Below are 168,321 nucleotides of genomic sequence, written 5' to 3'. Positions count from 1 at the left end.
TGACCCCTTGTTAATTTAACCAGGCTTCTATCAGTCTCAAAAATCCAAAAAGCCTATTTACAGCCAAATTGACTCGGGCCTTTTTAGTCAGCCCCGATCCTCACGCATATTTTGAAACCTTGACTTTCCGGTTGAAGAAACCGTAGATGATCGGGAATACCAGCAGCGTGAGCACGGTCGCAGTGATCAACCCGCCGATTACCACAATCGCCAGCGGTTTCTGGGTTTCGGAACCAATGCCGGTGGATACCGCTGCGGGTAACAAACCAATGGCAGCCATCAGGGCCGTCATGATCACCGGCCTGATCCGTGATTTCACCCCTTCCCTGATCGCCTCATCGAGCGTCATTCTGGCAGCCAGGTTTTTATTGAATACGGAAATCAATATTACGCCATTCTGCACGCAGAGACCGAAAAGGGCTATAAAACCCACCCCCGCAGAGATACCGAAGTTCATGTGCGTAACGTGAAGCGCAAGAATACCACCGATTAGTGCGAACGGCACGTTGATCAGCACCAGGCCGGCGTCTTTGGCGTTGCTGAACATGATGAACAGCAGAATGAATATACCAACCAGGCTGATGGGCACCACCTGGCCCAGCCGTGCCGTAGCCCGTACCTGGTTTTCGAATTCCCCCGACCAGCTTACCGAGTAACCTTTCGGCAAACTCGAAAGCAATGGCTTCACCTTCGATTGCGCTTCGGCGATGGTACTACCCAGATCGCGCTCGCGGACGGAGAATTTCACACCGATAAAGCGCTTGTTATTATCGCGGTACACGAATGCCGGGCCGGTAACGGTGCGGATCGTGGAAATTTCTTTCAACGGAATTTTGCCTCCTGTGAGCGTTGGCACCATCAACTGCTGAATATCGTCGACCGTGCGGCGGTACTGCTGCTCGTAACGCAGGCGGATATCGAATTTCCGCTCACCTTCGTACAGAATGGACGCCGTTTTACCTCCGATCGCCATTTCGATCACAGCCTGCGCATCGGCAATGCTCACGCCGTATTGTGCCATTTTGTGGTCATGCAGGATCACGCTGATTTCGGGTTGGCCGATATTCCGCAGAATGCCCACGTCCTTGATACCCGGCACATTCTTGATCGCTTCCAGCACCTGATTAGCCTTGTTGTTCAATGTTTCGAGGTCGTCGCCGTAGATCTTCACGGCATTACTCGCATTCATCCCCGCCACTGCTTCGGCTACGTTGTCGATGATCGGCTGCGAATAGTTGTAGTTAATGCCCTGAAATTGTTTCAGCTTCGCATCCATTTCTTCGATCAGGTCGTCCTGGCTGATTTTACGCTTCCATTCCTCCTTAGGCTTCAAATTCACCTGCATTTGCACATAATAGAAGCCCGACGGGTCGGTACCGTCGTTGGAACGGCCGGTTTGGGATAATACCCCGTTTACTTCCGGGAACTCATTCAGCTTGGCACGAAGCGTGGTCACCATTTTGGTGGTTTCGGCCAGAGAGCTGCTCATCGGCATCTTGGCTTCCACCCACAATGCCCCCTCGTTGAGGGTCGGCAAGAACTCTGTACCCAGGAATTTGGCCGAGAAGAGTGTGACACCCAGAAATGCAAATGCAAAGATCACGCTGAGTTTTTTACGGGCATAGCACCACTCGAAGCCTCTGGTTACCGTTTTGTCGAAAAAGCGGACCACCGGATTGCTCTTTTCACGCACATTCTTTTTGAGCAAAATGGAGCATAGCACCGGCACCAATGTGAGCGTGTAGAGCAGTGCCCCCAGCAATGCGAAACCGAGCGTGTAAGCAAGTGGTGTAAACATTTTGCCCTCCACTTTCTGGAAACTGAAAATGGGTATTAATGCTGTGATAATGATGAGTTTGGAGAAGAAAATAGCCTTGCCCAACTCACCGCCGGTGCGCTTGATGAGCCCGAGTTTCGACAGCTTGTTGAACCGGTCCATGCCGTTGCGATGAGCCAGGTGATCGAGCGCTACGAATATCCCTTCCACCATTACCACGGCACCGTCGATGATGATCCCGAAGTCGATGGCGCCCATCGAAAGCAGGTTGGCCGACATGCCCTTCAATTTCAAACACATGAATGCGAATAGCAGGGCCAATGGTATGATGATGGACACGATGACGGTCGTACGCCAGTCGGCCATAAATACGAACACGATCACGGTCACGAGCACGATTCCTTCCACGAGGTTATGCTTCACGGTGTGCGCACAGAACTCTATGAGGTTATCTCGGTCGTAGAATGTGACCATTTTGACGTCGGGCGGAAGAATTTTGGTATTCAGCTCCTCTATCTTGTCTTTCACCCGCGCCAGCACTTCGCTCGGGTTTTCGCCTTTTCTTTGTACCACAATCCCTTCCACGACGTCGTCATTGCCATCGAGTCCTACCTGTCCCACACGCGGCATATCCGATTCCTTCACATCGGCCACATCCTTCACCAGCACCGGGTTGTCTTTGATGTATTCAACAATGATATTCTGAATGTCGGGAATGGAGTTGAGCAACCCGATCCCGCGCACCACATAGGCCTGCCCGTTCTTCTCGATCACGTCGCCGCCGACGTTGATATTGCTTTTGGTAACAGCCTGGTACACTTCCAGCGGCGTAATGTTGTATTTCACGAGCTTGGTAGGGTTCACCTGCACTTCGTAAATCTTGTCGCGGCCACCAAATGCCACCACGTCGGCCACGCCCGGTACGCTGCGGAGTTGGCGGTCGATCACCCATTTGTGAAGCGTTAGCAGTTCGCGGCTGTCACGGTCCTTGCTTTGTAATGTAAACCTGAAAATCTCGCCCGTAGGGCCGTAAGGCGGCTGCACGTCGGGCTCGACGCCATCAGGCAGCGACACGGTACGGAGCTGGTTGTTGACCTGCTGCCGGGCGAAAAAGTCTTCTACATTATCATCAAAAATGATTTTGACAATGCTCAAACCGAACATGGTCGTGCTCCGTACATTGGTTTTTTGCTGCACGGAGTTCATCGCGACTTCGATCGGTACGGTTACGAAACGCTCTATTTCCTCCGCGCTGCGCCCGTTCCATTGCGTTACGATGATGATCTGCGTGTTGGTCACGTCCGGAAACGCTTCCAACGGTGTGTTCTGGTAGCTGACAATGCCCGAAATGATCAGCAGGCCTGTCATGAAGAATATGAAGAACCGGTTCTTGAGCGAAAAGCCCACGATGCCTCGGATGAATTTGTTCATGAGATATTAGTCGTTAAGCGCGTCGTAAACGAGGAGTTGGTTTTTGGAAATGATCGTTTCGCCGGGTTTAAGGCCTTCACGCACGTAGGTGGTGTTTGCGAGGGAGCGGTACACTTCCACGGGGCGTGTTTCGATTTTTGTGCGGCTGTGGTACACCATTACCCAGTTCTTGCTCCGGTCGAAAATGACGGCTTGCGACGGGATCGCCTGCATTTGCTCGCCTTCTTCAAAGTTGAGGGTGACGGTCGCGTGCATTTCCGGTTTGAGTTTGAAACCTACATTCTGCAACTGAATGCGGATTTTCATCGCCTTGGTATCCGGGTCGAGGACGTTGTAGATTTTATCGACTTTCCCTTTAAAAACCTCGTCTGAGAAACTGATCGTGCGCACTTCCGCAGGCATGCCCAGCTTCACGCGCGGGATGTCGCTCTCATTCACATTGGCCATCACCCACACATCGGCAATCTGGCCCACGGTAAAGAGGCTTTCCGAGTTATCCGAGCGCAGCTGCATGCCGCGGTTCACGTTTTTGTCGATGATGAAGCCATTAATGGGCGATTTCACAGTATAGTTGGTGGATTTACCTAAGCCATAGATCGAGAATACTTCCTTAACCCGGTTCAGCTCCGCCTGTGCTTTGTCTACAATCTGGCGGGCGGAGATCACGTCGCGCTCCGGTACCAGTTTGCTTTCGAACAAATCTTCGGTGGATGACAGGTTTTTCTGTGCAATGAGCAAATCGGACTGTGCCTGGATCATCTGGCGCTCAAAATCCGCCACCTCGCCGGAACGGATCGTTGCGAGTTTCTGGCCTTTGCGGACATTGTCGCCAAGCTCCACATCCACTTCATCCACATTACCGCCTACCAGCGGATATACTTTAATGACCTGGTTTTCGTCCGGCACCACTTTACCCACGAGTGTGAGTTCGTTACGGACCGGCTCTGTACGCACGGTGTCGATTTTAATGCGGCTCATCATGGTATCCGAAAGCATGAATGCCTTCGATTCGTCGCTTTCGGTCTTCTTTTTTTCGCAGGAGGTCAGCCACACGCCAACAGCGGCCAGCACGACAACATACAGTGAATTTTTCATTGGGGAATGCATTAATGGCAATGCCGTGAATAAGTTGTGTTCAGTTTGAATGGTTAGTTGAATAGCTCTTCGCCGACGACGTAATTGAGCTCCTCGTATACCTTGATGCGGTCGGCTTGGAGGCGGTTATATTCCTTGATGCTCTCGTTGTAGGTCTCGATGAAGTCTATAAATTCCAGCAGTGAAATATTCCGTTTCTGGAAGTTGTCGTAAATGCCGTTGCTCAGGAGCTGGAACTGGTCGGTGAACTGGCCTTCGACACTTTGGAAAGCCTTGTCGGCAATGCCTACCTTCTGCACGGCGGCGTCGACTTCGTTGTTTACCGCATTTTGCTTTGCATTCTCGGCTGTTTTGTAGTAGCTGATGTTGCTTTTCGCCGCGCGGATGTTACCCTGGTTGCGGTTGAAGAAGGGCAGGGCCATAGACGCATTCACACCGAAGTAGTTGTTCTGGTAGTTGCTCGCCTGGTCATACACGGCGCCGATCTGCACGTCGGGCTTCGCCAATGCTTTTTGCAATGTGTAATTGAGCTCGGCCTGTTTCGTCTCCGATTGCGCCACTTTCAAATCCGCGCGGCTTTGCAAGGCTTTTTCTTTCAATGCGGCCACGTTGTAGCGGTCGAGGTGATAGCGCTGTATTTCCGTGCTGTCGACGAGCGATTTGATGGGGCGGTCGGTGCTCAGCAGGGTGCGGAGGTCACGCTGGTTTTCCTGTAATTCAAAGAGGATATTGGCACGCTCGTTAGTAAGCTCGAACAGGAGCGCTTTCAGGCGGACAACCTCTTTGAGCGAGATATTCTTGCGATTATACTCTTTGTCAAATGCATTGACGGTCGTGCGGAGCGTGCCGATCTGGTTGTCGTACAGCGCGATGGTTTGTTCGAGGTAATATGATTCGAAGAAGATCTGACGCAGCTCGAATTTTAATGTGCGGATCAAGTCGTAAAACTGGAATTCCGTTTTGCGCGTCGACTCCACGTCCAATGCGACCTGCTTGTTGCGCTTGCCGGCGCGCGTGATCAGTTGCTGGATCGTGAATGCTTTCTGGCCGTTCCTACCCACGTCCAACGCGCCGCGAGACGGGTTGTAGGCACTGATTTCGACCCCGAAAGTGGGGTTGTTCCAAAGCTTGTCCTGGATTTCGACCGACTTCGCAATGTCGATCTGGTACTTTTCGGCCAGGATTTCAAGGTTGTTTTGCAAGAACAGGCTGTCGGCCTGGCGGATCGAGAGCCGCAGTGTGTCCTGTGCGTGTAAGGCGGTTGTTAGGAGTACTAAGAGCCCGGTGAGGTAAATGCGCATAATTTCCGTGTTAGAATGTGCGATATTCCGACACCGGTATTACACCAGCCTTAAAATAACCTTAGAAAAAAATTAGAAAGCCGGCGCACCGAACCGGGAGCGCCGAGCCGGGAGGTCATATATGATGAAGCTGGACCTGAAACTCGCTGCCTTTGCCGATTTCGCTGGTCACTGAAATGGTGCCATGGTGCAACTCCACAATGCGCTGGCAAATGGAAAGTCCTATCCCGAATCCCGGCAGCTCGGTAGCATTGGACGACCTGAAAAAGGGGTTGAAAATATGCGGGAGGTCGTCCTCGCTGATCCCTATTCCCCGGTCGCGGACCTTCACGATGCACGATTTGTCGTCGGACGAGATCAGTATCTGTGCGCTATGGTCGGCAGAATACTTGCATGCATTGTCGAGCAGGTTGGTAAACACTCTTTTGAGCAGTTCCTCATTGCCTTCGATCACGGTTTGGTTCTCATTCTCCGGAATCGTTTCGTAATCGATCACCACATTGTAATCGGGATGGGAGGATAGCAGCTCTTCTTTGGCCAGGAACGCGAGGTCTTCGATGTGAACGTGCGCCATTTTCATGCTGCCCATATTCTCGTACGAACGGGCGAGGAAAAGCAGGTTATTGGTAATGCTGATGAGCCGTTCGGTATCCGAAAACAGGTTCGCAAAAACCTCTTCAATTTCGGGATTGTCCTTATTGAAGCGCTGTCCGAGCTGGATTTCGGATTTCAGGGCGGCTAATGGCGTTCGCAACTCGTGCGACGCGTGCGATACAAAGCTCTTCTGTTGTTCGAATGCCTTGTTGAGCCGGTAAAGTACGGTGTTGAAGTTGATGGCAAGCTGCGCAATTTCGTCCTTCCGGTTGCCTTCGTCGAGCTTTTGGGATAAATTCTGGGCCGTAATGAGCGACACCTGTGCATTAATGCGGCTGATGGGTTTCAATGCATTCCCTGCGAAGTAAATGCCGAGTCCGACCGTCACCGCGATTCCCGCCAGCAATCCCCAACCCAGCGTACTTCTCAAATTTTGCAGTTTGCTATGCCCGAAAGTGTCGTAGGCGGAGGCCAGTACCACCAGCGGGTCGTCGCTCTCCTGGTAGAGCAGCCCGATCACCTCGTTTTCGCCCTGGTGAAACTCCATGTATTCTTTTTGGCGTACTTCGTTGAGGAGCGATGTGTGGTAGGTAAGCAGCTTATCGTCGACGCTGGAATAGATCAGCTCGTTTCTGGGATCGAAAATCAGTACTTTTTCGTCCAGCATTTCCGAAAGCGTATTCTGGTCGATGGCTTTGAGCAGGTCTTTGTCAATCCCCTTCACTTTCACGAGCAGGCGGCAGGTCGTGCGTGCGCGGCTGCGCAGGCGATCGTAAAATTCTTCCTGCCGGTAATGTTCCGAAACGCTGTAAATGGCAATGGAAAACAGCAAAAGCACCCCCGCTACCAGGAGCGTGAATTGGAGGGCGATGCGGTCTTTGATCTTCATAGGAGGTTATTCTTCTTTCATAATATAGCCCATGCCCGGCCGGGTGTGGATGAGCTTGGTCGGAAAGTCTTTATCGACTTTTTTGCGTAGATAATTGATATACACTTCCACCACATTGGTTCCGGGGTCGAAATTGAGGTGCCACACGTGCTCGGCCAGGTCCATTTTCGAAACCACCCGCCCGCGGTGCAGGAGGAAGTATTCGAGCAATGCAAACTCCTTGGCTGTGAGATCGATAATGTTGCCTGCGCGTTTCACCTGCTTGGTGCCGAGGTTCATTTCCAGGTCGGCAATGCGCAGGATTTTGTCGGAAGTTTCAGGATTCAAAAGGTCCGACACGCGCAACGCGGCATTCACGCGTGCGAGTAATTCCCTGAAATCGAATGGCTTCACGATGTAATCGTCCGCGCCGCTGTTCAGTCCTTCCACTTTGTCCTCGATTTCCCCGAAGGCCGTCAGCATGATAATAGGCAGCGACGGTTTATAGATCCTGATTTGCTGGCAGACGTCGTAGCCCTTCATACCCGGCAGGTTTACATCCAGCAACACCAGGTCGAACTTCTTTTCCAGGGCCATTTGCTTGCCCGTAATGCCGTCATAGGCGATCTCCGCCTCAAAATTTTCGGCAGCCAGTCCGCGGAAAATGTTCTGCGCGATCCTGCGGTCATCCTCAACGATCAGGATTTTTTTCATGTGTATTCCAAAAAAGGGAGAGGTCAAGTTACGAAAGTGCTGAAAAATGCCAAAAAACAACCGTCAGGAAACCGCTTTCTCCACAATTTCCTTCACTTCCGGCTCTTCCGGTGTCTGGAAAACGATGCCCTGGTCGAGCGAATGGATGATTGCCTTATTGCTGTGCGCGAAGTAGCAGGTATCAATGCCGAGGTCCTGGATGTTTTTCAGCAATGCAGCCGTGTGCGGTTTGGCCCTCCTGCGCGTCTGGCGCATGTACACGGCGCGTATGCTCTGCGGGAACGTGCGGCAAATCTCCTCGTAAATCTCCGGGTCTTTCTGAGAGTCGTCTCCGAGCAATATAAACTGCAATTCGGGGTAGAAATTGATGATATTGTGGATTTTTCGCAACTTATGTTCATGCGAGCCGCTCCCCGTCATTACAAAATCATCAAGGCCCGATTTGATTTTTTTTAGTTTTAAAACAGCCTTGGGAAGCCCGTTTAACTCTGCAAACCGAACGATCATATCATACAAATTCCATTCACTGCTCGACACATAAAAGAAGATGTTGCTGTCTTTGTGTGGGTGCGTGCGACTCGCGAAGGACAGCAGCTGGTAATGCTTCACCACGTCGTCAAAAGGCTTCCGAGCCTGTACGTTTTTGGACAGCAAAACAAATAACTTCTTGAAAGAACGGCGACTATGCGAAATCAGGAATGTGTCGTCGATATCGGAAATGATGCCGTAAGAGCTTTTGTAAGGCATGAAAAATTCTTCCGAGCTTTCGGCGTGGTATTTTTTGCCGTTCATTTCGTCGTCTAGTGTTACGCGGTAGGTGTGCCAGCCGCCCGGCATTTCGGCGTCGAGCGGGACCTGAAAACGGAAGTAGCCGTCGGCTTCGGCAGTCGTTTCGAAGGTCTTATCCCCCAAATGCAGGACAATCTTCAAAAACGGAATGGTTTTAATGGAGAAGAGCTCGATGATGGTTTTTGCGTAGCGAAATCCACGTCTGGTATATTTCCGGTCACCGGAAGGGTATTTTTTCACCACATGGCCAAACACAACGAGTTCCTTTTTGTTGGCGTAGCCACGGTATAGTTTTAAGTCACAACGTTTCATAACTATCTTTATCCTCTACGACATCAGGTCCCTAATTTATCGAATATGTCTTCACAACCGAAAGTTTTGCTGGTAGTAAATCCCATTTCCGGGGACGTGAACAAGGATGTAATTTTTGAAAGGGTTATTGAAAAATCGGAAGCCGAGGGCTGCGACCTGCGCATTTACAACACCACCGGCGACGACGATCAGCAGACCATCCGCGAAATGGTTGAAAATATCAGGCCGGAGCGCGTGCTGGTAGCCGGCGGCGACGGAACTATTTCCATGGTAGCACAAGCATTACACGGTACCGATGCCATTCTTTGCATTATCCCTGCCGGGTCTGCCAATGGGCTTTCCGTCGATTTCGGTCTTTCAGGCTCCATTGATCAGGCATTGGAGGTGGCATTTGAAGGAGAGGTTTCTGCGATAGATGCCGTATCGATTAATGGGGAAATTAGCCTTCATTTAGCAGATATTGGTCTAAATGCATTGCTGGTTAAAAACTACGAAGACAGCGATACGCGTGGAAAATTGGGCTATGCACGGGAAATGCTCAGGACATTGAGTGAGCACGAAAACTTCGACGTAAAAATCACAACGGACGAAGAAGTCCTTGAAACCGAAGCATTGATAGTCATCATCGCCAACGCCAAAAAGTATGGTACAGGAGTGAGTATCAATCCGATAGGAGATATGTGCGACGGTTTTTTCGAATTGGTGATTGCCAAGAAGCTGGATTTTATTGAAACAGCCAAGATCCTGGCCGGCAGCACGGATTTTAACCCTGAAATTATGAAAGTGATTTCTGTCGAGAAAGCGAAGATTGAATGTGTCCAGAAAGCCGCGCATTTTCAGATTGATGGGGAATATAAAGGGCTGGTCGAGGAGCTGGAAGCAGTGATATTGAAGGAATATGTGAAAGTTGCGATTCCGATTGGGTTGCGGGAAACGAACGAGTAACGGCCGAAAGTGCTGCCCTGGAGGGGCGTCCTGTTTATAGGAACCAAGATTATAACAAACTGTATTTTGGCTCCGGGGGAGCCTCCTGCGGAACAATACAGGACACCCCGCTGGGGTGCGAACATCATCAATATCGTATTTTGCTAGAAACAGGATGGCCCTCCGGGCCAAATATGGTCGTATTGTAACAGTATTCTCTATACTTGACGCGCTTTTCTGACCAAACTGCAATTTGCATGAAAATCAGATATACCATCCTTCTCGGCCTGTTCGGCCTCGCCTCCACGACATTTGCTCAGCAAGCCGAACTCTGCCAGGGCGCCTATTTCACCGAAGAACAAGGCAAAGAATTTCTCGAAAAACATATCCCTGCTTCCCGGGTGGAATGGGAAGCCCGCGCGGCGCAAATCCGCCAGCAGATTCGGAATGGGATGGATTTGCAAACATTACCTGAGAAACCGGCTTCCAAACCGATTATCCATTCCAAAAGAACGATGGACGGCTACACCATCGAAAATGTCGCGTTTGAAAGCATGCCGGGCATTTACGTGACGGGTAATTTGTACCGACCATTGAAACAGCAGAAATCCTATGCAGCCATCCTCGCGCCGCACGGGCATGGCGAGAACCCACACGGGCGCTTCCGCGAGCAGACGCAGAAGCGTTGCGCGACGCTCGCACGTATGGGCGCGATCGTGTTCGTATGGGACATGGTAGGGCAGGGGGACGCCAAACAATGCGAACACAAAATGGCAAAGGCATTGAAACTGCAAACGATCAACAGCATTAGGTCGCTCGATTTTCTCTTGTCTGTTCCCGGAGTTGATCCGAATCGCGTGGCGTGTACCGGCGAATCGGGTGGCGGGACGCAGACTTTCCTGCTGGCTGCATTGGATAATCGAGTGAAAGTTTCGGTTCCGGTGGTGATGGTTTCGGCCTATTTCTTTGGCGGCTGCGTTTGTGAAAGCGGCTTGCCGATCCACAAAAAAGGGGAATATCAAACCAATAATGTGGAGATTGCCGCATTAACCGCCCCGCGCCCGATGATCATGATCTCCGATGGCGGCGATTGGACCAAGAACACGCCGGATGTTGAATACCCTTTTATGCAAAAGATCTATTCGCTCTACAACAAAAAGGATAACCTGGAAGCCGTGCATTTGGCCAACGAAAAGCACGACTATGGCCCATCGAAACGGAAAGCGATGTACGCATTCATGGCCAAACATCTGAAACTGGATCTTAAAGCTGTGACGAATAAAGACGGGCAAATTGACGAGGAGCCTGCAAAGGTTTTGGAACAAAAAGACCTGGCTGTTTTCGACGCAAGCCATCCGCGTCCGGCGAATGCGGTAATGGGTGACGAAGCCGTGCTTAAACTTTTGTAAGCATGATATTTGTCATCGTACTGGCCGCCATTGCGTTTATTGTTCTCAGTTCCACCGTTTTGAAAATGCATCCGCTCGTGGGGCTGCTGCTGGCGGCGCTTGGTGTCGGCGTTTTCGCAGGTCTGCCGATCGATAAGCTGGCTGAAACCATTGGAAAAGGCTTTGGAGAATTGATGTCCAAAATTGGACTGATGGTGATTCTGGGGTGTGTAATAGGAGCTATCCTGGACAAATCGGGGGCGGCGATCAAGGTCGCCGATGTGATATTAAAGTTGTTTGGTGAAAAGAGACCGGCGTTTGCGATGTCGGTCATCGGTGGCATTGTGGGCATTCCCGTGTTCTGCGATTCGGGGTTTATTATTTTACATAAACTCAACCAGATCGTAGCGAAAAGAACCGGTAAGCCGCTTGCTACCATTGCATTGTCGCTCTCCGGCGGTCTTTTTGCCACCCATACATTGGTACCGCCTACGCCTGGACCATTGTCGGCAGCCGGTAACCTCGGCATCCCTGATTCTATTGGCCTGGTCATTCTTATCGGCTTGGTCGTGTCCATCCCCAGCCTTTTCCTATCGACCTGGTTTGCCGGAAAGTATGCTAAAAATGTGAAGTTGATTGATGATGCGGCAGTAGAAGAGCCGCAAATGATTCAGGAGCAGCTGCTACCGCCAGCCTGGAAGGCGTTCATGCCCATTGTATTGCCGATTCTGCTCATTACCCTGGCCTCGTTTGCCAAAATCCTGCATTTCCCGGAAGAACTTACACGCTGGCTGAGCTTCCTCGGGAGTCCGCTGGTATCCTTCCTGCTGGCGATATTTTTCAGCTATTCGCTTTTTCCTGAAAATGCGTCGCAGCGCATGATGGCCTGTTTCAAAAGCGGCATCGAGCATTGCGGCACCACGCTCGTGCTTGTAGGCGCGGGAGGTGCATTCGGTGCGATTTTGAAGGAAACTTCTTTGAAAGAAATGGTTAGCGAATGGCTCCTGCACAATGAAATGTCGGGAGGTTACCTGCTGGTGATCGCTTTTTTGATTGCAGTTTTTTTTAAAACAGCCCAAGGGTCTACTACATCGGCCATGGTGCTCACCACGAGCATCCTGGCGCCACTACTGGCATCGCTCGGTTTTGTAACGCCTGTTCAAATAACATTGGTAGTCATGGCGGTCGGCAGTGGAGCCATGATCGTTTCGCATACGAATGACGCGTGGTTTTGGGTGGTGTCGCAGTTTACCGGTATTTCGGCCAGGGATACTTATCGCACGCATACGATTCTGACGGGCTTGCAGGGTGTTGCCAGTTTTGCAGCGACGATGGTGTTGTATTTGATTCTTGGGTAGGGAATTGTCAGGTGTGGTCAGGAGGTCAGGTATTGTCGTAAAACGAATGTCACCCTGAGCGAAGTCGAAGGGTATTTGCATCACGCTATACCTTCGACTTCGCTCAGGGTGACATTAACGTTTTAACATTATGTCAGCCCTGAGACAGTTCCTTAAACGCCCAGCTCAGCCAGAACTTCTGAAACTTTTGCAGCTGCTTCTTTGAACTCGATCGCAGAGTATACTTTCAGACCGGATTCGTTGATGATGCGTGCACCTTCTTCCGCATTGGTTCCTTGCAGACGAACGATGATAGGCACCGGAATCTCACCGATTGCTTTGTAAGCTTCCACCACACCCGCAGCAACACGGTCGCAACGAACGATACCGCCGAAGATGTTGATCAGGATCGCTTTTACGTTCGGGTCTTTGAGGATGATACGGAAACCTGCTTCTACCGTGCGTGCGTTCGCGCCACCGCCTACGTCGAGGAAGTTGGCAGGCTCACCGCCCGAAAGTTTGATCAAGTCCATGGTAGCCATCGCCAGACCGGCTCCGTTTACCATACAACCTACGTTTCCGTCCAGTTTCACGTAGTTCAGGTTGTTGGCACCTGCTTCTACTTCCAAAGGATCTTCTTCGTTGGTATCACGCATTTCGGCCAGTTCAGGGTGACGGTACAATGCATTGTCGTCCAGATCAACCTTGGCATCTACTGCGAGGATTTTGTTGTCGGATGTTTTCAAAACCGGGTTGATTTCGAACATCGACGAATCGCTTTCCGCGTAAGCTCTGTATAATGCAGAGATGAATTTCACCATTTCCTTGAACGCGTCACCTTCCAAGCCAAGGGCAAATGCCACCTTACGAGCCTGGAACGGCTGCAATCCAACCTTAGGATCGATCCATTCTTTGATGATTTTCTCAGGAGTATGTTCTGCTACTTCTTCGATGTCCATACCGCCTTCGGTGCTGGCCATGATCACGTTGCAGTTTCTGCCGCGATCCAAGAGGATCGACAGGTAATATTCTTTCGGCTCGGTAGGGCCTGGGTAGTATACGTCTTCTGCAATCAGGACTTTGTTTACTCGCTTGCCTTCTGCACCGGTCTGGTGCGTTACCAATACTTTGCCCAGGATGTTGTTGGAGATGGTCCTGACATCTTCAACCGACTTAGCCAACGCCACACCGCGCTGCTCGCTGCCGACGATACGGCCCTTACCGCGGCCACCTGCGTGGATCTGGGATTTTACAACATACCACTTGGTGCCTGTCTGCTGGCTGAGCTCACGTGCAACTTCTACCGCCTTATCCGGAGTGTCGGCTACGAGGCCTTCCTGAATACGCACACCGTATTTTTTAAGAACGCTTTTGCCTTGATATTCGTGAATATTCATGAGTATAAAAGTAAATTGGTATTTTCACGGCAAATTAAGCATTTAATCAAAACGGGCGAGTTTTCGACGCAATTATCTTTTCAATATGGAGCTACTTCGGGCGAGCGGGATCAGGCGTACTTACGGGTCATTGCAGGTTTTAAAAGGCATTGATCTGGAAGTGAAAAAGGGGGAAGTAGTAGCGATCGTCGGGCCGTCGGGCGCGGGCAAGAGTACCTTCCTGCACATCCTCGGAACGCTCGACCGGCCGGAGCAAGGGGAGGTCTTCATTGAAGGCTCGAACGTCTTCGCCCAAAAGGATAAAGAGCTCGCACGCTTCCGGAATGAAAAGATCGGCTTCATTTTCCAGTTCCATAACCTGCTGGCTGAGTTTACCGCATTGGAAAACGTATGTATGCCGGGTTATATCAATGGGAATGTGAATGAAAAGGACATTCAGGCACGGGCGAAAGAATTGCTTGAATTGCTTGGCCTCGGCGGAAGAATGGACCATTTGCCTTCCCAACTCTCCGGCGGTGAACAGCAGCGCGTGGCCGTAGCCCGTGCATTATTGAACCGACCAGCGATTGTACTAGCCGATGAACCGTCTGGTAACCTCGATTCTCATAATGCATTGGATTTGCATCAATTGTTCTTTAAGCTTCGGGATGAAACGGGGCAGACGTTTATCATTGTGACGCACAATGAAGAATTAGCCGAAATGGCCGACAGGAGATTAGTAATGCAGGATGGGTTGATGGTCCAGCATTTGGCATAAAACATTTTAATACCCACAAAAAAGCGGCTGCCAGTTACCTGACAGCCGCTTTTTATATGTTCCGAAGAAACGGAGGCTGATTACATCATGCCGCCCATTCCGCCGCCGTGGCTGTGGCCACCTGCCGCAGGAGCTTCTTCTGGTTCGTCAGCGATAACGCATTCTGTTGTCAACAACAGACCAGCGATAGATGCTGCGTTTTCGAGAGCCAGACGAGATACTTTCTTAGGATCGATGATACCAGCCTCAAGAAGGTCTTGGTAAGTGTTGTCTTTCGCGTTGTAACCGAAAGCACCTGAACCATCTTTTACTTTGTTGATAACAACTGAAGGCTCGCCACCAGCGTTAGACACGATCGTTCTCAAAGGAGCTTCGAGTGCAGCGCGGATGATGTTGATACCGGTTGTTTCGTCTTCGTTAGAGCCTTTCAGGCCGTCGAGAGAAGCAGTTGCGCGGATGAACGCTACACCACCACCAGCAACGATACCTTCTTCTACCGCAGCACGTGTTGCGTGAAGGGCGTCGTCAACGCGGTCTTTTTTCTCTTTCATTTCAACCTCAGTAGCAGCACCGATATAAAGGATAGCTACACCACCTGACAGTTTCGCCAGACGCTCCTGAAGTTTTTCGCGATCGTAGTCAGATGTAGTGTTTTCGATCTGCGCTTTGATTTGGTTAACACGTGCCTGAATGTCTTCAGATGCACCGCTTCCGTTAACCAAGGTTGTGTTGTCTTTGTCGATAATCGCTTTTTCGCAAGTACCGAGGTAGTCCAAAGTAGCGTTTTCAAGTTTGAAACCACGCTCTTCGCTGATAACGGTACCGCCAGTGATGATAGCGATATCTTCCAGCATTGCTTTGCGACGGTCACCGAAACCAGGAGCTTTAACAGCCGCTACTTTCAATGCACCGCGGATTTTGTTTACTACCAATGTAGCCAATGCTTCTCCGTCAACGTCTTCTGCAAGGATAAGCAAAGGACGGCCGGTTTGTGCAACTGCTTCCAACACAGGAAGAAGTTCTTTCATAGAAGAAACTTTCTTCTCAGAGATCAGGATGAATGGACGCTCCAACTCAGCTTCCATTTTCTCAGTGTTGGTTACGAAGTATGGAGACAGGTAACCACGGTCGAACTGCATACCTTCCACAGTTTTAACTTCTGTTTCAGTTCCGCGAGCTTCTTCAACGGTGATCACACCTTCTTTACCTACTTTTTCCATCGCTTCGGCGATCATGTTACCGATCTCCTCGTCATGGTTTGCAGAGATAGTTGCAACCTGAGCGATTTCTTTTGAAGTAGAAATATTTTTTTTCTGAGTTTCCAGGTCTTTCACGATCGTACCAACCGCTTTGTCGATACCGCGTTTCAGGTCCATTGGGTTAGCGCCAGCCGCTACGTTTTTCACACCGATCGAGTAGATCGCTTGTGCAAGAACGGTAGCAGTAGTAGTACCATCACCCGCTGAATCAGCAGTTTTGGAAGCTACTTCTTTCACCAGCTGAGCTCCCATGTTTTCGATAGGATCTTTCAGGTCGATTTCTTTGGCAACAGTAACACCATCCTTGGTGATGCTTGGAGAACCGAATTTCTTGTCGATTACCACGTTACGACCGCGAGGGCCCAATGTAACCTTAACGGCGTCAGCCAGGGTGTCCACGCCTTTTTTGATCTTATCGCGTGCTTCTGTGTCAAAAAATATTTTCTTAGACATAACTTTTTAATTTGAAAAACTTTAAGAGAAACTGTTGAATTTGAGAGCGTTGGATTAACCTACGATCGCGTAGATATCCGACTCGCGCATAATCAGGACGTCTTTTCCTTCGTATGCCAATTCAGTGCCTGAGTACTTACCGTACAATACGGTATCTCCAACTTTTACTGTAAGAGGCTCGTCTTTTTTACCGGGGCCTACTGCCAATACGGTTCCGCGTTGTGGCTTTTCCTTTGCAGTATCAGGGATAATGATACCAAATGCTGTTTTTTCTTCGGCTGGGGCAGGTTCGATAAGAACGCGGTCAGCTAGCGGTTGTACATTCACTTGTATTTCTGCTAAAGTTGACATAAATATTAAACGTTTATTTTAATTGTCAGTAATGATTAGACTTCCATCCCGATAGCACAATCTGTGCCAGCGGGTTTGCTCTGACATTTTTTCCGGCAAGTGTGACAAATTTGTACTCCTGCGTGGCGTTATAGTACTATAATGTCATTTGCGTGTCAGGAATGCTGAAATCTTGCTTTCAGCGATGGAATTCACTAAATTTTATCGGCACCAAATTGAAAACCCCTATGTCAGAGCTCGATAAAAACTGGCTTACCGAAGGAATTTTTGATTTTGAATACAAAAAATATGTGCTGATGGCGTATTTCCAGCACGTCCGGGACCAGTTCACACACAACCGATTGCACCCTTGCCTGCCAGAATTGAAGCTGCACCTTGACGCCTGTGTCAGCATCCAGGATAATAAAAGCAGGATCAGGACCAGTTTACCCAAAAATCTGACAGGAATCGACGTCAAAACCTGGCAGTTGCAGTACGAAGAGACGCACCAGGACGATTCTTTTATGTCCGATCTGAACTACATTCTGGATTTTGCAATCCCCCGCTTCTCGAAATCCATCGAAGAGGGCTCGGAGCGTTTTTCAGAAGTGGAGGAGAATGTGAAGGTTTCGCCGGTGGGCATTGTGCCGTTGCATTTGCAGGAAGGTTACCTGCTGTTTTTGCATACATTTCAGCCGCTGGTGAGCATTTTTCAATACCAGCTCGCATTGTATAACGCATTGAAAGAGCGTTACCTGAAAACGGTTTACGTCGATACTGTGCGCATCGGCCTCGGCAATACGATCTCGCAGATCAAGGTCGACCTCACAAAGCGAAATCAGGCGATGCCGAATCCTGCTACTTATGTGGTGGAATCCAGATATGATTATCCTTTGCACGAAACGCTGCTGCCTGTGGCGGAGCGATTGATGTTGCGGGAGATTCATGTAGCCTAATTCCGGGTTTGACTCCACGGCATAAAAAAATCCTGCGATGTTGGTCGCAGGATTTTCTTTTGGACGATTGCCTCAATTATTTCTTAGCAGTGTCGGTAGGAGTTGCAGCAGGTGTTGTTGCGGCAGGTGCAGCTTCACCCGCAGCAGGTGCCGCGCCTTCCGTCGCGGCAGGTGCAGGAGCGATTTTGCCGCCTGGTACCACTGCATTCTGAGCTCTTTCTACGTTCACGCTGTTGATTCCAGCGCCGGCGTTGTCTCCGCCCACCATAATATAAGAAGCCAGTGAGATAATGATCACCGCGCTTGCCAGACCCCACGTGATTTGTTCGAGAAGGTCGGTAGTCTTTTTAACACCGAACATTTGGGTAGTTCCTGCGCCGCTAAACTCGCTTGAAAGCCCTCCACCTTTTGAATTTTGGACCAAGACGACCAAAATCAACAATACTGCAACAATGGCAACCAGAATAATTAAACCCAAATACATGCTTTAATGAATTTTGAATGACTGAATTTTGAATGACTGAATGTGTGGATGTGTGAATGAACTACTACCTGACCTAATGACTTCCTGACCTCTTGACTTTGAACTCATGAACTCATTACGACCGGGCGTATAATTCGCTCAATTTTTTCGCAAAGTAATTCCTTTTTTCCGGTTTTTTCAAAATCAATTTTTGATAGACGTCTATCGCCTTTTCAATTTTGCCCTGCCGGATGAGGATATTGGCAAATGCTTCGGTTTCAATGCCTCCTTCACTTCCCCCTGCCAAGCGGCTGCTGAGATCTATACTAATCGGTTCAAGATTGTTGTCCTGGCGCGTAATGCGCGGGTTCTTTTTCATGAAACCCTGGATGATCTGCTGCTGGCGGCGCTGCTCCTCGGTGCGCTGCAGTTCGGCGGAAGCCTGCTGCTCGACGGTATTAATTAATATGTCGTCGCTATCGAGCGGCTCGGGTGCCAATTGCGGTTCGAGAATGTCGTCCACATCCACGGTAGCGTCGTAACGCTCATTGTCGCTCTCCACGAGTTGCTGCAATGCGACACGGCTGAGGGCGTAAGCAGCCGCGCGCGGGCGGGTCTCTTCCAGCTTTTCGGTACCGGCGAGGCTCGATGCCTTGGCCAGCATCGAATAGGGGATCTGGCAGTACGGAAATGCCTTGATCGTGGCCTCCAGCTGCGGGATCACATCTGCCGTAATCAGGCCTGGGTTTTTCACCAGCTGATCAAATGTTTCCTTATCGATGAGCGCCATATTCCGGGTTGTGTTGAGAAATTCAGGTTGTTGAAATTGAAAGTTCGGGTAGTGCTTTTCCTACCAGTCGGCTGCCGATTTATTAAATATCTGCTGCACAAGGTTTTCGCGAATGGTCGGTAGTAACCTAGCTTCGTTCTGGTTAAGTGTTTGATCCTGAGGGAAATCTGCGTAGTAGGTAAACGACTGATCGAAGTTTTTCGTCTCGTCCTTCGCATTGGTATAGCGCACTTGCACAGTCACATTCAGCCGGTTAAGGCCTGCCTGGTCATTGGCTGTCGGAGCGGCTGGCGTTACATCATAGCCGGTAATCGAACCTTCCAGTACCAGGTCCCCTCCGCCGGGCTGGCTTACGAGACTCGTGTTTCTTTGAAAGTATTCTTTCAGATCCTCCGTCAGTCGCTGAGGCAAATCACTTGGCCCACCCGCGGTACCCATCGTGAAGTTGAGCACACTGAATGTCTTGATATCGGGAGAAAGGTTGGTCCCTGTAAATGAATACACCCCGCAGCCCGACATGAAAACAGGGCAAATGAGTATCAGAAATACCCACAGTTTTCGGGCGCTACTATTATTCTTCAATGTCGTATTGTTTGATCTTCCTGTATAACGTGCGCTCGGAAATGCCCAATGCATTGGCGGCGTATTTTCGCTTGTTATTGTTTTTGCGAAGTGCCTTAATGATCATTTCCTTCTCCTTATCTTCCAAAGAAAGGGATTCTTCTTCTGCTGTCACGTGCACCACATCTTCAATTTCGTCACGCTCGTCGGAGTAGCGGTCCAGATCCACGGTACGGGGCTGGGGCGGAGTGAGCAGACGGGACGGCTCGATAGTGGGCGTAGTAATGATCGGCTCCGAATTGTTCAACGAGCTGAACAGCTCCTGATGGTCTTTCAGGATATCGCCGCCATACTTGTCGTTTTCAAGAACATTTCTGACCAATTTTTTCAATTCCGTCATATCCCGTCGCATGTCGAAAAGTACTTTATATAAAAGCTCCCTTTCCGAAAACGAAGTGCCATCGCCATCACTGGAGCGCAACGGTACCAATGCCTTACGGCTTGACGGCTGCACGGGGTTCAGGTAATGGTTGAGCGTTTCGATGCTGATCGGCAGTTCCTTATCTGTTTCCAGGATGGTAATCTGTTCCGCTATGTTTTTCAGCTGACGGATGTTGCCCGGAAACGAATATTGGAGCAATAGGTCACGCGCTTCGCTGTCAAGCCTCACGGGTTTGGTGCGATACCGCTCGGAGAAATCATTGGTAAACTTCCTGAAAAGCAATAGGATATCCTCGCCACGGTCACGCAACGGCGGGACGTAAATAGGTACCGTATTCAACCGGTAATACAAGTCCTCCCGGAACTTTCCGTGGTTGACGGCATCGAGCAGGTTGACATTCGTAGCGGCTACTACGCGGACATTTGTCTTCAAAACTTTGGACGATCCTACGCGAATATATTCGCCGTTTTCCAGCACGCGGAGCAATCTCGCCTGGGTACCAAGCGGCATTTCGCCTACCTCGTCGAGGAAAATGGTTCCACTATTGGTTGTTTCGAAATACCCTTTCCGGGCATCCAGTGCACCGGTAAAAGCGCCTTTCTCGTGCCCGAACAATTCCGAATCGATCGTTCCTTCCGGGATGGCGCCGCAGTTGATAGCGATAAATGGCCCGTGCTTGCGGGCACTGAGGCTATGTATGATTTTGGAAAATGATTCCTTTCCACTGCCGCTTTCACCGGTGATCAAAACCGTCAGGTCAGTCGCTGCGACCTGCACGGCCACATTGATCGCGTGGTTCAGGCCCGACGAGTTGCCGATGATCCCGAAGCGGTTCTTTATGGCTTGTATTTCCGATGAATCCATGAAATATCTGAGGGCTTCCGGCAGGCGGAAAGCCTTAGTTAATTGTCAAAACGGGTTTAAAAGAATAAGCAGGTCTTATCCCAATACCGGCTCGGTTTGTACCGCATGCCCAAGCAGTGTAACGGTCGTGCATTCGGTGATCAGAACGTCCACGTACTGGCCTTTTTCAAAATTCTCGCGTGGGAACACGACCTTCTTGTTCTGGTCGTTTCTGCCGCTGAGGTCATCGTCGGAGCGTTTAGAAGGTCCTTCGATCAATACTCTCTGGACTGTACCCACCAATTGCTGGTTACGCGCGAGCGAAAGCTGCTGCTGTACTTCAATGATTTCTGCAAGCCTTCTTTTCTTAACCTCTTCCGGAATATCGTCCTTGAACTTCTTGGCCGCCAGCGTACCCGGCCGCTCCGAATAAGCGAACATGAAGCCAAAGTCGAATTTGGCATATTCCATCAGCGACAGCGTATCGCGATGTTCTTCCTCGGTTTCGGTGCAAAAGCCTGCGATCATGTCCTGTGAGATGCCGCATTCTTCACCCAAAATCCGGCGGATGGCGTCGATACGGTCCATGTACCATTCGCGTGTGTACGTCCGGTTCATGAGTTCCAGCACGCGGGTGTTACCGCTTTGTGCAGGCAGGTGAATGTATTTGCAGATGTTGTCATACTTTTTCATGGTATACAACACCTCGTCAGTAATGTCTTTCGGGTGCGACGTGCTGAAACGGATACGGAGCTCGGGGCTCACTTTGGCTACCATTTCGAGCAGATTGGCAAAGTTTACCACCGTTTCACCCGCAATTTCACCTTCCGCATTCGCTTCGGGCTTCCATTTATAGCTGTCTACATTCTGTCCGAGCAGCGTTACCTCGCGGTAACCATCGCGGAAAAGATCTTCGGCCTCTTTCACGATCGAATACGGGTCGCGGCTGCGCTCACGTCCGCGTGTGAAAGGCACGACGCAGAAGCTGCACATATTGTCACAACCGCGCATGATCGAAATGAATGCGGTTACGCCGTTGGAATTCAGTCGGATAGGGGAGATGTCGGCGTAGGTCTCTTCCCGTGAAAGGAATACATTGACGCCCTTCTGACCCGTTTCGGCTTCGTCCACCAGTCGCGGTAAATCGCGGTATGCATCCGGGCCGGTCACGATATCGACCATTTTCTCTTCTTCGAGAAACTTGGTTTTCAGGCGTTCGGCCATGCAGCCCAGCACCCCGATCAGCATGCCTGGTTTATTTTTTTTAATAAAATTTAACTGTTTCAAACGGTTCCTGACCTTCTGCTCGGCATTGTCGCGGATGGCACAGGTATTCAAAAATATCAGGTCGGCATTGTTTACATCCGAAGTGGTGGCGAAGCCGGCGTCGCGCATGACGGAAGCGACGATTTCGCTGTCCGAAAAATTCATCTGACATCCATAGCTTTCGATAAACAGCCTTTTCTTTCCTGAAAGTGGTTCGTTTTCCGAAACCCGCACTGTTTCACAGGCTTCCTTGTCCGCCTCTGTCAATATTTTTAGTGAATCTGCAATTCTATGCTCCATGAGAAGGAATTCTTAAACGCTCAAAGCGCAAAGATAGGAAAATTTGGAAGAAAACTGACAAACTGTCATACGGCGGCGATCGCCGGAACGCGGTCAGAACGGGTAGCCAACACCGAGGTTGATATTCAATGAATTGGCCTCCGTACGCCTGAAAAGGCGCTTAAATTTCAATTCGTCAAGCACGAAACGTTCCCCGCTGTCCTGCGACGGATCATACACTTTTACCCCGAAATCGAAGCGGAGAATAAAGAAAGACAGGTCATAACGAATCCCGAATCCGGTTCCGACGGCGATTTCCCGCAAAAGCTTCTCGGCTTTGAACTTCTGGTCGTCGCTGGTGGCATTACTGCCCAGCCTCCACACGTTTCCTGCGTCGATAAATAGTGCATAATTGATATCGCCAAAGAATTTTGCCAGAAAGCCCCGCCATTCGAGGTTTCCTTCGAGCAGAAATTCGCCCGGGGATTCGATCGACAAGTTATTATAGGTAACAGGCTTGGCAGAACCCGGTCCGAGCCTTCTCGGCAGCCAGGCACGCACGCTGTTGGAGCCGCCCGCGAAGAAATATTTTTCATACGGCGGGACCTGGTTGTCGCCGTAGCTGTAAATGGCACCCGAGTTCACCCGTGCAACCAACGCCGATTTTCTTCCGACAGGCCAGTAGCGGCGGTAGTCAGCATTCCAGCGGATATACTTATAAAATTGAAGGCTATCCCCAAATACCTGCCTGATTACCTCCTGTTGCCGGGGCAAAAAATTCAGCGACGTACCGCCGGATTCGATCGCGAACCGGAAGTAATGCGCCTTCTTCTGAGGACCTATCAGGGAATTGGTATTGTAAACAAAATTTGCATTAATATCTGAAACGAAAGAGGGCTTGAAGCTGTAAATCAGGTTGTTTCCCTGTTTTGCCAATTCGATCAAAAGCGTGTCGAATTTGGGATTAAGATTCTTCGTATTCAGGATATTGAGGTCGATCAGCGAAATATTGACGAGCGTTGTCCGGGTAGGCTGCCACGAGTAATTAGTGCTGATTTTGATATTGGTACGGGTATATTCCGGGCGGTTGACATAGTTATAACCCAGGCTCAGCTGCGTCCGTGGATTGCTATTGACTGTTTGCTTTTTGAACAAATTTTGGGGAGTGAGCAATCGTGGAAACGTAAGCGAGGCGGTTACGCCGATTTCTTCACTCTTATAAATCTCCCGGTTCCCCACAAAGTTGGGCACGAGCTCAATCCCACCCCGGATATTGGTTTCGAAGTTCTCCATCCCATTGAAAACATTCCGGATCTTGTAGGAAAGGTTGGCAAATGGCCCCGGCGTTCCTTGCAGCTGAATCACATTAAGACCGAGGTCAGTCGAAATCTGGTATTTATCGAGCGGGATTGCTTTGAAATAGCTGTTAATGCCCCGCCCGGTCGAATCGAGCGTGTAGTTGTAGTTGACAAACCGGAATTGGTCGGTCAATGACAATTGTTGCTGGGTATCGCGCTCCCGTTTTTGGCTGTACCAGGTCTGCGGGCGTACCTGCATTTTGGTGTCGAGCACTTTTCGCGAGAATTTTTTGTCTGAAAACACATATTTAATGCCGTCAAACATGCTGGTATCCTTCCTGAAAATCGAATCAGGCACACCGGAAGGAGGGAGTACTTCGAAGTTGACCGAATTGACCGAGTAACGTTTGTTGGCCGGCGCCGGCATATCCACTCTCACTTTCACATCCACTGATTTGAAAAGACTGTCGGTCGGTCGGTTGGTGATCGTATCGTTGACTATATAACTGATATTCTGACGTGAAAAGCCCATATAGCCCTCATTTCGAAGCAACGTTTCGATGCGGATGCGCTCCTCCTCGAACGCGTCGCCGTCGTACCGCTTGCGGGGTAGCAATGCCGCATTTTTCGAGTCGGCCCTGATCAGGCTGTCGGCCAGCTCATTGCCGATCTGATAGTGGATATTGCGGATCATCGTCGCCCGGTTTTCCGTAACGAGGTAATTGACCCGGATCCTCTTAAAGATCGTGTCGGGGTCAAAGGTCACTTTCGCGTCGAAGAAGCCGTTGTTGTACAGGTATTTCTGCATTTTCTCGGCGTTCAACACCACATCGGCCTGGTTGTAATACACCGGAGCTTCGCCTAGTACCCGCATCCAGAAGTTGCCCTGGGTGGCCCTTATCTGTGCTTTTTCAAGCTTTTTGGCATATCGAGTGTTGATTCTTTCAAGCTTTCGGGGGGAATCTGCGTGTTCCTGGGATTCTTTCTGGTAATTTTGCGTTACCTCGATCACCTTGCGCTGCTTTTCCTCGCGGTTGTAAAACAGCTCGCCGAAACGGTAAAGGCCAACGTAAGGAAAGATGGGAAAGCCGAGCAACCGCCGGTTAGGTTTTTGCGGGATCAATGCGTCCAGTTCCGAATCGCTTATCACGCGATTACCCTTGATGGCGGAGTTGCCAAGCAAGTAACCTTTCGAAGTGGGTTTGGGTGCGCAGGAAAACAGTCCCGTTAGAATCAGGAAAATCAACCAGCCGTATATCGTCCTACAATTAATATTCAATGTTGTCAAAAAATCGTATCAAGTATATTAACTCGCTTAAAATCAAAAAGTACCGGCAGCTTCACGAGGCTTTTGTGATAGAAGGCGCCAAGAGTGTACTGGAATTGCTGGATTCCGACTTTGAGATCGAGTTTGTACTGGTAACACAGGAATTTCAGCAAAAATACTCAAGTATTTTAACCCGCCATAACCTAAACCTCGAAACGGTTACTGCGCAGGAACTGGAAGGGCTGGGATCGTTTCAAACCAACGATTCCTGCCTCGCTGTCGCTAAAACGAAGGAAAATGTATTCTTGTCTCCCGCGCCGGGGGAATATATGCTCATGCTCGACGACGTTCGCGATCCGGGAAATCTGGGCACCATTATCCGCGTCGCCGACTGGTATGGTATCACCAAGATCATCTGTTCACGCGATACGACCGACGTTTACAATCCCAAAGTGATTGCCGCAGCCAAGGGGTCCTTTACACGTGTAAAGCTCCATTACACCGACCTGACCCAATATTTTGAAAAGGTAAAAGACGTAAAACAGCCGGTGATCGGTGCATTTCTGGGAGGGAGTTCGCTGTATGATTTTGAATATCCTGCCCACGGGGGGATTATCGTCATGGGCAATGAATCCAACGGTATTGGCGAGCAAGTGGAGCGATTCGTGAGCGATAAAATCATGATACCGCGCTTCGGAGAGGCGGAGTCTTTGAATGTCGGTATCGCCACTGCCGTAATGCTGGATAATATGCGCAGACAAGTACCGCTTTAACACGCTACTCGTGCGCGGCGTGGTGCGAAAGCTCCTCCGCGTACTCCTTACCGAGGTAATTATCGATAAAATAATGCGCGATGTACAAAAGGGGCGTCAAAAGGATTGCCACCACGCCCTTGTATAGATAATTGATGGTCCCTACTGAAAAGACCAGTTTCAAATCCCAATTCCCGAAAACATAAAACGCGATCCCGATTACGACGAAGCTGTCGATCAGTTGCGAGAACATAGTCGAGCCGGTGGCGCGGAGCCAGATGAAGCGGCTGCCGGTTTTCCGGCGGAGCCAGGAGAATACGAGGATATCCAGCAATTGCCCCAATAAGAAGGCTGTGATCGAGCCGATCATAATGCCGAGACCCTGGTTGAAAATTTTGGAGAATGCGTCGTTGATATTGAATGTGTTACCGTGGGTATCGGTATTGTTGAGGTCGAGCCAGAACTGTGCGGGCGGTACCTTGGTCGCCACGTAAATGATCAGGAATGTGTAGACGATCAGCGCCGAAGTTACATAGGAGATTCTTTTAACCCCCTTTCGGCCGAAATACTCGTTGATTATATCGGACGTAATAAACACGATCGGCCAGCTGATAACCCCTGCCGTCATGTTAAAATCCAGCTTTTGGCCACCGATCGGTAATTGGGCCGGGGCAATGCCCAAAAGTGTCTCCACTGAAAATATTTTACCGCCTATGATCTCCGCAATGAGCGCGTTGGTAAGAAAGATACCGCAAAGGAGGAGGAACAGCCGCTGGCGCTTAGCCTCCTGAATGGTTCTGTCGGGGATGGTCATCGGGCGATAAGTACTTTCAGTGGAGGTTTAGGTTAACTATTACTTATGCAATAATGTCTTCAACGGTGCGCGTCGACATGACACGGCGGTTGGTCAGGAAGAATTCCAGCTTGTCCATCGCCTGGTTCAACTCGTCGATAGTCGGCAGGAATACAATACGGAAATGCGGATCCAAATGATAATTGAAGCCCGTACCCGCTACTACCAGCACTTTCTGATCGGAAAGCAGCTCGTATACAAACTGGTCATCTGCCTTGAAACCGAATTTTTTCAAATCGATTTTAGGGAAAACGTACAGTGAACCTTTCGGTTTCACGCAAGTAATGCCTGGAATGGACGTCAGTCGGTCGTAAACCAGGTTCATTTGTTTATACAACCGGCCTGTCGGCACCACGTGTTCCTTGATACTCTGGTAACCGCCCAATGCGGTTTGGATCGCGTATTGCGTAGGTACGTTCGCACACAGGCGCATGCTTGCGAGCAGGAGCAGGCCTTCCGCGTATGATTTGGCTTTTTGTTTCGCGCCACTGAGGATCATCCAGCCGCCACGGAAACCAGCCGAGCGGTAGTTTTTCGATAAGCCGCCGTAAGAAACGCAGAGTGTATCCGTGACAAACGAGCCCATCGGATAATGTGCCGCTCCGTCATAGAGTATCTTATCGTAAATCTCGTCTGAGAAGACGATCAGGCCATGCTCTTCCGCGATGCGGGCGATGCGGGCCAATACTTCTTTATCGTAAACCGCGCCCGTCGGATTGTTGGGATTGATGATCACAATCCCCTTGGTACGCGAAGTGATTTTCTTTTCGAGATCGTCCAGATCGGGGTTCCAATCGGCCTGTTCATCACATATATAATGTACCGGTGTCCCGCCGCTGAGTGAAATGGCGGCTGTCCAAAGCGGATAGTCAGGAGAAGGCACAAGTATCTCGTCGCCGGGGTTGAGCAATGCCTGCATCGAGAGCAGGATCAACTCACTGACACCGTTTCCAATGAAAATGTCGTTGATTTCAACATCTTGAATACCAATCGTTTGTGTGTAGTGCATGATCGCCTTGCGCGCCGCGAACAAGCCACGAGAATCCGAGTAGCCTTGCGCATTGCGGATGTTCATGATGATGTCGTGGACGATCTCGTCGGGCGAATCGAAACCGAACGGTGCGGGGTTACCGATGTTCAGGTTATGGATTTTGTAGCCCTGACTTTCAAGCTCTAACGCTTTCTGGTAGGTAGCACCGCGGATCTCGTATTTCAGATGATTCAGACGGTCGCTTTTTAAAAATTCCATTTTTTCAAGAGTTGGATAATTCTCAAAGTTAAAGAAAATCAAATGACGCAACGATACGACTGCATTGTTTTGAAGGTTTTGTGATGACTTTTTACAAAAAAAAAGTTCAGCCACGTGAAGCACGTGGCTGAAAAAGCACTATCGGGAAACTTGTAATTTATCTTGGTCAGGGTTTGTCCCACCATACTCTTGTGTAATGGTCGTCTTTGCCCTGGCTGCTGAGTACCGCTTGGTAGTTATCGTGATTAATGTTGTTTTCCGTTACGGGATAGGCGAGGCGGCGGGGAATCTCCGTGCCGCCGTTGAGGGTGGTTGCGGCTGGTTTCAACACGGGGAACCCGGTTCTTCGCCATTCGGACCACGCTTCGGTACCTTGGAAAAACAATGCGATCCATCGCTGCGTGCTGATCCGTTCGATTGCCGTATTGGCAGTGTAGGCAACATCCGGCTGTGCGAGATAGCTTTTTAGCGCGCCTTCGGTGTAGCTATTGCCCATCCATTGCTGTAATGAAGCCTCAACAGCCGATTCGTAGAGCGCTTTGGTATTGCCGTTCGTCCAGCCCAATGCGGCGGCCTCGGCCTGCGCGAATAGCACTTGTGAATAGGTAATGATATTTACAGCGGAATTTTGCTGCGAAAGAACGGATCCAATCAATGATAAATCTTGCGCCTTAGCTCCTCCGACGGCGTACGGCACACCGACGTATTCACCAGAAATATTTTTGGCTGCCAGGTAGGGGAGTCGTGGGTCTGATACTTTCTTTAAATAGTTTATAAATACATCGCTTAATGCATAATCCTTCCTGTTGCTGACGACATAATTGGTATAAATCGGGTTTTCATTGGTCGATTCGGCAAGGAACTTATATTGGATATTGTCGGCTGAGGAGCTGATAACCCCGTCGTCCAATGCAGCCTGAAATTCTTTTTTGCCTAAATCCGGCTTGACTTTTGAAAGCCGTAGCGCTGCTATAAGCCGAAGAGAATTGGCGAATTTTTTCCATTTAGCACTGCTTCCGTTCAAAAGAATATCACCCTGAAATGCTTTGCCTTCGTCGAATTGCGCACCTGCTTCTTTCCATTCCTTGAAAAGGTCAGTGTAGATCGTCTCCTGTTTATCAAATGCCGGCGTGAAGTCGGCGTCGCCTTTTAGTGCTTCTGAGTAGGGAATGTCGCCCCATCGGTCAGTGATCCATTGGAAGAAATAGGCTTTGAGGATTCGCGCAATCGCGATCTGATTGGCATTGGAACCAAATGTGGATGCATTAACCCTGGTTTTTTCATCGGTATTAAGCTCGATGATATGTTGCAGGTTAATCAGCGGACCGGCGTACCAGCCATTATAATTGAAATTGATCGTCTTGTATTTCGAATCCTCAATGTAAATCACATCTCCGAATTGCTGCACATACATCGCAGGGACGATGTTCGCACCGCCAGGGCCTACCTGTGCGTTGATGATGCCCACATTGCGGAGCGCGCCCGTGAGAAGGCCCGCAGTGCTCGGCGCGGACGGGTTATTGGGGTTGATGTTGATATTTCCAAAGTCGCTGCATCCCGGTGCGGTAATGAGCAGGAGGAGTGACAGGACAGCTAATTGCCGGTATTTTTTCATGATCATAAGGAATTGAGATGAAAGGGTAGTTAAAAGCCGACTCGGAGTGTCGCGCCGACGGATCTTACCGGAGGCAATTGCCCGCCTTCGTACCAGAGCGTTTCGGTTTCAGAAATGTCGATACCGCCGCCAATAGCGCTGTAAATCAGGAGCAAGTTGCGGCCGATCAATGATACGCTGGCCGACTTTAGATATTTACCCAGATACCTTTTTGGGATTTTGTAGCCTAGCGACACCTCCCGGAGTTTTACATAGGTTTTATCGTATATCCATTGCTCGTTGAGCGCAAAAAGCCAGTTTTCGTAGAGATTTTGAGTATCGACCCTGTGCGTGTTGGGTTGGCCGTCTTCCGTAACCGCATCCAGCAGTACACCGCCTCCTTTGTCGGGATCATCGCGTTTTGGATTACCTAATTCGTTGTTGCCGGCAGTTTCCGCAGCCAGGCCTGATCCGGCGTTGAACATCCGGGTGACAGAGAAAAATTTCCCACCCACGACGAAATCAGTGCTAGCCTGAAGTGTGAGACCTTTGTATTGAAATGCATTGATCAATCCGCCTTTGAATTTGGGTAGTACATTACCGAGATTGACGTTGTTTTCTTTTACATACAAACCTGCTTTTCCTGCTTTGATATTTTCCGGGGTGGCAGCGTAGACTACCTTTTTGCCATTTGCATCTTTTTTAATACCGACCCCTTCCAGCATTCCCCAATCTTCTCCCACACGTGCATTGAGTGTGAGCGCGCGCCACTGCGGGCCGTCGATCCGGTAATTGTTACTTTGTTCAGTCAACTCGACCACTTTGGATTGGTTTCTGTCGGCATTGATGTCCAGCTCCCAGGTAAATGCTTCGGTTTTAACTGGCTGGGCTGAAAGGTGGAGTTCGAGCCCTTTCGTAGTAATTAAGCCTGCATTGACGACGGCGTTGTTATAGCCGCTCGTAGATGCTACCGCTAATGGTATGATCTGGTTGCTATTGTTGTTCTTATAGGCTGTGAATTCAAGTCCGAGGCGATTGCTGAAAAATTGTAGATCGATTCCGCCTTCGTATGACGACGACATGCCGGGTTTCAGGAGAGAGTTGGGCAGGGTGCCGGGGAGTGTCATAACGGGGCTTGTTCCGTACGGTGTTCCAACATTGTAACTCAGGGCAGTTTGGTAGGCTCCTAGATCGGTTCCAACTTGTGCATAGCCTGCTCTCAGCTTGCCGAATGACAATACCCTGTTAACGGGAATAAACTCAGAAAAGACCAGACTGGTAGATACCGAGGGGTACAAATAGGCATTGTTCACCGCCGGGAGCGTCGATGACCAGTCATTTCTTATAGAACCCTCCACGAAAAGAAAATCTCCATATCCGAGACTGGCGTTGGCAAACAAGCTGTTTGTTTTCCTTTCGAACAGGTAGTTTGATGTTATTGGGCGATCTTTGGATCCGGCTATATTGTAGTAACCAGGCGTGGTAAGCCCGCCGGCGGTCGCCTGGAGCGTTCCCTCCGTACGGTTGTAGCGTATATTGCCGCCCGCATTCACAAGTATCGATATCTTTTGAATATCCTTATTGAAGCTCACAATACTCTCGTAGTTGTTTTCGAGGGTTGCTCCGCTCAAATAAGCATATGCGCCCAATCCGCCTGCGTTTAAAGTTCCAGACGCCACACGCCCGTCCATAAAGTAGGTTCCATAATCGCGACGGAATTTGCCGGTTATTTTTAGGTAGTCCGTAACCTGATAGGTGAGCCCGGCGTCCCCGAAAATGCGCTGCTGCCGGTTGATATTGGTGTTCTCATATACCTGGGTGTAAGGGCTATCCCAATATTTGGGTCGCGCGTCCGTAGGGCTGCCAATGTTCCAGCTTCTAAAAGTACCATCCGGATTTTTGTAGTTTTGGAGGTCTTTAATATCCAACTGGCGCTGAAACCACTGGTTAAACGAGCCGCTAGTCTGGTTGTATCCGTTTAATGTAGAGTTGCTTGTGCTGAAAAGATTTGTTCCCGGGCCGGTACCGCCGCTGCTGCCATAGCGATCAGCGGGCGTGTTGTCGGTTTTGGTTCCGGTATAATTTACATTGAGTTCTGCAGTAAGTTTTTTGGCGAACGTCACGGCGGTTTTTGCGCTTATGTAATCGCGGAGCTGGCGGCTGTTTGGGACGATGCCGTTGTTGACAATATGTGTGTAGGAAATACGGGAAGAGTAGCCGTCACCCGCTTTGGAAAACGCGATATTTGAATTGTAGCTCACAGGTTTTTCAAAGAAATCACGGACATTGTTCGGATGGGCGATGTATGGAGTCTCTTTTCCAAAACCTTCGCCCGGTTGCCACGAGAATGCAGAGCGATGCATGGAGCCGTCTAGTTTGGGTCCCCAGCTTTCATCCGCGGAGTAATCCAAAATTCGCTGACCTTCGAACGATGCCCATGTGGCCGGGTGTATTTTGGGATCAAACTTGAAAGTTTCCCACTCCTGTGAATAGCCGCCTCCATATTCATTTTGATATTTGGGCAGTAGCGACACCTGATCCATAGTCATGCTATGGTTGAAGGTCAGAGATGTTTCTCCGGATTTTCCTCTTTTAGTCGTTACGACCACCACCCCGGCGGAAGCGCGATTGCCGTATAATGCCGTAGCGGAAGGACCTTTTAATACGGTAAGTGATTCAACATCATCCATGTTCACCATACTGATGTCTGTCGGTGTGCCGTCTACCACGTAAAGAGGATCGCTGCCTGTCAGTGAGTTGATTCCCCTGATGCGGATGCTGGGCGTGCCAAATTTCGCCGCCGATTGGCCTAACACCTGAACACCCGCTATCTTGCCCGCGAGCGCATTTCCAATATTAGGGTCGCGGGCGAGGGTGAGTTTGTCGGCTTTGATTTCCTGTACTGCATAGCCAAGTGCCTTCTTTTCGCGGGCAATGCCGAGTGAGGTGATGACGATTTCCTGAAGTTGTGTTTCATCGCTGATCAGGACTATGTCGAGCTTTGTTTGGTTTCCAACCAGAGCTTCCTTGCTTTTGAATCCAATAAAGCTGAACACAAGAGTGGAGCCTGGGTCGGCAGAGATTGTGTACTGGCCTTTGTCATCGGTGATCGCACCCTTTGTGGTGTTCTTTAGCGAAATGTTTACGCCGGGCAGTACCGATCCATCTTCGGCAGTGACCTTGCCGGTCAGGTCGTGCGTTTGCGCATGAGCAGTGGTGAGAATGAGCACGAGCATGCCGGCTCCGATCATGAGTAGTAGTCGTTTCATCAAAGTCAGGTTTGTAGGTGGAAGGGTTTTCGAAAACCTTATGACTCTGAATTTACAATGATCAAAAGCGCATATCCGGCATGCATCCAGCGTCCGGCGGGGTTGAGCTTTTAACCGGTATACTACCCCCGGGCGGATTGTGATTACTACAAAAAAAGAAAGGCGGACCGAAGCCCGCCTTTCTGCATATTCCTGGTTCGGATATCAGAATTTATCCCACCACAATTTGGTCGAAGCAAGGTCGCCGCCAATAGCACCTGCCGCAGCTTCGCGGTTAGCACCGTTGAGGGTTTGTTCCACGATCGGGTAGATCATGCGCACTGGAATTGCAAGACCGGCCGGTACGTTTCCACCTGACGGAGGAGACAGTTTCGGATAGTCAAGTCTTCTCCATTCAACCCACGACTCCCATCCTCTGTTGTAAAGAGCGATCCATTTCTGGAATCCGATTTTCTCTTTCCAGTTACCGGTTGCAGTTGCGTATGCTACCTTAGGCTGAGCCAGGTATGCTGTGGCTTCCGCCGCGGTGCCACCCCAGTAAGTGATTGACGCCGTAACAGCCTTGTTGTAGTGGTCGGCAGCCGAGCCGGTGATGAAACCTCTTTCAACAGCTTCTGCAAGCAGGAATTCTACTTCCGAGTAGTCAAGCAGCAGACCTTCGAAAGCAGGATCGATGATCTTGTCGCTCACGTGTGAGAATGCAGAATATGTGTTCAAGAAACCGTACTGTCCACCCACGTATTTGTCGTTGAGCGTGGTAAAGAAGAAAGGTCTTCTCGGATCATTCAACTCGTTCATTGGCGTCACGATGGTTGCGGCAGGGATGAAATCCTGGCGGCTCGTGTAAAGCGAGTTCATGTTCTGGGCGATCGGGTTGTAGTTCGGCGGTGTCGAAATGAATGGGAAAGCCGCTTTATCCGCATTGCTGGTGAATACTTTCGGTGCAGCCTCGGCTACCAGCTTTTTCGCTTTTTCCGGATCACTGTCAGCGATGATCATCGCCAGCTTCAGTTTCAGTGAGTTACCGAATTTTACCCATTTCGGAATATTCCCTTTGTAAAGCAGGTCGCCGCCGCCGAATGGTGTTCCCTTCGATTCGAGTTTTGGCAGTGCCGCATCGAGGCGTACCAGCAGGGCGTCATAGATCGTTTTCGCATCGTCGTACTTAGGCAGCGGGTTTTCCGGGTTCATAGCTTCGGAATATGGAATGTTTCCGAAAGTATTTACCAATGCAGCCCACGTCATGATCTCTACGATTTCGATTTGTGCCAACTGCACGTCCTTCGTAGCTGGCAACAGAAGAGCGTCCGCGTTGATAAGCCTTCTCGACTCATTCAAATCGGAAATTACGCCTTTGTACAATCCGCGCCAGAATGATTCCGGAATGATACGGGCAGTAACGTTATAGCGAGGCTCATCCAGGTAAGTGGTTGTCGTCCAGTGCTGAACATACAAACGATAGTTGTTTACATTGACGTTCGGGCTGGTGAGCGTGTCGGCCAGGCCTTTCAAGGCATTCGAGAAAAAGGTAACAGGCGGTGCCGTAGACGGACGCTTGGTATCCACATTATAATCGTCCAGGCTGTCGACGCAGGCCGTCAGCATCAGGAACGGGAGAAAGAGAATGATTAATTTTTTCATATCGCTTAGAAACGGAATTTAACATTGAAACCATAGTTTCTTACAGCCGGGTAAGCACCGCTTTGGTAACCGCCCGCACCATTCAGCAAACCTGAGCCCAGACCTTCTTCAGGATCTTGGAATTCCATATTTTTGTGAATGATCCAAAGGTTACGTCCGATCACCGAGATGTCGATCTCCTTGAACGCACGCAGTTTGCTTACGATCGCCTGTGGAAGCGCGTAGGTAAGCGCAACTTCTCTCAGTTTGATGTAGCTCGCGTCGTAAATGTACATCGCTCTTGGCGGGTTGCCAGGATAACCGTATGCAGTTGCACCGTTTCCGTCTACGTTAGCCGCACGTACAGTGTTAGGTGTTCCGTCGGCTTGTACACCCGGGAACAACACACCACCACCTTGTGCAACAGGTGATCTCTTAGGATTGCCCAGCTCGTTCAAACCAGCGGTGATCGGATAAAGACCGGTTCCTTCACCATACCATTGATCCAATGACCATACATCGCCGCCATGACGGATGTCAAGTAGGAAGCTCAGTGACAATGTTTTGTATTTCAATGTGTTGCTCACACCGCCGATCCAGTCCGGGTTCGGGTTGCCGATGATTTCCGATGAGCTGGAAGTAGCCGCGTAAATACCGTTGGTTTTAACCACTTTCTGGCCGGTTCCTTCGTGGTATACGAAGTTCGTTCCGCGAATTACGCCGAATGGCTGTCCTTCCGCCGCGTTGATAGAAACACCTCCCTGAAGACTCGCAATCTGTACGTTGGTTACTTTGGTAGCACCTTCTCCGTAAAGACTGATCACCTTGTTACGGTTTCTTGCAAAGTTCACATTCAGGGTCCATGAGAAGTCCTGAACTTTGATTGGCGTTACGTATGCGGAGATTTCAATACCCTTGTTTTGTACTTCACCCGAGTTTACATAACGGAATGCGTAACCGGTTGCAGCGGTGATCGATACCGGAAGGATCTGATCAAGGGTTGCCGAGCGGTAGTAGGTGAAGTTAAAACCTACACGGTCGTTCAGGAATGCGGATTCAAGACCGAATTCGTAGTTTTTCGTTCTTTCCGGTTTCAGGTCCGGGTTGTTTTTGGTGTTTCTCAGCGTGAAGTAAGGGATGTTGCCGAGGCCGGTTGGCTTGTCGTACACGTCCAGAGTACTGCCCCATGGAGCATCGTTACCTACTTCTGCGTAGTTGGCGCTCAGTTTCGCCATTGTCAACCAACCAAGTCTTTTCAGTGCTTCGAGGTTCGAAATGTTGAAGTTCGCACCTATCGCAGGGTAGAAATAGGTGTTGTTGTTTTTGCTGAGCGTAGTCGATTTGTCCTGTCTTGCGGTCAGGTCAAGGTTTACGAGGTCTTTGTAGCCAAATGAAGCCTGTGCATAAAGACCGTCCACGCCAATTCTTCTGTAAGCTTCGGTAGGCGCTTCAATCGGGTTAGCCGAGTTCGAAAGCGAGAACAGGCCCGGAACGACCATACCGCCGTTTGTTTGAGCGCGGATCGAGTTTTCTGTCGAGCGGCGCATGCTTCCACCTGCCAAACCGGAGAAGTTAATGTCCTTTGTAATCGCTTTGCGGAAGTTGAAGATCACATCAAGGTTGGTCTCGTTAAAGCCTCTGTTGAAGCGCTTGTATTGTGCTGGATCGGAGCTGCCGAATGCGATGCGCTCTTCCTGCATATCCTGTGTGCCGTTGTAGGCAAAACGTGTTGTCAGGTCAATCCATGGAGCGATTTTGTAAACTGCCGCAGCATAGCCGAAGAAGTTGTCACGCGAGTCGTTCGAGAAGTTTTCGTAACGTGCGAAGTAAGGGTTTTCCGAGTAAATCGGGCCGTTGTCATCGAATGGAGCGGTTGGATCTCCCCAGTTCCAGGTTACATCCTGTCTGTTTCTGAAGTAAGCCGCTTTTTGTTCGAGCAGGTCGACGTTGGTCTGGAACCACTGTCTGAACTGCTGGTTAGGGTTTTTACCGTCATAACCCGTTCCGTAACGTCCCATACCTTTCACTTGTGAGTAGTTGGCATTGGCAGAGATCGTCAGTTTCTTGGTCAGGTCAAATGAAGCCGAGAAGTTGAAAAGGTTTTTGCCCAGCTTACTATTTGGAAGTACACCTTTCTCGTCGCTGCGGGTATAACCTACTTTAAATGTCGTGTTTTCGCCACCACCCAGGATGTTTACGCTCTGGTTGGATGTTACGGCTGTTTCGAAGAATGCATCCGGACCGTTTTTAGCGGCAACCCATGGGGTCATTTTGCCGTATGTAGGAGAGGTTGGGTCGATCGCATCCCATTGGTAAACCAGTCTGTTTGGATCGAATTTCGCTCCAAATGACGCATCTGCATCAAATACAGCGATATCCCCCTCGCCTGAGCCGAGGTTGCCGCGGTAGAATTGATCTTTCGCGCCATCGCCGCCGTAACCCGCACCATATTCTTTCTGGTATTTTACATAAGTGCTCTTGTCGATCTTGCCCCAGGTAACACCGCTGTTTACGGTTACGTCGAAGCTGTTTTTACGACCTTGTTTCGTAGTCACGAGGATTACCCCGTTGGAGGCACGCGAACCGTAAAGTGCAGTAGCCGCAGCACCTTTCAATACGTTCACAGACGCGATGTTGTCCGGGTTGATATCGGAAGCAGCATTACCGTAGTCGGTACCGGCGCGACCTGTCTGCTGGTCGGTCGAGTTGGTGTTGGCGTTGGTAACAGGTACACCGTCGATTACCCACAATGCCTGGTTGTTACCGGTGATGGATTTGTAACCACGGATGATCGCACTGGTCGAACCACCCATGTTGTTGTTGGTTTTGATATCAAGACCGGCGATTTTACCAGCGAGCGCGTTCATTACGTTCGGGTTACGGGCCTGTACGATCTGCTCGTTGTTGATCTGCTGGGCCGCGTAAACAAGCTCATTTCTTTTACGCTCTTGTCCGAGGGCTGTTACTACAACCTCCTGAAGCTGGCTGACGTCACTTTTTAGCGTTACGTTGACGACAGTCTGGTTTCCGACGATCACTTCCTGTGTTTGAAAACCGATAAAACTAAAAACAAGCGTAGCCCCGGCTGAGGTGGAAATAGTGTACTGGCCCTGGGTATCGGTGGTGGTACCGCGAGTAGTACCTTTCAAAGAAATGTTAACACCCGGAAGTGTCGAGCCGTCGTCGGCTGTGACCTTGCCGGTCACCGCGAGATCCTGGGCGTGAAGCTGCGTCACAAATAGCAGCAAACAGCCCATTAAGGAGCATAAAATCTTCCTCATAAATTAAGTTTAAAGTTAGGTTTGTTATGTAAACATACTGTTGCAAAAATAACTATTAGTTTAACCAGTACAACCTTTTCATTGCGAAATTTCAAAATTTACTTTGGCTTGACTGCCCGATATGAAGAATTTTCTATGTAGAAGTCGTGATTTTTTGCAATTTTTTCAAATATGTGAAATTTTCAAAAACCGGCTTGATTTTAACTAAATGTTAACAATAGATGTCTTTTTTTGAGGAATTTACATTTATTGGGAAAAACATGCCCCGTAGTGAAAATATGGCTACTTGAATTACGGTATCCGTATACGCGGCGTAATTAAAGAATGAATCTAAATAAAGCGATTCTGAAAAAGTGAGTGGATTAAGAATGCGGGGCTATCGAGGAATTTTTGATAAATATTTGCATTTTTTTAATATTGTTTGTAGCTTAATATAAATTTTTAAGCCCCCAAAACGGGTCATTTTCGACCCAAAAACTACACCCTCCACAGTTAGCTGCTTTTAGCAAATATTTGAATTGTTTGAAAATCATCTAAGGAAAGGAAGTAGGCGTTGCAATTTTGATTGCGAATACGCAGAAAGCATGAAGTTCTAACAAATACGTTTATGGAGGTGTTTTTATCGTTCCTGCTAACAAACTGATAATGAAACCCGGTTTATGCCAAATTATATTCTGGGCATTGATTTGGACGGCATTGTAATTGATTGAAACAAGAATTATTTTTGTAACCTTGACGCAATTAATATCCTATTTAAACAAACTTTAAATCCTTTGTATGAGAAAGACTCTACTGTTTCTATTCTTAGGGTGCTTATTGATTCCTGGCTGGCAGGCTTTTGCCCAGGATAAACAAGTATCGGGAGTTGTGACCGCCGACGACGGAAGCGTGCTCCCCGGTGTAAACATCACCCTGAAAGGTACAACCAGAGGTATCACGACTGATATCGACGGTAAGTACACCATTACAGCCCCCTCTTCCGGAACACTCGTGTTCTCATTTGTAGGTTATCTCAGCCAGAGCATCGTGGTCGGCTCGAAATCGACGATCAACGTGACGCTCGTGGCGGATGCCCAGCAACTCGGTGAGGTGGTCGTAACTGCACTCGGTATTTCGCGCGAACGCAAGTCGCTCGGTTACAGTACCGCCACCATTGCCAATACATCCATCACAGAGGCCCGTAACACCAGCCCGCTCGATGCGCTCAACGCGCGTGTGCCGGGTCTGTCTGTAAATACCGCATCGGGAGCACCGGGAGCGTCGACCGTCCTCAACATCCGCGGTTTCAACTCTGTGACCGGTAACAACCAGCCGCTGTTCGTGATTGACGGTGTGCCGATGAACAACCGTGGTAACACTTCATCAACCAATGCGCAAAACGGCAACGATGACTTCAACCGTTCGATGGACTTCGGTAACCAGATGAACGATATCAACCCTAACGAGATTGAAAGCATTACCGTACTGAAAGGTATTTCGGCATCCGCATTGTACGGTAGCCGCGCAGCCAACGGTGCGATCCTGATCACTACCAAAAGAGGTAAATCCGGCAAGACACAGGTTGACATTTCATCATCGTTTGCGAGATCACAGGTATTGCGTGTTCCACACCTGCAGAATACATACGGCCAGGGATGGAGCGGCTTGTTCGACCGCATTGAAAATGGTTCTTGGGGACCGAAACTGGATGGCAAGCCACGCCTTTGGGGTAACGTTGTTGATAACTCCCAAATGCTGAAACCTTTCTCGGCGCAGGAAGACAACCTGAAAGACTTTTTCGACAAAGGTTACGAATGGAACAACAGCATCGCGGTTTCAGGTGGCACAGAAACGGCCAACTACCGCGTAGCCTATTCGAATGCGACAGCAGACGGCGTAGTTCCTACCAACGCCGACTCCTACAAGCGTAACACATTGAGCTTGAATGGTGGTTTGAAACTGGATAAGTTCTCGGTGAACTCCAATATCAACTACGTACATAAGAACCAGAAAGCAGTTGCGACCGGTCAGGGCGACGATGCGGGTGGCGGTAAAGTGGTATGGCAGGAGATCATCCAGATCCCGCGCGACCACTCGATCGTGGATTCAAAAGCATTGCTGGATCCCAACAGTCCTTACTACAAGTTCATGACGTTGGATAATTATTTTACGCCATACGCTCAGAATCCTTACTGGACATTGTACAACCAGGGTAACAACTACGACGAAGACCGCATTTTCGGTAACATCGAGTTTGGCTATCAGCTGCTGAAAAACCTGGATGTGAGATATAGAGTTGGTGGTGACTATTCTGATGCATTTCAGAAAGACTGGGGTAATGTTGGTAAGATCTCCGACAGCGCTCCCAACAGCTCAGCGAACGACGTTTTCGGTGGGGTGTCGCAACTGGCACGGCAGAACCGCCAGTTCAACAGCGATCTGATCTTCAATTTCAAACACAACTTCGGATCGCGTTTCGATGTGCAGGCATTCTTTGGACATAACCTGAATGAAAGAACTGCGCAAACGAACTTTGCGAAAGTGACTAACCTCGACCTTCCTGGTTTTTACAACCTTTCGAACAGTTCTGTGACGCCCACCACATTTGCAACAACCAGCAAGCGTCGCCTCGTGGGTATCTACGGTCAGGCTACCTTCGGTTTCGACAACTGGTTGTATCTCACAGTGGGTGCACGTAACGACTGGACCAGTACGCTGCCAAAGGGCAAAAACTCCTACTTCTATCCAAGTGCGAGCATCAGTGCTGTATTGTCGGATGTATTCAAATTGCCGGCAGAAATTCCTTTCGTGAAAGTACGTTTTGCGGCTGCATCTGCGGGTAACGACGCCGATCCTTATCAGGTTTATTCGGTATACGTGCCGGGCTCGGTTCGTGCGGGTGGATTTGGTAATATCAACTTCCCATTCGGCGGCCTGAACGCGTACGAGGTATCGAACAACCTTGGAAACCAGAATCTGAAACCTGAGATTTCAACAGAATACGAAGGTGGTCTTGAACTGGGCTTCTTCGGAAGACGCGTCGGACTTGATTTGAGCTACTACAACAAGCTGACTAAAAACCAGATCATCAGCCTCGCCCTCGAACCCGCAACAGGTGCTACTACGCAAACTGTGAACCTGGGTAGCGTGAGAAACAAAGGGGTTGAGCTGGCATTGAACCTGATTCCGGTTCGTACAGAGAAACTGGAATGGGGGGTTACGGTGAACTATAACAAGATCTGGAACGAGGTGGAATCACTCGGTCTGGAAGGCGGTTCAGGAAATATCCTGCTCAACAGCAGCTACAATGTGAAGCTGCGCGCGGTGGTAGGTAAGCCGCTGGGTGCCATCTACTCGCCGGATGTACAGCGTGATCCAAACGGAAATACCATCGTAAATGCATCAACCGGTCTGCCGTTGGTGAGCTCGGAAGAAACATACAGAGGTTCGATCAACCCGAACTATACTTTGGGGATATCCACCTACCTGGATTATAAAGGTTTCAAATTCAGCGCGAATGGCGACTATCGTAATGGCGGGGTGTTCTATTCTTACACCGCTCGTTTGAACTACTTCAACGGAAACGCTTACATGTCGCAATACAATGACCGCGAGCCGTTTGTTGTGCCGGGTTCGGTAGTCAAAACAGACGAAGGTTATGCACCTAACACCACGCCGGTGTCCCGTGCGGATGTATTCACTTACTACGGTGGATCAACGTCGGCAAACGAATACAATCACGTGCTGCCGAAGACATTCTTCAAACTGAGAAACGTGTCACTCACCTATTCGGTACCTAAGAAGGCACTTGCTAAACTGCCGGTAAGAGGTGCATCGGTGGGTGTGTTTGGTCGTAACCTCGTATTGTGGACTCCCAAGGGCAACCACGTAGTAGACCCCGAAGCCAACACGTTCGGAACCAGCCTGAAAAACCTGTATGGAGAATTCGCTGCCGGTCCTTCTACCGCAACGTACGGTGTTCAGTTAAATCTATCATTCTAATCAGGATTCAAATGAAAAGTATTATAAAAAATGGTGTCCTGCTGCTCGCCGCGCTTTCACTGGGCTCCTGCAACGACTGGCTGGATGTAAACGAAGACCCCAACAACCCGACGAACGTAGCGCCCGAATTTGTACTACCCGCGGCACAGGCATCGGTTGCCGGTATCGTAGGCGGCGATTTTGCCATCATCGGTGGTCTGTGGTCGCAGCACTGGACACAATCCAACTCTGCCAACCAATACCGCGGTATCGACTCTTATGATCTCCAACCGGCCGACTACAATATCGCCTGGACGGAATTATATGCAGGCGGCCTGAACGACTTCGAAGACGTGAAGCGGAAAGCTACCGAGAGCGGCAACAACAACATGGTATTGCAAGCGGTGGCTGTTCAAACTTACGGTTTTCAAATGCTGGCAGACTGGTTCGATAAGATCCCGTTAAGCGAAGCATTGCAGGTTGAATCTATCAAGGCACCGAAATACGACGACGGTCCGGCTGTTTACGCAGAGTTGCTGAAAAGACTCGATGCGGCCCTGGCTCTCGATTTCAACAACGGCAAGTCGACAGCCGTAGCCTCCGACCTTATCTACGGAGGAACCAGCGCGGCTAACCAGATTGATCAGTGGAAACGGTTTGCAAACACGTTGAAACTGAAACTTTATCTGCGCCAGACAGCAAGCGCTAACTCTGCACAGGCTATTGCGGCTATCAAAGCGATGCTGGATGCCAATACGCCGTTTCTGGAAGATCACGCTGCGATTACCAAATTCGTGGATGAGCCTAACCGCAGTAACCCGTTGTATGAAAACAACGTACGCCAGTTGAACGTGTCATCCAACCTGCGTTTGAGCCGTACGCTTCAAACCTATTTGCAGGCAAACGCAGACGACGCCCGCCTTGCCGCTTACTTCACGCCAGGTTCAGGAGGGCAGGCAGGATTGGAGCAGGGCGATTTCCTTAGCGGAGTCGGCGTGAATGTTCCCAGCGTTGCCAGAATGACCGCTACCGATCCATTCTACTTTTTCAGCATCGACGAGGTCTATTTCATGCTCTCGGAATCGTACCTGCGCACCGGAAACGACGCCAAGGCGAAAGAGTTCTATGATAAGGCGGTGGCTGCCGCATATGCGAAATTCAATATCGTATTCGATGCGAAGAAGATCGCAAAAGGTGGCGTTTACGAATACCCATCAGCCGGCAATGCGGAAGCGAAACTGAAAGCCATCATTTTTCAGAAATGGGTAGCCATGTTCCGTCAGGGATACGAATCGTTCTGGGACCAGGCGCGCACCGGCTATCCTGAAAAATCTGCAGTGGCTACGACCAGTGAGAGCTACGTACCGGGACAATGGACTGTGGCAGCAAAATCTGTTCTGGATAAGGGCGCACTTCCTAAACGCATTCCGTACACGTCCGTTTCAAGGGACGGCAACGTGAATACCCCTGCGTTGGTACCGCTTACTTCCAAGGTTTGGTGGATGAAATAATCAAAGGTCATTGATAACTGATATTATGAAAAAAGGATTAAAACTAATACTGATAGCCTTGACCTTGTTTGCGGCGTTTTCGTGCGAAGAGGACAAGGTAACGGAGGGTATTTCATCGATTACCTACTATCCTGTGATCACTTTGAAAGGTGAGCAATGGAACCAGGTGCCGGTGGGAGGTACTTTTACCGATCCGGGTGTCACTGCGAAAGAAGGCGACAAGGAGATTGAAGTAAAGGCGAATGGAACAGTCGATACGAAAACGCCGGGCGTGTATGTTATCGAATACACGGCGGTGAACAAGGATGGTTACTCATCTATCGAGTACCGTTATGTGGGCGTGATCTCGGCGGCCGCTACCGCGGATATTTCGGGTAGCTATAAGAGAAATGCAGGAGTTTTCGGAGTGTCGAAGGTGGCAAAAGTTGCCGGTAATCTTTACACTGCCGATAACGTCGGTGGGGTTGCTGTGCCTTCACCGGGTGAAACCGTGTATTTCTATTACTTTGATAAAGGTAAGATAGGGTGCCCTTACCAGCTGACTTCCGGAAATGCATTCGAATGCACCACTGCATCGATTAAAGAAGGAGTATCATACAGCTGGGTAGTGATCAATCCTCTATTTGGTACTGCACTTCGTACTTTTGTTAAACAGTAAAATTGACGTTATGAAATATATAAAGTATTCTCTGATACTATTGGTTTTTGGTCTTTTGTCCTGCGATCTGGGCAGTGAACCGACCATTGAAGGGACCAAATTACAGGCTATGTGCGGTGAGTGGTATATAGGTGTTTTTGCCAACGGGGAGGACATTGGAGGTGGCGGACGCTTCCTTATCACCACTTCGAACACCGCGGCCAACAACGAAACCGACCTGATCATCAACGATCATGAGTTGCTCACGCCTGATGCAGATGCATTGGCTGTTGTTGCCAAGGTAAACTTACCGGCGATGACTTTCGACAAGGCGGATAAATTGCCCAACATGGAAGCAGGAATGTCTGCCGTGTCGATTATTGAAGGCAAAATTCTCAAAGGCGCTGCAACTTCGACCGGGGGCAACAAGACGGACTCTATCTATGTGAAGTTCGTTTTTGAAAGTGACCCTAAAACGGAGTGGATATATGCCGGCTACCGTCGCACAGGTTTCATCGAAGACGAGCATTGATTACAAACACTTGCAAGTACAGGGCCTTATCCATTACGGGTAAGGCCTTTTTTTGTTTTGGAACGAAAGAATTTCTTTCCGATCTTGAAAAACCTGATTCTTTAACATCTTCCTATGACAACTCCTTTTACAGGCAAAATTTTTAACAAATTCGGCAGAATGTCTGCTGTGGCGCTCATGGCAGTTATCGCAGGGCAATCGGCATTTGCTCAATCACCCTTAGCCAAATCGATCGACCAGAAAGCACCAGCGCTGGAAAAGAAGCTGGTAGAATGGCGTCGCCATTTTCACCAGAACCCTGAACTGGGTAACCGCGAATTCAAGACAGCCGAGAAAGTAGCGAACCATTTAAAACAGCTGGGTATCGAAGTGCAAACCGGCGTTGCGCATACGGGCGTCGTAGGCATTCTGAAAGGCGGCAAGCCCGGGCCTGTGGTGGCGCTAAGGGCTGATATGGATGGCTTGCCGGTGGCTGAGCGGGTGGATCTCCCTTTTAAATCGAAAGTAACGACGGAATACAAAGGGCAGAATACCGGCGTGATGCACGCGTGTGGGCACGACACGCATATCGCCATACTCATGGGCGTGGCCGAGGTGCTGGCATCAATGAAGAACGAGCTGCCTGGTACTATTAAGTTCATATTCCAGCCGGCCGAGGAAGGCGCTCCGGAAGGCGAGGAGGGAGGTGCGGAATTGATGGTGAAGGAGGGAGTGCTCGAAAACCCGAAGGTAGATGCAATTTTTGGCCTGCATATCGACTCTCAAATTGAAGTAGGGAAGATTTCTTACCGCCCCGGCGCGACCATGGCAGCCGTGGATTTTTTTAGTATTGATGTAAAAGGAAAACAAACGCATGGCGCTTATCCATGGTCGGGCGTTGATCCGATTGTGACCTCCTCGCAAATCGTGACTGCATTGCAGACGATCGTCAGCCGTAACCTGGACCTCACACACGCACCCGCGGTCGTAACGATCGGGGCAATTCATGGTGGTGTGCGGCAGAATATCATTCCCGAGTCGGTGAAGATGATCGGGACTATCCGGACTTTCGATGAAGGAATGCATTCCTATGTGCATAAGCGTCTCAACGAAATTTCATCCAGCATTGCACAAAGCGCAGGAGCCACAGCAACGGTCGATATCGATGTCATGTACCCTGTGACGCATAACGACGAGGCGCTGACCGCCAGGATGATTGGTACGCTGGAAAATGTAGCCGGAAAGGAGAATGTAAACGTGATTCCGGTCAAAACCGGCGCCGAAGATTTTGCCTTTTACCAGCAGAAAGTCCCCGGTTTCTTTTTCTTCCTGGGAGGTATGCCAAAGGGTAAAAGCGTTGCCGAAGCCGCACCGCATCATACCCCCGATTTCTATGTCGATGAAGGCAGCTTGGTGCTGGGGGTACGCTCGATTGCCCGCCTGGCTACCGATTATCTCGAAAAAGCGAAAACCAAATAGGGGCTTATTCCGGAATGTTCTTCCTGACTTGATCAAACAGCAGGCTCGGGAAGAACCTTTTGAGGTAAATAGCGGCAACCTCCTTGAACCCACCTATGTAGATCTCCTTTTTGTCCTTTTTGACGGCATTGAGGATCTTTTCGGCGCAAACATCCGCCGGAATGCCCTGGGCCTGGTTACTATCCATTTTGCCGAACTTGTCGCCGGACGCATCCAATGCATTCAAAGAGATATTCGTGCGGATGTAGCCGGGGCAAATGGTCGTGACTTTGATATTATGCTGGTAACCCTCGGCGCGCAGCGAGTCGTAGAAGCCCTGCAATGCATGTTTGGCAGCATTATAACCCGAGCGCATAATGGTGCCGATCTTCCCGGCGACACTGCTCATGACAATAAAGTGGCCCGTCTGCCGCGCAATCATATAGGGTAAAACGGCTTTTGTAAGTGCTACCGTACTGAAAAAATTCACATTCATCAGGCTCTGGTAAACTTCCAGGTCGGTGTCGTTGATGTACGAACGCTGGCTGACGCCTGCATTGTGCACCATCACGTCGATCTGTCCGAAACGGGCGATTACCTGTTCGGCGGCTGGCTTAGCCTGCTCAAATTGCGTAACATCCAAAGGTAGTATCAGCACATCTGCTTCGGGCAATCCGGTTTGCTTCTTCACTCTTTCCAACTCTTCACGGCGACGGGCGCTAAGCACCAGTTTGGCGCCTTCTTTGGCAAAAGCCATGGTCAATGCCTCACCGATACCCGACGATGCCCCGGTAATCCAGACAACCTTGTCCTTGAAATTTGTCATGTCTCTAAGCTAAACAGCCGTTGAATTTGATAGAAAGCGGAGCGTTACGGCCTGCTCCGACACCTTGAATGCCGCCTGCATGCCTACACCCATCGCACGGTTGTCGCCTACGTGCCCCACGGGGAAATCGTAGCAGACGGGATAGTCGAACCCAGCCACATGCTCCGCGATAATTTCGTAAGAATCTTTGCCGAACGTGGGACTGTTATTGTCTTTCATATCTGTAAACTGGCCCACGACCAATCCGGCCAGCTTGTCGAGTTTGCCCGACCGTTTCAGTTGGATCATCATTCGGTCGTGATTGTACAGATACTCATTGATATCCTCAATAAAAAGGATCTTGCCATCCGTATTCGTCTCGGTTTCTGACCCGATCATATGCGCGAGCAGGCATAGGTTTCCACCTACCACTTGTGCACTCGCGTGCCCTGCGCGGTTTAATGGGTGAGCGGCTATTTCATATCCTGGTAATGCTCCGAAAAGCATTTGACGCAGCGATTCAGCCGCCACTTCTGCACCGGCACACGTAATCGTTTTGGCCATTGGCGCATGAATGCTGGCGTAGCCCAATTGGAAAGTTCGCGCGAGAAAGGCCGTCAGGTCGCTGAAACCGACGATCCATTTCGGGTTTTCGAGGAATTTATCAAAATTAAGGTTATCCACGATCCGGGAACAGCCGTAGCCGCCGCGGGCAGCGATAATGGCTTTAATGGAGGGATCGTCGAGCATTTGCTGCATATCCGCCAGCCGGTCTTCGTCGGAAGCCGAAAACTGATTAAATGAAGTGCTCAGCGTTTTCCCCTCAACGACTTCGAGGCCCCATTGCTCGGTAAACAACCGGATGCCGGGAACAACGTCTTCATACTTCACAATACTGGCCGGAGCCAAAACCCCGACGCGGTCGCCGGGTTTCAAAAATGCAGGAAATTGGATTGGATTCATTCAGATAAATGAGGCAATGCTGCGGATATTGCTTGTTTTGGGCAGCAAAAATAGCGACTAGTAATGACCTTTCAGCGAAAGGATATAAACCCTTTTGTCAATAATCTCATACACAATACGGTGTTCATGGCTAATCCTCCTGGAATATTTTCCGGCCAGTTCATATTTCAAAAGTTCAGGCTTCCCGGTCCTTCCGTCGGCGTGTTGGAGATAGATTCGATAAGCTGTTCTATTTTCTTAATGATGGACTTGTTGCCGGATTTGTGCCAGAATGATAAGTGTGTGATTGCTTGTTCGGTAAATGCTATTTGGAATTTACCAGATCCCATAGGTTTGTATCGGCTTCGTATTTGACTGTTTTGCCTTCTTTTACCTGCTGTTCGCTCTCTTTGATCATCGCAACAAACTTGGGATCGTAAGGTTGTTCTTCTTTCTCTTCAAATGCTACCTTGAAATCCCGTAAGAGCGCCCTCACAGCTTTCAAAACTTCTTCTTTTTCGGTTTTGATGGTCAACGTAGTCATAGTTTCTCAATGATTTTGAGAATTGAAATTACAAATTTTTCCGGTTGAAAGAAATCAGGAAGGGTCAGACAAAAATCACATCCTGTACCAGCGCACTCCCCATTTCGCGGTTGATGAGTTCGATGATCTTGCCTTTTGCGCGGAAAAGCTCGTTGCGCAGCGGAGCGGACTCGATTTGCAGGAACAGAATGTTGTCTTTGATATACACTTTTTGGGTACGGGTAGCGATGGCCGAACCCATGATCTTGTCCCAATGTGCGACCACATAAGATTGGTCGAAACGGTTACGCAGCTTGTACCTATCGAGCATTTGATCGATAGCCTCCTTCAACGGCGTAATTCCGGGCCGTCGGGACGCTTTTTCCTTGTCAAACCGATAGTACATAATAATAGCCTCGTTCGTGTGAATTACAAAGGTAGCAAGTTCAGGGTTCGGTGGGGTAACCGGGGTTACTTTTTTAAAAGCTGCTCGTAAACCACATCCATGATCGACGTACGGATGTTCATCGTCGAGATCTTGTTGTTCTCCCGCGTAGGGTACACCCGGTTCGATAAAAAGACGTAATTCAGTCCCCAGGCCGGATCGGCCCAGGTCATAATACCCGTGTAGCCTGTATGTCCGAAACTCGACGGACTCGCATACCTTGGCGCATTACCCGTGTATTTAAATGTCGGCTTGTCGAACCCGATACCGCGGCGGCTTCCTTCTTCCGGATACTGGTAACGTGTGAACTCGATCAGAGCATCTTTGCTCAGCAACTGCTGGCCGCCGTAGTAGCCATCCTGCAAATACATCTGCCACACTTTCATCACATCATTAGAAGTTCCGAAGAGCCCGGCATGACCGCTTAGTCCGCCCAGCATCGCCGCCGCCTCGTCGTGCACCTGGCCGTGCAGCTGCGTCATACGGAAGAATGTGTCGCGCTCGGTAGGTACGATATCGTCCAGTTTGTAAAAGCGTTTCGGGTTGAAAGTAAGCGTATTGGCTCCCAGTTTGTGGTAGTAGTGGTTTTTGATATAATCTTCAAAATTCTCTCCGCTCAACCGTTTTACTATTTGAGGATAAAGAATGAATGAAAGGTCGCTGTACACGTAGCCCTCTTTCTCATTCAAAGGAGAGTCGCGGATCGATTTGAAAATCGTTTTATCGTAGTTCTTGAAAATAAACAAGCTATCGCCAACGACCGAAGTAGGATAGCGTTTGGACTGCCTGGTACTGAACGTCTTCTTTTTCCAACTGCCGTCCGCCTTTTGTGCCTCTTTCCACAACACGATAAATGCTTTCAGACGTGCGCTATGCGTGAGCACGCGGCGCCATGGGAGGTCGGCCTTGTTGGAGCCTTCGAAATCGGGAAGATAATCCTTCATCGTGGCATCCAGGTCAAACTTTTTCGCGTCCCAAAGGCTCATCAATGCGAGCGTGGAGGCGGTAATTTTGGTGACCGAAGCCAGGTCATATAAATCCGTCAGTTTTACAGGATGGTTACCTTCGTAAGTATGTTTGCCGTAGGCTTTGCGGAAGAACACCTTGCCATCCTTCGCTAGCTGTACGACGCAGCCGGGTGTCGCTTTTTGCGTCACGGCAGCATTGGCAATGGAATCGATTTTAGAAGTAATCACCTTCGAATCCAGCCCCAATTCTTCCGGAATGGTATATTTCAATCTTCCCAGCGCCGGGGTTTCGATACCCGCATTGTAAGGATACTGCGCATTCACGGTCACCGGCAGCTTGCCCAAGGCTGGAATAGCGCCGAATATTAATTGAGCAGACAAATCCTGTGTGTAAGGTGTAAGCTGGTATGCCATGATCAACGCTTTCGCATCATCGGTTTTAGGCATTTTATTCAAAGCATATGGATTCCCGAAAACGGAAACCACTGCTTTTTTACTAGCGATCAGCTCTTGCAGAACCGCGCTCATGGGTTCGGTAAGACCATAACTCGTACGAGGCGAAATGCTTCCCAAATGCACGCCGACAAGCAACAGATTATAGGCATTCAATTTGGAGCGTACCGCTTCGATTTGTTCAGCCGTTGCTTTGGCGGGGATTTGGAAATGGTCGATGGTCGTGTAAAGTCCCAACGTGTTCTGGAATGTAGTAACCGTATCGGCTCCCACCGAAATGGAAGCGATTTTAAGCGTATCCAGCTCGCGCAGCGGCAGCAGGCTGTTGTCGTTTTTCAGTATTGTGAGGGCTTTTTCAGTAAGCAACCGGTTGGTAAGCTCTGCTGCTTTGGGGTTCAGGTCTTCGTACAGGTTATTGAGGTCAACCGGTTTGTAATGGTTCAGTCCTGCCCATGCTTTCGCTTCCAATACCTTGCGGCAGCGGTAATCGATCTCCGCCTGCGTGATTTTACCTTCGGCAATGCTCTTTTTGATCTCGGCGATGGATTTGTTCACGTCTTCGGTGAATTCCAGCAGGTCCATGCCCGCTTCGAGGCCCATTGCATCTGCCTTGCCATCCGGGAAGTACTTGGTTACGCCCTTCATATTCATGGCGTCAGAGTAAATCAGTCCTTCAAACCCCAGCTCGTCGCGAAGCAGTTTACTGACAATCGGTTTGGAGAGGGTAGAAGGCAGGTTGGGCGTCTTGTCCAGCGCCGGAATGCTCAAATGCGCGATCATCATGCCGCTCAATCCGTTGTCGATCAATGCCCGGAAGGGGTATAGTTCCAGTGAATCGATCCGCTGTGTCGAATGGGAGATCAGCGGCAAGTCGTAATGGGAATCGGTGCCCGTATCTCCGTGGCCGGGGAAGTGTTTCGCGCTGGTGAGCAAGCCATTGTCCTGCATGCCCCGCATGTATGCTACGGCTTTTTCCGCGACTTTGTATTTGTTTTCCCCAAACGATCGGAAGCTGATTACCGGATTGTTTGGGTTGTTATTAACATCCGCCACCGGTGCGAAGTTGATATGCATTCCAAGGCGTCGCGCTTGTTTCGCAAGTTGCGCACCCATTTGGTAAATCAGTTCATTATTGCCCTGAATGGCGCCCAACGTCATTTGATACGGATAACGAACGGTGCTGTCGATCCGCATCGCCAGCCCGAATTCCGCATCCATCGCCACCAGCAACGGGACTTTTGAAATGGATTGATAGTAGTTCGTCAGCCGGGCCTGCGGCATGGGTCCGCCCTGAAAAAACACTACTCCGCCCACTTTATTCTCGCGGATCAGCTTTTCCACCGCCGTCGGATTACTGGTCTTAGGATCGATCAACGCCCGTTTGGTGTCCGACACCGCCGCGACCATAATCAATTGTGCAATGCGCTCATCGGGTGTGAGCGTCGCAAAAACGGAATCGACCCATTGCCGGGACGCGTTAGTTCTGTCTTTCTGCAAAAATCCCGGGGGAGTACTGATCTGGGCTTTTGTACTGGTAAATGCTGTGAGGAAAAGGAGTGCAAATAGGGCTAGGTGGTGTTTGGTCATTGGATTTGGGAATGCTAATTCTTGGTATTAATATTGTTCATTTACTGATTTTAAAACTCTTTCAACAAGGCTAGGTTTGATCCAAAACCCGCATTGGTTTATTAACACATCAATCACTGGCTTAACGGCGGTGATGTAATTCTTCTTCTTTGCTTCTGCCAGTGCACCCAAAGTCCCGATTACAGATAATCCCATCTTCGTAGCGACGGCCCGGCCCTTTATTTCGTCAATCAAAAGTAAATCCGCGGGCAGTTCTGTCGCGAGCACAATTGCTTCTGCCTCGCCCGGATCAAGAAGTTCGGTTAGTTCGTCCAAAAGTGAAGCACTTGAAACTTCTCTGATTTCGATCCAGTCTAATGCAAGCTTATTCCGGAATGCGACATCTAAATCCTGCAATTCCAGATATACTCGGTTCGGTATTACTATTCTCTCATAAAGGTCATGGAGAACATGCAAATGTCCCGATTGCACAAGTCCGCTGATAACGGAAGTGTCACTTACTACGATCACTTGAAAGCTTTCTTAGCGTTTCCAGATCTGCTTCGAAGTCCTCTATATCGTAGTGCCAGGCAATTTTACGTTTTCCAAGTTCCTGCTGGAAGCGAATGCTACCCAGCCCGGTCATGGTGCCACCTTGTCCCACCGTAATTTTACCATCTTCATACAGACGCACGGCCAGCTCGATCCTTAGTTCGTCATCAGTGAGTCCTGTGCTGCTGATAACTTTATCATTGAGTTCCAAAAGCATATCCTTCGTGTTAAGTTCGGCAATGAAGTATAAGTAAATATACACAACCTTTCCCGTTCTCAGGCTAAAACGCCTTCAAAACACCAACCCCAGCAGCAACCCCGCCAGAATGATCAAATAAGAGGGCACTTTCCCGAATGCGACGACAAGCAGCGTCACGATAATGGTTGCAACGGATTGGACGCTGGTCGTCATCGGCTGAAAGAGCGAGATCGCGGCGGCGATGGTGAGGCCGCAGCTGGCGGCGTGGATACCTTCTAGGGAAGCGCGGATGCCGCGGTAGCGTTTCAGCTGGTCCCAGAAAGGGTAAGCAAAAAAGATGAAGAAAGTGCCCGGCAGGAAGATCCCGGCGGTTGCCACAAACCCGCCGACAATCTGCCCAAACCAACCATTGGATTGGAGTGAAACACTTCCGACAAACGTGGCGATGGAGAATACCGGCCCCGGTACAACCTGCGTGAGTGCCATGCCCGCGAGGAACTCCTGTTCGGTGAGGTAGTGCTTGAACTCTACAAATTCGTTGTACAAAATAGGGATCAGCACCTGCCCGCCACCAAAAACGAGACTGCCGTTCCGGTAGAAGTTCTCAAAAAGCCTTACCGGCAATGAATTCGTGATCTTACCGATGATGGCGGCGGTGATCAGCACGGAAATCCAGAAGATAATGGGCCGCCATTTGATGCGTATCTCGCCCTTCTCCATTTTTTCATGCTTCTTGAAATTGAGTGAAGCTGCCACACCCCCGCATACGATCAGCACGGGCGTCATATACGGAGACGGATACATATACGCAAGGATCGTCGAGATGACCAAAAGGGTCCAGCCTTGTGTATTATGGATCACCTTCCGGGCGATGGAAGAGGCGCCGTACATCAGGAACGCGACCGCCATTGGCCCCACAAACCGGGTAAAGTCCAGCGAAATCGCATTCCGTTCCAGGTAATGGATGCCGATTGCCGCAAGCGTCATCAGGATCATCGCCGGCAGCGACCATACGAGCAACGTCAGGTAGGCGAGCGGTTGCCCGCCTATTTTGAGGCCTATTGCCGTAACCGTCTGCGTGGAACTCGGGCCGGGCAGGATCGAGCAAAGCGCCTGTAATTCAAGTAACTCCTCCTCGGTAACGTATCGCCGCTTATGTACCAGCCGCTCGATCATCATCATCAGGTGTACCTGCGGTCCTCCGAATGCCGTGAGCGACAGCAGGAGGATGTCCATCAGGTAAATGATGTAACGAAATCGACGGATGGGTGGGTAAGACAAGCCGCGGTACTTTTATTTTTTCAAACCTAGCTCCCGCAAACGCTCATCGAGAAACTCGCCCGCAGTCATGTCGGTGTACAGCTTCGGTTGCTCGGCAGTAACGCAGCTTTCGAGGCTGGTCAGGTCCATGTCGGCACGCGGGTGCATAAAAAACGGAATGGAATAGCGCGATGTCCCCATTTTCTCCCGTGGCGGATTCACCACGCGGTGAATGGTCGATTTGAGCTTATGGTTCGTCAGGCGGTCGAGCATATCGCCCACATTTACGACGATTTGGTCGGGTAATGCGGTAATAGCGATCCATTCGCCGTCACGCCGCAGCACTTCGAGGCCTTCGGCACTGGCGCCCATTAATAATGTAATGAGGTTGATATCCCCGTGAGCCGCCGCCCTTACGGCGCCTTCCGGCACCAGTTCTGGGTTGGGAATAGGGAAATAATGCAATGCACGGAGCAGGCTGTCGCCGTTTTTAACCTTGTCCTCAAAGTAATCCTCGGGAAGGTCGAGGTAGATGGCAATGGCGCGCAGCAGCGTTTTGCCTGTGTTTTCGAAAGTATGGTAAACTTCGAGCGTATATTTCTTGAAATCGGGAAACTCCTCCGGAAAGATATTCGAGGGCATCTGCCCAACGGGCTCGGGCTGGCCTACATGGTAAAACTCCTTCAAATCGGCGACTTTGAAACCTTTTGCGGTTTCTTTGCCTTTGCCGATATAACCACGTTGTCCGAACAACTCGGGGAACTCGTACTTTTTCTTGACGTCGTCCGGCTGCGAAAAGAATTGCTTTACGTTTTCGTAAAGATCATTGCGCAGTGCATCGCTTAACCCGTGGTTTTTAATGGCTACAAAACCAATGTTGGTAAATGCCGCGCCGAGGTCCTTAACGAACTGCTCCTTCCGCTGGGCATCCCCCGATGTAAAATCGGCCAAATCGAGCGACGGGACTTCATTCAATAGTGCTGGTTCCATGTTGATTGCTTTTTTGATGCAAAGTAAAAAGTATCTGCGCACTTGGCAAGCATGCAGGTCATACCAAATAGCGCGGTATCAAAATAGGAAGAAGAAACAGGAGATATTTGATAACTTTCATAGATACTCATTAAATTTAATCCCCCGTTTGGAAAACCATTTCCAAGAAAGGCTTTGGGGAAAATATGCATTGACCTTTGCGCTATGACACATTCAAACCCGGATCATGATACCTGGCTACGCTTCATTTCCGGCGATTCCGATGCGTTTAGCGACCTTTACGACCAGTACGCCGACGTGCTGTACGCATTTGGCATGCGGTATAGCACCGACCGGGACCTTCTGAAAGATTGTATTCACGATTTGTTCATCGATTTGCACGGCTACCGGAAAAACCTGGCCCGGGATGCCATTGTGAAATTCTACCTCCTCAAATCACTTCGCCGGAAGCTGCATCTGGCGCACCGGAAATCGTCGATGCTGCGATTTGACCGTTGGGATACCGAAGATTCACTGGCGATCAACACATTCAGTTTCAGTATTGAAGAAGAACTGATTCTCAGCGAAAAGGAGCTGGAAACGCTGCAACACCTTGCCGCCGAGATCAACTTGCTTCCCGACCGCCAGCGGGAGATATTGTATCTGCGTTACCACCAGGACCTCGATTATGACGAAATCGCCGCGATCATGCAGATTTCCGTCCCTACCTGCCGCACTTTCGTATACCGGGCTCTCAAACAGCTGCGAGGAAAACTTGAATTTGGAGCTATCTTGTTGATAATGTGTTGTTAAGAAAATATTTTCTGTTTTTTGTTAAAATAATTCCTTTCAGAAGTCTATATCTATCACTAACCGCGCTCTTGTAGTTTAAACAAGCGCGCTTCCATGAAAAGAAAGATTAACAAACAGGAACCGATCCCGGATCCCGAGCATCTGACCGAAGAGGAAAGAGTAGCCGGCGAACGGGCGAAGTTGCTGTTCAAAACCCTCCGTAACGAAACCTTTTCTCCCGATGAAAAGGATGCACTCTGGAACCAGGTAGGTGAAACGATCTCCCAGAGGAAACAAAGATCATTCAATACGTTCTGGATTGCTGCGGCGGCTTCGGTGACGCTGTTGTTGCTGGCCGGCGTGGGCTACCTCGTTTTTTACGAGGATTCGGCACGTGTAATGCAAAATGTAGCTGCAAACTCAAAGGTTTCCGCGGACGAAACTCAGCTCATCCTGGCCGACAAACGATCAGTGAGCCTGCGAAAAGAAAATTCCAGTGTGGTTTACAAAGAGAACGGCGCACTTATTCAGGTTGACTCTTCATCGACAATAGGCCAGCAGGTGGCCGGGGATCAGCAGTTTAATACATTGATTGTGCCCTACGGCAAGCGGTCGGTGCTGACGCTTTCCGACGGGACGCGTATTTGGCTGAACTCCGGCTCAAAGCTGGTTTATCCGTCGCATTTCAATAAAGGCCAGCGCGAGGTGTACCTCGAAGGGCAGGCGTACTTTTCGGTCACTCACGCGGCGGATGCGCCTTTTTACGTGCATACCAAAGACATGGAAGTGAAAGTACTGGGGACAGAGTTTGACGTAAGTGCCTATGACGACGACCCTTACACGGCCACAGTGCTCACCAAGGGCAGCGTAGAGCTTACGACACAGCGGCAGGCATTGTTCGGCTCCAAGAAAACGAAAATCACGCCGGGCACGCGGGCTGTTTTCGACCAGGGGCGGGCTACATTACAGACACAACAGGTAGATGTGCGTGAGTATGTGTCGTGGAAGGATGGCTCCCTATGGCTGAACACCGCGCCCCTGGCCGAGATTTTGAGAAAGGTAGCAAGGTATTACCGGGTAGAAATTGAACTAAAACAACCGAAGCTCGCTGGCGTCACATTTGACGGATCGCTGTATCTGCAAGAAGACGTCCGCGATGTATTGAAAGGGCTCTCGGTAACCACAGGGCTCAATTACAAACAACAACCTAACGAAAGGAGGTACGTATTGGAGGAAAGCACTATCAAACCATAAAAAACGGGAAACGCGGCAACGTTTCCCGAATCTTCACACTTGCCGGCAAGCAAGTGATCCTTAAACCATTGTATTAACAAAAGTCGAATCAAATTTATGAAAAAATTTGATCAGAAAGGGTATTGCCCTTTGGGAGAATTGCACCCATCAAAACTGCTGAGAATCATGAAACTGACAGTTATGCTGTTATGGATCGGGATGATGAGCGTGCATGCAACGGGGTATTCCCAGAAAAGCAGGATGGATGTCAAAATCCGGAACGGAAATCTGGAAACGCTGTTCAGGCAAATTCAGGAACAAACCAGCTATCGAATACTTTACAGGAATGACCTTCTTTCGGAAAAACAGGGCATCAATATTAACCTCAACCTGAAAAACGAAACCGTGCCGGCGATCCTGAACGCTGCGCTCAAAGGAACAGACCTGACGTATAAGGTAATAGGTAAGCAAATCGCGATCTACAAAAAGGAAGAGAACGACGGGGCGGGCCCCGTGCCGGGCATTAAGATGCCGGTAATGCCCGAGACGGTTATCCGGGAAATTACCGGTACCGTCGCCGATGCGAAGGGGAATCCGCTGCCAGGAGCCACGGTAATCGTGAAAGGCACCGACAAAGGTACCTCAGCCGATGTGAACGGGAAGTTTACGGTAGAAGCGGAGGCCGGCGATATCCTGGTGGTCTCTTTTATTGGTTATCTGAAAAAAGAGCAGACCGTGGGAGCTCAAACGACGCTCAGCATCCAGCTGGAAGAGGATTTGAATGGATTGGAAGAGATCGTGATCGTAGGTTACGGCGCGCAGCGCAAAGCGACTATCACGGGTTCTATCGCGACCATTACCACAGAGGATTTGAAGCAAAGCCCGACAGCCAGCATTACCAATGCATTAGCGGGAAGGTTACCCGGATTATTTGCGAACCAGTTCAGCGGTGGCGAACCGGGCGTGGACCGCAGCGATATTTTTATCCGCGGAACCGCTACTTACGGAAACAAAGCGCCGATCGTGATCATCGACGGTCTCGAACGGAGCATGGATTACCTGGCACCTTCGGAGATCGAGACATTTACGATTTTAAAAGACGCTTCGGCCACGGCGCCTTATGGTGTGCGCGGTGCCAACGGGGTAATCCTGATCACCACCCGGCGCGGAAAAGTACAGGATAAGGCTACTGTGAACTTCAAGGCTTCGGTAGGGGTGAATAACCCTGTGAAATTCCCGACCTACCTTGGCTCGGCGGACTATGCGATGCTTTATAACGAAGCAAGAAGAAACGACAACCCGGATGCCGACCCGGCGACACTGAACCTGTTCTCGGATCAGGCCATTGCCGATTTCCGCAAGGCAAAAGGGGATAACTCCGACGGGCTGGGCTATAATTGGAATTATTTCGATTATGCATTCAAGCCGGGTGTGCAGCATGATTACAGTTTATCTATTAGCGGTGGATCGTTGAGGGCCAGGTATTTCGTCCTGGCCAACTACTTCCAGCAGGATGGTAACTACCGCCATACCGATCTGACAGCTAACAATACCCAGGCGGTTTTCAAGCGTTATAACTTCAGGTCGAACATTGATATCGACATCACGGACAATTTTTACGCTAAACTTGACCTCGGGGCCCGCATTACCGACCGCAATGCGCCGGGAACAACTGCCGCCCGGATTGTAGAGCTGGCCAATACCCAGCCTTCGTACCTGCCGATCGTTGTGGAACAGAATGATGATCCCGCAAACAAGGTTTTCCAGGCCAATAACCCGCTCGGAATGCTGTATGGCGACCAGATTTACCGTTTTAACATCCTGGGTGAACTGAGCCGTACCGGTTTTTTGAATGAGAAGAATACCTATCTCAATGGTTCATTCTCGCTGGGCCACAAGCTGAATTTCATCACCAAAGGTCTGGCCATAGAAGGGATGTTCTCCTACGACGCCAACGACGGTGGCTGGATCGACCGCAAGGTGGGCACCTATTCGGAGGGTTATCGCGAATATCCGGGCTATGCGACGTTTGTACCGACTGCCGGAAGCGACATTTACCGTACACCCGGGCATTACACCGGCGCGTACAAATCCGGGAACAAGTACAATATCGATCAGACGATCGGGAATGGGTATAACAACAATAACAATGAAAGCCGTGCCTATTTTCAGGCCAAGCTCGATTACATGCGCAACTTCGGGCTGCATGATGTAACGGGAATGGTACTTTTCAACCGGTCGAAGCGAGTTATCAACAACCAGGTGCCGTTCAGTTACCAGGGCGTGACCGCCCGCGCTACCTACGGGTACGACGACCGCTATTTGCTGGAAGTGAACGCTGCTTATAACGGATCGGAAAACTTTGCGAAGGGCAAGCGCTACGGTTTCTTCCCATCGGTAGCGGCTGGCTGGGTGCTTACCAAAGAGCGTTTCATGACCAATACCCAAAACTGGCTGAACAACCTGAAAATCCGCGGCTCGTTCGGTTTGGTGGGAAGCGACAAGATCCCCGACGACAAGCGCTTCATTTACCTGCAATATTTCGGACGGCGCGATGGCGATTACAATTTTGGTACGGATAACTTCGGATCGGGTGCCGGCGGTTTCCTGTCGGAAGGTGACCTGGCGAATCCGAACCTGACCTGGGAAAAAGCGCGCAAAACCAATATCGGTATCGACGCGACATTCCTGAAACGTCTCACATTGACCCTCGATCTGTTCCGCGAGCACCGCTACGACATTATCACCAACATGGGTGGCGGTAACAAGCTGGGCTTCCCCGATATCGTCGGCAAAGACGCGCCGTTCCTGAACTCGGGTATTGTGAATAACAAAGGTTTCGATTTCGAGATCGGTTGGACGGGCAGTATTGGCAAAGACTTTACCTATTTTGTTCGTCCGAATATGACTTTTGCCCGTAACAAGATCATTTTCATGAATGAGATTCCTTATGCCTCACCCGGCAGGGCTAACACTGGCAAGCGCATCGACGAGCATTTTGACTACCTTTTCGACCGTTTCGTGGCGAACCAGGAAGAGGCCAATCAGCTGAATGCGATGAACAACGGCAGCGGGTTCCAGTCGTTCGGTACATTGCGGCCGGGGGATGTGGTGTACAAGGATTTGAACAACGATGGCAAAATCGACGATCTGGGCGACCGCACAGCCGTAGGCAACCCGCGTAACCCGGAGCTGATGTTCGGCTTGCCGGTGGGAGGGCGCTTCAAGAATTTCGATTTCAGCGCATTGTTCCAGGGAGCGTCGCGGGCATCCGTGCAACTTTCCGGCGCGGCGGTTTACGACTTCCCGCTTTTTGCCCAGGATAAATATGGTAAGGTGAAACCGATGCACCTCAAACGCTGGACACCAGAGACCGCCGCTACCGCTACCTACCCGGCGCTGCATTTCGGCGATCACAGCAACAACAAGAATAATAGCAGCAGCCTGTTTTTGTATAATTCGAAATACATCCGTTTGAAAACAGTGGAGGTAGGCTACAATCTGCCGAAAACGGCGATCAAAAAGATCGGTATCGACAACTTCCGCATTTACGTGCAGGGCATGAACCTGCTCACCTGGGACGGGCTCAAAGATGTGGATATGGACCCCGAGACCCGCGAGGGTTCAGGCGACTGGTACCCGATCCAGAAGGTGGTGAATTTTGGCGTCGACATTTCATTCTGATTTAACCTGACTTTTATGAATACCACAAAAATATTTACGAGTATCGCATTCGGCCTGGTCGTATTGTCGGGCTGCCAGCAGGACTTCCTCGATCGCAAACCCGACGATCAGGTAGACGCCGAGCAGGTTTTTACCCGGTACAATAAAATGAACCAGTTGGTTACCGACCTGTACGATAACGCCAAAGGTTCGAATAGCCCGCTGGTCTTTTTCTCGCACTTTTCATCTGCGCCTGTAACCGACGAGGCGGAGGGTTCGACGGCGGAGGGAAGCCTTACGAACAAGTTCAATACCGGAGACTGGAACCCGAACGCCATGCCCGACCGCAGTAGCCGCGGACAGTACTGGTGGGATCTGTATGCCCGCATTCGCAAGGCCAATGTGATTTTGGAAGGGGTAAGGAAATACAACACACCCGATAACCCGCTGCAAGCCGGCGACCTCGACAAGCGCCTGGGCGAAACCTACTTCATGCGCGCCTACTTCCATTACCTGGCCGCGCGCATGTACGGGGAGGTGGTGTATGTTACCCACACTATCCAGCCCACCGACGCAATGGATTTCAAACAGGAATCTTTCCATGCTATTGCGGCAAAAATCAAACAGGATTGCGATTCGGCATTTGCATTGGTTCCGGGCAGCTGGGGCGGTGCGGACTTTGGCCGGGTGGATAAAGGTGCCTGCCTGGGCCTGAAAGCGATGATTTCCTGGATGGCTGCCACCCCGATGTGGAACGGCGGTACTTTCCCGAATGACACGCGCCAGTTTGCCGCGGAATATGCCTACAATGTCGATCGCTGGGTGAAAGCCAAGGAAGCAGCCAAGGCGGTCATTGATTTTAAGGTGGATGGTCGGCAGCGGTACAGTCTCTACCAGGGGCACGACGCGTCCGACTTTCGCGACGATGCGGGGAACAATAACAATAATTCCAAAGTGCCCGCGCGGCTTTGGGACTTGTACCATGACATGCAGGCTTTCCAGAACGAGGCCGTTTTCTTCGTCACCCGCGACAAGGACAACAACTGGCAGGGCGATATTTACCCGCCAAGCTGGGGTGGAAGTTCCCGTCAGATGCCGGTTCAGGAGCAGGTGGATGAATATGAATACATTGCGCCGAATGGTTTCGGTTATCCGGTATACGGCACCCGCGCCAAAACCGATGGATATGACGATGGTAACCCTTACGAAAGCGTGAAACGAGACCCACGTTTTTATCGCGACATCGTGTATCACGGTTCTACATTTAAAGGAAAGTTGATCAATACCGCCACCGGTGCAGACAAGATCGGTGCTTCCAATTCTTCTACAACAGGTTATTTTTTGCGTAAAATCCTGCGCGAATCATGGAACCGCGACAAGAGCTTTGCGATCAGCGGCCCGCCGGTGTGGCGCTTGCCGGAGTTCATTTACATTTATGCAGAGGCCGTTAATGAATCGGCCGGCCCTAATGCGGAGATTTACCAAATGCTGAACGACGTAAGAAAGCGCTCATTCATGGCACCGATCCCGACCGAGGCGCAAACCAGTAAATCGTTAATGGACGAGTATATCAAACGCGAAAGAAGGGTAGAGCTATTCTACGAAAACAACCGGATCTGGTCATCGCGACTGTATCTGGAAGCGAGTTCGCAAAAAGAGCTCGCGCGTGAGCAGGCGTGGCAAAGCGCGGGCGCGACCAACGAGCAGCGTTCGCAAGGCTACTGGCCTTATCCGAAAACGCAGCGGATGATCAATGGTATGAAACCCGTTGAAGACCCGAACGGCAAGATTGAAGTAGACGGCAAAAAATACCGGATGCAGCGCTATTTCGTGGAAAGCCGGGTTTTCGTAACGCCGAGGCATTACCTCTTCCCGATTATGCAGGACGAGTTGCAGCGCACGCCGACGTTACGGCAAAATCCAGGTTGGTAACCTGAAACAAACTGACTAAAAATGACAACACCTGACTACAAATGACGACGAAGTCATTAATGGTCAGGTGTTGTCAGGTTTGGTCAGGTTTAGCCGGGTGCTGTTTGGCTATTCTTTAACACTCTTAATATAAGCAATCGTCACAGGAATCTGCTTCAAATACGAAGGGCTCTCATCCTCGATAAAGTAATGCTTGATCCCTACTTTCTTCGCGGCTTTTAGAGTCGCGGCAATATCGATCTGGCCGGTTCCCAGTGCCACGTCGTTGGTGGTGGGTGTGCCACCGGAGAGATCGCCTTTCACCCCTTTCTTCAAGTCTTTGAGGTGCATCAGCTTCCATCTTGTCGGGTATTTTAAAAGAAGTTTTGCCGGATCTTGTCCCGGAAATGCAGTCCAGAGAACGTCCATTTCGAAATTGACGTATTCGGGATTCGTGTTTTTGACAATGTAGTCGAACAACGTACCATCCTCGTAAGGCACGAACTCGTAGCCGTGGTTATGGTAGGTAAGCGAAATACCGGCCGCTTTCAGTTCTTTTCCGGCTTTGTTGAAATCGGCTACTGCTTTTTTCGCGGTTTCGAGGTTGAAATTGCCTTTTTCGTGAGGAATCCAGGCCACCATCACGTATTTCGCGCCGAGGATTTTGGCATCTTTAATAGTCTGCGCGGTGCTTTCGCTGAGCTTTTTGTAGTCGGCACCGATGGAACGCATGGCGATACCGCGTTTGTCGAGCTGCTTGCGGAGCTCCTCGGTGGTCATGCCGGCGATCGGGCCGCCTTCCATTTCAGTAACGCCCAGGGATTTGATGGTATCGAGCGTCGCTTCGATGCCCTTGCCCCAGCTGCCGCGGAAAGTATAAGCCTGCAAGCCGATCGGCGCCGTGTAAACCGGCTTACCTTGCGCAAAAAGGTCACTCCCGCCCAGCAATGCAGCCGCCAGACAGCCCAGACCGATTAGTTTTTTCATCGTCATTTCGTTGATAGTTTTAGATAGGTATTGCCAAAAGGTAATACTGTGATTGATATACTAAAACCCGTCGGCCTTGATCTGCTTTTCGCTCAGCTCGCCGTATTTTTTTACCTGCTCCCTGATCTCCGAGGCCTTGCCCACGAGTACGAATTGCAGCTTGTCTTTCGGGAAATAGGTCGCGATGATGTTCTTTGCCTGCGCGATAGTCAACCCGTCCACTTTGGATTGGAACGTATTGATCAGACTTTCGTCAAAATTGTAGGTGAACATATCCGTCAACAGCCTCGCCAATGCGCCGGCAGATTCGTAATCCGGCGGGAAATCGCCCTTCACATACGCCTTCGCGGATGCGAGGATTTCTTCATTAATGCCGTGTTTGTGAAGGCTGTCCAGCACGCTCAGCGCCATATCGATTGCCGGAATGGTGGTCGAGTTTTTGGTAAATGTGCTGATCCCGAATGTGCCTGCATATTTGTAGCGGGTAAAACGGCTTCCTGCACCATACGTCAGGCCTGAGTTTACGCGCAATGCGTCATTCAGCCACGATGTAAACCGGCCGCCGAGAATGGTGTTGATCACGACTACCGGTACGTAATCCGGCGAATTGTAATCGATACCCTTGCCGCCGATCATGAATGTGGTTTCGCGGGCGTCGTCCTTGTTCACGAGCAGCACGCGGGCTTTATCAAATTCCAGATTGGGCGCCACGCGTTTCACCATTCTGGCAGGCGCTGTTTTCCAATCGCCGAACAATGCGGTCACTTTTTTCTTCATATCCGCGGCCTTAAAATCACCGACGATCGAAATAGCTCCTTTTCCAGTAGTGTAATTACTTTGGTAAAATGCCTTCACGGCCGCCACATCGATTTTCTCCACCGTAGATTTACTGCCCGTTGTAGGCGTAGCATAAGGAAAGTTACCGAACAGGAATGCATTGTAATAGTTGCCCATTACCGAACGCGGGCTTTCTTTCGCCTGGGCGAGTTCGAGCAATGTCCGCTGTTTGTGTTTATCAAATTCGGTCGCATCGAAAACCGGATGGATAAGCACTTGCTGGATCAGCTCAAAAAGCTTCTCCTGGTCTTTTACTGCGAATGATGCAGCGAGGCCCGCATTGTCTTTCGAGGCATAGGTAGATAGGCTTGCGCCGACATAATCGGTCATTTCCTCGATTTGCGCTTTCGTGTATTTCTGCGTTCCGAAAAGTAATGCGTCGGCCGTCAGACTGGCGAGGCCATAATTTTGGCCGTCGTTGATTGCACCGGCGTCGAATACGGCCGAGACGTTGATCAACGGTACCTCATGCTGCTCCATGAGATAAACCGTCAGCCCGTTTTTAAGTTTGAATGTCTCGTAAGGAGGTACTTTGAAATTATTCTGCGCCTTGGCCGCGAATGCGCACAGCGCGAGTACCAAAAGGATGATATTTTTCATTCCAATTTGAATTTGAATGGCTGTTATTTCGATTTTTCAGGAAGCAGGTATCCTACCGTGCGGTTGCGCTCCGTGAAGTACTGCGCTGCAACGCGTTTGATGTCGTCCACGGTGACCTTCTTGTAGTTCTCGGGAGCTTCGAACATCTTTTTATAGTCACCAAAAAACACCTCATAAGTCCCGAGGCTGTTGGCTTTTCCGTTGATGGTTTCGAGCGTGTGATAGAGTTCCATCAGCTTCTGGTTTTTTACCTTCTGCAATTCAGATTCGGTGACGCCATTCTGAATGATCATATCAATCTGTTTTTCAATGGCTTTTTCGAGGTCTGCAGCTGAAACATTATCTCCCGCCACGGCAAAAACGGCGAACAAGGTAGGGTCGAAGCCATTATCGAGCCCGGTGGATACACTGGAAGCGATGGTCGTATCCATCACCAGCGATTTCACCAGCCGGGATGAATTGCCCGAGCTGAGCAGGCTGCTGAATAAATCCAGCGCGTAGTAATCGGCATGGGCGGTTTCCGGGACGTGGTAAGCGAGGAGCAAATTCGGCGTGGTAATATCCTTGTAAGTAGTCACGCGGCGTTCGCCATTCTGCTGCGGCTCCACGGTGCGGATCTTCGGCGGCAGGCCCCGCGCGGGAAGCGGCGCCATGTATTGGTCTGCCAGTTTTTTTACTTCATCAAACTTTATGTCTCCCACTATCACAACAGTCGCATTGTTGGGCGAATAGTAAGTTTTGAAATAGTTTTCCAGGTCCGACTGCGTCCAGCTTTTAATGTCGGATTCAAAACCAATCACCGGGAACATATAGGGATGCTCCTGGAATGCGACGGACTGTACTTGCTCGCCTATGAGCTGGTAATTGCTGTTTTCCAGCCCGGTACTGCGTTCGGAAAGCACCACGCCGCGTTCACTCTCCACCATTTTAGGGTCGATGGTGAGGTGGCCGATGCGGTCGGATTCGAGTTTGAATATCGTTTCCAATGCGTCTTTCTGGAACCAGTCGGTGTAGACCGTCACGTTTTCGGTCGTGTACGCATTGTTGGAACCGCCGTTGGCTTCCATCACGCGGTCGAACTGCTTCGGGCCGTAGTTTTTGGAACCGTTGAACATCATGTGTTCGAAGAAATGGGAGAGACCGGTAATGCCGTGGACTTCGTTCCGCGAGCCGACCTTCCAGAAAAGGTACATGTTGGCGGTGGGGATGGAATGGTCTTCCAGGACGAGGAATTTCATGCCGTTGGCGAGCGTGAAACTTTTCACATCCTCCGGCCTGGTTTGCGCATGCGCGACGCCGAGGCCCGTAAGCGCGGCCGCAGCGAATAGGAGTTTTCTGAGCTTCATGAAGCGAGGATTGTTAATGAATGTGTAATGATAATGAAAAATGCCCTTCGGGTCGAGATTTGATGGGATGATAAACCCAAACAGGTTAGCAGGCGGGATTATTTCTGGTTTTCAACCTATTTTTGGCGCATTATTAACCTTAATCTTCGTACCACCGATGAAAAAGTATCTCTTTCCACTGTTCATTCTCTTGTCCGTCAACGTGCTAGCCGGTACGTTGCCCGATCAGCCTGCTAAAAAGCAGCGTTTCAAAGTAATGACCTACAATATCCACCACTGTAACCCGCCGTCGGCAGGTGATAAAATTGATGTGGAGGCCATTGCAAAGGTGATCAATGCCGAAAAACCGGATTTTGTGGCATTGCAGGAAGTCGACGTGAATACCGAACGTTCCGGCAAAGGCAAGAATCAGGCACAGCAACTGGCCGCGCTCACGGGCATGAAGTTTTATTTTTCCAAAGCGATCGACCACCAGGGCGGCGATTACGGCGTGGCGGTTCTGACGAAATTCCCGATTGTGGACTCAGCGAAGTTTGCATTGCCGATCCGCCCGGAGTTGAAAGAGGAAGACCGTGCCATCGCCGCGGTGACCGTGAAATTGCCCGATAACCGCAAACTCATCTTCGCCAGCACGCATTTGGGTTTGAAAGAGCCGAACCGCTTACTGCAAGCGGAAACCATCATGAAGCATTTTGGCGAAACGGAATTGCCGATGATCCTCGGCGGCGATTTCAATGCCACGCCCGAAAGCCCGGTAATCGCCTATTTTGATAAATATTTCACCCGTTCCTGCACCGATTGCAAGCCGACGATCCCGGTAGAAGCACCGAAAAAGACTATCGATTTTATCATGCACAAGCAGGGCAGCAAACTCAAAAGCAGCAATACAAAGGTGATCGACGAGCAATATGCGTCGGATCACTTGCCGGTAACAGCAGAGTTTACATTAGACTAATGTCTTCTTTGATCCAGTTCACGCGCACGATCCGGCTCTGCACACCATGCTCGGCGAAGAAATGCTGCCAATGCAGCTGCCGCGATGAAAGGTGGTCGGTAGGGGATTTGATTTCGATGAATGCATAATCGTCGTCATTCCAAACCAGCAGATCGGGGAAGCCGCGGGTGTTTTCGCGCAGGTTCAGCGCCATTTCGAGCATGATCTTGTGGATTTTCTCGGGGCTGAGAAGGGAAGTCAATGTTAATACCTTATCCAATGCGCCTTCATACCATGGCACAAGTACGTTGGTGATGCCATATTTGTCGGCAAATGTCTGTGTAACGAGCTCGTCGATGATCTCGCGCGAGTGCGCGGCGGCGAGCCGTTCCTTCAATTGTTCCGATCGTTTGAAATAGAAGTCGGGCAGGAAGAAGTCGGACGGAATGCGTTGTAGCGGGTTGTGGATCGTCTGCACATTGGTATCATAAATAATATCCCAGAACAGCAGCCCGAACAATGCCCGCCACGGCTCGTTTTCGCTGAAAAATGCATTATAACCTTGCTCCTGGTAATAGGTTATCGCGCCGAATTCTACCCGGAACCGATAGGAAATCGGTACTTCGATAGCCTCGGCAGCCTTCAAAGCCTGGGTCGTCCTTTTGACGGTCCGGGCTTTTTTGTTTTTGATTTTCTCATAAAAATCCAGGCTGAAAAAGCGCTCGTCTGCATTCTGCGGGCTTTCGGATATTTCCTCACACAACGCTAATGCTTCGTCGATTTCGCCGAGGTTATAAAGCAGTCGTACGCGCCGCTCGCGGGCGGGGGCGTCGTTGGTAAGCTGGTAAATGGTTAATGCCTGGGAAAGCATTTTCTTGCGTTCCAGCCAGGCACTTACCTTTAATATCAATGAATTGAAAGAAGGTAATGCCTTATGGCTAAGCCCGGTACCACTCGCGGCCTGCCAGTTCATAAACCAGTCGTAAATTTCCTCCGGCGGCAGATCCTGCTTGATGATGTCGAAAGTTTCCTTCATTAAGGAGACCATCAGTGTATCATCGGCGTCCTTTCGCGTGTCGAACTGAATGGAAAGGTACTGCTCATCAAATGATTGGAACCGTACATGCCCGAGGTCGCGGACGACGAACTCCGTCATATCGGCATAGCGATTGCCGAAGAACAGGAATTTCATCAGCATTACCTCCGCTTCGAACGACACTTTCACCACCGGCTCCATTTCGCCGAGCACCTCGCAGAGCACCGCAAAATCGTATTCATGCAGCAACCAGCGCACCAGATCAGGCTTCTTGATGCTTTTGGACGGCATTACGTCGGGTTCAAGCAGCTTCGTAACTTCCAGCAATTCAGGTTTAGTGAAAAGATCGATGACTTCCCCGAACCGGTTCTCGTGCGCTTCGCAGAGCGTTTCAATGAAGTCGCGTTCGAGCAGTTCCGTGAGCACTGCAGCCATGTCCCCGATTTCGGAATAGGAGAGGCTGTTGGTGCGGAAGAACGATTTGCTGCGGTTGCTGAAACGGATGAACAGGCATTGCGCGTCTTCCGAAAGCGACTCGTAATTGTCCAGAAATTCCAGCTCGCTCTCGTGCAGGATGTGCGCGTAGCGCTTGCGTACGAAGGCGAGCACGTAATTGAAATATTCGAGATAGTACTTGGGGGGTAAATCCGTGGGGAACACTTGTTCCTGGGCGTACGGATCGGTCAACTCGGCGGACAAAACGGTTACTTTTTTAGCTGATGAAGAAATAAAGTTACCGAAATTAAAAGAAATGAGTGAATGAGTGAATGAGTGAATGTTCAATTTTGAATGAGCGAATGAGTGAAAGAGCGAATGGAAGTTTCGGCTGGTGAAAAGTGCGATGCCGGCAGGTGCGGGATGGTTTATATTAAAATTTGGTTAATTCCTGTTTTTATAGAAAAATGAAAGGTAAAAATAGGATTATAGCTATTATGCGCGCCGCCTTTTCTGAAAAGCATAGTATATAATTAAGAAATTGATTTACATTTGCTCTCTATGGAAAACAATTTTACCTGCCCATGACAACATTAGATTCTTATGATTTTTCAGGGAAAAAAGCCCTGGTTCGCGTGGATTTCAATGTCCCGCTTAATGAAAAATTTGAGATCACGGACGATACGCGTATCCGTGCGACCATTCCTACAATCAGCAAGATTCTTAATGACGGCGGTTCCGTCATTTTAATGTCACACTTGGGTCGCCCGAAGGACGGTCCTACCGAAAAGTATTCCCTGAAACATCTGGTAAACCCATTGTCGCTGATCCTCGGAAAGACAGTGAAGTTTGCCGACGATTGCATCGGCGCAAGCGCTACGGAGCTGGCCGCTGCATTGCAACCGGGAGAAGTTCTGTTGCTCGAAAACCTGCGTTTTTATAAAGAAGAAGAAAAAGGTAACGAAGAGTTCGCTGAGAAGCTTTCGAAACTGGGTGATGTGTGGGTAATGGATGCATTCGGTACCGCACACCGCGCGCACGCTTCCACAGCCGTAATCGGTAAATTCTTTAAGGATAAAGTTTGCGGTTATGTAATGCAGGCGGAGCTGGATAACGCCGAGCGTCTTCTGGAACATTCCGAAAGACCTTTCACGGCGATCATGGGCGGTGCGAAAATTTCCGACAAAATCCTGATCATCGAACGCCTGCTGGATAAGGTAGATAACCTCATTATCGGCGGCGGTATGTCATATACATTCTCTAAAGCACAAGGCGGAAGCATCGGTAAGTCGTTGCTCGAAGCCGATAAGCAGGATTTGACACTCGAATTGATCGAAAAAGCAAAAGCAAAAGGTATCAATTTGGTATTGCCGGTGGATACGGTAATCGCTGATAAATTCTCTAACGACGCAGATCGCAAGGTGGTAGAGGCTGGTAACATTCCTGACGAATGGGAAGGTCTCGATATCGGTCCTAAAACTGCCGAGATTTTCTCTGATATCATTAAGAAATCGAAAACCGTACTCTGGAACGGCCCAATGGGCGTATTCGAGTTTCCGAACTTCGCGAAAGGAACCAATGCAATCGCTGAGGCGGTCGTGTCGGTAACCGAAGACAACGACGCGTTCTCACTGATCGGTGGCGGCGACTCAGCTTCTGCGATCAACAATGCAGGTTACGGCGACCGCGTAAGCTATGTTTCAACCGGTGGCGGTGCATTGCTCGAATATATGGAAGGTAAAGTGCTTCCGGGTGTTGCGGCGCTTCAAGCATAAGCACTTCACTTATTAGGTTTATATCAAAAAAGAAATCCATCCCGCACATCGCGGGATGGATTTTCTGCATAACAAACCTAACTAATTTATGAACACTGGTCTCGTTCGACCGGAATTCCACTCTTAATTGCCTCCTGCGCGTTTCTGCAAATCATCCGACCCGGTGTTGCGCTGGCGGGCTCCCTTCACATTCTGGTTACCGAAGTTGTAAGTGAAGGTCAATCTGAACTGGCGGCTAGGCCATTCGGAACGTACTTTGAAATCGATATCCTTATAAACAGCCTTACCGTTGAAGCGGTTGGTCCAGAAGATATCGTTCACATTCAAGCGGATCGTTCCTTTTTTGTTCAGGATATTCTTTTGCAAACCCGCATTGATCATTCCCATCGGGCGGGCTGCGTACAATCCGTAGAACTGTCTGCTATTATACCATCCCGAGAGCTCTGCGGACCATCCTTTGCCTATGGTAAATTGATTGCTGGCATACATATTCCAGGATGTCTGCTTGATTTCCAGCTGTTCTTCCAGGTAATATGACTTGTAATGGTTGTACACACCCGTAAAGTTCGCCTGCACTTGCCACCATTTAGTCACCGGAATCGGGAAGGAAATGGTAAGGCTTACATTGTCCTGATTGTCAAGGTTATCCGATGTTACGAACGTTTTGTTCTCCGAAGCGATCTGCTGAGGCAATTCGTCGGCGATCATATCCTTGATACGGCTGTAAGCCAGCGTCGTGTTGAATGCGTTTTTGTAAACGTGTACCAACTGGAACGAATGTGTGTACTGTGGTCTCAGGTTCGGGTTACCGCGTTGGAACGTGTACGGATCCAGGTAAAACTCGAACGGGTTCAGCGACTGGTAGTTCGGGCGATCGATCCGGCGGCTGTACGACAGGTTGATCACGTTGTTGGTGTCCAGCTGGTTCGATAAGAATACGCTGGGGAAAAAGTTGATATAGTTTCTGTCGCGTTTCTGGTTCAATGTGATCGAGTTACCGATCGAATGCGTGTGTTCCGCCCGGACGCCCAACTGGTACTTGATTTTCTTCGAAATGGCGCCGGCGTAATTTGCGTAAGCGGCATTTACATTCTCAGTGTACTTGAAACGGTTCGAGCGTTTCGGGTCAAATTGCCAGCTGTCGACGAAGGTTTCAAACACCATATCGTTATCCGAAGTCACGTAGCTCGATTTCAAACCGGTTTCGAACTTGCCTTTGCCGATCGTCTGGGTGTAATCCAGTTTCGCCATGGCAATGTTGATGTCCGAGGGCATATCGTTGCGCACCATTTCGGTAGCAGCTTCATCGGGCGTACCATCCGCTTTGAAGTAGCGGGTATCGAGGTCGCTTTTCTTTTTGCCGCCGTAATGCACGTAATCCAGATCGAATGTCAGTTCCTTGCCTTTATCGTTGAACTGGTGTTTCAGGTTCAGGTTGGAACTGATGTTATTCATTTTACCACCATTGAAAACATTGGTCCGGAAAGTCCGTTGAAGGGTCAGATCTTCGTTCAGGATCCGGGTGTTGGTTTGTCCGAAGGGATTGCTCCAATCGTTATAGAAACCGGAAACCAGTACGCCCACAGTGGTTTTGTCCGTTGCAAAGTAGTCGAGGCCGGCACGTACATTATAGTATTCCGATCGATTGATTCGCTCTGTTTTCTGGTCGAAGATCGTTACTTTTCCTTCGTATGGAATGGTGCGGTAAATGTCGTTGTTGTTGAATCCTTTATTGTAGAAAGCGCCTCCGCTGATAAATGTGCTGATTTTTCCGGCACGGTGGTTGAGCGTCGCGGTTGCATTGGCGCGACCATATTTCGCCCACGCTCCGCCGAGATTGATGTTCCCGTTGGTGCCGTAGTTCTTGTTGCGCTTCATTTTAATATTGATGATCCCCGAGTTTCCGGCCGCGTCGTATTTGGCGGATGGGTTCGTGATAAGCTCGATTTTCTCAATATTGTCGCTGGGTGTATTGCGCAGGAGGGTAATCAGTTCTTGTTGAGACAAAAAGGTCTGTTTTCCGTCAATCTGCACGATTACCCCTTCCTTTCCGCGCAGTTTCAGTTGTTCGTTCTGCTGGTCGACAGTCACACCAGGAGCGCGTTCGAGCACTTCCAATGCGGTTGCCCCGGCAGAAACAATGCTGTTCTCCACATTCACCACCGTCCGGTCGATTTCCTGCTCAATGAATGGCTTTTTCGCTACGACTGTCACTTCACTCAGTGATTTGATGTCCGATTTCAGACTGACAGTGGGAAGGTTTACGGGAGCGTCTTTTACATTAAATGGTTCGCTGTATGCTTTCTGGTAACCTACCATCGAGATCAGCGTAAGGTATTTGCCGGCCGCTACCTGATCGAAAGCAAATTTGCCCTGGTCGTCGGCAGCGAGCCCTTTCACAAGCACCGAGTCTTTGGCTTGCAGCAGGAGAACGTTCACAAACGGGAATGGTTGTGACTTTTCATCAAGCACCGCGCCGGTGACTTTTCCTTTTCCGGTAAGTGGCTGGGGAGCTTGTGCGTGCACAAATCCACTGCCCAGCAGCAGCGCTGCAGTTAGGTTCATTAAGATTTTCATGGCTAATAGTTAAAAGTTCAGCGTACCCGGGGTGAGTTGTTCCATTAGGTACACTGCAAAGATAGGTACTTGGTATAGCATAGAACCTTTGATTACATAAAAGGCGTGTATGTTATATAAGTGGTGTGTGTCTATCTTTCGGCTTATAGATACAAAGGGATAAAAGGAAGTTGCATATTGGCCGGAAAAAAGTTTAAACGGTTAAATAGCTATTTGAACGATCAAAGTGGCGAAGTTTCAACTTCGTTTTTTGGTTTTCCTCCAATCTCCCTACCTTTGCGTTTTAGATAGCATATATATGACTGAACAAATTCTGATTTTAGATTTTGGCTCACAGTACACCCAGTTAATTGCACGCAGAGTTCGCGAACTGAATGTTTATTGTGAAATCCACCCATACAACAACTTCCCCGAACTCACTCCCAACGTCAAAGGTGTAATTCTCTCAGGTAGTCCCTGTTCGGTAAGGGATGAGGGTTCTCCCCGGGTCGATCTCGACAAATTCCGTAAAACATTGCCTCTTTTGGGCGTATGCTATGGCGCGCAGCTGCTCGCACAGGAGCTGGGGGGCGATGTGAAACCCTCGCAGCACCGCGAATATGGCCGCGCAAAGCTGGAAATCGATGATACCGATTCTTCGTTGCTGGCCGGTTTGTCGGAATCGTCGCAGGTGTGGATGTCGCACGGTGACACGATCGTTCGCGCACCGCAGAACTTCCACGTCATCGCATCGACTGAATCGGTGAAGGTGGCTGCATTTAAAGTGGAGGATGAACTGACGTATGGTATCCAGTTCCACCCGGAGGTTACGCATACTACCGAGGGGAAAAAATTGCTGCATAACTTCGTAGTGAATATCTGCGGTTGCAAGCAGGATTGGACTTCCGATTCATTTGTAGAACATACGATTGAACAGCTTCGCCAGAAACTGGGCAACGACAAGGTTGTAATGGCATTGTCGGGCGGTGTGGATTCAACCGTGGCTGCAACGCTGGTACACCACGCGATCGGCCAGAATTTGTATTGTATTTTCGTAGATAACGGCCTGCTGCGTAAGGATGAGTTTGAGCAAGTGCTGCATTCTTATCAGGATATGGGCCTCAATATTAAAGGTGTAGATTCTAAATCCCACTTTTACCAGTCGCTCGACGGTCTGAGCGATCCCGAAGCGAAACGCAAGGCGATCGGAAAGTCGTTCATCGACATTTTCGACCAGGAAGCGCATTTGATCGAAGACGTGAAATGGCTGGGGCAGGGTACTATTTACCCTGACGTGATCGAATCCGTTTCGGTAAAAGGGCCTTCGGCGACGATCAAATCGCATCACAATGTGGGTGGTTTGCCGGATTTCATGAAACTGAAAGTAGTGGAGCCGCTGAATACTTTGTTTAAAGACGAGGTAAGAGCGGTTGGACGTACACTGGGTATCGATGAGAAGATCCTCAGTCGTCATCCGTTCCCGGGACCAGGTCTGGCGATCCGTATTTTGGGAGAAATCACAGCGGAGAAAGTAGCTATCCTGCAAGAGGTGGATGCGATCTTCATCGGCGGTCTCCGCAAATGGGACCTTTACAAAGACGTTTGGCAGGCAGGTGCAATGCTCCTTCCCGTGCAGAGTGTAGGTGTAATGGGCGACGAGCGTACATACGAGCGCGTGGTTGCGCTGCGCGCGGTGACGTCTGTGGATGGTATGACGGCCGACTGGGCACATTTGCCATACGACTTCCTCGCAGAAGTTTCCAACGACATTATTAATAAGGTAAAAGGGGTGAACAGGGTCGTGTACGACATTTCTTCGAAGCCGCCGGCTACCATCGAATGGGAATAAGAAATACGAAAAAAGCGGACTCAAGTCCGCTTTTTTCATTTATTGTACTTCCGGAAGTCGTCAGGATCGCCCGACACCACGGCTTAATAAGCTTAACACGAATAAAACGAGGAATACGAAGAAAAGAATTTTAGCAATTCCGGCTGCGCCTGCTGCTATACCACCGAATCCGAGGATCCCGGCCACGATAGCGATGATTAGAAATATTACGGTCCATCTAAGCATGATTGACAAGTATTTAGTTTTTGATTATTGATTTCTGAACCAATAATTACCAAATATGTGCCAGCAGCGCATCTGCGTCTGAGAAGCCCAGAACCGCCTTTTTAGCTTGAAAATGAGGTTTTTTGTGGAGAATGATGCACAGTTTCAGGGGATTCCGTTAATTTGCGGTTTAATCAAATTACTAACCTTGATAATGAAGTTTAATTTTTCCGTGCTCTTACTGGTCGCGCTGGCGTTCCAGGTTTCAGCACAAAATGACCGTTGGCAGCAGCGTGCGAAGTACCAGATGGAGATTGATTTTGATGCTGTCAAACACCAGTACAAGGGCACCCAAAAGCTCGTTTACACCAACAATTCTCCCGATACACTTCAAAAGGTATTTTATCATTTATACCTGAATGCATTCCAGCCCGGTAGCCAGATGGACGTCCGTTCGCGCTCGATCAGCGACCCTGATTCACGCGTAAAGGACCGCATTTCCAAACTGTCGCCTTCCGAGATCGGATATGAAAAGGTGCTTTCTCTTAAACAAAATGGGAAGTCGCTGAAATACGAGGTGGTAGGCACCATCCTCGAAGTGACGCTGAATGAGAAGATCCTGCCGAAATCGCAGCATACTTTTGATATGGAGTTCGAAGCGCAGGTGCCGGTGCAAATCCGCCGCACAGGCCGTAACAATAATGAAGGGATTGACTATTCGATGGCGCAATGGTATCCTAAAATGTCGGAGTACGACTACGAAGGATGGCATGCGAATCCTTACATCGGTCGCGAGTTTTACGGAATCTGGGGCGATTTTGATGTGAAAATCACAATGGATGCGGCCTACACGATCGCGGGAACAGGCTATTTGCAGAATCCCGACAAAATTGGCCATGGTTATTCCAACAAAAACGTTTCCCACAAACCGGGCGACCGCCTTACCTGGCATTTCATCGCGCCGGAAGTACACGACTTCATGTGGGCTGCCGACCGCGACTACCAACACGACGTGGTGAAAGTAGACGATAATCTGGATTTGCATTTCTTCTACCAAACGGATACCCTGGCTAATGCATGGAAGCAGATGGAACCGCTGGCGGTGCGGTCGTTCAAGATCATGAACGAGCAGTTCGGGCGCTATCCCTACAAGCAATATTCGGTGATTCAGGGCGGCGACGGCGGTATGGAATACCCGATGGGGACGCTCATCACCGGACGCCTTAACCTGCATTCATTGACGAGCGTGACAGTCCACGAGTCTATTCACAGCTGGTTCCAGGGGATTTTGGGCACCAATGAATCCAAATATCCCTGGATGGACGAAGGTTTCACGACCTACGCGCAGAATATCGTTATGAACGAGCTCTTTCCTGCGAAAGGCGATCCGCAACGCAGCGCCACTACCAGCTACCGGAGTCTGGTGAAGTCGGGAACAGAAGAGCCGCTTACGACTCACGCCGATCATTACAATACCAACAAGGCGTACAGTATTGTGAGCTACAACAAAGGCGCCGTTTTCCTGAACCAGCTGAATTACATCATGGGCAAGGAAACATTCCAGCGCGGAATGAAGCGGTATTTCAACGAGTGGAAGTTCAAACATCCGAACCCTACCGATTTGAAGCGTATTATGGAGAAGGAATCGGGACTGGAACTGGACTGGTTCTGGGAAAACTTTGTCGGAACTACCAAAACCATCGATTACAGCATTCGGGAAGTGGTAACCAATGCAGGTAAAACGGACGTTGTGCTCGAAAGAATCGGCCAAATGCCCATGCCGCTGGATGTGGTGGTAAGCTACAAGGACGGCACGCAGGAGAATTTTTACATCCCACTGGAAATCATGCGGGGCGAAAAGAGCGAGAAGCTGTATTCCAAAACCACGCAACTGGCCGACTGGGGGTGGACTTACCCGGAATATTCCTTCACCATCGACCGGAATGTTGCCGACATTCAGGCAATCGTAATCGACCCGAGCCAACGCATGGCCGACATCGACCCGGATAACAACGTCTGGCCGACCGCTCCTAAAACTGCGCCGCGTTTCAAGGCCACGAAAGTGAAATAATTACCGTCCGAACCGAAAGGAGGCTCCGATGCGCCATCCCATGCCTTGAAAATGCGAGCCATGGAATTGCGCGACGGCCTCCAACCGGACGATCCGCATAATGTTATCAATTCCATAAACTGCTTCGGTGTAATTACGGCTTGTGGGGACGCGGAGGTAATGCAGCTGTAATGTCTCCGAAATGCCTGTCACGCGCAGCGACTGCACACGCGTGAGCAGGAAGTGCTGCATCGACCACGTCAAATGCGTCTGGAAGAACCACCTCGCCGTACTGTAACGGTAGTAGGGGAGCATTCGGAACTGGTCGGGTGGGTAAACATATTGGAAGAAAAACTCATTGCCCATAAAATGCTGGTAGTCGGGGAAGTACATTGTTTTAGTACTCAAAAAGCCGCCCGCATTCACCAAATATTCGAGGTTGCTGCGCGGTCCGAGGCTCAAATCCTGGCGGATCGTTCCTTGCAGCATAGAGTAATCCACATCTCCCAAAAAGCCCAGCCCGCTTTTGTAATTGACCATAAATGCCGGCCCGCGGCTCCTCAAATAGCGCTTTTCACCGTTCCGGATCAGATACCTTCTCCACGGGCGTAATGTGGCGGTAATGTCGAAAATCCAGGCATTATGGTCTTCGAAACCGGTGTTATCGAGTTCGCGGTTGATAGGTCGGTTGGGAGTGAAGCCAAACTGGCTCCAGAATATGATCGGCCGGGCACTTTCCTGGTTGAAAAGCTCCTTGCGATGCTCGAAATCCAAGCTTGCATTAAAGCTCAGAATGTCGCCGATGTTTCGAAGGGTATATTGGATGTGGCCGTATTGTTTTTGATACAATTTCATCAAACTCCGGTCGACAAAACGAGCCGCGACGCTGTTGGGCAATGGAGGGATCGGTTCGCGGTTGTTGATCTGCGAGGCCATTTCGCCACCAGCCAGTGCAAGATTCCAGTTTTTGCCGCCCACATTTGTTTCCAGGTTCCCGTACAGGCGTTTGCGCCCGAACGAATAGCGTATGAGTGGCCGCACGCTCATGTACGACGATTTACCCCACTTTTTCTGCCATTCGGTGATAAAATTGACTGCATTACCTTCCACCGAATTATAGCTCACCGAGAGGAAGGGGCTTTTGAAATAGAAAGTATTGCGGTTGCCCAAGGTGTAAGTATTACCCAAAAGCAGGTGAATGGGTTTGAAATGCGTAGAGTCGGGCTTAGTCTTGATCCTTAGAGAATCCTTGACGACCTTAATGCTGTCCTGACTGACATAACTCGATACCTCCGACCGGGTCAGCGGAATCGGCCGTAACGCCTGCCAGTAGGTGGTGTCGCGTTTGTTGGCCATCGAATCGATCACGATGGAATCCTGCCGCACGAGCCGGTCGTTGCCGAGCTGCTCTTTTTGTTCCTTTTTCTGCTGCTTTTCGTATTGTTTGGTGAGTTTCCTGAAATTTTTGGTTGAAAACTCCTTTTGCGCCTGGATCAGATTTTCGAGATCTTTGCCGCCTTTTACTTTCGGGGCATCCTCCTTTTTATGGTCAGCAATGACAATGTCTTCCCTTAAACCCGGATCAACATCGAGTTTATCATACGTAAGTGAAACGAGGTAGCGGAATTCACCCGCGAAGCCCAGGTAGCTGCCATTCAGCCGGAACTGCTGATTGACCGGAATCCAGACGCCCTGTACGGGGCTGAAAATCTGCTTCGCAGCAATGTTCAAGCCGCTGGTTGTCGTTTGCAGATCGTAGCTATGGATCGCCCAACGGTCTTCGAGTATAAACAGGCTGCCCCGGAAAACCCCTTCGCCGTAAGCTTTGGGAATCACCTTTATTTTGTTGACGATCTCGCCTCTTTCTTCAAAATAACCCTCATATTCAAACTTGTAATAGGCGAATGACTTCGGAGACAATGGCGAAATCGTTCCGGCGATTTCCGGGCTGTATAAGCTGGCCAGAATGTATTCGTTGGGAGAAGGAATGCTGTTATCGAGGCTGTTGCGGGTGGAAATAATACGCTGGCTGTAATTGTTTGGGCGGCGATACTTGATTTCCGCGACGCTCTCGTTCAGAATGGCCTTACCTTGCTGAACGCCTTCTTTTTTCAGCCGTTTTTGAAGTAAAAAAGGAATTTTGGTCGCCACGCCTGTACTTCGGGAATACACTTTGGCGGTATATCCCCGCACCTGCAACTGGTGAAAGCGCGCCTTGGCAATAGCGCGGCGCATGATGGTGTAGGCGGGGTCTTCCTTACTCTTGCCGACAGTGGCTTCCTGAAGGCTCAGCGCTTGCTCTTCCATCTCCACATTCAGCTCGGTAAAGTCGTTGCCGATGGTGACGGTTTTGGAAATACTTTTAAAACCCAGATACTGAAAGATGATCTCGTAGTTACCCGGCGAGAGGCTGAACTCGTATTCCCCTTCCTCGTTGGCCATTGTCCCGTTGCTGGTACCCTTCACGGCGATGCCGGCGTAGGGAAGGGATTCGCCATTTTTTGTGGTAATGCGTCCCCTGATCCCCCCAGCCCGGGAGAACTGTTGCATGGTCAGAAAGAGCAGCAATAAGGCCAGAAAGCGCATAAAGTCGGGTGTAAAGTGCTGACAGCGGTGGTTGGAGGTGTGGTATTTTGTGCAACAAATTAGCGCAATTAGCACAAATTACCCGACATTCCTGACCCGCGTTACCGACTTTACTTATAGAACCGTACCAATGATGCAGACCGACACAAAAAAGCAGTTGTATCTGACATGACTAAGCGTGTCAGATACAACTGCGTCGTGATATGATTACAGGATTAGTTGCATTCGCCGTCGACCGTGCAGTTCGCACCGTCGGCCAGGCTCACAAGTGGTTTGGGGTTGGCTTTTTCCCATTCACCAAACGACTGTTGCAATGCATTCAGGAAAGTTTCGGTTTGTTGTGCCCCTGAAACCGCATACTTGCGATCGAGCACAAAGAACGGTACGCCGCGTGCACCCACTTGCTGGGCCTCGTAAATGTCGTGACGCACATCTTCGCTGAAACGCGTACCGTCGAGAACGGCTTTCAATTCAGCCGCGTCGAGGCCGATGGCAGTCCCCAACTCGATCAGTGTGGCATGATCGGCAGTATTCTTGCCATCTGTAAAATAAGCTTTGAACAATTGCTCTTCCGCCGCATCGCCGAGGCCCTTTGTTTTGGCAAATTGCAAAAACCGGTGCGCATCGAATGAATTGGCGAGTACTGCCTTGTCCATATTGTATTCCAGACCTACTTCGGCGGCCATGTTCGTTACATGATCATTCACCTGCTGTGCGTAATCAGGCGTCCATCCTTTTGTTTCGGCCAGGTAATCATTAATACTCCGTCCCGGTTCGGTTTTCATCTGCGGGTTTAGCTGGAAGCTCTTCCATTCCACCTGAATCTGATCACGCTGCGGAAACTCCGCCAGCGCACTCTCAAAGCGCCTCTTGCCGATATAGCAAAATGGGCACATTACATCACTCCATATTTCAACTTTCATGGTTTCGTTTGTTCGTAATTGTATTGACGGGAGGAGGGTCATTTTTTGTCAGGCGTTGTCATTTTTGGTCATTTGTTGTTAAGTGTAGTCATTTTTAGTCATGTATTGTCATTTTAGTCATGTGTTGTCATTATACCTTCAACAACTCTTGACTACGCATGACCATCCTTGACCATTCCTGACCACCTCCTGACTATTCCACCTCCCGTTAAAGGAAATGTCAGATAGAGATAAAAAGTTCTTCGTGCGCGCGGCGTACCTTCTTCGCATTCACATATGGGTCTTTTTCTGCGTCGCGGTAGCCCAATGCGAGGATTAATACGCTACGAAGCCCTTTTTCGCGAAGACCGAGAATTTCGTCAAGTTTCGCGGCGTCAAAACCTTCCATGGGCGTAGCGTCCACCTCTTCGATCGCGGCTGCTACGAGCCCGTGGCCCAATGCAATATAGGCCTGCCGTGCCGACCAATCGAAATTTACCTCTTCGCCGCGGCTGAGGATACCGCCATTAATACTGCTATGAAAACCAGCCAGTGATTCGAGGCTCACATTCCGGGTCGAGGCTACCAGTTTGAGATAGTCTTCCACATGTTGCGAGGTCAGCTTCTCCCACGCTGCGAATATCAGCAAATGCGAAGCATCGGGGATTTGCGCCTGACGCGTGGCTGCTTCCTGGTATATTTTGTCTTTCAATGCTTTATCTTCCACGATCACGACATTATAGGGCTGCAAACCCACGGAAGAGGGCGCCAGTTTGATCGCTTCAAGAATATTGTCCAGTTTCTCCTGGGGAATGGCTTGGCCATTCATGCGTTTGGTGGCGTAACGCCAGTTCAATTTTTTTATTAACTCGCTCATTTTTATCTAAGTTTGGTGGCCGTTTAATCAATCGGCATGCAAACTTAATTAAATTTACTATACATTTGTAAGTAGTATACAAAAGGATAGTGATAAAATCAGCTATGGAAAAAACGAAGGAAGCAAACCCGCATACCTGGGGCGAATGCACCAAAAGCATCCTGCCTGTGCGCGACGCATTGGAAGTACTCAGCGGCAAATGGAAGCTGCCCATCATCATATCCCTCATGTTCGGCAACAAACGCTTCTCGCAAATCGCGAAAGAGGTGCCCGGCATTACCGACAAAATGCTCTCGAAAGAACTGCGTGAGCTTGAAAGCAACGATCTCGTGAAGCGGACGGTTTATGACTCCATTCCGGTCGTAGTTGAATATTCATTGACCGAGTACGGGCATTCGCTGGAAATTGTGATCAAGACGCTCCGGGATTGGGGCGTGGCGCACCGGAAGCGGATGATGGTAGCGGAGTAGGAGAAGCTTACGTAAACAAAAAAGCAACCCTTACAGGTTGCTTTTTCATTATCTCAAAATCCGAAACCGATTATCCCAATTGGTTAATGCAGTTCAAATCCTCGAACGCCACTTTCAGACGAGAGATCATGCTCTCTTCGCCTTTGCGTAGCCATACGCGTGGGTCGTAGTATTTTTTGTTTGGCGAATCTGCGCCTTCGGGGTTGCCGAGTTGTGATTGCAGGTAGCCTTCTTTTGCTTTGTAATAGTTGAGAACACCTTCCCAGGTCGACCATTGCATGTCGGTGTCGATGTTCATTTTGATCGCGCCGTACTCGATCGCTTCGCGGATTTCTTCACGGGATGAGCCTGATCCTCCGTGGAATACGAAGTTAACGGGCAGGTCGCCGGTACCGAATTTCTGCTTGATATATTCTTGTGAGTTACGGAGGATTTTCGGCTCCAATTTCACATTACCTGGCTTGTATACCCCGTGAACATTACCGAATGCCGCTGCAATGGTGAAGTTAGGGGAGATTTTAGAAAGTTCTTCGTAAGCGAACGCCACTTCCTCAGGCTGTGTGTACAGTTTCGAGCTGTCGACGTCAGAGTTGTCAACACCGTCTTCTTCGCCACCGGTTACACCGAGTTCGATTTCGAGGGTCATGCCCAGTTTCGCCATACGCTCGAAATATTTAGCGCAGATCTCGATGTTCTCCTCGATAGGCTCTTCCGAAAGGTCGAGCATGTGCGAGCTGTACAATGGCTTACCATATTGATCGAAATAACGCTCGCCGGCATCCAGCAAACCGTCGATCCAGGGAAGGAGTTTCTTCGCGCAGTGGTCGGTGTGGAGGATTACAGGCACTTCGTACAATGCCGCCATCTGATGTACGTGCATCGCACCCGAGATACCGCCTGCGATAGCCGCCTGCTGGTTGGCATTGGAAAGGCTTTTTCCTGCATAAAATATAGCTCCGCCATTTGAAAATTGTACAATAACAGGGCTGTTAACCGCTTTGGCTGTTTCCAGAACCGCATTCACCGAATTGGTTCCTACCACGTTCACTGCCGGAAGGGCGTAGTTGTTTTCGTTGGCGTGGCGGAAAATTTCACTAACTCCATCGCCGGTTACAACACCGGGTGCAAAGCGTTTTGTCGTTTCGCTCATAGTAATAAAGGATATTTTTTCAAGAATTAATTTTACAATTCAAGTGTCGGCCCTGAATTGCACGGCAATCCCTGCAAGTTAGCTATTTTAGGGGGAAATGACCGAGTTATGTATGGTTTATTATGCGTTGAAACGAAGATTAATGCATCGATGACCGTTTTGGCGCAATCTGTGGTATCTTTGAAAATCATTGAAAAAACAGGGCCAATACCCTGCATGTTTAAGCAGATCCTTCATTAATGAATTCCAAACTGATCCGGACAATTTTCCTCGCCCTCGCTTTCGGCTTTCTCGTGCTTTGGGTGCTCGAATTCCGGCGCGCCGGGCTCCTAGAAAGCTATTGGCTTTTACTGTTGTGCATTGTTTGCTTTTTGTTATTCCAATTCAGCCGTTTGAAAGCTGCCACACTCGCGAAACAAGCAGAGCAATCCGGGGTTGCCTCTAAAAAGTCGAGCGCATCGGCGGTCGGCGGTCGGCCGTCAGCGGTCGGAAGCAAACCCGCTAAAAATCCGAAAAAATGAACCTGATCTTCCTGTTCACGACGATCGTCTTCTTCATGCTGGCTGGCTACTATGGAGCCGTGCGGTCGGTGTTGCTGGATGTGTGGATCGACCGGTATTCGCTCAGGCACGAGAAGAATGAGCAGGTGGAGCAGACGCTCTACTGGCGCCGCATTCTCCGGATGATACGCCTGCTGTCCGTCGCATTGGGCTGCTTTATGGGGGTCATTACAGTATTCCCGCTCTTTGAGCTGAATACCGGCACGCAAAACTGGCTGTTGATCGTCGCATTGTTTGCGGCATTGGCGGTTTTGTGGATGGGCAGCTATTCCAGCTGGGTCAAAATCGGGCGAAGCTTTCCGAAAGTGCTGGATTTGAAAGCATTTCCGGTGCGTTTCGGCGAGTGGCTGATGACGCCGCTTTACTGGGTGATCGAACCGTTTGTGAAGGAGAATATCCTGTCGCCTTCGCTGCGCGACGACATTATCTCCGCCGATGATCCCGATTTCGACGACCATAGCATTGAAGAAAAAATGTTTATCAATGCATTGGATTTCAAAGACCTGCGGATCCGCGATTGTATGATCCCGCGGACGGAAATTTCGGCGGTGAACGTGAACGCCAGCATCGAGGATTTACGGACCGCATTTCTCACAAGCGGTCATTCCAAAATCATTGTGCATCGCGAATCGGTAGATGAGGTGCTGGGCTACTGCCATGCATTGTCGTTGTTTAAAAAGCCGAAGGAAATCAGCAACATTATTACGCCGATCCTGATTGTCCCCGAAGCTATGCCTGCGAGGGACCTCATGCTCCGCTTTCTCGAAGAGCGCCGCAGCATTGCGTTGGTTGTGGATGAATTCGGCGGAACGTCGGGGTTAGTGAGCGTGGAAGACGTGGTAGAGCAGATTTTCGGAGAAATCCAGGACGAATATGATACCACCGAGGACTGGACCGAGCGCCAGCTCGATGATCATACCTATATGCTCAGCGCACGTCATGAGCTTGACTATTTGAATGAAAAATACGGCTGGGAGCTTCCCGAAGGAGATTATGACACGATTGCCGGTATGCTCATTCATTATTGCGGCGATTTGCCCGACGAGAATGAAGTTGTAGACATTCCGCCTTATTCTTTCCAGATCGTTTCTGTTCAGGACACGCGCATCGAACTCGTGAAACTGACGATAGAAGACCGAAAAGCCGAACGGAACGGTCATAGTTAACACGATCATTATCAAGCCCAAATATCTCCATGACCCAATTCGCGCGGATTTCAGCTTTTCTACTATTATTTCCAGTCATTGCATTTGCCCAGCAGGCAAAGCTTAAATTTGAAATCGAGGACATTAGCAGGCAGGCAAAAGGTATCGTGGGTGTGGGTGTGATGGATTTAAAAACGAAGGAAACATTGTTGATTAATCAGAATCATAAGTTTCCGATGCAAAGCACTTTCAAATTTCCGCTTGCGATTGCGGTGCTGAACCTCGTGGATAAAGGGAAGTTGAAACTGGATCAGAAAATACACGTTGTACGGGCAGAGCTCGACCAGGAGACACACAGCCCGATGCGCGATAAGCATTCTAAACAGGACTTTGACATAACCATTGGCGAACTGTTGAGTTACTCGGTTTCGGAAAGCGACAACAATGCCTGCGACATGCTTTTTGAACTGGCGGGCGGGACCAAAAAAGTGAATGACTACATTCATTCTCTGGGAGTAAAAGACATCGCGATTGTAGCTACTGAGAAGGAAATGAAGGCTGGCTGGAATGTGCAGTATACCAATTTTGCCCGGCCCTCAGCCTATCTTCAGTTGCTGGAAATAGTTTATCAGGGCAGGACACTGTCTAAATCCAGCCACGATTTCCTGTGGAAAATACTGGTTGCAGGCCCCACCGGCTTGAAAAGGATCAAAGGACTGCTGCCGGAGGGAACGGTGGTTGCACATAAAACAGGTACGTCCGCCACCAATGACAATGGAGTGACGGCCGCGACGAATGACGTGGGGATCATTAAGTTACAGAATAAAAGAGACATTGCAGTGGTGGTATTCGTTTCGGATGCCACTGCGAAAGCAGATACACGCGAACTGGTGATTGCCCAGATCGCGAAAGCGGCCGCGGATTATTATGGCGGCAAATAATCAGGATTAGATTAACAGAGAGCGGTGCAGATTACAGTTGATAAAATAGGGAAGAAGTTCATCAAAGAGTGGATTGTCAGAAATGCCAGCTTCGAACTCGCGGCGGGTGAAAAGTATGTATTTGTAGGGCCGAACGGCAGCGGGAAATCGACGTTATTGCAACTTTTGATGGGTATGATACCTGTTTCGGAAGGCACAATCACTTACGCCGACGGGAACGGAAAGGAAATCGAAACGGATCATTGGTATAAGCACATTGTGATCGCCGCTCCTTATCTCGAACTGATCGAGGAATTTACATTGCGCGAGCAGATTGAGTTTCACAGTAAGTTCAAACCATTCAAAAATGGCATTTCGGCAAAGGATTTTGAGGATTTTATTCAGCTTCCGCATGCCAGCGGAAAGATCATCCGCCATTTTTCGTCGGGAATGAAGCAGCGGGTAAAATTGGGGCTGGCGTTTCTATCGGATGTGCCAGTGGTTTTTCTCGATGAACCAACAACAAATCTGGATGTGCAAGGCATCAATTGGTACCTCGATCACGTAATGGATAATACACAGAATCAGTTAGTTTTACTAGGTTCAAATGTGCAGCAGGAATACGAATTTTGTAAAAATATCATCTCGGTTTCTGCGTTCAAATAGAAAAACTTTGCCGCGCGGACTATGCAGAAAACTTTACGGCTACTCTTCATATCGTTTCTGATCATCGTTCGCACAGCCGACCATTCCCGCGCTGCTTCGGCCTATTTTATCGAAAACAAGGGGCAATGGGACAGCGATGTCCGCTTCCGCGCCGCTATCCCTGGGGGTTTTCTGTTTTTGAAATCCCATTCACTGCTTTATGTACTTTACGATGGCTCGAAAGTCTCGGCGATGCACGCGCAGGGGCAGTCACCCGGCGCACGCGAGGATGTGAGCGCGCCCGGCCTTCGCGCACACGGGGTGGAGGTAACGTTTCTAAATGCATCTGCGAATCTGCGACATCAGCCATTAAAGGTAGGCAAAGGACGTTTTAACTATTTTCTGGGAAATGACGCCGGTGCCTGGGCGAATGGCGTGAATGGCTTTGAGGAGGTGATTTACGAGAATATCTATCCTGATATCAACCTCCGTATTTACATCAACCAGGCGAAGCTCAAATATGAATTTATAGTAAAACCCGGCGCAGATGCTTCGCGGATCAGTTTTCAATATAAAGGCGCGGAGAAGGTATCTCTAAACGAATCGGGCCAGATCGTGATCAAAACATCCGTCGGGGATATCAGGGAAGCGCAGCCTTACTCGTTTCAATCGGGTACCAATGCACGCACGACGGAAGTCCCGTCGGCATTTAGTATTTCCGGCGACAATATCGTGCATTTCGAATTGCCTGCCGGTTATAACAAAGCATTACCGCTTACGATTGATCCGGAACTGATTTTCTCAACATACTCCGGTTCTGTCGCCGACAACTGGGGCCACACCGCGACGTATGACGATGAGGGTAACCTCTATTCCGGTGGGACTGTTTTTGGGACCAATTTCCCGGCAACAACCGGCGCATTTCAAGTTAAATTTGGCGGCTTGGTGGATGTCTCGATCATGAAATTCAATCCCGATGGTTCCGATTTGCTCTACGCGACTTTTATCGGAGGAAGTGATGGCGACGTTCCTACGAGCCTGATCGTGAACAGCCGGAAGGAGCTGCTGATTCTCGGGACGACGTCTTCTAAAAATTTCCCAACCCGCGACAATGCTTTTCAGCGCGCTTTTGGCGGTGGAACCGGCGTGGAACCGATTTCGGGAATCGGGATGACCAATGGCAGTGACCTTTTTGTTGCCAAACTGAATGCTGCCGGGAACCAGCTTACCGGTTCCACATTCGCTGGCGGGAGCGGCAACGATGGCGTTAGTGTGACGAATGACGTGACGATCCGGAATTACGGGGATAGTTTTCGGGGAGAAATAGGTGTGGATAAAAACGATCAGGTATATGTAGTCTCGTCTACCAATTCAGCCAATTTCCCTTTGAAAAACCCTGCGCAAAGTAAGTTGGCGGGTGGCCAGGATGGTGTGGTTTTGAAGTTTTCCGCAGGGCTGGACCAGCTACTGTGGTCGACCTACCTGGGCGGTGATAAATGGGACGCGGCCTATTCGTTGAAAGTCGCCGTCAACGGCGAAGTATATGTGACGGGAATCACCCAAAGCGGCAATTTGCAAACCAAAGCGGGCGTTTACCAACCGGCATTGAAAGGAACGGAGGACGGCTTTGTGGCGCGCTATGTGAATGACCAGCTATCGGCATTGACCTACTTAGGGACCGACAAGGAAGATGGCGCGTATTTGCTGGACATCGACCAGGGTAATCAGGTGTACGTGTATGGGCTGACGACGGGTAATTATCCGGTGAGCCAGGGTGTGTACCAGAATGCAAAAAGCGGGCAGTTCGTGCATGCATTGAATGCTGCATTGACCCAAACACTGTTCTCGACCATTATCGGTTCCGGCCGGGGCACGCCGGATATTTCACCAACTGCCTTTCTCGTGAGTGAATGCGGGAATATTTACCTCGCTGGCTGGGGTGGGAATGTGAATAGCGGTACTAATAACAATGTGGCCAGTAGTACGACCGGCCTGCCTGTTACCGATGATGCGATACAGCTCAACACCAATGGTAATAACTTTTACATCGCCATTCTGGAACAGGGAGCTAAATCTTTGCTCTACGCAACTTTTTTCGGAAGCCTCGCACGTGACACGCGCCTGCAAGGTGATCACGTAGATGGGGGAACGAGCCGGTTTGATAAAAACGGGATGATTTACCACGCAACCTGCGCCTGCGGAGGCAGCCATTTCCCAACCACACCGCAAGCGTGGTCGGAAACGAATAATAGCGATAACTGCAATAACGCGGCTTTTAAGATCGATATCGACCGGTTGAAGGCGGACTTCGATGTTTATGAGGGTCAAACCAAAGACGTACTTCGCGGCTGTGCACCACTCGAACTGACGTTCGTGAACACGAGTGAAGGTGGCGTGGATTACATCTGGGAGGTGAATGGGAATACGATTTCAAGGGATGAAGGGCAATCGGAATATGCATTTACGAAACCGGGCGAATACATGGTTACACTTACGGCTTACAACCGGTTGAGCTGCAAGCGAATGGATGTGGCTCAAAAGAAAGTGGTTGTCGAAACATTGACAACGAAAGTGACGGGCGATACCACGGTCTGCGAAAACAATGTAGTGAAATTGAGCGCCAGCGGAGGTACGCAGTATAAATGGTCGCCGGCAGCGGGACTGGATAATGCGAATATTGCGACGCCCGTTGCTACCGTGAAAGAAACGACGGAGTACACGGTGGAAATCAGCAATAATGCAGGTTGTAAAGTGACTGAAAAGGTCAAATTGGATGTCGAGAAGAAGGCCGACTTCGTTGATATGCCTGACACCGAGGTGTGCCAGGGCGCCGCCGTGGTGCTGACCGTTTCAGGGAATGCGCCGCAATACAAATGGCATGCAGCCACAGGCCTGGAAGAAACCATCGGCAAATCGGTGACAGTAAAACCGACGCAAACCACGACGTACATAATTGAAGGCTTGTATGAAGATGGCTGCCGCCCGCTTCGCGAAATCACAGTGAAAGTTGACCAATCCTACGCCCCAGATTTCGAGGTAACGCAATCGGGTGGGGCATGTAACGAGCCGTTTTCCTATTCATTAACCAACAAAACCGGCAAAGCACAGCGTTACGAATGGAATATGGGTGCAGGTAATCCGATGACCGACCCGGAAGTGAAGAACTATATTTACGAGGTTCCGGGGGAGTACACCATCACCCTAACCGCTTACAATGCGGCCGGTTGCTCCCTTACGGCTTCCAAAAAGATCAGCGCCGAACCCGCATTCAAATTAAGCAACGTTATCACCCCGAACGGCGACGGGAAGAACGATTTTTTCATCGTCCCCGTCGCTTCATCCACGCTGGAAGTTTTCAACCGCTGGGGCAAATCCATTTTCAAATCAGCCGACTACAAGAACGACTGGGGGAAAGGGATTGCCAATGGTACGTACCTCTACGTCGTCGACACCCCGCAAGGGAACCACTGCAAGGGTTGGGTGGAAGTGTTGGAATAGGGTGGTTTTGATTGTATTGTGGGAGGTGTTAACTTTATGTTGATCATTCACTTATCGATATGGAACGGATTGTTTTGGAAGTAAATGACGAATTGGCTCGCGCATGGCGCAATGCGCCGGCACAGTTCCGGGAAAAGCTTGAAAAGGATTTGGAGAATCAGATCTTAGAGAAAATACGTCAGGCAGAACGGGAAAACTTTTTTCAACTTCTGGACGACGTGCGGGAGGAAGCCCGGCAGAATGGACTAACACACGATAAACTTGAAAGTCTTTTGAATGGGGAATAGCAGGTTCATTTTTGACACAAACACACTAATCAGCGCATTTTTGCTTGACGGGAATACTGCTATCGGTCTTGCCCTAACAAAAGCAATGAACATCGGAAAGGTCATTACTACTCATGCAATGAAAAGAGAGTTGGCCGATGTTTTTCTAAGGAGCAAATTCGATAGATACGTTTCCTTTGAAAAGAGGGTTGATGTTTTGAATTTTTTGGATGGACAATTTGAGATGTGGCCGGAGCCTGAGGAGAAAATAGAAGTTTGCAGAGATCCCAATGACAATAAGTTTTTGGAACTGGCAGCCTTGAGTAATGCGGCCTGCATTGTAACAGGTGATAAAGACCTGTTGATACTTCACCCATTTCGACAAACAGCGATTTTGACGTCTGGTAACTTTTTAACACACTTTTAAAAATTAACATCATGAAAAAACTCCTTTCAATACTTCTGGTCATTCTGACCATTTCTTTCGCCAAAGCCCAGGGAAACTTTGGTAAGCAGATTGATGACAAAAAAGCGATAGCGGCTACGGCGCTTCCGGCGAAGATGGGTGATAAGAGCGAAATACAGGCCAAAGTAACAGGTACAGTAGAGTCGGTTTGCCAGGTGAAAGGCTGCTGGATGAAGGTTAACCTGGATAATGGCGAAACCATGCGGGTGGTTTTCAAGGACTACGCTTTTTTTGTGCCTAAAGACATTGCTGGTAAAACGGTAGTTTTTGAAGGAGAAGCCAAGAAAACGACGGTACCCGTGGAGCATTTGAAGCATTATGCGCAGGATGCGGGTAAAAGCAAGGAGGAAATAGCGAATATCACCGAGCCGAAGGATGAATTGACGTTTATCGCCGATGGCGTGATTGTGAAATAATTTCCCGCCAAAACGGGAGAAATAGCCAAACGGGCACTTTTGTAGCGATACATCGGTGTCCGTTTTCAATTTTATGCTTTTCAGATCAATTTCAAATGTGTGCCTGGGCCTGTTGCTGAGCATTCAGGTTTTAGCGCAGAGTAACCAGTATGTCTGGTGGAATCCGCAAACTGCCGCATTCCCTGTCGTGGAAGGGCAGGCATGGCTTACTAAGGAGTTGAAAAGTCCATACGACCGCTTGCCGGCGCGGGCCGAAAAACAGGTGCGTGATGTGGTTTGGAACTTGTCCAACCAGTCGGCTGGGCTGATGATCCGTTTCCGGGCAAATTCTTCCGATATCAAGGTTCGCTACGTAGTGGGTGGTAAGCACGCGCTCCCGCATATGCCTGCGACAGGCGTGAGCGGGGTGGATTTGTATGCCATCAGCAGTGACGGTGAATGGCGCTGGTGTGCGGGTAAATATGCATTTGGAGACACGATCACCTACGATTTTAGAAACCTGTCCCCCAACGATAATTACCATAAGCATGGAAGGGAATACCGGTTATTTCTTCCGCTCTACAACAGTGTGAAATGGTTGGAAATCGGTACGCCACAAGGTACGGAGTTCACCCCACTGGCAGTGCGGCCTGATAAGCCGATCGTTGTTTATGGCACTTCTATCGCACAGGGTGCGTGTGCATCTCGGCCGGGCATGGCGTGGACGTCGATACTAGGCCGGAAAATGGACCGACCATTGATCAACCTCGGTTTTTCGGGAAATGGCAGATTGGAGAGTGAAGTCGTGGACCTCCTGGGAGAAATCGACGCAAAAGTGTATGTGCTCGATTGCCTTCCTAACCTCACAATCCGACCGGATTCGAAACTGGGCATCACGAAGGAGGAAATTAAGAAGCGGGTAATCAGCACGGTGGCCACACTTCGGCAGAAGCGCCCGGATGTTCCCATTGCGCTGGCTGAGCACGCCGGATACACCGACGAGGATATCAACCCGCGAAGCAAGCATTACTATGTGGAAGTCAACGAAGTTCTGAAAGACGCTTTTGCCACATTAAAATCGCAGGGCTTTCAAAATATTTATCTGATTCCGAAAGAAGAATTCGGTCAGACGTACGAGTCGACTGTGGACGGAACGCATCCGACAGATCTCGGAATGCTGCAATATGCCGATGGATACGAAAGGCATTTGAGAAGGATATTGCACGAACCGTCGGGCGAGATTTCGACCACCCGTCCGGTAATTCAAATGCGCGAGTTGCACAATTATGATTGGGAAAAGAGACATTCGGAAATCCTCGAACTAAACCGCAGAGCCTCGCCCTCAACGGTGGTGATTGGCAACTCGATCACCCATTTCTGGGGCGGCTTGCCCAAAGGGCCGAGGGCGGTTGGGGAATCTTCCTGGGGCAATACTTTCGGGAAGAATTCGGTGAATATGGGCTATGGCTGGGACCGCATCGAGAACGTGCTGTGGCGCATTTACCACGGAGAACTGGATGGTTTCAAGCCAAAACAGATTATTATCAATATCGGTACCAACAACCTCGGTTTGAACAGCGATGAGGAAATTGTAGCGGGCTGGAAGCAGCTGATCGAAGCCATTCAATACCGCCAGCCGCAGGCGCAAATCATTATGATGGGCATTTACCCACGTCGCCAGCAGGAACAACGTGTGGCTGCACTGAATGACAAACTGGTGCAAATCACCGGTGAAGCGGACGTGCTGTTTGTGAACCCGGGTAAAGTGTTCCTGAAAGAAGACGGCAAGATCGACGAGTCGCTGTTTTCCGATGGCCTGCATCCCAATGAAAAAGGTTACAGCCTGCTGGGTAATGCGATTAAATCTTTCGTAAAGTAGGGGTTAAAGGACAATGCCGATCCCGAAAAGGATCACGAAAAGCAGAGTCGAAAGTGCCATTTGTTTCAGGTACGGATCGAGTTCGCTGGCTTTGGTGAGCCGGGATATAGCAAGTCCGTTTTTGACAAAGAGGGGAAAGCTAAGGAAAAAGATCAGGCTGGTGTAGCTGGAAAAATGCTGAGCTGTGTAAACAGTCACGCAAAGCATACCGATCAGCAAAATGCACCAGTGATAAACAATGGCTTTCTCGCGCCCGATACGTACGGGGATCGAGTTTTTTCCGGTGGCACGGTCGGATTCAATGTCGCGAATGTTGTTGATATTCAGTACGCCCACCGCGAAAAGGCCGCAGCTGGTCGCCGGGAGCAGCAAGCCCCAGTTCCATACGTGTGTGTGCAGAAAGTTGCTGCCGATAACCCCCACCCATCCAAAAAAGATCAGGACGGAAAGGTCGCCCAGGCCCACATAACCGTAGGGACGCTTGCCCGCCGTGTATGTGATGGCCGCAATAATGCAGGCAATGCCGATTCCCAGAAAGACCCAGAATGTGTTTGCCGGGGCATCTTTCAACGCGATCGTCAGCAAGGTAATCCCCGAAATTAATGCCAGCACCGAGAAAAGAATGATTGCCCGCAGCATTTTCGAAGCTGTAATGTGCCCCGAATGCACCGCCCGGCGCGGTCCTTCGCGCAGTTCGGTATCCTTGCCGTTGACGGCGTCGCCATAGTCGTTCGCAAAATTGGAAAGTACTTGCAGGAGAATGGTTGTCAGCACACTCAAACCCGCCACAGGCCAGCTGAATTGCCCTGAGGCCGCAGCCAGGAAACAACCCATTAAAATACAAGACAATGCGAGTGGTAATGTGCGGGGACGTGCGGCTTCAATCCAGGGGTTCATTTTCGGTATTGTTAATGCGGGGTAATGCTATGCGGCCGTTTTTTGCTCGGCCCAGTCAATAATTCTTTCGGCTACTTCAAGTCCTTCCTTCGAGACAGCCGCACTCAAGACACCATCGTAGCTCATGGAGAGGTGAAGGACGTCGTAAGCGATTAAGAAATTGGACAGAACTTTTTTGTCAATGTTTGCAAGTTCTTCTTTGTACCAATCTACACTTTTCCTGCCTTTTTTCTTATTGCCAAAAACAACATCCAACGCTTCCAGAACACCAGCATAGGCTGTATGTCCTGCCATTCTTACATATTTGCGATCCTTGTAGGCACCGTCTTCTTTAACAGCCTTTTCGCGAAGGATTTCTTTGGCATTTGATAGGTAGCGGCGGGCTTCGTTCATGTTTTTCATAGTTGCGTATAGTTAATGTGTATTAAAAAGAACTGTCGGAAGAGCCCTCGGAAGAACCGAATGCTGCTTCCGACAGTAAATCTACTTAAATTCCTACGGCCTTGGTAAACTCTTCGTCCGTAGGCAATACTTTCGAAGCGAAGAAGTTAGTCAATTCGCCTTTTTCGTTGATCACGTATTTGCAGAAATTCCAGGTAGGAACTTTGTCGTTCCAGCCATTCAGATCTTTGCTGCTCAGCCATTTGTAAATGGGCGCCTGATCGTCGCCGAGTACAGATACTTTCTCGAACATCGGGAATGTCACGCCGTAAGTTGCCGAGCAGAAAGTAGCGATTTCCTCGCTGGTGCCTGGCTCCTGGCCGCCGAAGTTGTTGGCAGGGAAGCCGAGTACTACCACTTTATCGCCGTGATCTTTATAGAATTTCTCCCAGTCGGCATACTGCTTGGTATAACCGCATTTGGAGGCCACATTCAGGATCACTACTTTTTTACCTTTGTATTTGCTTAAATCCACGGTTTTGCCGCCTACCAGCGATTTTACCTTGAAATCATACAGCGTTTGTTTTGCAACAGGAGCATTTTCCGGACGGCTCGCTATCTCGGATTTGTCGACGAACAGGCCGGTAATCAGTGAAGTAATCATAATGAAAAGTGTCTTTATTAAGCTCATAATAGGTTTTGGTTATGGTTATTACATATAGTTAGAAAGTGATTTGCATGCAGGGATCATCGGGTTAACTCTCCAAAACACTATACGGCCCGATTTTCAAAAAAGTTGCTTACATCCGCTCGGGGACATCTATGCCCAATAACCCCAAAGCTTTGCGAATCGTTTCCGCGACTGCGCCTGATAGTGCGACCCGCAATTTCACCGCTTCCGGATCCGGATCGGAGAAGATCGACACTTCGGCATAGAACTGGTTGTAGACCTTCGCCAGGTCGAATGCATACTGCGAAATCAGCGACGGAGCGAACTCATTAGCAGCCGCCAACACTTTCACGGGATACTGCGACAATGCGAATACCAGCTCGCGCTCAGCCTGGTGCATAGCGTAGCTGTGACCCGGGACCTCCGCCGGTATGCCCGCTTGCTCCGCCTTGCGCATGATCGAACGGATACGTGCGTAAGTGTATTGAATAAAAGGTCCTGTATGGCCTTGGAAATCAATGGATTCTTCCGGATTGAAGAGCATCCGCTTTTTCGGATCGACTTTCAGCAGGAAGTACTTCAATGCGCCCAATGCCAGCTGATTGTAGAGTTGTTTGGCTTCGTCGCTGTTAAAATCATCGATTTTACCCAGTTCCTGCGTGCGGTCGGACGCCGTTTGCACCATCTGGCCCACCAGGTCGTCTGCGTCGACAACGGTACCTTCGCGGGACTTCATTTTACCCGAAGGCAAATCCACCATGCCGTAGCTGATGTGGTAGCAGCCGTCGGCGTAAGTACGGCCAAGGCGTTTCAGGATCGCGAACAGGACTTTAAAGTGGTAATCCTGCTCATTACCCACCACCCACAGGTAACGGTCGTTGGAGAAGTCACTGTTTTTTAGTTCAGTCGTGCCGAGATCCTGTGTGATGTACACGGAGGTGCCGTCGCCGCGGAGTACCAGCTTTTCGTCAAGTCCTTCCTCGGTAAGGTCGATCCAGACAGAATTGTCCGGTTTTTTGAAGAACACCCCTTTTTGAAGGCCTTCTTCGATGATATCCTTGCCTAGTAGGTAAGTGTTTGATTCATAATAGGTTTTGTCGAAACTCACGCCGATCTTTTTGTAGGTCTCGGCAAATCCCTCATAAACCCAATTGTTCATTTTTTGCCAGAGCGCAACCGTTTCGGGATCGTTATTTTCCCAAAGCAGGAGCAATTGCTGTGCTTCAAGGATCCACGGCGCCTTTTTAGCAGCTTCTTCCTCGCTCAGGCCTTGCTCCACCAGCGCTTTGATCTGTTTTTTATACTCAATATCAAACAGCACATAATATTTGCCCGCCAGGTGATCACCCTTAATGCCGCTGGATTCGGGTGTTTCGCCATTGCCCAGCTCACGGTAGGCGAGCATGGATTTGCAGATATGAATACCGCGATCATTGACGAGGCAGGTTTTTACTACATCATAGCCGCTCGCTTTCAGTATCTTAGAGAGGGAATCGCCCAGGAAGTTGTTGCGCAAATGCCCCAGGTGAAGCGGTTTGTTGGTATTAGGCGAAGAAAATTCCACCATCACCGAGTTCCCGTTTGAAGGCAGTGTGCCGAAGGTCTCGTCGGAAAAGATCTTATCGAACAAATCCAGCCAGGTGCTGTCTTTCAGGCTAATGTTCAGGAAACCCTGCACGACGTTAAAGCCAGAAACGAGCGATGACGAAGCTACGAGCTCATCGCCAATGATCTGCCCGATCTCTGCCGGAGCCTTGCGGGCCGCTTTGGTCAAAGCAAAGGTGACAAATGTGTAAAATCCCTCAAATTCTTTCTTGGTAGGTTGCAGGATGATCTCCTGGTTGTCCAGCTGGAAATGTTTTTGGACGGCTTTTTGAATATCCTCCTTGAGTATTGCTTCAATTGTCATGAAAAATCGGGGATTACATTCCCGCAAGTTTTTATTTAAGTGAAATTATTTCTAATATTAATAGCAATGTGAGCCTTTGCAGCATGCAAAATTAGGCGAATTATTGATCTGTGTCACACCCCTGAAGGAAGAAGTTATGCATAACCGTTCTATAAACTATTTCGGGTTGAAATTAATGCTGCTATTGATCTTCGCGCCGCTCTGGGGTGCGCTGGCACAGTTGCAGCAGTCCGATCGCCTGGAAATCCCGACCAGCTCGTCTTCTTCCGAGCAATTCGAGGTTTTTAGCCTGGGTGAGCGGGGGATTTTGTCAGTGATACGGGGAAATGAATTTTCGAACCGCAATGAACAATGGGAGTTTGTAAAATATGACACAACGCTGAAAGCGCTCTGGCGGACTTCTTATAAACTCGATTTCAGGTACATTCCGGTGATGGCCTACAAGGCGGAGGAAAGCGGCTACTGGCTGTTCGCAGAGCCTGATACCGACAAATTCCTTTTCCTGCAACTGAATTTCCAGGACGGTTCCATCGATACATATAAAGGTAACCTGCTTTCGGGTGTCGATGTGCAGCACTTCAAGGTGATCGGAAGCAAAGCATTGGTGTCCGGCTATTACCGGTCCCGGCCAATTGTGATCGTGCATTCGTTTTTCGACCACACAACCCGCGTGTTACCCGGCCTTTTTGAGAAAAATACAGAGCTGAATAATGTTGATATCAATGAAATCGACGGCTATATCAACGTGATCACTTATGCTTACCGGAAGAAAAATTGTGTTTTTGAAATAAAAACTTACAATTATGATGGCAAGCTGTTGAAAAGGACCAGTTTGAGTGACCCGCGTTACAGCTTCATTTCAGGCCAGATTGTACCGCTGAATGCCGATGACTCCTACCTGATCGGCAATTACTCCGTAGGTTGCACCCAATATTCACAGGGCCTTTACGTGACGCATGTTTCCGACGATACCCCGGAAGAGCCGCAGTTTATAGAGTTTTCGGAATTGCAGAACTTCTTCAATTATATGAAACCCAAGCGAAAAGCGAGGGTATTGGAAAAGATCGGCAAGCGGAAGAGCCTGGGTAAGGAAAACCGCTTTCGTTACCGGCTGCTGGTGCATCAGCTGATCCAGACGGAGAAGGAAATTGTGCTGGTGGCGGAGGTGTATTATCCCAACCAACGTTCTACAAGCCCTATCATTTCGGGCGGGCTTTCGCGCCCGTACGTAGCGCGCGCGCTCGAAGGCTACCGGTACACACACGCGATCGTGTGCGGATTCGACCGCAGCGGTAAGCTCATGTGGGACAATACGATTACGATTAAAGATCTAACAAGCTTCGATTTGCAGGAAATGGTGCAGGTGACGCCGGTCGACGACTATTTTGTACTGGCCTATCCGCAGGAAGGAGAAATACACACAGAGGTGATCAGCCGCAATAAAGTGGTGGTGGAAACGGAGAAATTTAAAATTAATCCGAAGTCGGAGAAGGAAAAGGTGCTGAACAATGAAGATGGCTACCTTTCACCGTGGTATGGCCAATATTTCCTCGCCTACGGTATGCAGCGGATCGGTACTTCGTCCATTGTGCAGGGGCGCGAGGTGTTTTACGTCAACAAGCTCACATATAAGACCGACGATATAGGTAAAATGGAGGCCAAAGAAGAAGCTTCCCGGCCCGGTCATCAGCCATAATGCATTTTAGTCGACGAGCCAGATGTGGTCGGCGTCGAATCCCTGCTCCGTCCATTCTACCTGTACGCGCTGTGTTTCCACGGTGCTTACCTGCATTCCCACGTAATCGGGGTCGATGGGCAGTTCTCGATTATAGCGACGGTCGATCAGCACCAGCAATTCCACTACTTTCGGGCGGCCGAACGCGGTCATGGCGTCGAGCGCGGCGCGCACCATACGCCCGCTGGCGAGGACGTCGTCGATCAGAATCACTTTTTTGCCTTCGATCAGAAACGGGACGTTGGTTTTGTTCGGTACGAGCGGAGACTCGCGGCGGCGGAAATCGTCACGATAGAACGTAGCATCCAAATGTCCCAGGAGGATATTCTGTCCGGTAATTTCGCGGAGCTCCTTCACAATGCGTTCGGCAAAGTGGATACCCCTGGGTTGCAAACCCATGACAACCGTGTTCGAAAAATCCTGGTGATTTTCAATCAGTTGCTGGCAAAGCCGGCTGATCATTATTTCCAGAAGGGGACTGCTAAGTACTAATCGTTTTTGGGGTATCATGAAATTTCCCTGAATTTTAGCCTAAATTAAAGTGCTCTTAGACGAAATTAAAACTTTTATTCAATGAAATATCTGATTGCCGGGCTGGGGAATATTGGTCCGGAGTATGCTTTTACCCGACATAACGCCGGCTTCATGGTGCTCGACCGCCTAGCCGCACAGCACGATTTTAAGTTTTCTTTTGAAAAACTGGCTTTCGTAGCTGAGTGGAAGTACAAAGGCAGGCACATTTATTTTATAAAGCCTACTACTTACATGAATCTGAGCGGAAAGGCTATCCGGTATTATATGGACCAGTACAAAGTGGCTGCGGAAAATACGTTAACCATTGTGGATGAGCTGCAATTGCCTTTCGGTACGTTGCGGATCAAGCCGAAAGGCAGCCATGGGGGACACAACGGTTTGAAGAATATTGAGGAATTATTGGGCACCACAGAATACCCCAAACTGCGTTTCGGGATAGGAAATAATTTTCCACGCGGCAGACAAGTAGATTACGTGTTAAAACCTTTTTCCAATGAGGAAATGGCGGAGCTGCCCATCATTTTGGACAAAGCCGGAGATATGGTTACATCCTTTTGTACTTTGGGAATACAATCGACAATGAACAATTATAACCAATGATTGCACTTTTTGAAGAAAATATAAATATTTCAAGAATTGTATTTATTTGGTTTTTGGTTAATTTTTCGAAATTTAATAAAAGATAATTGCTGATTGTTAGTATAAAATAAGTTTTGAAGTGTCGAGATTGCGATAAAATTCCAAAGAATATTTTGATTAGTGCTTTTTGTGCAATTTGTAATTTCAAAATTAATTCCGACATTTGTAATGCAATAAGGCGGAAGCGAAATAGAATAAATCGAGGAAGCCAAATTGAAATACTGTTATCTTTGCATTATAATGGAATTTCTGCGTTGCAAGCCGGTAAAATGAAGTGTGCCGGAAAGTAAAAAAAGGACGGGGCAGCAAGATTTCGTCAGATCTGGAGAATAATTAACAGCGTATATTGGTTAAGTTCTCTGAATTTTGTAAAGAAGAAAAATTGGAGTATTATTGATAGTATTCTTTCTTTACAAATACAATGAAACGATCGGGCGGCCCGATACGTTAACAAGAAAAGGAAAAACAGCTGAAAAGCTAAAAGATATAAAAGATAAGAAAAGGTTAAGGGTTTAGGAATAGTCAGTATAAAGCCATCTCCATGAGATGGCTTTATCTTTTTACCGGCTCCGCCCAAACTTCTACCCTTCTGTTCGACTTCTTCGTCGCTTCGGTCCGGTTGACCTGGTTCGGTTGCGCCGACCCGTAGCCTGATCCCTCTATTCTGTTCGCAATAATGCCTTTGCCGATCAGGTAAGCCTTCACAGTCTCTACGCGCTTGTTGGATAGTTCCAGATTCTTTTCAAAACTCCCGGTATTGTCGGTATGGCCTTTCAGTACCAGCCGCAAATCCTGCCGCTTTTGGAAGTAATTGACGATCGAGTCCAGATCGGCGAGGGCGCTATCCTCCAACACCTCGGTCCCCTGACTGAAATAGAGCGTCGAAAGCGGTATCGAATGCGTCTCGGGAGCCATATTCATGAGCGCTTTTACTTCTTCGAACCGGTTGTTGGTGCGAATGGTCACACTTTTGGATTGAAAACCATCGGCTTGTGCAGTGATGCGATACGTTTCGTGCGGGGGCAACTCCACATTGTAGACGCCGTCGACGGTTTTGGTATGCGCCACCAGAGAATCATTGGCTGATTTGCGCACGTGTACCTCCGCATCGTTGACGGGTTTCAGGTTGCGGCCGTCGTAAACCCGGCCGGTAACCATGGCCAGGTTCCTGTTGCGGGCAGGTTCCGGCTTTTCTTCAACCGGTTTGGGCTCTTCTTTGGGCTCCTCTTTTTGAGCGACGGGCTCCTTAAAAGTCTTTGAGATTGACTGGTAGCTCCTGCGCACAAACACGGGCGTCATCACCCGGTCGTAAATGCGGACCAGCGCTACGGTTCCCGCGCTGGATTCGTTGCCGGCAATGAGGTCGTCCTGGAAGATATTCAGTACCTGGTCGGCGTCAAGTACACCCTCCGTCCCCGGGTCCTTGAAATCCAGTTTCAGAATACCATTGATATACATTCGAATGACTTTCGTCTCGTAGTCGCGCGAGTACACGTAATGCACCCACTGCTTCGCGCGCACGGCGACCTTTTCACTCATGGCAAAATTGAAGAAATTGAGTTTGCCATGATAGATATAGGTGCCGTAGTCGCTCTTACGGTTTTTGAAATCGAGTACGCGTTTCCAGATATCGAGTGAATCGAGCTTGAAATAGACCTCGACCGTGAATGATTTGTTCAGAAATCCCTTGGCTTCCGCGCTGTTGAATTGCAGTCCGCTGTTTTTCTCAAAAACATAAATCGATCGCGAGAGGCCATCGGAACCGGGAATCTGTTCTTTGATGATTTGCCCCGGGCGCCCGAGTGGTTTTAATGCGGTGCCACCGTTTTCAATGGGCAGGAAGCCGTTGTTGAAGTCGTAAGTCCACTGGTTCTGGGCATGCACGTGCAGCGCCACGGTGCAAAGCAGGGCCATCAGCACCGTTCGCAGCGCATTTTTTTTGTTAATCATACCCAAAAATATAAAAAGTGGGGGCGGAAGCCGAAGTACAACTTGTAATTTTGGATCGTTATTATTCTTGCGTGTGAAAAACATCGGTATCGGTCTTCTCTTTTCCATTCTCTGGTCGTCGGCCTCCGTGGCAACGAAATTTGGCGTGCAATCGGCAGCTCCTTTGATACTGGCAAACGTTCGGTTCTTTATAGCTGGTATTTTATTGCTGTCATTTTCGTACCTGTTTGCCAAAAATCCGGACTACCGGCTGCCTACAAAAAAGGAATGGCGGCAACTGGCATTATTCGGTTTTCTGAATACAACGTTGTACCTGGGCCTGTACGTGTATGCGATGAAGTATACTGCTGCCGGTATCGGAAGCCTGGCCGTGTCCACCAATCCGTTGATTATCGTGCTGCTGTCGTCATGGTGGTTGAAGAGAAAGCCCAAAGCGGAAGAATGGACCGGCATTATGCTGGGAATGGGTGGTGTGGCGGTCGCAACCTATCCGTTGCTGGCCGACAGTTATACCACAGTCGGAGGCATTACGTTGCTGTTGATCAGCATGGTGGCTGTGTCGGCAGCGAGTGTTTACTACGCTACCGTGAAATGGGAGCTGCCCAATCTGCTTATCAATGGCTGGCAGGTTTTTCTGGGCGGCGTTTTCCTGTTGCCGGTCACATTGGGAATGGCCGATTTTGGAGCTACCAAATTAGATACCGTCTTTTGGGCTTCCGTACTGTGGCTTAGCCTTGCTGTTTCAATTGTTGGATTGATATGCTGGTTTTACCTGCTCAGGATCGATACCGTCAAAGCTTCATTGTGGTTGTTCCTTTGCCCGCTTTTTGGTTTTTTCTTTGCATGGTGGCTTATGGGCGAGCCTGTGACGATGTACACCGTCGTCGGTACGGTACTAGTGGTTGCAGGCTTGTATGCCGGGCAACGCACAAAATTTGCAGGAAACAAAAGGGGGTAGTCGGGGACGCCCAGTCGGGGACGCCCGGTCAGGGACGCCTAGTCTACAAGGATTTCGCCTTTGAGATACAACTTGGCCTGCCCCCCAATATAAACCCGGTCGCCCTGCAATTCACATTTCAGAAAACCGCCGCGGCGTGAGAGCTGACGTGCATTCAGTTGTGTTTTGGAAAGCTTATCGGCCCAGTAAGGGATCAAAGTGGTATGGGCAGAACCTGTTACCGGGTCCTCGTCAATGCCCGATTGCGGCGCGAAAAAGCGGGAGACAAAATCCACCTCGTCGCCTGCGGCGGTTACGATGACACCGCGTGCCGGAATGGTAGACAGGATAATGATGTCAAAATCAAGGTCTCTCACTACTTCTTCCGATTCGAGCACGACCAGGTAGTCGGTTTTGCCTTTGTAAACTTCCAGAAGCGTCGTGTTTTTCAGACTTTCAACGAGTCCCGGAGGCGGTACGGCAATGTGGTATTGATCCACAGGGAAATTGAGTGTAAGCCAATCTTCCTTGCAATCGACGGTAAGTACGCCACTTCGCGAATCAAAGGCGATGGATTGCCCTTCATAATTCTGAATATTGAAAATCACATATGCTGCGGCCAGTGTCGCATGTCCGCAGAGATCCACTTCCACCGTTGGCGTAAACCAGCGGATATGGAAACCATTTTCGGTCGGAACGTAGAATGCGGTTTCGGCGAGGTTGTTTTCGGCGGCGATGGCAAGCATCGTTTCTTCCGGCAGCCACTGTTCCAAAGGAACTACTGCGGCAGGGTTTCCACCAAACAACTTATCAGTAAAAGCATCGATTTGGTATATAGGAAGTTTCATGAAGTCAAATGGGCTTGATAACAGCAAGGTATTAAAAATATCCGCTACGGGAAGATTTTCTTGCCAATTTTTAATATAATTTATTGGAAATAGATAAGAAATCAAAGCAGATTTCGTCGAAACCGGGCTATCGCTTACGGTTTTTCATTCGGAGATAAACCCCGTTGGTCCAGCCGAATCCTTCCTGGATTTCGTACTCGCCGCCTCCGGCGATCAGGTTGGTGTCCGATACATTATACTTTTCGAGCATCTTCCCCGAATGCCGGAATTCCTTCTCGATCAGTCCCAACCACTCGTCGCTGAGCTCGTTGGCGGTCCGGTGGAAATTGTAATTACGTAGCCCTTTGTAGACGATCCATTGCAGCGGCGCCCAACCATTGGGTGCATCCCATTGCTGGCCCGTACGCACCATGGTCGTGAGCAGTCCGCCCGATTTGAGGAAATTGAGCCTGATGTACGCCCGTACATAATGCGAGTGCGGCTTGGGCGCGAGCTTGAAAAACAAGGGGAAGGCCCCCGCAATGGTAATGGCTTTGGTAAATTCCCTTTTCCGGAAATCATAGTCCATGTAGTAATTCCGGGATTCATCCCAGAAATAGGTCTGGATGGCCATGTTCCGCTGCCTGGCCTTTTCCTCGTAAAGTAAATGCATACGCCGGTTATCACAGAGCAGATAGGCCTCCGCGATGGTTTTCTCGAGGTGGTAGAGCAGGCAGTTCAGGTCTAGCGGCAGGATGTCGGTCGTGTGGATCGATGCAAAATCGGTCTCATCGGCAAACCAACGACTGCTGAAATCCCACCCCGATTCCGCAGCAGCCCGGATATGGCGGTAAAGCTCCTCTGGAGCGGTGCCGTACTTTTCGCTGGCTTCCCGGGCGAGCTCGGTGTCTTCACTGTAAGATTCCGGACGCGGAGTGGCCTTGTCGTCCCAATAGCGGTTTAGCAGCGCGCCATTGGGAAGATATACGAGGCGTCGGTGAGCCGTGAACGGTGCGCAGGGCTCCTGGCATCCATCCATCCAGTAATCGTATTCTTTTTGTAATTGCGGCAGGTACTTTTTCAGGACCTTTTTACCCTCCATTTCACTAAACAGCCTTACCATCAGTGAGAAAAATGGCGGCTGGGAGCGGCTCAGGTAATAGGTCCGGTTGGCGGTTGGTATGAAACCCAATGTGTCCACCAGGTAGGCGAAGTTGTTGAGCATATGTTCCATTAACTCCACGCGCCCCGATTCTTTGAGGCCTAGCATCGTAAAGTAGCTGTCCCAGTAATATATCTCCCTGAAACGGCCGCCCGGCACCACGTAAGGGTGGGGCAGGGGGATCAGCGACCCGCCCCGTTCCTGGTTTTCCGGCTGGCGGGTGAGTATCGACCAGAGCTTGCCTGCATGGTCGGAAACCGGCTCATTCTTGTTGGAAATGAATTCCGAAGCAATCTGAGCCGGCATTCTGAAATGCGTCCGGACAAACGTTTCCATGTCAAAGCCCGGGCTGTCTTTCTCCTGGTGGTACCGCTCGATGATCAGTACCGGATCTTCCAGCGGGATAGCGTCGGCGAATGTCTTGGAATCGGAGAAAATGTGGCTGCACTGCACGTCACGGAATAGCGTTCCGTACAACTCCTCAGGAGAGATGTTAGCCTGGCCGTAAGTGAATGATGGAGCAACAAAACCGTACAAAACAAACTGATTTTAGGGGTTCTCCCGAATGGACAATGACTTATTTGACTTCTGTGAATTTGAGTTTTGGTAATAACATCGCATTCTCAATGAGTTTAATTTGAATACCCAAAATCCCCGCCTCTGCATTCGCGTCGATCTTTTCCGCATCGTCGGTCGGCTTGTGGTAATCATCGTGGCCGCCGGTATGGAAAAACAGCACAGGAATTTGTTTGGCATAAAACGAACCGTGGTCGGAGCCTCCGCTTCCTGCATTATCCGTAAAAAACTTCGTATCGCTTTTTACATCCTTAAAAATCGCCGGCCACTCGGCGCTCGTGCCGTAGCCGCCTATCCCGACGCCCCGGTTGGGATCATATCGCCCGATCATGTCCATGTTCGACATGAAGTTGATATCGGCCAATGGCAATGTCGGATTGTTCACAAAGAAACGCGAGCCCACAAGCCCGAGCTCTTCCGCCCCGAATGCGATAAAAAGGAAATTGTAAGGTTCCTTTTTGTCATTTCCCGAAAAATACCGCGCCAGTTCGAGCAGCCCGGCTACGCCCGATGCATTGTCATCGGCCCCGTTGTGGATTTGCCCTTCGGGCTTTTCGGCTTTGGAGCTTCCCTGGCGGCCCAACCCAAGGTGGTCGAAATGAGCACCTATGACAATGGTATATTGCGCCCCGTTGTCGAGAAACCCGATCACATTCCGTGCCTCGCGGATGCTGTCGGGCACTACAATGCGCCGGATTTTGGCCGTAAAAGGCTGGTAATAACCTTCGGTGCCTTTGGGTAAAAGGTGGTACTTTTTGAATTGTTTCGCCACATACTTCGCGGCTTTTTCATTCTCTTTGCTTCCTGTGCCGCGGCCTTTCATTTTGTCGGAAGCCAGGTAGGAAATGTGTTTGCGGATATTGTCCGGTGAGGGGGTAACGGATTGTCCAAATGCCTGCGCAGCGCCGAAAACGAGCAGCAGACTGTGAAAAAAGATTCTCATTCTACTAAAAATGGTTGACGGGCAAAGATAAGCTGATGCGGCACGAGCGGGCACCGCGGAAGGACAGAATTTTTGCATTTGCTTGTATTTTCAGGCATCCGCGCTTAATATTGCACCATCAATCAATTGCTTCCCTGAACGGCGGTTGATTTATAAAGAAGAGGCGAGAGAATGGGCTCTATGAACCTCTGGCAACCTGCTACCGCTACGGAGAAAGGTGCTAATTCCCACCTAAGTTTATTAGGAGATATAAAATCAATTCGTGTGCTCTTACAGTTAGAAATTTCCGTAAGCCGATTGGCTTTAGTCTCGCAGCTACAACCGAAATTATTTATTCCGGCTGTCAATTTTACCATGTGTTGAATTTAACCACGTGCTGTGGCTCTTATGCAAGCGGACCAGAAGACATTTAAATACCCCTATCCCTACGCCCTCGAAATGGGTGGCGAACTGCCCGGATTTGAACTCGCATACACTACTTATGGAGAAAGGAATGCCAACGACACCAATATCGTCTGGATTTGCCACGCGCTTACCGGAAGCTCCAATGCCCACGACTGGTGGGACGGACTGGTAGGGGACGATAAATATTTCAACCCTTCGCAGCATTTCATTATTTGTGTGAACGTGCTAGGGTCGGCTTACGGATCCACAGGGCCGCTTTCGGTTAATCCGCGGACAAACCAGCCTTACTACCATAACTTCCCGACCCTTACTGTAAGGGACGTTGTAGGAACACTGGACCTTTTGCGGCAGGAACTTGCGATCAGCAAGATTAAAATATGCATCGGAGGCTCTCTGGGTGGCCAGCAGGCGCTGGAATGGGCGGTAGAAAAGCCCGATTTGTTCGAAGAGCTGATCCTGATTGCTTCCAATGCATTGCATTCGCCGTGGGGCATTGCCTTCAACGAATCGCAGCGGATGGCGATCGAGGCCGATCCTACATATGCCGAAGATAGCCCGGAAGCAGGTGCGATGGGTATGCGAGCGGCGCGGTCGATCGCGTTGCTGTCGTACCGCAACTACGATACTTACAATTTTACCCAAGCCCGCGATAATCCGGATCAGATCGATGATTTCCGGGCGTCATCGTACCAGCAGTATCAGGGCGACAAGTTTGTGAAGCGCTTCAATGCATTCTCATACTGGGCGCTGTCCAAGATTATGGACTCGCATAATGTGGGTCGCAACCGCGGGGGTATCGTGCATGCGCTCGGGCTCGTGAAGGCGAAGACGCTGGTACTGGGTATTAAATCCGACTTGCTATTTCCGCTTTCGGAGCAGCAGTTCCTGGCCCGGCATATTCCCGATGCCGCATTTCAGGAAATCGATTCATTGTACGGCCACGATGGCTTCCTGATCGAGTATAAGCAGCTTACGCAGGTGATCCGAGCGTGGCAGGAGACGAACGGGCAGTTGCAGATGGCGCGCATTCGTTAATGCATTCAGGATTTTAAGGCATTATATCAATACAAAAAGCGAAACTCCCGACCGGCAACCGATCGGGAGTTTCGCTTTTTAATGTATTTCAAAATTACTTCGAAAGGCTCAGCAGCAGCTCAGGCTCATTGGTCGTAATATAATCCGCATCCTTTTCGAGGAAGTATTTCAAATCGGCTTCACTATTGACCGTCCACACATTGGTAGTCAGTTTTTTCTGACGCATTGCGGGAATGTAATCCTCGTGTTTCTTCAAAACGCTGAAATGGTAGTCGATACCATCGAGGCCGGCAGCCTGGATTTCGTCAGGTGTTTTGTCGCCGTTCAGGTATTCTACGTGTGCTTTCGGAGCGAGCTGCTTCACTTTCAGGCAAACATCCCAGTCGAATGCGATGTAGTCTGTAATTTTTTCAACCTTCATTTTCTTCACCAGTTCCACACATTTGGTAGCCAATGCCAGGGAGCGCTCTTTGCTGATTTTGGAGGTTTTGATTTCCAGGATCAAACGCGTCTTCTTCTGCTTCGAACCCGCCTTTAAATAGGCTTCCAAAGTCGGTAGCCACTCGCCGTTAGCCAATTTGATCTTCGAAAGCTCAGCTGAATTGGTCGTTTCGATATTCGTTCCCTGAATGGAATGGTCGTGCAGGACGTACAAAACGGAGTCGGCCGACATATGCACATCGAACTCGCTGCCGTAGCAACCCAGCTTGATTGCGTGTTCCAATGCGCCGATCGAGTTTTCGGTAGCACCGGTATTTTTCCAGGCGCCGCGGTGCGCGATCACCTTGTTTTTCTTTTGAGACATACCATCCATCGACACCAGGCTCATCAGCCCGATTGCAATCATTAAAAATCCTTTTTTCATTGTATTCAATTTAAACTTCCTTGAAAAGACATTTTTCAGCGCATTTTACCCCAATCGGGCAAAGTAGCGGCGAAATTACGGCAACTTGGGCGGGTGTCTGTTAGGTCAATATTAAGTTATCCTAAAAACCCTGATGCGGCGTAATCGTCAGAACCACCATTTTGGACGTCGGCGTGTTGCTCTTCTCTGCAACGCTCGTAATGGGCACCAGCACGTTGGTTTCGGGGAAATAGGTAGCCGTGCATTGCTCAGGAATCGGGTACTCGACGACGATAAACTTGTGCGCCACGCGAGCGACTCCGTCGTAATGATTATGTAAATCTACCAGGTCGCCGTTTTTCAGGTTACGATCCTGCATATCCTTCGCATTCATCAGGATTACCCGCCGTTCGTTGTAAATGCCCCGATAGCGGTCGTTCAGGCCATACACCGTGGTATTGAACTGGTCGTGGCTGCGAATGGTCATCATCATTAGCTCGCCGTCTTTCAAATGTTGCTTTTCCGGTGCTGCAATGTGGAAATGCGCCTTGCGGGTAGGGGTATCGAAGTCGCCCGCGCGGTTGCAGTTGGGCAAATAGAAGCCGCCTGGCTGGCGTACCCGCTCGTTATAGTCCGCAAAACCGGGGATGGTGCGCTCGATGTCGGTACGGATGAGGTCATAATCGGCCGCGTATTGATCCCAAGTTACTTTGCTGCGCTCGCCTAACGTCGCTTTTGCCAATCTGCAAACGATTTCCGGCTCACTCAATAGATGCTCCGAAACAGGTTGAAGCACGCCGCGTGAGGATTGGATCACGCCCATCGAATTTTCGCACGATATAAAACGGTTCTCACCGTTGCGCATGTCCTTGTCGCTTCGACCGAGGCAGGGTAATATCAATGCCTCCTGGCCATGCACAAGGTGGCTGCGGTTCAGTTTGGTGGATACGTGGACAGTCAGTTTGCAGTTCTGCAATGCCTCCGCGGTGAAACGCGTATCGGGGGTGGCGGAGAGAAAATTGCCGCCCATGGCAAAAAACACTTTTGCTTCACCGGCATGCATGGCCTTGATGCATTCCACCACGTCGTAACCGTGGTTTCGTGGCGGAGCGAAATGGAAGTTCTTTTCAATGGAATCCAGGAACCGGGCAGTCGGGCGTTCGAAAATACCCATCGTCCGATCGCCCTGTACGTTGCTATGCCCGCGCACCGGACACGTCCCTGCGCCGGGTTTGCCGATACTGCCTTTCAGCAGCAGCAAATTCACGACTTCCTTAATAGTCGCCACTGCGTTCTTATGCTGCGTGAGCCCCATTGCCCAGCAGGCGATGATCCTGCTTTTCCCCGCGAGCACGCGCGCAACCTCCTGCACCTGTGCGAACGGTATGCCCGCTTGCGCAGCGAGTTGTTCTGCATTGTATTGTGTCAGGTCTTGCAGGAATTCGTTGCAGCCTTGTGTGTTTTGGTTGATAAAATGCTGGTCAAAGACACTGCCGGGCGCTTTTTGTTCCGCTTCCAGCAGGAGTACCTCGATGGCTTTGAGCAGGGCCATGTCGCCATTGATCTTCACTTGCAGGAAAATATCGGTCAGCCCTGGTTTGTAGCCCAGCACGCCCAGCACGGTTTGCGGGTTGTTGAAACCCATCAGGCCGGTTTCGGGCAAGGGATTAATGGAGATGATCGTAGCGCCGTTGGCTTTGGCTTTTTGCAATGCGGTGAGCATCCGAGGGTGATTGGTACCCGGGTTCTGCCCGAGGATCATGATCACCTCGGCCTGGTAAAAATCATTCAGCGTTACCGAGCCTTTGCCAATGCCCAGCGACTCGCCCAATGCCGTGCCGCTGCTTTCGTGGCACATATTGCTGCAATCGGGCAGGTTATTAGTGCCATATTCCCGCACGAAAAGCTGGTACAGGAAAGCGGCCTCGTTGCTGGTACGGCCGGAGGTGTAAAATACGGCTTCGTCGGGTGACGCGAGCCGGTTCAGTTCGGTTCCAATTTTTTCAAATGCCGCATCCCAGGTAATGGGCTGGTAATGCGTGCCGCCAGCGGGCAGGAACATCGGTTCGGCAATGCGGCCTTTGCCGCCTATTTCATAATCCGAAAGTTTACCCAACTCCTGCACGGAATGCTGCGAGAAGAATTCCGCGGTTAGTTTCTTCGCGGTAGCTTCTTCCGCCACGGCCCTTGCGCCATTCTCGCAATACTCGGCAATGCCCGAACGCTCGTCGTCGGGGTCGGGCCAGGCACAGCTGGGGCAATCGAAGCCGCCTTTTTGGTTGAGGTTGAAAAGCGCTTTCATCCCCCGTTCCAAACCAGCTTCGCTGACGGTCATTTCCAATGCAGAAACCACCGCGGGGATTCCCGCGGCCACTTTTTTGATCGGGCCTTGTTTCAAACCGGTCAGTTTTTCCGGGTTTTCGGAGCCCGGGATCGGGTTTTCGGACATGGTTTAGCAGGTTTTAGGGTTATCGTAATTGTCGGACTGGTCTTCATGGACGTTGTCCAGGCATTTGAAATCTTTTTCAATCAACATAAATAACGAACTGCCATCGCTCAGCGGCATATTTCCTTCAAACCCTACGGTATTGTTCGCAGCCCAGCCCGCAAGGAGCTTTTCGGGCACTTCCAGGGTAATTTTGTGATGTTCAAACCGCGCTTGCAGCTCGGTTACTCCCGATTTTCGTACGGCATAACCCAATTGTGCCGGGCCGAAGTCGGTCGTTTCTTCGAGGTATCCTTCATTTTCAAGTTTGCCGACTTCTGTTTTGGAAAGCCTGAAACGTACGGAGTTTCCGTGAATGCGGATTTTCATAGTTATAGAATCCGGTGGTGGCCGGTGTAAATGTTGAATTTGTCTTTTTTCAGAAACCCAATCAGCGTAATGCCGCTCTCTTCCGCCAACTGCACGGCCAGGCTCGAAGGAGCACCTATCGCCGCCACTATTTGAATGCCCGCCATGGCGGCCTTTTGAATGAGCTCAAAACTAGCCCGACCGCTCAAGAGCAGGATATGCTTGCCGAGTGGCAGTTGGTCTGCCAGTAATGCCGCACCGATCAGTTTGTCCAGCGCATTATGCCTTCCTACATCCTCGCGCAACATCAAAAATTGCCCTGAAATGTCGAAAAGCGCCGAAGCATGCAGCCCTCCCGTTGTTTCGAAGGTATTCTGATGGCGAGTGATCTGGTCGGTGAGCGGGTATAGCAGCCCTTTTTCTAAAAACCAATTCTCCTGAGCATTTGCGTAAACCGATCTGGTTTTGATCGCATCGATGCTCGCTTTGCCGCAAACGCCGCAGCTGGAAGTCGTGTAGAAGTTGCGTTCCAGCGAGCCTAGTTTTGGCTCGAAACTATCGGAGAAAGTTACTATTACCCGGTTTTCGTCAAGCGGTGTATTCGCAATGCCGGCGATCTGGCTTCTGGAATGGATAATGCCTTCCGTGAACAGAAATCCTGCGGCAAGTTCATGATCGTTTCCGGGCGTCCGCATGGTGACCGAAATGCTTTTGCGCTCCTTTCGTCCTCCCGACTGAAATGCAATCTGTATTTCAAGCGGCTCTTCCACGGCAAGCTGGTCGTCGAGCTCTTCGGCATCATGCCCGCTAACGCGTATGATTTTATGGCTGGTTATCGAACTGGTCTCCATTTTGAAAGTCATTTTCTGATTCAAGCGCTCGTTTGACGGATTGGAAATCATCCATCGTGTCTGCGCTCAGCATTGTTTTTCCCGACAATGGCCGGTATTTCCCCGCGTTCTCCGCAATTAAAAAACGCTGCAACGAGCGTGAGCCGTTTTCGAAAGCCTTCCGCAATGCGTTGTTTGTCGATTGCGAATACCATCCGAGCAGCGGCTCGTAGAATCCGTTTGCATTATAAAAGGCTGCGGCAGGCAAATCCTTATCGGTATTATGCAGAAAATTGGCTAGTTCGTCCGTCGACAGGTAGGGATAGTCGCAGCCTGCCACCAGGAAGTCATTTCCTGGAAAGGTTTCAAATGCGGTGAGTAACCCGCTCATGGGGCCTGCGCCGCCGTATTTCGGCAGGTCGGCCAGTTTCGGGTAGCCGGTACGGAATGCTTTGTATTGTTCCGCATTGCAGCAAAGGATCACGCGCTCGCACAGGGGCGCGAGCAGGTCGGCAACGTGTTCGTGCTGAGGTTTTTGGTAATACACCAGCAGGCTTTTGTCGGTCCCCATTCTTGTGCTTTCGCCGCCGCAGATCACCAATCCGTATAAGCTCATAGTGGCAGGTCAATGGTTTTAATCGGTCAAATATGCGTAACTTCCTTGTATGGAAATGGGGGATGTTAAAATATTAAGGAAAAAACCGATTTATCCGGTGAGCTCCGAGCTGCGCAAATACCTGCGTTTTTACCAGCGAGACGCCCGGTTGCCGGTGGCTTACCACGATCTGCTGAATTTCTACGAGTCGTTTCCGGTTATCGATAAAAACGGAAAGGATACGCTTTGGGAGAGCCCGCTTTATCCACCGTATGAGCTGGAACGACTGCATGCGGGTTTGAAAAAAGTGTATGCAATGCTCAAAGCCTCGGGTAACCTGCGCATTGTTGAGCACAAATACATCGATCGCATCGATTATTGCAAGTTTGGCAATTCCAACCCGTTCCGCATTAAAATCGTGAACCGGCTGAATGATATCTACGACTATTTCTACGTCAAAAAGGCCGATTCTTCCCGGATTTACGGATTGGAACTGGAAGAGATCTTCTCGCCCAACCAGGTTAACTACATTGTCGACGGCGAGACGTTGATCGAGGAGCATATTGCGGGCATACCGGGCGACGAGTTTGCCCGCACGCGTATGCGCGATCCCGACTACAACCCGATTCGGATCGCCAAGGAATTTGTGAAATTCAATGAGCGCTGCAAGATCACGCTGCTGGGCGATATGCGTTCTTACAATTTCGTGATGCAGATTACCCCGGATTTTGACGATTTCCAGTTCCGCCTCCGTGCCATCGATTTCGACCAGCAGTTCTACGAGGGTAATCTGAAAGTGTATATGCCGCAGTTTTTCAAGGAAAACCTGCCTTATGTGCAACTCGCGATGGAATACCTGACCGACAAAACGGTGGTTCAATACCAGCAGGAAGAGCAGTCGTCGATCATGTACCAGGCCAAAGCCGAGCGCTACCGCCTCCGCGACCTGCGCGATGTGTGCATTAAGGATAAAATATCGACCGCCGAGAATATCCACCAGTTACGCGAAAGTCTTGCCGCCCATTATTCCGACGAACATTACCACAAATGCGAGACCATGACCGAGATTATTGAGTTAAACATTAAGAATGTGATACGGATGGTGATCGCGTAACCTTTTACCGAACGACCTGCATTTTCTGAAAATGGGCAAAGTTGCGATCAATAACGGCTGATCGTAAGGTATTACTGAGATATAATCGTAAATTTGCAGCCGCAATACGGAACCAGCGATCGTTTGGCGGCGTTGGTTCCTTTTCAATTCTAACCAAAATCGGAAGGCATTCAACCTTCGCCAGATTACTACCATGAGTAAACACGGACGCATTCTTGTCGCCATGAGCGGCGGCATCGACAGCTCGCTCGCAGCTGTCCTTCTCCACGAACAAGGGTATGAAGTCATTGGTATGACCATGAAAACCTGGGACTACGCCAGCAGCGGAGGTACCAAGAAAGAAACCGGCTGTTGTTCGCTGGATTCCATTAACGACGCACGCAATATCGCGGTGGAACTGGGTTTCCCGCATTATATTCTCGATATCCGCGCCGAGTTTGGCGATTACGTGATCGACCATTTCACCGGCGAATACCTCGAAGGCCGTACGCCTAACCCGTGCGTGCTTTGTAATACCCACATCAAATGGGACGCACTGCTCCGTCGCGCCGACCGCCTCGATTGCGAGTTCATCGCTACCGGGCATTATGCCAATATGCAGTTCAACAACGGCCGCCACTATGTTTCCAAAGGTATTGATGCCTGGAAAGATCAAAGCTATGTACTTTGGGGCGTTTCGCAGGAAAGCCTGGCCCGCACCAAGTTGCCGCTAGGCTATTTGCATAAAACCGAAATCCGCGAAATGGCGCGTGAAAGAGGGTTTATTGACCTGGTTAATAAGTCCGAAAGCTACGAAATATGCTTTGTGCCGGATAACGACTACCGCGGTTTCCTGAAAAGACGAATTCCAGGGCTGGAAGCCGAAGTTGCAGGCGGTAACTTCATTTACGCGGATGGCACGGTCGTCGGCAAACATGAAGGTTACCCATTCTATACAGTCGGCCAGCGCAAAGGCCTCGGTATTGCATTAGGCCGCCCCGTTTTTGTGACTGAAATCCGGAAAGACACCAATGAAGTAGTGCTTGGCGATATGCCCGATCTTTTCCGCGACGGCATGAATGTGAGCAAATTGAATCTCCAAAAATACGAATCCATCGAAAAGCCGATGGAGACGATCACCAAGGTACGCTACAAACACGACGGTACCCCCGCGATCATAGAACAAACCGGCCCGGATCAGATCGTAGCCCGCTTTCACGACGGCGTGAACGGCATTGCACCGGGACAGGCTGCTGTGTTTTATGAAGGCGATGACGTGGTCGGCGGTGGTTGGATTATGAAGAGTTTCCGGCAGGAGTGAGATTTACGAATAAATCGCTAAATTAGTTTTCCCCTATCTACTCAACTAGTTCCTCTGTAAAGTTTCATCATCAACAAACTTACAGATGGATTTAAATCTCTTGCGTCGGATGGCGAAGGACAGGGTTAGATTGGATTTGGTTACTAAGAACGTTGGAATTTTCCGTACGGAACTTGGTGGAGAAATCGAGTTCAATATGGCGGGAGTTAAGGAGTGCATTAACCAACCATTCAACCCTTACCGCGACAAGATATTGTTGTTAATAGATGGGTTGGAAGAAGCACTGGGAAGCGCTGCTTACGTCGGCTTTACCTCACAGCAAAATCATCCCAGACCGCACGTTGTCGGATATCATTTCTTTGAAACGCAAATAGGCGGTAAAACCGCCTATTTTAATATCCAGTTGACGGTTCAGAACCGTTATTTTCTTTATTCAATTACTGAATCGATACGCTGGGAAACCCTGGAATGAAAAAACACCCGACGTGCTTAGAGGAGATGCAATCCAATGCCGGTTCAGGTGTTAGACAAATATAACACTTTTATCTGAAAAACAAGTCTTGTTCTCAGATTTTAATCCTCTGCCTCACAGCCTCATACAAAACCACCGAACTCGCAACCGACACGTTCAGCGATTCAACCTGGCCGGCAAGTGGAATACGTGCCCCGCTGTCGGCGAGGTCGATGAATTCCTTTGAAATACCATCTTCCTCAGAGCCCATGATGATTACCGTAGGAACGGTGAAATCAATGTCATAAAGCGATTTGTCCGTTTTTTCCGTACAAGCGATGATCTGCAAGCCGCTGTTACGAAGGTAGGTCAGCGTTTCGTAGAGATTGGGTTCGCGGCAAATGGGCAGGAAGTTCAACGCGCCGGATGATGTTTTCATCGCATCCGCATTGATCTGCGCGCCGCCTTTGGTCGGAACGATGATCGCCTGCACGCCTGCGCATTCGGCTGTACGCGCTATGGCGCCGAAGTTGCGGACGTCGGTAACGCGGTCCAGCAGGAGCAGGAGTGGGGTTTTGCCATCCTCGTACACCTGCGTAAGCACATTGTGCAAAGGCATGTATTGGATAGGCGATACAAATGCGATGACACCCTGGTGATTTTTGCGGGTTACCCGGTTCAGTTTTTCGACCGGTACGCGCTGATAGGGGACGCCAAGTTCTTTGGCGAGTTTTTCAATCTCCGCAAGCCCGAACTCGCGTTGAATAAATAACCGTTCGATTTCTTTGCCCGAACGAAGGGTTTCAAGTACCGACTGCGTACCAAAAACCATATCGGCCTGGGACTGTCTGGGGGCTGGTTTTCTTACCGTATACTTCCGTTTCTCCATGCTTCTACTACTGGATACCAAATCGGCTGGTATTCGGCATAGCGAACCAGTTCATAATGATCATCCACAAATTGATTGTTTCTTCTGTTAAATGTAAAATTGACGTTTTGAGCGTTGCCTCTGTGATCGTACGTCCATACCTCGCGGTCTTTGCTGCGCTGTACTTTGTCCGGCGGGCCCAATACGATGTAAATCATTCCTTTATCGGTCTTCCAGCCTTCCTTGTAGGTGGTGAAAAGTTGGTTGGCTTCTTCAACCCTGCCATAGAAAGAGCGGATCGATTGCTGAGCAAGCGGTGCATTGCCGTTCATGAGCGTCAGCCAATATTTATCCAAAGCCTTTTTAAAATCCTCTGCCTTCTTGATCTCGTTGATTTCGTTGTTGGTACTCATATAAAGCAACGGGCCCAGGAGCAATTGCGGGCGGGTAACTTTAGGGTAGCGCTCATTCACCACCAGAATGCCCAAGCCTTCCGACTGGGTAGTGTCTGCGAAAATGTTATAGAGACCTTCCTTCGTGAATTGCAGCGGCTGATTGGCACTGATCGTGAATGTACTGTCCACTTCGAGTGATTTGTTGCCGGTTTTCGGCGCGATGTTCATCGGTGACCCCGCCGGCTCGAACTCGTGGTTATAGTAATAAACGTGCAGCTGATCGGCACTTTTTCCTGCTTTTTTAATCGTAAACTGTTCATTAGAACTTATATAGTGCCTTTGCAGCGGCTGGGTGGAGTTGCCCAGGTAGACACCATATGTCTGATTTACAGCCAGCTTCTTGAAACGGATCGTGAGGTCGTTCAATACCTTTTTCAGTGTGCCGGTCTGGCTGATTTCACTAAGCAATACGCCGTAGTCGCGGTTAGGACTTTTCAACTCATAGGAAATCACAATCTTGTCGCCCATGCGGGAAACGTTCGTCGAATCGAGCTTTACATTGCCGTAGCCGAGCCGTTCGCGTGTCCCGTAATCGGAGTAGATCACATAATTGAGGTTATACAGCTTCACGAAATCTGCTACGCCGATCGGATTTTTCCCCTTGAAGGCATCCACGTACAGAAAAACCGACGTCTGCGTCGTGTCTTTCAACAAATATTTGCTTTGAATGGCCACCAGCGACAGTTCCTCATTGACTGGCGAAGACATCTGCTGTTGTTGCTGCTCCGTTGGCCGCACCTGAGCCTCGGGGATCTGCTTCATAGACTTATTGGATGATGCGCACCCGGCCATCACCAAAACAGACATTATATGGATACAAAAGCGAAGATTTGTTCTCATGTAAGTGTATTCATCGTTTGTCAAATAACGAACGAACGGGCAAAATTACCCAATAAAACGGTAATAAAATTTTTATTCCGGACTCTTACCGCCACGGGTTGCAGATTTGATCTGCTCTTCAATGGCATCCCACTGATTGTCAGTGATTTCTTTCAGGAAATTGAATTGACCGCCCGCCAGCACTTCGCCGCCGTCGAGTGTGATCACCTCACCGGTCATGTAGGCCGAAAAATCCGAAATCAGATAGGCGGCCAGATTGGCTAGTTCCTGGTGCTCGCCCGTGCGCGCGAGGGGAATGCGGTTTTCGAATGCGAATTTGGCGGCGAGCTCCTCCGGAAACAAGCGGTCCCAGGCGCCTTTCGTCGGAAATGGCCCCGGGGCGATCGCATTGAGGCGTATACCGTGTCTTCCCCATTCAAATGCAAGCGATTTGGTCATGGTCAGTACGCCCGCCTTGGCCATCGCCGACGGTACTACCCAGCCAGAACCCGTGGTGGCGTAGGTTGTCACGATGTTGAGGACGGAGCCCTTGATATGATTTTCAATCCAGTATTTGCCCAACGCTAACGTGAAATAGTATGTGCCGCGCAGCACGATATCGACGACCGTATCAACGGCTTTGTAAGAAAGCCGCTCGGTGGGACTGATAAAATTCCCTGCGGAGTTATTGACCAACCCATCGACCTGCCCGAATGCTTCCACGGCTTTTGCGATCACGTTTTCGATCTGCTCGGTTTTTCTTACATCGCAGGGGACATATATGATTTTACCGCCGGTGCTCTGCCTGAGTTCCGACGCTGTTTTTTCGAGAATATCTTCCTTTCTGCTGCAAATAACCACGTTAGCGCCGAGGCGCAGAAAGTAAGCGGCCATCGATTTTCCGAGCCCGGTGCCGCCTCCGGTGACGATGATCGTCCTGTTTTCGAGCGCGCCGTCGCGGAGCATACCTTCGTTGTAAGCCATGATGAATGTATTTTTAGAATGGGATGAAAAGTAAATTTTTCTTTAAAAACATTATATTTTGAATGAAAAACAAATTGCCCGGACATGGAGCAGGTGAAGGAAATCATGAATGAGCTGGCTATGCTGGCGACCGAGCAGACGCTCAAAACGATGCGGAACCACGGTGCGGTGGAGCCCATTTACGGGGTGCGGATAGGCGACATGAAACCGATCCTCAAAAGGCACAAAAATGATCACCAACTCGCGCTTGAATTGTTCAAAACCGGTAATTCGGATGCGATGTACCTGGCCGGACTGATGTCGAAACCCGGATTGATGACACCCGATGTGCTCGACGAGTGGATCAAAGGAGCTTCCTGGCATATGATCAGCGAGTACACCGTGGCCTGGAACGCTGCCGAGAGTCCTTATAAATTTGAAATGGCCCGTAAATGGATCGAATCATCGCATGAACTCACCGCCGACGCCGGATGGGCGACCTGGGGATACATTATGGCACTGACGCTGGACGATCAAATTGACCAACGGGAAATTGACCAGTTGCTTGACCGTGTCGAGCGCGAGGTGCATTCGGCGCCAAACCAGGTCCGGTATGTCATGAACGGTTTCGTGATCGCCGTGGGCTCGTATTATGCGCCACTGGCTGAGAAAGCAATGGAAGCAGGCAAAAGGATCGGGAAGGTGAAGGTCAATATGGGTAATACCGAGTGCAAAGTCCCTTATTCGCCCGATTACATTCAAAAAGTGTGGGACAAAGGCCTGTTAGGTCGAAAACGAAAAGAAGTAAGGTGTTGATGGGTAGCTTGTTACTGTTGAGCAAGCAAGTATAGCACGGCCATTCTCACGGCTACCCCGTTTTCTACCTGATTCAAAATAATAGAATGCTGTGAATCAGCCGCATCGGACGAAAGTTCAACGCCGCGGTTGATAGGGCCGGGGTGCATGAGCACGATCTCCTTATCGAGCTCGTCGAGCATGGCTTTGTTGATGCCATAATACAACGAATATTCACGCAGCGACGGGAAGTATTTGATCTGCTGCCGTTCCAGCTGTATACGCAGCACATTGGCTACGTCGCACCATTGCAGCGCTTCTTTGACATTGTGGCCTATTTTTACACCTAGCTCTCCCAAATGCTTGGGAATCAATGTGGATGGGCCGCATACCATCACTTCTGCACCGAGTTTTTGCAGACAGAATATGTTTGACAATGCCACACGGGAGTGTGTAATGTCGCCGATGATCGCGATTTTTTTACCGGCGAGGTCACCCAGTTTTTCACGCATTGAAAACGCATCGAGCAATGCCTGCGTCGGGTGCTCGTGTGTGCCGTCGCCTGCATTCACAACGTTCGCGGGGATGCGTGTGGAGAGGTAATGCGGTGCTCCCGGGCTGCTGTGGCGCATCACGATCATATCCACTTTCATGGCGAGGATATTGTTAACCGTGTCGAGCAATGTTTCCCCCTTCTTCACCGAACTGCCGGAAGCCGAAAAATTCACCACATCGGCGGAAAGCCTTTTTTCCGCAAGCTCAAAAGAAAGCCTGGTGCGGGTGGAATTTTCGAAAAAAACGTTGGCAATGGTAATGTCGCGAAGGGAAGGTACTTTCTTGATGGGCCGGTTAATGACTTCTTTGAACTGAGTCGCTGTATCTAAGATAGTTTGAATGTCGTTCTCGTTCAGGTTTTTGATTCCAAGTAAGTGCCGGACCGAAAGTTGTGTCATTGGTTGTATTCAAGAAAGTTTGGCAAAGATAATAAGGAAGCGGTCAATGCGAAAATTCGTGTGAAATTTTCAGGAAAATCAGCGTTAAACGAAACGCATCTTTCTGTGTCGAATAGTCTTTGTTTACCGTAGAATAAGTTATTCTTATTGATACATTTATTTCTTAATTTCTCCGCTATTTTTGTTCATACCGGTTGTTTTCCCACTGCTTCGTTAGCGTTATTCTCCTCCCTATTTCTTGATAACCAACTCAATAGTGCCATTCATTCATGAAAAGGCCTGTCGGGCCGTTGGATCGTCGTACCGCGCCGCTTAGGCGGGGAATGTATGGCTCCTGCTGTCGACAAACCTCTGCCTGACTGACAATTTTTTCTGTCCGCCCGGATGGAATAGCACCCCCGTTTTTTATCGTCTCAGCACCCGCTCGTTTAAGTTTCTCACACTTAATCCAGTTCCGTATGCGCATAAAGCTCTATGTGTTTTTCGTTTTGGTGCTTGCCTATTCTCCAGTGCAGGCGCAGCTCAATGTGAATTTTCCACCTGCGCGAATGGTTTTTCAGCGTAATCAGGTAGGTAGTGCAAACGTGTTCGTGACAGGTACTTACACCGGCAACCAGATTGATCATATCGAAGCAAGGCTGAATCCCAGAGCGGGAGAGCCGGGTAATGCGGTAGGTTGGACGACGATCGCCTCGAACCTCGCTAACGGGGCATTCGGCGGGTTCCTTACTTCGCCGGGAGGACGTTTCGATCTCGAGGTAAGGGGAATGAACAGTGCCAATCAGCAGGTTGGTGGCGCCGTGACAATCGAAAAAGTGGGTGTAGGAGAGGTTTTTCTTATCGTTGGGCATTCCAACGCCTCCTCCGCGCAGGGCCAGATGACGGGTGCTGCCAGCGACCTGGTTAATAGCATCGATCCCAATACGGATGTCGCGCGACGCGCGCGATACCTCGATACGGGAAGCCCGGATGACCTTCCGCCGTTGGCACCTACGCATCTCTGCCAGACCTGCGGCATAGCTCCGATGGTGTGGGAGCCGTGGTTTTGGTCCAAACTGGGCGATTCGCTCGTGAAGTCGTTGAATGTCCCCATTCTCTTTTACAGTGCAGCTTTCGGAGGGAGTAATATGGGATATTTCTACAAAGCAGCTTACGATATCCCATTCTCCCATGGTTTTATAAAATACAGCATCCGGATGCCCTACGTCAATATCCGTAATGCCATGAACAAGTATGCGCCGCGGACCGGCTTGCGCGCGATCCTTTCGGCGCATGGAATCAATGACCTGGACACTACGGGTGCAGGCTTCTATTTCAGAAGCCAGAAAGTGGTGGAAAAGAGCCGGAACGAGGCGAATTACCAGGATCTGGCCTGGCTCGTCGCGACAGCCTGCTATAACAATGGGGTCAATCAGGAGATTACCGACGCGCAAAATGCGCTCATCGTTGACGATCCCAATACGTTCCGGGGCGCGAATCTCAATGCAATCGGCAATGAGGGGCGTTATGACGGGCTGCATTTCAATGAGCTGGGGCAGATAATGGCGGCTGGCCTCTGGCGTGACGCGATCCTGGATCCGGCGGAGAATGTGTTGGGCAATGCCAAACCCTATATGGCCACAGCGCCGCCGCTGCCGTCCCCGCCTTTGCCGGTGTCGCTGGTTGGTTTCAATGCAAAAAGGTCGCTCAATGGCTTCAATGAGCTTGAATGGGTCACTAGCCTGGAAACAAACAATGATTATTTTGAAATCCAAAAGAGTACCGATGCCAAAGTTTTTACCGTAATAGGCAATGTGAAAGGAGCAGGGGATAGTAAAGAAATGAACCGTTATCATTTTACCGACGAGTCGCCCGGGCGAGAGATAACCTACTACCGTCTCAACCAGGTCGATTACGATGGAACGGCTACACTTTCACGAATAGTGGCTGCGCAAAACGGGCATGAAACTGCTGCCCCGGCAGTTTATCCCAACCCATCGGAACACGTGATCGAAGTCGCGACCCATGACGGATCGACGGTTAACGGGTTGAAAGTGATAGATATAAGCGGGAATGTTTTGCTCGAAAAGAAAGAGGGGAGCACGATCGACGTGTCGCGGTTGAAGGGAGGTGCCTACATTATCGAGTTCAAAACAGGCGTTGGATCGATAATCAGGGAAAAAATAACAAAACTCTGACCTTGCGTTCAAGGCCAGAGTTTTGTCGGGACATTTACTTCTTGATGAACTTGAGTGCGGTAGACGTCCCGTCATTGTTCTGAATCCGGATGAGGTACAATCCGGACGTAAGGCTTCCTACGGGTATCGACGAACGCCCCTGCGCGGCATAGCTGCGTAACCGGATTTTTCCGGAAACGTCGGATATGATGTAACTGAACCGGTCTTTTTGATTGGCCAGTTTGATATACAGGATATTATCGGCGGGGCTGGGGAATACGCTCACGGCAAAATCAGGGCGCCGTACCGATACCATGTGCGAATAGGCGTAAGATTGGTCGGTATCCACCTGTTTGAGTCGATAGTAACTTGTTCCCGGCAGCGGCTGGGCGTCTTCGAGTCGATAGGTGTTGAATGCCCTGACCGTCCCTTTTCCCGTAATGCGGCCGACAATGCTCCATGTGCTTGCGTCGTGGGAGCGTTCAACCTCGAAATAGTCGTTGTTCTTCTCCTCGGTGGTAGTCCAGGTCAGCAATACCTTTTCTTCCACAACACTCGCATTAAAACTCACCAGGGTGACGGGCAACGGGTTGGAGCAAGTTTGCACGGTAATGTCGTCGAGGCGGAGTTCGTCCCTGGCCCCGGTAGCGATGGGATCGGTGCAATAATACCGCCACAGGAGCTGTACGTAAGGTTTATCCAATGCCGCTGCGGGGAGCGCTACCCAATTGAGGACCTGTTCGTGGCCTGCCGTGGCCGACCTTACATATTCTACGGGCTGGTTGCTGGTATTGAGAACGTCCGTAAAAGGCCCGGAATCGGAAGTGCGGTATTGCAGCCGTATGGCGTACGGCCTGGTGTTGGGTGTTACCGTGCCGCCCGTCCATTTTACGCTCACCTGTTTCTTTCCCGTGGTATTCAATGCGAGTATGGCCCCGCCGAGTTTCATGCCGGGATAACCGGGATTACCAGTGGCATTGCCTGTGTTGATAAACGAAATACCGGCATCGCCCAAACCGTTGATCCGCGTACGGCTTGTGAGGTTGTATACGCCATTGGTGAAACCCACGACGTTGGAGGTTAGGCCTGGATCGTCGTTTTCCATGTATACAAACCGCATGTTATCCGGAAATGCGCCCGAGGCGGCAGAGGCAAGCCAGGCGTTGAAATTGTACACGCAAGCGCCCTCGTCCAACGGCGCAGGTACTTGCACGGGCGCCACGTCCACGGCAAACACCGCCCGGAAATAGGGTGCAGTAGAGGAGGGCGCAAAACTAATTGTTGCAGTATTGGATACTATCTGGTTTGAAGCATTTTCCCATTGCAGGAACTTGTAGCCGGGCTTGGGAACCGCGGTTAATGCAATATTTACGTTTTTGAAATAAGTGCCGCTCCACGGATACGGATTGGCCGAAATGCCCAGGGTAGTCGGCAGGATGTCGATCGTGTTGACGCGCACGTAGCCATGGTCCTGGTTGGAAACGTTGACGGTAACCGATCGTTGGCCGTCGCTAAGGTTGAACTGGCTTTGAATATGGCTCCGGGCGACGCCGGGCCGATTCGTGGCGAAGTTTACCATCAGATTGACGTTCGATTCCCAGGTCGAATAGCTGGAAGGCCGGTTCCAGCGCTCGATATTTCGCGGCATTTCATTCGCAATTAGATTTTTACACACGTCTATCTGGGTAAGAAGCCGCGCTGGCTGGAAATGCGAGTTGATCAGGTCGGCATAGCGGTTGATGAACTTGTTCCGGAAAGTAAGGTTGGGCAGCAGATATTGCAGCAGAAAGTCCGGCGCGCCTAATGCTTTCGAAAACTGGTTCGCACTCACATCCTCGAAGCTCAGGTCCACATCGAACAGCGCCCACCGCCAGCGGCCATCCTTGCCTTTTCCCGCAGAGGGATTATACGGTACTTTATGGCGCCAGTAGTTGATGTTTCCGTATGGCCAGTCCCAGTTGGCGCAATAGAGTTCCAGAATGCAGTAGTCGATGAAATTATCCATATCCATCCGCGCCAAAGCATAGTCGTAATTGGCTGCGTCGGCCATGTTGTGGGTCTTAATGAAATTGGACAAATCGCCATAATGGCCCGAGTCGTTTTCAATGTCGGGGTCTGCAAAAAACTCGATGTTTTCGGGTTCGAGGGCATAGTGGCTTGCAAAATAGTATTCGTCTTGCCGCTCCCGCAGATCGTGAATGCCCCAGTATTCGCCGTTCAGGTAGGTGGTAACGGGCCGGTATTCCTGTAATTCCATATCCAGCCCCTTGGCGATCTGGTGAATGTAGGAGTCCTTCATGAGCGTGCGCTCGTAATCATTTCCCGAGTTTCGCAGAATGACCCGCTTGAATGTGTGGAAGGATAGTGCCGGAAAAAGCGGGTAATCGATGTCGCTCTGCGAGGCATTGGGGCCGGTGGAATACAGCCGGAAGCTCTTCTTGTCGTGCGTTCTCGATCCTTGCCCGTGAATGCGCAGGCCCAGGTCCTGATTGATCACCACATTGCCGTTGATCAGCACTTCCACATTCGAAGGGATTTCGGTGTGGCGGTAATAGTTGCCCACCGGCGTGCCAAACGACCCCGCACCAGGGTTGGCGTTACGCCAGTCCACAAAATCCTTTCCGGCTACACCAATGCCGTCCTCGTAATCGAACATATCATCCGGGTCGGTTTTGATCGAGAACACGGCAAGCTGTGATTTCGGCTGACCGTCGGGCGTAAACAGGTACGTGCGCGACTCGGTTTCGCTGGGTAGCTTTCCTGCCTCATATACCTTCGCCCGAATGACCGTACCCTTGTATACCGGCTTCATGGGTACGAATGTGTAGGTAGGCGTGTTGTCATTCGTGGCCGAAATGGATGCGTACACATCGGGCTGCGACGACTTGTCGGAAATCGGGATGTCGACCGGCGAGTTTTGTTTCAGTGTCATAAAATAGTTGGTGAATGTAGGGCCGGTTGATTGCCCCGGGTCTTTCGGATATTGGTTTTTGTATTGATAAGCCTTGCCGGGAGCCGTAATGTTGTCTTTGTCGGGTTGCGAGCCGTCGGTTGTATAATACACTTCCGCGCCCGGTACGGCCGTGGAAATCGTCAGTGTAAAATTGTTTTGGAAAAAACCGCTTTCGACGCTCATGACCGGCGGAGAAGCAAAGCCGGTGTAAGAATTGGCAGCCACATTGTTCGCGTTGGGCGAAGAAGGGGAGAAATAGACGATCTCGGGAGAACCATTGGTTTTCCGGCCGTATGAAATATCCGTTCGCTGTTTCGGGAAATCGATTTGATCGATGACCGTTTCATCGGGCGCTACCAGCAGAAACTGCTCACCGTCGCCGCTGAGGCCGAAGCCAAGATGTTTGGGTCCGCGCGACGGCACGCCGCTTGCCCAGAGGATAAGGAAGGAGCCGGGTTGGATTACCAGGTTGCCAGTGCCGGTTGGCAGCTGGAATTTTTTCAGTTCACCCGCATCGTCGGTCACGTAATAGCCACCCAGGTCGACGGCCGCGGCACCCGCATTGTAAAGTTCGATCCAGTCCTCGTCGGAACCGGTTTCGTCCAGGTACGAAGAAGAATTGGAGGCCATCAACTCATTGATTTTGATAGACTGGCCCAGGCAGACGGTACATGAAACCCATACCGCCAGCGATAATGTGTAGTATAAATATTTCATGATAATAGAGGGGGATTTTTCTGATAGAAATTAAAATTATTGCAGGTGAAATGCTAATAAACTGGTAGTTATTTTGACGTATATTACCTGATATTCAGATAGTTTTGCGGTGGTTGGGCGTTTGTTAAATACAACTCTGGAAGCGCTGAGAAATAGTTTTATCAGGGTTGCATTATTTCTGTTTTTCAAACCCTTTTATATAGAAATATTTTATTGATTGACTTAGATATAATTTGAATTGTTTGTAGAATAGCAGGTTGCTGCAAAGGAGAGGAGATATTGCCGGTTACCTCATTATATTTGCAACCTTCCGGCAATTTTGGCCGACGGCCAGCAAATACTTTTTGAAAATGGATAAAGCAAAGGTGATCGCTCACGTGAAATCACTCCTCGACGAGCGCATGCAGGTAGCTTGGGCTGCTATGGAAGCAGCGCAGGAATCGGCGAACGATCAGGGGAAAAGCTCAATGGGGGACAAATATGAAACCTCCCGCTCGATGGGGCAGCTCGACCGCAATATGCACGCGCGGCAATACGAGCAGGCGCGTCAGGAACGACTGATCCTCGAAAAGATAGGTGAAGGCGATGCCCCCACCCGCAGCGCTGTGGGGTCGCTGCTGGAAACTACGGCTGGCTGGTTTCTTATTGCTGTGAGCCTGGGAGCCGTTAAAATAGAAAATGAGACCGTCATAGCAGTCTCATCTTCGTCGCCCGTAGGTGCTTCGCTGTTAGGTAAAGAGCCCGGGACTTTTTTTGAATTTATGAAAAAACAACACCGGATCGTGGCGCTGCATTAAGCCATGTTGTGGAACACACGTACCACATCGTCGTCCTCTTCGATCTTTTCGATCAGTTTCTCGACTTCGGCAATCTGCTCATCGCTCAATGTCTTGGTGTCGTTCGGAATGCGTTCGAAATCCGCTTCTACGATTTCATAACCGTTCTCCTCGAAATAATGCTGTAATGCACCAAAGGCAGGGAATTCACCATAAATGTTGATGAGGCCTGTTTCTTCATCGAGGAATACCTCTTCACCGCCGGCATCGATCAGTTCAAATTCCAGCTCTTCGATATCCTTGCCGGTGTTTTTGATTTTGAAAATGCATTTGCGGTCGAAGATAAAGTCGAGCATCCCCATGGTGCCAAGGCTTCCACCCAGCTTGTTGAAGTAGCTTCTTACGTTCGCAACGGTGCGGGTAGGGTTGTCGGTCGTACTTTCCACGAGAATGGCGATACCGTGCGGGCCGTAACCTTCGTATACCATTTCCTTGTAATCCTCCTGGTCTTTCGAAGTGGCACGTTTGATAGCCCTTTCAACGGTTTCTTTGGGCATGTTTACCGCTTTGGCATTTTGGAGCAGTACCCGGAGTTTGGAGTTGGTGGCCGGATCAGCAGTCCCGCTTTTTACGGCAAGAACGATCTCCTTACCAATCCTGGTGAAAGTTTTGGCCATCTTGTCCCACCGCTTGAACATCCGTGCCTTTCTGTATTCAAAAGCCCTTCCCATACTTATAATGTATTATTAGTTATTTTAATGTTGGTACCTTGGTATTGTCAATTGTGCCGCAAATTTATAAAAACGGTCAATATCAGATAAAATAAATTCTTTTGCCCCCAATTTTCATGGATTATCAACTCGACTGGCGCTTTCAAACATTCGACGAACTGACTACAAGCGAGCTCTACGGCATACTACGGTTACGCAGCGAGGTTTTCGTACTCGAACAACGCTGCTGTTATCTCGACGCGGATAACAAAGATCAGCGAAGTCACCATCTTTCAGGTTACCGCAATGGCGAGCTCATGGCCTTTGCACGCATCGTCCCGCCAGGGCTGTCATACGAATATCCGGCGATCGGGCGGATCGTCGTTTCGCCGAAAGGGCGCGGGGCGGGTTACGGAATCGAGCTGCTCCATGTTTCTATTCAAAAACTGGAAGAATTGTATGGTAAGGTCCCGATCCGGATCGGTGCGCAGCTGTACCTCAAAAGGTTCTATGAGTCGTTCGGTTTCAGACAGTCAGGCGATGTTTACCTCGAAGATGAGATCGAACATATCGAAATGACGAGGCCAAATCAGTAGAAACAGTAAAATGTGCGACCTTTTGGGGAATCGTTTCCCAAAAGTGTTGAAATAGTAAACACTGTATGTAACCGCCAAATGTGTTAAAACAGGGTTAAAACAGGATGTTTGGTGAAAATTGTAGTAACTAATCTACATTTCGATAAAAAAAGTTTGATATAAATTGCTCGTAAACGCTTTCTTTCCTAATTTGGCACAGAATTTTAGTTATTAGTATTCAGTCAAGCAAATTGTTGCTTTGGGACTGACGCCCTGTCAGCAACCCAATTAACATTTTTGACGAACACTGATAGAGGAGGGTTTACGTGGAATGGCCTACTGTAATGCGGTAGGCCATTTTTTTTGCTTTCTTTGTACTCCTTTACAACACACCACATCATTTCTAGATGACCAAAGTTACCGAGTACATTCGCCGTGCGGAGGGTAAGACCTTATTCTCCATCGAGATCATTCCTCCACTGAAAGGTCAGAATATCAACGAACTGCTGAATTCCATTGAACCGCTGATGGAATTCAATCCCCCTTTTGTAGACGTGACTTACCACCGTGAAGAGCTGATCGACCGGGTTGGCCCGGACGGCAGCATCGAACGGATCCCCATCCGCAAGCGCCCCGGCACTGTCGGCATTTGCGCGCGATTGATGGAACGATTCAAGGTGGATGCGGTGCCCCATGTGATTTGCGGCGGCTTCACGAAGGACGAAACCGAAGATGTGCTCATCGACCTGCATTACCTGGGTATCGACAACGTGCTGGTGCTCCGCGGCGACCCTGAGAAGTCGGCGGGTGTTTTCCGGCCGAAACCCGGTGGGCACACCTACGCGTCGGAACTCGTTACACAGGTTGACAATATGAATAAGGGAATCCTGCTCCACGCAGAAACCGAAATGTCGCCTACCGACTTCTGCATCGGCGTTGCCGGTTATCCTGAAAAGCATTTCGATGCGGCATCGTTCGATTCTGACTTTGCGGCTTTGAAAAAGAAGATCGACCTGGGCGCTAATTATATCGTGACGCAAATGTTCTTCGATAACCAGAAGTATTTCAGTTTCGTAGAACGCTGCCGGGCCGAGGGTATCACCGTTCCTATTATCCCCGGTTTGAAACCGCTATCTACCAGAAAACAACTGACGGTCCTGGCGGATATTTTCCACCTGGAATTTCCGCACGATTTGGTAAAAGAAGTGGAGAAATGCGCGACCGATAAGGAAGTGCGCCAGGTAGGCATCGAATGGGGCATCCAGCAATGCAAGGAGCTCCTGGCTTACGGCGTGCCCGTACTGCATTTTTACACGATGGGCAAATCCGACAACGTGTCGCAGATCGCCCGCGGCGTATTCTAATAACCGCTCGCCGCTTGCCATTCACCCCGTGTCCGGCAAGCGGCCTCAGCTATTACTCATAGCACACCGCAGTGCCGTTGGCACTCACCATGAGCATCGAGCTGCCGTTTCCAATCGTTTCGAGGTCGATATCCACGCCGATCACCGCATTGGCGCCCAGGCGCTGGGCCTGCTCCATCATTTCGCGGATGGCAATGCTTTTCGCCTCGCGCAACCCCTGCTCGTACGAGCCCGAGCGCCCGCCCACGACGTCGCGTATACCTGCGAGGAAATCTTTGACAAAGTTGGCCCCGATAATGGCTTCACCATTCACCAGTCCGATATACTTAGTGATTCTTTTACCTTCGATATTCGGGGTAGTAGTAACAAGCATGCGATTTCAGGTTTGATTGGTGTTGATTTTTTGACCGGCCAAATTACGGTTTTGTCGAAGAGGAGGCTGAAAATAATGGTTTAGCGGCAAAGTAGCACGAGTTCTGGGTAAATTTTGGGTATAATCGTTAGTTTTGCCCCTTGACCAAATTCGACTAGTAAAACAATCAGTAATGGAACAGACAGTAGAAACCATTAATCATATCATCCGCACACGCCGGGCTATTTTCCCCCCGAACTACATTCAGAAAGAGATTCCGCAGGAAGTACTCGACAACATCCTTGAAAACGCACATTATGCGCCTACCCACAAGCGCACCGAGCCCTGGCGGTTCATTGTGTTCAGAGGACAAGAGAAATTGCAGCACCTGGCGAGCTTTTTCATGGAGCGTTACCGCAACAATACACCGGCTGAATCTTTCTCACAGGCACGTTACGAAGCTGCGGGTGAAAAAATCCTGAAATCGGCCTGTGTAATCGCTATCAATGTGGAATTGCACCCGAACGACTTGCCCGAATGGGAAGAAACGGCGGCAGTGGCTTGCGCGGTACAAAATATGTGGCTGACAGCCACTGCATACGGCATCGGGTCCTATTGGAGCAGCCCAGCGGTACTGAAAGAACTGGGCGAGTACCTGGAACTTCCGGAAGGACAGAAATGCCTAGGCCTCTATTACCTTGGCTACCACGACGGCGTGGAGCCCCCTATGCGCCGTAATGGCAAAATCGAAGATAAAATCACCTGGGCCTGAGCATGAAACAGTCCCGACCGACCCTGCGTGCACAGCAGATCATCAAAACATATGGTACTGACACCGTCCTTGCGGGCATCGACCTCGAACTCGCGCCCGGCGAGTGGTTGGGTATCCTGGGCGAAAGCGGGTCGGGGAAAAGCACCTTGCTACGCATTCTGGGACGTTTCCTGGATGCGGAGCAAGGTGATGTTTTTTTCAAAGGGCAGTTATTGAAATCGGTGGCGAGCGAGCTGATGCCCGGCCACGAGGCGATACGGCTCATTCACCAGGAATTCGAGCTGTTTCCCAACCAGACGGTCGAGGAGAATATTGCCTACTCCCTGCGCTTCTACGAGCCCGATTACCGGCTCGAAAAGGTGGCGGAGCTGCTGGAAACGACTGCGTTGAAAGGCGTCAAAGACCGAAAGGCCAAGTTGCTGTCAGGCGGTGAAAAGCAACGTACGGCCATCGCCAAGGCGATTGCGGAGCTCCCGGATGTGCTGCTGCTCGACGAGCCTTTCGCACATTTGGACAACCATAACCGCCGGGTGCTCGCGGACGCGATCGAGCGCTTGCGCAAGCAGCAGAAAATGAGCTGCATATTCGTCACGCACGAAGCAGCTGACGCGCTCGCATGGTCGGATAGGATTGCGGTGTTGCGCGACGGGCAGATTATCCAGATCGGGACGCCGCAGGAGGTGTACAATAACCCGGTAAACAGCTACGTGGCCGAACTGACGGGCGATATTAACTGGATCGCCGGGGATAAGCACAAAAAGCAGTTTTACATTCGCCCCGAAAAGATCAAACCGACGCGGAACCCGGAAAAGAGCCGTTGGGTAGGAAAAGTGGAAGCCATGCGTTTTCACGGCAACCATTGGGAAATCCGCTGTTCAAGAGGAAAAGAGCAGCTATCCTTCTACCGGAATAAACCCGACCTCGAAATAGGGCAGGAAGTGCATTTGACCTATGCTTCCAAAGACCTTAAAAGCATTTGACCTTCACTATAACTTAAACCAGAAGGAAATCTTCACGGCAAACGGCGTTACATTCGGGTTATTCAGATAAGTGAGCCGGTGAATGAAATCGACGCGGCCGGTGCGGAAAATGTTATCGATTCCGTAGCCGAGTTCGATGTAAGGTTTTGAATTCAACCGGTTGAATGCCAGTACCTGTTTGCCCGATTCGTCGGTAGTCGTCGTAAGTTTCTCATTGGCCTCGCTGATATTGCCATAGAACAGCCTTCCCGTCGCGAGCATACGCAGTTTCAGCCGCCGGATCGCGGGAATGCGGTTTAATATGAATCCTTCAAAATTGTGCTCCATGCGCAGCGCGAAATACCGGTCGCTGATAAACTCGAAATAGCGCATCAGGTTAAATGCATTTTCCACATAAAAGAACGACTCGTTGCCCAGCGGCGTGTAGAGCAGCGGGTAGGGAAGGGTGGAAGGAATATAGCCCAGCGTAACATTATAATAGGTGCGCCCGATCACCCCCGCGCGAAAGCTCTGCCGGATATTTAAAGAGAACTTGTTGTAATTGAAATCCCCGCCCAGCAAATGCTTGAAGCCATGCGTGTAGCGTAACGTAAATGCAGGCGAATTGCCATTACCCATGCTGATGCGTTCATTGTCGTTCAGGAGGAAGGTCTCTTTTTGAGCTAGTCTCGCCTCAAAATTAACTTCCGTAATGTCGAATGCACTCTTTATGGGCGACTGGTCGCCCGCTGCGGGGTTGGTGCGGTAAGTAAAGTCAAACAGCGGATCGAAAGTGCGGTGACGAAGCTGCACGCTGCCGGTAAGGCCTTTCACCACTTCTCTTTTGAAATAAGCCGAAAAATCCTGCTGCCAATACGGTCGCCGGAATGCACCGAATCGTGATAATGCTCCGAAAATGGTGCTCGGGCCAATGGCTTCCGGCGAAAGTCCCAGCCTTTCGAGATCTTTCGAATAGGAAATGCCGGCCATGGTCCAGGGTTTTCGGCTAATGATATAATCGAGCCCGCCGCCGAATTTGAACTCGCGGTCGCGGGTGCCATATGCCCCATAACCGCTGAAAATCCATTTTTTACTAAATCCCGGGTCAGTCCGGAAGCCGAGGCGGAAGCGGTGCCCCTCTACCTTGTTATTGGCATACAAAAACAAATAGGGCCCCAGGTCAATGTTCCATTTGTCGATTCTTTTGTAGCCATTTACGAAGATATTGAGCAGCTCGGTATAGGTTTTTACTACCGGAAGGGCTTTCAGTGAGTCGATCAGCTCGAAAGTCAGTTTTTCCGTGGGGTTGAGGTCTTCGGGGCGGCTTTTGGCCCAGAATGTCGAATCATGGTCGCGGTAGTTTTCTGCAAGCTCAATGGCCGTGTCGTAGAATCGGCTCACGCGGGGTGCATTCAGTTTGTATTTGGATTGGGCTGAATAGAATTTCAGGAGCATTCCCGCAGCCTGAGGAGTAGGCTCGTCCACGTCGATCAATACACGCGTCTTGCGGGGGAGCCAAATCTTCTCATCGTCCGGCAACTCATACGACTGCTGGATTTTAATGCGATCGATGTAGTTGAGGTTGGCCTGCTTGTCCACGCTCACGTCAATTTGCGTCAATGCAAATGTCTGCCCGTCGATCCACATCGTTCCGGTGAATGCAAGGTCCTGTTTTTGCCTTGGCTCGAAATCGATGTGGTAATCATAACCGGTGCCATTGTATACGCTATCGGCCAGGTAATACTCGTAGTAGAGCTTCCAGCTATCGGAAATGGGCGATACGAAGTCCTTTTGCAGGATATTCAGCCAATTGTTGTAAAAATTATATTGCTGAAATGTGGAGCCGATCAGCTGCGAAACCACGCTGCCGTCGGTAAGGCCTACACCCGAGACTTTTGTTTTGTTAATGACCTCCTTCTTTTTCTGCGGGTCGCGGCGATAAAAAACATCCGAAACCGATTCGGAAATGAAGATCGGGATAATAGTTTCGCCATTTTCGCCCTTCACTTCATCAAACTTTTCGAGTACATGGGTCATTTTTTTGACCGCTTTCCGATCCCTGAACCCTTTCGAAAGATTATCAATATCGATCTGGATTTTGTTGTAAGCCTCATATTCATAGGCTGCGAGCTCATCCGCGTTATTGGCTTTCTTACGCGCTACAATCTTGCGAATTACAGCATACGCAGGGTTTTCTCCGGCAATGATTTTCACTTCCCGAAGCTGGGTGGTGCCGGGCGAAAGCTGGACATCGATGACCTGCTGGCTCAGGCTGGGTACGATGGCTTTGCTGCGGCTCGTGTAGCCGACATACGTTACAGTAACCGAGTCGGCCGGCGGAGTGAATTTGAGCTCGTAAATACCGTCGAAATTGGTGGTAGTCCCGCCGAGTTGCCCACGAATGCCGATATTGGCAAAAGGAATGGGATCACCCGTGGACGCGTCGGTAATGCGGCCTTTGATGATATAACTGGTTTGTGAGAAGCCTTTTGTACTAATGAGGCTAATGAGCAGAAGCAGGGCGGTAATGTTCCGTCGCAGCTTCATTCGTCATGCTCATTTTTACCAATTTGAATATTGGAAGTCACGTCCGCTGCCGGGCGCAGGATATGAACATCGAGTACGGCCTTCGGGCGGGCCAGGTACTCGCGCACGAGGGTGCGGAAAGAGTAGCCGTCGGGAACGTCCTGTGCTGCAAAGGAAATTGCATTAATTCCTTCATTATGAGCAATGTATAGTGCCCTGGCGTTGTGGAAATTCTGCGATATGATGGTGAAATTATCCTGGTTGAAAACCTTTTTGCAACGCACGATCGAATCGAACGTCCGGAAACCGGCGTAATCGAGTGTCATCACATTTTCGGGGATACCCAGGTTCAGCAGCGCCCGCTGCATATCCAGCGGTTCATTGTAATACTGTGAGTCGTTGTTGCCGCTGAGGATAATGTATTTGATCTTCCCTTCTTTGAAAAGCCGGGCCGTGGCTTCCATCCGGTATTTGAAAAACAGGTTTTCAGTGCCTTTTTCCGACTTTTTACTGGTTCCGAGCACGAGCGCCACATCATTGGGCGGCAGGCTTTCGATGGAGAAATAGGAGTACTGGCGTGTACAGTAAACCACCCAGAAGTTACAAAGCAAGATGAAAACCATGCAGGCAAATATTAAGGCTAATATGATTTTGATCAATTTTTTCACCTGAGCACGCGTTGCCTGTTGAATTTTCAGTTCCTGGAAATTCTGCCGGATTGCGTACATCGGCATTCAATGCTGATATACGCAATCGGCGGGTGTTTTTGTTGCCGGGCCTATTCGAATAATCCGAGCTGGCTTTTGGGATCCGAGCCTTTTTTACCCTCTTTTTTAGGTTTTGACTCGCTTTTCGACACGTCGCTGCTATCCCCTTCTTCTGCGTTTCCGGTATCCTCGCCGCTTTCTCCGTCTTCTTCCGGATTAACAGTATTTTCGGTCAAAGCATTCGCAGGATCGCCGGCCTGATCACCGGCTGCATTGTCGGGAGTATCGTCGCCTTCTTCAACCGGCTCGTCTGTAACGGGCTCATCCGTTGCTGCTTCGGCGGGCTCTTCAACGGGTACCGCGAGCGGTTCGAGCCAGCGGATGTCCTTGAACTTGTCGTTCGGAATGCGGTTACCTTGTGCGCGCCAGCCGCGGATGTCGACCATGTCTTCCACCAGGTATTCTTCGGCGGCCTGGTCTTTCTGTGCCGTTTTAGGATAAACGATTTCCAGCCTCGGACGAATATCCGTGCTGGCGAGGATCAGCTTGCTGTTCTTGGCATCGCTGATGAACAGGAATTTCTTGTCGAGTGAAGAAGTCTCGACATTGAACCTTTTGATAAAATGCTGCTTCTGACCACCGTCAAAATAAATGGCGGTAATAGGGAGCTTGGTATCGAATTTCTTGACCAGCAATACCTCGTGCGGTTCGTAGTGGTTGGTCAGGTCGAAGTTGGTAAGCTCGTAACTGCCATCTTTGTAGATAACCACGATATTGTCGCTCGGGCCGAAGTTGCCCAGGTATTCGCCGCGCTCGTCGCGGTTGAGGCGACCGATAATCGGGTCGAACCACATATCCACGCCGCCCAAGGTAGAGCGGCCGGCTGTTTTCAATGTCAGTTTGCGGACCGGATACTTCGTCAGGATGTTACCCATCGCGCTCCGGTTTTTGATCAGCAGCTCTGCAAAATTGTAGTCAAACTGCTTAACCTTCGCTTTGCTTTGGGCTTGGAGATTTACGGTGATAATCTCGGCCTCGCCGTTGTCGTTTGCCGTGAAATAGGTGATCTTCGATTTGGGCGTGCCTTGCGTGATCTCGTACTCGCGGTCACGCGTGATAGCAGTTACCTGGAAGCGTTTCGCGTAGGAAACGCCGGTTTTACCATCCACATACACGACGTTATAGACCTTCCGTTCATCGTTTTTGACGAAAACGGCGCAATAAATAATGTCTTTGCCGACAAACACCTTGTCCTGTACTTTGGTCACCACGCAGCGGCCATCGCCACGGAAAACGATGATGTCGTCGATATCCGAGCAATCCATCACGTACTCATCCTTTTTCAAACCATAGCCAATGAAACCTTCTGCCCGGTTGACGTACAGCTTCTGGTTATTGGCCGCCACGATATTCGCAGCGATCTGGTTGAATGCGCGGATTTCGGTCCTTCTGCCTCTTCCTTTTCCGTATTTTTTCAACAGGTCACGGAAATATTCGATCGCGAAGCGGGTAATATGCGCCAGGTTATCCTCAGTTTCCGCGAGATCTTCCTGCCATTTGCGCATCAGTTCGTCCGCCTTAAAACCGTCGTACTTCGAGATCCTTTTGATGCGGATTTCGGTCAGTTCCACGATATCGTCGTCGGTGATCTCGCGGTAAAACTGTGGCTTGTAAGGTTCCAGGCCCTTGTCGATCGTGCGGATCACGGCCTCGAAAGTCTCGCATTCCTCGATGTCGCGGTAAATGCGGTTTTCGATGAAGATCTTTTCGAGTGAGCCGTAAAGGATCTTTTCCAGCAAAGCCAGCCGCTTGATTTCCAACTCGCGCTGCAAGAGGTGGACGGTTTGCTGGGTATTGTATTTCAAAATGTCGGTTACGCCGACAAAATGAGGTTTTTCGGCAATAATGATACACGCATTCGGCGAAATGGATACTTCGCATTCCGTGAACGCGTAGAGAGCGTCCATTGTAATATCCGGTGAAACGCCCGGCGCCAGATGCACCTGGATTTCCACATCCGCCGCGGTGTTATCCACCACCTTTTTGATCTTGATCTTACCCGCGTCGTTCGCTTTGATGATCGACTCGATGAGGGAAGTAGTGGTGGTACCAAAAGGAATGTCGCGGATGACGAGCATCTTTTTATCCTCTTCCTCGATTTTGGCACGTACCCGTACTTTTCCGCCGCGCTGACCATCGTTGTAGTTGGACACGTCCACGAGGCCGCCGGTGAGGAAATCGGGGTAAATCGTCACTTCCTTGCCTTGCAGGATTGTGATCGAGGCCTCGATGAGCTCGCAGAAGTTGTGCGGGAGTATTTTGGTGGACAAGCCGACTGCGATACCTTCCACGCCCAGCGTGAGCAGCAGCGGGAATTTGACGGGTAATGTAATGGGTTCGCGTTTCCGGCCATCGTAGGATAGCTGCCATTCGGTAGTATCGTCGTTGAAAACAACGTCTTTACCAAACCGCGACAGTCGCACCTCAATGTAACGCGCCGCCGCAGCCCCGTCACCCGTACGGATATCGCCCCAGTTACCCTGTGTATCGAACAGCAGTTCCTTTTGCCCGATATTGACGATCGCATCGTAAATGGACGCGTCGCCATGCGGGTGGTACTGCATCGAAGAGCCGACCACGTTAGCCACCTTGTTGAAGCGGCCGTCGTCCATTTCGTTGAGCGCATGCATAATGCGCCGCTGAACGGGTTTCAGACCGTCTTCGATCGCCGGAACGGCACGTTCCAGAATTACATAAGAGGCATAATCAAGAAACCAGTTTTCGTATAAGCCCGAAATGGGCAGTTTATCATGCAATCCGCTATCTTCTACGTCGGGCGCAGCTCCGTTTTCGTCCATAAATGCAGGAGGAACCAGGTTTTAAGTATTCAGAAAAAAATGATCAGCCATATGCTTCCCGGTCTTCATGGGGGACTGGCTCATTCAAAAAGAAAGAAACAGGGTGAAGTTTACCGGAAGATCAGGTTGAATTAACTGCTAATATAGCAAAATAAGCGATAAAACTTAGTTTTCAGGTTCGGGATCCGGCGCATTCAGCACGGCCAGCAGCTCGCTGATCATCATGGCCGTAGCCCCCCATATTTTATAGCCCTGCACCATGTAATGCGGTGCATGTACCTGTTCCCCACGTACTTGGATGTCACTTGATCCGATAATATTAACATCAGAAATCTCTTCGAGTTTGATCTCGAAAATATCTTCCACCTCACGTGGGTCGGGATAGAACCCGGGTCGATAGGGCATTGCAGCCACCACGGGGAGCACATGGAAATTGCTGGCTGGAATGAAAAGTTCGGTCAAAGCACCCAGGATTCGGACGTCCGTCAACCGCAACCCGATTTCCTCTTGTGCCTCGCGTAAAGCGGTGCGGATCAGGTTTTCATCGCTCAGCTCGTATCGCCCACCCGGAAATGCCACTTGTCCGCTGTGGACGCCGTCGTAAGCGGGCCGGAGGATCAGCGGGAAGTAAATTTCCTCCTGGTAGGGGTAAAAAAGGATCAGCACGGCACTCCGGCGCGTGCGGTGATTGGGTTTGAAAGTGAGGCGAAGCCGGGAAGAGGCCTGCATTACCCGGTGGGCCGTCTCGCCGGGGAGCGGGAATTTCAGTTTATGTGCGAGTTGTTCAGTAAAAGCGGAAAATGATTCCAGTGCGGCCATGTTGGCTAGGTTGTTGAAGAGTTAGGTGGCAGAACATTACGCCTAAGTTAATGTACGAAACCTAAATCTTTGCGTAGTTGAGCTCTCTTTTGAAGTCGAAAAGGCTTTCGAGGCTCAGATCTGACCGGGTTTAATCAAACTTTGCGGTACCATCAGCATTTCTGACATGAATGTGGATAGGTAATGTTCCAGACTATAAAAGAAGAACTTCATCCCGAACATTCGGAAGATTTCAGGCATAGTAGTGTGTGACAAGTGTTTACAATCGATGTTTACAAATATAACAATTACTTACATCGATTGTAAACCACCTAAGCCAGCGTGGCGGCGTACAACTTCGCCAGTTGCTCTGCGCATCTTTCGCCGTCCATGGCAGCCGACATAATACCTCCCGCATAACCGGCGCCTTCGCCGCAGGGGAACAAACCTTTGATTTCAGGGTGCTCGCAGGTCTCGCGCTCGCGAGGGATACGTATAGGCGAGGAGGTGCGGCTCTCAACGCCGATCAGTTGGGCGTCGCCGGAGAGGTAACCGCGCATTTTGCGGCCAAAATCCGACAATGCATCGCGTAACGGGAATGCAATGTGTCCGGGAAGGACGTCGTACAGGTCGACGGATTGCAAACCCGGCTGGTAGGACGTATCCCGCAAATGACCGGAAGTGCGGCCTTTCACAAAATCAACCGCGAGCTGGGCCGGTGCTGTTTGGGTGGCTCCTGCCAGTTTGCAAGCGGCCTGTTCCAGTTCACGTTGCAATTGCAGGCCTGCCATCGGGCCGAAGTCTTTGTAAGGCGCCAGGTCAGCGTCTTCGATGGTTACGACCATGCCTGAATTGGCATACGGCGAATCCCGGCGCGAAGGCGACATGCCGTTGACGACCACTTCACCCGCAGCCGTGGCCGCCGGCACGATAAAGCCGCCGGGGCACATACAGAACGAGAAAACGCCGCGCTGAATGCCTTTGTAGCGCGTTTGAGTTACCAGACTGTAAGAAGCAGCAGGCAAATAAGGGCCGCGATCCACCTCGCAGTGATATTGTATTTTATCAATGGTATTCTGCGGATGCTCGATCCGAACACCCATCGCGAAGGATTTGCTTTCGATCAGGATGTTTTTAGCATGAAGCAGCTCATAAATATCCCTCGCAGAATGGCCTGTCGCAAGTATGACGCCGATTCCGGTGTGCTCGTCCTTGTCGTTGGTGATTACTCCGGTCATGCGGCCGTCGCGGACGATCAGATCCGTGACTTTGGTATCAAAATGGATTTCACCACCGGCTTTAAGGATGCTCTCGCGCATTTCTGCGACTACTACCGGCAGTTTGTTGGTCCCAATATGCGGGTGGGTGTCGATGAGGATTTGCTCGCTGGCGCTGTGCGCGACGAATATTTCGAGTACCCGGCGGATGTCGCCCCGCTTGTTGGAGCGGGTGTATAATTTACCGTCCGAGTACGTCCCGGCGCCGCCTTCGCCGAAGCAATAATTGGACTCCGGGTTGACGTGGTGGTCTTTATTGATGGCCGCCAGATCGCGCCGTCTCGTACGCACGTCTTTACCTCTTTCAAACAAAACCGGCTTGATACCGAGCTCGATCAGCCGCAATGCGGCAAACATTCCGGCGGGCCCGCAACCGACGATCAACGCCTGCGGGCGCTTGCTCACATCCGGGTATGTAATGCGTGTGCCTGCCAATGCGGGCGGTGCTTCTCCGACGTACACTTCTGCCTGCACATTGATTTTTACCTGCCGGCTGCGTGCATCTATCGATTGGCGTGTTTTGCGGATGAATGGGTTATCGCTTTCGCGCAGGCGCAGTTTCTGGATAACAAAGCGGCGGAAATTGTCATCGTCCAGCGCGATCTCGGGCGCCAGGGTCAATTGGAGCGTATGTTGCATATTCTGGAAAGGGATTTATCCTTCAATGCCGCAAAGATAACCATACTTTCGCCCCCAACAACTCCTGACCACACCTGACTAAACCTGACTAAACCTGACCACTCCTGACCACTCCTGACTATTCCTGACAATCAACGACTACCTCCGACCACTCCTGCCTATCTCCGCCAACGCCGAACAGCACTCCGGGTAGCAAACCCTACCAAATTCCTTTTCCATAGTAACGAACATTAAGCATACTTTCAAATCGATATTCCATGTCGCAAAACCGCCGCCAATTCCTGAACACCCTGGCTGTTTCGGCCGGAGCCGCAGTGCTTTCGGAAGCCGCCCGTGCCGAACAGCATGCTGCTGCGTTGCCATTGTCTTGCAACCAATACTCGTGGATTACCTTTTACGCTCGCGAGGGCAAAGACTGGGGCAAGGATCCGGATGCCTCACTCGCGGAGTTTGCGTCCACGGGGTTGAAGGCTTATGAACCTGCGTTCAATAATGCCGATGAAGTGTTGAAACTACTTCCGGTACTCCAAAAGTACCGGCTGGCAATGCCGTCCGTGTACGTCAATACGGCATTGCACGAGGCGTCCGAAGGTGCCAAATCCATTGAATCGGTGTTATCCATTGCCGATGCACTCAAAGCAGCCAATACTAAAATCATTGTGACAAATCCCAGCCCTATTCAATGGGGAAGCGACAAAAATAAATCCGATGAACAGCTGACCCGGCAGGCTCAAAACCTTGATGAACTTGGGGCGGAGCTTAGAAAGCGGGGTATGACTCTCGCATACCACACGCACGACGTGGAGTTGCGCGCGGCAGCACGGGAGTTCCATCACATGCTGCTCGCCACCGACCCGAAAAACGTGTCGCTCTGCCTGGATGTGCATTGGGTTTACCGCGGTTCGGGCAATTCGCAGGTTGCCTTGTTTGATATAGTGAAATTGTACGGAAAGCGCATTGCCGAGCTGCATTTGCGGCAGTCGAAAGGCGGTATCTGGCAGGAAACGTTCACGGAAGGGGATATCGATTACCCGAGGCTGGCTCATGCGCTGGATGGCCTGGGCGTGAAGCCGCATCTGGTTTTGGAGCAATGCCTCGAAAAAACATCGCCGAAGACCATGGATGGCGTTCAGGCGCATAAAGAGGATTTGGTTTATGTGAAGAAGGTGTTTGGTGGTAATTTATTTTGATGGTCTAGGATTAATTGTGAAATTGTAAACAGCCTTTGGATATGCCAAGTAATCACCAGTTGATCATATATTGGAGCGAAGAAGATCAATCTTTTATTGTGGAAGTTCCGGAGCTGCCGGGATGCATGGCTGATGGCGCTACTCAAAGCGAAGCATTGGCGAACGCTCAAAAAGTCATCGACGAATGGATTGCCACGGCAAAGGAGCTTGGTAGAGAAATCCCAAAAGCCAAAGGCAAACTGATGTATGCCTGATTTGCAATGAACTACACTGATTTTTATAATATTTCCAGCCTTTTGACCGAAGAGCAACGTCTCATTCAACAGGCGGTGCGCGACTTTTCGGACAGGGAAATCAAACCCATTATCGAAGACTGTGCGCAAAAGGCCGAGTTTCCCCTGCACTTAATCCCAAAATTCGGCGAACTGGGTGTTTTCGGGCCGACGATTCCTATTGAATATGGCGGCGGAGGGCTCGATTATACCAGCTATGGGCTGATGTGCCAGGAGATTGAAAAGGGTGATTCAGGTATGCGGTCCACGATTTCCGTGCAGAGCTCGCTGGTAATGTGGCCGATTTATGCATTTGGTTCGGAGGAGCAGAAGCGCAAATACCTGCCCAAGCTGACGACTGGCGAGTGGCTGGGTTGTTTCGGACTTACCGAGCCGGACCATGGCTCCAATCCCGGCGGGATGAAAACGAATCTCACCAAAACCGATGGGGGATATGTTCTCAACGGATCCAAAATGTGGATTTCTAACGCCCCTTTTGCGCATATGGGTATCGTATGGGCGCGAAATGAAGCGGGTAGGGTGCAGGGCATCATTGTGGAGCGGGGAATGGAAGGCTTTTCAACCCCGGAAATTCACAACAAATGGTCGCTGCGTGCAAGTGCGACGGGCGAGCTGGTTTTCGATCACGTATTTATTCCTGAAACACATATTCTCCCGGGTGCCGAGGGGCTAAAAGCGCCATTGCAATGCCTTGATAAAGCCAGGTACGGAATCGCTTGGGGAGCTGTGGGTGCGGCGATCGATTGCTACGAAACCGCCGTGAAGTACGCGGCCGAGCGCATTCAGTTTGATAAACCAATAGGTGCATTCCAACTCACGCAGAAAAAACTGGCCGAAATGCTGACGGAGATCACGAAAGCACAGCTGCTCGCCTGGCGGTTAGGCCAACTGATGGACGCTGGCAAAGCCACTACCGTGCAGATTTCCATGGCGAAAAGAAACAATGTAGCGATGGCGCTGAACATCGCCCGCGAAGCCCGCCAGATCCTCGGCGCCATGGGTATTACCGGCGAATACCCCATTATGCGGCACATGATGAACCTCGAATCGGTGATTACTTACGAGGGGACACATGATATTCACCTGCTGATTTTGGGGGCGGAGATTACGGGGGTGCAGGCGTTTAAGTAATGACCGCCGACGACTGACGGCCGACCGCCGATTTTAAAATCTGCTAACTTATATACTCACGATCGATAGGTTGTTTGCGGTCGGCGGTCACTCGCGCCGCCAGCTTCCGCTGCAAATCCTTGCTCGTTTCCCGCGAGCCGTCGGGCGACCATCCTGGTGCTTTGAACAGGTATTTCAGTTTCGTTTTAAAATCAACCGGTTGCGAGAAATCGGCACCGATGGCCTTCCATTCGTGGAAAACGGTTTGGCCGAGGCCGTGCTGTTCCATGGATTTGGTGAGGCCGTAGCGCGGTGGCTCGGTAGGCAATTCTTCCTGGAAAGTACCGAAGAGGCGGTCCCAGACGATCAGGCACATGCCCATGTTTTTATCCAGGTACTGAACATTGCTCGCGTGGTGCACGCGGTGGTGCGAGGGAGTAACGAAAATGTATTCCAGCCAACCCAGCTTGCCGACGTATTCGGTGTGGACGATAATGCCGTAAATCTGCGTGATGGAGTACATGACGATGATATCCGCCGGATTGAATCCCACCAATGCGAGCGGAATAAAGTAAATGAACCGGTAGAGCGGCTGGAATACCGAGGACCGGAAGCCGGTAGTAAGATTGAAATGCTCCGACGAATGGTGCGTCACATGCACCGCCCAGAACAACCGGCAATGGTGATCGACGTAGTGCAGTGTGTAGAATGCCAGATCTTCGGCGAGGAACAACGCGAGCCAGTACCAGTAAGGGTTAGCGATCGGTTCAACGAAGGAGAAATTGTAAAACCAGATCAGCACGCTCACATAAGCCGCGCGAAACAGTAAATCAATGCCTCCGTTGAGCAGCATCAGCACCGCGTTCATTAAAGTATCTTTCAGAGAATAGGCCGGACGTTTGGCCAATTCCTCGTGGGGTGTTTTGTGTGTTAAAAAGATCTCAAGACCGATCAGACATATATAAAACGGGGTCGACAGTTTTAGAATGAGATCCTCAAAATCATAAGTGCCGGGCATAGCAATTTCTTCAAATAATAAACAAAGATAGTTGAGAAGAGAACTGTAAGTTTCCGCCTGCCTATTTCTAAGATTTTTTTAATAGCAACCGACAGGGTACTTATCAGACATTTATTTGACAGGAAACCCCCATTGAAGGTTCAAAATTTCCCGGGTTTACGTTTTAAATATACTAAGTAACCGGAAATGATCAGTTAATCATCCGTTTCAGCGCTTTCCGGAGTTCCTCATTTTTGTGCCGTTTTTGCAGGATTACCGGTGCCGCAATGCGCTCCCGGCAGTCGAACAGCGAACAGCGCTCGCAGGTCTGGTTTACTTCTCTGGCGGCCAGGGAAGGGTCGTCCAGGAACGCCAGTTTTTCCCGCGTCTGCTCGTCGAGGTAAATGCCCATGGACACGCTCACGTTCAGGTTGGGCGTGGGCGACATCGGTTGTGCAAAACTCACCACGAGATATTGGTCCTGCGTATCGATGTAGGTCGACTTTTGCGCTTTGCACAAAATACGGGGCGGTTGCTTCGCCTGAATAATGTCTCCCAGATCGTTCAGGATGGTGAGCGCCACCCAGCGGCGGCAGTAATGCTCGTCGCGAACGGTATGCGGGTAATGCTTTCTCGAAATATGCATTTCCTTCGTCATATGGAACAGATTCTGCCCGACGAAGTTGTTGAAACGCGAAAAGAAGATCTGGTTAATGCCGAAATAGCGCGGCAGGATATTGCTGAGCCGGTAACAGAACGACTCCGGCGTGGTATTGAAATCGTGGATGAGCTGGATCAGCTTCTCGGGCTGCCAGGTTTTTTGTGCAAAAAAATCGGCTATGGCGGGTACCAGCAGGCTTCTTTTGATGATAATGGCGCTGCCGAAATAGGAAGCCTTGAAGTTGTTCAAAAGCTGTTCGAACGACTCCGCTTCCACCAGCGCCGTGGTATGCAGCCTGTTTTTCAGGTTGAGATACAAATACCCGATTTCCCGCCCGTAGATAAACGCCCGCTGTACGGAGGATAAATGCGCGTTGATCAGCAGGCGCGTACCGGCAGCGTTGGTGATTGTAAGCGACCGCACTGTCGCAAATTCGGGATTGCTACGCTCATTAATGGGCTCGATTGTGTAGGCATATTGGTCTTTCAGGATCGTTTCGAGCTGCTGTTCGTCGAGCAGGCTTGCCGCTGCTACATTATGATCCGCCAGAAAGCGTTCGGCTTCGAGTTCAATATCCTCGAAATAATTGTCGTGCATCTCCTGGTAAGTGCGCAATGCCGAGAAATAAAACTTCTCGATCGACATATTGTAATTCCGGGCGATTTCGATGAGCGTTCCCACGAATGCGCTGATCTTGGTAGGCGCATCGGAAAGGATTTCAAGCAGGTTGGCGGGATCGATGCCGAACAGTTCGAGGGGAAGCTCCGTGAGGATATTCGAGCTGAGCAGGTCGGAAATCGGTTCCAGCCGTTTGCTCAGTTTTAATGAAACCAGCGTGTCGTAATCGACTTCAATGGCGCTTGCTAATGCAAGAATCTTGTCGGATTTCGGATACTTTTTCCCTTTTTCAATTTCATTGATATAGGAAATAGACAACCCCGATTTCTGGGAAAGTTCGCTAAGCGACATTCCCTTGTCGAGCCGGAGCTGTTTGAGTTTGAGTCCGAAAACCAGTCTTACATTATCTTGATTAATAGCCACTGTGCTGATATATGGGCCTGATTTTGTGCGATTTCGCTTACAGGCAATTTAACGAATGAAACACAAAAGTAGAAATAGCCCCGCATTCGGCATTCATGGAGAATAAAAAAAACGGAACCGTTTACACAGATTCCGTTTCGTGGTTTTGCATTAATTATCTCAACTTTTAAAAAATGGCGAAACCGAGCGTCGCCTGGAAAAGGTTACCTTTTTTGCCAAACTGAGAAGCGGTGGTTGCATTGTTGAAATTCACTTTCACGATCTCCGTGAAGTTGCCTTCGTAACGCACATCCAGGCTCATGCGCCCGAAATCGAAGCCTACACCCGCCTGGTAGCCATATGCTAACCGGTTTTTGAAAGTCACATCCGAATTATCGCCGGTGAAGTCGTCAAAAGAATCGCCAAGCTTGCCGTTGCCCGACAAGCGGAGCGATGCCATCGGCCCTACATTGACCCTGAAAAATTTCGCGACACGGAAACCAAACAGGACCGGCACGTCAAAATTGCTGAACCGTACATCGACTTTTCCCTGCGAGTTGGTCAGGCCGTCCTTGTAAACGTTGAATTTGCCCCCTTTCTGGGACAAGAGTAACTCAGGTTGTATGTAGAATGTTTTTCCAAAACGGAGGAAAACCCCGCCGGCGAATCCCAGCGAGCGGTTCGAATTGTCCTTGAAGTTGAATGCATTGCCACCCGGTGCGAGGGTAAGGTCGTTGCTGCCGTTGATGTTCGATAAATTGGCTCCCGCCTTGATACCGAAGCGAAAATTGGGGTCATACTGAGCGGAGGCGGAGTAGCTGATCAATAATGCAAACAGTGCAATCGTCACGTTTCTCATAGCGTCTGAAAATTGGGGTAAGTTTTAATAACTGCTGCATAACGGTAAAATCCCATGCCGGATTGTTAGGGTTACCTCCTTTGCCCGCGTCCTAATAATATTCCGGTCAATCAAATCCGGTGAAAAAACGCTATTTTTGCGGTTTATTTGAGGAAATAGAAAACAAACAAAAGCTTTACCTTCTGAAAATCAGTATTTTGGGCGGATATACACACCTCTTCCCCAGGGAAAGCATAACAACTAACAGGATATGAGTGAGTACAGTCATCGGGAGATAGAAAAAAAATGGCAGGACTACTGGCAGCAGAACGGCACATTCAGTGTGTCGAACGCGTCGGACTTGCCGAAGTATTATGTGTTGGACATGTTTCCCTATCCTTCGGGAGCGGGCCTGCATGTGGGCCACCCGCTGGGGTACATTGCCTCGGACATCTATTCCCGCTATAAAAGGCTGAAAGGCTTCAACGTGCTGCACCCGATGGGCTTCGATAGCTTCGGCTTGCCTGCCGAGCAATATGCGATCCAGACCGGCCAGCACCCGGCGATTACGGCGGAGCAGAATATTACCCGCTACATCGAGCAGCTGAAAAACCTGGGATTGAGCTACGACTGGAACCGCGAAGTGCGGACTTCGGACCCGGGCTATTACAAATGGACGCAGTGGATCTTCTCCGAATTGTTCAATAGCTGGTACAACAACGATACCGACAAGGCTGAGCCCATCGAAACGCTGACCGCGAAGTTTGCGCAGGAAGGTAATGCCAAAGTAAATGCACCTGCCGACGAAGACACTCCCGCATTCACGGCGGAAGAGTGGAATGCATGGTCGGAAGAGGTACAATATAAGATGACATTGAAATACCGCCTGACCTACGTAGCGGACGCCACTGTGAACTGGTGCCCGGGATTAGGTTCGGTATTGTCGAACGACGAGGTGAAGGACGGCGTTTCGGAGCGCGGCGGGTTCCCCGTAATCCAGAAACTGATGCGCCAGTGGATGATGCGCATTACCGCCTACGCACAGCGCTTGATTGATGGACTGGATACGGTTGACTGGACCGAGTCCTTGAAAGAGCAGCAGCGCAACTGGATTGGGCGTTCGGTTGGAGCTTTGGTCAAATTTCAAGTTTGGGAGGAAAGGGAGGATGGAGGAAAGGGACAAGGGGATACTCCTTCCTCCTCTTCTCCCCAAATAGAAGTTTTTACAACCCGCGTAGACACGATCTACGGCGTAACATTTATGGTGATCGCGCCGGAGCATGAGCTGGTAGATGTGATTACAACGCCGGAGCAGCGCGCGGAAATAGACGCGTACATTGCGATGACGCAGAAGAAATCGGAGCGTGACCGGATGTCGGATGTGAAAACCGTTTCGGGCGCATTCACGGGTGCGTACGTGCTCAACCCGTTCAGCGGCGAGAAGGTGCCGGTTTACATTGCGGATTATGTACTGGCAGGTTACGGAACCGGTGCGGTAATGGCCGTACCATCCGGCGACCAGCGCGACTGGAACTTCGCCAAGCATTTCAATTTGCCCATTATCCCTATTTTGGACGCGCAAAAGGATGTTGAAACCCAAGCCGACGCGACCAAGGAAGGAAAATATATCAATTCAGGCATTATCGATGGCCTGACTTATAAAGAAGCTACCGATAAGCTGATCAACTGGCTGGAAGAAAAGGGTTTAGGTAAAGGTAAAATCAACTACCGCCTGCGCGACGCGGTGTTCAGCCGCCAGCGTTACTGGGGCGAGCCGGTGCCTGTTTATTACCAAAATGACAGCGAAGGCCAGCCGGTACCGTACCTGCTCGACTTGAATGAGCTGCCGTTGAACCTGCCGGAGGTTGACAAATACCTGCCGACAGAAAACGGTGAACCACCGCTGGGCCGTGCACAGGATTGGAACCATGGCTCCGGCAATGGTTACGAGCTGAGCACCATGCCGGGCTGGGCGGGAAGCAGCTGGTACTGGTACCGCTACATGGACCCTAAAAACGAAAACGAATTCGCGTCGAAAGAAGCGATCGGCTACTGGAAAGACGTGGATTTGTACATCGGTGGAACGGAGCACGCTACGGGCCACTTGTTATACAGCCGTTTCTGGAACAAATTCATGAAAGATCGCGGCTTTGTGCAGGAAGAGGAGCCTTTCAAGAAGCTGATCAACCAGGGTATGATCCAGGGACGCAGCAATTTTGTGTACCGGGTGAAGAGCGAGGATTTCAGCAAGCCGGTATTTGTAAGCGCAGGCTTGAAATCACAACATGAGGTGTCCGCATTGCACGTGGATGTGAATATCGTTGAAAACGATGTCCTGGACGTCGAGAAGTTCAAGGCTACACGTCCGGACATTGCGGGTGAGCAGGCGACATTCATTCTGGAAGACGGCAAATACATTTGTGGTGTGGAAGTGGAGAAAATGTCGAAATCGAAATTCAACGTCGTGAACCCGGACGATATCGTGGAGCGCTACGGGGCAGATACCCTGCGCTTGTACGAAATGTTCCTTGGGCCGTTGGATCAGGCGAAACCTTGGAATACGAACGGCATCGACGGTACCTATCGCTTCATTCGTAAGCTGTGGCGTTTGTTTTACACCGAAACCGGCCAGTGGCAGGTGAAAGATGTTCCGGCGAAGCCCGAGGAGTTGAAAAGTTTGCATAAAACGATCAAAAAGATCGGTGAGGATATCGAGAACTTCTCGTTCAATACGGCTGTGAGTGCATTTATGGTGTGTGTGAACGAGCTCGGCAGCCAGAAATGCCAGAGCAAAGAGGTTTTGGAACAACTGGTGATTCTGCTTTCGCCTTACGCGCCGCATATTTCGGAAGAGTTGTGGGCTGCGCTGGGTAACGAGGCGGGAATGGTATCCAAAGCTGCATTCCCGGTATTTGAAGCGAAATATGTACAGGAGTCGGTATTCGAATATCCCGTACAAATCAATGGCAAGGTTCGCGCTTCGCTGACGTTCCCGCTGGATACGCCGCCGGCCGAAATCGAGAAGGAGGTTTTGGCGGACGCGACCGTTCAGAAGTGGATGGAAGGTAAACCTGCTAAGAAGGTAGTCGTGGTGCCAAAACGCATCGTAAACGTGGTAATCTGATTTGCCGATTGAAAATACAAATGCAAAATGGCCAGCCCGGTGTCGGAGCTGGCCATTTTGTTTACAGGATAGGGCTGGTTACTTGATGGAAACCTGGCGTTCGGTGCGAATTTCGGAAACTTCGAAGCTCTTTTCGGTTTTCTGACCGTTGGCAGAAACTTCAATGGTGTAAGTACCGGCAGGTAACTCGTTTACATTGAAGGTTTTTCTGAACTTTTCGGTGTCACGGCCGATTATCTCGCGGTAGTAAGTGGCGCCGCTGCGGTTGCTGATCAATACAACGGCTTTGCTGTCGGTGTATTTGTCGACGTTGATGTGGATCTTACCGCTGTTGGAAGCGAAAATACCGGTTCCGAATGCCGCTGCTTTTTTGCTTTCTTTATCCTCTGCGAAAGAATTGAATGCGAAGGTAGCAGCGATTACCATTGTCATTGCGATTGCTTTAATTGAAGGTTTCATGGCTATGTTCTTTTAAATGATGGCTAATAATTCCGTTTTGTTGATTCAAATATATGGGCTATATAAGGTACTATGCATTACATAGTACATGAGTGGTAATTATGGAAAATGAATGGCGATATGCCGGGAATAGCGATCTTTCTTAATTTTGCACGGTATGGCAAAAAAGAAGACCCGCACCTCGTTAAGTAATGTAAAATACCTGAAACCCCTCCCGGCAAAGGGTTGGGCCATTATCGGGGCCGTTGTGGTAGTGATTGGCGGGCTGATCTGGTGGAACGACCGGACAGACGAAAACCAATGGGAGTTTATCAGCAAGTTCGGCATCAAGCTGCCGCTTCGTTACGCGGTCCATGGGATCGACGTGTCGCACCACAATGCGAAGATCAACTGGGATAAGCTCAAAAACGCCCGCTCTGAAAATGTAAGCATCGATTTCGTGTACATCAAAGCCACCGAAGGCGCTACGCACCTCGACAGGCAGTTCAAACGGAACTGGGCCGAAGCCGAAAGGGTGGGGATGAAGCGCGGTGCTTACCATTTCTATAATCCGCGGGTCATGTCCGACCGCCAGGTCGATAATTTCATCGGTCAGGTGCGAATGGAAGCGGGCGATTTACCGCCTGTGCTCGACCTGGAAGTAAATGGCGGCAAGCCGGACGACATCATTATCAAAGGCGTCCGCAACTGGCTTACGCTCATCGAGGCGCATTATGGTGTAAAGCCTATCATTTACGTCAACGAGCATTATTACAAAAAATACATTGCCGGAAACTTCGATGAATATCCCCTTTGGCTCGCGGGCTACTCGCGCACGCACCTGAACGACCTCGCGTCCGACGCGCACGTACTATTCTGGCAGCACAGCGAAAAAGGCTGGGTCGACGGCATCCGCGGATTTGTCGATTATAATGTATTTCTCCACGAGCGCGCCGATTGGGAAAATTTGGCGGATGCTGAATAATTTAATTTGAGTTACTTACGTATTAGTATCAGTTACATCCTCAACAGAACTGCTGCTATGAAAAACGTTATCCTCATCCTCGCCGTGTTGTTCTTTACCGGCTGCGCCCAACGCGATCCCGTCCGGAGCGACGCTTCCGAAAATTATACTGGAACCTACAAATTTACGATTGCCTCACCCAATGGCTTTGTATCCAAATATACGTGGGTTATCACGCGGCGTTCTGTTAATTTGCTGGATTTTGATATGCAGAAAGTTGTCGTGAGAAGTGATAGTTCGGAGATTTTGAGTCGGGATGCGGCGACGGAAATTGAGGTTAAGGATGAAAAAAGACTTCATTTTACATACACGGATAAAAACCACCGGCTGGTGGAGGTTACTTTGCTGGCGGCTCCCAAGAAACTGACGATGACGAGCACGGCATTGCAGGGTGATGACGCCACGCATCTTGCATGGTATGAATTTGACAGACAGTAATGCAGCCGGATACGGGATTTTTGCGCCTTCGGTGCGTAGCAAAAGCCGGATAATCAGGCGGGTATAAATACGCTGAAATGCAGGTAACCAGGGTGCTACTTTTGGTAAACACCAAACTCAAAGCACTTATGAAAACCATCCGGCTTTTTCTCTATGCGTTATTGCTTACGACGTTACTGGCCTCGTGCAAGACGACAATCATTCTGACATCGAAGTTTGAAAGTGAAACAATTGGCTCGCTTCCGGCCAAAAACCTCCCCGGGGACCCGGCGGGTGACGAGATAACTTACAGTACCGAGCTCCAACCTCGCATAAAGGTGACGGCCTCTGCTACCGCTGGCCAGAAGGCGCTTACTTTTACCGAGATCAATACGCCCGGACTCACGGCCCATAATCAGTTTCTGTCTTTCAAAGGAATCTCGACGGACTTTACCCAACCCATGTGGTTCTTTTTTACGGCCACGCATTCAGGCTCAGGCGAGCGTCTGCTCATTGACGTTACCGACGGTTCGGCGGCAATGATTACGCGATTGTTCCTGACCGACGCGGGTCAACTTAGTATGATGACCAATTTTACGGGAGGGGAGCAGGTTCTGGGCAATATCCCGGCCGGGGTTTCGCACACCATTATCGTGAGCCTCAATTTGAGTGCCAGGAAATTCAATCTGACCGTATTGAAATCGGGTGGGAATATCACTGTGGAAGACCGGCCTGTGCTGCTGGACAATATCCTGGCCTATGCTAATCCAGCGAACCCGTCGGTACATTTCAGATGGGACGATGGCGCTTCCATGTCGAGAAAATATGTGCTGGAAGAGGTTTTGATTACCCGAAAGAAGCCATAATGCAACCCAAGAGCCGGGAAGCGTCGCCATGCTGCTCCCGGCCTTTTATTTTTAGATCAGCGGCTCCTGCTGGCTCAGGCAGTGGAAGCTGCCCTGTCCCCAGATGATTTCCGTAGCAAGAAGCGGAATGATTTTACGGCCATTAAATGCTTTTTCGAGAATATCGATCGCAATCTGGTCATGCGGGTTATTAAATACCGGCACAATGACGCCCGCGTTGCAGATCAGGAAGTTGGCATAGGAACCGGGCGTGCGGAAATCGTCGATGATGACGGCTTTCGGCATGGGCAGTTCGATGATATTCGGCTGCTTTCCGTTCAGCAAACGCATTGCTTTCAGCATTTGCAGGTTCGTATTCAACACCGCGAAGTTCTCGTCGTTGCGATCGGTTTCGACGCAGGCAACGATGGTATCTTCATTCACAAATCGCGTGGTATCGTCGATATGGCCGTCGGTGTCGTCGCCTACGATGCCGTCTTCCACCCAAAGCACCTGCTCGATGCCGTAGTAGTCGCATAACAGCTGCTCGATTTGCGCCTGGTTTAAATGCGGATTGCGGTTCGGATTCAGCAGGCACGATTTGCTGGTCAGCAGGCTGCCTGCACCATTGAATTCCACCGAACCGCCTTCCATGATGATACCGGGATTGACAACCGGGAGGTTCAGGTATTCGGCCACCGCGCGAGGTGTGCGGTTATCGTCGTCATAAGGCGGATATTTGCCGCCCCAGGCATTATGCCCCCAGTCGACGATCAGTTTTTCGCCGGTTTTGGGGTTTATTACAAAAGAGGGGCCGTGGTCGCGGCACCAGGCGTCGTTGGTCGGTTTGACGATGAATTCAATTTTAGACAGATCAACGCCCGTTTTGACGAGTTCGCCGATGATGAACTGCTTCAATGCTTCGTCGTTGGCAATAATCCCCACATTTTCTCCTTCGCTGATCGCCTTGATGAATGCCAGGTATTGCGGCCGCATTTTGGCCAGCTTGTCGCCCTGCCATGAGGCGTCGTTGTGCGGGAAAGTAAGCCAGGTGGCGCGGTGAGGAGCCCATTCGGCCGGGAAAGTAAAACCCAGCTCGCGGGGTGTGGATGAAGCGGTATTTGCTGCCAAAGTATATTAAATGTATTTGTCCTGCTCAAAAATGAAGTGCAAAGGTCGTAAAAGGTTTTGAAGCAGACCAAAAAAATAAAGCCCCGCGAGCGGGGCCTTACCGGATTGTTGAGTAAATAATAAGATCAGTTGTTGGCGACCATCACATTGTCGACCAGGTAAGTACCGTCGACCGTTTCCAGGTTATAGGCCTTGCTTACACGCCTCGCATTTTCCTGTACCGCGCCCACTTTCCACGACGATACAATGCCCGTAGAGGGTTCGTAATGGTAGAGGATATCTTTTTTCGAGAGCCTTTTCATGCGTTTTCTTCCATGGTTCGTTTGCACGTAATGATGCGGAGTGGCTTCGAGCAACAATGCGGGTACGATCGGCGACCCCGATGTGTTTTCCTCTGCCGGGCGCAGATACACCGCCGTCAATGCCGAAGTAGGCTGGTTGAAAACGTCGATCTGCTTTACTTGTGTAGTCGCCGTCTTGCCGTCTTTGCACGTCTTCACATGCTCACCCACGCGCACCTCCGCGATGGATTTGACGCTGCCGTCGGCCATCGTCACCGGCGCATTAGCCGAGAAATATTTGCACCGCTTGGTACTTTTCGAAATGCGGATCGTCGCCTGCGATTGAATGCTGCTGACGGCCGCTATTTCGGTTTGGGCAAAAATGGTGAGTGACAGGAGTGAAAAAATACTGGTGGTCAGAAATTTCATGCGGTGTTGGATTATGAGGATGCCTTCGACACTTTGACAAATACCTTACTGAGTACATTCGGTACAGCACCGAGGCAGATCAGGATCAGCCCGGCTGTAATGAGCGTAGAGGTATGTGCAAAGAATGAACCGGAAGACAAAATGGCTAAAATTAATATCGTTGAGAATGGTAAAGAAAATGCAAGTAACAACACAGCCAGTTCCAGATCAAATGTTCTTTTTTCCTTGGCCATGCCTTTCGCGTCTTCCCGCAGGTTGAATGCGGAAATGTGGGCGAGCGGCCAGAAACTGGCTGCGCTCAGCGGAATCACGATCGCTAGTAACACCATATTCTGGTCGTTAATGTTCAGGACGTAGATCATCCCCGCGCTGATGAGCATCGTAATACCCGCGCGGAAGAACAGTATACTCGCAACGATACGCTTCTTGCCCTCTTTTAGTTGCACGGCAAGGCCGATAAAGAGTAGTACCAGCGGCGTCATCATTGCGCTCGTTTTGTCAAAGATATCCACGACCAACGGCGGCAGCTTGCTGTAATTGATTCCCAGGCTAAGCAGGATGATGGCAATGAAAATGAGCAGGTTAATCGGCTCCTGAAACATGCTCGCGAAAAGACTTTTCAGCTTGCCGCCCATTTTGGTCTCCTTGTCATCGCTGTTTTTGAGGAACATATTCATCGCGAGAATGTAGAGCGAAATGAGCACGAAGAACTTGTTACCCACATCGGCCAATGCGGCGATGGCGAGGCTCTTTTCACCCAAAAACTCGGCAATGAACGGGAAGCACGACAACCCCGGTGCCAGTGAAGGAATAAGCATCATCAGCGTGCGGCCGGTGGGGCTGTTCTTTTCTATTCCAAACAATGCGAATGCGAGCGGCGCGGAAAAGAACATCAGGAAGTTGAAGATCAGCGTAACGAGCGGAATCACGAACATCGACGAATCGATGTCGATTTTCATTAAAGAGATAAATATCGTTGAGGGTAGCGCTACGGAGAGGATGATCTCCTTGATGCCGTTGGTTTGGTCCTTGTTCTTGAATTTGCTTTTGAGCAACAATCCCAAAGCAATTAGTAATAATAGCGTGATGGTTTTTTGTAATGCGTCACTCATGGTCAGGAATATTTAAATAGTAATAGGAGCGTATCGAAGATTAAAGAGGAGTGTCGCTTTCGCGGAGTGTTGTAACGAGGTATTGTAACAGGAGTGAAAATCTGGTAACTTCTTGGTCAGGTGGTGGTCAGGTATTGTCAGGTGTGGGTCAGGTATTGTCACGTGTTGCCATTTGTAGTCAGGTAGTGGTCATTTGTGGTCGGAAATGGTTAAGTATTGTCAGGAATAGTCATTAGAGGCTGTTTTTTCTCCTCTCAATAATTGACTATTCTTGACTATATCTGACAATCAATGACCACACATGACAATACCTGACCCACACTTGACTACAAATGACCACACCTGACAAACATTTGACGTAACATCACGCCACCTCAGCTCAGCGCGCCCAACGCGCCCACGAACGCCTTCATTTCATCCATCGTACCGATGCTCACACGGCACCACGGCTTGCCGGCGACGTCGAACGAGCGTACGGCGATGCCTTTGGCGGTCATCTTGGTGAGCAGCTCCTTACCCGAAATGGAGATCGGGAAGAGCACGAAGTTGGTGTATGACGGGATGTATTTGTAACCCATCTTGTCGAGGTTTTCGTAGAGGTATGTTTTAGCCTCGTGGTTCAGCTTGCGGGTGTTGCCCTGGAAATCTTTGTCATCGAGGCTGGCGGATGCCGCGAAGATCGACGTGTAAGAAATGCCCATTCCGCCGCGGGTGATTTTGTTGATGCTGGCGAGGAATTCAGGCTGTGCTGCAATGTAACCCACGCGAATACCGGCCATACCCATGATTTTCGAGAAGGTACGCGCGATGATCACGTTTTTCTTCTGCGCTAGAAGTGAAACCATGCTTTGGGTATCGGCACCTACGGCGAGCTCAATGTAAGCTTCGTCCACAAACACCGGTACTTTTTCGGACACGCGCGAGCAGAAGTCGAGCAGGTCCTGGCCTTTGGTGATGGCGCCGGTCGGGTTGTTGGGGTTACAGATATAGACGAGTTTGGTATCCTTGTCGATCGCCGCTTCCATCGCTTTCAGGTCGTGTGACCAGTCGGCTGTGCACGTAACGGGCTTCCAGGTAGCGCCCACCGATTTCGCCACGCTCACGAGCGACATATAGCAAGGGTCGGCCGATACGATGTTGCCGCCTTTCATAAAGGTAACCAGCGCTACTTTTTCGAGCAGATCGGAAGAGCCGGGACCCATCATGATGTAGTCGGAAGTAACGCCTTCTTTCTTGGCGATCTTATCTACCAGGTCATACATCTCTTTCCACGCATAGCGGTTACCATTCTTTACGGATTCCGCCACCGCTTTCTGGGCCGACATCGGTGGTCCGTAAGGGTTTTCGTTCGCACTTAGTTTGGCAACGATCTTTGGCGCCTTGAAGTCATTCGGCAAGAAGTGTTCTCTCACCATTGGGCTGCGGTAAATGCGGTTTTCAGGATCCAGCGACAATGGAGTATTCTCAAATGCGCCGGCAGTAAGGTGTGGTGCTACGGCGATGCCGCCCAATGCCATTAAACCGGATTTTAACAGGTTACGACGGTCAATTTTTTGGTTCATTGTTCAATTGTTTAAGTACGTGACGATTAATATTTAGGAGTAAAAATCTTAATTCAAGTTACAAAATCAGTAGGTCAACTGCGAAGTGTATATTGCTTGTTTTTCAATTAGTTAGCCTGTACTTGCGAGAATCGCGTAAATGCGATTCCCTTGTGGCTGCCCGACCAGGAGATTTTGGTAATGCTGCCCGCTTTCGGTGCGGCTACGCCCAGGTCGGCCCAGGTTTTTTCGAGTTTAACCAACCCTTGTGCATCAGAAGTAACCTCGCCCAGGACGGCACCTGTGCGCAAGGTGATCTTGATCGCCAGGTTAGGAACCGGGATCGAGTCGATGCCTTTGGTATGGTCGAGAATGTTGGTCTTGTCGAGTTCCAGCAGCCTGGCCGAAAGCGTGAGTTTTTCGGCGGTGGCCGAGTAGGTTACAGTGGGCTCACTGGCAATGGGCGCACCGAACGGGGCACCTACAATGTCCACGAGTACCGGGGCCACGTCGCGGTCGAGGAAAGGATCCTCTTCTTTGCATGACACAAAACCAAACGTAACAGCCAGCATGACCAGCGCGGAAGGGAAAAGCGATTTGATATTTTTCATCATCTTCAAAGTCTTGGAATTGGGAATAAACCGTTATTTCTCAGCCCACCACAGTTTGGTTTTCATGTCGTCGGCACCACCGTTGAGCTTCACACCGTCGCCTACCGACGTCGCATTGAGCGAATACTCGGATGCCGGGTAGTTGAAGCGTGTAGGGAGTACGCCGCCATTGTTCAGCACCGCGCGTGGGTCGGGTGCGGGGAACACCGGAAAGCCGGTTCTGCGCCATTCGATCCATGCTTCCACACCTTGTCCGAAGAGCGAGATCCATTTCTGTTCGAGGATTTTTTCCTTGCTCACGGGGCCGGCCTTGGTCATGTAGCCGGCGGGAGGCGTCAAGCCGTATTGGCCGAATGATGCGGTAATACCTTCCTCGAAATACTTCTTCGCATCGCCCGTAATGTCACCGTCGATGGCCGCCTCCGCGAGGATGAAGTTCAGATCGGCGTAGGTCATGATTACTTCCGGCGCAGCAGCGTCGGTGAATGCTTTTCCGATGGTCGAGCTGGTGGCGAGGTAGCCGGTAGCGATCGCATCGGGGAGGCCGTTGGGGTGGCCCTGGTAGAGACCGTCCTTGTTTGGATTAGCATACACCGCAATGCGGGTGTCACCCAATGCATTCATCTTGTCGGCCAGCGTCTTGCTGATGTTCCAGTCGGTGCGACCGCCCTGGATCAGGATCTGGTTCCATTCGTTGTTGCTCGGGAGAACAGTGGTGCATTTCAGCGAGGCATTGTCGGCATTACTGGTGAAGATTGGGAATTTAGCCGCATCGCCAAGTATTTCCGCGAAAATCGCTTTCGATTCCGCCGGTTTCTTGGCAGCCTGGCGGTTGGCGAGGCGCAGACGGAGCGAGTTGGCAAATTTCTTCCATTTCAAAATATCACCGGCGTACAGAATATCTCCCGCAATCGCCGGACCGCTTACCGACAGCTTTTCGTTAGCCGTTTTCAGGTCGTTCAGCAAACCGGCATAAATGGTTTCCATCGAATCATACTTAGGCGTGTAGTTTGGCTCAGCAGCCGTGCCCTTGATGGCGTCGCTGTACGGGATCGAGCCGTACATGTCTGTAAGGAGGGAGAATACCCAGGTGCGCATCACCAGTGCAACTCCCTCATAATTAGCGTTAGGTGAAGCAGATTCAGCATTGGTTTGGTTAATGATCCGCTGGAAGTTGAGCAGGCCGTCGTTGAAAAAGCCCTTCCAGTTGTTGGCCAGCAATGCGGGCGAAACCGTGTAATCGTCGCCTTCGTTGCTGTAAATGTTGCGGGTCAAATGCTGAACATACAATTCAGCAGCATCGATATTGATGCGCTCGAAGCGGTCGCGGTGGCCCCAGTAGCGGTCGACCGACGTTTCGATACCGGTAGGGAGCAGGTATTGCGGGCCGATCGCCGTCGGGCTGTTCGGGCTGACGTTCATGCTGTCGAAATCCTTGGTGCAGCTGGTGATGCTCATAGCACCTGCCAGGGCGGTCATCCAGATGTTTTTATGGGTCAAAATGCTTTTCATCTCGTAATGCTTTTAGGTCTTCAAATAGTTTGGAGGGGATCAGAACGACAGCGAGAGGTTAGCACCGATGCTGCGGGAGCTGGGCAGCTCGCCATAACCGAATCCCTGGGCATTGCCACCTTTCGCGTCGATCTCCGGATCGATATGCGGGGTGTTTTTGAAGATCATCCATACGTTCCGGCCCACGAGCGAGATCTTGGCCGACTGGATTTTTACCTTTTTCAAAAGTGATGGGCTGAACGTGTAGCCGAGCGTCAGTTCGCGCAGTTTCACATAGCTCGCATCGAAAATCGCCGACTCGTGGTAGTTACGTGGGTTGGAATAGCCATAAAGCTGGTTGGCAGTGACGATAATGTCGTTGGGAACATAGGACTTCGAACCATCCGCAGCGGTTACCTCACGCACGCCTTGTCCGATCACACCTTCCTCGCGGCCCAGGGCGGTTTCCGCATACTGGCCTGTCCAGCGGGCAGTTCCGGTACCTTCGTCATAAATGTCGCCACCCATGCGAACGTCCACCAATGCGCTCAGCGACCAGCCTTTGTAGTTGAAGGTGTTGAGCATACCGCCGATCCAGTCGGGTTGGATATTGCCCAGTTTTTGTCCGGCGGCCGTCAGCGGCAAGCCATTCGCGCCGTAAACGACCTGTCCGTTGTACTTCTGGAAACCTACGCCGTAGAATGTACCGTAAGGCTGGCCTACGCGTGCTTCCGACGACATACCGCGCTGTGTGGCAAGCGTGTAGGTGGTGAGACCTTCCGCGAGTTCAACCACCTTGTTGCGGTTGCGGGCCCAGTTGAGTGAAACATCCCAGCTGAAACCTCCGGGCAGTTTCACCGGCGTTCCCGAGATCGAGATTTCAATCCCTTTGTTGGTGATTTTACCTGCATTCAGGATGCGGGTGTTGTAACCGCTCGCTTTGGAAATTTCCACACCGAGGATCTGATCTTTGGTAGTCTGGTTGTAGTAAGTTACATCCAGGCCGATTTTGCCTTTCAGGAACCGCAAATCAGCACCGAGTTCGAGGCCGGTTGTGATTTCCGGTTTCAGGCCGCTGTTCGCGATTTCAATGTTTTCAGAGAACTTGGGCACCGCGCCGTTCCATGAGCCTTTGGCCAGGTAAGTTTGGGCCAGCTGGTAAGGCGTAGCGTCGTTACCCACTTGTGCGTAGCTTGCCCGAACCTTTCCAAAGGTGAATACATTGCTTTTTACATCGAAAAGCTCTGTCAGTACCGCGCTCAATGAAGCGGAAGGGTAGAAGTACGAACGCGCATTCGCCGGCAGCGTACTCGACCAGTCGTTGCGGGCCGTCAGGTCAAGGAATAACGCATCTCTCCACGATAGGTTAGCCGTTCCGAACAAACTCTGTGTCTCCGACTTTTTGATCTCCGATTCGATGGTGTTCTGGCTTGGTACCGAGTTGCCGGCGTTGTAGAGGCCATCCACCACCATTTCGCCTACATAGAAATAATTTCTTTTATAATAATTGGTGCGTTTAATACCACCCACCTGCACATTCAACCCGAAATCCGCATTGATATTCTTGTTGTAAGTCAGCATGAAATCCGAGTTGGTTTCCTGGCTGCGCAATACTTCTTCGGAGAAGCGGCCAGGTGTACGTACGCCATTGCGGACGCGCAGGAAGTTGGATACGTTAATCCGCGTGTCGGTCCAGTAGTCGGTCCCGCTACGGAGCATAATGCTCAGTGAAGGCAATATCTTGTAATTCAATGCGATGTTGCCCAGTAAACGGTCCTTCTCGTTGCTTTGCGGAAGCTTCTTTTGAGAGAAGTACGGGTTGGTAAAGAACGTATGCTGCCAGTTAGGCGGGTCGGTGTCGTTGCCGCGCTGGTTGTGCACGTCGATGTAGCTCTCGTAGTCACGCAGCTGCGCCCATGATACGTGGCGGTGCGACCAGATGAATTCTTGCCCGCTGCCGTAGCTCTTGTTGTCGGAACCCGATTTGATGTACTCACCCGACAGCGTAATGCTCAAATTTTTGGTCAGGTTGTAGCCCGAGTTAATGCGGAAGTTGTTCCGGTGGAAATCATTGTAGTACATAATCCCTGTCTGATCCACACGGCTCAGGCCAAGGCGGAAGTAACCCTTGTCGTTACCGCCGTTGAGCGCGATGCTATTGGTAGTCGTGCGACCGGTGTTCCAGTACTCGTCCCAGTTGTTGGGCTGAGGAGTCAGTGGTGCAACATCGTCACCAGTCCACCACTGTCTCACCAGGCGCCCGTCCATCGGAGCTCCCCAGCTTTCATCAGTCCCTTCTGATCCCACGAGCGGATATCTTGCGTCGTAAACGGCGCGGTATTGCGCAATTTCTGCCGGATCGGTGATGTTGCCACTCCATCCGTCGTTATACCAGGTGCGGTAACCGTTACCGCCGCCATAGGTGTTCTGGAAGTTAGGTTTGATCCATGGGCGCTCGAAACTGATGTTGGAGTTGATATCCACACCGAGCCCTTTCGTACCCTGGCCGTTTTTAGTAGTGATGAGGATAACGCCGTTGGCTGCGCGGGAGCCGTACAATGCGGCTGCGTTAGGGCCTTTCAGTACGGACATTTCCTTGATATTGTCGGGGTTGATCTCCGAAATACCGCCTCCCCAGGTTTTGTTCGCGGTTTGCTCCATCGGTACGCCGTCGATGACGATCAATGGCTGGTTGTTGCCTGAAACCGACGAAGATCCGCGGATCTGGATTGTGGAGCCGCTGCCGGGCCCGCCGTTCGATTGGACGCGGACGCCCGCTATTTTGCCGGAAAGCGCATTCGCTACGTTCGTTGAACGTGATTCGGTCAATGCACTTCCTTTTACTTCCTGTACCGTATATCCCAACGCCTTTTTCTCACGCTCGATACCGAATGCGGTGACGACCACCTCGGCGAGCTGCCGCGTGTCGGCGTCCAGCTTGATGTCAAATTTGGATTGGTTGCCGATCGGCATTTCTTTGATCAGGAAACCCACATATGAGATGACGAGCACGCCGTCACCCGGAACCGAAAAGCTGAAATTACCGTCAGCATCGGCATTAGTACCCACATTGGTGCCTTTATAAATGATTGACGCGCCTGCAAGTCCGAGACCATCTTCGGCCGCTGTTACCTTTCCGGTGAGCTGGCGCACTTGTGCGAAAGCCACCGGGGAACACAGACAAACCCATATAAATAAGAGTAGAACTTTACGCATGGGAATCAGGGGTTAAAATTGTTAGGTGGTAGTAGTAGGAGGAGAAAAAAGTTATGGCTGTGAGGCGTCCACATTTCCGTGCGCCGCACACACTTTCACGTGGACAGAACAACACAGCCATAAGCTTGCAACACTGCTTTTCCGGAAAGCAATACCCTCTTTAATCGAGGACAAACAGGTCAGATCGTTTCAGCGAGGCCATAAAAAAGCCAGACGTCGACAAGCGGTGTTTGTCCACGGTGTCAAGAAACCTGTATTAAAAAAATTATATTGTGTTGGAGCGTAACTTGCCCGGCGTCCGTGTTTCGGCTCATCCGGCTTTCAGCAAGCCCCTCTCAACACGGTCAGATATATTCATGTGCGGCTGGAATATATCCTCGGTTTAGAAGTTCTGTCATTCGTTTAATGACTTTTCAAATATACTGACAATGTCAAATAATGCAAGAGATTAAATTTAAAAATTGAAGTTTTTTGCAATAAAAATTGGTCATTTAAAATCAATACAGACTATTATTGTAATAATTTGATAATAAATTTTACTAATCTGATTTTTAGCGCTTCCTATCGAATTTGTAGATTAGTGGCCTGATTTTGTGGTCGTAATTGTCTAAAATATAGGCGTTTACTCAAATTTGATTCTTATAAAATTGTAACATTGAGTTACTAGCGACTTTTCGTGGCTTCCAGCCCTGCGGGAAGTTGAAGCAACAAAAAAGAGCGCCCCGGTGAAAAGGCGCCCTTTTAAGGTATATTAAAATAGTTATATTTCTACTTTATGGCTGGTCGATAAACCGCTTTAAAATAGGGCGGTAGGAGTCCACCCGGCGGTCGCGTAAGAACGGCCATGTCGTGCGGTAAAAGTCGAGTTTTTCGAGATCCAGTTCTTCCACATGCGTCACCTCTCCCTCATGCGGAGCGAGGTAAAGCAGCCGCCCCTGCGGATTGGCAATGAACGAACCGCCCCAGAACTGTTGATCGGCTTCGCGGCCCACGCGGTTTACGGACACCACATATACGCCGTTCGCGACGGCATGTCCGCGCTGCACGGTTTGCCACGCGCCATATTGCTCTTCATTGATAATAGGATCTTTCTCATTCACATCCCAGCCGATGGCGGTAGGGTAGAAGAGGATCTCCGCGCCCATGAGGCTGGTAATGCGCGCAGCCTCGGGATACCACTGGTCCCAGCAAATGAGTACGCCGATTTTGGCAAATTTGGTATTGAAAATCCGGTAGCCATCGGTATCCTGTTCGGTTACCGGCGCGTCGCCGGGCGTGAAATAAAACTTTTCGTAGTAACCCGGATCGTCGGGAATGTGCATTTTGCGGTATTTGCCCAGGTAAGCACCGTCGGCGTCGAGCACGGCGGTAGTATTATGGTACAAGCCATGCGCACGTTTTTCGAACAGCGAGGCGATGATCACCACGCCCAGTTCTTTTGCCAATGCGCTCAGCGACTCGGTCGACGGGCCGGGAATGGCCTCGGCGAGGCTGAAATTGGCATGGTCTTCTACGTCGCAGAAGTAGAGCGATTTGAACAGCTCTTGCAGACAGATAATATTCGCGCCTTTTTGCGCAGCTTCGCGGATTTTCTCGGTAGCCTTCTGAAAGTTAGCATCAACGTCCGAAGTGCAGCTCATTTGCACCAGACCAATGTTTACTTTTTTTGCCATTTTGGATGTTTGTGTGGATGAATATCGGACGGAAATGCAACACTAATTTGACTGTGGTAGTTCTGGTATCGGAAAATCGAACGAAATATCGTTCATGCATTTGAAATGACCTTTCGGACATTTGCTGTAACCGATCTTGGAGCATGGGCGGCAGCCAAGGCCTTTCACTTCCAGTTTTTCAAATGCGGTGCGGTAGGGGTACATCCCGAATTCCGGAATGGTATTGCCCCAGATCGAATACACTTTCTTCCTAAATGCAGCGGCTACGTGCATTAGCCCGGTGTCGTGCGTGAACACGATCGATGCCTTTTGCACTAAGGAAGCCGATTGGTTAAAATTGTATTTCCCGCAGGCATTCAAAATCTGCGCGTCGCCTAATGCATTGCGGATTTCCTCACCGGCTTCAAAATCCTCGGGCCCTCCCAACAAAATGACGGGATGGCTGATCTTCCGGCAAAGCTCGATCATGCGCGGAGCTGGCATTTTCTTGGTGAAATGCTGCCCGCCGATCGCGTAGGCTACGTAGCTTTTGCGGTGCGTCTCTGGGAGTGATTCCGGTTCGACTTGATCTTTATAAGGAATGAAATAGTCCAGTCCCTCGCCGTCGTTTTGGATATCGAATGTTTTTAAGGTATCCAAACATCTGTCCACAATGTGCACCGGCGGCAGGTAGTTGATCTTGAACTGCGTCATGAGCCACTTCTGCACATTCAATTTCTCGAAACTGAATGCCGGCGCGCCGAGCGTCCATTTAATGCGGAGCGTGCGAATGTTGCGGTGGAGATCGATGATGTAGTCGAACTTTTCCTCTTTGAGCAACGCCAGCAATTCCTTGGCATTGCCTTTTTCAAGCAGCCATACTTTGTCGATGTATGGATTATCCCGCAGCAGGAATTCGAACTTGCTTTTGGTGAAATAGTGGATTTCGGCTTCCGGCATCTGCTTTTTCAGGCAGCGCACCACGGGCGTCGTGAGCACGATATCGCCAATGGAGGAAAAGCGCAGAATGAGGAATTTGACCGGTTTATTCACTTGGGATTTCCTGAAGTAACTGTGATTGCGGCAGATTTTCCGGCTTTTTGTGTTTCCAGCGCTTATGCGACCAGAGCCAGTTGTCTGGTTGACGAATAATGTCCTGTTCCAGAAAGCCAATCTGCGCCTGTAAAATGCTATTGTTGGGTGCCTGTTTCGGTGATTCGGTGATCAGTTTGAAATACCCCCTATAAAATCCTCTTTTTGCTTCATTCTTTAAGATAGCCATATATAGCACCGGAGAATTAAGCCGCCGTGCGATCAGTTCTACGCCACGAAACACACCAGTGTCCTGGTTCAGGAATTTGGTCCAGAACGCCTTTTCCGGTACAGGCGATTGGTCGTTGATGAGTATGAATATAAATGGCCTGTCGCGTGGTTGCATGGCCTTGGAAATGGCTTCCTTCATTGTTACCATTTCGGTCCCGAATCGGGTCCTTACATTTTTAAACCAATCTTCAAATGCATCATTTTGAAGTTCGTGATAGACCACGACCATCTGGTGGCGCAGCCGGGCCGAGCCAAAAAGGTTCAACATTTCCCAGTTTCCAAGGTGCCCCGCAACTACGACCAGGTTTTGGTTTTTCTGGTAATAGTGGTCCAGAATAGAAACGTCGAGATCGATCCGGTCCAACAGTTCCTCCCTGGAAATGGATTTAAGTTTGATCGTTTCGAAAATGATATCGGTGAAATTGCGGTAAAATTTGGCTGCAATCGCCTGAATGGATTGTTGGTCGTACGTAGGGAAACTATTCCGGAGATTGCTTAATACGACCTTTTTTCGGTATTGACCGATATCAAAAATGAGGAACCGGAAGATGTCGGAAAGCTTGTAGAGCATTCCCCAGGATAGCTTCGAGACCGCATTGAGCAGTATCAGAAACAAATGGGTGGTGAACGCTTTCATGTGAGGAACATCTTGTACTAAAACGGTAATTAAGCTGCAAAGTTAATACTTTGATTGTATTTTACCTGAAATAACCCGTTGAACGGCAGGGTTCCTGCGCTTAGAAGCATTGTAAATTAGGCGGTTGCGGTACAACAAGTATCCAGCGAACTTAGGATCGGACTTTCGTTTTGTTTATATTCACTCTTTCAAACAGTAGAACTAATGCTATGCTGGAAGGATTATTTGATATCAAGAATGATCGCAGACTAAGCGTCTATCTGTACCGTGCCGGTTTCGGCATGTGGCTGATGTACCTCGTGCTGGGCGCTCCCGCGCTGCATGTGTACAAGCATTACCGCCAGGATTGCGGTATGCTCTGTTTTGTGCTGATGATTGTCGGCTTCAGTGCTTCGATGGTGTACGATTATTTCCACCACCGCGACCAGTATGAGGTGAAGAAGAAGTGGCTGTTTATCAGTTATGTGATTCTGGCAGGGATTATCTATTTCGTCGAATTCAGAGGGCACGAAAACAGCATTAACCTCGACTGGCTGCTAGGCCTGCTTTAATCCGCGACCGACTGCGAGTTCTGCATCATTTCCCGCACTTTTCCGTAAGATAGGTCCGGCAATGCCGCTACTTTCCCGATCACGATGATCGCAGGCGACGCCATTTCGGCGACTTGCGATAGCGGTACGATATTGCCGATTTTGCCCGTAACCACTTTCTGGTTTTCCAGCGTGCCGTTTTGGATAATGGAAATGGATTCGTCGAATTTGCCCAGCTCCGAGTAAATGCCGACGATTTCCTGCAATTTGTGCAGGCCCATTAAAATGACGACCGTCGCAGTCGACTGCGCGGCCAGGCGCACGTCATTCGAAAGCGCGTGCTGCTTGGTAGTACCGGTAATCACCCAGAAACTCTCGCTCATGCCGCGTGAAGTCAGTGGAATACCGGCCAATGCAGGTGCTGCGTAGCTGCTCGAAATGCCGGGAATTACTTCCGATTCAATGCCGTGCTCAGCTGCGAAGAGGATTTCCTCATAACCTCGACCAAATATAAACGAGTCGCCGCCTTTCAGCCGCACCACTTCGCCATATTGACGCGCCTTTTCGACGATCAGGTCGTTGATTTCGTCCTGGCCGCAGCTGGTTTTGCCGAAGCGCTTGCCGACGAGAATTTTGACGCAATCTTCCGGGCAGTAATCCAGTAATGAGGGGTGTGCAAGGGAATCGTATAAAACGACCCGCGCTTTTTGCAGGGCCTTGATCCCTTTGAGGGTGATCAGGTCGGGATCGCCCGGACCTGCACCGATCAGTGTCAGTTTCATGGTGAGTAAGCGTTGCCGGCGGTCGGCCGTCGGCGGTCAAGAATCGACCACCGACGGCTGACCGCCGACCGCTGTTTATTAGCTATCCTTTCCGAACGAAAGCTCTTGCAATGCAGGCTCTCCGGTTTCGACCAATTGCGCCTCGCGGGTTTCGCGAACGAAGTTCAGGAAGTGCTCCGAGGTGCTGATGAAATATTGTGCGAACGTTTCGGTTGGTTCGAATTTATTAATACTGAATACCAATGCTTTGAATGGCGTCTCGGCCTGATTCTCCACGGAGAATTCAGCAGGGACATCATATTTGAAATCCTGCCCGAAATGCGTTTCGAAATCGTTGATAATGCCGTATTGCGTGTTGGTAGTCACGTCTTTCGACATTAGCAAGCCTTTTGCACCAGTGATGAACACGTTGTACGCGTGGTAAATCGCATCCGCCCAAACGCCCGATTGGAAAGATTCTTTCGCAAGGTTCAGTTTCTCCTGGCCTTCGATGATGGTGGTAGCCACGAGATCAACCAGCACGGAAGCACATTCACCGACCCCGATTTCAGTTTTGAATAATTCATCGTGATCCCAGTCGCGGTAGTCGTCGTCCTGTACCGTAGTAAGGTCTGCAAGAGGTTTCAGGAGTTGGAAGAAGTAATTTTTTGTCTGGCGGAGGTAATATTGGTTGAAATACTCCCCATCGAATGCATTTGCCTCATAATCGTTGAAAAGCAGGCGCAAAACTTCCGGTCCGCGTTTGGTAGGGACTTTGATCACCTTATCACCGATCAGACCGATGCCGTCGCCGGAGAAACCTCCGCCGAGCAGCACTTGCAATGCCGGCAATACCAGTTTGCCATTCTTGATCGAGCTGCCATGGAAACCGATATTGGCCGCATTGTGCTGGCCGCAACCGTTCATACAGCCGCTGATTTTGATTTTAATATCCTGATTATAAATCATTTCAGGGAACTCATCGCGCATGACATCTTCGAGTACGCGGGTGATACCGTAGCTGCTGGAAATCGCGAGGTTACAAGTATCGGTTCCGGGGCAGGTAGTGATGTCCATGGTGCTGTCGAAGCCAGGGGCTGCGAGGCCGAGTTTCGCGAGTTCATGGTAAAGCGCTACGAGGTCTTCGCCTTTCACGAAACGCAGGATATAGCCCTGGTTTACGGTCACGCGAATGTCGTCGGCAGCGTATTTACGCACCACATCGGCCAGGCTGCGGGCCGTATCGGAGCTCATATCGCCCAGCAACACGCGCAGCTGCACGGCATACCAGCCTTTTTGTTTTTGCTCAAATGTATTGGTACGCAGCCATTTGGTGAAAATGTCGAGCTTGTCGGCTTCGATACTTTCGGCAGCGATTTTCAGGATTTCCGCTTCGGACAATGCAGGGCGCGGCGCGTGGTTGATCGCCTCGTATTCATTCGTACCGAAAAGGTCTTCGGGAATCTGGAATATCTTGTTGCGAACTGCTTTGCGCTCTTCTTCCACTTTTTCCATCATGCCTTCCAGGCCGAGGTCGTTGAGGAGGAACTTCATGCGCGCCTTGTGCCGACGCACGCGCTCGCCGTAGCGGTCGAATACGCGAAGCAATGCCTCAATGAATGGAATTACCTTGTCTTCTTCCAGGAATTCAAATGCAGTTTGCGCCGAGAACGGCTGTGCACCAAGGCCGCCACCGATGAGCACTTTGAAACCGCGAACGGTTTCACCCGCTTCGTTCTGACCCATTTTAGCGATCAGACCTACGTCGTGGATGAATGCCAGTGCCGAGTCTTTTTCAGAAGAAGAAACGGCGATTTTGAACTTCCGGCCCATATCCTGGTTGATCGGGTTGCGGAGGAAATAAGAGAAGATCGAATGGGTGATCGGCGTCACG

General features: G+C 50.1%; 133 protein-coding genes and 1 riboswitch (1 of these 134 running past the window's edge). Of the genes, 50 read left to right on the top strand and 83 right to left on the bottom strand.

Annotated features, from left to right (window positions below; genetic code table 11):
- Positions 1-100: 100 nt before the first annotated feature.
- The 6 genes from CLV60_RS21560 to CLV60_RS21535 form a co-directional block, all read right to left on the bottom strand.
- Positions 101-3,208: an efflux RND transporter permease subunit gene (locus CLV60_RS21560; protein WP_106597437.1), complete on the bottom strand. Its 3,108-nt coding sequence runs from the start codon at positions 3,206-3,208 to the stop codon at positions 101-103.
- Positions 3,209-3,214: 6 nt separating this feature from the next.
- Positions 3,215-4,303 carry an efflux RND transporter periplasmic adaptor subunit gene (locus CLV60_RS21555; protein ID WP_106597462.1) on the bottom strand — a complete coding sequence of 363 codons (1,089 nt, stop codon included), beginning with the start codon at positions 4,301-4,303 and terminating at the stop codon, positions 3,215-3,217.
- A 53-nt stretch (positions 4,304-4,356) separates the two neighbouring features.
- Positions 4,357-5,604, bottom strand: coding sequence for a TolC family protein (locus tag CLV60_RS21550; protein WP_106597436.1), 1,248 nt, complete (start codon positions 5,602-5,604; stop codon positions 4,357-4,359).
- Positions 5,605-5,719: 115 nt separating this feature from the next.
- Positions 5,720-7,087 (bottom strand): sensor histidine kinase, encoded by a 1,368-nt coding sequence (locus CLV60_RS21545; RefSeq protein ID WP_106597435.1) that lies wholly within the window; start codon positions 7,085-7,087, stop codon positions 5,720-5,722.
- Positions 7,088-7,093: 6 nt separating this feature from the next.
- Positions 7,094-7,780: a response regulator transcription factor gene (locus tag CLV60_RS21540; protein ID WP_106597434.1), complete on the bottom strand. Its 687-nt coding sequence runs from the start codon at positions 7,778-7,780 to the stop codon at positions 7,094-7,096.
- A 63-nt stretch (positions 7,781-7,843) separates the two neighbouring features.
- Positions 7,844-8,881, bottom strand: coding sequence for an App1 family protein phosphatidate phosphatase (locus tag CLV60_RS21535; RefSeq protein ID WP_106597433.1), 1,038 nt, complete (start codon positions 8,879-8,881; stop codon positions 7,844-7,846).
- A gap of 45 nt (positions 8,882-8,926) precedes the next feature.
- Between CLV60_RS21535 and CLV60_RS21530 the strand changes: the two genes are divergently transcribed.
- From CLV60_RS21530 to CLV60_RS21520, 3 genes are all read left to right on the top strand, one after another.
- Entirely contained in the window at positions 8,927-9,826 is a 900-nt protein-coding gene (locus CLV60_RS21530; protein ID WP_106597432.1) for a diacylglycerol/lipid kinase family protein, read from the top strand.
- A 236-nt stretch (positions 9,827-10,062) separates the two neighbouring features.
- Positions 10,063-11,214: an alpha/beta hydrolase family protein gene (locus CLV60_RS21525; protein ID WP_106597431.1), complete on the top strand. Its 1,152-nt coding sequence runs from the start codon at positions 10,063-10,065 to the stop codon at positions 11,212-11,214.
- Between the two features lie 2 nt (positions 11,215-11,216).
- A complete protein-coding gene (locus CLV60_RS21520; protein ID WP_106597430.1) occupies positions 11,217-12,551 on the top strand; it encodes a GntP family permease in 1,335 nt (444 codons plus the stop codon).
- A gap of 152 nt (positions 12,552-12,703) precedes the next feature.
- Here the strand turns inward: CLV60_RS21520 and sucC are convergent, their stop codons facing one another.
- Positions 12,704-13,927, bottom strand: a complete 1,224-nt coding sequence (sucC, locus tag CLV60_RS21515; RefSeq protein ID WP_106597429.1) for an ADP-forming succinate--CoA ligase subunit beta — start codon at positions 13,925-13,927, stop codon at positions 12,704-12,706.
- 85 nt (positions 13,928-14,012) lie between these two features.
- On the opposite strand from sucC, the gene CLV60_RS21510 reads away from it, so the two are divergent.
- Complete coding sequence (locus CLV60_RS21510) at positions 14,013-14,684, top strand: ABC transporter ATP-binding protein (protein ID WP_106597428.1); 672 nt, start codon at positions 14,013-14,015, stop codon at positions 14,682-14,684.
- A gap of 80 nt (positions 14,685-14,764) precedes the next feature.
- Here the strand turns inward: CLV60_RS21510 and groL are convergent, their stop codons facing one another.
- Positions 14,765-16,396: a chaperonin GroEL gene (gene groL, locus CLV60_RS21505; RefSeq protein WP_106597427.1), complete on the bottom strand. Its 1,632-nt coding sequence runs from the start codon at positions 16,394-16,396 to the stop codon at positions 14,765-14,767.
- A gap of 54 nt (positions 16,397-16,450) precedes the next feature.
- On the bottom strand, positions 16,451-16,747 hold the full coding sequence (locus tag CLV60_RS21500; RefSeq protein WP_015812198.1) for a co-chaperone GroES: 297 nt from the start codon (positions 16,745-16,747) through the stop codon (positions 16,451-16,453).
- A 227-nt stretch (positions 16,748-16,974) separates the two neighbouring features.
- On the opposite strand from CLV60_RS21500, the gene CLV60_RS21495 reads away from it, so the two are divergent.
- Entirely contained in the window at positions 16,975-17,682 is a 708-nt protein-coding gene (locus CLV60_RS21495) for a hypothetical protein (RefSeq protein ID WP_106597426.1), read from the top strand.
- Between the two features lie 76 nt (positions 17,683-17,758).
- Here the strand turns inward: CLV60_RS21495 and secG are convergent, their stop codons facing one another.
- The 6 genes from secG to tamL all read right to left on the bottom strand — a co-directional run bounded on the left by secG (position 17,759) and on the right by tamL (position 24,870).
- Entirely contained in the window at positions 17,759-18,166 is a 408-nt protein-coding gene (secG, locus tag CLV60_RS21490; RefSeq protein ID WP_106597425.1) for a preprotein translocase subunit SecG, read from the bottom strand.
- A gap of 115 nt (positions 18,167-18,281) precedes the next feature.
- Positions 18,282-18,935 (bottom strand): DUF8458 domain-containing protein, encoded by a 654-nt coding sequence (locus CLV60_RS21485; protein ID WP_106597424.1) that lies wholly within the window; start codon positions 18,933-18,935, stop codon positions 18,282-18,284.
- Positions 18,936-18,995: 60 nt separating this feature from the next.
- A complete protein-coding gene (locus CLV60_RS21480) occupies positions 18,996-19,517 on the bottom strand; it encodes an LptE family protein (protein ID WP_223403765.1) in 522 nt (173 codons plus the stop codon).
- Entirely contained in the window at positions 19,507-20,802 is a 1,296-nt protein-coding gene (locus tag CLV60_RS21475) for a sigma-54 interaction domain-containing protein (protein WP_106597423.1), read from the bottom strand. Before CLV60_RS21475 ends, CLV60_RS21480 begins: the two co-directional genes overlap by 11 nt.
- Positions 20,803-20,877: 75 nt before the next feature.
- Positions 20,878-22,347 carry a tRNA (N6-isopentenyl adenosine(37)-C2)-methylthiotransferase MiaB gene (gene miaB / locus CLV60_RS21470; protein WP_106597422.1) on the bottom strand — a complete coding sequence of 490 codons (1,470 nt, stop codon included), beginning with the start codon at positions 22,345-22,347 and terminating at the stop codon, positions 20,878-20,880.
- A gap of 93 nt (positions 22,348-22,440) precedes the next feature.
- Positions 22,441-24,870: a translocation and assembly module lipoprotein TamL gene (tamL, locus tag CLV60_RS21465; protein ID WP_106597421.1), complete on the bottom strand. Its 2,430-nt coding sequence runs from the start codon at positions 24,868-24,870 to the stop codon at positions 22,441-22,443.
- Between the two features lie 32 nt (positions 24,871-24,902).
- Here tamL and CLV60_RS21460 point away from each other — a divergent pair, with 32 nt between their 5' ends.
- Positions 24,903-25,664 carry a TrmH family RNA methyltransferase gene (locus CLV60_RS21460; RefSeq protein ID WP_106597420.1) on the top strand — a complete coding sequence of 254 codons (762 nt, stop codon included), beginning with the start codon at positions 24,903-24,905 and terminating at the stop codon, positions 25,662-25,664.
- Between the two features lie 4 nt (positions 25,665-25,668).
- Here CLV60_RS21460 and CLV60_RS21455 read toward each other — a convergent pair whose 3' ends face one another.
- The 6 genes from CLV60_RS21455 to CLV60_RS21430 all read right to left on the bottom strand — a co-directional run bounded on the left by CLV60_RS21455 (position 25,669) and on the right by CLV60_RS21430 (position 37,509).
- Complete coding sequence (locus tag CLV60_RS21455) at positions 25,669-26,457, bottom strand: queuosine precursor transporter (protein ID WP_106597419.1); 789 nt, start codon at positions 26,455-26,457, stop codon at positions 25,669-25,671.
- Positions 26,458-26,500: 43 nt separating this feature from the next.
- Positions 26,501-27,745 (bottom strand): pyridoxal phosphate-dependent aminotransferase, encoded by a 1,245-nt coding sequence (locus CLV60_RS21450; protein WP_106597418.1) that lies wholly within the window; start codon positions 27,743-27,745, stop codon positions 26,501-26,503.
- A gap of 166 nt (positions 27,746-27,911) precedes the next feature.
- A complete protein-coding gene (locus tag CLV60_RS21445) occupies positions 27,912-29,360 on the bottom strand; it encodes a SusD/RagB family nutrient-binding outer membrane lipoprotein (RefSeq protein WP_106597460.1) in 1,449 nt (482 codons plus the stop codon).
- A gap of 29 nt (positions 29,361-29,389) precedes the next feature.
- Positions 29,390-32,608, bottom strand: a complete 3,219-nt coding sequence (locus CLV60_RS21440; RefSeq protein ID WP_106597417.1) for a SusC/RagA family TonB-linked outer membrane protein — start codon at positions 32,606-32,608, stop codon at positions 29,390-29,392.
- Between the two features lie 204 nt (positions 32,609-32,812).
- Complete coding sequence (locus CLV60_RS21435; RefSeq protein WP_106597416.1) at positions 32,813-34,249, bottom strand: SusD/RagB family nutrient-binding outer membrane lipoprotein; 1,437 nt, start codon at positions 34,247-34,249, stop codon at positions 32,813-32,815.
- 5 nt (positions 34,250-34,254) lie between these two features.
- Positions 34,255-37,509, bottom strand: coding sequence for a SusC/RagA family TonB-linked outer membrane protein (locus CLV60_RS21430; protein WP_229211077.1), 3,255 nt, complete (start codon positions 37,507-37,509; stop codon positions 34,255-34,257).
- A 777-nt stretch (positions 37,510-38,286) separates the two neighbouring features.
- Here CLV60_RS21430 and CLV60_RS21425 point away from each other — a divergent pair.
- The 5 genes from CLV60_RS21425 (at position 38,287) to CLV60_RS21405 (ending at position 45,607) form a co-directional block, all read left to right on the top strand.
- Positions 38,287-41,490, top strand: a complete 3,204-nt coding sequence (locus CLV60_RS21425) for a SusC/RagA family TonB-linked outer membrane protein (protein ID WP_106597414.1) — start codon at positions 38,287-38,289, stop codon at positions 41,488-41,490.
- An 11-nt stretch (positions 41,491-41,501) separates the two neighbouring features.
- On the top strand, positions 41,502-42,980 hold the full coding sequence (locus CLV60_RS21420) for a SusD/RagB family nutrient-binding outer membrane lipoprotein (protein ID WP_106597413.1): 1,479 nt from the start codon (positions 41,502-41,504) through the stop codon (positions 42,978-42,980).
- A gap of 25 nt (positions 42,981-43,005) precedes the next feature.
- Positions 43,006-43,638, top strand: a complete 633-nt coding sequence (locus CLV60_RS21415; protein ID WP_106597412.1) for an immunoglobulin-like domain-containing protein — start codon at positions 43,006-43,008, stop codon at positions 43,636-43,638.
- A 10-nt stretch (positions 43,639-43,648) separates the two neighbouring features.
- On the top strand, positions 43,649-44,149 hold the full coding sequence (locus CLV60_RS21410) for a lipid-binding protein (protein ID WP_106597411.1): 501 nt from the start codon (positions 43,649-43,651) through the stop codon (positions 44,147-44,149).
- Positions 44,150-44,326: 177 nt separating this feature from the next.
- Positions 44,327-45,607, top strand: a complete 1,281-nt coding sequence (locus CLV60_RS21405) for an amidohydrolase (protein ID WP_229211076.1) — start codon at positions 44,327-44,329, stop codon at positions 45,605-45,607.
- Between the two features lie 4 nt (positions 45,608-45,611).
- Here CLV60_RS21405 and CLV60_RS21400 read toward each other — a convergent pair whose 3' ends face one another.
- The 10 genes from CLV60_RS21400 to CLV60_RS21355 all read right to left on the bottom strand — a co-directional run bounded on the left by CLV60_RS21400 (position 45,612) and on the right by CLV60_RS21355 (position 54,289).
- Positions 45,612-46,412, bottom strand: a complete 801-nt coding sequence (locus CLV60_RS21400; protein ID WP_106597409.1) for an SDR family oxidoreductase — start codon at positions 46,410-46,412, stop codon at positions 45,612-45,614.
- A 9-nt stretch (positions 46,413-46,421) separates the two neighbouring features.
- Positions 46,422-47,354: a S66 peptidase family protein gene (locus CLV60_RS21395; RefSeq protein ID WP_106597408.1), complete on the bottom strand. Its 933-nt coding sequence runs from the start codon at positions 47,352-47,354 to the stop codon at positions 46,422-46,424.
- A 57-nt stretch (positions 47,355-47,411) separates the two neighbouring features.
- Positions 47,412-47,570 (bottom strand): Txe/YoeB family addiction module toxin, encoded by a 159-nt coding sequence (locus CLV60_RS34930; protein ID WP_211302265.1) that lies wholly within the window; start codon positions 47,568-47,570, stop codon positions 47,412-47,414.
- A gap of 88 nt (positions 47,571-47,658) precedes the next feature.
- Positions 47,659-47,877, bottom strand: coding sequence for a DUF2683 family protein (locus CLV60_RS21385; protein WP_106597407.1), 219 nt, complete (start codon positions 47,875-47,877; stop codon positions 47,659-47,661).
- Between the two features lie 64 nt (positions 47,878-47,941).
- Positions 47,942-48,262 carry a DciA family protein gene (locus tag CLV60_RS21380; RefSeq protein WP_106597406.1) on the bottom strand — a complete coding sequence of 107 codons (321 nt, stop codon included), beginning with the start codon at positions 48,260-48,262 and terminating at the stop codon, positions 47,942-47,944.
- A 65-nt stretch (positions 48,263-48,327) separates the two neighbouring features.
- Complete coding sequence (locus CLV60_RS21375) at positions 48,328-51,309, bottom strand: serine hydrolase domain-containing protein (RefSeq protein WP_106597405.1); 2,982 nt, start codon at positions 51,307-51,309, stop codon at positions 48,328-48,330.
- A gap of 27 nt (positions 51,310-51,336) precedes the next feature.
- On the bottom strand, positions 51,337-51,780 hold the full coding sequence (locus CLV60_RS21370) for a PIN domain-containing protein (protein ID WP_510185974.1): 444 nt from the start codon (positions 51,778-51,780) through the stop codon (positions 51,337-51,339).
- Positions 51,781-51,802: 22 nt separating this feature from the next.
- Positions 51,803-52,057, bottom strand: a complete 255-nt coding sequence (locus tag CLV60_RS21365; RefSeq protein ID WP_106597403.1) for a UPF0175 family protein — start codon at positions 52,055-52,057, stop codon at positions 51,803-51,805.
- 75 nt (positions 52,058-52,132) lie between these two features.
- On the bottom strand, positions 52,133-53,275 hold the full coding sequence (gene chrA, locus CLV60_RS21360; RefSeq protein WP_106597459.1) for a chromate efflux transporter: 1,143 nt from the start codon (positions 53,273-53,275) through the stop codon (positions 52,133-52,135).
- A gap of 57 nt (positions 53,276-53,332) precedes the next feature.
- On the bottom strand, positions 53,333-54,289 hold the full coding sequence (locus tag CLV60_RS21355) for an isopenicillin N synthase family dioxygenase (RefSeq protein WP_106597402.1): 957 nt from the start codon (positions 54,287-54,289) through the stop codon (positions 53,333-53,335).
- Positions 54,290-54,493: 204 nt separating this feature from the next.
- Here CLV60_RS21355 and CLV60_RS21345 point away from each other — a divergent pair, with 204 nt between their 5' ends.
- From CLV60_RS21345 to CLV60_RS21330, 4 genes are all read left to right on the top strand, one after another.
- Positions 54,494-55,081, top strand: coding sequence for an RNA polymerase sigma factor (locus CLV60_RS21345; RefSeq protein WP_106597400.1), 588 nt, complete (start codon positions 54,494-54,496; stop codon positions 55,079-55,081).
- 93 nt (positions 55,082-55,174) lie between these two features.
- Positions 55,175-56,314, top strand: a complete 1,140-nt coding sequence (locus CLV60_RS21340; RefSeq protein WP_106597399.1) for a FecR family protein — start codon at positions 55,175-55,177, stop codon at positions 56,312-56,314.
- A gap of 165 nt (positions 56,315-56,479) precedes the next feature.
- On the top strand, positions 56,480-59,977 hold the full coding sequence (locus CLV60_RS21335; protein ID WP_229211075.1) for a TonB-dependent receptor: 3,498 nt from the start codon (positions 56,480-56,482) through the stop codon (positions 59,975-59,977).
- Between the two features lie 15 nt (positions 59,978-59,992).
- On the top strand, positions 59,993-61,888 hold the full coding sequence (locus CLV60_RS21330; protein ID WP_106597397.1) for a RagB/SusD family nutrient uptake outer membrane protein: 1,896 nt from the start codon (positions 59,993-59,995) through the stop codon (positions 61,886-61,888).
- Between the two features lie 108 nt (positions 61,889-61,996).
- On the opposite strand, the gene CLV60_RS21325 is transcribed toward CLV60_RS21330, so the two are convergent.
- From CLV60_RS21325 to CLV60_RS21315, 3 genes are read right to left on the bottom strand one after another with little or no spacing between them, the layout of a single operon-like run.
- Positions 61,997-62,854, bottom strand: coding sequence for a sugar phosphate isomerase/epimerase family protein (locus CLV60_RS21325; RefSeq protein ID WP_106597458.1), 858 nt, complete (start codon positions 62,852-62,854; stop codon positions 61,997-61,999).
- Between the two features lie 60 nt (positions 62,855-62,914).
- Complete coding sequence (locus CLV60_RS21320) at positions 62,915-64,291, bottom strand: M16 family metallopeptidase (protein WP_106597396.1); 1,377 nt, start codon at positions 64,289-64,291, stop codon at positions 62,915-62,917.
- 23 nt (positions 64,292-64,314) lie between these two features.
- On the bottom strand, positions 64,315-65,637 hold the full coding sequence (locus CLV60_RS21315; RefSeq protein ID WP_106597395.1) for a M16 family metallopeptidase: 1,323 nt from the start codon (positions 65,635-65,637) through the stop codon (positions 64,315-64,317).
- A 157-nt stretch (positions 65,638-65,794) separates the two neighbouring features.
- Here CLV60_RS21315 and CLV60_RS21310 point away from each other — a divergent pair, with 157 nt between their 5' ends.
- Positions 65,795-66,592 carry an endonuclease/exonuclease/phosphatase family protein gene (locus CLV60_RS21310; RefSeq protein WP_106597394.1) on the top strand — a complete coding sequence of 266 codons (798 nt, stop codon included), beginning with the start codon at positions 65,795-65,797 and terminating at the stop codon, positions 66,590-66,592.
- Here CLV60_RS21310 and CLV60_RS21305 read toward each other — a convergent pair.
- Positions 66,579-68,306, bottom strand: a complete 1,728-nt coding sequence (locus CLV60_RS21305; RefSeq protein ID WP_106597457.1) for a VRR-NUC domain-containing protein — start codon at positions 68,304-68,306, stop codon at positions 66,579-66,581. The genes CLV60_RS21310 and CLV60_RS21305 overlap by 14 nt on opposite strands.
- A gap of 320 nt (positions 68,307-68,626) precedes the next feature.
- Between CLV60_RS21305 and CLV60_RS21300 the strand changes: the two genes are divergently transcribed.
- Complete coding sequence (locus tag CLV60_RS21300) at positions 68,627-69,817, top strand: phosphoglycerate kinase (RefSeq protein ID WP_106597393.1); 1,191 nt, start codon at positions 68,627-68,629, stop codon at positions 69,815-69,817.
- 123 nt (positions 69,818-69,940) lie between these two features.
- On the opposite strand, the gene CLV60_RS21295 is transcribed toward CLV60_RS21300, so the two are convergent.
- Entirely contained in the window at positions 69,941-72,382 is a 2,442-nt protein-coding gene (locus tag CLV60_RS21295; RefSeq protein WP_229211074.1) for a TonB-dependent receptor, read from the bottom strand.
- 310 nt (positions 72,383-72,692) lie between these two features.
- Here CLV60_RS21295 and guaA point away from each other — a divergent pair, with 310 nt between their 5' ends.
- On the top strand, positions 72,693-74,222 hold the full coding sequence (guaA, locus tag CLV60_RS21290) for a glutamine-hydrolyzing GMP synthase (protein WP_106597391.1): 1,530 nt from the start codon (positions 72,693-72,695) through the stop codon (positions 74,220-74,222).
- A gap of 60 nt (positions 74,223-74,282) precedes the next feature.
- Here guaA and CLV60_RS21285 read toward each other — a convergent pair whose 3' ends face one another.
- Positions 74,283-74,447 carry a DUF1328 family protein gene (locus CLV60_RS21285; protein WP_019940565.1) on the bottom strand — a complete coding sequence of 55 codons (165 nt, stop codon included), beginning with the start codon at positions 74,445-74,447 and terminating at the stop codon, positions 74,283-74,285.
- Between the two features lie 193 nt (positions 74,448-74,640).
- Between CLV60_RS21285 and CLV60_RS21280 the strand changes: the two genes are divergently transcribed.
- Complete coding sequence (locus tag CLV60_RS21280) at positions 74,641-76,497, top strand: M1 family metallopeptidase (RefSeq protein WP_106597390.1); 1,857 nt, start codon at positions 74,641-74,643, stop codon at positions 76,495-76,497.
- Here CLV60_RS21280 and CLV60_RS21275 read toward each other — a convergent pair whose 3' ends face one another.
- From CLV60_RS21275 to CLV60_RS21265, 3 genes are all read right to left on the bottom strand, one after another.
- Complete coding sequence (locus tag CLV60_RS21275) at positions 76,498-79,062, bottom strand: DUF5686 and carboxypeptidase regulatory-like domain-containing protein (protein WP_106597389.1); 2,565 nt, start codon at positions 79,060-79,062, stop codon at positions 76,498-76,500.
- 215 nt (positions 79,063-79,277) lie between these two features.
- Positions 79,278-79,985: a DsbA family oxidoreductase gene (locus tag CLV60_RS21270; protein ID WP_106597388.1), complete on the bottom strand. Its 708-nt coding sequence runs from the start codon at positions 79,983-79,985 to the stop codon at positions 79,278-79,280.
- A 220-nt stretch (positions 79,986-80,205) separates the two neighbouring features.
- Positions 80,206-80,841, bottom strand: coding sequence for an NAD(P)H-dependent oxidoreductase (locus CLV60_RS21265; RefSeq protein ID WP_106597387.1), 636 nt, complete (start codon positions 80,839-80,841; stop codon positions 80,206-80,208).
- Positions 80,842-80,945: 104 nt separating this feature from the next.
- Between CLV60_RS21265 and CLV60_RS21260 the strand changes: the two genes are divergently transcribed.
- A complete protein-coding gene (locus tag CLV60_RS21260) occupies positions 80,946-81,311 on the top strand; it encodes a winged helix-turn-helix transcriptional regulator (RefSeq protein WP_106597386.1) in 366 nt (121 codons plus the stop codon).
- Positions 81,312-81,381: 70 nt separating this feature from the next.
- Here the strand turns inward: CLV60_RS21260 and fbaA are convergent, their stop codons facing one another.
- A complete protein-coding gene (gene fbaA, locus CLV60_RS21255; RefSeq protein WP_106597385.1) occupies positions 81,382-82,461 on the bottom strand; it encodes a class II fructose-bisphosphate aldolase in 1,080 nt (359 codons plus the stop codon).
- 517 nt (positions 82,462-82,978) lie between these two features.
- On the opposite strand from fbaA, the gene CLV60_RS21245 reads away from it, so the two are divergent.
- The 8 genes from CLV60_RS21245 (at position 82,979) to CLV60_RS21210 (ending at position 92,235) form a co-directional block, all read left to right on the top strand.
- Complete coding sequence (locus tag CLV60_RS21245; protein WP_106597383.1) at positions 82,979-84,187, top strand: hemolysin family protein; 1,209 nt, start codon at positions 82,979-82,981, stop codon at positions 84,185-84,187.
- A gap of 29 nt (positions 84,188-84,216) precedes the next feature.
- Positions 84,217-85,107, top strand: coding sequence for a class A beta-lactamase, subclass A2 (bla, locus tag CLV60_RS21240; protein WP_106597382.1), 891 nt, complete (start codon positions 84,217-84,219; stop codon positions 85,105-85,107).
- 24 nt (positions 85,108-85,131) lie between these two features.
- Complete coding sequence (locus tag CLV60_RS21235) at positions 85,132-85,752, top strand: ABC transporter ATP-binding protein (RefSeq protein ID WP_106597381.1); 621 nt, start codon at positions 85,132-85,134, stop codon at positions 85,750-85,752.
- A 21-nt stretch (positions 85,753-85,773) separates the two neighbouring features.
- A complete protein-coding gene (locus tag CLV60_RS21230; protein WP_106597380.1) occupies positions 85,774-89,229 on the top strand; it encodes a DUF7948 domain-containing protein in 3,456 nt (1,151 codons plus the stop codon).
- A 59-nt stretch (positions 89,230-89,288) separates the two neighbouring features.
- On the top strand, positions 89,289-89,516 hold the full coding sequence (locus CLV60_RS21225; RefSeq protein WP_106597379.1) for a hypothetical protein: 228 nt from the start codon (positions 89,289-89,291) through the stop codon (positions 89,514-89,516).
- Complete coding sequence (locus tag CLV60_RS21220) at positions 89,506-89,922, top strand: putative toxin-antitoxin system toxin component, PIN family (protein WP_106597378.1); 417 nt, start codon at positions 89,506-89,508, stop codon at positions 89,920-89,922. The genes CLV60_RS21225 and CLV60_RS21220 overlap by 11 nt, the downstream gene beginning before the upstream one ends.
- A gap of 11 nt (positions 89,923-89,933) precedes the next feature.
- Positions 89,934-90,377: a DUF4920 domain-containing protein gene (locus CLV60_RS21215; protein ID WP_106597377.1), complete on the top strand. Its 444-nt coding sequence runs from the start codon at positions 89,934-89,936 to the stop codon at positions 90,375-90,377.
- Between the two features lie 73 nt (positions 90,378-90,450).
- The gene (locus tag CLV60_RS21210) at positions 90,451-92,235 is read left to right on the top strand and encodes an SGNH/GDSL hydrolase family protein (RefSeq protein ID WP_106597376.1); all 1,785 of its coding nucleotides are present in this window, start codon (positions 90,451-90,453) and stop codon (positions 92,233-92,235) included.
- A gap of 3 nt (positions 92,236-92,238) precedes the next feature.
- Here CLV60_RS21210 and CLV60_RS21205 read toward each other — a convergent pair whose 3' ends face one another.
- The 4 genes from CLV60_RS21205 to argS form a co-directional block, all read right to left on the bottom strand.
- Positions 92,239-93,132: a 1,4-dihydroxy-2-naphthoate polyprenyltransferase gene (locus CLV60_RS21205; protein ID WP_106597375.1), complete on the bottom strand. Its 894-nt coding sequence runs from the start codon at positions 93,130-93,132 to the stop codon at positions 92,239-92,241.
- A gap of 27 nt (positions 93,133-93,159) precedes the next feature.
- Positions 93,160-93,534 (bottom strand): DUF5618 family protein, encoded by a 375-nt coding sequence (locus CLV60_RS21200; protein WP_106597374.1) that lies wholly within the window; start codon positions 93,532-93,534, stop codon positions 93,160-93,162.
- An 85-nt stretch (positions 93,535-93,619) separates the two neighbouring features.
- Positions 93,620-94,204, bottom strand: coding sequence for a glutathione peroxidase (locus tag CLV60_RS21195; RefSeq protein ID WP_106597373.1), 585 nt, complete (start codon positions 94,202-94,204; stop codon positions 93,620-93,622).
- 109 nt (positions 94,205-94,313) lie between these two features.
- Positions 94,314-96,092: an arginine--tRNA ligase gene (argS, locus tag CLV60_RS21190; RefSeq protein WP_106597372.1), complete on the bottom strand. Its 1,779-nt coding sequence runs from the start codon at positions 96,090-96,092 to the stop codon at positions 94,314-94,316.
- A 175-nt stretch (positions 96,093-96,267) separates the two neighbouring features.
- Here argS and CLV60_RS21185 point away from each other — a divergent pair, with 175 nt between their 5' ends.
- Complete coding sequence (locus CLV60_RS21185; RefSeq protein ID WP_106597371.1) at positions 96,268-97,788, top strand: hypothetical protein; 1,521 nt, start codon at positions 96,268-96,270, stop codon at positions 97,786-97,788.
- Positions 97,789-97,794: 6 nt separating this feature from the next.
- On the opposite strand, the gene pyrR is transcribed toward CLV60_RS21185, so the two are convergent.
- On the bottom strand, positions 97,795-98,337 hold the full coding sequence (gene pyrR / locus CLV60_RS21180) for a bifunctional pyr operon transcriptional regulator/uracil phosphoribosyltransferase PyrR (protein WP_229211073.1): 543 nt from the start codon (positions 98,335-98,337) through the stop codon (positions 97,795-97,797).
- 63 nt (positions 98,338-98,400) lie between these two features.
- Here pyrR and pth point away from each other — a divergent pair, with 63 nt between their 5' ends.
- The gene (gene pth, locus CLV60_RS21175) at positions 98,401-98,961 is read left to right on the top strand and encodes an aminoacyl-tRNA hydrolase (RefSeq protein WP_106597370.1); all 561 of its coding nucleotides are present in this window, start codon (positions 98,401-98,403) and stop codon (positions 98,959-98,961) included.
- Positions 98,962-99,552: 591 nt separating this feature from the next.
- On the opposite strand, the gene CLV60_RS21170 is transcribed toward pth, so the two are convergent.
- Positions 99,553-100,950 (bottom strand): OmpA family protein, encoded by a 1,398-nt coding sequence (locus CLV60_RS21170; protein ID WP_106597369.1) that lies wholly within the window; start codon positions 100,948-100,950, stop codon positions 99,553-99,555.
- A 73-nt stretch (positions 100,951-101,023) separates the two neighbouring features.
- Here CLV60_RS21170 and CLV60_RS21165 point away from each other — a divergent pair, with 73 nt between their 5' ends.
- Positions 101,024-101,908 (top strand): DMT family transporter, encoded by an 885-nt coding sequence (locus CLV60_RS21165; RefSeq protein WP_106597455.1) that lies wholly within the window; start codon positions 101,024-101,026, stop codon positions 101,906-101,908.
- A 38-nt stretch (positions 101,909-101,946) separates the two neighbouring features.
- Here CLV60_RS21165 and CLV60_RS21160 read toward each other — a convergent pair whose 3' ends face one another.
- The 3 genes from CLV60_RS21160 to CLV60_RS21150 form a co-directional block, all read right to left on the bottom strand.
- Positions 101,947-102,735, bottom strand: coding sequence for a PhzF family protein (locus CLV60_RS21160; RefSeq protein WP_106597368.1), 789 nt, complete (start codon positions 102,733-102,735; stop codon positions 101,947-101,949).
- Positions 102,736-102,862: 127 nt separating this feature from the next.
- Complete coding sequence (treF, locus tag CLV60_RS21155) at positions 102,863-104,413, bottom strand: alpha,alpha-trehalase TreF (protein ID WP_106597367.1); 1,551 nt, start codon at positions 104,411-104,413, stop codon at positions 102,863-102,865.
- Positions 104,414-104,453: 40 nt separating this feature from the next.
- Entirely contained in the window at positions 104,454-105,395 is a 942-nt protein-coding gene (locus CLV60_RS21150; RefSeq protein ID WP_106597366.1) for a M20/M25/M40 family metallo-hydrolase, read from the bottom strand.
- Between the two features lie 147 nt (positions 105,396-105,542).
- A riboswitch (SAM riboswitch) is annotated at positions 105,543-105,651 on the top strand.
- Positions 105,652-105,782: 131 nt separating this feature from the next.
- Between CLV60_RS21150 and CLV60_RS21145 the strand changes: the two genes are divergently transcribed.
- Entirely contained in the window at positions 105,783-106,835 is a 1,053-nt protein-coding gene (locus CLV60_RS21145) for a homoserine O-acetyltransferase family protein (protein WP_106597365.1), read from the top strand.
- A 94-nt stretch (positions 106,836-106,929) separates the two neighbouring features.
- On the opposite strand, the gene CLV60_RS21140 is transcribed toward CLV60_RS21145, so the two are convergent.
- From CLV60_RS21140 to mobA, 5 genes are all read right to left on the bottom strand, one after another.
- Positions 106,930-107,700, bottom strand: coding sequence for a glycerophosphodiester phosphodiesterase (locus tag CLV60_RS21140; protein ID WP_106597364.1), 771 nt, complete (start codon positions 107,698-107,700; stop codon positions 106,930-106,932).
- A 121-nt stretch (positions 107,701-107,821) separates the two neighbouring features.
- A complete protein-coding gene (locus tag CLV60_RS21135; RefSeq protein WP_106597363.1) occupies positions 107,822-110,128 on the bottom strand; it encodes an FdhF/YdeP family oxidoreductase in 2,307 nt (768 codons plus the stop codon).
- A gap of 3 nt (positions 110,129-110,131) precedes the next feature.
- Positions 110,132-110,494, bottom strand: a complete 363-nt coding sequence (locus tag CLV60_RS21130; protein WP_106597362.1) for a DUF7009 family protein — start codon at positions 110,492-110,494, stop codon at positions 110,132-110,134.
- Positions 110,495-110,496: 2 nt separating this feature from the next.
- Complete coding sequence (gene fdhD / locus CLV60_RS21125; protein WP_106597361.1) at positions 110,497-111,324, bottom strand: formate dehydrogenase accessory sulfurtransferase FdhD; 828 nt, start codon at positions 111,322-111,324, stop codon at positions 110,497-110,499.
- Complete coding sequence (gene mobA, locus CLV60_RS21120) at positions 111,296-111,919, bottom strand: molybdenum cofactor guanylyltransferase (RefSeq protein ID WP_106597360.1); 624 nt, start codon at positions 111,917-111,919, stop codon at positions 111,296-111,298. The genes fdhD and mobA overlap by 29 nt, the downstream gene beginning before the upstream one ends.
- 49 nt (positions 111,920-111,968) lie before the next feature.
- Here mobA and CLV60_RS21115 point away from each other — a divergent pair, with 49 nt between their 5' ends.
- The 3 genes from CLV60_RS21115 (at position 111,969) to CLV60_RS21105 (ending at position 114,784) form a co-directional block, all read left to right on the top strand.
- On the top strand, positions 111,969-113,012 hold the full coding sequence (locus tag CLV60_RS21115; protein ID WP_106597359.1) for a hypothetical protein: 1,044 nt from the start codon (positions 111,969-111,971) through the stop codon (positions 113,010-113,012).
- A 193-nt stretch (positions 113,013-113,205) separates the two neighbouring features.
- Positions 113,206-114,312, top strand: coding sequence for a tRNA 2-thiouridine(34) synthase MnmA (mnmA, locus tag CLV60_RS21110; protein ID WP_106597358.1), 1,107 nt, complete (start codon positions 113,206-113,208; stop codon positions 114,310-114,312).
- An 85-nt stretch (positions 114,313-114,397) separates the two neighbouring features.
- On the top strand, positions 114,398-114,784 hold the full coding sequence (locus CLV60_RS21105) for an LPD3 domain-containing protein (protein WP_146151580.1): 387 nt from the start codon (positions 114,398-114,400) through the stop codon (positions 114,782-114,784).
- A 94-nt stretch (positions 114,785-114,878) separates the two neighbouring features.
- Here CLV60_RS21105 and rlmB read toward each other — a convergent pair whose 3' ends face one another.
- The 3 genes from rlmB to CLV60_RS21090 form a co-directional block, all read right to left on the bottom strand.
- Complete coding sequence (gene rlmB / locus CLV60_RS21100) at positions 114,879-115,652, bottom strand: 23S rRNA (guanosine(2251)-2'-O)-methyltransferase RlmB (protein ID WP_106597356.1); 774 nt, start codon at positions 115,650-115,652, stop codon at positions 114,879-114,881.
- Complete coding sequence (locus CLV60_RS21095; RefSeq protein WP_106597355.1) at positions 115,628-116,848, bottom strand: GWxTD domain-containing protein; 1,221 nt, start codon at positions 116,846-116,848, stop codon at positions 115,628-115,630. The genes rlmB and CLV60_RS21095 overlap by 25 nt, the downstream gene beginning before the upstream one ends.
- A 150-nt stretch (positions 116,849-116,998) precedes the next feature.
- Positions 116,999-117,889 carry an SDR family oxidoreductase gene (locus CLV60_RS21090; protein WP_106597354.1) on the bottom strand — a complete coding sequence of 297 codons (891 nt, stop codon included), beginning with the start codon at positions 117,887-117,889 and terminating at the stop codon, positions 116,999-117,001.
- A gap of 84 nt (positions 117,890-117,973) precedes the next feature.
- Between CLV60_RS21090 and CLV60_RS21085 the strand changes: the two genes are divergently transcribed.
- Positions 117,974-118,684 (top strand): DNA alkylation repair protein, encoded by a 711-nt coding sequence (locus CLV60_RS21085; RefSeq protein ID WP_106597353.1) that lies wholly within the window; start codon positions 117,974-117,976, stop codon positions 118,682-118,684.
- Positions 118,685-118,695: 11 nt separating this feature from the next.
- Here the strand turns inward: CLV60_RS21085 and CLV60_RS21080 are convergent, their stop codons facing one another.
- Entirely contained in the window at positions 118,696-119,616 is a 921-nt protein-coding gene (locus CLV60_RS21080) for an aspartate carbamoyltransferase catalytic subunit (protein ID WP_019940609.1), read from the bottom strand.
- A 458-nt stretch (positions 119,617-120,074) separates the two neighbouring features.
- On the opposite strand from CLV60_RS21080, the gene CLV60_RS21075 reads away from it, so the two are divergent.
- On the top strand, positions 120,075-121,793 hold the full coding sequence (locus CLV60_RS21075; protein ID WP_106597352.1) for a T9SS type A sorting domain-containing protein: 1,719 nt from the start codon (positions 120,075-120,077) through the stop codon (positions 121,791-121,793).
- A 34-nt stretch (positions 121,794-121,827) separates the two neighbouring features.
- Here the strand turns inward: CLV60_RS21075 and CLV60_RS21070 are convergent, their stop codons facing one another.
- Entirely contained in the window at positions 121,828-125,442 is a 3,615-nt protein-coding gene (locus CLV60_RS21070; protein ID WP_106597351.1) for a CotH kinase family protein, read from the bottom strand.
- A gap of 350 nt (positions 125,443-125,792) precedes the next feature.
- Here CLV60_RS21070 and CLV60_RS21065 point away from each other — a divergent pair, with 350 nt between their 5' ends.
- Positions 125,793-126,239: a transcription elongation factor gene (locus tag CLV60_RS21065; protein ID WP_106597454.1), complete on the top strand. Its 447-nt coding sequence runs from the start codon at positions 125,793-125,795 to the stop codon at positions 126,237-126,239.
- Here the strand turns inward: CLV60_RS21065 and CLV60_RS21060 are convergent.
- Positions 126,236-126,949, bottom strand: a complete 714-nt coding sequence (locus CLV60_RS21060; protein ID WP_106597350.1) for a YebC/PmpR family DNA-binding transcriptional regulator — start codon at positions 126,947-126,949, stop codon at positions 126,236-126,238. The two genes, CLV60_RS21065 and CLV60_RS21060, sit on opposite strands and share 4 nt — an antisense overlap.
- A gap of 116 nt (positions 126,950-127,065) precedes the next feature.
- On the opposite strand from CLV60_RS21060, the gene CLV60_RS21055 reads away from it, so the two are divergent.
- Both CLV60_RS21055 and metF read left to right on the top strand, forming a co-directional pair.
- A complete protein-coding gene (locus CLV60_RS21055; RefSeq protein WP_106597349.1) occupies positions 127,066-127,524 on the top strand; it encodes a GNAT family N-acetyltransferase in 459 nt (152 codons plus the stop codon).
- A 386-nt stretch (positions 127,525-127,910) separates the two neighbouring features.
- Positions 127,911-128,867: a methylenetetrahydrofolate reductase [NAD(P)H] gene (gene metF, locus CLV60_RS21050; RefSeq protein WP_106597348.1), complete on the top strand. Its 957-nt coding sequence runs from the start codon at positions 127,911-127,913 to the stop codon at positions 128,865-128,867.
- A gap of 52 nt (positions 128,868-128,919) precedes the next feature.
- Here the strand turns inward: metF and CLV60_RS21045 are convergent, their stop codons facing one another.
- Positions 128,920-129,240 carry a heavy metal-binding domain-containing protein gene (locus CLV60_RS21045; protein WP_090377922.1) on the bottom strand — a complete coding sequence of 107 codons (321 nt, stop codon included), beginning with the start codon at positions 129,238-129,240 and terminating at the stop codon, positions 128,920-128,922.
- Positions 129,241-129,412: 172 nt separating this feature from the next.
- Between CLV60_RS21045 and CLV60_RS21040 the strand changes: the two genes are divergently transcribed.
- Positions 129,413-129,991 carry a nitroreductase family protein gene (locus CLV60_RS21040; protein WP_106597347.1) on the top strand — a complete coding sequence of 193 codons (579 nt, stop codon included), beginning with the start codon at positions 129,413-129,415 and terminating at the stop codon, positions 129,989-129,991.
- Positions 129,992-129,993: 2 nt separating this feature from the next.
- Positions 129,994-130,971 (top strand): ABC transporter ATP-binding protein, encoded by a 978-nt coding sequence (locus CLV60_RS21035; protein ID WP_106597346.1) that lies wholly within the window; start codon positions 129,994-129,996, stop codon positions 130,969-130,971.
- Between the two features lie 6 nt (positions 130,972-130,977).
- On the opposite strand, the gene CLV60_RS21030 is transcribed toward CLV60_RS21035, so the two are convergent.
- The 5 genes from CLV60_RS21030 to CLV60_RS21005 form a co-directional block, all read right to left on the bottom strand.
- The gene (locus tag CLV60_RS21030) at positions 130,978-133,497 is read right to left on the bottom strand and encodes a DUF5686 and carboxypeptidase-like regulatory domain-containing protein (RefSeq protein ID WP_106597345.1); all 2,520 of its coding nucleotides are present in this window, start codon (positions 133,495-133,497) and stop codon (positions 130,978-130,980) included.
- Positions 133,494-134,099, bottom strand: a complete 606-nt coding sequence (locus CLV60_RS21025) for a SanA/YdcF family protein (RefSeq protein WP_106597453.1) — start codon at positions 134,097-134,099, stop codon at positions 133,494-133,496. The genes CLV60_RS21030 and CLV60_RS21025 overlap by 4 nt, the downstream gene beginning before the upstream one ends.
- A 155-nt stretch (positions 134,100-134,254) precedes the next feature.
- Positions 134,255-137,041, bottom strand: coding sequence for a DNA gyrase/topoisomerase IV subunit A (locus CLV60_RS21020; RefSeq protein WP_106597344.1), 2,787 nt, complete (start codon positions 137,039-137,041; stop codon positions 134,255-134,257).
- A gap of 165 nt (positions 137,042-137,206) precedes the next feature.
- Complete coding sequence (locus CLV60_RS21015) at positions 137,207-137,860, bottom strand: NUDIX hydrolase (protein ID WP_106597343.1); 654 nt, start codon at positions 137,858-137,860, stop codon at positions 137,207-137,209.
- A 311-nt stretch (positions 137,861-138,171) separates the two neighbouring features.
- Positions 138,172-139,755 carry an NAD(P)/FAD-dependent oxidoreductase gene (locus CLV60_RS21005; protein ID WP_106597342.1) on the bottom strand — a complete coding sequence of 528 codons (1,584 nt, stop codon included), beginning with the start codon at positions 139,753-139,755 and terminating at the stop codon, positions 138,172-138,174.
- 257 nt (positions 139,756-140,012) lie between these two features.
- Here CLV60_RS21005 and CLV60_RS21000 point away from each other — a divergent pair, with 257 nt between their 5' ends.
- The 3 genes from CLV60_RS21000 to CLV60_RS20990 are packed head-to-tail and all read left to right on the top strand — an operon-like array spanning position 140,013 to position 142,369.
- Positions 140,013-140,945: a sugar phosphate isomerase/epimerase family protein gene (locus CLV60_RS21000; protein WP_106597341.1), complete on the top strand. Its 933-nt coding sequence runs from the start codon at positions 140,013-140,015 to the stop codon at positions 140,943-140,945.
- Positions 140,946-140,986: 41 nt separating this feature from the next.
- On the top strand, positions 140,987-141,199 hold the full coding sequence (locus CLV60_RS20995; protein ID WP_106597340.1) for a type II toxin-antitoxin system HicB family antitoxin: 213 nt from the start codon (positions 140,987-140,989) through the stop codon (positions 141,197-141,199).
- A gap of 6 nt (positions 141,200-141,205) precedes the next feature.
- Positions 141,206-142,369 carry an acyl-CoA dehydrogenase family protein gene (locus tag CLV60_RS20990; protein WP_106597339.1) on the top strand — a complete coding sequence of 388 codons (1,164 nt, stop codon included), beginning with the start codon at positions 141,206-141,208 and terminating at the stop codon, positions 142,367-142,369.
- Positions 142,370-142,412: 43 nt separating this feature from the next.
- Here CLV60_RS20990 and CLV60_RS20985 read toward each other — a convergent pair whose 3' ends face one another.
- The 3 genes from CLV60_RS20985 to CLV60_RS20975 all read right to left on the bottom strand — a co-directional run bounded on the left by CLV60_RS20985 (position 142,413) and on the right by CLV60_RS20975 (position 145,885).
- A complete protein-coding gene (locus tag CLV60_RS20985; RefSeq protein ID WP_106597338.1) occupies positions 142,413-143,366 on the bottom strand; it encodes a sterol desaturase family protein in 954 nt (317 codons plus the stop codon).
- Positions 143,367-143,556: 190 nt separating this feature from the next.
- Complete coding sequence (locus CLV60_RS20980; protein ID WP_106597337.1) at positions 143,557-145,047, bottom strand: helix-turn-helix domain-containing protein; 1,491 nt, start codon at positions 145,045-145,047, stop codon at positions 143,557-143,559.
- Between the two features lie 166 nt (positions 145,048-145,213).
- A complete protein-coding gene (locus CLV60_RS20975) occupies positions 145,214-145,885 on the bottom strand; it encodes a porin family protein (RefSeq protein ID WP_106597336.1) in 672 nt (223 codons plus the stop codon).
- A 250-nt stretch (positions 145,886-146,135) separates the two neighbouring features.
- Here CLV60_RS20975 and leuS point away from each other — a divergent pair, with 250 nt between their 5' ends.
- On the top strand, positions 146,136-148,988 hold the full coding sequence (leuS, locus tag CLV60_RS20970; protein ID WP_106597335.1) for a leucine--tRNA ligase: 2,853 nt from the start codon (positions 146,136-146,138) through the stop codon (positions 148,986-148,988).
- 78 nt (positions 148,989-149,066) lie between these two features.
- On the opposite strand, the gene CLV60_RS20965 is transcribed toward leuS, so the two are convergent.
- Positions 149,067-149,447 carry a T9SS type A sorting domain-containing protein gene (locus CLV60_RS20965; RefSeq protein ID WP_229211072.1) on the bottom strand — a complete coding sequence of 127 codons (381 nt, stop codon included), beginning with the start codon at positions 149,445-149,447 and terminating at the stop codon, positions 149,067-149,069.
- A 157-nt stretch (positions 149,448-149,604) separates the two neighbouring features.
- Between CLV60_RS20965 and CLV60_RS20960 the strand changes: the two genes are divergently transcribed.
- From CLV60_RS20960 to CLV60_RS20950, 3 genes are all read left to right on the top strand, one after another.
- The gene (locus CLV60_RS20960; protein ID WP_106597334.1) at positions 149,605-150,411 is read left to right on the top strand and encodes a glycoside hydrolase family 25 protein; all 807 of its coding nucleotides are present in this window, start codon (positions 149,605-149,607) and stop codon (positions 150,409-150,411) included.
- A 57-nt stretch (positions 150,412-150,468) separates the two neighbouring features.
- Entirely contained in the window at positions 150,469-150,888 is a 420-nt protein-coding gene (locus tag CLV60_RS20955; RefSeq protein WP_106597333.1) for a hypothetical protein, read from the top strand.
- A gap of 128 nt (positions 150,889-151,016) precedes the next feature.
- Positions 151,017-151,733 (top strand): hypothetical protein, encoded by a 717-nt coding sequence (locus CLV60_RS20950; RefSeq protein ID WP_106597451.1) that lies wholly within the window; start codon positions 151,017-151,019, stop codon positions 151,731-151,733.
- Between the two features lie 51 nt (positions 151,734-151,784).
- Here CLV60_RS20950 and CLV60_RS20945 read toward each other — a convergent pair whose 3' ends face one another.
- The 10 genes from CLV60_RS20945 to CLV60_RS20900 all read right to left on the bottom strand — a co-directional run bounded on the left by CLV60_RS20945 (position 151,785) and on the right by CLV60_RS20900 (position 165,136).
- The gene (locus tag CLV60_RS20945; RefSeq protein WP_106597332.1) at positions 151,785-152,843 is read right to left on the bottom strand and encodes an agmatine deiminase family protein; all 1,059 of its coding nucleotides are present in this window, start codon (positions 152,841-152,843) and stop codon (positions 151,785-151,787) included.
- A gap of 125 nt (positions 152,844-152,968) precedes the next feature.
- Positions 152,969-153,553, bottom strand: coding sequence for a Hint domain-containing protein (locus CLV60_RS20940; protein ID WP_106597331.1), 585 nt, complete (start codon positions 153,551-153,553; stop codon positions 152,969-152,971).
- A gap of 11 nt (positions 153,554-153,564) precedes the next feature.
- Positions 153,565-154,665: an AEC family transporter gene (locus tag CLV60_RS20935; protein ID WP_106597330.1), complete on the bottom strand. Its 1,101-nt coding sequence runs from the start codon at positions 154,663-154,665 to the stop codon at positions 153,565-153,567.
- A gap of 374 nt (positions 154,666-155,039) precedes the next feature.
- Positions 155,040-156,227, bottom strand: a complete 1,188-nt coding sequence (locus CLV60_RS20930) for a pyridoxal phosphate-dependent aminotransferase (protein ID WP_106597329.1) — start codon at positions 156,225-156,227, stop codon at positions 155,040-155,042.
- A 107-nt stretch (positions 156,228-156,334) separates the two neighbouring features.
- Positions 156,335-156,820, bottom strand: coding sequence for a hypothetical protein (locus tag CLV60_RS20925; protein WP_106597328.1), 486 nt, complete (start codon positions 156,818-156,820; stop codon positions 156,335-156,337).
- A 30-nt stretch (positions 156,821-156,850) separates the two neighbouring features.
- Entirely contained in the window at positions 156,851-158,329 is a 1,479-nt protein-coding gene (locus CLV60_RS20920; protein ID WP_106597327.1) for a SusD/RagB family nutrient-binding outer membrane lipoprotein, read from the bottom strand.
- A 39-nt stretch (positions 158,330-158,368) separates the two neighbouring features.
- A complete protein-coding gene (locus tag CLV60_RS20915) occupies positions 158,369-161,524 on the bottom strand; it encodes a SusC/RagA family TonB-linked outer membrane protein (RefSeq protein WP_106597326.1) in 3,156 nt (1,051 codons plus the stop codon).
- A gap of 773 nt (positions 161,525-162,297) precedes the next feature.
- Complete coding sequence (locus CLV60_RS20910; protein ID WP_106597325.1) at positions 162,298-163,197, bottom strand: carbon-nitrogen hydrolase; 900 nt, start codon at positions 163,195-163,197, stop codon at positions 162,298-162,300.
- A gap of 42 nt (positions 163,198-163,239) precedes the next feature.
- Complete coding sequence (locus CLV60_RS20905) at positions 163,240-164,229, bottom strand: glycosyltransferase family 9 protein (protein WP_106597324.1); 990 nt, start codon at positions 164,227-164,229, stop codon at positions 163,240-163,242.
- Complete coding sequence (locus CLV60_RS20900) at positions 164,222-165,136, bottom strand: lysophospholipid acyltransferase family protein (RefSeq protein WP_106597323.1); 915 nt, start codon at positions 165,134-165,136, stop codon at positions 164,222-164,224. The genes CLV60_RS20905 and CLV60_RS20900 overlap by 8 nt, the downstream gene beginning before the upstream one ends.
- A 209-nt stretch (positions 165,137-165,345) precedes the next feature.
- Between CLV60_RS20900 and CLV60_RS20895 the strand changes: the two genes are divergently transcribed.
- A complete protein-coding gene (locus tag CLV60_RS20895; RefSeq protein WP_106597322.1) occupies positions 165,346-165,687 on the top strand; it encodes a hypothetical protein in 342 nt (113 codons plus the stop codon).
- On the opposite strand, the gene cobA is transcribed toward CLV60_RS20895, so the two are convergent.
- Both cobA and CLV60_RS20885 read right to left on the bottom strand, forming a co-directional pair.
- A complete protein-coding gene (gene cobA / locus CLV60_RS20890; protein WP_106597321.1) occupies positions 165,684-166,448 on the bottom strand; it encodes a uroporphyrinogen-III C-methyltransferase in 765 nt (254 codons plus the stop codon). The genes CLV60_RS20895 and cobA overlap by 4 nt on opposite strands.
- A gap of 78 nt (positions 166,449-166,526) precedes the next feature.
- On the bottom strand, positions 166,527-168,321 hold the 3' portion of the coding sequence (locus tag CLV60_RS20885) for a ferredoxin-like domain-containing protein (protein ID WP_106597320.1). The gene runs 434 nt beyond the window's last position; the window shows 1,795 of its 2,229 coding nt (coding positions 435-2,229); its start codon lies off the right edge, out of view; its stop codon occupies positions 166,527-166,529.

This window comes from Dyadobacter jiangsuensis (assembly GCF_003014695.1).
Lineage (GTDB): Bacteria > Bacteroidota > Bacteroidia > Cytophagales > Spirosomataceae > Dyadobacter > Dyadobacter jiangsuensis.
This window is presented reverse-complemented; position numbering and strand designations above follow the sequence as displayed.

Bases quoted from the DNA above. Each gene is read 5' to 3' on its own strand.
- CLV60_RS21560 (WP_106597437.1), bottom strand. From the start codon at position 3,208: ATGAACAAATTCATCCGAGGCATCGTGGGCTTTTCGCTCAAGAACCGG.
- CLV60_RS21555 (WP_106597462.1), bottom strand. From the start codon at position 4,303: ATGAAAAATTCACTGTATGTTGTCGTGCTGGCCGCTGTTGGCGTGTGG.
- CLV60_RS21550 (WP_106597436.1), bottom strand. From the start codon at position 5,604: ATGCGCATTTACCTCACCGGGCTCTTAGTACTCCTAACAACCGCCTTA.
- CLV60_RS21545 (WP_106597435.1), bottom strand. From the start codon at position 7,087: ATGAAGATCAAAGACCGCATCGCCCTCCAATTCACGCTCCTGGTAGCG.
- CLV60_RS21540 (WP_106597434.1), bottom strand. From the start codon at position 7,780: ATGAAAAAAATCCTGATCGTTGAGGATGACCGCAGGATCGCGCAGAAC.
- CLV60_RS21535 (WP_106597433.1), bottom strand. From the start codon at position 8,881: ATGAAACGTTGTGACTTAAAACTATACCGTGGCTACGCCAACAAAAAG.
- CLV60_RS21530 (WP_106597432.1), top strand. From the start codon at position 8,927: ATGTCTTCACAACCGAAAGTTTTGCTGGTAGTAAATCCCATTTCCGGG.
- CLV60_RS21525 (WP_106597431.1), top strand. From the start codon at position 10,063: ATGAAAATCAGATATACCATCCTTCTCGGCCTGTTCGGCCTCGCCTCC.
- CLV60_RS21520 (WP_106597430.1), top strand. From the start codon at position 11,217: ATGATATTTGTCATCGTACTGGCCGCCATTGCGTTTATTGTTCTCAGT.
- sucC (WP_106597429.1), bottom strand. From the start codon at position 13,927: ATGAATATTCACGAATATCAAGGCAAAAGCGTTCTTAAAAAATACGGT.
- CLV60_RS21510 (WP_106597428.1), top strand. From the start codon at position 14,013: ATGGAGCTACTTCGGGCGAGCGGGATCAGGCGTACTTACGGGTCATTG.
- groL (WP_106597427.1), bottom strand. From the start codon at position 16,396: ATGTCTAAGAAAATATTTTTTGACACAGAAGCACGCGATAAGATCAAA.
- CLV60_RS21500 (WP_015812198.1), bottom strand. From the start codon at position 16,747: ATGTCAACTTTAGCAGAAATACAAGTGAATGTACAACCGCTAGCTGAC.
- CLV60_RS21495 (WP_106597426.1), top strand. From the start codon at position 16,975: ATGTCAGAGCTCGATAAAAACTGGCTTACCGAAGGAATTTTTGATTTT.
- secG (WP_106597425.1), bottom strand. From the start codon at position 18,166: ATGTATTTGGGTTTAATTATTCTGGTTGCCATTGTTGCAGTATTGTTG.
- CLV60_RS21485 (WP_106597424.1), bottom strand. From the start codon at position 18,935: ATGGCGCTCATCGATAAGGAAACATTTGATCAGCTGGTGAAAAACCCA.
- CLV60_RS21475 (WP_106597423.1), bottom strand. From the start codon at position 20,802: ATGGATTCATCGGAAATACAAGCCATAAAGAACCGCTTCGGGATCATC.
- miaB (WP_106597422.1), bottom strand. From the start codon at position 22,347: ATGGAGCATAGAATTGCAGATTCACTAAAAATATTGACAGAGGCGGAC.
- CLV60_RS21460 (WP_106597420.1), top strand. From the start codon at position 24,903: ATGTTGTCAAAAAATCGTATCAAGTATATTAACTCGCTTAAAATCAAA.
- CLV60_RS21455 (WP_106597419.1), bottom strand. From the start codon at position 26,457: ATGACCATCCCCGACAGAACCATTCAGGAGGCTAAGCGCCAGCGGCTG.
- CLV60_RS21450 (WP_106597418.1), bottom strand. From the start codon at position 27,745: ATGGAATTTTTAAAAAGCGACCGTCTGAATCATCTGAAATACGAGATC.
- CLV60_RS21445 (WP_106597460.1), bottom strand. From the start codon at position 29,360: ATGAAAAAATACCGGCAATTAGCTGTCCTGTCACTCCTCCTGCTCATT.
- CLV60_RS21440 (WP_106597417.1), bottom strand. From the start codon at position 32,608: ATGAAACGACTACTACTCATGATCGGAGCCGGCATGCTCGTGCTCATT.
- CLV60_RS21435 (WP_106597416.1), bottom strand. From the start codon at position 34,249: ATGAAAAAATTAATCATTCTCTTTCTCCCGTTCCTGATGCTGACGGCC.
- CLV60_RS21430 (WP_229211077.1), bottom strand. From the start codon at position 37,509: ATGAGGAAGATTTTATGCTCCTTAATGGGCTGTTTGCTGCTATTTGTG.
- CLV60_RS21425 (WP_106597414.1), top strand. From the start codon at position 38,287: ATGAGAAAGACTCTACTGTTTCTATTCTTAGGGTGCTTATTGATTCCT.
- CLV60_RS21420 (WP_106597413.1), top strand. From the start codon at position 41,502: ATGAAAAGTATTATAAAAAATGGTGTCCTGCTGCTCGCCGCGCTTTCA.
- CLV60_RS21415 (WP_106597412.1), top strand. From the start codon at position 43,006: ATGAAAAAAGGATTAAAACTAATACTGATAGCCTTGACCTTGTTTGCG.
- CLV60_RS21410 (WP_106597411.1), top strand. From the start codon at position 43,649: ATGAAATATATAAAGTATTCTCTGATACTATTGGTTTTTGGTCTTTTG.
- CLV60_RS21405 (WP_229211076.1), top strand. From the start codon at position 44,327: ATGGCAGTTATCGCAGGGCAATCGGCATTTGCTCAATCACCCTTAGCC.
- CLV60_RS21400 (WP_106597409.1), bottom strand. From the start codon at position 46,412: ATGACAAATTTCAAGGACAAGGTTGTCTGGATTACCGGGGCATCGTCG.
- CLV60_RS21395 (WP_106597408.1), bottom strand. From the start codon at position 47,354: ATGAATCCAATCCAATTTCCTGCATTTTTGAAACCCGGCGACCGCGTC.
- CLV60_RS21385 (WP_106597407.1), bottom strand. From the start codon at position 47,877: ATGACTACGTTGACCATCAAAACCGAAAAAGAAGAAGTTTTGAAAGCT.
- CLV60_RS21380 (WP_106597406.1), bottom strand. From the start codon at position 48,262: ATGTACTATCGGTTTGACAAGGAAAAAGCGTCCCGACGGCCCGGAATT.
- CLV60_RS21375 (WP_106597405.1), bottom strand. From the start codon at position 51,309: ATGACCAAACACCACCTAGCCCTATTTGCACTCCTTTTCCTCACAGCA.
- CLV60_RS21365 (WP_106597403.1), bottom strand. From the start codon at position 52,057: ATGCTTTTGGAACTCAATGATAAAGTTATCAGCAGCACAGGACTCACT.
- chrA (WP_106597459.1), bottom strand. From the start codon at position 53,275: ATGGACATCCTCCTGCTGTCGCTCACGGCATTCGGAGGACCGCAGGTA.
- CLV60_RS21355 (WP_106597402.1), bottom strand. From the start codon at position 54,289: ATGGAACCAGCACTATTGAATGAAGTCCCGTCGCTCGATTTGGCCGAT.
- CLV60_RS21345 (WP_106597400.1), top strand. From the start codon at position 54,494: ATGACACATTCAAACCCGGATCATGATACCTGGCTACGCTTCATTTCC.
- CLV60_RS21340 (WP_106597399.1), top strand. From the start codon at position 55,175: ATGAAAAGAAAGATTAACAAACAGGAACCGATCCCGGATCCCGAGCAT.
- CLV60_RS21335 (WP_229211075.1), top strand. From the start codon at position 56,480: ATGAAACTGACAGTTATGCTGTTATGGATCGGGATGATGAGCGTGCAT.
- CLV60_RS21330 (WP_106597397.1), top strand. From the start codon at position 59,993: ATGAATACCACAAAAATATTTACGAGTATCGCATTCGGCCTGGTCGTA.
- CLV60_RS21325 (WP_106597458.1), bottom strand. From the start codon at position 62,854: ATGAAAAAACTAATCGGTCTGGGCTGTCTGGCGGCTGCATTGCTGGGC.
- CLV60_RS21320 (WP_106597396.1), bottom strand. From the start codon at position 64,291: ATGAAAAATATCATCCTTTTGGTACTCGCGCTGTGCGCATTCGCGGCC.
- CLV60_RS21315 (WP_106597395.1), bottom strand. From the start codon at position 65,637: ATGAAGCTCAGAAAACTCCTATTCGCTGCGGCCGCGCTTACGGGCCTC.
- CLV60_RS21310 (WP_106597394.1), top strand. From the start codon at position 65,795: ATGAAAAAGTATCTCTTTCCACTGTTCATTCTCTTGTCCGTCAACGTG.
- CLV60_RS21300 (WP_106597393.1), top strand. From the start codon at position 68,627: ATGACAACATTAGATTCTTATGATTTTTCAGGGAAAAAAGCCCTGGTT.
- CLV60_RS21295 (WP_229211074.1), bottom strand. From the start codon at position 72,382: ATGAACCTAACTGCAGCGCTGCTGCTGGGCAGTGGATTTGTGCACGCA.
- guaA (WP_106597391.1), top strand. From the start codon at position 72,693: ATGACTGAACAAATTCTGATTTTAGATTTTGGCTCACAGTACACCCAG.
- CLV60_RS21285 (WP_019940565.1), bottom strand. From the start codon at position 74,447: ATGCTTAGATGGACCGTAATATTTCTAATCATCGCTATCGTGGCCGGG.
- CLV60_RS21280 (WP_106597390.1), top strand. From the start codon at position 74,641: ATGAAGTTTAATTTTTCCGTGCTCTTACTGGTCGCGCTGGCGTTCCAG.
- CLV60_RS21275 (WP_106597389.1), bottom strand. From the start codon at position 79,062: ATGCGCTTTCTGGCCTTATTGCTGCTCTTTCTGACCATGCAACAGTTC.
- CLV60_RS21270 (WP_106597388.1), bottom strand. From the start codon at position 79,985: ATGAAAGTTGAAATATGGAGTGATGTAATGTGCCCATTTTGCTATATC.
- CLV60_RS21265 (WP_106597387.1), bottom strand. From the start codon at position 80,841: ATGAGCGAGTTAATAAAAAAATTGAACTGGCGTTACGCCACCAAACGC.
- CLV60_RS21260 (WP_106597386.1), top strand. From the start codon at position 80,946: ATGGAAAAAACGAAGGAAGCAAACCCGCATACCTGGGGCGAATGCACC.
- fbaA (WP_106597385.1), bottom strand. From the start codon at position 82,461: ATGAGCGAAACGACAAAACGCTTTGCACCCGGTGTTGTAACCGGCGAT.
- CLV60_RS21245 (WP_106597383.1), top strand. From the start codon at position 82,979: ATGAACCTGATCTTCCTGTTCACGACGATCGTCTTCTTCATGCTGGCT.
- bla (WP_106597382.1), top strand. From the start codon at position 84,217: ATGACCCAATTCGCGCGGATTTCAGCTTTTCTACTATTATTTCCAGTC.
- CLV60_RS21230 (WP_106597380.1), top strand. From the start codon at position 85,774: ATGCAGAAAACTTTACGGCTACTCTTCATATCGTTTCTGATCATCGTT.
- CLV60_RS21225 (WP_106597379.1), top strand. From the start codon at position 89,289: ATGGAACGGATTGTTTTGGAAGTAAATGACGAATTGGCTCGCGCATGG.
- CLV60_RS21220 (WP_106597378.1), top strand. From the start codon at position 89,506: ATGGGGAATAGCAGGTTCATTTTTGACACAAACACACTAATCAGCGCA.
- CLV60_RS21215 (WP_106597377.1), top strand. From the start codon at position 89,934: ATGAAAAAACTCCTTTCAATACTTCTGGTCATTCTGACCATTTCTTTC.
- CLV60_RS21210 (WP_106597376.1), top strand. From the start codon at position 90,451: ATGCTTTTCAGATCAATTTCAAATGTGTGCCTGGGCCTGTTGCTGAGC.
- CLV60_RS21205 (WP_106597375.1), bottom strand. From the start codon at position 93,132: ATGAACCCCTGGATTGAAGCCGCACGTCCCCGCACATTACCACTCGCA.
- CLV60_RS21200 (WP_106597374.1), bottom strand. From the start codon at position 93,534: ATGAAAAACATGAACGAAGCCCGCCGCTACCTATCAAATGCCAAAGAA.
- CLV60_RS21195 (WP_106597373.1), bottom strand. From the start codon at position 94,204: ATGAGCTTAATAAAGACACTTTTCATTATGATTACTTCACTGATTACC.
- argS (WP_106597372.1), bottom strand. From the start codon at position 96,092: ATGACAATTGAAGCAATACTCAAGGAGGATATTCAAAAAGCCGTCCAA.
- CLV60_RS21185 (WP_106597371.1), top strand. From the start codon at position 96,268: ATGCTGCTATTGATCTTCGCGCCGCTCTGGGGTGCGCTGGCACAGTTG.
- pyrR (WP_229211073.1), bottom strand. From the start codon at position 98,337: ATGATACCCCAAAAACGATTAGTACTTAGCAGTCCCCTTCTGGAAATA.
- pth (WP_106597370.1), top strand. From the start codon at position 98,401: ATGAAATATCTGATTGCCGGGCTGGGGAATATTGGTCCGGAGTATGCT.
- CLV60_RS21170 (WP_106597369.1), bottom strand. From the start codon at position 100,950: ATGATTAACAAAAAAAATGCGCTGCGAACGGTGCTGATGGCCCTGCTT.
- CLV60_RS21160 (WP_106597368.1), bottom strand. From the start codon at position 102,735: ATGAAACTTCCTATATACCAAATCGATGCTTTTACTGATAAGTTGTTT.
- CLV60_RS21150 (WP_106597366.1), bottom strand. From the start codon at position 105,395: ATGAGAATCTTTTTTCACAGTCTGCTGCTCGTTTTCGGCGCTGCGCAG.
- CLV60_RS21145 (WP_106597365.1), top strand. From the start codon at position 105,783: ATGCAAGCGGACCAGAAGACATTTAAATACCCCTATCCCTACGCCCTC.
- CLV60_RS21140 (WP_106597364.1), bottom strand. From the start codon at position 107,700: ATGAAAAAAGGATTTTTAATGATTGCAATCGGGCTGATGAGCCTGGTG.
- CLV60_RS21135 (WP_106597363.1), bottom strand. From the start codon at position 110,128: ATGTCCGAAAACCCGATCCCGGGCTCCGAAAACCCGGAAAAACTGACC.
- CLV60_RS21130 (WP_106597362.1), bottom strand. From the start codon at position 110,494: ATGAAAATCCGCATTCACGGAAACTCCGTACGTTTCAGGCTTTCCAAA.
- fdhD (WP_106597361.1), bottom strand. From the start codon at position 111,324: ATGGAGACCAGTTCGATAACCAGCCATAAAATCATACGCGTTAGCGGG.
- mobA (WP_106597360.1), bottom strand. From the start codon at position 111,919: ATGAGCTTATACGGATTGGTGATCTGCGGCGGCGAAAGCACAAGAATG.
- CLV60_RS21115 (WP_106597359.1), top strand. From the start codon at position 111,969: ATGGAAATGGGGGATGTTAAAATATTAAGGAAAAAACCGATTTATCCG.
- mnmA (WP_106597358.1), top strand. From the start codon at position 113,206: ATGAGTAAACACGGACGCATTCTTGTCGCCATGAGCGGCGGCATCGAC.
- CLV60_RS21105 (WP_146151580.1), top strand. From the start codon at position 114,398: ATGGATTTAAATCTCTTGCGTCGGATGGCGAAGGACAGGGTTAGATTG.
- rlmB (WP_106597356.1), bottom strand. From the start codon at position 115,652: ATGGAGAAACGGAAGTATACGGTAAGAAAACCAGCCCCCAGACAGTCC.
- CLV60_RS21095 (WP_106597355.1), bottom strand. From the start codon at position 116,848: ATGAAGCAGATCCCCGAGGCTCAGGTGCGGCCAACGGAGCAGCAACAA.
- CLV60_RS21090 (WP_106597354.1), bottom strand. From the start codon at position 117,889: ATGGCTTACAACGAAGGTATGCTCCGCGACGGCGCGCTCGAAAACAGG.
- CLV60_RS21085 (WP_106597353.1), top strand. From the start codon at position 117,974: ATGGAGCAGGTGAAGGAAATCATGAATGAGCTGGCTATGCTGGCGACC.
- CLV60_RS21080 (WP_019940609.1), bottom strand. From the start codon at position 119,616: ATGACACAACTTTCGGTCCGGCACTTACTTGGAATCAAAAACCTGAAC.
- CLV60_RS21075 (WP_106597352.1), top strand. From the start codon at position 120,075: ATGCGCATAAAGCTCTATGTGTTTTTCGTTTTGGTGCTTGCCTATTCT.
- CLV60_RS21070 (WP_106597351.1), bottom strand. From the start codon at position 125,442: ATGAAATATTTATACTACACATTATCGCTGGCGGTATGGGTTTCATGT.
- CLV60_RS21065 (WP_106597454.1), top strand. From the start codon at position 125,793: ATGGATAAAGCAAAGGTGATCGCTCACGTGAAATCACTCCTCGACGAG.
- CLV60_RS21060 (WP_106597350.1), bottom strand. From the start codon at position 126,949: ATGGGAAGGGCTTTTGAATACAGAAAGGCACGGATGTTCAAGCGGTGG.
- CLV60_RS21055 (WP_106597349.1), top strand. From the start codon at position 127,066: ATGGATTATCAACTCGACTGGCGCTTTCAAACATTCGACGAACTGACT.
- metF (WP_106597348.1), top strand. From the start codon at position 127,911: ATGACCAAAGTTACCGAGTACATTCGCCGTGCGGAGGGTAAGACCTTA.
- CLV60_RS21045 (WP_090377922.1), bottom strand. From the start codon at position 129,240: ATGCTTGTTACTACTACCCCGAATATCGAAGGTAAAAGAATCACTAAG.
- CLV60_RS21040 (WP_106597347.1), top strand. From the start codon at position 129,413: ATGGAACAGACAGTAGAAACCATTAATCATATCATCCGCACACGCCGG.
- CLV60_RS21035 (WP_106597346.1), top strand. From the start codon at position 129,994: ATGAAACAGTCCCGACCGACCCTGCGTGCACAGCAGATCATCAAAACA.
- CLV60_RS21030 (WP_106597345.1), bottom strand. From the start codon at position 133,497: ATGAAGCTGCGACGGAACATTACCGCCCTGCTTCTGCTCATTAGCCTC.
- CLV60_RS21025 (WP_106597453.1), bottom strand. From the start codon at position 134,099: ATGGTTTTCATCTTGCTTTGTAACTTCTGGGTGGTTTACTGTACACGC.
- CLV60_RS21020 (WP_106597344.1), bottom strand. From the start codon at position 137,041: ATGGACGAAAACGGAGCTGCGCCCGACGTAGAAGATAGCGGATTGCAT.
- CLV60_RS21015 (WP_106597343.1), bottom strand. From the start codon at position 137,860: ATGGCCGCACTGGAATCATTTTCCGCTTTTACTGAACAACTCGCACAT.
- CLV60_RS21005 (WP_106597342.1), bottom strand. From the start codon at position 139,755: ATGCAACATACGCTCCAATTGACCCTGGCGCCCGAGATCGCGCTGGAC.
- CLV60_RS21000 (WP_106597341.1), top strand. From the start codon at position 140,013: ATGTCGCAAAACCGCCGCCAATTCCTGAACACCCTGGCTGTTTCGGCC.
- CLV60_RS20995 (WP_106597340.1), top strand. From the start codon at position 140,987: ATGCCAAGTAATCACCAGTTGATCATATATTGGAGCGAAGAAGATCAA.
- CLV60_RS20990 (WP_106597339.1), top strand. From the start codon at position 141,206: ATGAACTACACTGATTTTTATAATATTTCCAGCCTTTTGACCGAAGAG.
- CLV60_RS20985 (WP_106597338.1), bottom strand. From the start codon at position 143,366: ATGCCCGGCACTTATGATTTTGAGGATCTCATTCTAAAACTGTCGACC.
- CLV60_RS20975 (WP_106597336.1), bottom strand. From the start codon at position 145,885: ATGAGAAACGTGACGATTGCACTGTTTGCATTATTGATCAGCTACTCC.
- leuS (WP_106597335.1), top strand. From the start codon at position 146,136: ATGAGTGAGTACAGTCATCGGGAGATAGAAAAAAAATGGCAGGACTAC.
- CLV60_RS20965 (WP_229211072.1), bottom strand. From the start codon at position 149,447: ATGAAACCTTCAATTAAAGCAATCGCAATGACAATGGTAATCGCTGCT.
- CLV60_RS20960 (WP_106597334.1), top strand. From the start codon at position 149,605: ATGGCAAAAAAGAAGACCCGCACCTCGTTAAGTAATGTAAAATACCTG.
- CLV60_RS20955 (WP_106597333.1), top strand. From the start codon at position 150,469: ATGAAAAACGTTATCCTCATCCTCGCCGTGTTGTTCTTTACCGGCTGC.
- CLV60_RS20950 (WP_106597451.1), top strand. From the start codon at position 151,017: ATGAAAACCATCCGGCTTTTTCTCTATGCGTTATTGCTTACGACGTTA.
- CLV60_RS20940 (WP_106597331.1), bottom strand. From the start codon at position 153,553: ATGAAATTTCTGACCACCAGTATTTTTTCACTCCTGTCACTCACCATT.
- CLV60_RS20935 (WP_106597330.1), bottom strand. From the start codon at position 154,665: ATGAGTGACGCATTACAAAAAACCATCACGCTATTATTACTAATTGCT.
- CLV60_RS20930 (WP_106597329.1), bottom strand. From the start codon at position 156,227: ATGAACCAAAAAATTGACCGTCGTAACCTGTTAAAATCCGGTTTAATG.
- CLV60_RS20925 (WP_106597328.1), bottom strand. From the start codon at position 156,820: ATGATGAAAAATATCAAATCGCTTTTCCCTTCCGCGCTGGTCATGCTG.
- CLV60_RS20920 (WP_106597327.1), bottom strand. From the start codon at position 158,329: ATGAAAAGCATTTTGACCCATAAAAACATCTGGATGACCGCCCTGGCA.
- CLV60_RS20915 (WP_106597326.1), bottom strand. From the start codon at position 161,524: ATGCGTAAAGTTCTACTCTTATTTATATGGGTTTGTCTGTGTTCCCCG.
- CLV60_RS20910 (WP_106597325.1), bottom strand. From the start codon at position 163,197: ATGGCAAAAAAAGTAAACATTGGTCTGGTGCAAATGAGCTGCACTTCG.
- CLV60_RS20900 (WP_106597323.1), bottom strand. From the start codon at position 165,136: ATGAAAGCGTTCACCACCCATTTGTTTCTGATACTGCTCAATGCGGTC.
- CLV60_RS20895 (WP_106597322.1), top strand. From the start codon at position 165,346: ATGCTGGAAGGATTATTTGATATCAAGAATGATCGCAGACTAAGCGTC.
- cobA (WP_106597321.1), bottom strand. From the start codon at position 166,448: ATGAAACTGACACTGATCGGTGCAGGTCCGGGCGATCCCGACCTGATC.